The sequence below is a fragment of the Paenibacillus silvae genome, from assembly GCF_014639235.1.
In the GTDB taxonomy this organism is placed as follows: domain Bacteria; phylum Bacillota; class Bacilli; order Paenibacillales; family Paenibacillaceae; genus Paenibacillus; species Paenibacillus silvae.
Window position 1 is genome coordinate 57,672 of record NZ_BMFU01000001.1, and the last position, 230,686, is coordinate 288,357.

189 protein-coding genes, 2 pseudogenes and 1 other annotated feature (2 of these 192 only partly in view) are annotated in these 230,686 nt (G+C 46.3%); of the genes and pseudogenes, 38 read left to right on the forward strand and 153 right to left on the reverse strand.

Annotation, left to right across the window (positions count from 1 at the left end):
- The 3 genes from IEW26_RS00310 to IEW26_RS00320 form a co-directional block, all read right to left on the reverse strand.
- Window positions 1–324, reverse strand: partial view of a hypothetical protein gene (locus tag IEW26_RS00310; protein ID WP_188590930.1) — the 5' portion only. 705 nt of this gene lie to the left of the window's left edge; the window shows 324 of its 1,029 coding nt (coding positions 1–324); it begins with the start codon at window positions 322–324; its stop codon lies beyond the left edge, outside the window.
- A 180-nt stretch (window positions 325–504) separates the two neighbouring features.
- Complete coding sequence (locus tag IEW26_RS00315) at window positions 505–3,531, reverse strand: DEAD/DEAH box helicase (RefSeq protein WP_188590931.1); 3,027 nt, start codon at window positions 3,529–3,531, stop codon at window positions 505–507.
- Window positions 3,532–3,792: 261 nt separating this feature from the next.
- Complete coding sequence (locus tag IEW26_RS00320; protein ID WP_188590932.1) at window positions 3,793–4,491, reverse strand: hypothetical protein; 699 nt, start codon at window positions 4,489–4,491, stop codon at window positions 3,793–3,795.
- Between the two features lie 102 nt (window positions 4,492–4,593).
- On the opposite strand from IEW26_RS00320, the gene IEW26_RS00325 reads away from it, so the two are divergent.
- Window positions 4,594–5,211 (forward strand): hypothetical protein, encoded by a 618-nt coding sequence (locus IEW26_RS00325; protein ID WP_188590933.1) that lies wholly within the window; start codon window positions 4,594–4,596, stop codon window positions 5,209–5,211.
- A 174-nt stretch (window positions 5,212–5,385) separates the two neighbouring features.
- Here IEW26_RS00325 and IEW26_RS00330 read toward each other — a convergent pair whose 3' ends face one another.
- Both IEW26_RS00330 and IEW26_RS30690 read right to left on the reverse strand, forming a co-directional pair.
- Window positions 5,386–5,889 (reverse strand): hypothetical protein, encoded by a 504-nt coding sequence (locus IEW26_RS00330; RefSeq protein WP_188590934.1) that lies wholly within the window; start codon window positions 5,887–5,889, stop codon window positions 5,386–5,388.
- A 231-nt stretch (window positions 5,890–6,120) separates the two neighbouring features.
- Window positions 6,121–6,631, reverse strand: a pseudogene (locus IEW26_RS30690) (DUF1643 domain-containing protein).
- A 983-nt stretch (window positions 6,632–7,614) separates the two neighbouring features.
- On the opposite strand from IEW26_RS30690, the gene IEW26_RS00350 reads away from it, so the two are divergent.
- Window positions 7,615–8,799: a site-specific integrase gene (locus tag IEW26_RS00350; RefSeq protein ID WP_188590938.1), complete on the forward strand. Its 1,185-nt coding sequence runs from the start codon at window positions 7,615–7,617 to the stop codon at window positions 8,797–8,799.
- A 69-nt stretch (window positions 8,800–8,868) separates the two neighbouring features.
- Here IEW26_RS00350 and glnA read toward each other — a convergent pair whose 3' ends face one another.
- The 19 genes from glnA to IEW26_RS00445 form a co-directional block, all read right to left on the reverse strand.
- On the reverse strand, window positions 8,869–10,197 hold the full coding sequence (gene glnA, locus IEW26_RS00355; RefSeq protein WP_111273758.1) for a type I glutamate--ammonia ligase: 1,329 nt from the start codon (window positions 10,195–10,197) through the stop codon (window positions 8,869–8,871).
- Between the two features lie 127 nt (window positions 10,198–10,324).
- A complete protein-coding gene (locus IEW26_RS00360; protein ID WP_111273725.1) occupies window positions 10,325–10,735 on the reverse strand; it encodes a MerR family transcriptional regulator in 411 nt (136 codons plus the stop codon).
- A gap of 82 nt (window positions 10,736–10,817) precedes the next feature.
- Window positions 10,818–12,071, reverse strand: a complete 1,254-nt coding sequence (locus IEW26_RS00365; protein ID WP_188590939.1) for a methionine gamma-lyase family protein — start codon at window positions 12,069–12,071, stop codon at window positions 10,818–10,820.
- Between the two features lie 86 nt (window positions 12,072–12,157).
- Complete coding sequence (gene hflX, locus IEW26_RS00370; RefSeq protein ID WP_188590940.1) at window positions 12,158–13,444, reverse strand: GTPase HflX; 1,287 nt, start codon at window positions 13,442–13,444, stop codon at window positions 12,158–12,160.
- 115 nt (window positions 13,445–13,559) lie between these two features.
- Complete coding sequence (locus IEW26_RS00375) at window positions 13,560–14,531, reverse strand: AAA family ATPase (protein WP_188590941.1); 972 nt, start codon at window positions 14,529–14,531, stop codon at window positions 13,560–13,562.
- 114 nt (window positions 14,532–14,645) lie between these two features.
- Window positions 14,646–15,209, reverse strand: a complete 564-nt coding sequence (locus IEW26_RS00380) for a ribonuclease FAU-1 family protein (RefSeq protein ID WP_111273673.1) — start codon at window positions 15,207–15,209, stop codon at window positions 14,646–14,648.
- A gap of 299 nt (window positions 15,210–15,508) precedes the next feature.
- Window positions 15,509–18,172, reverse strand: coding sequence for a penicillin-binding protein 1A (locus IEW26_RS00385; protein ID WP_188590942.1), 2,664 nt, complete (start codon window positions 18,170–18,172; stop codon window positions 15,509–15,511).
- Window positions 18,173–18,338: 166 nt separating this feature from the next.
- On the reverse strand, window positions 18,339–18,581 hold the full coding sequence (gene hfq, locus IEW26_RS00390) for an RNA chaperone Hfq (protein WP_090916826.1): 243 nt from the start codon (window positions 18,579–18,581) through the stop codon (window positions 18,339–18,341).
- Between the two features lie 417 nt (window positions 18,582–18,998).
- The gene (miaA, locus tag IEW26_RS00395) at window positions 18,999–19,955 is read right to left on the reverse strand and encodes a tRNA (adenosine(37)-N6)-dimethylallyltransferase MiaA (protein WP_188590943.1); all 957 of its coding nucleotides are present in this window, start codon (window positions 19,953–19,955) and stop codon (window positions 18,999–19,001) included.
- The gene (locus IEW26_RS00400) at window positions 19,936–20,721 is read right to left on the reverse strand and encodes a class I SAM-dependent methyltransferase (protein ID WP_188590944.1); all 786 of its coding nucleotides are present in this window, start codon (window positions 20,719–20,721) and stop codon (window positions 19,936–19,938) included. Before IEW26_RS00400 ends, miaA begins: the two co-directional genes overlap by 20 nt.
- Window positions 20,722–20,738: 17 nt before the next feature.
- On the reverse strand, window positions 20,739–22,964 hold the full coding sequence (gene mutL, locus IEW26_RS00405) for a DNA mismatch repair endonuclease MutL (protein ID WP_188590945.1): 2,226 nt from the start codon (window positions 22,962–22,964) through the stop codon (window positions 20,739–20,741).
- Window positions 22,965–22,986: 22 nt separating this feature from the next.
- Window positions 22,987–25,857, reverse strand: a complete 2,871-nt coding sequence (gene mutS / locus IEW26_RS00410) for a DNA mismatch repair protein MutS (protein WP_188590946.1) — start codon at window positions 25,855–25,857, stop codon at window positions 22,987–22,989.
- Between the two features lie 313 nt (window positions 25,858–26,170).
- Window positions 26,171–27,421 (reverse strand): putative amidoligase domain-containing protein, encoded by a 1,251-nt coding sequence (locus IEW26_RS00415; RefSeq protein WP_229729593.1) that lies wholly within the window; start codon window positions 27,419–27,421, stop codon window positions 26,171–26,173.
- Window positions 27,422–27,674: 253 nt separating this feature from the next.
- Window positions 27,675–28,235 (reverse strand): outer spore coat protein CotE, encoded by a 561-nt coding sequence (locus tag IEW26_RS00420; protein ID WP_111273679.1) that lies wholly within the window; start codon window positions 28,233–28,235, stop codon window positions 27,675–27,677.
- 72 nt (window positions 28,236–28,307) lie between these two features.
- Window positions 28,308–29,288, reverse strand: a complete 981-nt coding sequence (locus IEW26_RS00425; RefSeq protein ID WP_111273680.1) for an aromatic acid exporter family protein — start codon at window positions 29,286–29,288, stop codon at window positions 28,308–28,310.
- A gap of 495 nt (window positions 29,289–29,783) precedes the next feature.
- On the reverse strand, window positions 29,784–30,551 hold the full coding sequence (locus tag IEW26_RS00430) for an ABC transporter permease (protein ID WP_229729674.1): 768 nt from the start codon (window positions 30,549–30,551) through the stop codon (window positions 29,784–29,786).
- A gap of 71 nt (window positions 30,552–30,622) precedes the next feature.
- Window positions 30,623–31,417 carry an ABC transporter ATP-binding protein gene (locus tag IEW26_RS00435; protein ID WP_188590948.1) on the reverse strand — a complete coding sequence of 265 codons (795 nt, stop codon included), beginning with the start codon at window positions 31,415–31,417 and terminating at the stop codon, window positions 30,623–30,625.
- Window positions 31,418–31,534: 117 nt separating this feature from the next.
- Window positions 31,535–32,533 (reverse strand): ABC transporter substrate-binding protein, encoded by a 999-nt coding sequence (locus tag IEW26_RS00440; RefSeq protein ID WP_188590949.1) that lies wholly within the window; start codon window positions 32,531–32,533, stop codon window positions 31,535–31,537.
- Window positions 32,534–32,670: 137 nt separating this feature from the next.
- Window positions 32,671–34,185, reverse strand: a complete 1,515-nt coding sequence (locus IEW26_RS00445) for a carboxypeptidase M32 (protein ID WP_188590950.1) — start codon at window positions 34,183–34,185, stop codon at window positions 32,671–32,673.
- Between the two features lie 222 nt (window positions 34,186–34,407).
- On the opposite strand from IEW26_RS00445, the gene IEW26_RS00450 reads away from it, so the two are divergent.
- The 4 genes from IEW26_RS00450 to IEW26_RS00465 all read left to right on the forward strand — a co-directional run bounded on the left by IEW26_RS00450 (window position 34,408) and on the right by IEW26_RS00465 (window position 36,618).
- Window positions 34,408–34,983 carry a beta-class carbonic anhydrase gene (locus IEW26_RS00450; RefSeq protein WP_186322833.1) on the forward strand — a complete coding sequence of 192 codons (576 nt, stop codon included), beginning with the start codon at window positions 34,408–34,410 and terminating at the stop codon, window positions 34,981–34,983.
- Window positions 34,984–35,158: 175 nt separating this feature from the next.
- Window positions 35,159–35,725 carry a PadR family transcriptional regulator gene (locus IEW26_RS00455; protein ID WP_145401384.1) on the forward strand — a complete coding sequence of 189 codons (567 nt, stop codon included), beginning with the start codon at window positions 35,159–35,161 and terminating at the stop codon, window positions 35,723–35,725.
- A 102-nt stretch (window positions 35,726–35,827) separates the two neighbouring features.
- Entirely contained in the window at window positions 35,828–36,328 is a 501-nt protein-coding gene (locus tag IEW26_RS00460; protein WP_188590951.1) for a hypothetical protein, read from the forward strand.
- 5 nt (window positions 36,329–36,333) lie between these two features.
- Window positions 36,334–36,618, forward strand: coding sequence for a YxcD family protein (locus tag IEW26_RS00465; protein ID WP_111273688.1), 285 nt, complete (start codon window positions 36,334–36,336; stop codon window positions 36,616–36,618).
- An 89-nt stretch (window positions 36,619–36,707) separates the two neighbouring features.
- Here the strand turns inward: IEW26_RS00465 and tyrS are convergent, their stop codons facing one another.
- The 5 genes from tyrS to IEW26_RS00490 all read right to left on the reverse strand — a co-directional run bounded on the left by tyrS (window position 36,708) and on the right by IEW26_RS00490 (window position 41,415).
- Window positions 36,708–37,970, reverse strand: coding sequence for a tyrosine--tRNA ligase (tyrS, locus tag IEW26_RS00470; protein WP_111273689.1), 1,263 nt, complete (start codon window positions 37,968–37,970; stop codon window positions 36,708–36,710).
- A gap of 116 nt (window positions 37,971–38,086) precedes the next feature.
- Window positions 38,087–38,328: a binding site (T-box leader), on the reverse strand.
- Window positions 38,329–38,471: 143 nt separating this feature from the next.
- Window positions 38,472–38,918: a DMP19 family protein gene (locus tag IEW26_RS00475; protein WP_188590952.1), complete on the reverse strand. Its 447-nt coding sequence runs from the start codon at window positions 38,916–38,918 to the stop codon at window positions 38,472–38,474.
- Window positions 38,911–39,291 (reverse strand): Imm63 family immunity protein, encoded by a 381-nt coding sequence (locus IEW26_RS00480; RefSeq protein WP_229729594.1) that lies wholly within the window; start codon window positions 39,289–39,291, stop codon window positions 38,911–38,913. Before IEW26_RS00480 ends, IEW26_RS00475 begins: the two co-directional genes overlap by 8 nt.
- Window positions 39,292–39,480: 189 nt before the next feature.
- Entirely contained in the window at window positions 39,481–40,950 is a 1,470-nt protein-coding gene (locus IEW26_RS00485) for a protein adenylyltransferase SelO (protein WP_188590954.1), read from the reverse strand.
- A 156-nt stretch (window positions 40,951–41,106) separates the two neighbouring features.
- The gene (locus IEW26_RS00490) at window positions 41,107–41,415 is read right to left on the reverse strand and encodes a Dabb family protein (protein WP_188590955.1); all 309 of its coding nucleotides are present in this window, start codon (window positions 41,413–41,415) and stop codon (window positions 41,107–41,109) included.
- A gap of 188 nt (window positions 41,416–41,603) precedes the next feature.
- Here IEW26_RS00490 and IEW26_RS00495 point away from each other — a divergent pair, with 188 nt between their 5' ends.
- The gene (locus IEW26_RS00495) at window positions 41,604–42,455 is read left to right on the forward strand and encodes an AraC family ligand binding domain-containing protein (RefSeq protein WP_188590956.1); all 852 of its coding nucleotides are present in this window, start codon (window positions 41,604–41,606) and stop codon (window positions 42,453–42,455) included.
- Complete coding sequence (locus IEW26_RS00500; RefSeq protein WP_188590957.1) at window positions 42,452–43,393, forward strand: DMT family transporter; 942 nt, start codon at window positions 42,452–42,454, stop codon at window positions 43,391–43,393. The genes IEW26_RS00495 and IEW26_RS00500 overlap by 4 nt, the downstream gene beginning before the upstream one ends.
- A 156-nt stretch (window positions 43,394–43,549) precedes the next feature.
- Here IEW26_RS00500 and IEW26_RS00505 read toward each other — a convergent pair whose 3' ends face one another.
- Window positions 43,550–44,263, reverse strand: a complete 714-nt coding sequence (locus IEW26_RS00505) for a pseudouridine synthase (protein WP_188590958.1) — start codon at window positions 44,261–44,263, stop codon at window positions 43,550–43,552.
- 287 nt (window positions 44,264–44,550) lie between these two features.
- Between IEW26_RS00505 and IEW26_RS00510 the strand changes: the two genes are divergently transcribed.
- The 4 genes from IEW26_RS00510 (at window position 44,551) to IEW26_RS00525 (ending at window position 49,072) form a co-directional block, all read left to right on the forward strand.
- Window positions 44,551–45,762 carry an MFS transporter gene (locus tag IEW26_RS00510; protein ID WP_188590959.1) on the forward strand — a complete coding sequence of 404 codons (1,212 nt, stop codon included), beginning with the start codon at window positions 44,551–44,553 and terminating at the stop codon, window positions 45,760–45,762.
- A 116-nt stretch (window positions 45,763–45,878) separates the two neighbouring features.
- On the forward strand, window positions 45,879–47,117 hold the full coding sequence (locus IEW26_RS00515; protein WP_188590960.1) for an aspartate aminotransferase family protein: 1,239 nt from the start codon (window positions 45,879–45,881) through the stop codon (window positions 47,115–47,117).
- A gap of 65 nt (window positions 47,118–47,182) precedes the next feature.
- Entirely contained in the window at window positions 47,183–48,220 is a 1,038-nt protein-coding gene (locus IEW26_RS00520) for a zinc-dependent alcohol dehydrogenase (RefSeq protein ID WP_188590961.1), read from the forward strand.
- A gap of 99 nt (window positions 48,221–48,319) precedes the next feature.
- Window positions 48,320–49,072, forward strand: a complete 753-nt coding sequence (locus IEW26_RS00525) for an HAD family hydrolase (RefSeq protein ID WP_188590962.1) — start codon at window positions 48,320–48,322, stop codon at window positions 49,070–49,072.
- 161 nt (window positions 49,073–49,233) lie between these two features.
- On the opposite strand, the gene IEW26_RS00530 is transcribed toward IEW26_RS00525, so the two are convergent.
- The 7 genes from IEW26_RS00530 to IEW26_RS00560 all read right to left on the reverse strand — a co-directional run bounded on the left by IEW26_RS00530 (window position 49,234) and on the right by IEW26_RS00560 (window position 74,969).
- On the reverse strand, window positions 49,234–49,416 hold the full coding sequence (locus tag IEW26_RS00530) for a YjfB family protein (RefSeq protein ID WP_188590963.1): 183 nt from the start codon (window positions 49,414–49,416) through the stop codon (window positions 49,234–49,236).
- Between the two features lie 163 nt (window positions 49,417–49,579).
- Window positions 49,580–59,401: a non-ribosomal peptide synthetase gene (locus tag IEW26_RS00535; protein ID WP_188590964.1), complete on the reverse strand. Its 9,822-nt coding sequence runs from the start codon at window positions 59,399–59,401 to the stop codon at window positions 49,580–49,582.
- A 36-nt stretch (window positions 59,402–59,437) separates the two neighbouring features.
- On the reverse strand, window positions 59,438–71,416 hold the full coding sequence (locus tag IEW26_RS00540; protein WP_188590965.1) for a non-ribosomal peptide synthetase: 11,979 nt from the start codon (window positions 71,414–71,416) through the stop codon (window positions 59,438–59,440).
- A gap of 270 nt (window positions 71,417–71,686) precedes the next feature.
- On the reverse strand, window positions 71,687–72,892 hold the full coding sequence (gene fabD / locus IEW26_RS00545) for an ACP S-malonyltransferase (RefSeq protein WP_188590966.1): 1,206 nt from the start codon (window positions 72,890–72,892) through the stop codon (window positions 71,687–71,689).
- Window positions 72,893–73,064: 172 nt separating this feature from the next.
- On the reverse strand, window positions 73,065–73,919 hold the full coding sequence (locus IEW26_RS00550; protein WP_188590967.1) for a Cof-type HAD-IIB family hydrolase: 855 nt from the start codon (window positions 73,917–73,919) through the stop codon (window positions 73,065–73,067).
- A gap of 52 nt (window positions 73,920–73,971) precedes the next feature.
- Window positions 73,972–74,430, reverse strand: coding sequence for an SMI1/KNR4 family protein (locus IEW26_RS00555; protein WP_188590968.1), 459 nt, complete (start codon window positions 74,428–74,430; stop codon window positions 73,972–73,974).
- A gap of 17 nt (window positions 74,431–74,447) precedes the next feature.
- The gene (locus IEW26_RS00560) at window positions 74,448–74,969 is read right to left on the reverse strand and encodes a GNAT family N-acetyltransferase (protein WP_188590969.1); all 522 of its coding nucleotides are present in this window, start codon (window positions 74,967–74,969) and stop codon (window positions 74,448–74,450) included.
- Between the two features lie 138 nt (window positions 74,970–75,107).
- Here IEW26_RS00560 and IEW26_RS00565 point away from each other — a divergent pair, with 138 nt between their 5' ends.
- Window positions 75,108–76,268 (forward strand): S8 family peptidase, encoded by a 1,161-nt coding sequence (locus IEW26_RS00565; RefSeq protein ID WP_188590970.1) that lies wholly within the window; start codon window positions 75,108–75,110, stop codon window positions 76,266–76,268.
- 124 nt (window positions 76,269–76,392) lie between these two features.
- Here the strand turns inward: IEW26_RS00565 and IEW26_RS00570 are convergent, their stop codons facing one another.
- The 8 genes from IEW26_RS00570 to IEW26_RS00600 form a co-directional block, all read right to left on the reverse strand.
- Entirely contained in the window at window positions 76,393–76,791 is a 399-nt protein-coding gene (locus IEW26_RS00570) for a RidA family protein (protein WP_188590971.1), read from the reverse strand.
- A 325-nt stretch (window positions 76,792–77,116) separates the two neighbouring features.
- Window positions 77,117–78,559, reverse strand: coding sequence for a 6-phospho-beta-glucosidase (locus IEW26_RS00575; RefSeq protein WP_188590972.1), 1,443 nt, complete (start codon window positions 78,557–78,559; stop codon window positions 77,117–77,119).
- 74 nt (window positions 78,560–78,633) lie between these two features.
- The gene (locus IEW26_RS00580; RefSeq protein ID WP_188590973.1) at window positions 78,634–80,547 is read right to left on the reverse strand and encodes a beta-glucoside-specific PTS transporter subunit IIABC; all 1,914 of its coding nucleotides are present in this window, start codon (window positions 80,545–80,547) and stop codon (window positions 78,634–78,636) included.
- 342 nt (window positions 80,548–80,889) lie between these two features.
- A complete protein-coding gene (gene licT / locus IEW26_RS00585) occupies window positions 80,890–81,729 on the reverse strand; it encodes a BglG family transcription antiterminator LicT (RefSeq protein WP_111269183.1) in 840 nt (279 codons plus the stop codon).
- A 250-nt stretch (window positions 81,730–81,979) separates the two neighbouring features.
- Window positions 81,980–82,285 (reverse strand): hypothetical protein, encoded by a 306-nt coding sequence (locus IEW26_RS00590; protein WP_188590974.1) that lies wholly within the window; start codon window positions 82,283–82,285, stop codon window positions 81,980–81,982.
- A 40-nt stretch (window positions 82,286–82,325) separates the two neighbouring features.
- Complete coding sequence (locus IEW26_RS30160; protein ID WP_229729595.1) at window positions 82,326–82,511, reverse strand: hypothetical protein; 186 nt, start codon at window positions 82,509–82,511, stop codon at window positions 82,326–82,328.
- Window positions 82,512–82,748: 237 nt separating this feature from the next.
- On the reverse strand, window positions 82,749–83,837 hold the full coding sequence (locus IEW26_RS00595) for an acyltransferase (RefSeq protein ID WP_188590975.1): 1,089 nt from the start codon (window positions 83,835–83,837) through the stop codon (window positions 82,749–82,751).
- Window positions 83,838–83,936: 99 nt separating this feature from the next.
- On the reverse strand, window positions 83,937–86,660 hold the full coding sequence (locus IEW26_RS00600; RefSeq protein ID WP_188590976.1) for a family 78 glycoside hydrolase catalytic domain: 2,724 nt from the start codon (window positions 86,658–86,660) through the stop codon (window positions 83,937–83,939).
- Between the two features lie 138 nt (window positions 86,661–86,798).
- On the opposite strand from IEW26_RS00600, the gene IEW26_RS00605 reads away from it, so the two are divergent.
- Window positions 86,799–87,680 carry an AraC family transcriptional regulator gene (locus IEW26_RS00605; protein ID WP_188590977.1) on the forward strand — a complete coding sequence of 294 codons (882 nt, stop codon included), beginning with the start codon at window positions 86,799–86,801 and terminating at the stop codon, window positions 87,678–87,680.
- Between the two features lie 34 nt (window positions 87,681–87,714).
- Here IEW26_RS00605 and IEW26_RS00610 read toward each other — a convergent pair whose 3' ends face one another.
- Entirely contained in the window at window positions 87,715–88,287 is a 573-nt protein-coding gene (locus IEW26_RS00610) for a 5' nucleotidase, NT5C type (RefSeq protein WP_188590978.1), read from the reverse strand.
- A gap of 360 nt (window positions 88,288–88,647) precedes the next feature.
- Here IEW26_RS00610 and IEW26_RS00615 point away from each other — a divergent pair, with 360 nt between their 5' ends.
- On the forward strand, window positions 88,648–89,679 hold the full coding sequence (locus IEW26_RS00615; RefSeq protein WP_188590979.1) for a hypothetical protein: 1,032 nt from the start codon (window positions 88,648–88,650) through the stop codon (window positions 89,677–89,679).
- Window positions 89,680–89,735: 56 nt separating this feature from the next.
- Here the strand turns inward: IEW26_RS00615 and IEW26_RS00620 are convergent, their stop codons facing one another.
- The 4 genes from IEW26_RS00620 to zwf all read right to left on the reverse strand — a co-directional run bounded on the left by IEW26_RS00620 (window position 89,736) and on the right by zwf (window position 94,796).
- On the reverse strand, window positions 89,736–90,839 hold the full coding sequence (locus IEW26_RS00620; protein ID WP_188590980.1) for a metallophosphoesterase: 1,104 nt from the start codon (window positions 90,837–90,839) through the stop codon (window positions 89,736–89,738).
- 238 nt (window positions 90,840–91,077) lie between these two features.
- Window positions 91,078–92,496, reverse strand: coding sequence for an NADP-dependent phosphogluconate dehydrogenase (gnd, locus tag IEW26_RS00625; protein WP_188590981.1), 1,419 nt, complete (start codon window positions 92,494–92,496; stop codon window positions 91,078–91,080).
- Between the two features lie 67 nt (window positions 92,497–92,563).
- Window positions 92,564–93,229: a fructose-6-phosphate aldolase gene (gene fsa / locus IEW26_RS00630; protein WP_090916923.1), complete on the reverse strand. Its 666-nt coding sequence runs from the start codon at window positions 93,227–93,229 to the stop codon at window positions 92,564–92,566.
- A 43-nt stretch (window positions 93,230–93,272) separates the two neighbouring features.
- The gene (zwf, locus tag IEW26_RS00635; RefSeq protein WP_145401317.1) at window positions 93,273–94,796 is read right to left on the reverse strand and encodes a glucose-6-phosphate dehydrogenase; all 1,524 of its coding nucleotides are present in this window, start codon (window positions 94,794–94,796) and stop codon (window positions 93,273–93,275) included.
- Between the two features lie 114 nt (window positions 94,797–94,910).
- On the opposite strand from zwf, the gene IEW26_RS00640 reads away from it, so the two are divergent.
- Entirely contained in the window at window positions 94,911–95,801 is an 891-nt protein-coding gene (locus tag IEW26_RS00640) for a LysR family transcriptional regulator (protein ID WP_111273383.1), read from the forward strand.
- A 157-nt stretch (window positions 95,802–95,958) separates the two neighbouring features.
- Here the strand turns inward: IEW26_RS00640 and IEW26_RS00645 are convergent, their stop codons facing one another.
- The 10 genes from IEW26_RS00645 to IEW26_RS00690 all read right to left on the reverse strand — a co-directional run bounded on the left by IEW26_RS00645 (window position 95,959) and on the right by IEW26_RS00690 (window position 106,543).
- Window positions 95,959–97,977 (reverse strand): chemotaxis protein CheA, encoded by a 2,019-nt coding sequence (locus IEW26_RS00645; RefSeq protein WP_229729596.1) that lies wholly within the window; start codon window positions 97,975–97,977, stop codon window positions 95,959–95,961.
- An 11-nt stretch (window positions 97,978–97,988) separates the two neighbouring features.
- Complete coding sequence (locus IEW26_RS00650) at window positions 97,989–98,414, reverse strand: chemotaxis protein CheW (protein WP_111273384.1); 426 nt, start codon at window positions 98,412–98,414, stop codon at window positions 97,989–97,991.
- 24 nt (window positions 98,415–98,438) lie between these two features.
- Window positions 98,439–100,028 carry a methyl-accepting chemotaxis protein gene (locus IEW26_RS00655; RefSeq protein ID WP_145401315.1) on the reverse strand — a complete coding sequence of 530 codons (1,590 nt, stop codon included), beginning with the start codon at window positions 100,026–100,028 and terminating at the stop codon, window positions 98,439–98,441.
- A 533-nt stretch (window positions 100,029–100,561) separates the two neighbouring features.
- The gene (locus IEW26_RS00660) at window positions 100,562–101,227 is read right to left on the reverse strand and encodes a hypothetical protein (protein WP_188590982.1); all 666 of its coding nucleotides are present in this window, start codon (window positions 101,225–101,227) and stop codon (window positions 100,562–100,564) included.
- A 212-nt stretch (window positions 101,228–101,439) separates the two neighbouring features.
- On the reverse strand, window positions 101,440–102,015 hold the full coding sequence (locus IEW26_RS00665; RefSeq protein ID WP_188590983.1) for a cupin domain-containing protein: 576 nt from the start codon (window positions 102,013–102,015) through the stop codon (window positions 101,440–101,442).
- A 214-nt stretch (window positions 102,016–102,229) separates the two neighbouring features.
- Window positions 102,230–102,709, reverse strand: a complete 480-nt coding sequence (locus IEW26_RS00670) for a hypothetical protein (protein WP_188590984.1) — start codon at window positions 102,707–102,709, stop codon at window positions 102,230–102,232.
- A gap of 43 nt (window positions 102,710–102,752) precedes the next feature.
- Window positions 102,753–103,124, reverse strand: a complete 372-nt coding sequence (locus IEW26_RS00675) for a hypothetical protein (protein WP_184188396.1) — start codon at window positions 103,122–103,124, stop codon at window positions 102,753–102,755.
- A gap of 22 nt (window positions 103,125–103,146) precedes the next feature.
- Window positions 103,147–103,893, reverse strand: coding sequence for a hypothetical protein (locus IEW26_RS00680; RefSeq protein WP_188590985.1), 747 nt, complete (start codon window positions 103,891–103,893; stop codon window positions 103,147–103,149).
- A gap of 1 nt (window position 103,894) precedes the next feature.
- Window positions 103,895–105,199, reverse strand: a complete 1,305-nt coding sequence (locus IEW26_RS00685; protein ID WP_188590986.1) for an SPFH domain-containing protein — start codon at window positions 105,197–105,199, stop codon at window positions 103,895–103,897.
- Between the two features lie 276 nt (window positions 105,200–105,475).
- Window positions 105,476–106,543, reverse strand: a complete 1,068-nt coding sequence (locus IEW26_RS00690) for an ankyrin repeat domain-containing protein (RefSeq protein ID WP_188590987.1) — start codon at window positions 106,541–106,543, stop codon at window positions 105,476–105,478.
- A 349-nt stretch (window positions 106,544–106,892) separates the two neighbouring features.
- Here IEW26_RS00690 and IEW26_RS00695 point away from each other — a divergent pair, with 349 nt between their 5' ends.
- A complete protein-coding gene (locus IEW26_RS00695) occupies window positions 106,893–107,900 on the forward strand; it encodes a serine hydrolase domain-containing protein (protein ID WP_188590988.1) in 1,008 nt (335 codons plus the stop codon).
- A gap of 159 nt (window positions 107,901–108,059) precedes the next feature.
- On the opposite strand, the gene IEW26_RS00700 is transcribed toward IEW26_RS00695, so the two are convergent.
- From IEW26_RS00700 to IEW26_RS30600, 5 genes and pseudogenes are all read right to left on the reverse strand, one after another.
- A complete protein-coding gene (locus IEW26_RS00700; RefSeq protein ID WP_188590989.1) occupies window positions 108,060–109,085 on the reverse strand; it encodes a serine hydrolase domain-containing protein in 1,026 nt (341 codons plus the stop codon).
- 27 nt (window positions 109,086–109,112) lie between these two features.
- Window positions 109,113–109,811, reverse strand: a complete 699-nt coding sequence (locus tag IEW26_RS00705; RefSeq protein ID WP_188590990.1) for a DUF1361 domain-containing protein — start codon at window positions 109,809–109,811, stop codon at window positions 109,113–109,115.
- A 262-nt stretch (window positions 109,812–110,073) separates the two neighbouring features.
- Window positions 110,074–111,018, reverse strand: coding sequence for a sigma-70 family RNA polymerase sigma factor (locus tag IEW26_RS00710; protein WP_188590991.1), 945 nt, complete (start codon window positions 111,016–111,018; stop codon window positions 110,074–110,076).
- A gap of 39 nt (window positions 111,019–111,057) precedes the next feature.
- Complete coding sequence (locus tag IEW26_RS00715; RefSeq protein WP_188590992.1) at window positions 111,058–111,501, reverse strand: carboxymuconolactone decarboxylase family protein; 444 nt, start codon at window positions 111,499–111,501, stop codon at window positions 111,058–111,060.
- A gap of 509 nt (window positions 111,502–112,010) precedes the next feature.
- Window positions 112,011–112,526, reverse strand: a pseudogene (locus IEW26_RS30600) (cupin domain-containing protein); the annotation flags it as partial.
- A 182-nt stretch (window positions 112,527–112,708) separates the two neighbouring features.
- Between IEW26_RS30600 and IEW26_RS00725 the strand changes: the two are divergent.
- Window positions 112,709–113,029, forward strand: coding sequence for a hypothetical protein (locus tag IEW26_RS00725; protein WP_188590994.1), 321 nt, complete (start codon window positions 112,709–112,711; stop codon window positions 113,027–113,029).
- A gap of 124 nt (window positions 113,030–113,153) precedes the next feature.
- Here IEW26_RS00725 and IEW26_RS00730 read toward each other — a convergent pair whose 3' ends face one another.
- The 7 genes from IEW26_RS00730 to IEW26_RS00760 all read right to left on the reverse strand — a co-directional run bounded on the left by IEW26_RS00730 (window position 113,154) and on the right by IEW26_RS00760 (window position 118,311).
- Entirely contained in the window at window positions 113,154–113,765 is a 612-nt protein-coding gene (locus IEW26_RS00730; protein ID WP_229729597.1) for an SMI1/KNR4 family protein, read from the reverse strand.
- Entirely contained in the window at window positions 113,762–114,202 is a 441-nt protein-coding gene (locus IEW26_RS00735; protein ID WP_145401285.1) for a hypothetical protein, read from the reverse strand. Before IEW26_RS00735 ends, IEW26_RS00730 begins: the two co-directional genes overlap by 4 nt.
- 37 nt (window positions 114,203–114,239) lie before the next feature.
- A complete protein-coding gene (locus IEW26_RS00740) occupies window positions 114,240–115,541 on the reverse strand; it encodes a hypothetical protein (RefSeq protein WP_188590995.1) in 1,302 nt (433 codons plus the stop codon).
- Window positions 115,542–115,555: 14 nt separating this feature from the next.
- Complete coding sequence (locus IEW26_RS00745) at window positions 115,556–116,344, reverse strand: SMI1/KNR4 family protein (RefSeq protein WP_188590996.1); 789 nt, start codon at window positions 116,342–116,344, stop codon at window positions 115,556–115,558.
- A 64-nt stretch (window positions 116,345–116,408) separates the two neighbouring features.
- Window positions 116,409–116,969, reverse strand: a complete 561-nt coding sequence (locus tag IEW26_RS00750; protein WP_229729598.1) for a hypothetical protein — start codon at window positions 116,967–116,969, stop codon at window positions 116,409–116,411.
- Window positions 116,966–117,616, reverse strand: a complete 651-nt coding sequence (locus tag IEW26_RS00755; RefSeq protein WP_145401279.1) for a hypothetical protein — start codon at window positions 117,614–117,616, stop codon at window positions 116,966–116,968. Before IEW26_RS00755 ends, IEW26_RS00750 begins: the two co-directional genes overlap by 4 nt.
- Before the next feature lie 50 nt (window positions 117,617–117,666).
- On the reverse strand, window positions 117,667–118,311 hold the full coding sequence (locus IEW26_RS00760) for a hypothetical protein (protein ID WP_229729599.1): 645 nt from the start codon (window positions 118,309–118,311) through the stop codon (window positions 117,667–117,669).
- 324 nt (window positions 118,312–118,635) lie between these two features.
- Here IEW26_RS00760 and IEW26_RS00770 point away from each other — a divergent pair, with 324 nt between their 5' ends.
- Both IEW26_RS00770 and IEW26_RS00780 read left to right on the forward strand, forming a co-directional pair.
- Window positions 118,636–119,319: a Crp/Fnr family transcriptional regulator gene (locus IEW26_RS00770; protein ID WP_188590998.1), complete on the forward strand. Its 684-nt coding sequence runs from the start codon at window positions 118,636–118,638 to the stop codon at window positions 119,317–119,319.
- 138 nt (window positions 119,320–119,457) lie between these two features.
- Entirely contained in the window at window positions 119,458–119,883 is a 426-nt protein-coding gene (locus IEW26_RS00780) for a YlbF/YmcA family competence regulator (protein WP_229729600.1), read from the forward strand.
- A 134-nt stretch (window positions 119,884–120,017) separates the two neighbouring features.
- Here the strand turns inward: IEW26_RS00780 and IEW26_RS00785 are convergent, their stop codons facing one another.
- Window positions 120,018–120,743: a ZIP family metal transporter gene (locus IEW26_RS00785; RefSeq protein ID WP_188591001.1), complete on the reverse strand. Its 726-nt coding sequence runs from the start codon at window positions 120,741–120,743 to the stop codon at window positions 120,018–120,020.
- Between the two features lie 1,192 nt (window positions 120,744–121,935).
- On the opposite strand from IEW26_RS00785, the gene IEW26_RS00790 reads away from it, so the two are divergent.
- Together IEW26_RS00790 and IEW26_RS00795 are read left to right on the forward strand one after the other, a co-directional pair.
- Window positions 121,936–122,637: a Crp/Fnr family transcriptional regulator gene (locus IEW26_RS00790; protein ID WP_188591002.1), complete on the forward strand. Its 702-nt coding sequence runs from the start codon at window positions 121,936–121,938 to the stop codon at window positions 122,635–122,637.
- Between the two features lie 207 nt (window positions 122,638–122,844).
- Entirely contained in the window at window positions 122,845–123,078 is a 234-nt protein-coding gene (locus tag IEW26_RS00795; protein WP_145401271.1) for a DUF2249 domain-containing protein, read from the forward strand.
- A gap of 148 nt (window positions 123,079–123,226) precedes the next feature.
- Here the strand turns inward: IEW26_RS00795 and IEW26_RS00800 are convergent, their stop codons facing one another.
- From IEW26_RS00800 to IEW26_RS00825, 6 genes are all read right to left on the reverse strand, one after another.
- Window positions 123,227–123,568 carry a cupin domain-containing protein gene (locus IEW26_RS00800; RefSeq protein WP_188591003.1) on the reverse strand — a complete coding sequence of 114 codons (342 nt, stop codon included), beginning with the start codon at window positions 123,566–123,568 and terminating at the stop codon, window positions 123,227–123,229.
- A 173-nt stretch (window positions 123,569–123,741) separates the two neighbouring features.
- Window positions 123,742–124,737 (reverse strand): diacylglycerol kinase catalytic domain-containing protein, encoded by a 996-nt coding sequence (locus tag IEW26_RS00805; protein ID WP_373288388.1) that lies wholly within the window; start codon window positions 124,735–124,737, stop codon window positions 123,742–123,744.
- Window positions 124,730–124,936, reverse strand: a complete 207-nt coding sequence (locus tag IEW26_RS00810) for a hypothetical protein (RefSeq protein ID WP_188591004.1) — start codon at window positions 124,934–124,936, stop codon at window positions 124,730–124,732. Before IEW26_RS00810 ends, IEW26_RS00805 begins: the two co-directional genes overlap by 8 nt.
- The gene (locus IEW26_RS00815) at window positions 124,933–125,976 is read right to left on the reverse strand and encodes an SPFH domain-containing protein (protein ID WP_188591005.1); all 1,044 of its coding nucleotides are present in this window, start codon (window positions 125,974–125,976) and stop codon (window positions 124,933–124,935) included. The genes IEW26_RS00810 and IEW26_RS00815 overlap by 4 nt, the downstream gene beginning before the upstream one ends.
- A 174-nt stretch (window positions 125,977–126,150) precedes the next feature.
- Window positions 126,151–130,527: a glycosyl hydrolase 53 family protein gene (locus IEW26_RS00820; RefSeq protein ID WP_188591006.1), complete on the reverse strand. Its 4,377-nt coding sequence runs from the start codon at window positions 130,525–130,527 to the stop codon at window positions 126,151–126,153.
- Window positions 130,528–130,845: 318 nt separating this feature from the next.
- Complete coding sequence (locus IEW26_RS00825; protein WP_188591007.1) at window positions 130,846–131,565, reverse strand: YceI family protein; 720 nt, start codon at window positions 131,563–131,565, stop codon at window positions 130,846–130,848.
- A gap of 198 nt (window positions 131,566–131,763) precedes the next feature.
- On the opposite strand from IEW26_RS00825, the gene IEW26_RS00830 reads away from it, so the two are divergent.
- Both IEW26_RS00830 and IEW26_RS00835 read left to right on the forward strand, forming a co-directional pair.
- On the forward strand, window positions 131,764–132,450 hold the full coding sequence (locus tag IEW26_RS00830; RefSeq protein WP_188591008.1) for a response regulator transcription factor: 687 nt from the start codon (window positions 131,764–131,766) through the stop codon (window positions 132,448–132,450).
- Window positions 132,435–133,901 carry a sensor histidine kinase gene (locus IEW26_RS00835; RefSeq protein ID WP_188591009.1) on the forward strand — a complete coding sequence of 489 codons (1,467 nt, stop codon included), beginning with the start codon at window positions 132,435–132,437 and terminating at the stop codon, window positions 133,899–133,901. The genes IEW26_RS00830 and IEW26_RS00835 overlap by 16 nt, the downstream gene beginning before the upstream one ends.
- Window positions 133,902–133,960: 59 nt before the next feature.
- Here IEW26_RS00835 and IEW26_RS00840 read toward each other — a convergent pair whose 3' ends face one another.
- The gene (locus IEW26_RS00840) at window positions 133,961–134,218 is read right to left on the reverse strand and encodes a hypothetical protein (protein WP_188591010.1); all 258 of its coding nucleotides are present in this window, start codon (window positions 134,216–134,218) and stop codon (window positions 133,961–133,963) included.
- 164 nt (window positions 134,219–134,382) lie between these two features.
- Between IEW26_RS00840 and IEW26_RS00845 the strand changes: the two genes are divergently transcribed.
- Together IEW26_RS00845 and IEW26_RS00850 are read left to right on the forward strand one after the other, a co-directional pair.
- A complete protein-coding gene (locus IEW26_RS00845; RefSeq protein ID WP_111271323.1) occupies window positions 134,383–134,535 on the forward strand; it encodes a DUF1540 domain-containing protein in 153 nt (50 codons plus the stop codon).
- A gap of 193 nt (window positions 134,536–134,728) precedes the next feature.
- Entirely contained in the window at window positions 134,729–136,186 is a 1,458-nt protein-coding gene (locus IEW26_RS00850; protein ID WP_188591011.1) for a 4-hydroxyphenylacetate 3-hydroxylase family protein, read from the forward strand.
- 50 nt (window positions 136,187–136,236) lie between these two features.
- Here IEW26_RS00850 and IEW26_RS00855 read toward each other — a convergent pair whose 3' ends face one another.
- From IEW26_RS00855 to IEW26_RS00865, 3 genes are read right to left on the reverse strand one after another with little or no spacing between them, the layout of a single operon-like run.
- Window positions 136,237–136,809 carry a nitroreductase family protein gene (locus IEW26_RS00855; protein WP_188591012.1) on the reverse strand — a complete coding sequence of 191 codons (573 nt, stop codon included), beginning with the start codon at window positions 136,807–136,809 and terminating at the stop codon, window positions 136,237–136,239.
- A 50-nt stretch (window positions 136,810–136,859) separates the two neighbouring features.
- Complete coding sequence (locus IEW26_RS00860) at window positions 136,860–137,666, reverse strand: hypothetical protein (protein WP_188591013.1); 807 nt, start codon at window positions 137,664–137,666, stop codon at window positions 136,860–136,862.
- Between the two features lie 5 nt (window positions 137,667–137,671).
- A complete protein-coding gene (locus tag IEW26_RS00865; RefSeq protein ID WP_188591014.1) occupies window positions 137,672–138,124 on the reverse strand; it encodes a flavodoxin in 453 nt (150 codons plus the stop codon).
- A gap of 256 nt (window positions 138,125–138,380) precedes the next feature.
- Between IEW26_RS00865 and IEW26_RS00870 the strand changes: the two genes are divergently transcribed.
- The 3 genes from IEW26_RS00870 to IEW26_RS00880 all read left to right on the forward strand — a co-directional run bounded on the left by IEW26_RS00870 (window position 138,381) and on the right by IEW26_RS00880 (window position 140,526).
- Window positions 138,381–139,244 (forward strand): class I SAM-dependent methyltransferase, encoded by an 864-nt coding sequence (locus tag IEW26_RS00870; RefSeq protein WP_111271328.1) that lies wholly within the window; start codon window positions 138,381–138,383, stop codon window positions 139,242–139,244.
- Window positions 139,245–139,246: 2 nt separating this feature from the next.
- Complete coding sequence (locus IEW26_RS00875; protein ID WP_188591015.1) at window positions 139,247–139,978, forward strand: RluA family pseudouridine synthase; 732 nt, start codon at window positions 139,247–139,249, stop codon at window positions 139,976–139,978.
- A gap of 155 nt (window positions 139,979–140,133) precedes the next feature.
- A complete protein-coding gene (locus tag IEW26_RS00880; RefSeq protein WP_188591631.1) occupies window positions 140,134–140,526 on the forward strand; it encodes an MGMT family protein in 393 nt (130 codons plus the stop codon).
- A gap of 133 nt (window positions 140,527–140,659) precedes the next feature.
- On the opposite strand, the gene IEW26_RS00885 is transcribed toward IEW26_RS00880, so the two are convergent.
- The 27 genes from IEW26_RS00885 to leuC form a co-directional block, all read right to left on the reverse strand.
- Window positions 140,660–142,177, reverse strand: a complete 1,518-nt coding sequence (locus tag IEW26_RS00885; RefSeq protein WP_184187436.1) for a DHA2 family efflux MFS transporter permease subunit — start codon at window positions 142,175–142,177, stop codon at window positions 140,660–140,662.
- Entirely contained in the window at window positions 142,174–142,620 is a 447-nt protein-coding gene (locus IEW26_RS00890) for a MarR family winged helix-turn-helix transcriptional regulator (protein WP_145401244.1), read from the reverse strand. Before IEW26_RS00890 ends, IEW26_RS00885 begins: the two co-directional genes overlap by 4 nt.
- 401 nt (window positions 142,621–143,021) lie before the next feature.
- Window positions 143,022–145,553, reverse strand: coding sequence for an FAD-dependent oxidoreductase (locus tag IEW26_RS00895; protein ID WP_188591016.1), 2,532 nt, complete (start codon window positions 145,551–145,553; stop codon window positions 143,022–143,024).
- A complete protein-coding gene (locus tag IEW26_RS00900; protein WP_111271334.1) occupies window positions 145,546–145,863 on the reverse strand; it encodes an ArsR/SmtB family transcription factor in 318 nt (105 codons plus the stop codon). The genes IEW26_RS00895 and IEW26_RS00900 overlap by 8 nt, the downstream gene beginning before the upstream one ends.
- Window positions 145,864–146,081: 218 nt before the next feature.
- Window positions 146,082–146,528 carry a MarR family winged helix-turn-helix transcriptional regulator gene (locus IEW26_RS00905; RefSeq protein ID WP_111271335.1) on the reverse strand — a complete coding sequence of 149 codons (447 nt, stop codon included), beginning with the start codon at window positions 146,526–146,528 and terminating at the stop codon, window positions 146,082–146,084.
- Window positions 146,529–146,755: 227 nt separating this feature from the next.
- Window positions 146,756–149,218 (reverse strand): DNA gyrase subunit A, encoded by a 2,463-nt coding sequence (gene gyrA, locus IEW26_RS00910; protein ID WP_188591017.1) that lies wholly within the window; start codon window positions 149,216–149,218, stop codon window positions 146,756–146,758.
- A 12-nt stretch (window positions 149,219–149,230) separates the two neighbouring features.
- Window positions 149,231–151,210, reverse strand: coding sequence for a DNA topoisomerase IV subunit B (parE, locus tag IEW26_RS00915; RefSeq protein WP_188591018.1), 1,980 nt, complete (start codon window positions 151,208–151,210; stop codon window positions 149,231–149,233).
- Between the two features lie 75 nt (window positions 151,211–151,285).
- Window positions 151,286–152,275, reverse strand: a complete 990-nt coding sequence (locus IEW26_RS00920; RefSeq protein WP_111271338.1) for an ABC transporter permease — start codon at window positions 152,273–152,275, stop codon at window positions 151,286–151,288.
- Window positions 152,268–153,233, reverse strand: coding sequence for an ABC transporter ATP-binding protein (locus IEW26_RS00925; protein WP_188591019.1), 966 nt, complete (start codon window positions 153,231–153,233; stop codon window positions 152,268–152,270). The genes IEW26_RS00920 and IEW26_RS00925 overlap by 8 nt, the downstream gene beginning before the upstream one ends.
- Complete coding sequence (locus IEW26_RS00930; protein WP_188591020.1) at window positions 153,234–154,109, reverse strand: GDSL-type esterase/lipase family protein; 876 nt, start codon at window positions 154,107–154,109, stop codon at window positions 153,234–153,236.
- 234 nt (window positions 154,110–154,343) lie between these two features.
- Window positions 154,344–155,078: a CAP domain-containing protein gene (locus IEW26_RS00935; protein WP_229729601.1), complete on the reverse strand. Its 735-nt coding sequence runs from the start codon at window positions 155,076–155,078 to the stop codon at window positions 154,344–154,346.
- Between the two features lie 169 nt (window positions 155,079–155,247).
- Window positions 155,248–155,706 (reverse strand): GNAT family N-acetyltransferase, encoded by a 459-nt coding sequence (locus IEW26_RS00940; protein ID WP_188591022.1) that lies wholly within the window; start codon window positions 155,704–155,706, stop codon window positions 155,248–155,250.
- Window positions 155,696–156,883: a formate-dependent phosphoribosylglycinamide formyltransferase gene (gene purT, locus IEW26_RS00945; RefSeq protein WP_188591023.1), complete on the reverse strand. Its 1,188-nt coding sequence runs from the start codon at window positions 156,881–156,883 to the stop codon at window positions 155,696–155,698. The genes IEW26_RS00940 and purT overlap by 11 nt, the downstream gene beginning before the upstream one ends.
- Before the next feature lie 240 nt (window positions 156,884–157,123).
- Complete coding sequence (locus tag IEW26_RS00950; protein WP_188591024.1) at window positions 157,124–158,161, reverse strand: NAD(P)/FAD-dependent oxidoreductase; 1,038 nt, start codon at window positions 158,159–158,161, stop codon at window positions 157,124–157,126.
- 66 nt (window positions 158,162–158,227) lie between these two features.
- A complete protein-coding gene (locus tag IEW26_RS00955; protein WP_188591025.1) occupies window positions 158,228–159,247 on the reverse strand; it encodes an ABC transporter substrate-binding protein in 1,020 nt (339 codons plus the stop codon).
- Window positions 159,248–159,379: 132 nt separating this feature from the next.
- On the reverse strand, window positions 159,380–161,044 hold the full coding sequence (locus tag IEW26_RS00960; RefSeq protein ID WP_188591026.1) for an AraC family transcriptional regulator: 1,665 nt from the start codon (window positions 161,042–161,044) through the stop codon (window positions 159,380–159,382).
- Window positions 161,045–161,292: 248 nt separating this feature from the next.
- Window positions 161,293–163,143, reverse strand: a complete 1,851-nt coding sequence (locus IEW26_RS00965) for an ABC transporter ATP-binding protein (RefSeq protein WP_188591027.1) — start codon at window positions 163,141–163,143, stop codon at window positions 161,293–161,295.
- The gene (locus IEW26_RS00970; RefSeq protein WP_188591028.1) at window positions 163,140–164,912 is read right to left on the reverse strand and encodes an ABC transporter ATP-binding protein; all 1,773 of its coding nucleotides are present in this window, start codon (window positions 164,910–164,912) and stop codon (window positions 163,140–163,142) included. The genes IEW26_RS00965 and IEW26_RS00970 overlap by 4 nt, the downstream gene beginning before the upstream one ends.
- 407 nt (window positions 164,913–165,319) lie before the next feature.
- Window positions 165,320–168,994, reverse strand: a complete 3,675-nt coding sequence (locus IEW26_RS00975; RefSeq protein WP_188591029.1) for a dynamin family protein — start codon at window positions 168,992–168,994, stop codon at window positions 165,320–165,322.
- Window positions 168,995–169,386: 392 nt separating this feature from the next.
- Window positions 169,387–169,659, reverse strand: coding sequence for an NAD/NADP transhydrogenase alpha subunit (locus tag IEW26_RS00980; RefSeq protein WP_110894196.1), 273 nt, complete (start codon window positions 169,657–169,659; stop codon window positions 169,387–169,389).
- Between the two features lie 2 nt (window positions 169,660–169,661).
- A complete protein-coding gene (nth, locus tag IEW26_RS00985; RefSeq protein ID WP_188591030.1) occupies window positions 169,662–170,378 on the reverse strand; it encodes an endonuclease III in 717 nt (238 codons plus the stop codon).
- 98 nt (window positions 170,379–170,476) lie between these two features.
- Complete coding sequence (locus IEW26_RS00990; RefSeq protein ID WP_188591031.1) at window positions 170,477–173,215, reverse strand: S-layer homology domain-containing protein; 2,739 nt, start codon at window positions 173,213–173,215, stop codon at window positions 170,477–170,479.
- Between the two features lie 73 nt (window positions 173,216–173,288).
- Window positions 173,289–173,969 carry a GerMN domain-containing protein gene (locus IEW26_RS00995; RefSeq protein ID WP_111271350.1) on the reverse strand — a complete coding sequence of 227 codons (681 nt, stop codon included), beginning with the start codon at window positions 173,967–173,969 and terminating at the stop codon, window positions 173,289–173,291.
- 34 nt (window positions 173,970–174,003) lie between these two features.
- Window positions 174,004–175,410 carry an N-acetylmuramoyl-L-alanine amidase family protein gene (locus IEW26_RS01000; protein ID WP_188591032.1) on the reverse strand — a complete coding sequence of 469 codons (1,407 nt, stop codon included), beginning with the start codon at window positions 175,408–175,410 and terminating at the stop codon, window positions 174,004–174,006.
- Window positions 175,411–175,652: 242 nt separating this feature from the next.
- Window positions 175,653–177,074 carry an N-acetylmuramoyl-L-alanine amidase family protein gene (locus tag IEW26_RS01005; RefSeq protein WP_188591033.1) on the reverse strand — a complete coding sequence of 474 codons (1,422 nt, stop codon included), beginning with the start codon at window positions 177,072–177,074 and terminating at the stop codon, window positions 175,653–175,655.
- 370 nt (window positions 177,075–177,444) lie between these two features.
- Window positions 177,445–178,047, reverse strand: coding sequence for a 3-isopropylmalate dehydratase small subunit (gene leuD / locus IEW26_RS01010; RefSeq protein WP_111271353.1), 603 nt, complete (start codon window positions 178,045–178,047; stop codon window positions 177,445–177,447).
- Window positions 178,048–178,078: 31 nt separating this feature from the next.
- Window positions 178,079–179,500 (reverse strand): 3-isopropylmalate dehydratase large subunit, encoded by a 1,422-nt coding sequence (gene leuC / locus IEW26_RS01015; protein WP_145403630.1) that lies wholly within the window; start codon window positions 179,498–179,500, stop codon window positions 178,079–178,081.
- A gap of 496 nt (window positions 179,501–179,996) precedes the next feature.
- On the opposite strand from leuC, the gene IEW26_RS01020 reads away from it, so the two are divergent.
- Window positions 179,997–180,929: a LysR family transcriptional regulator gene (locus IEW26_RS01020; protein WP_188591632.1), complete on the forward strand. Its 933-nt coding sequence runs from the start codon at window positions 179,997–179,999 to the stop codon at window positions 180,927–180,929.
- Between the two features lie 918 nt (window positions 180,930–181,847).
- On the opposite strand, the gene IEW26_RS01025 is transcribed toward IEW26_RS01020, so the two are convergent.
- The 4 genes from IEW26_RS01025 to IEW26_RS01040 all read right to left on the reverse strand — a co-directional run bounded on the left by IEW26_RS01025 (window position 181,848) and on the right by IEW26_RS01040 (window position 185,684).
- The gene (locus tag IEW26_RS01025; protein ID WP_188591034.1) at window positions 181,848–182,666 is read right to left on the reverse strand and encodes a carbon-nitrogen family hydrolase; all 819 of its coding nucleotides are present in this window, start codon (window positions 182,664–182,666) and stop codon (window positions 181,848–181,850) included.
- Window positions 182,667–182,734: 68 nt separating this feature from the next.
- On the reverse strand, window positions 182,735–183,766 hold the full coding sequence (locus IEW26_RS01030) for an ABC transporter substrate-binding protein (RefSeq protein ID WP_188591035.1): 1,032 nt from the start codon (window positions 183,764–183,766) through the stop codon (window positions 182,735–182,737).
- Between the two features lie 25 nt (window positions 183,767–183,791).
- On the reverse strand, window positions 183,792–184,289 hold the full coding sequence (locus IEW26_RS01035) for a hypothetical protein (RefSeq protein WP_188591036.1): 498 nt from the start codon (window positions 184,287–184,289) through the stop codon (window positions 183,792–183,794).
- Between the two features lie 378 nt (window positions 184,290–184,667).
- Complete coding sequence (locus IEW26_RS01040; RefSeq protein WP_188591037.1) at window positions 184,668–185,684, reverse strand: ABC transporter substrate-binding protein; 1,017 nt, start codon at window positions 185,682–185,684, stop codon at window positions 184,668–184,670.
- Window positions 185,685–185,929: 245 nt separating this feature from the next.
- Here IEW26_RS01040 and IEW26_RS01045 point away from each other — a divergent pair, with 245 nt between their 5' ends.
- The 7 genes from IEW26_RS01045 (at window position 185,930) to IEW26_RS01075 (ending at window position 193,355) form a co-directional block, all read left to right on the forward strand.
- Window positions 185,930–187,138 (forward strand): pyridoxal phosphate-dependent aminotransferase, encoded by a 1,209-nt coding sequence (locus IEW26_RS01045; protein ID WP_188591038.1) that lies wholly within the window; start codon window positions 185,930–185,932, stop codon window positions 187,136–187,138.
- Window positions 187,139–187,520: 382 nt separating this feature from the next.
- Window positions 187,521–188,624: a glutamate 5-kinase gene (gene proB, locus IEW26_RS01050; protein ID WP_188591039.1), complete on the forward strand. Its 1,104-nt coding sequence runs from the start codon at window positions 187,521–187,523 to the stop codon at window positions 188,622–188,624.
- Between the two features lie 22 nt (window positions 188,625–188,646).
- A complete protein-coding gene (locus IEW26_RS01055) occupies window positions 188,647–189,894 on the forward strand; it encodes a glutamate-5-semialdehyde dehydrogenase (RefSeq protein ID WP_188591040.1) in 1,248 nt (415 codons plus the stop codon).
- Window positions 189,895–189,930: 36 nt separating this feature from the next.
- A complete protein-coding gene (proC, locus tag IEW26_RS01060) occupies window positions 189,931–190,797 on the forward strand; it encodes a pyrroline-5-carboxylate reductase (protein WP_188591041.1) in 867 nt (288 codons plus the stop codon).
- A complete protein-coding gene (locus tag IEW26_RS01065) occupies window positions 190,790–192,013 on the forward strand; it encodes a 2,3-diketo-5-methylthiopentyl-1-phosphate enolase (protein ID WP_188591042.1) in 1,224 nt (407 codons plus the stop codon). The genes proC and IEW26_RS01065 overlap by 8 nt, the downstream gene beginning before the upstream one ends.
- A gap of 8 nt (window positions 192,014–192,021) precedes the next feature.
- The gene (locus IEW26_RS01070) at window positions 192,022–192,699 is read left to right on the forward strand and encodes a 2-hydroxy-3-keto-5-methylthiopentenyl-1-phosphate phosphatase (protein ID WP_145403628.1); all 678 of its coding nucleotides are present in this window, start codon (window positions 192,022–192,024) and stop codon (window positions 192,697–192,699) included.
- A gap of 2 nt (window positions 192,700–192,701) precedes the next feature.
- The gene (locus IEW26_RS01075) at window positions 192,702–193,355 is read left to right on the forward strand and encodes a methylthioribulose 1-phosphate dehydratase (protein ID WP_145401197.1); all 654 of its coding nucleotides are present in this window, start codon (window positions 192,702–192,704) and stop codon (window positions 193,353–193,355) included.
- Between the two features lie 170 nt (window positions 193,356–193,525).
- On the opposite strand, the gene IEW26_RS01080 is transcribed toward IEW26_RS01075, so the two are convergent.
- From IEW26_RS01080 to IEW26_RS01200, 25 genes are all read right to left on the reverse strand, one after another.
- Window positions 193,526–194,809, reverse strand: a complete 1,284-nt coding sequence (locus tag IEW26_RS01080) for a multi-tm2 domain protein (protein ID WP_188591043.1) — start codon at window positions 194,807–194,809, stop codon at window positions 193,526–193,528.
- A gap of 30 nt (window positions 194,810–194,839) precedes the next feature.
- Window positions 194,840–195,292: a hypothetical protein gene (locus IEW26_RS01085; RefSeq protein WP_145401194.1), complete on the reverse strand. Its 453-nt coding sequence runs from the start codon at window positions 195,290–195,292 to the stop codon at window positions 194,840–194,842.
- On the reverse strand, window positions 195,285–195,785 hold the full coding sequence (locus tag IEW26_RS01090; protein WP_186322819.1) for an RNA polymerase sigma factor: 501 nt from the start codon (window positions 195,783–195,785) through the stop codon (window positions 195,285–195,287). Before IEW26_RS01090 ends, IEW26_RS01085 begins: the two co-directional genes overlap by 8 nt.
- Before the next feature lie 247 nt (window positions 195,786–196,032).
- Window positions 196,033–196,737 (reverse strand): DnaD domain-containing protein, encoded by a 705-nt coding sequence (locus IEW26_RS01095; RefSeq protein WP_188591633.1) that lies wholly within the window; start codon window positions 196,735–196,737, stop codon window positions 196,033–196,035.
- 20 nt (window positions 196,738–196,757) lie between these two features.
- Window positions 196,758–198,053 (reverse strand): asparagine--tRNA ligase, encoded by a 1,296-nt coding sequence (gene asnS / locus IEW26_RS01100; protein WP_145401190.1) that lies wholly within the window; start codon window positions 198,051–198,053, stop codon window positions 196,758–196,760.
- A 101-nt stretch (window positions 198,054–198,154) separates the two neighbouring features.
- The gene (locus tag IEW26_RS01105; RefSeq protein ID WP_111271370.1) at window positions 198,155–199,360 is read right to left on the reverse strand and encodes an acetate/propionate family kinase; all 1,206 of its coding nucleotides are present in this window, start codon (window positions 199,358–199,360) and stop codon (window positions 198,155–198,157) included.
- Entirely contained in the window at window positions 199,357–200,229 is an 873-nt protein-coding gene (locus IEW26_RS01110) for a 3-hydroxyacyl-CoA dehydrogenase family protein (RefSeq protein ID WP_145401188.1), read from the reverse strand. Before IEW26_RS01110 ends, IEW26_RS01105 begins: the two co-directional genes overlap by 4 nt.
- Window positions 200,230–200,362: 133 nt before the next feature.
- Window positions 200,363–201,865 (reverse strand): AAA family ATPase, encoded by a 1,503-nt coding sequence (locus IEW26_RS01115; RefSeq protein ID WP_188591044.1) that lies wholly within the window; start codon window positions 201,863–201,865, stop codon window positions 200,363–200,365.
- Window positions 201,858–202,385 carry a hypothetical protein gene (locus tag IEW26_RS01120; protein ID WP_111271373.1) on the reverse strand — a complete coding sequence of 176 codons (528 nt, stop codon included), beginning with the start codon at window positions 202,383–202,385 and terminating at the stop codon, window positions 201,858–201,860. Before IEW26_RS01120 ends, IEW26_RS01115 begins: the two co-directional genes overlap by 8 nt.
- Before the next feature lie 319 nt (window positions 202,386–202,704).
- Window positions 202,705–203,235, reverse strand: a complete 531-nt coding sequence (locus IEW26_RS01125) for a DUF5590 domain-containing protein (protein WP_188591045.1) — start codon at window positions 203,233–203,235, stop codon at window positions 202,705–202,707.
- 51 nt (window positions 203,236–203,286) lie between these two features.
- Window positions 203,287–204,594 (reverse strand): amidohydrolase, encoded by a 1,308-nt coding sequence (locus tag IEW26_RS01130; protein WP_188591046.1) that lies wholly within the window; start codon window positions 204,592–204,594, stop codon window positions 203,287–203,289.
- The gene (locus tag IEW26_RS01135; RefSeq protein ID WP_145401181.1) at window positions 204,578–205,234 is read right to left on the reverse strand and encodes a redox-sensing transcriptional repressor Rex; all 657 of its coding nucleotides are present in this window, start codon (window positions 205,232–205,234) and stop codon (window positions 204,578–204,580) included. Before IEW26_RS01135 ends, IEW26_RS01130 begins: the two co-directional genes overlap by 17 nt.
- A 246-nt stretch (window positions 205,235–205,480) precedes the next feature.
- Window positions 205,481–208,333 carry an ATP-dependent DNA helicase DinG gene (gene dinG / locus IEW26_RS01140; protein ID WP_188591047.1) on the reverse strand — a complete coding sequence of 951 codons (2,853 nt, stop codon included), beginning with the start codon at window positions 208,331–208,333 and terminating at the stop codon, window positions 205,481–205,483.
- A 190-nt stretch (window positions 208,334–208,523) separates the two neighbouring features.
- Window positions 208,524–209,171, reverse strand: a complete 648-nt coding sequence (locus tag IEW26_RS01145; RefSeq protein ID WP_111271378.1) for a tetratricopeptide repeat protein — start codon at window positions 209,169–209,171, stop codon at window positions 208,524–208,526.
- 94 nt (window positions 209,172–209,265) lie between these two features.
- Complete coding sequence (gene panD / locus IEW26_RS01150; protein WP_184187323.1) at window positions 209,266–209,649, reverse strand: aspartate 1-decarboxylase; 384 nt, start codon at window positions 209,647–209,649, stop codon at window positions 209,266–209,268.
- Window positions 209,642–210,544 carry a pantoate--beta-alanine ligase gene (panC, locus tag IEW26_RS01155; protein WP_145401173.1) on the reverse strand — a complete coding sequence of 301 codons (903 nt, stop codon included), beginning with the start codon at window positions 210,542–210,544 and terminating at the stop codon, window positions 209,642–209,644. The genes panD and panC overlap by 8 nt, the downstream gene beginning before the upstream one ends.
- On the reverse strand, window positions 210,544–211,416 hold the full coding sequence (panB, locus tag IEW26_RS01160; protein ID WP_188591048.1) for a 3-methyl-2-oxobutanoate hydroxymethyltransferase: 873 nt from the start codon (window positions 211,414–211,416) through the stop codon (window positions 210,544–210,546). The genes panC and panB overlap by 1 nt, the downstream gene beginning before the upstream one ends.
- A 351-nt stretch (window positions 211,417–211,767) precedes the next feature.
- Window positions 211,768–212,745: a biotin--[acetyl-CoA-carboxylase] ligase gene (locus tag IEW26_RS01165; protein WP_188591049.1), complete on the reverse strand. Its 978-nt coding sequence runs from the start codon at window positions 212,743–212,745 to the stop codon at window positions 211,768–211,770.
- Window positions 212,732–214,033, reverse strand: a complete 1,302-nt coding sequence (locus IEW26_RS01170) for a CCA tRNA nucleotidyltransferase (RefSeq protein ID WP_188591050.1) — start codon at window positions 214,031–214,033, stop codon at window positions 212,732–212,734. Before IEW26_RS01170 ends, IEW26_RS01165 begins: the two co-directional genes overlap by 14 nt.
- Window positions 214,034–214,071: 38 nt before the next feature.
- Window positions 214,072–215,232 (reverse strand): N-acetyl-alpha-D-glucosaminyl L-malate synthase BshA, encoded by a 1,161-nt coding sequence (gene bshA / locus IEW26_RS01175; protein WP_111271384.1) that lies wholly within the window; start codon window positions 215,230–215,232, stop codon window positions 214,072–214,074.
- Between the two features lie 142 nt (window positions 215,233–215,374).
- A complete protein-coding gene (bshB1, locus tag IEW26_RS01180; protein ID WP_188591051.1) occupies window positions 215,375–216,064 on the reverse strand; it encodes a bacillithiol biosynthesis deacetylase BshB1 in 690 nt (229 codons plus the stop codon).
- Entirely contained in the window at window positions 216,061–216,501 is a 441-nt protein-coding gene (mgsA, locus tag IEW26_RS01185) for a methylglyoxal synthase (RefSeq protein ID WP_110894267.1), read from the reverse strand. Before mgsA ends, bshB1 begins: the two co-directional genes overlap by 4 nt.
- Window positions 216,502–216,545: 44 nt before the next feature.
- The gene (gene dapB, locus IEW26_RS01190; protein ID WP_188591634.1) at window positions 216,546–217,349 is read right to left on the reverse strand and encodes a 4-hydroxy-tetrahydrodipicolinate reductase; all 804 of its coding nucleotides are present in this window, start codon (window positions 217,347–217,349) and stop codon (window positions 216,546–216,548) included.
- A gap of 91 nt (window positions 217,350–217,440) precedes the next feature.
- Window positions 217,441–217,965, reverse strand: a complete 525-nt coding sequence (locus IEW26_RS01195) for a tetratricopeptide repeat protein (protein WP_145401163.1) — start codon at window positions 217,963–217,965, stop codon at window positions 217,441–217,443.
- A gap of 50 nt (window positions 217,966–218,015) precedes the next feature.
- Complete coding sequence (locus IEW26_RS01200) at window positions 218,016–218,345, reverse strand: nucleotide pyrophosphohydrolase (RefSeq protein ID WP_145401161.1); 330 nt, start codon at window positions 218,343–218,345, stop codon at window positions 218,016–218,018.
- 221 nt (window positions 218,346–218,566) lie between these two features.
- Between IEW26_RS01200 and IEW26_RS01205 the strand changes: the two genes are divergently transcribed.
- The gene (locus tag IEW26_RS01205; RefSeq protein WP_111271389.1) at window positions 218,567–219,436 is read left to right on the forward strand and encodes a YitT family protein; all 870 of its coding nucleotides are present in this window, start codon (window positions 218,567–218,569) and stop codon (window positions 219,434–219,436) included.
- A gap of 96 nt (window positions 219,437–219,532) precedes the next feature.
- On the opposite strand, the gene IEW26_RS01210 is transcribed toward IEW26_RS01205, so the two are convergent.
- The 14 genes from IEW26_RS01210 to hisC form a co-directional block, all read right to left on the reverse strand.
- A complete protein-coding gene (locus IEW26_RS01210; protein ID WP_188591052.1) occupies window positions 219,533–220,402 on the reverse strand; it encodes a sporulation protein YpjB in 870 nt (289 codons plus the stop codon).
- Between the two features lie 66 nt (window positions 220,403–220,468).
- On the reverse strand, window positions 220,469–221,095 hold the full coding sequence (locus IEW26_RS01215) for a DUF1405 domain-containing protein (protein WP_188591053.1): 627 nt from the start codon (window positions 221,093–221,095) through the stop codon (window positions 220,469–220,471).
- A 106-nt stretch (window positions 221,096–221,201) separates the two neighbouring features.
- Window positions 221,202–222,089 (reverse strand): menaquinol-cytochrome c reductase cytochrome b/c subunit, encoded by an 888-nt coding sequence (locus IEW26_RS01220; RefSeq protein WP_145401151.1) that lies wholly within the window; start codon window positions 222,087–222,089, stop codon window positions 221,202–221,204.
- A gap of 22 nt (window positions 222,090–222,111) precedes the next feature.
- Window positions 222,112–222,783 (reverse strand): menaquinol-cytochrome c reductase cytochrome b subunit, encoded by a 672-nt coding sequence (qcrB, locus tag IEW26_RS01225; RefSeq protein ID WP_017687726.1) that lies wholly within the window; start codon window positions 222,781–222,783, stop codon window positions 222,112–222,114.
- Between the two features lie 15 nt (window positions 222,784–222,798).
- Window positions 222,799–223,341: a QcrA and Rieske domain-containing protein gene (locus tag IEW26_RS01230; RefSeq protein WP_111271394.1), complete on the reverse strand. Its 543-nt coding sequence runs from the start codon at window positions 223,339–223,341 to the stop codon at window positions 222,799–222,801.
- Between the two features lie 192 nt (window positions 223,342–223,533).
- The gene (locus IEW26_RS01235) at window positions 223,534–223,956 is read right to left on the reverse strand and encodes a DUF2487 family protein (protein ID WP_111271395.1); all 423 of its coding nucleotides are present in this window, start codon (window positions 223,954–223,956) and stop codon (window positions 223,534–223,536) included.
- Between the two features lie 162 nt (window positions 223,957–224,118).
- Entirely contained in the window at window positions 224,119–224,298 is a 180-nt protein-coding gene (locus tag IEW26_RS01240; protein ID WP_017687723.1) for an IDEAL domain-containing protein, read from the reverse strand.
- A 23-nt stretch (window positions 224,299–224,321) separates the two neighbouring features.
- On the reverse strand, window positions 224,322–224,828 hold the full coding sequence (locus tag IEW26_RS01245) for a gamma carbonic anhydrase family protein (protein WP_188591054.1): 507 nt from the start codon (window positions 224,826–224,828) through the stop codon (window positions 224,322–224,324).
- Between the two features lie 44 nt (window positions 224,829–224,872).
- Window positions 224,873–225,991, reverse strand: a complete 1,119-nt coding sequence (locus tag IEW26_RS01250; RefSeq protein WP_111271397.1) for a hypothetical protein — start codon at window positions 225,989–225,991, stop codon at window positions 224,873–224,875.
- A gap of 233 nt (window positions 225,992–226,224) precedes the next feature.
- Window positions 226,225–226,824, reverse strand: a complete 600-nt coding sequence (locus IEW26_RS01255; RefSeq protein ID WP_145401143.1) for a histidine phosphatase family protein — start codon at window positions 226,822–226,824, stop codon at window positions 226,225–226,227.
- 45 nt (window positions 226,825–226,869) lie between these two features.
- Entirely contained in the window at window positions 226,870–227,505 is a 636-nt protein-coding gene (locus IEW26_RS01260; RefSeq protein ID WP_145401141.1) for an anti-sigma factor family protein, read from the reverse strand.
- The gene (locus IEW26_RS01265) at window positions 227,502–228,095 is read right to left on the reverse strand and encodes an RNA polymerase sigma factor (protein ID WP_111271400.1); all 594 of its coding nucleotides are present in this window, start codon (window positions 228,093–228,095) and stop codon (window positions 227,502–227,504) included. Before IEW26_RS01265 ends, IEW26_RS01260 begins: the two co-directional genes overlap by 4 nt.
- Before the next feature lie 714 nt (window positions 228,096–228,809).
- The gene (locus tag IEW26_RS01270) at window positions 228,810–229,904 is read right to left on the reverse strand and encodes a prephenate dehydrogenase (RefSeq protein WP_111271401.1); all 1,095 of its coding nucleotides are present in this window, start codon (window positions 229,902–229,904) and stop codon (window positions 228,810–228,812) included.
- A 27-nt stretch (window positions 229,905–229,931) separates the two neighbouring features.
- On the reverse strand, window positions 229,932–230,686 hold the 3' portion of the coding sequence (gene hisC, locus IEW26_RS01275; RefSeq protein WP_188591055.1) for a histidinol-phosphate transaminase. Its footprint extends 346 nt past the window's final position; 755 of the gene's 1,101 nt are visible here — the last part of the coding sequence; its start codon lies off the right edge, out of view; the stop codon is at window positions 229,932–229,934.

Sequence of the window (230,686 nt, forward strand, 5' to 3'; positions counted from 1 at the left end):
ACCTGCCTGAGACGTTATTCGGAGAATATATTTTCCAGGAACTAAACCTGCTCCATTATTAGTAATCAATTTACTTTCTAACTTACCATTATTGACTTCAACTTCTTTCTGAGCTGAGAATCCATCTTCACCTGTTATAGATAATACAAGTTTCATTCTATTTGGTAAATTAGTGGTGCCGATCAAGAAGAGTCGGTTATCCTTATCAAAATCTTCTTTTACGGAAAGTTCAACATGGAAACTACCACTTCTTTTCTCTGAGCAAGCACATAATAAGAGAATTATACTAAGAAAGAGTAGTAAAAATTTTGCGTTGATTCTCATAAGCTATGTTTATACCTCCAATTTTCTACTCCTTATTTCGGAGAGATAGTTTTGAATGTTGATACCTTTAGAGACTGCGGCTATTTTCGACGGTTCTAATCCCATAAAATATAAACTAAGCGTACAACTCTTTACAGTTGCACGCTCTTTTTTTATGTCTTTGATGCCCCAAATATCCAACTAATTACTAAAAAAGCAGGTCAAACGTAAACCAAACGTATCTTTTAAATAAGTATCTGTTGCTAGGATAATTTGTTTCATAGAGTTTGTGATATCTAATATCGATACACCAGGCTGGACAATAGAAATTTCAAATTCTGTTTCATAACCAGCTCTCACCATCTTTTTTAATATATTTAAAGTTTGTAAGTTCCCTTTTTCGAATCGTGTTTCACCATAGGTTTTCTGTCTCGAATTTTCCCTTTCAATCATTCTTTGTATTATTTCTAATACATTATCATTCCACATAATTGATTTTTCAGCTTGGCCGCAAACTTCATATAGATCTGAGACACGAGAACCCGGCTGTTCTCCGTGTGAATACTTACAATGATAAAGATGAAATCTAATTTTTTTATGCTTCATATCAATTTTAACAGAAACAATATCAGCAATTTCCCCTGATCCATCATCGTCAAAAATTATGTCTGAACTTTGATCTACAATATGATGTATCGTAGCGTATTGTATAGAATCAATCTTTCTCCCTCTCCCTTGTGATTCCGATTTAATATTGACTCCAAGATCAGGCCAGTTAACAGCATTAAGAACATCTGAAGATAACTTAATACCACTTTTGGGTTTGATCACTGTTTTTAGATTCTCCTGAACTACAACTACAGTTCCATCATGCTGAATAAAAGATATTTCCGGGGAATACTCATATAAGAAATCAATCATTTGGACTAATTTCTTACCTAATTTCACCATAAGTTTTTCACCTTCAATTTGCTTAAAGCTATAAGAGGAATCATTAATAATTTGTTCAAATACAAATTTTCTTTCATTTATCAAGAATTCAAATCGAAGATTTCCATCAACCAAACTGGGGCTGCTTAATTCCGTTTGATAGAAAGGGTATGCCTTTTCTTCTTTAGTAATATACAACTGTTTCGTATAACTATTAGACGTTTCAATCGTTTCTGGTAGTAGTATTTTATAAGGAACACCTTCTGGAAAGTCCTTTATCACTTCTAAAGTGAGTGAATTATCTAGAATACTATTTGTATCAATGGTTTCATCCAGCACTTTTTTTCCTATATCCTGACACCACTCTGTCCAAAAGTTTATACGTTCCACCCAGCGCATCCAAACTTTCCCTCTATACGAACAACCAATACTTATACGTTCCCCACCTTTATAACCATAACCAAATAAATTAGATTTGGTCGAATTAGACACGATTGCTTCACTTATTCCAGACTTGATGTCGGTACCCGCAAACATTCTAAAGCTAATCCTTCCACTTGGTTGTTGTTTCAATCCTAATGTACCAATCATTAACCTATTAATCTCATTCAAGCTTCGATAAACTGAATCCCCCTTAATTGCAGTTGCTTGTGGGAACATACTTTCAACGAGTCGATTACCTTTTCCAGTATCAGTTTCGTTTATATGTATGATTCCATTCTCCTTATCCAAAAACAATACAAAAAAATCATAATCATACTGCATTATATCCTTTTGATCAGACCAAACTACTTTTGTTTCAATTTCCTCAATGAAAATGTAAACAGAATCTTCTTCATTTACCATTGATGTAGTTCTATCTGGATCTAGGACCAATTTCCATGCATCTACAAAAGTTCTTTCCGTTGTGCTCCTAAACATTCGGGTACTTATTTTCATCTTAAGTTGTGATATATCTATATCCGTAACATGACCTTTTTCAAACTTTCCAATAAACTCACTAAGTTCAATTTCTTTATCAATAGCTTGATGTGAATGTATATTGAGGAGAGAATTCCAATCAGAATCTTGACGGTATAACTCTTCTATTGAGTCCTTTAAATCATCCATTGCCACATTTGTTATGAGCTTTGCATTTCCTAAATTATTACCACTTGTTCGAGCAAATCGTCCAATAAATTGAAGTGTAATTGGAAGTGACTTATACTTATCATGGATTGCTGCAATCTTCAATGTTGGGATATCTATACCTTCACCAAACATGTCTACACAAACCACAATTTTTGCAATACCTTCTTTAACTTCTTTTAAGTATTTGTTTCTCTGTGCAGAGGGAATACCAGTATGAATTACAACTGGATGGTACTCTTTATATTGGGAGTAAACTTTTTCATATAACTCATCGGCACGTTTACGGCTTTTCGCTCGCGCAAGTAGTACATGCTCAAATCCTTTTTCCAAATCTTCATCTAATTGTTTGATTGCAATTTTCGCAATCTCTTCATCAGACTTTTGTTCATCAAATTCTTGAATTGGATGAAACTCGATTGGCTTGAAATATCCAGCTTTTTGAGCCATTCCCAATCCGTAATTGAATATTATCTTACCATCAACTTTCTTTCCATCGTTTCTAAAAGGAGTTGCTGTAAATTGTAAAATTCTCTTTCCAAAAACCTTTTCTTTTACAGTTCCCCAATCCGGAGATGCAAGATGATGTGCTTCATCAAAGATCACAACTTCTAGTTTTTGAACAAATTTCTCCCAAACAGATGAAGGCATATTCTTTATCATACCCGGAGTAGAAACGACTATATTCGCTTCCTCTAGCGCAGCAATCAATGTTTCCTCATCTGTAGCTTCAACTTTTGATTTATAAAGAAAAGTAGTTGGATGAATAGACTCATCAGAAATCATATTTAATTTTGGAAGTATTCCAAAATGACTCGCTCCTTCATAAATTTGTTCTCTCAAGAGATTAGAAGGCACAATGATTAATGTTGAAGCAATTCTTTCAGAAATAATTGTTGCATACATCGTTTCAGACTTTCCTGTACCAGTAGGCAACACAATTGTAGCTGGAGAATTCGATATTGCCCAATGTGCACGAATTGCCGATAAAGCTCCAAATTGAGGTACACGTAAGCCAATCTCACCTTCCTTTCGCGAAACTTTCTCCTGATAAGACACTCTCCAGCTATCCATTATTTTTTCTAGGCTAAATTTATTGCCTTTACTGTCCGTACAACGACTCAACTTATTACCACGCCCTATGGTTGAAATTACCGTTTTATACCGCATCAAAACCCCTTCTTTCTAAGGTGCAATTTTTTGCAGATCTTTTGAATTATATACATTTAACGGATTAGGCTTAATACTGCAAGTTGGGTTATCTACCCGAGTTTATCGCTTCTTGAGACTTTGATTCATGTGAAAAGTAAAAGTGGTTCTTTATATGTTGCTATTCAAGTTTTAACTACATACTTTTTATTCATATGCATATAAAACAAATCCAATATTCTCATTTTAGGAGCTACTCCTAGTTTCTTTGAATTGAAATAATCATTCAAAAAAATCTGGCTCACTTATAAAGTGTAAAAATTCCTTTCCAGCACGTGATGTTCTAGAAGCAACTACTCCACTTCCGGTCATCATTGTATTCAAAACTCCAGCATCTGAGTTAAGGAGTCCTTTTTGATACAACTCATTCATTATTTGTTTTGTGAATTCCTCTTGATTATTAAGCTCAGGGTAATAGCTATACAATGCAGTGCCGGCTCCACCCATATAAAAATCAGATGACAAGTTTTTAGACTCTAAACTACTTTTAGGATCATCAAAAAATAGAAGTAATCTGAGATGCCACTCATTAAAGGCATCAATAAATGACAAAAACATTTGAACTTTACTATCATTCAAACTGTTGTTAGTTGCCACGTTTGTTATAGAATTCAATAATGCCACTAACTTCTCTTTTTGGTGTGTTCTCATTGCGATCTGGGTTGCCTGTAAAACACTGCTCAAAAACAACTCATTTTCTGCGAGTGAGGTAATATCAATTGGAGTTCTTTCCAAAACACTTAACCTCTCATCTAACATCACAAGTATATTCTCTTTGCGCTTCTCAGCAGGTTGACTTACTAATAGATCGAATGTTTCAGATAGATAGTTTCCTAAAATCGGAATTGAAGCTACTGCACCCTTTGTTAAAGCATGAACTAAATCGCCCTTTGTTGCTTTAATTTCATCTTGAACATCCATTTTAATTCGTCTCCTTTATATAATAGTTAGTTGAAAATTTAAAAATATGAATCTATTTATACTCTCATACGTACAAAATTATATAAACTAAGGAGGTGTTACATGTATTGGTATCAAACAGATAAATTCAAGTACATAGTTATTGCTTGGTTTGTAGTTGTTATTCTCACCTTAATTCCATTAATTCTGTATATTGGTGGGAAGGAAGATCCAAAATTCATCTCTTATTCTTGCAACAAACACTTTGCTTCAAATGATACGCTTAAACACGATCAACAAATCAAAGTCACTTCCGCCCGAAGTTATGAGGAAAGTATCAACATCTTTAATCTATTCTCTTCTTTGAGCAGTAGGTGGCAACTTACTAGTGATGTAAATACTATATTGAGTACAGCTAAACAAATTGATGCTGATAAAAACACTTCAACCATCACTATACCTAACCATGCTTGCTTTATCTCAATGAAATCAAATCAACAAGGTACATTCACAAGCTCTTTTGAGAGTTCCCTTCCAAACTTATCCATATACAATTGGGTTAAAACAACAAAAAATTACTTTTCTAATGAACAGATATCCACTAATATTATTATGCTACTCGATGATTCAGCGATCTCAATTCAGTTCAATGGGTCGCCAAATTTTTTCAACGTAATTAAAGCAAAGATAGCTGTGTATTCATTGAATTTATCTACCGATAACAACCCTTCTCAGATATGAAAAGACTTAAAGACAACTTTTAGAGACAGTGGTAAGACTGTCTCTTTTTTGACCGTCGATTTATTTAGCTCTAAACATCTGTAAGCATAAATCATGAGTAACTCTTCTTCTATATAGTATTTTTCTCCAATTTAGAAATATCGACTTCCCTTGAATTTCAATAAAACATTTGCCTCACTGTATCCTATACAACATAACATCTTCTGAAAGAACTCTTTGTATCAGCCTCCAAAACTTGAATTTTGTAATATTTCTAATATTGGTGAGAACAGCCATTAATGTTGTTGTCACTATGAATAAAGTCATCTTTGTTTCAGTACCAACGAAGCCATTCTTCTCATAGTAATTTTGCAAAGTCATAGTTTTAGCAAACAATTCAGCATTAGGATGTTCTCTCTTGAATTTCGCAACAGCCTCTTCCCTGTATCTATAAAAATCACTTGAACTCGTATAATTAAGTATCATTACTGGTGAATGATGTAAATAGTATTTACCTTGTTTTTTGTTATAACTAAAAGTATATTGTTTATTCAATCTATTTTTCTTGTTTTTCCAGTATCCGAATAAGAGAATCATCTGAAGTGGTGGGACTAGGTTGTATACAATCACTAATAAAAACATAAAGAATGAAAGTAGAAATCCAACAATCTTAATAAAATATCCTGTTTGTTTTTTCATATTCTCCTTTAGCATCTATCATCTTTAGTCTCTGATATAAGATGTTCAATGAGTCATTTTAAAATACTAAATTATTTTTCTAATGTGAAGCATGTTTTAAGTGCTTAATTGGGATCGCCAATGGTAACTTCCAAGCAATCTCATCTTCTAAACTTTCTGTTTTGGAATAACTATAATCTCTTTATGATTTCTTTTAAGCCCTATTTGTTTACTATCCCTAATATATTGTTTTTATTTGATATACTTGAAAGTGTAGGGAATCATTCTCCATTCTTCTGATATATGTAGAGGATGTCGTGGACTTTTCCCATCACTATCTTCAAAACATTTAAGCTTTGATTTATATGGTGACAACAACATTTCAATCTCTCTTTTCCTTCTGATGTTTTCCTTATGTCTCCATGCAATTATAAAAATGTTTCTTTCATTTGCCACTTGAGTAATAAAGCTGTCATTAAGTAACTCATATGACTGATCTCTATGTTTAAGTTTCTAGGGTCACGACACATATAAGCATACATATTCACGATGTCTACACCACCATAATCTTTTTCAATCAAGTAGTTGATGAGGTTCATAACTGTATTATCAGTTTTAAGCGAGTGGCTTTACTCGGATTTAACATTATCACTCCAACAACTTTTTTATTCTCATCCCAAATTCTTGTCAGTCGATATCTATAGAGATTGTTATCTGCCATCACTGCAGATGATTCAATTACCCTATTGTCTGTATATACCATTCCACACCCCCAAAAAGCCTGAATAAGATTCTATGTCATAAACCGGAATCACCCATTGTTAAAAAGCACTCAGACTAATTATTAGATTAAGTGACAATTTGCGAGTATTACGCTTGTCCCTCTTAATGAGCTTACTTTGCTACCACAATTATACAATAACGAGTGTAAGTCTACCTAAGTTTTTTAAGTTTATTAATGCTAAACTGTTAATTATTTTTTCCTGCGTGCATAGGAAAAAGCACCATGAAGGATTATCAGACACATAGGCCGATAAAATTACAATTGCTTAATCCGGGTCCAGATACTTTTCAGCAAACGATTTCTACTTATTCATCTTCAGACTCAACGAATCTACAATAGTTTAATTAACAACTGCTCCCTACAATAGAGGGATTGAGCCGGGCAATGGAAATTTAGCTAGACCATATATGCAACTTACTCACCATCAAAAAAGTAAATCAACATTCAAATAGACTTATTGCTCACCTTTAGGTATCTATAATCAGTAATCGGTACAGTTCCTGTACTCGGCTATGGAAAAAAACTTATATTGATGAAACAGAAAATCCGCTAAAACAGCGCGATCTTGATGGATATATGTTTATCCATTTACATCTTTTTAGTATTAGGAAATTGCAGAATGTCTATTTAGTATTCATATTTTCAAGCGTAGGTATAGGCAAACGCTCTGAAATAGGGTAAAATTCTTATAGTTACTTTCTCAGCGATAAAACCAATGTAGTAAACCAAACATAACTTTTGGAGCCAAATATGACTTCTGCACAAACGAGCCTTAGTTACTGAAGGCTCGTTTTTTGATGCATATTAAAAATACCTTTTTCTGATTCTATTTCGATGCTCTTACTTTTTATACCTTTCAACAACACTGCTCTGCTCAAAATTGATCGACTTGCGCTTACATCGCCGTGTGGCGGTTTTACATACACAAAAAAAGAACTAATGTTCTATTAGGAGGAATCAAATTGGCAAGTTTCAAAAAATTAAAAAGTGGCTGGAGGTATCGGTTAAAGTACACCGATCCGTTCACTCAACAACAAAAGGAAAAATCTGAGGCTGGTTTTCGAACTAAACCAGAGGCTGAACTGGCTGCTGCTGAATTTTTAAGGCAGCTCAAACAAGGGTTCGAACAGATGGACATTCCTTTGGTCGATTACATTCGAAATTGGATAAATAACTACAAAAAAGGAGTTGTACGAAAGAATACGATCAAACTACATGAAAATAACCTTAACACCCATATCAAACCTTATTTTAAGCGTCTGATGCTCCAGGATTTAAAACCAGATATGTATCAAGTCTTTTTGGACTCACTATTTAAAAAAGGACTCAGTAAACGAACGGTCGAGATCATTAACTCAACAGTATACTCAGCCATAGAGCATGCCTTGATTCAAGGGAAAATATTACGAAATCCATGTAAGGGATCTATTATAAAAGGAGAGCACAAAAAAAAGACGGTCCAATTCATTGATTCAGAGGACATTCCCAAATTTCTGCATACTGCTCGAGGAGATGGGTACATTTATTGGATTTTCTTTAAAGTGCTTATTGAAACGGGGTTACGTAAAGGTGAGGCTGCCGCTCTAAAGTGGTCGGATATCAATTTCAAAGAAAAGACAATCCGCGTGGATGAAACACTCGATTTTCAAGCTGAAGATGGGGACGAACTTTTCGGAGATACAAAAACCGGAAATTCTACCCGCACAATTAGTGTAAGTAACGGCCTCATAAATGATTTAAGATATCATGCTTCATGGCAGAATCAAAATAAGATCAATTTAGGGGAGTCCATGTACAGACACGATCTAAATCTGGTCTTGTGTAGGAATGATGGTAGTCCGATGCCTAAATCCAGTCTCTTTAATGCTTCAAAGAGAATTTTGAGAAAAGCGGGTTTGAGTGAGGAATTAACAATTCATTCCTTGAGACACACCTATGCCGTGATCATGCTTGAAGCTGGGGCTGACATAAAATTTGTACAAGAGCAACTTGGGCATGGCAGTGTGCAAATTACTTCCGATGTGTATGCTCATATTTCTAAAAAGCTAGAGAAGCGTAACATTGATAAATATGAAGAGTACACTTCCCGTATTTTTGGATCAGAAAATCAAAAACCGGGGGACGTTTGGGGGACGCAACCTCAATAGAAGTGCAATTCCCTCAAAACGTCCCCCGGCTCATTCCTTCAAAACCCCGTAGTTACAAGGTTTTTTCGATTAATACAACGTAATATATTGATCGCGTTCCCATTGGTGGACTTGTGTGCGGTACATGTCCCACTCAATTTCTTTCAGCTCGTAGAAGTGAGCCAGGGCGTGGTCGCCGAGAGCATCACAGATGACTTCGCTGCGGATCAGTTCGTTGAGTGCTTCCTTCAGGTCAGCTGGCAAGCTTGGAATGCCTTCTTCCACGCGCTCTTCTTCTGACATGATGTAGATGTTACGGTCAATCGGAGCTGGTAAGGAAAGCTCACGTTTGATTCCGTCCAGACCTGCTTTCAATAAAACAGCCAAAGCCAGGTATGGGTTAGCAGCCGGATCCGGGTTACGAACCTCAACACGTGTGCTCAGACCACGTGAAGCTGGAATACGGATCATTGGGCTGCGGTTACTTGCAGACCATGCTACGTAACATGGTGCTTCGTAACCTGGTACTAGACGTTTGTATGAGTTCACAGTTGGGTTAGTGATTGCTGCAAATGCACGTGCATGCTTCAGAGTTCCGGCCATGAAGTGACGTGCAGTTTTGCTCAAGCCCAGCTCGTCCGACTCGTCAACAAATGCGTTCTCATTGCCACGGAACAAGGATTGGTTACAGTGCATACCGGAACCGTTCATACCAAACAATGGTTTTGGCATAAATGTAGCATGTAATCCATGTTGACGTGCAATCGTTTTAACAACAAGCTTGAACGTTTGGATCTGGTCTGCCGCTTTCAATGCATCCGCATATTTGAAGTCGATCTCGTGTTGACCTGGAGCTACTTCATGGTGAGAAGCTTCGATCTCAAAGCCCATCTCTTCAAGCGTAATTACGATGTCGCGACGACAGTTTTCGCCAAGATCTGTTGGCGCAAGGTCGAAATATCCACCTTGGTCATTCAATTCGTTCGTTGGGTTTCCTTTTTCATCCGTCTTGAACAGGAAAAATTCTGGTTCAGGACCAACGTTAAAGGATGTGAATCCCATTTCTTCCGCTTCCCTCAGGTTTCGTTTCAAGATGCCGCGGGGATCACCTGGGAATGGGTTGCCATCTGGAAGATATACGTCACAGATCAAACGAGCAACGCGATTATCGGATACCCATGGGAAAATAAGCCAAGAGTCCAGATCTGGATAGAGGTACATGTCGGATTCTTCGATACGAACATAACCTTCAATGGAAGAGCCGTCAAACATCATTTTGTTATCGAGCGCTTTCGTCAATTGGCTTACTGGAATCTCAACGTTTTTGATCGATCCAAGCAAATCGGTAAATTGCAATCGAATGAATCGTACATTTTCTTCTTGTGCAATGCGGAGAATGTCTTCTTTTGTATAACTCATGATTCCTCTCCCTTTCTTATCTGCGTATTTGGCTTGCATGTTATATTTGTACATTAGAATGTTCCACGGGTCAAGGAGTCTAACATCAGAAATTTGTAATTTACTATACCCGCCTCGTTAGGTGAATCTATTTATTAAAAAAACGAGAAAGTTCACCTTGAATGAGAGAAACTTGACCAGGTCTTTTGCCTGAAACGAGCTGCTGCTTGAGCAAACGGTGCAGCTGAGTGTCTGACAGTTCTCTGCGCTTCACTTCCGTATCCGGTGTAATCACCGTCGCTTCCTCCGATTCTTTGGAAACAGGATTCATCACCTGCTTGATGCCTGCTATGTTAACCCCTTTTTCAATCAACGCTTTGATCTCCAGCAATCTCTCCACGTCGTTAAAGGAAAACAAGCGCTGATTTCCTGATGTTCTCGCAGGAACGATCAGACTGTGCTGCTCATAATAACGAATCTGTCTCGCGGACAGATCGGTAAGCTTCATTACAATGCCTATCGGGAATAAGGCCATATTTCTGCGAATTTCGTCACCCATGTTCATCAACCTTCCAGTCGTCTATTCTTGACACTATTGTACATTTAGTTGTTACAAAGTGTCAATGACATGTTAGATAAACTCACAATAATTTACGATCTTTCATCGCCTGTAATGCCATCAAAACGCCATATTTAACATGAGAGTAAGTTAATCCCCCTTGCATATAACCGATAAAAGGCTCTCGGATCGGCGCGTCAGCAGATAACTCCAGGCTTCCTCCCTGAATAAATGTCCCGGCCGCCATAATAACAGGATGCTCATATCCTGGCATATCCCAAGGCTCTGGTACTACATGACTGTCCACGGCAGCTGCCTGCTGAATGCCTTGCACAAAAGCGATCAAATGCTCTGCAGAGCTGAATTGTACCGCCTGAATGAGATCCGTTCGCGGCTCGTCCCATGCAGGCTTGGTCACAAATCCAGTAGCAGCAAACATGGCCGCAGCGAAAATACTTCCTTTAATCGCCTGACCAACTACTGTCGGAGCCATGTAAAGTCCTTGATAGATGCCTCGCGTTGTTCCAAGCATGGCACCTACCTCACCTCCGATGCCAGGTGCAGTCAATCGATAAGCCGCCAGCTGTACATACTTCTCCTTGCCGCATATGTATCCCCCGGTTTCTGCAAGCCCGCCGCCCGGATTTTTGATCAATGAACCAGCCATCAGGTCCACCCCGACTTCTGTCGGCTCACGTTCCTCTGTGAATTCGCCATAACAATTATCCACAAACACGATCACGTCCGATTTCAACGCTTTGACACGTGTCACCATGTCTGCAATTTCAGCAACGGTGAAGGAAGAGCGCCAGTCATAGCCACGGGAACGCTGAATGCCGATGACCTTTGTTGCAGATGTAATCTGCTTCTCCACAGCCTCCCAATCCACGGAACCTGAAGATGTGAGTGCCGTTTCAGCATATCCGATGCCAAAATCACGAAGAGAACCTGTACCATCTCCGGGCTTGCCTATTACTTTATGTAACGTGTCATAAGGCTTACCTGTGATGTACAATAACTCGTATCCAGGACGCAGCACGCCGAATAATGCTGTACTAATCGTATGTGTTCCAGAGGCAAAATGAGGGCGGACCAGTGCGGCCTCTGCACCAAACACATCGGCATATACCTCATCCAGCACCTCACGCCCCCGGTCATTATACGCATAACCCGTAGAACCAGCAAAATGAAAATCACTTACTTTTCTGCGTTGAAAAGCGTCAATGACCTTCCATTGATTATGATCGACTATACGGTCAACCTGCTGGAGCTGACCTTCAATCTGACGTTCCACCTGATGCTGAAGCTCTACAATATTTGAATCAAACCTTGCCATCTTGCTTTCATTCCCCTTTTATCGCACGAAACTGACGTTACCAAACCATTCTCGTGTCAACTTATCACATTATTATGTCATGAATGTTACAGTTCAATGAAATCTTCAAGTAAATAACCGTATTTCTCATATTCACCTTTTTGCAGCTCTACCTGATAAATGACATCATTCTCATCATATTCAGTGTCAACGACATCCCCGATCTTGTATAACACAGAGGTAAGATCACCGCGCTCAGCCGGAATACGGAAGCGTTTCGTATCTCCCGTAAGCTCAGCCTGAATCAATTCACGAATTCTGATCAGGTCTGATGGATCCAGCGCACTTACTTTGATATGATTTTTATCCAGCGGCAGCATCTCAAGCTGCTCCGGCGTGCAGGCATCCTTTTTATTGTACAGGACCAGCTGAGGCTTGTCCCCGGCACCAAGCTGCTGAAGTATCGCGTTAACTGTGTTGATCTGATCCTCACGCATCTCGGATGAAGCATCTACAACATGCAGGATGAGATCCGCTTCATTTACCTCTTCCAAGGTAGCACGAAAAGCCGCAACCAGATCATGAGGCAGGTTTTGAATAAAACCAACCGTATCGGTCAGCACAATTTCCTTGCCACTTGGCAGTTCCATCGTACGTGACGTTGGATCGAGTGTAGCAAAGAGCTGATCTTGAATATATACATCTGCATCCGTTAGCTGCTTGAGCAGTGTAGATTTACCTGCATTCGTGTAACCCACCAGCGCCACTTGAATAATGCCCGTTTTTTTACGACGCTCCCGATGCAGTTTACGATGACGTGTAACCTCTTCCAAATGCCGCTTCAAGTCGTCAATGCGTCCCCGAATATGACGGCGATCGGTCTCCAGTTTGCTTTCTCCTGGCCCTCTTGTTCCGATTCCGCCGCCCAGCCGAGACAGATTTTTACCGTGCCCGGACAACCTCGGCAGCAGATAGCTGTGCTGAGCCAGCTCTACCTGAATGATACCTTCTCGCGTGCTGGCACGTTGAGCGAAAATATCCAGAATCAGCTGGGTACGGTCGATAATTTTCAAATCCAGCGTCTCTTCCAGGTTGCGAACCTGAGCTCCCGACAACTCCTGATCAAAAATAGCTGTAGTCGCACCAAGCTCATCAGCAACGAGACGAAGCTCTTCAACCTTCCCCTTACCGATAAACCACTTCGTATCGCGTGTTTCCCGGTTTTGTGTTAAAACGCTTAGCACTTCAACACCTGCCGTTTCGGCAAGCTTTACAAGCTCCTGCAGGGAGTATTCGTGATTAATACCTGAACGCTTGACCTCATCCGTAACCAGACTGACCAGGATTGCACGATCTTTTTTGGTCGTATCCGTATTATGTGTACTTGTTGTCATCTATAGCTTCACTCCTTCTGTTCCGTCTCTGATGCCACTGAATCCGAATGATCCCTTGGCAATGCTAAAGCCGAACCGGTTAGCCCGGCCGGCTCTGTTAAAAGGCTATTATCGCTTACTTTCGTTCAAACTTCAAATCCTCTGTACGAATGGTCATTAACTCCAGCTTGCCCGGACTTCCATCCGAGTATTGCTCAAGCAAACGAACAGCTTGATGTCTGATCGACCTCTCAATCGCATTCCTCACATATCTGGCGTTGCTAAACGCATGCAGCGAATCATTTTTTTCCTGAAGAAGATGCTGCTTTAACTTGAGTATGGTCTGTGGCATCAAAATATAGTCACGTTCTTTTGCCATCATTTCAGAGATTTGAATCAATTGATCAATCGTGTAGTCTGGAAATTCAACCTGAATTGGAAAACGGGAAGGCAACCCCGGATTCGTCTGCAGAAAAAAATCAATCTCCTCCGAGTACCCGGCCAGGATCAGAATAAACTGGTTTTTGTGATCCTCCATGGACTTGACCAACGTATCGATTGCTTCCTTGCCAAAATCCTTCTCCCCGCCCCGGGCAAGACTGTATGCCTCGTCGATGAATAAAATACCGCCAAGGGCCTTTTTGACCAAATCTCTGGTCTTCTGCGCCGTATGGCCAATGTACTCACCGACCAGATCGGCGCGTTCCACTTCAATCAGATGCCCTTTACTGAGCACACCCATCTTCTGAAACATTTTGGCGACAATTCTGGCAACCGTTGTTTTCCCCGTGCCGGGATTTCCTTTGAAAACCATATGATACACATGTGCACCGCTAAGCAAACCTGCCTCTGAGCGCATCTGTGCAATCTGAAGGAAAGCATAGATTTCAAACACCAGTTCCTTGATATTTTCGAGTCCAACCAGCTGCTCCAGTTCACCTTGAATCTCCTGAAAGTGAGTGTGTTTTGTTACACTCTTGGCCGCCTGTACTGAAATTGCTTCATCTTTGGCAAGAATTTGAGGCTCCTGGTTACGTAACACCACATTAATTTGTCTGGATGGTCTGCCTCCCGGTTGCCCTCCTGCAGCCATGACCCGTCCGTTCATTCGCCATCACCTCTATTTTATCGGGCTGATCTCTCCTGATTATTAATGTATTCTATCAGTTGCCCAGATATTAGAAGGATGTACAACAAAAATTGTGGTGAGAAGCATCACACCCTAGACCTGAATGTTTTTGCGAAACTCACCGTTCTCGAATAACGTCTGTCTATGCTTCAGTGATAACTGAAAGTATGGAAAAACATGCGCATCAATAGCGTGCAGCAGCTCCTTGGCCGTTTTGTTCGCGAGATCGTAATCCCCCGTTGTGATATGTTTACGAGACAAGGCATCCTCGAGTTCATCCTCATCCAGCAAAAAAATCTCTCCGTCCTTCAGCACAACAACATCCAGGTATAGATCGTCAAACCACGGAACACCCTGATCTGTGATTCCCTGGCTGCGGCAAGTATCAATATACCACTCTATAATCCGCTGCTGATCATCAAACATCGCCGTCACAACAAAATGTTCTCCCTTTGGATAATATTGCAGCCAGGAATATCCCTTATCCGCAATACAGAAGGTCGTGCCTCCATACGTCTTCCACAAGGGTTCTTTCAAATCCTGTATGGTATACAGCGTAATGTAACCTGTAAAAATTTTGGACTGAACGAACCGGCATGTAAATTGTCGGTTCGTAATCCGGCGCCAGTTTGCGCGATCCCCGAATTTCCGTTTCATACGAACCCCTCTTTGCCGACTGCAGATCCACGATCTGCTTTTAGATTGGTGAACAATGATACGTCTGCTTTGAAGTCAGGACGACCAGCCTGCTCAACACAACGTATTCGAATAGTTACAGCTTACCATATTTAACGTATACACTCAAAACGAAGTCTTCTGTACAGTTTATCATGTGGCGTGACTTTTTTGATATCGTCTATCAGCCTGTCTTTCCGGCAGTAAAAAAACTGCTTCACCGGCGAACCGGGAAGCAGTCTCATAAAAATCAGGATATTGAATTGTGAAGCAGCGGCTACTTAACCTCCTGAATCTGTTTGAGGCGTAGAAGGAGCTTCGGTCCCTCCGTTATCCCCATTGGTTCCACTATCAGGCGTGACCACTTCACCCGGGGTTGTTATGGCTCCGTCACTCGGGCCTTCACTTCCAGGGTCTGTTGTTCCCTGCCCCGGAGGTGTGCCCCCGCCCGGCTGACCGTTGCCAGAGCCGTTACCGCCATTGTTGTTTCCATTGTTTTCATTTCCGTTTCCATTATTACCATTACCGTTATTTCCGTTGTCACTACCATTGCCATTGTTGCCGTTCGGATTTCCGTTATCCGTTCCCCCGTTGTCCGGATTATCCGTTCCCGGCCCCTCTGGCTCGGTACCCGTTCCAGGTTCAGTTCCCGGATCAGGCTGCTGAGGATCAATCTCCTGAGCTTCGATCATAAGCGAAACGGTATTGGACGGACTTGTTTCCTGACCGGATGCCAGATCATAAGCCGTTACATAGTACTCATAGGTCAGACCTGGTAATGCACTCAAATCCTGCGCACTCGTTGATCCAACAGAGTCGATCAGATGGGTAAACTGAGCTTCTGACGTCTCCTTCCGGTAGATACGATACTGTGTATTCGCATCACCTGTTCCAGTCCAGTTCAACGAAACCGTCTGAGTTGAAGGATTGTACGATGCGCTCAGTCCACTTACCGATAGTTCGGGCTGTTGTGGTTCCTCTACAGGTGGTGGAGACGTTTGACCTCCCTCAGGTGTTTTGAATTCCTTCACAGGAACACCTTTCAACGCATCACCCATGACCTTGGCAAAAAATGCTGCAGACAGCTTACTGCTGTTCTTGAGCATATGCTTGGCATCAGGATTGTCATAGCCCATCCAGACAGCACCGGTCCATTCTGGCGTATAACCAACAAACCACACATCACGGTTAGAGCTGTTACCAGCGATGCCACTCTGCACCGTTCCCGTTTTACCTGCCACCGGTCGATCCAGTCGTGCTGAACGTCCCGTACCGTCATTAACTACATTTTGCAGCATCTGTGTAAGCTGGTACGCATTCTGCTCACTCATCACACGTTTGGTCTCTGATTTATCGTGTTTATACGTTGTTTTACCAGAGCTATCCTGAATTTCTTTGATGGAATACGCCTGCTGGTACTCACCCAGATTGGCAAACGCACTGTACGCCTGTGCCATCTCCAGCGTATTGGTTCCTTTGCTCAGACCCCCAAGAGCGATAGCCAGGTTTTTATCCTGATCTGTCAGTTGAATACCTACGCTTTTCGCAAAATTAACCCCCGTGTTCACCCCGATCTTATCCAGCAGCCAAACGGCCGGAATATTCTCGGACTTCGTAATGGCATCCGTCATACTAATCGTAGAGGAGTAGCCATGCAGGTTGCCCGGACAGTAGTTGCCGAAACACTGCTTCTGGTTACTAAGCTGTGAGTTCGCACTATATTGCCCTGTCTCTAATGCCGGAGCATAGGATACGATTGGTTTGAAGGCAGACCCCGGCTGTCTCCGGCTTTGCGTGACCCGGCTGTAACCTTTTGTCTGATAATCACGACCACCCAGCAATGCAACGAGACTGCCGTTTTCATGGTTCATAATAACCATCGAGCCTTGGACCTGCTGATCGTCCTTGCTTGACTCAAACAAACTGTCATCAGAGAATGCATTCTCCATTGCGGTTTGAGCCTGTGCATCCATCGTAGTATAAATTTTAAATCCGCCGATATTCAGATCATCTTCCGTCATGCCTGTAACACGTTCCGCTTCTCGCAGAACATAGTCAATGAAGGCTTGATATTTTCTGTCCTTCTCAGGCGGAGTATATTTGTAATCCACTGCTTTGGCTTTGTCCATCTCTGCCTCGGTGATATAACCTTGCTCATACATTAATTGCAGCACTACACCGCGGCGTGCTTTCGAATCATTTGGATTGCTCAGCGGGTTATATGCAGATGGCCCTTTAGGCATTGCAGCCAATGTAGCGATCTCCCACAGGTCCAAATCTTTCAAATCGCTTTTTCCAAAATAAAATTCAGATGCAGCCTTGATCCCGTAACGCTGATGGCCAAAGAAAATCCGGTTCAGGTACATTGTCAAAATCTCATCTTTGGAAAACTTACGTTCCAGCGCCATCGCAATCGATACCTCGGTTGCTTTCCGGAAGAACGTTTTATCACGCGACAGGAACATATTTTTGGCCAGCTGCTGGGTCAGCGTACTGCCGCCCTCTACCATGGAACGTGCCATGATATCTTTGACCGCTGCCCGGCCAATGGACCAGATATCTACACCTTGGTGCTCATAGAATCGTTTATCCTCTGTAGCAACAAAGGCTTCTTTGACCAATTTCGGAATATCATCAGATTCCACAGGCTCCAGTTTTTTGATGGAGAGCTCGCCCATGATATTACCGTTGCGGTCATATACTTTCGAAGTTTCATTAATTGTTGTTTTGTCCATGTTGGCTGTAAGCAGACGCTCGCCGCTGATCAAAATAAACAAATATCCGCCTAGCGCACAAAATATGGCAATGGCCATGGTGAAAAACAAAGTCCATCCAACGCGTTTACCCGTAATTTTTTTCTTTTTTGAGGTCTTAGGTTTCGCTTTTTGGTTTGACTTGTTATTGGTGTTGCGATTATTAGACCTCGATAACGGATCGTTTGGCATGTTACCTCCTGACTCCCTTTCAGTTGCATGTTTTCTATTTCTGTGACAGCACAAGCTTATATTAAACCTATTTTGCCCGGAATGAAAAGAACAACCCATATTAGGTTGCTCTGTTCACTTCCTATACATCTAGACGAAATGGTTTGATAAAAGGTTTCGAAATTTTTTAAGCTTCGCCGCCGTTGTCCTGCTGCATCAGCGATACGCTGCGTTGCGGCGTGAACGTGGAGATGGCATGCTTGTAGACCATTTGCTGGCGTCCGTCGCTGTCAATGACGATCGTAAAATTGTCAAATGCTTTGATCGTCCCGCGGATTTGGAAGCCATTGGTCAGATAGACCGTAGCCGGAATATTTTCTTTCCGCAGTTGGTTCAAGAACGTATCTTGGATGTTGATGGACTTGTTCATTAGCCGTACCCCCATTGGTTCATTTGAATTCATAGTGTAAGTAATATTCAATATCGCTGAGTAGCTTTCGTGCTATTATATCATGAACAGTTTCATATAATCCACAAAAACCCCTTGTCCCCCGTTCTACCACTCCATCCGTAGCAGTTGTAAATTAGAAGACTTATCCATTATACACCGCCTTACAGATTTGCAAAAGAGGGACAATCCCCAAATAAAAATCACTTAACATTGATTTATCGACAAATAATATCCATATTATTCATCATGTCTAGAGCAGCAATGACACTTAAACCTTATCCTCTATGATCCGGTTTGAATCACATGGATAAATTTTTTTAAATTCATAGCAAGCGAACAGCTATAAAAAAACCTCCTCCTTTTCTTGGAAAAGAACGAGGTATCTTCTAATCAAAATCAGGTGAATTGACGTGTTATCATTTCACTGACTTGTTTATAATTCCCTTCAAAATTACCAGTATCCGTCACATCTACCCACTGAATATCCTTCATATGACGGAACCATGACAGCTGACGCTTGGCAAAGCGGCGTGTATCCCGTTTCAACCACTCCACCGCAGCCTCCCAGCTCACTTCATCTTGCAAATAAGCGGCTATCTCTTTATATCCCAAGCCCTGCATCGAAATATGCCCTCTCGCTACCCCGCGCTCCAGCAGCGCCTTCACTTCATGCACAAGTCCCTGCTCAATCATCAGATCGATTCGTTCCTCAACACGGGCGTACAACTTCTGACGATCCATCGTAAGACCCACAATAAGCAGATCGTAAGGTGACTCTTTTTTCTGCACCGCAAGCTGCTCCGACCATTTTTCACCCGTCAGATGAAAGATTTCAAGTGCACGGACAATGCGCCGCTGATCATTCGGATGAAGACGTTCTGCACTCGCCGTATCAACTTCCCTCAACCGGTCATGAAGCGCCTGAGCTCCGTGTTGCTGTGCATAACTGAACTGTTCCTCCCTGAATGCCTCGTCCGAACCGCTATCCGAAAACTGAAAACCATAACATACCGATTCCACATACAATCCCGTGCCGCCAACGATAAAGGGCAACTTACCTCGTCCATGAATCTCAGGAATCAGACGTGTGCAGCTCTCCTGAAACTCCGCAACGGAATACGGATATTCCGGTTCATGAATGTCAATGAGATGATGAGGAATGCCCTTCATTTCCTCAGGTGTAATTTTTGCGGTACCAATATCCATTTCCCGATAGACTTGCATCGAATCTCCCGAGATGATCTCACAGTTAAAGGCCTGTGCCAGCTCGATGCTTAATCTCGTTTTACCTACTGCCGTTGGTCCGACCAGCACCAGCAGCTTGGGTTTTTGTTCAACTTCCGCTTTCAACATTAATCACTCCGTACAACGTTTTTGCATTGGCCCGATCCAGCACCTGGAATCCAAGTCGGTCAAACTCTGCGCTGCCGCGTTTTTCTTTCATCACTACCCGCTTGCGGGCGACTCTTTTGGCCTCCACAATACTTTCTTCTGCTAATGCATGCGCATTCGCATAGTTTCGCAAAGGTTTGATTGCACTCGAATCCATCATGGGCTCACGGAACATCGGATCAAAATAAACGGTGTCACAGCTCCGATCCGGCAAGGAACGAAGCAGTTCCAGATGATCCTGATTACGAAGCTCAATCCGTCGAAAGGCTTGATCGATATCGGGCTCGTTGCTCTCATAATGAGACATGCCATCCAGCAGCAAGGTATATAGCGCTTCAGAGCTTTCACATGCAATGACATGTCCTTGAAAACCTGTTGCCACCGCGAATACCAGGGAATCCGAACCCAGACCCGCCGTGCAATCCACAACCGTATCTCCTTCAATGACAGCACCAGCTTCCAGCATAGGGTCAGGCTCTCCTCTTAATACACGTTTGGCGCGTACAAACCCCATACTCGGGTGAAATTCAAGCTCGGATGCATCCTTACGAAACAAGCGTGCTCTCCCTTTCAGCACCACCAGAATCTCCTGAATGCCATATTGCTCAAGCAATTTGGGCAGAGAAGTCCTGCTGCGCGGGACGTAAGTGCCTCCAGTCGAAGCAGCCAGCGCACGTGCACGCTCCACCAGCGAGGCCGCCTCCTTGTCACCCGTCGTTATATACATAATATCCCCCTATAAAACTACATCACTCGTTTAAATAATTTCTCCAGATCATACGTTGAAAATGAAATCACAATCGGCCGTCCATGTGGACACGTATATGGCTGACGACATGCCCCCAGGCGTTGGAGCAACACCTCTGCCTCCTGGTCCGTCAGCTTCTGATTTGCTTTAATAGACGCTTTACAGGAGCACATAATCGAAGCTGCTTCACGCATCTTCGCCACGTCAATGCTACGCTCACTGAGAACCCATTCCGACATCTCTTCAATAATGTCCTTCTCGTCCCCCTGCGGGAACCAGTACGGATAAGAACGTACGCGGAACGTCTGCCCGCCAAAATGCTCCAGATACACTCCCGCTTGTTCAAACCAGGAAAGTCTCGCTTTCAGCTTTTCCGTCTCTGACGGCGTGAATTCAAGTGTAATCGGCAGCAGCAGCTCCTGGGAAGCTTGAGCCGGATTGCCAAACTTCTCATAATAGTATTCATAATTTACCCGCTCGTGGGCCGCATGCTGGTCGATCAAATACAGACCTTCATCGTTCTGGGCAATCAGATATGTTCCGTGGTGCTGTCCAATCAGACTTAGCTCAGGAAACGCAGGCATGGATGGGTCGGTTTGCATGGCAGCCGCCAGCTTGGCGGGATCAGGCATCGAAGTATTTTTCCAGCCCCGATCCCCTCTTTGTGCAGCACTCGAAGAATACGACATACGGCTCTCTCTTACAGGATTGCTGTAAGAAGACGCACGATAGCCCTCTGCTTGCGTTTTTTCGGCTTCTCTGCCTGCATCACTTTTTAGTTCCCCATCTGGTTGAATCAACGCCTTGCTTGAACTTCCATCAGACTGATTCGTCTTGCTGGAAGGATTCGCTTGATGCAGCTCAGCGCCATTTAGCTGGTCCATCAAGCCATATGCAGGCGTTATCTCTGGCGGCGCTTCAGGCAAAGGAGGAGATATCACGTCCGCATCGTCAGAAAACGTCTGATCCGATTTTGGTTGTGAATTCCCTTCCTGTCTCTGATCGAGTCGCTGATCAAGCACTGCTCCTGGCTCCGCAGGTGCATCCAGGTCCGAATGATCATCCTCTGCGATTTTTGTATTTGGTTCCACTCGCCCAAGGGGCCCTTCTTGACTATAACCTTCACTGGTTTCCTGCTCTTTCACCGGCCCTCTTGGAAATAGAAACTGTTCCTGAATAAACGCGCTGTCATCTCCGCGCCTGATCTGCTGCTTGCGCACCTGCGGGATGAGTACCTCCTGCCGCAAAATGCCCCGCAATGTGGTTTCCACGAATTCGTACAGCTCTGCCTCTTTACTGAAGCGAACCTCCAGCTTTGCCGGATGTACGTTCACGTCTACCAGCGAGGGATGCATCTCCAGCTGCAATACAACCAGTGGAAAACGATTGATGGGCAGCAGCGTATGATAAGCTTTCAGAATAGCCTGATTCAATCCGTAGTTGCGAATATATCGACCATTCACTATGGTAGACATCCCCGCACGGTTCGCGCGTGTCCATTCCGGCAGGCTGATCAGACCGCCGATCTTGTAATCCAGATTTTCGCCTTGAACAGGCAGCATTGCTTTCGCTGCGCTCGTTCCGTAGATCGCCGCGACAACTTGTAACAGATCCCCATTGCCCAGCGTCTGAAGCAACGTATTTTCATTGTGTCGAAGTGTAAATGAAATATGAGGATGGGACATCGCCATCCGATATAACACATCCGAGATGTGCCCCAGCTCGGTCTGGATTGTTTTCATATACTTGAGTCTTGCAGGTGTATTATAAAATAGCTCCTTCACCACAAACTCCGTGCCCTGCGGTGATGCAGCATCTTCGTGCTTGCACAGCTTGCCGCCTTCGATCACGATTCGCCGCCCTCGCCCGTCGTCTCCGCTGGCAGTCAGCACCTCCACCTTGGAGACAGCTGCAATACTTGGCAGCGCCTCTCCACGGAAGCCAAGACTGGTGATCTGAAACAGATCACGGCCATGTGTTATTTTGCTGGTCGCATGACGATAAAAGGCCGTCTCCAGATCATCCTGCTCAATGCCCGAGCCGTTATCCTTTACCCGGATGCGAAGCAGCCCGCCTTCCTCGACTGCAACCTCAATCTTTGTGGCCCCCGCATCGACTGCATTTTCGAGCAGCTCCTTCACAACCGAAGCAGGCCGCTCCACAACTTCACCTGCCGCAATCTGGTTGGCAATATGTTCATCAAGCACATGGATTTTCGCCACAGATTCTCCTCCTCCCGGTGACTCAGGATAATTGCTGTGCCTTCATTTTAAGCTCGTTTAATACCTGCATCGCCTGTAAAGGCGTCATATTCATAACATCAATGTCTTTCATATGACGGATCAGCTCACGGGCAGGTTTATCTTCCACCACCACAGCCTGTGGAGACTGCATAGCTTCCGGCTCCTCTTCATCAAAGATGGACAACTGCACGACCTGCTGTGGTCCCTGACCAAAAGGAGTTTTCATTCCCGTCTTCTCACGGTCATCATTGGCATAAGAGACTTCATGCTCCCGCGCTTTTGTCAGCTCCTGCTGTTCTGCAGGACCCGTCGATGCAAGCTCCATTTCAACACCTGAAGCCGCTCCATCTTCAATCCGTTCCCGAATCAACGTCCCCTTGCCATCAGCAGATGGAGCTGGCCCGGAGCCCGGTGTTGATGTTTGCTGTACAGTCAGCGGTTTATTTTCACTCACGAACTCACTGCCAACCGCCACTTGTGAAGCCGCTTGTTCGAAGCCATGCAGCAGTCCGTTGGCACGCTCGATGATGCTGTCAGGCAGACCTGCAAGCCGAGCACAGTAAATACCGTAGCTGCTGCTCGCCGCTCCCGCAATCAGCTTGCGCAGGAAGTTCACCTTATCTCCGCTCTCCTGTACCGCCATCGAATAGTTAGCCAGCTTGTCCAGACTTTCCTCCAGATGAGCCAGCTCATGGAAGTGTGTAGATACAAGCGCTTTACAACCGATCACATCATGCACATATTCAATTACCGACTGGGCAATCGCCATCCCCTCACTGGTCGAGGTTCCGCGGCCCAGCTCATCGATGATGATCAAGCTGCGCGGGGTTGCTTTTTCCGTCATGACCTGAATATCAGCCATCTCTACCATAAACGTACTTTGTCCGCCGATCAGATCATCCGCCGCGCCGATCCGCGTAAAGATTCGATCCATAATAGGCACTTCTGCCTGCCCCGCCGGTACAAAACATCCGATCTGTGCCAGAATCGAAATCAGCGCCACCTGTCTCATATACGTGCTTTTTCCCGCCATATTCGGTCCGGTAATCAGCAGAATACGTGCTTCTTCCTCAGTCATCGCCGTATGGTTGGCTATAAAAGCTCCATCCCGCATCACTGCCTCAACGACCGGATGACGCCCCTGCTCAACAACCAGATTATAGCCATCAGTCAGCACAGGCTTGACAAAATTACGCTCTGCACTAATCACTGCAAACGATTGATAGACGTCAATCTCGGCCACCTGCTCGGCAAGCTTCTGCAGCCTTGCAATCTCCTGATTGAGACGATCACGCAGCTCTGCAAACAGGTTGTACTCAATGTCCACCATTTTATCCTGAGCCTCAAGAATCAGGGTCTCCTTCTCTTTCAGTTCAGGTGTAATGTAACGTTCAGCGTTAGCAAGTGTTTGTTTACGTTCATATCGTCCTTCAGGCAGTGAAGCCAGATTAGACTTCGTAATTTCGATATAATATCCGAACACTTTGTTGTACCCGATCTTCAGCGAGCGAATGCCCGTCGCTTCACGTTCTCTGGCTTCGAGCTCAGCAATCCATTGTTTGCCGTTCACCGAAGCCTCCCGCAGCTCATCCAGACGAGCGTGATACCCTTCGCGAATAAGTCCGCCGTCTCTGACCGACACTGGTGGTTCATCCACAATCGCCTGTCCGATCGCATCACGCAGATCAGCACAATCGTCCATCATTTCAGCAATATACCGAAGCGTTGAAGAAGACGAGTTCGCACAGTGCTGGCGCAGACTCGGAATTTTGTCCAGCGATGATCTGAGCGCATTCAGATCACGTCCATTGGCATTGCCAAAAGCAATACGGCCCACCAGTCGTTCCAGATCATAGATATCTTTGAGCTCGGACCGTAGATCCTCACGCAAAATAAACTGGTTGTACAGCGTATCTACCGCTTCCAGCCGCTCGTTAATTTTTCCTTTCTGCAAAAGAGGTTTATCCACCCAGCGCCGCATCATGCGCGCTCCCATAGACGTCTCCGTACGGTCCAGCAGCCACAGCAGCGAGCCCTTCTTCGAACGTTCGCGTACCGTCTCCACCAGCTCCAGATTACGGCGTGTAAACGGGTCCAGTATCATATAATGGTCAGGCTCATACGTAGATATTTGTGTCAATTGCCCCAGCGAGCGCTTCTGTGTTTCACTCAGATAAGAGAACAACCGGGCAACACATGCCTGACGTTCAGGCTCCAATCTTGCCCACACGGCTTCGCCAAACTGCTGACGCACAAGGTCCTCCTTGCTTTTGGTCCAGGCGGTGTAGACTACCGGGCGCCCAATCGGAGATGACTCCGATTCCACAAGCTCCAGCAGAGCGGCATCCCCCACAAGCTCGGATGGCTCATAGATGCCAATCTCGTCCTTCAGCCATTCCTTGGAATACGGGACAGATGTGACGTAAAGCTCCCCCGTAGACAGGTCGCAAGCCGCCAGCGCAAGTGTGTTCTGATTGCCGGTCAGACATACCATATAGTTATTGGACTTGTCTCCGAGCGTTTTGCCTTCCATCACCGTACCCGGTGTAACCACACGAACGATCTCCCTGCGTACCATGCCCTTCGTTACAGTCGGGTCCTCCATCTGCTCACAGATTGCAACCTTATATCCCTTCTCGATCAGACGCTGTATGTAATTTTCAGCCGAATGATATGGTACGCCGCACATAGGAATCTTGTCATCTGTTCCACCGTTACGAGCTGTTAAGGTAATCTCCAGTTCTCGAGCCGCATTGATCGCATCATCGAAAAACATTTCATAGAAATCACCTAATCTGAAAAAAAGAAAAGCATCCTGTGCTTCGGCCTTTACCTGCAAATATTGTTGAATCATTGGCGTGTACTGAGCCATGATATTGTTCCACCATCCGTTCCTGTGATGTGAGAAAGCAAGCACCCTGGAAGCCAATAAGGCGGTCAGGCACTGGATCGCACCTCCGCCTTATGTGTAGGCTATACACTGTTTTCTTCAAGGGCTTACCTCTTACCTGATTCAAATCTTCTTAATAAGGGGTTCTGATTCAAACCTTCATGGGCGTTCTGAAATCTTCGTTAAGGGTGTTCTACTCCCCGTCTTTACAACTTCTTGCCTCTTTGCTTCCTATAGTCATATGTTGACGTTAGAAAAGTCCTATATTTCATTATAACAAAAAAAAGCTGCTTCTTCATGAGCCTGCCCGAATATTCCATAGTTGACGGATATCCCGGCTCTCATCCCAGGTCTGGCCCCGTTTACAGAGACGCATTAGCGGCGCTGCATACCGTTCGTAACGACCATATTCACTCAATTGCCTGAGTTCATCCAGCAGCGAGGGCACATAAGGCATCATGATTTCGCGCCGCCCTTCATAGAAAGCCGAATGGACCTTTGCCTCCGCCAGAGGACGCTGCTTCAACTGATCATAGCTGCAAGCAATCAGCCCTGCTATAGCAACAACTCCTTTGGCTACAACTGGAGAGACAAGAAAACTGGGAAGAGTTCGATACTCGAAGCCGCCATAGGATTTCAGGCGAAAATCACCCAATGCCCCATACCTTGGACGTCTGCCCGATCCACGCGGGTCCTGCAGCACCGCCAGCGGCAGCGCCAAATAATTATCCAGAGCACGAAGTAATCCCCCCGTCAGCTGCACGCCGCTAAAATGAATATGTCCTCCCAGCGGTAGCCCCCGCTGCGGCATGCCGCCCGCCTGCCAGACCAAGGATGAATCGCTGATGCTGCGCGAAGCAGCCGCGAAGGCACGCAGCAGATGTGTTAACAGCTCACGCGGCTCCGCACTAGGTGCTGGTCTCAGCTCTGCAACGGGATATACACGCCTGTCGCCAATCGTCACCGAATCACAGCCCGCCACACCCGTACGCTCAAGAAAACGCGAAGCAGGTACAATTTTGGATTCAGGCATCTGCACAAGTAAAAACTCGGGGTCCATGCCCATTACAGGCTTTCGGGTGGACTGATTTTCCTCGTTTAATGCCGCTTGATGCAGCTGCCAGCTATTCCTGTACATTGCACCAAGCTCCCCGTCACCTTTCCACGGATCTGGATCAACTGCAATTACAGCGCAGCCGCCACTACCCGAAGCCTCCAGGCGAACAGCCCCATGTTCCAGCCCTAGCGTATATAATGACTTGATCGCAAGGCGTTCCACCCGTTTATAAACCGATGAAGACGTTTCACGCTCCAGCTCTTGCTCCTGCTTGGCGCCCATACCACTTGTATCCTTCCGTCGAATGCGAATCGCCTCAAGACAGCTGACATGCACATCGTATCGCACACGAAGCCCGGGCTCCCGCCTTCGCTGCTCACTGGTGGACAGCACCTCGATTCCCGCCTGCTTGAGCCGTGCCATCCGTTCACCGGAGCTTAGCCGTGCGTATGCCTGGACTGCTTCTTCAGCTTGTTGCATAACGTTCATCTCGTCCCCCCTTCCTCACTTCTCCTATTAGACCTTTCTTTGCTTTCATCAAAAAAGACCCCACAGCTGTGGAGCCTTCCCGTCAAAGGTTCTTCAGGCCAGTTCAGGCTTGCCACAACCCATTTTTCATACTTTATGAAAGAAAGAGGGCTTACGCCCTCTTCACCGCACCTTATAGTGCATATAATACCTCAGGTTAAGAGAAAAACATTAAATCAGGTTAAGATCAACACGTTCAAGCAGGATAAGTGATTTACAGCTCATCATCCAGCAGGTCCGGATCGAGATCATCATAGTCTCCATCGCCACTGCCATAGTCGTAATCCTTGTCTTCGTAATCACCGCAGCCATCCGTGCACACCTTCACACAGACTTTCGTTTCAGCCACGAGCTCAACAGCGAATTCCCGCTCAACCCGGATGATTACGCTGCCGCCGCCCGCGGACACTGTGGCTTCCACACAGCTCGGCTCCTGCGTTGCATCCGCAGAGACCTCAACCGTGGAAGTCCGGTGTTTCGGGTCCAGATAGGACAAAGGCACATGTTCTACATACGATACCGTTTCTTTGGCTACATCCGTCTGTGAATTTTTGTCATAGGAATACCAAATGTTGATATCGTAAGTACCAATAACTTCAATTCCGTCCCCCGCTGATACGGCTTCATACTGGTGGTTGATAATCCAAGCCCCCAAAATACTGGTCGGACCATTAGGCGGAGTCACGGTATGTGTTACGGTAGAGAACTTACGACCTTTGCCGCAGATCGCCTTCGTGATAATCTCTCTACATTGATGTTTATGACTCAATGACATCTTTAAACCTCCTCCATACAATCATTCACTACAAGTGTATGCAGGACATCCGTCTAGGGTGACAACTATTTTCTATGATTCGTTTGTAGATTGAGGCCGGTCTGATATTGGAGATGGCGCTTTGTCCTTCTTTGCAATTTTCAGATACATCTCAAGCTCGCGGCACAGCTGGAGAATAGCCGATCGCATCTCGAATTCTTCCCTCGTATCCGGCAGCTCCATTCGCTTGAATTCCTCCTGCACATCTGCCAGCAATTTTTCCGTCCGTCCAGTGTAAGATTCGGTTAATACATCCCGGCTAAGCTGATCGAACAGCTCTGACACCATCTCGGCATGCGGCATCTTCTGATACACCTGGGATACCAGATGCATCATATGCTGGATGGAATCCAGCTGCGTTTTACGCATATAGAAGTATACACTCCAGCCTTCATTTGGATGAATAACCTGGTTTTCGAGCGAACGCTTGGCCGCTTCAATTCCGCCGAGCACCGCTTTATCTGCCTCAATTAACTCCTTGCCTGCCCACACTTCATCAGGATTACGCAAGGTTGCTGCGAATTCCTGGAAAATCCTCGAGAACAGCTCGTCGATACGTTTGCGTATGCGCAGCATCTGCGGATCGGCCGCTGGCATATATGCCAGATTGACCACCATGGCCGAACCGAGACCAATTAATAGCAGCGCAATCTGAACGAGAATCACATGCAAATCCATCTCCCCGCCGCTAAACACGCGGAACACTACGACCGATCCAGTCACTATACCTTCTTTAAAGCCTGCCCGGACGATGACCGGGAACGCTGTTAATATGTATACACCGAGCACCCAATAATGGAAGCCGAGAAAGTGAAAAAGTACACTTGCAAACAAAAGTCCGACCACGGATGCAAAGAAACGTGCGGATATGGTGCGAATACTTCTTTTCCTGGTTACATCTACGCCCAGAATTGCGAGCAAGCCCGCTGACGTTGGTCCTGGCAAGCGGCACCAGTCAGCAATCAGAACAGCCATGAACGCTGCGATTGCAGTTTTAATTACTCTAAAGCCCATTTCTCATTCCATCTCCTCTAAGCTGTAAAAAAGTTTGCGATCCGTGTCATCCGTTCTCTATCCGTTATGTTTGTCCAGAGAATACTTACCCTGTTTAATCCAGTTGTAACGACCAGCCACATCCGTAGTATGACTCAACCTGTAACAAACTAGACGACGCCAACCGGCATGCACACAACATGCCGGTCACATAATGTGCCCAGAGAAGAAACACTGACATGGCTTTCACGGTATCAGCACCAGAATCTGCAAACGGTCTGTCAATTCATACCTTGTTCCTGTTTGAAACAACGTACATGAATCCTACCAAATATCGTACTTTATTTTGCGGTCGCGGGCAACGTGACACCTCTTGTGAAATTGTATACATATGCTGCAGCAAGTTAACTGGAATTTCTACCTCAAATTTAACTGGACTATTCTATCTCCAATTCAATCGAACTTTTCTACCTTCAATTAAACCGGGCTTCTCTATCTTCGATCTAATTGAACTTGCTACCTCCGCCCGGCCAGCAGCTTCCGCTCTGCATAAACAACCAGCTGATACATGGCCGTTGCAACGGCTGCAATAATCAGCAGACTTGATAACACTAGTGTGAAATTGAACACCTGGAATCCGTATATGATCAAGTATCCCAGTCCCTCTTTGGCTACCAGAAATTCTCCCACAATGACCCCGACCCAAGCCATGCCCACGTTAACTTTCAACGTAGATACAATCGTAGGAAATGAAGCCGGGAACACCACTTTGGCAAAAATCTCGGAGCGCTGCCCGCCAAAGGTGCGAATCACCTTGACATAATTCGGATCAACCTCATTAAAGCTGTTATACACGACCAGCGTTGTAATAATGACCGTAATCGATAACGTGGTCATCACAATCGCCGTAAAACCCGCCCCGAACATCACAATAAAGATCGGACCCAGCGCCACCTTGGGCATACTGTTGAATACAACCATATACGGATCAAGCACTTTGGACAAAAAAGGAGACCACCAGATCAGAACAGCAAGCAGCGTTCCGACAAGAGTCCCCAGTAAAAACCCGACGACCGTTTCACCAACGGTCACTCCGACATGTGCCCATATTTCGCCGCTGGCAACATCCTTGCCAATTTGACCGAAAATTTTGCTTGGATAACTAAAGAGCAGCACATCAATCCAGCGCAATCTGCCTGCCAGCTCCCACAGCAAAAACATGCAGACTAACATCGACAGTTGAACCGCAAGGATATGGTGCCGCCACTTTGTCAGCCTGCGCATATGGTTATGATGAAGCTCTTCCAGCCAGCCCTCACGTGATTCCTGCTGCTGTTGATTCGATTCGTTCTGTCTCACGTATTTTTCTCACCTCCTCCAGACTGAACGAGTTCATCCCAGAGCAATTGAAACAGCTCATTGAAGCCAGCCTGCTCCCTTGCATAAAAGGGCTGCGCCATACGAATGTTCTCCGGCACAACGAACTCGCGCCGGATACGGCCAGGATTACGGTCCAGCACAATAACCCGGTCACTGACCGCAATCGCTTCAGACAGATCGTGCGTAACCAGCACAGACGTTTTGCCGTACTCTCTTAACGTTTCCGAGACCAGATCCTCCAGCTGCAGCTTCGTTTGATAATCCAGCGCCGAGAACGGCTCATCCAGCAGCAAAATAGCAGGGTCTGTAGCAAGGGTCCGTACTAGCGCCACCCGCTGCCGCATGCCCCCGGACAATTCCGACGGATACTGCTCTTCCGTCCCCCCTAGCCCCATGCTTGCGAGAAGCTCCCGCGTCCGTTCCCTGCTCTCTGCATTCAGATTGCCCGTCAACTCAAGTCCGATCAGCGCATTATCCAGAATGGTGCGCCATGGGAACAGATAATCCTGCTGTAACATGTAACCGATCCGGGGTGAGGGTCCTTGAACCGGGCTGCCTTCCAACTCAACCTTTCCTTGCGTTGGAAGAAGCAGTCCGGCGATGATGGATAATAACGTTGTTTTGCCACAGCCGCTGGGGCCGACCAGACTGACAAACTCCCCCTGACCGATCCCCAGACTTACATCTTCAATAGCCAAAGATGCTTCGCGCTCACTGAAATAGACTTGTGATATATTTTCCAGTCGGATCACATTGCCGGAATCAGGCATCACTGCTCACTTCCTTCCCTGAATCCTGAATTCACTCTGGCTTGATCTGCTATCGATCCATCCGGCTTCACATTTTTGCTTCCCTGACTTCTTGGTTTGCTTGCATTACTCAGCGAGTCAGGGTGTCGCCTGTTCTGCAAAGGTCAGATCGACGATGGTATTTAGCTCTACCTTTTGCTTTAATTCACCCGCAGCACTCATGACATCCAGCAGATTGTTCCATTCCTGCTCATCAATAATCGGGTCTGTTGCATACGTACCCTGTTCCTTGTAACGACTCACGCTGCTGGTCAGAATCGCCGGGTCGATATCTTTGAAAAATGGCTTGATCACTTCCGCAATCTCTTCTGCCGTATGGGAATCTACCCATAATTGGGCCTTGTGAAGTGCATTTGTAAACTTCTGCACAAGATCCTTGTTCTCGTTCAAATAGCTCTGTTTTGTCATAAAAACAGTATAAGGCAGATGTCCGCTTTCCGTGCCGAACGAGGCCACTACCTTGCCACGGCCTTCCTGTTCAAAGATTGACGCCTGAGGTTCGAACAGCTGTACGTAATCCCCAGTGCCTGAAGCAAAGGCTGACGCGATATTGGCAAAATCCACATTCTGAATCAGCTCCAGATCACGCGACGGGTCAATGCCATGTTTATTCAATACAAACTCTCCCGCCATCTGCGGCATTCCGCCTTTGCGTTGTCCGAGAAACACACTTTGCTTTAATTGCTCCCAATCAAAGTTTTCTTGAGCATTCCGTGCAAACAGAAACGTTCCGTCCGTCTGGGTCAGCTGTGCAAAATTTATGACCGGGTCTTCTGCGCCCTGCTGATACACATAGATGGATGTCTCTGCACCAACGAGCGCAATATCTACCGAACCCGCGAGCAGGGCCGCCATCGTTTTGTCTCCGCCAGCCGTAGTTTGTATATCCACCTCAAGCCCTTCTTCTGCAAAAAAACCTTGAGCCGCGGCAACATATTCCGGCGCGTAAAATACAGAGCGTGTTACTTCACCAATCGTAATCTTGGCTTCGTTCTCTTCCTTATTGCAGCTCGTCAGCGCAACAATGATAATTAGCAGGATCACAATGCCCCGGATAAACCATGGCGTATATTTCATCACATGTCCCTCCTTTACTGGGTTTAGCCTTTTCTCTCTACTATGGATATGCCGAGGCCCAGTAAAAGGTTAAGAACTTGCACGCAAAAAAAAAGCAGGCCAACCAGAACGTTTCCGGCGGGCCTGCGTTTAGCACATCACAGATTATAAATCTCAGTATATTTGGCTTCCAGATAATCAGCCAGGTAATCGGGGTTCAACTCTTCACCAGTGACAGCCAGAATCAACTCGGAAGGGGTACGGCTCTTTCCGTATCGATAGATTTTATCCGTCAGCCAGTCTTTGATCGGAGTCAGGTTACCCGCAGCAATCAGGCTGTCCAGATCAGGCATTTCTTTGCGCAGTGTATGCATAATTTGTGCCGCATACATGTTACCGAGAGAGTAGGATGCAAAATACCCGAAATCTCCGCCTGACCAGTGCACATCCTGCAGAACACCCTCACCATCGTTGGTTGGCATAATTCCGAGATATTCTTTATATTTGGCATTCCACGTTTCAGGCAGGTCCTTCACCTCAAGCCCTTCATTAAACAGCATCTTTTCAATCTCATAACGAATAATAATATGCAGATTGTAGGTCAACTCATCGGCTTCAATTCGGATCAGCGAGCTTTCCACCCGGTTAATTGCACGATAGAAATCCTCCAGCTTCACCTCACTCAGCTGCGGGAAATGCTGCTGCAGGTCTTGATAATAACGCGTCCAGAACGGCAGACTGCGACCAATCATATTTTCCCATAATCTGGACTGGGACTCATGAATGCCCATTGATGTTCCTTCCGCCAGCAGTGTTCCCGCCAGGCTCTCATCAATATTTTGCTCGTAAAGAGCATGTCCACCTTCATGTAATGAACTGAAAATCGCACTGGTAACATCGTCCTGCAGATAGTTCGTTGTAATGCGGACATCACCCGGATTAAGCCCTGTTGCAAACGGATGTACGCTCTCGTCAAGGCGACCTGCTTCAAAGTCATATCCCATCTGCTTCAGAATAAACAGACTGAATTTCTCCTGCTGCTTCGGATCGAAGATCTGCTGCAGGAACCCCGTTTCCGGCTTGTTCCCGGACGCATTAATCTTCTCCTGAAGTGGAACGAGACGAGCCTTGAGCCTAGTAAACACCTCATCCACCTTTTCTACAGTCAGATCTGGTTCGTACATATCCAGCAGTGTATCATATCTTGTATTTTTCACACCCCAGTAGTCGATAAACTCCTGTTTGAGCTTGACGATTTCCGTGAGGTAAGGAGAGAAGCCCGCATAATCACTTTGGTGCTTGGCATCTTCCCAGGCTGTCTCCGATTTGGCTGTAAGCACCGTATACGCCTGTACTTTTTCCGGCGGAACCGACTGACTGCGGTCATATTCCTTTTTGCACTCTTGTACGAGACGACGATCCTGATCTTCAAGCTGCTCCAGCACTTCCGGCTGGGTCAACATTTCCAGATATGCCTTCATTTCTTCCGAGGTTTGCAGCTTGAAAGCTTCTGTAGAGAGCATGCCTAACGTTTCCGAACGTGTTGGCACGCCTTTTTTCGGCGCACCTGTGCGCAGATCCCAGTGAAGCAAACCGATGGCTTCATGATAACTTTTAATTTTACGGGCCAAAATAAGGAAGGATTGCAGTTGCTGCTGTGTTTGTTTATCCATCGTTAAAGCTCACCTCTTCAAAAAAAATGTGTACACCCTATTGATGATACTTTTTGCATTGCGTATAATCAACTTTTGACAGAAGCATATTGCATTATTCTTCTAAAAAAAGGAGTCGTGGTCTGCGGATTGCGATATCCCAACACTAATCAAAGGCGTGTAGGACAAGCTGCTCATGCAAGTAGCCGTGCTCGTCGTATTGGATAACAGGAGGCAATGGACATGAACAACATTCAAGAGATTTTGCAGCACAACCAATCATTTGTCGAGACTAAAGAATACGAGAAGTATACGGCTAGCAAGTTTCCAACCAAAAAGATGGTCATCATCACTTGTATGGATACCCGTCTGGTCGAGTTGCTGCCCAAAGCCATGAATCTGAAGAATGGCGATGTGAAAATTATTAAAAACGCCGGTGCGATTATCTCTCAGCCTTTCGGAAGTGTTATGCGTTCCGTTCTGGTTGCCATCTATGAACTGGGCGCAGATGAGGTTCTCGTTGTCGGACATACGGAATGTGGCATGGCGTCACTGCATGCGGAAACGATGATTGGTCATATGGAGGAACGTGGTGTTTCCAAGGAAGTCATGTCTACATTGGAAAACTCCGGCATCCGTCTGCAAAAATGGCTGCGCGGGTTTGACAGCGTCGAAGAAGGGGTAAAAGGTACTGTGCAGGTCATCAAGAAACACCCCCTGCTTCCACCGAATGTGCCTGTTCACGGCATGGTTATCGATTCTTACACAGGTAAGCTCGATCTTGTCGCTGACGGGTACGAACAACAGGCATCTCTCTAAAAATATTTTACATTTGCGGGCCCTCGGGTCCGCTCTTTTTTTGTCTAAATTAAGGCAGTTAAGCTGCCAGGTTGTCAAACCATACAGTTTCAGTGTACACTTTTATGAAAGCGGTCAACGAAAGCGAATAAGATGGTTTTCCTTGACCCAGCCCTAATATTAAGGAGACATGTGCATGAACATACTTTCCTACGGATTGCTCGGGCTGCTTACCCGCGAGGAGTCTTCCGGTTATGATCTGATGCTGAAGATTCAGCCGCATTGGCAGGCCAAACACAGCCAGATCTACCCGCTCCTGTCCAAGATGGAAAACGATGAGTTACTCGCCTCCCGCTGGGTACAACAGTCTGACAAGCCGGACAAAAAAATGTATGCAGTTACGGACAAAGGCATTCAAAAGTTGTTGGAGTGGATGATCACTCCAGTCACTGCACCCGTTACACGTGATGAATTCAATCTTCGTATTCTCTGTGTTGGTATCGCCGAAGATGGAAGCATGAGACGTATTCTGAATGAGCGCAAAAGCTGGTTTATGGAACGGATACGGTATTTTGAAGATTTGAAATCACGTATACCTCAAGACAACCTTCGCATAGGCAGCCGTGAATTCGGCAGTTACATTCTGGTACAGAAAGGGCTGATGAACGCCCAAACCGGCCTGGAATGGTGTAATTGGGTGACCCAGCTTCTCGATGGTCAGGCAGCCATTCAGGACCCCAGTCCAAGTATTTCAGAAATTTGATTTTAAATTTTGAAACGTTCCAGCAAGTTAGCCGTATTACTTGAGTAAGGCCCATATTTGGGCGAAGCAAACAAATTTAATCAGGGGGTTACGATCTATACAATGAAGAAAAAATTTGGAATTAAACATCTGATGATGGTTTTCATGGCGTTTACACTTTTGTTCGCAACCGTGGGTGTTACCAATCCGGACAGTGCTGATGCAAGACGTGGCGGTGGCGGTTTCAAATCTGGAACGAAAAGTTACACTAACACCCCTAAGAAATCAGACAGTAACGTAAGTCAGTCTAATTCCCGTAACAACTCCAATACTGGCGCAGCGGCGAATAACCGTGGCGGATTCTTTGGCGGTGGCGGCGGATTTATGAAAGGCATGATGCTGGGTGGTCTCGCTGGTATGCTGTTCGGCGGATTGTTTGGCGGTATGGGCGCACTTGGCAACATTCTCGGCTTGCTCGTAAACGTAGCGGCAATTATGCTGATCGTTATGCTGGCTATGGCACTCTTCAGAGCTATCACGAATCGCCGCAAACCTGCAGCAGATGGTCGCTACGATCGTCGCGATGATCGTGACGATGATCGCAACAGAAACGGACGGTACTAAGCTCTATGGTTCTAAGTATGGATGAGATTGTGAATGCGATCTGTATTCACATGGCAGAGCGTAAAGGCGTACGTCCTACAGATGTAAATGTAGAGTTGAGTTGGGAAGAAGACACGGGATATTCCGCAGAAGTCTGGATTCAAGGCCGCAGTCAGTTTCTGGTCGAGTCCAACATGATTGAAGCGATCCTGCGATACCTGCACAGCGAATACAACATTCGAGCGTACCGTGAAGATGTCACGCTGGATCTCGATGAAGAGATTACAGCGATTGTGAATCAACAATACTAAACAGGACAAAAATAACTGGCCTGATATACGAAAGACCGTCTTTCCTCTGTCATCTGACAGAGATGGAGACGGTCTTTTTGTTATGAAATCTAGGCTTGAAGTTTAACCAGGCTGTAGTTCTTTTTACCTTTGCGGATAATAATGAACTTGCCACCGATCGCATGCTCTGCGGATACTGTAAAATCAAGCTCGGTAATTTTCTCACCGTTCATGGAGATCGCGCCTTTGGTCACATCCTCGCGGGCTTGGCGTTTGGACGGCTCCAGACCCAGCTCCACCAGCCAGTCGACGATATTTTTAGCCTCGCCGTCCGTTTCATAGGTTGGCATCTCCTTGAAGCCCTGCTCGATCTCATCCGCTGTCAGGGAACGAATATCACCGCTGAACAGAGCAGCTGTAATACGTTTCGCCTGCTCCAGCATCTCTTCACCATGAACAAACCTGGTCATTTCCTCGGCCAGTGCCTTCTGTGCTTCACGTTTATGCGGCTCTGTCTCCACCTTCTCGGCCAACGCCTCAATCTCTTCTTTGCTCAGGAAGGTGAAGTATTTCAAGTATTTGATAACATCCCGGTCATCCGTATTTGCCCAGAACTGATAGAACTCAAACGGGGTTGTTTTGTTCGGATCAAGCCAGATCGCGCCGCCAGCTGTTTTACCAAACTTCGTACCGTCCGACTTCAGCATCAGCGGGATGGTTAATCCGAAAGCTTTAGCCTCTGATCCTTCTTTTTTGCGAATCAGATCCAGACCGCTTGTAATGTTGCCCCACTGATCCGACCCACCGATCTGCAGCTGTACATCCTCCGTTTGGAACAGGTGCAGATAATCCAGGGACTGCAGGATCTGGTAGGAGAATTCCGTAAAGGAGATGCCACCTTCGAGACGACTCGCCACCACATCTTTGGCAAGCATTGTATTCAGGTTAAAGTTTTTACCATAATCACGCAGGAACTCAATGATGTTAATTTTGTGAGTCCAGTCATAGTTGTTCACCATGCGAACCTGATTGTCACCTTCGGTCATAAACAGCTTTTTCATCTGTGCAGTCAGCGCGTCCACATTGGCCTGCACCTGTTCCAGCGTCTGCAAGGAGCGCTCGGACTGACGACCACTTGGATCACCAATCGTACCTGTTGCACCACCGATCAGAATCACCGGACGGTGACCCGCCAGCTGGAAGCGTTTCAGCATCATAAAGGGAATCAAGTGTCCGATATGCATACTGTCACCTGTCGGATCTACACCGCAGTACAGGGAGATTGATTTCGTCTCTGTCAGTTCTCGCAGCCCTTCTGCGTCCGTTTGCTGGTTAATGGCATCGCGCCACTGTAGTTCGTCAATAATGTTCATTACAATAACCCCTTTTCTTTGATCAAAATACAGTCATGACTTACGTACCCTAGTGCGAAACTTACATTGCAACGGCTTTTTTGAACACAAAAAAATCGTCGCCTTGTCTTCATAGACACAGGGACGATTAGAATAACCGTGGTACCACCCAAATTGCATGAATAACCTCTCTGAACGTTCATACGCTCAAATACTGTAATCCATACCACTTTCAGCAATGTATCGTTTGCTCATCCGCTTGGTATTACCCAAGTACTCCAGAGTGTAATTCGCAGCCCTTGTATGTATCAGGTTCCATCAACCCCTGACTTTCTGTAACAGGGACAAAGCCGCTACTGCGCTCTATCAACGTATTTCTTGTATTTAATTATAGCCAGTATAGCGGAACGTTATGGGCAATGCAAGCGTAAGTATTCCGATTACCCAATGCACAATAAAAATAAAAAGTTCTATTGCATATAAAAGACGTTGTCCTAATAGACAATCAGCCAGTCGAATGAATTATAACCCGATCCGAATCTGGTCTTGATAATAAGCATAGGCTTTCTCTACCACGTGGTCCTCGTTATTCCACAGCTGCTGATCCAGCTCATCCAGAAGCTGCTCTTGTTCAGCTCCAAGATATCGCGGAATGTCCCATAATGCCGTCAGCCTGTCATCATCGGCCAAAGTCTCAATACAAGCGTACTGCTCTTGAATATTGCTTAGCACCTGATGAGCACCAATCGTATGCAGTGCCCGGCAGGCGAACTGATAAGCCTCTTCTCCCCAGTTGCAGAAAAACTGAATGAACCCGCCATTATAGACATCAGCCTCAAGCAGCCACAAGGCCGCAATCTCCTGTTCATGCACAGAAAGCGAGGCCCAGCCGCTTTCAGAGCTGTTCTTTTTCTCCACAAAAGCGAGTGCATAGTCATACCATACTTCCTGAATATCCTGTTCACTCATGCCGTTGCTCTCCCTTCTTCCTGGGCTGATAACTTTCCAGTTCGTGCCGTTTGCCGCCAAGATGCCATGAGAGATACGGATCACCGATGTTTTCAAAAGCCGCTCGAACGTTGTTTTCGATTTCCTCCCACACTTCACTTGTGTAGTCAAGATGTGTATTCACATTATCGACACCATATTTCTTGAGCAGGTTGACATGTGCAGCTGTGAAAATCATATCCTCCAGCAGCCAGTATAACACTTCTTCTGTCTGCTTCAACTTTCTAGTCAACGAAGGTACACCTCGTTCGTAGATCGTAACGATATAATTGTCATCTTCAATCTCGACGTAAGGTACCCCTTCCCATTTAAATGATTCACCCAAGCGGTTCACATAACTCTCCATCTGTTCCCTTGGATACACTGTCCGAGATAACAACGAAAGGAGCTTTTCTACGAGTTCCTGTATACTTGGAATTTCGGATATGAGGGCCACCTACCTTCTCTGCTTTCTTCTGACACATTCTAATGAAAAAGCTGCCCTGCGGCAGCTTTCTCCCTTTTGTAGTTTACATCGTACCTGTCAGGTCCCGCAGAATGTCTTATACGCAGGATCACATGACACAGGCTTGGCAGCAAATTGCTCCTGTTCTGGCGTATATGCATAAGGATGCTGGAGAATATCCAGCAAAGGCTGAAGCAGCGTGTAGTCTCTATCCTGCTCCGCTCGTTCCAGCACCTCTTCTACTCGATCATTCCGTGGAATAACGGCAGGATTGCTCCGTTTCATCAGCTGCATCACCACATCAACAGATTCTGATTGTCTGCTTAACCTGGCTTGCCAACGTTCGTACCAGTCATTCGAATCCGAATGGGTGCTCAGCGCCGAGCTTTCCCATCTGTTCTGTGTCAACGATACAAAAGTATTCGTGTAATCCGCAGCATGCTTTTCCATCAAGTCCAGCAGGTCTTTCACCAGCACTTCATCTTCTGATTCTTCGGAAAATAGCCCCAACTTGGCACGCATGCCCTGTAACCAGTATTGATGATACAACTCCGAGAACTGTGCAATAGCATCCTGGGCGATCTGTACAGCCTCATCTTCATCATCATGCAGCAGCGGCAGCAGAGTTTCTGCAAAACGCGCCAGATTCCAGCCTGCAATATATGGCTGATTCCCATAAGCATAACGCCCCTGTGTATCAATGGAGCTAAAAACCGTTGCAGGATTATACGTATCCATAAAAGCACAGGGCCCGTAGTCAATCGTCTCTCCGCTGATGGCCATGTTATCCGTATTCATCACACCATGAATGAAGCCTACACACTGCCATTTCGAAACAAGCTGCGCCTGAAGTCGGATCACTTCCTGAAGCAACCTCAGATAACACTGCTCGTTATGTTCAATCTGCGGAAAATGTCGCTGCAGCGTATAGTCTGCCAACGCACGCAAATCCGCTACTCCCCCCCACCTCGCAGCAAACTGGAATGTAGCCACACGGATATGACTCGCCGCAACCCGGGTGAGAATAGCGCCTGGCCGCTCGGTTTCACGATAAATGCTCTCCCCCGTAGACACCACAGCCAGACTCCGTGTTGTCGGGATTCCCAGGCCATGCATTGCTTCACTGATGATATATTCACGAAGCATGGGGCCAACAGCGGCACGTCCGTCTCCTCCGCGAGAGTAAGGTGTTCGCCCCGATCCTTTTAGCTGAATATCCAACCTGTCTCCTTTCGGGGTAATCTGCTCGCCCAGCAGGAGCGCACGTCCGTCTCCAAGCATATTAAAATTGCCAAATTGATGGCCTGCATAAGCCTGCGCCAGAGGCCTTGCACCATCGGGCAATGTATTGCCTGCAAATATCGCTGCACCTTCAGCATTTTCCAGTGCATCTGCCTTTAATCCAAGGGTGGCAGCCAGTGTTGTATTCAATATGATCAATTCAGGCGACTGGACAGGTACTGCATTCTGGCTTGTATAAAAGGCTTGCGGCAGCTCAGCATAGCTGTGCTCCAGATTCCAGCCTGCTTCTACAGCTTTCTTTTTCATGGGTCACGCTCCTTCTTTATAACAAAGTGTTCCTTTGTTTATCTTCGTGTAGCCTTTGTGAACCCATACTCATTTATGTAGTCGCATGGACATTTCAAGGTATTGCATTTCATATCTGACAAGCAGCATCTTACTGGACTCCAGCTTCTTCTTCGCTTACTTGGAAGGAATCGGATAATCCGTAACGATCACATTATCGACCCAACCGTTCAGGGAAGCGACAAACGCCTGATGTGCAGGATGCGGACCATATGCGCGTAACGCTTCCTGATCTTCAAACGTTACTCTTAATCCCAACGTAAAACCTTGAATCCGATCCGTCTCTTCGGTGATGTTCACTCCGGCGGTCAGATCAATTATTCCGGGAATCTGGTCCTGAAGCGCAAGCAATTGCGATACAAACTCCTGCTGCTTGGCAGGCGTAATCTTGTCATTAAACTTGAAAATGACCAAGTGTTCAAACATCCTGTTCCAGCTCCTTAGAAGAACAATTTTACAACTATGGCGTGTCTCCATTATTTTAAATTAAACCTGTTCTGAACTCAAATGAATTCCCTCATCCCGCCATTTCGGTATAATAAGCAATATCGTTCAAGAAAGCGGACTTGCATGCACGTTATACTATCGACAACTTACCAGAAAGAAGGTGCATCATGAATCGCGAAGTTCGAACTGTCGTCTATGATAAAGATTTGAAGCTGGAGGCTTATCAATTTGAGGGCATCATGCAGAAGTTCCCGAATCATTTTCACGACTATTATGTGATCGGATTTATTGAAGAGGGCAAACGGCATCTGGTCTGCAACAATGAAGAATATATACTAAACAGCGGGGATATGATCGTTTTTAATCCACATGATCCGCATGCCTGCGAGCAGGTAGATGGGCGCAAGCTGGATTACCGGTGTATTAATATTCAGCCTGAGGTAATGCAGGAGTATGTGCGTGAGATTACAGGGCAAGCGTATTTACCACGCTTCACTGCCCCTGTCCTCTACCAAAGTGAGCTTGTGCCTTCGCTGCATGAACTGCATCAGATTATTCTTGATGAGCAGTCTGATTTCTGTAAAGAGGAGCTGCTGCTCCTGCTTCTGGATCAGATGCTCAAGGAATGCTGTGATCCCGGGCCGCCCGAACCTGCCCACCATGTTACTTTTGAGATAAGACAACTGTGCAGTTATATTGAATCCCGTTACGCTGAAAACATCACCTTGAACGAACTATCCGAGATTTCAGGCATCAGTAAATACCATCTGCTGCGCCTGTTCACTCGTCAAAAAGGGATATCCCCCTACCGCTATCTGGAGACCATTCGCATTAATCAAGCCAAGCGCCTGCTGGAGCAGGGTTTGCAGCCTATTGATGTTGCTGTACAGACAGGTTTCAGCGATCAGAGCCATTTCACTAACTTTTTCAAAAAATTGATCGGTTTAACCCCCAAGCAGTACAGTCGCGTTTTCAATCACGGTCCAGAATCAGCTCGCTTGCAGGAGAGTGTTCAATGACTTCAATACGTCATCATAGCCATAGGTCTACCGGACATCTTCTTGCTTTGTTTACCATCCTGATCTGGGGAACAACCTTTGTTTCGACTAAAGTGTTATTGGTGGAATTCACACCGATCGAAATTTTGCTGTTTCGTTTCCTGATCGGGTATGTCATCTTATGCATTATCTATCCGCGATTTCAGTGGATCGTGTCCATTCGGGACGAAGCGTTATACATCTGTGCTGGCTTATGCGGCGTAACCTTATACTTTCTTATTGAAAATCTTGCCTTAGTGTATACAACAGCTTCCAATGCAGGCATCATCGTATCTGTCGCTCCTTTCTTTACCGCTGTATTTGCCCACTTCTTTCTGGATGGAGAAAAGATAACCCGCCGCTTCCTGGCCGGATTCGCCATAGCGATATGTGGCATCATACTTGTTACATTCAACGGCAGTTATATGTTACAGCTAAACCCTGTCGGAGATTTGCTTGCCTTCATTGCTCCTGTGGTATGGGCCATTTACTCTGTGCTGATGCGTAAAATCAGCTCACGCAAGGTTCATATGATTGGAGCAACACGCAAAGTTTTTTTCTACGGCCTGCTCTTCATGCTGCCAGCGCTGTTTCTGTTTGATTTTGAACTGAACCTTGCCCGGTTCTATCACATCTCTAACATTTCCAATCTGCTCTTCCTTGGCGTAGGCGCTTCTGCTCTGTGCTTTGTGACCTGGAATCAAGCTGTCAAGCTGCTTGGAGCAATCCACACCAGCGTGTATATCTATGTTGTGCCTGTAATTACGGTGGTGTCCTCCGCCCTTATTCTTCATGAACGATTGACATGGGTGAGCATTCTGGGCGCATCCCTTACGCTCTATGGTTCTTATGTTTCAGAGAGTAATTCGAGAAAAAACAAAAAGAATTTTACTTTATGCAAATTACACCGCAACGCTTGATTCACTCCTGTCGTAAACATACGTAAAAACGTGTGTGAAAAAACGAAAGACACGCCCCTTTCAATGGGTTCGTGTCTTATTGTTTTATTGTCAGCCCCCGCAGCCTTGCGCGAACGATTCTGCCATTTCTACCGCGTTGAATAAACGCTTATTCGATTATCCCTCATACCCGGGATCATTTAAACGAGACATTAACAGCTCGAGCTCCTGCTTCTGCAAGTGTCTCCATTCTCCCCGTTTTAACCGCTCATCCAACGTAATGTTCATAATGCGAACCCGCTCCAGCTTCAATACCCTGTATCCGAGTGCCTTACACATTCGGCGAATTTGCAAATTCAGCCCCTGTGTCAAAATGATACGAAAAACCTTCTCATTCTCCTTCTTCACTTCACAAGGCTTGGTCACCACGTTTAAAATTTCCACACCAGCTGACATCTGCTGTACAAATGAATCCGAGATGGGCTTGTCTACAGTGACGATATACTCTTTTTCATGATTATGCTCTGATCGCATCATCTTGTTCACAATATCTCCATCATTGGTCAGCAGTATCAACCCCTCCGACGCTTTATCCAGACGGCCAACCGCAAATATGCGTGCAGGGTAGTTGATGTATTGAATGATATTGCCTTCAACATGTTCAGCAGCAGTGCAGACGATGCCAACGGGTTTGTTCAGCAGGATGTACACGGCTTCCGGATTTCGCTGTGGGATGCTCTCACCATCCATAAGCACAACGTCTCCAGGTTGCACCGTATCTCCCTTTACACATACCTTGCCATTAATCGTAATCCTGCCAGCTGCAATTCTCCTTGTCGTCTCCCTGCGAGAGCAGTATCCCGTCTCACTTATGTATTTGTTGATTAACATAATTCACCGCATTTCCTCGTTTTACTCCATCATATTTCATCATTCATTATCATCGTCGTCCAGAAACCAAACTTCATCTTCTCATGGATTGACTCCTGAAGCAACTGCTGCTCGCACAGTATAAAATCCATGTCAGATATTGCGACCGAGAAACGTTACCTCGCCAAGCTTTAACATAATTTTACAAAAAATAGCTTGTACATTTTCAAATTTATGGTATAAATTAGATGTGAAAATAAACATATATTTCAATTTATAAACTTTATATCCATTTAGGAGGTACACATTTGAGAAGGATCTTCGCTTTAAGCTGCGGTTTCTATCTGTTAATCGGCATAACCAGCGTAGTTCTGGGTGCACTTCTGCCTGTTTTACTGCCACATTACGAGCGCGGCTACAGTGACGGAGGATTTTTGCTATTTTTGCAGTTTCTCGGCTTTCTTGTCGGTGTTCTGCTGTCTCCCTCCATGACTGCCAAAATGGGTCGCAAATGGATGCTCACGCTGGCATTGATCTGCATCGTGGCAGCTTATCTTCTGCTTGGCTGGTTGCCATCATGGGAGATCGTGCTGCTGTTAACCGTTATCGTAGGCTTTGGCTCAGGGATTATCGAACCTTCCGTAGGAGCCTTCACGATTGAATTTACAGAGAACCAGAAAGCCGTTGCCATGTCCAAGCTCGATGTCTTCTTCGCACTGGGTGCACTTCTTATTCCCGCCGCTGCGGCCTTGTTTATCTGGCTGGAACAGTGGCACCTCACCTTCTTTACCGTTGCGATTCTGGCTTTCATGCTCATGCTGCTGTGGGTAAGCATGCCACGATCTGCCGCACAATACCTGGAGCAAGCCGGAGAGAATACGTCTGACCAAAGAACAGAGAAGAGATCCCGTTATTCCAAAAAACAGCTGGGGCTGCTAACCATCTTTGTCGTGTTTTTCTTTGTGTATATGGGGCTTGAGCTTGGGCTGATGAATTTCCTGCCCTCCATTCTTGTGGAGCGTCTGGAGCTGTCGGAATCCATCGCTTCCCTTAGTGTTTCCATTTTGTGGATCGCGATGATTGTGGGCCGTCTTTTCTCGGGTAAAATTGCTGAAGCCGTGCAGTATATGCCGTTCCTGATCTGGAGCACGGTCGGAACATTACTGTTTACCATGTCCATGGTCTTTGTATCTGGTCAATGGGTCACATACGTGCTGATTTTTGGTACAGGTCTGTTTATGTCCGGGCTATTCTGTATTGCGCTGGTCTATGCCAACGTACTGATCCCTGGTATGACGGAAAGAACGACCAGCATTCTCATCGCTTCCGGCGGCATCGGTGGTGCAGTCTTGCAATATCTAACTGGGTGGAGCATGAGTGCATGGCCTGTTATTGGAACCATCTGGATTTTGGCAGGATTCTGCCTCCTTTTATTACTGACCCTTCTGCTTTCCTATCTCTGGAACACTCGACAGGATATGCTCGGCTCAACCTTCACACAGCAAACCAAGGAAATATAAATTCCAGCATCACAAAATACATTCACTTGAAGTCTTGAAAGGGGTGATGCAGCCCATCCGGAAAAAATTCGTATAGTTTAACCCAGCTTGTACACCAAAATATTGGAGGAAATTGCATGCAGACTTTAACCAATAACCGCTTTACAGTCGGAAACGGGATTAAGTTGATTGACGATTCAGGTGTGGAATACCTTGACGGCGTCTCGGGCACGTTTAATCTGTCACTGGGTTATAATCACCCGCATGTAGTCCGTAAAATTCAGGAACAGGTCGGCAATCTTACGCATATGTCCTCCTCCTTCACCGAACCTTATGTCAATGAGGTGCTGGATCACTTGGTCGAATACGCTCCTAACGATATCAATACCGGATGGATGCGGGATATTACCGGGTCCACAGCCAATGAGTGCGCAACGAAAATAGCTCAAAAGTATACTGGCTCAACGGATATTATCAGCCTGTATCTCTCTCACCATGGACAGACCCAATTTGCAACAGGCATCTCGGGTAATGCCTTCAGACGCAAACGTTTCCCCAACTCTTCTGCCGCCAATGCGGTTCATGTACCCGCTCCGTATTGTTACCGTTGCCCGTTCAAAAGCGAAAGCAGCGAATGTGGCTATCAATGTGTTGAAGCGATATCAGATGCGATTGATTACGCAAGCTCAGGCTCCGTTGCCTGCATGATTATTGAACCGATCCTCGGAAATGGCGGCAACATCATGCCTCCGCTCGGATATTTCCAACGTCTGCGCAAGTTATGTGATGAGAACAACATGCTGCTGATTGCCGATGAAGTCCAGACCGGGATCGGTCGGACAGGCACCATGTTTGCCAGCGAGCTGTTTGATATTCGTCCCGACATGATTACCCTTGCCAAAGGTTTGGGCGGCATCGGAGTACCCGTGGCTGCTGTGCTGATGCAATCCCGGTTAAACGTGCTGGAGAAGCACGAGCACTCCTTCACCTCAGGAAGCAATCTCATTTCGGTTACTGCAGCCAAATCCACGCTTGAAGTTGTCTCAGAACCCGGTTTCCTCGATGCAGTGAAACGTAAAGGCATGTTACTCGGAGGATTGCTGCAGGAGCTTGCGCAGAAATACCCGAGTATTGGTGAAGCCCGCGGTGTCGGGCTGATGTGGGGGCTGGAAATTGTCGGTGATCAGAACGAACCGGATACGCCAAAGACCAACGCCATTATAGACCGTGCTTTTACAGACCAGCACCTGATCCTGCGCAGTTCACGCTATGGCTTTGGCAACGTTGTTAAAGTAAGGCCGTCCCTGACCACAACGGAAGATGAGCTGGTTGAGATTGTTGACCGATTGGACAAGGTTCTGGCAAGCGTTCATTAAACATTTTTATCTTACCGAACCCATAGTTAGCACCGAGCAATCATTAATCATTAGGAGGTCTGATCATGCTTGCATTAGTATATAAATCTGCATGGGAAGTTGCGCTGGAGGAACGGCCTGTTCCCGAGATCACCAGAGATAACCAGGTGCTTGTCCGCATCAAAGCAACCGGTGTATGTGGTACCGATCTGGGCATTGTGAGCGGAAAATATCATGCAGCCCCTTCCGTTATTCTAGGCCATGAATCCGCAGGTGAAGTGATCGATGTCGGTTCAGCCGTTACCAACCTTCAGCCGGGAGATCGCGTCGTCATTGATCCTACGTATTATTGTGGTCAATGCGAGATGTGCAGAACAGGCAGACAGAACCACTGCACGCATAAATCCGTTACAGAAACGGGCGTAAGTGCAGACGGGACGTTTACGGATTATTACGTGACAGAAGATCGTTTTTTATACAAATTAAAGGATCATGTAAGTTATGAAGAAGCTACGTTAACCGAGCCGCTGAGCTGTATGCTCACAGGTATCAACCAGATTCATCTGTTACCGAATTTCCGAACCATTATTCTCGGGGCCGGGCCGATTGGCATTTTGTACAGCTACGCGCTTGCTTCCAAAGGGGTAACCGGAAGTCTTGTCGATATCTCGGAGGAACGTCTTGCCATTGCAGGCTCCATAGCACCGGATCGCTGGCAGGTTCATTCCTCCTTCGAACAGGCGATTGCAGATATTGCTCCCTCAACCGGTCAAGTGGATATGATTGTGGATACAACTGGCGTTGTAGGCACTCAGGTGTTATCCCAGCTCGCAAGCGGCGGCTATTTGATGCTGGTTGGTTTGCGAGATGGAACGACCTCCTTTAATCCGAAGGAAGTGGTGGACCGCAGTCTTAAAATCATCGGCTCCATCGATTCACTTGGAACATTTGCAACAGCACATTACATGATCGAACAGCAGATTATACCTGCCAAAAAAATTATTACACATTCATTCCCTCTGGAGAATTATGAAGAAGCATTCCGCACACTTGGTTGTGATATTCAAGGGCGCACGCTGCAGGCTTCTTCCAGCGCCATCAAGGTTGTGCTGCAATCAAATTAACCTCTCCCATTCTCTGACTAAGGCTGGAATGCTGAATCAAAAGCAGATACACTAGAATTATAGAATGCAGGTGAACATCATTCAGAAGGAGGAAGCAGCATGACAGCAAACCATGAGAGTGGACGTCAGCAGGATAATTTGATCAATGAGGATGGATATGAGCCCATTCAAGCGGTCATTTTTGATATGGATGGCGTATTGATTGACAGTGAACCGATCTATTTCGAGATTGAGCGGAGTTCATTTGATTATTTCGGTGCAGACGTTACCGTTCAGGAGCATCATTCATTTGTCGGGGTAACGCTTGAATCCATGTGGGAGCAAGTCATTAGCAAATATAAGGTCAAGGCACCGCTGGATGAAATCCTTGCATATCATCAGCACAATGTGATGGAGAAAATGCTCGGTCACGCCGAGCTTGTTGCTATATCTGGCGTGGAACGCTGGGTAAAATGGCTGCATGAGCAGCGCATTCCCATTGCTGTAGCTTCCTCATCCCCACGTGCCCTGATTGATCTGATTATGGACAAAACAGGATTGGCGCCGTACTTTGAACTACGCATGACGGGCGAAGAGGTTGAACATGGCAAACCGGCTCCGGATATTTTTCTTGCGGCAGCCGAGCAGATGGGCATATCACCGGCACGCTGTATCGTTATAGAAGATTCACGTAACGGCGTTCAGGCCGCGAAAAGTGCGGGCATGCGTTGTATCGGCTATCTTAATCCAGGCTCAGGAAATCAGAATCTGTCCCGCGCCGATCTGCAAGTTTCCAGTTATGACGAGCTGTGGACAATGAAGGATACACTGCCTTTTGAGAGCCCTGCACCGAACTTATCCAGCTCACTTTAATTGCCGGACCAGAACGGAACATGTATTGAACCAACCTCATCAGTGACAAAACAAACCCTGTCCAGCCACAATTCTTGTGAATTGAAGCTGGACAGGTTTTTTGCTTGCTGCATATTCAATAACAACCGGAACGCTTGCACGGTACTGCAATCTGAGCCTGATTATACGGAAATATCCAGGCTGCCGCCCAAGTTGGGATGTGGAGCCGGCACGGATTTTAACATCTCAACCATCTGCTCACCTTGCTGCTGTGCCATATCTTTGGCCATTGACATGACTTGAAGGCTCGCCGTCTGAGCCACCGAAGCCTGGCTCATTCCCATTGACAGTGCTGCAATATCCAATGTGATCCTCTCCTTTCCTTCTTTTCGTATAAAGACGTACTTAATATATATCGGTTGGAAGGAAGCCTTTGTTTAAAGCCGATTTACAAAATCACCCTTTAAGCAAAAAACCAAACAGCCACCGGCTTATTAAAACCAGAGCTGTTTGGGAAGATGACGTGCTTTACAAACGCTGTAATGTCATCAAATCAAGTTCGTTGATAGGCACTTCAGGTTTCATTACCACTTGTTTAATTATAGCAATAAAGTGTTTTTGAATCTGTTCAACCGTGGTGATATCATACACCTTGGCATTGTACTTTAACATGATCTTCATTTGCTCATGGGGTATAACAATTAAAGTAAAATCAAAACTATTGTGTTCTGTTCCCCCGACATTCGTAATTTCAAGCGGATTTTCACCTTTTCGGCCCAAATCCCGCAGCTGATTCTGAACCGGAAAATTCTGATACACGACCACATGGTTAATCAAAGCCTGTTTTTGCTTGGTCAAATTTTGAATATCATATAACGAGTACGTATCATATGCGTGTGAATCCACAGCTTGTGCCTGGGCCCTTTTCATCAGTTGTATAAAGGATTCATCCCCCTCAGCCCGGATACGAACAGGAATGGCATTGATAAATAGTCCGATCATGCTTTCAATCCCCGGAATGACTGGAGGTCTGCCCGATACTACACTGCCGAATACAACATCTTTGCTGTCATTGTATTTCTGCAGCAATACACCCCACGCGGTTTGCACAAAGGTATGAAGGGTCACCTGCTGCTGCTCTGCAATCTGTTTCATTTGCTGGACAAGTTCCTCATGCAGATGACAATTCAGCGTTCTGGAATCCTGTCTTTCATGCTGCGGTTTGGTTTTTTCCCCAGGCAGTCTCGTTTGCCCCTCATACCCTTCCAGATAGTGACTCCAGTAAGTTATTGCTGCTTCATTGTTTTGCTGCTCCAACCATTCAATGAATTGACTATATGGGGTCAACAGAGTCATTTCAGGTTTTCGATTTTCCCGAATCGCAAAATAGTTCTCAAATATCTCTTTACTGATAAGCGACATACACCAGCCATCCATCAAAATATGATGAAAACTCCAGATGACACGATATTGCTCCCGGGCTGTTCGGATTACAGACATCCGCATTAACGAATCTTTCTGCAAGTCAAATCCTCTGATCTGATCCTGCTCGATATATTGATCTACATACGTTTGACGCTGCAATTCACTTTTGTCTGTTATATCCTCAACTTTAAATTCAAATTCCTTCTCCTTATACACAATTTGCAGAGGAATGTTCAGCAATCCAGTGTAAAAATTAGTTCTTAATATCGCATGTCTTTGCATGATCTGATCCAGACTGGCTGCAAAAGATGCCACGTGCAAATCTCCGCGCATATCAAATAAGATTTGTACAAAGTACGCACCCGACACGGGATTCCGTTCACTTTCGTACAGCATTTCCTTCTGCAAAGGAGTCAGTGGATACACATTCTCGATCTGACCGATATTCCGGGTATATTCCACCATTTGATCCCATTGATCCATCGTTAATGCCTTAAGTGAAAGATCACTTGGCGTAAGTTCAGGTTGTTCTTTAGTTATGCAATGCTGCATTATTTTACGAAGGTTATCCTTATAATAACAAGCCAGTTGTTCCATCGTTTCCCGCTGATATTGTTTCTGACTATAACTGATGGACAGGGAGAGCCTTCCCTCTATGACGATACCATTGATATTAAGCACAAACGGCCTCTTGTTGTTTTCACTGACAGAAGGTCCGCCGGAATACGTTGAAAATTGAATACCCTCCTGCTTCGAATCCTGATTCACTTGCCCCATATAATTAAAACTGATTTCGGGATTTTTCACTAATTTATCTCCCTCATCTTGCTGTGACAAGTACCTCAATATTCCATAACCAATCCCTTTACTCGGGATCTGACGCAGTCCTTCCTTGACGGATTTGATTCTCCTGGATATGCTGGCCCCGGCTTCCATGTTAATCATAACCGGATACATACTCGTAAACCATCCCACTGTACGTGTGATATCCAGCTCTGGAAGGATGTTTTCTCTACCGTGTCCTTCCAGGTTTACGAGCATTTTATCCTTACCTGTCCAATCATGAACGGCCATTCCGAGAGCGGTTAGCAATATATCATTAATCTCCGTATTGTACGCATGATGAGTCTGCTTTAATAACTGCTCCGTTTCCTCGGCTGTCCAATGTATGGTAATCGTCTCGCTGTCTTTTCCGATCGTCTGCCTACAATCCATATCCTTAGGCAGCGGAGCTAGCTCAGCCTGTTCCACAGACTGCCAGTAGGAATACTCTTGCTTCATCACCGGCTGATCGGCAAAGGCTGATAATTCTTCTGCCCACTGTTTAAACGACGTCGTTTTCTGAGGAAGATGGATCTGCTCCCCCCTCAGGAACTGTTCAAGTCCTGTTTGAATATCTTCATATAAAATACGCCACGATACCCCATCAATCACCAAATGATGAATGGCCATGAGCAAGTGATCACCATCAGCACATTGAAACAAGCCAAGTTTAATCAAAGGACCGTGATGCAGGTCCAAGCTGCTCTGGATTTCTTTTGCTTTAATTCCGACCAAGGTTGCAGGATCGACGCTGCTCTTCAGATCGAAAATGTCCAGACTGTATAATCCTTCTTCTTCAGCTCCACGGTTCCATGCTGAGTATCCGCCTTCCTGAGATTGACGGTAAACGATGCGAAGCGCATCATGCTGTTTGACGATGTTGTTCATGATGCTGTGAATAAATCCGATATCAAACCGGTCTTTGCGGAAAAACACCATTTCCTGATTGTAATGATGCGCGTCCACCATGTTCTGATCAAAGAACCAGCGCTGAACAGGTGTCAGCATGACTTCTCCTGTAACTTCCCCTTGATCATAATGAGTGCTCACGGATGTCACATGTTCACTTAGTTCCGCTACGGTTGGATAGGTGAAAAAGTGTTTCATTTCCACTTTATAACCCGATTGGAGCAGACGAGATGCCACTTGAATACATTTGATGGAATCTCCGCCAAGCTCAAAGAAATGATCCGACCTGCTGATTTTCTGAACTCCGAGCACAGCTTCCCAGGCGGAGATGATCGCTTGCTCCACCGGGCTTTGTGCTGCCGCATATTCGGCTTCCTGATCTACACGTTCTTGTGGAGAAGGCAATGCCTTCCGGTCAATCTTGCCATTGGAGGTTAACGGAATGTGTTCTAATTGAACAAAATACGACGGGATCATGTAATCCGGGATTTCGTGAGCTAATGCCGCTCTGATTTCCCTGGCTGTCAATGCGCTGCTTCCTTTCCAATAAGCGCACAGTTGCTTTGATCCATCCTCATTTTCATGGGCGATTACAACCGCTTCCTGGATCATATCCATTTTTAAAATAGCTGTTTCCACTTCTCCCAGTTCGATGCGATAACCCCGAATTTTCACCTGATGATCGATCCGTCCCAAATATTCAATATTTCCATCCGGCAGCCATCTTGCTGCATCTCCGGTTCGGTACAGCTTTCCTTCCGTGATCCAGGCATGTTCCACGAACTTTTCTGCCGTCAACTCAGGTCGATTCAGATAACCTCTGGCCAGCCCCTCTCCTGCGACATACAACTCTCCTTGAACACCAATCGGCTGCAGCTGTTGCTGTGTGTTCAAAATATAGGTTTGCAGCGTCGGGATCGGTTTGCCAATATTGCTTTTTCCTGCCTCGATTTCAGTTTCAGTGATTTCCTTATAAGTCACATGAACGGTAGTTTCCGTTATGCCATACATATTGATCAACTGAATGAATGGATATTTCTCCCTCCAGTTTTTTAATAACGCCGGATTGAGAGCTTCCCCTCCAAATATCACTTTCCTTAAATGCAGACTTTGTTCATGACTCGCCAACTCCTCCTGAAGGAGATGGTAGAAATACGTTGGCGTTTGATTCAATATGGTGACCTGCTCATCTCTTAACAATTGCAGAAATTGCTGCGGGCTTCTGGCTGTCATCTGTGGAACAATGACCAGTTTACCGCCATAGAGCAATGCACCGTACATTTCCCATACCGAGAAATCAAAACAGAAGGAATGGAACAGCGTCCACGTATCCGATGGTTTAAAATCAAATCTGTTCTGGCTGTTAAACAGCAATCGAACTACGTTTTTATGTTCAATGCATGTGCCCTTGGGTTTGCCTGTCGTTCCCGAGGTATAAATGACGTAGGCCAGCCCTGTCGGGCTCACAGTCACTCCAAGGTTGGAATCCTCTTTATGATACGCGTGCAGATCATCGAGGCAGATAATTTCTCCTGCAAAAGAAATGCGTTCTTGCAGATGGCTTTGCAGCAGCAATACATGTATACCCGAATCCGCAAGCATATAGTTTACACGATCCTCAGGATATTCAGGGTCAATCGGTACATATGCACCCCCCGCCTTCAAAATCGCAACAATTCCCACCACCATATCTAACGATCGATCAGCGATAATTCCGACTAACTGATCCTGTTGAACTCCTTTGGCATGCAATGTTCTTGCCAATTGATTCGCTTTTCTGTTCAGTGTCTGATAGGTCAGCTCCTGACCTTCAAATACAACAGCTACCTGTTCAGGAGTTCGTTCCACCTGCTCCTCAAACAGTCCATGAATTGTTTTGTCTATTGGATATTCAGCCTTCGTGTCATTGAACGATACCAGAATTTGCGCTTTCTCCTGTGCTGTCATCAGGTCTATATCATTGATCGGAACATGAGGGTTGTTGACCACCTGCTGCAACAGTTGAATCAAATGACCTTGAATCCGTTCTATACCTGCCCGATCATAAACATTGGCATTGTAATAGAACATGCATTTCAGCGCTTGGCCTGGTTTGATAATCAGGTTAAAATCGTAATTGGTTTGTTCATCTGCTTCTACATTTGTAATTCGAAGAGATATCTCCTCCTGGTCCCCGAACTGTTCTGTAATGCCTTGTACAGGATAATTCTCAAATATAAGAATGTGATCGATTAAGTTTTGCTTTTGTTTGGTCTCCGCTTGAATCTCATATAACGGAAAAGTTTCATGCAGGTGCGAAGCGACAGCTTGCTCCTGATTCCGCTTCATGATCGAAGAAAATGTCTCGTTTCCTTGCGATTGAATCCGAACAGGGATGGTGTTGATAAACAGGCCGATCATGCGTTCAACCCCGGCAATCGCGGCAGGTCTGCCTGATACCACACTCCCGAACACAACATCCTGGCTGCTGTTGTATTTCTGCAACAGCATTCCCCAGGCAGTCTGCATGAATGTGTTCAGTGTTACCTGATTCTGGCTTGCAACTTGTGTAATACGTTCGGTTAGTTCCTGACTCAGTGTGCAGATCAGATTCTCGGAATGATATTCGTTGCTTTTCGGAATGGCATGCTCTTTCGGCAAAGAATTTTGCTCCTCATAACCCTGCAAATAATGACTCCAGTATTTCAGGGATGCTTCATGATCTTGTTTATCCAGCCATTCGATATAATGTTTGTAAGGCGTAACGGCTTGTTGCTCCCGTTTTCGTTGTTCCAGAATGGCAAAATAACCGTCGAACAGCTCCTGGATCACCAGAGAAAGACACCAGCCATCCATCAAAATATGATGATAATTCCAAATAAAACGATAGGTTCGATCATGCGTTTGCAAAATCGATATCCGCATCAATGCATCCTTGGATAAATCAAAGCCTTTCGTTTTATCTTTCGTTGTATACGCCGCCACGTAGCCATAACGATCCTCTTCCTTCATATCACGCAAATCTTCATAGTAAAGCCCGTTTGGCTTATGACGATAAACGATCTGCAGGGGGCCGTGTTTCCATCGGCTGTGAAAATTCGTTCTGAGAATCGCATTCCGTTCGATCAGTTGATCCAGACTTCTCGCAAAAGCGTCCACATCCAACAATCCATGAAGATCCAGCGTCGTTTGAAGCACATAAGCTTCAGAACCTGAATGAAGCATATTATGGAAGAGCATGCCATTTTGCATTGGCGACAGCGCATATATATCTTCAATTTCACCAATAGGTTCAGCTTCGCGAACCAGCCCTTCCAACTCTTCGATGGTCATGCCTTTTATGGACAGGTCACTTGGTGTTAATTCCGGCTTCTCTTTGATCATGCAATGCTTCATTAATTCATTCACATGATTTTTGAAATAAACCGACACTCGCTCCATCGTTTCTTTTCGAAATTGAGTGCGGCTATACTTCCATGACAATGACAACCTCCCTTCCACAATCATTGCATTGACATCAATAAGCACATTTCTTCGGTGATCCCCGCTCGATTCTGCTCCGCCTGAATAAGGAGAGATTTGCATTCCGCTATGCTGGAGGTCCTGATCAAATTGTCCCAAATAATTAAAACTAATTTCAGGATTCAGCGTCAGCGGCGCCTCTTTGCCATGTGTGCTTATATATCTTAACACCCCATATCCAATCCCTTTTTTCGGGATACTGCGAAGGATTTCTTTGTTTGTCTTGATAACCTGAGCTAAATGGGATATCCCTTTCATGTCAAGCACAACCGGGTATTGACTCGTAAACCATCCAACCGTTCGTGTAAGATCAAGATTCGGCATAATGTCTTCTCTGCCATGTGCCTCCAGATTGACAAGAACCTCTTCCATGCCTGTCCATTGACAAATCGACATGCCTAATGCGCTAAGCAGCAGATCATTAATCTCCGTGTTATAAGCACGGTTGGCATGTTTCAATAATTGCTGTGTCTCCTTTACCGTCCATTCCATCGTTATTTCTTCGCTGTCTTTTTCCAGTGCATCATTCGTTTGGAAATCCGTCGGCAATGGCTTAAAGCAGGCTTGTTCCATTTCACTCCAGTAGTGCAACTCCTGTTTTATGACGTCACTGTCCGCATACAACTGGAGCTGCTCTGCCCATAATTGAAACGAAGCCGTTTTCTGGGGCAGTTGAATTTCTTTTCCATGACTGAATTGCTCATAACTCTTCGACAGGTCTTCGATCAAAATTCGCCATGAAACCCCGTCGATCACCATATGATGAATGACAATCAACAGATGATCACCGTCTGCGCATTGAAACACACACAGCCTCATCAAAGGGCCCTGCTCCAAGCTTAAACTGCGCTGAAGTTCATTTGCTTTCTGCGCAATTTGAAAAGACGGATCTGCTGACGACTTGAAGTCCATCACTTCCAATGTATAGAATGATTTTTGTGATTCAAGCCCTTGATTCCACGCCTCATAACCTTGTTCCGTACGATGATAAACTATGCGAAGCGCATCATGATGCTCAACCATTTTATCAAACACGCGGCAAAGTATGGTCTCTTGAAAACCTTCCGGCCGATGCAGCATAATGGACTGATTATAGTGATGGATGTCCACCTGGTATTGATCAAAAAACCAATGCTGGATCGGAGTCAGCAGCACTTTGCCTGTAACGGTTCCCTGCTCTGACATTGTGCTTACAGGCTGAACATAGGGAATCAGGCTTGCAATGGTCGGGTTCTTAAACAAATGATCCATCTGTACCTGATAACCTGCCTGGTATAACCTCGAGGAAACCTGAATGGATTTAATTGAATCCCCGCCCAGCTCAAAGAAATTATCCAGGAGTCCAACATTCTGTACCCCCAGTACAGCTTCCCAGATCGATGCCAGCTGTTGTTCCATGATTGTCCTCGGCGCTTCATACTCCGTGCCTTTCAGCATATGATCTTTGGGTGAAGGCAGTGCCTTACGATCTGTCTTTCCATTGGACGTCAGCGGCATCTGATCCAGTTGTACAAAATAGGACGGGATCATGTAATTTGGCAGTTGACGGGACAGCCCTTCTCGCAGCTCTGCAACAGTTATTGCGTCCCCTCCTACAACATATGCACATAATTGCTTTGTTCCTGTTTCGTCCTCTATGGCGATTACGACCGCCTCTTGAATCCCGGTTATATTTAAAAGGGCAGCCTCTACTTCACCAAGTTCAATCCGATATCCACGAATTTTCTCTTGATGGTCCATTCTTCCGATGTATTCAACATTTCCATCAGGCAGCCATCTTGCAAAGTCACCCGTCTTGTACATTCTCGCTCCCGGCACAAATGGATCATCGACGAACCTCTCTGCCGTCAGATCAGGACGATTCAAGTATCCTCTGGCGAGCCCTGGCCCCGCTACACATAATTCCCCCTGTACGCCAACAGGTTGCAGTTCATGATGTTCACCTAAAATGTAGACTCGATTGTTTGCAATTGGCTTACCAATAGAGATATGTTGCTCCGTGGAGTTAATCGAAAGAATGGTGGATACCACACTGTTTTCAGTCGGACCGTACTCGTTGCACACTTCGATCCGTGGATTGATTCGGTTCAATCGTTGTATTAACGAAGGCACAATCTTCTCTCCCGCAGCAACCACATTTTTGATCGAAGCCCAATCCTCTGCTTCTGCTTGTTCCAAGAGGGTCATCAAGAAGCTGGGCGGACTTTGAATGTGCGTAATTTCCTGATTTTTGATTATTGAATTGATCGCCACCGCATCTTTACACTGTTGACGGTTTAACAAATACACAGTCGATCCTGAGATGATCGGGCCAAAAAAATGAGTAATGAATGAATCAAACACAAAGGGATTCAGCATTAATACCCGGTCTTCTCCGCTAAAACGATAAAAATCCGATTTCCATTGCAAGGAATTCACAATGCTGGCGTGTTCAATCATGACACCTTTGGGGTTGCCTGTTGTTCCTGAAGTATAGATCATATAAGCCAGGTCATCCGCATGGACGGGGTGCTCTATATTCAAATGACTGTTATTGCAATGGGCCTCAGCATCGAGAAGGACAGTCGTCCCTGCATATTTTCCAGGCTTCTGTATATGACCGTGATGCAGCAACCAGGCCGCATTTGAATCCTCAAGGATAAACTGAATACGATCTGCCGGATATTCCGGATCGATAGGAACGTAAGCTCCCCCGGCTTTCAGAATACCGAATAATCCTACAATCATCTCCAGCGAGCGCTCCGCCATAATTCCAACGAATTGTCCCGTCTGCACCCCTTTATCTTGAAGAGTCCGGGCTAGCTTATTAGATTGTTGATTTAATTCTCTGTACGTCAACGACCTATTCTCAAATATCACGGCGGGATGATCCGGCGTCCGCTCTACCTGTTCTTCAAATAATTGATGCATTGCTTTATGTTGCGGATACTCCACCCTTGTATCGTTAAAATCAAATAACAGCTTGTTTCGTTGAGATGCTGACAGCATTTCGACTTGACTTATCTCCAGATCGGGCCGGTTCAGCATGATGGCCAATAATTGATCAAGATGTTCTGAAGCCTGGATCATATAATCTCGATCATAACGCTCTGCATCATAGACTAATTTCAAACAAACCGCCTCATTTTCCAGAACAAAATGGAACATGGTCGCTGCTCTAACGTTAGTTGCAGGGAGATTATGTGCTTCCCCCAATGAAACCAACGTATGGATCATAGGTACGTGGTTCGTATCGTACTGAATATTTAATCGTTCAACCATTTTTCTGAAAGGAATTTGTTGATGCTGGACAGCTTCACTGAAACTGACCTTCATTTGATTAAATGCAGATTTAAAGGACATCGTAGCATCCATATGATTTTTCAGGAGCAGAACCTTGTTTGAGAGTGAGAGATCACTCTTCTTCTCTTCGATCGCTCTCATGCCCATAATCATTTTGGTTTCATTGGTGTATTTGTATAACAGACATTGAACTCCGTTTAATAATATCGTGTAGATTGCCATTGGCACGTTTCTGGAAATGGACTTGATCTGTTTGCATACTTCGGCTGACATTGGCTTATAAATATAATCCAGATGGTGTCTTTCGTCTGCATGTCTGGAATCAATCTTGCAATAGGGCAGATGAACAAGAACATCATCATCTTCAAATCGGCTTGCCCAATACAATTCCTGTTCTTTGAAAATAGACATACGGCACCCCGATCACTATTTGTATTTTAGGTTCATTTAGAAAAAATCCATCTCAATCAGATCAGTGAGCAGCTCCTTATTCTGGTTTTCCTCAGCCAATTTGATTTGATTGATTTCTATATGAGGCTCGCGGCATATCGTTGTCAAAATTAGCAACAGGTTCTGTGACATGCTTTCAACTGTTGTTCTCTCAAACAAGACCGCACTGTACTCAAAAGCGGCATCGAGATGGTGATCCGATTCAGTAACATACAGCGTTAAATCAAACTTGGATACATGATTGTTTGGAGCGCAAGGTACACAGGTAAGGCCATCCATGTGCATCTCTGACGGACCTGTATTTTGCAAGACAAGCATAGTGTCAAACAACGGGTTTCTTCGCGCGTCCTTCGTTAGCTCCATTTTCTTGATCAATTCCTCAAACGGATAGTCCTGATTCTCATAGGCGTTCAGCATATGTTCTTTAACTTCCAGCAGATACGTTGCAAATGTTTTATCCGCTGCAGGCTGATTTCGAACAGCCAGTGTGTTCACAAACATGCCCATGACCGGCTCCAGCTCCGCATGTGTCCTTCCCGCAATCGGCAACCCCACAACGATGTCCTCTTGTCCGCTATATTTAGACAACAGAATGGTATAAGCAGCGAGCAGAATCATATATAATGTTGTTCCTGTCAGTGCCTCCAATTTTCTCAAGCCTGCAACGATGTTATCCTCAACAGCAATTTCCAACAGGTCTCCCGCATAACTCAGCGTTTCAGGTCTTTCATAATCTGTCGGCAATTCCAGCAGTGGCATCTGCTCACTGAAAACCCCGAGCCAATACTGCTCCTGCTTTTTCATCCAGTCACTTTGAAGTTGGAATTGCTGCCACTCGGCATAATCCTTGTATTGAATTCGAAGAGGAGAGAGCTTGTCTCCGCGATATAACTGGCCAAGTTCGGTCATTAACATCTGCACAGATAGTCCGTCTGCGATGATATGGTGCAGATCGACCAGCAATATATGGAAATCCTGTCGAAGTTCAACCAGCCCAGCTCGCATCAGCGGCGCTTGTCCCAGATCAAAGGTACGAATAAACTGTTGTATCTGGTCTTGCACCTCTTCTTCCGTTGCCCGAATGGATTCAATGGCAAACTTCACTTCAGGATATATGATTTGTTTGGGTTCTCCTTGAATGACTTTGAAGGCAGTCCGCAGAGATTCATGACGTTTCACTAACTGCCCGAAGGCTTCTTCCAATCGCGTCCGATCCAGCGCGCCCTCCATCATAAACATGCCCGACATGTTGTACGTGAGTTCCTCACCGGCTTTGATGCCCATGATGTACATTCTCATCTGTGCAGAAGATAGAGGATAGTATTCCTTTTTCTGCGCTTGAGGGATGGACAGGTTAGCCTGCTTCTTCTCCATCTGATCAATGAATTGAGCCATCTGTTCCATCGTCTGCCATTCGAAGACATTTCTTACGGACATACGAATATTCAGGCTTTGATTGATTTTATACGCCAGCTTTGTTGCACGTAAGGAGTTGCCTCCAATATCAAAGAAACTGTCTTTAACACCAATTTTGTTTACGCCAAGTACATCTTGCCAAATGGGCAGCAACGTTTTCTCCATAGATGTTCGGGCTTCGATATATTCATTTCCCGTCTGTATGTTTTGTTGCGGTAACGGAAGTGAACGACGGTTAATTTTCCCGTTGGATGTCAAAGGCATATGATCGAGCTGAATAAAGTAGGCTGGAACCATATAATCGGGCAGCCTGGTGGAAAGCATTTGTTTCAACTCTCCAACGGTCTGTGTGATATCCGACGTAAAGTAAGCGCATAGGGATTTATCTCCGTTTTCATGCTCATGAGCAATAACGATCACTTCTTTCACACCCGGCACATGTAACAATGCCGCTTCAACTTCTCCCACCTCGATCCGATAGCCGCGAATCTTGATCTGATGATCCATACGTCCCAAGTACTCGATATTGCCATCCGGCAGCCATCTCGCCATATCCCCTGTCTTATACATGGTCACGCCTTGAACAAAGGGATCACGCACGAATTTCTCGGCTGTCAGCTCAGGCAGGTTCAAATATCCTCTGCCTACCCCGTCGCCGGAAATACATAACTCCCCTGCAACACCCACAGGCTGAACTTGTTCATATTTGTTCAATACATACAGGCGGTTATTTCCTAAGGTTCGACCAATCGGCAGAACATCTCGTCCGTTTTCTATGTCTAGCTCCTCCTGAACGATACGGTAGGTCGCAGCATCGACACAACACTCGGTCGGACCATATACATTCACTATCGTTGGTGGTGTCATGTGGTGAAGAGAGAACAAAGCGGTGAATTCAGCGACACTTTGCCGGGAAAGAGCTTCTCCGCCAACAAGCATATATTTTAACGATATCCCTTGAACGTCTTTTGCCCTGGAAAGCAGTTTCAGATGTGCAGGTGTACCGTCGGTCACATCAATTTGATTCCTTTTGTAATAATTCATTAGTTCTTGTCCATCCCCTACCGTCTCCTGATCCACAACAAACAAGGCATGTCCAGATAATAACGCCCCGAAAATCTGCTTGACCGATGCATCGAAATAGTAGGGTGCCAGTAAAGCAACATGTAAGCCGTTATGCGGATTATCAATGACCTGGTTATACAGTGATGTAACCAGATGTTGAACCTGAGCGTGTTCTATCATCACACCTTTAGGCGTGCCCGTTGTACCGGAGGTATAGATGACATAAGCCAGCTGCATGGAACCCACGGAAGCCTCTTCACGTTTCAAGTTGGAGAGATTGGCCGCATACGTTTTTTCATCGTTTAAATCCATTATCTTGCCATCGAAGCACACCTTATGTTTGAGGTGTTTTTGTGTGACGAGCAACGTTGCTCCTGAATCAAGCAAAATATGCTGAATACGCTCTTCAGGAGAATCCGGATCAAGCGGCACATACGCCCCGCCTGCTTTTAAAATGCCAAAAATGCCAACGATCATGTCAATGGAGCGATCTGTCATAATGCCTACAAGTTGATCCGCACACACACCTTCAGCTCTTAGCGTATGCGCCAGCTGATTCGCCCGTTCATTTAATCGACGATACGTTAATCGCTGATCCCCATAACCAATGGCCAATTGGTCAGGTGTCCGTTCTACCTGTGCCTCGAAACGCTCCTGAATAGTCTGATCACGGGAGTAGTCGATTGAGCTAGCGTTAAAATCATGTAAAAGAACGTTCTGCTCCTGTTCAGATAACATCTGAATATCGGACAATGTAACTTCCGGTTGGATTACAATGTCTCTGAGAATATGGAGCAGATGTGTTTTCATTCGCTCGATGGTGCTCTGTGCAAATAGTTCCGTCTTGTAATTCAAGTGCATCTCCAGACATTCGTTATCATCTTCAACGATAAACATCAGATCATACAATGATACGCCGACGTTGATTTCTCTCACTTTGAAGCTGCAGTCCTTTTCCTGCCTTTGGTTCAACGCCGTATTATGGAAAATGTACATCGTATTAAAAAGTGCCATTCCTGTCGTCTCACGCTGTGCATTTAATTTCTCTACAAGATTGTCAAACAGATAGTCCTGGTTAGCTAAAGCATCAAGAGATTGATGTTTAATCTCTTCGAGATAGGATCGAAACGGCTTATTCCCGGCAGGCTGTGATCGAATGGCTACTGTCTGAATAAAGACACCGATCATATGCTCGACATCAGGATGATTTCTTCCGGATGTTGGCGTTCCTACAATAATGTCCTCTTGCGCAGTATATCTGTGAAGCAGCAATTTATACGCGGCCAGCAACACCATAAACAGTGTAGTTCCTGTCTGTTTGGCAAGCCTCTCCAGGGATTGCTTCAAATGCTGATCCAGAACAAATGACAGTCTTGATCCAGCCGAAGTCAAGTGTGGTGTTCGAGCATAATCTGTAGGCAGATTCAGTATCGGTATCTCCCCGCTGAATTGATCCAGCCAGTATTTCTCCTGCTGTTTATAGCCCTCACCCGACACGTAGTCTTTCTGCCAAGCGGCAAAGTCTTTGTAGTCCACCTTGATTTCCGGCACGCTTCGCCCGTCATATGCATCGATAAGTTCATTCGCCAGAATACCAACGGAATAACCGTCCGATATAATATGATGCATTTCAATGAGAATCTCGGCATGATCCGCGTCTACACGAATGAATTCGGCACGTATTAATGGAGCCTGTGAGCAATCAAATGGTCTGCTAAACGCCTTGACATGCTGTTCAAATGAATCATGGCTTAGCTCCAATCGTTTCGCCTGAAAATCAATAGACGGGGCAATCGTTTGGTAAAGCTCTCCATCGATCAGATGAAAACTTGTACGAAAAGCTTCGTGACGCTGCACAATCTTTTCTAATGCATCAATCAAACCAGCTTCATCGATACGTCCTCTGACTGTGAGATGACCGCACATATTCTGGAACACACTGTTCGGCTCCAATTGATCCAGAAAATAGATTCGTTGTTGTGCAGAAGAAGTCTCGTAAAACTCCTTGATGTCCACAGGTTTAATCGGAACGACGGCGCTGACGTTCTCGCCTGTAATCAGACTGGCAAGCTCCTTCAGGTGTTTATTTCTGAATAATTGAACGATGGAAATATATTGTTGAAACTGCTGATGCACCTTGGAAAGCATGATTGTTGCCTGGAGCGAGTTTCCCCCGAGATCAAAGAAGTGATCATTCCTGCCCACCTGCTCCACGGACAATACGTCCTCCCAGATCCGCGCCAGCTCTCGCTCAATATCATTAGCAGGATGCACAAACTCGGCCGTACGCCTAACGGCAGCAACACGCTCTGTTTGATATAGACTGTACAATTCATGCAATCGCATCTGTTGTTGCTCTGAAAATAAAGTCAACGACGAAATTTCTGCTTCAGGATGGCTCACCATATTTTGCAGCAATGCCTTGAATCCTTCGGACCACAACGTCATCATCTCATGCCCGATCAGATCGGTATTGTAATCAAAATCAAGGTACAATTCATGGTTAACATCCGTAATATTGAGAAATAAATCATATGAAATATGTTTGATCGGATACGACATGAACTCTGTCTCCAACTTTTCGAATTGGAGATAATGAATCGTTCTGTCCATATTAAATAAAATGCGGGTCTCCGGTGCATGCATAGGTGCAAGCTGCTCGGATACGATCGTTAATGGCACTTGCTGATGTTTCATGACAAGAGCAAGCGTCTCCTTGAGCTGAACAATATGGTCTGAAACAGACTGCTCCGTCAACACGGCGTAATGCACAGGTACAATATTCACACAGTTGCCCATCAGCTCATTTTTGCCCATATGCGACTGACCCGCTACAGGCACTCCAATAACAAGCATGGATTGACCTGTGAGTTGATGCAAATATAAATGGAATGCTGCAAACATCGTCACAAACAAACTGTTTTTGTTCCTTATACTCAAGGAACGCAAGGCTGCTGTTAATTGCTGATCCAGCTTGATGGAATATCGTTCACCTGAATATCCCTTTTGCAAGTCATTGGACTGCATCGTTGGCAAGGTGATGCTCGGAAACGACAAGGAAAATTGATCTTTCCAGAACTGAATTCCTTCGGCAAACGCTCCCTTTGCATGTTCAAGCCGCTGCCAGGTCAAATATTCCCGGAATGGAATGGCTTCAGGCAATTGAACCGGAACCTCGCGAACAAGAGCAGAATAGATCTGTTCCAGCTCCTGAATGAATAGAGCCACCGACCAGCCGTCGGCAATGATATGATGAAAGGTCAGCACCATAACATATTGATTCGCTGCCTGTTTAAGCAAACTAATCCTAAACAAAGGTTCGTCTGATTGCAGGTTGAATGCTTCACTCGCATTGGCAGATAACCATTGGGAAATTTCCTGTTCCTGTTTCTCGCCTACATACATGGAGAAATCCAGCCAAGTGCACTGAAATTCCATGACCTGTTTAATCTCCTGTGTTTCACGATCTGCATGAATGACGGTTCGCAGAGCTTCATGACGCTCTACCATCTGATTCACAGCCTGTTCCAGGGCGGACGGGTTCATATGGCCTTTCATTTTTAAAATAACACTCTGATTTAATGCGGCATTTGCATCTTCACCGTGAAGTGTAGTTAGTAATAATTGTTTTTGCTCCAAAGACAGCGGAACTTCCATAACAGGCGAAGCACCAGGAATAAAGCCCAACGCCTGCAGCTCACAGATTGTCTCTTTCACAATCCGGATGATTGTATTCATGTCCTCTATGGAATGGGCAGCCGATATAAAACAGTTGCGACCCTCCCAAATATATAAACCTTTATAGATTAAATGGTAGAAAAACAATTCCATATCCCCAAAGGAAATAAATCGGAATAGCGATCCGAAGTTCACCATCTGCATAGGTACATTGGATGTTTTAAAAAACTCATTTAATTCGTTTACAAGAACAGCTGTTTTTTCATTTAATTCCTGATATAAGGTTCCTGCTTCCGCTTGAAGATGCTGCAACACCCTTAACGTCACCCGCATGGTAAGAGGATGTGTGCAGAACGTTCCGCCAACAAAGGTTTTCTTATCTGCGTCTGAAGGGTACGATGAGTCACCGAAACTCCAAGTTCCTCCATCTACGGCGTTCATAAATCGAGCCTTACCTGCAACGATGCCAATGGGCAGCCCGCCGCCAACCACTTTTCCATAGGTAACCAGATCGGCCTGAACGCCAAACCATTCCTGTGCTCCGCCCAACCCGATTCTAAATCCGGTAATGACTTCGTCAAAAATAAGCGCAGTGCCCGATTGAGTAGTCAGCTCTCTTAGCTCTTGCAAAAACTGTGTTGGTTGAACATCCGGTCTCCGACTTTGCACCGGCTCAACAAGCACAGCAGCCAATTCATGCCCGATACTGCGAATCATCTCGAGTGATTGCGGATGGTTATAATTCAGAATAATCAAATCATCCATAAAGCTGTTCACAATACCAGGAGCCATGGGCAGTGCAGTAGATAATGCATTCCCGGGATTCGCTACGCCTAGCACCCCATCATGTGTGCCATGATAGGAGCCGGAAAATAAAACAACCTTGGAACGCCCTGTTGCCGCCCTAGCCAAACGCAGCGCAACCATGACAGCCTCTGTCCCTGAATTATAAAATGCGACACGCTCTACACCCGTCAGCTCTGAAATTTTCTCTGCCACATCTCCTGCCAAGTCTGACATTGGACCTAATGGAGGCATCTGCCCTTGAATGCTGTCGGCCATTACATGTTGGATAAACGATGGATTATGACCAAACAGATTCACACCAAACCCCATCGTCAAATCCAGATATTCGTTCCCATCGATATCCCATATTCTGGACCCGTCAGAGCGTGTCGCAACAATAGGGTATACCATTTCCTTCCAGTAAGAACGAAATCCAGCGACATTGCGATTGTTGGCGTGCACGTAACGGGTTTGGTCTGTTTTTAGCTTGGAACCTTTCGTTTTAGCAGCATACTTTGCTATAAATTGTTCAATATACTGGTTCTGCAGCGCTGAGAATTCACTTTCTTCTTGAATTTTCAGTGATTGGTACGGTATAAAAGGCTTGATTTCCCCGGAGCCGGAATCAGATGTGACCTTTTCCGTTCCATTTTCTTCACTTTTTCCATGGGCTTTATCGTTTTCAATGTGTTCATTCTCTTTTGGTGGCACTTCTCTACGTTCTTTAACTTCATTAACTTCGTTATGTTCATGCTGTTGTAGTTGCAAAGACGTCGCTTGAACAGCAGTTTGCTCACCCAAAAGAAAATTCAGGCTTTTTAATTGGGATTCCATCAGTTGAATGGCAGACAGAACAATTTGCTCCGAATTGGCTGATGGTTTGACCGGATTCGAATGCTGAACGGATGCAAGAGGTCGTTTTTCAGATTGCTCCTGCTCTGGCATATCATCACTGTGTGTAGATATATCCATATTCTTTATATTTTCTGATACATATTGCACTAAAGAGTTGATGTTCGTAAGGGTCTCAAAAAACATCTCCATCGGAATATGCAAGCCAAACGAGTCTGATATTTCTTTCTGGATTTGCACAAGAATGATGGAGTCCAGCCCCATCTGCAGAAAGTGGACATGTTCATCTAACTCTTCCAGCTTCAGACCGGATGCACGGCTGATGCTTGTCTTGATTTTCAACTGCACATCATTTGTATTTTGCTGCATTTGAACCTCTCTCCTTTCTGCCCTATGCTCCGCAGGTATCGGTTGTTTGACTTCGATCCAACACCTCTTCTGTTCAAATGGATATAAAGGTAACGGGATTTTGGAGATGATTTCGCCATCATAGAATCTCTCCCAATCAATTACTGCCCCTCGTGTAAACATTTCTCCGAATGAACGTAATGATTCTGTTTTTGGCAGGGCATAGAGATGATCGAAAACAAGTGTTCTGTCTTTTTGGGCATAGCCAAAATAAACATCTGTCAGCTTGCTTTCTCCTTGAGCGATTTGTTCCAATTGTTCATACAGTTCCTCTACGCTCGTAATTACGATCGCGAGCCGATAATCAAGACTGGCTCTTCCCCTGCTTGCTGTATAACAGATCTGTTGAATGCTAACATCACGATTCTCCCTGATAAACTGAAAATACATGCTGACCAGGTCGTTCAGTGCCCGTTCATTCACAGCAGATAACACAAACAGATGAGGCTCTTGATCCGAAGTTTTGTGTACGGTTTTGGATGGAACATATTCTTCGAGAACCACATGCGCGTTGGTACCGCTGAAGCCAAAAGAACTGACACCGCACCGTAAAGGTCGATCCTCCTCATTCAGATCCATCAACTCCTGATTCACATAAAAAGGAGAAGCTTCAAATTTCAAAGCAGGATTAGGGCTTTCAAAGTGAACCAATGGCGGAATCATTCGATGCTGCAGCATGAGAACCGATTTAATTAATCCGGCTATGCCCGCCGCTTCAAAACTATGTCCGATGTTGGTCTTGGCAGAGCCGATCGCGCAAAATTGTTTGCGATCCGTATGTTTTTCAAACGCTTTACGTAACGCATTAAATTCAACAGGATCACCTAATTTGGTCCCTGTTCCATGTGCTTCGATAAAGTGAAGTGTATCCGGAGAGATACCGGCTTCTTTCCATGCCTGTTCAATGACATTGGTCTGTGACTCCGGGTTAGGTGCCGTAATTCCCACCGTTTTGCCATCCTGATTAATCGCACTTCCCTTAATTACGCCATAGATATAGTCGCCGTCCTCCTTGGCTCGCTGCAATGGCTTCAGCATAACCGCTCCAACACCTTCGCCAAATCCCGTGCCGTTGGCATCCTCACTAAACGTTCTTGTCAATGCATCTGGAGATTCCATATCCAGTCCGATACTGATCGGTAACAAGGCGGTTCGAATGCCGCCTGCAATCGCCATTTCACAATCTCCTGCAAGCAAGCCCTTACATGCCATATGAACTGCAACAAGCGAGGAGGAGCAAGCCGTATCAATCGTTAGTGCCGGGCCTTTCAAATTTAAAAAGTATGCAATTCTGCTCGCCAGTACAGATGGTAAATTTCCAATGATATAATTTTTGATCTCTGAAGGATAACTTGCTGTAATAAGCCGTTCGTAATCATATCCGACTTTGGAATAACCCACATACACACCTACATGACTTCCATTGATTCCTGCGCCTGCATATCCCGCATCTTCAATCGTATGCCATGCCGTTTGCAGGAACATTCGTTGGTTCGGGTCCATAAATTGAGCAGTTCTCGGGGTCAAGCCAAAAAATGAATGATCAAATTCATCAATTTGATCCAGGTAACCGCCCTTGATCCATTGCGTCTCTTGCATTTCACTGCGAATGGACTGCACATAGTCCACTGCATCTTTTACCCGACGTTCAGGATAAGTCCGAATGCAGTGCTTGCCCTCTTCCAGTACCCGCCAAAACTCATTTGCATTGGAGGCTCCGGGAAAATTCATCGACATACCGATGATGGCTATATCATTGGATGCGGGCTGATGCTCCTGTATGGCATCGACTCTTTTGTTTTCTATTCGGCCATCCGCCAAATATTTTGCTAAATCGGTTATCGAGGGATAGGCAAAGAGGTCCGTAACGGCCAGCTCTTCCCCATATTTTTCTTCTATGCGTTCAGCAATCTGGGCCAGCTGCAATGAGGTTGCACCCATATCGAAGTAACTATCCTCAAGTTTAATCTTCTTCCCGACCAGTACTTCCGAAACCAGGGTTATCAATTCACGCTCCAGCACTTGAACGGAAACAGGAGCCTTTTCTCTTCCCTTGTCATTCACGAGAGCTTCCTGGATGAATGCAGCTTCTATTGAAAATTTCCCTGCCTCATATTGCTTCGCTAACTGATAACGCTGGATTTTCCCACTTGTTGTTTTGGGCAGCTTTTTAATGGGAAGTACTTCCTTGACACTCCAGCCTCCATGGATATAGAGGTGTTTTTTTATGTCTCTAACCAGCGGCAGAAAAAGTTCGAGCTTTTTTTTATAAACGACAAACACAACAATTTCTTCACTCTGACTATTCGAATCATATACACCACAAGCGGCAATTCTGCCAAGCTCAATCTCATCCAATTGAGTGGCTACACGTTCGATGTCATGAGGATATATATTTTTACCATTGATGAAAATAATGTCTTTCTCCCGTCCAGTGACCACAAGTGTACCGTTCATGGTAAAACCCATATCCCCTGTATTCACCCACCCATCGCGAGTGAGCAGATTCTCGGTTGCCATCGAATTATTGTAGTATCCTTGGGTAACGTTATCTCCCCGAATTTGTATTTTACCGATAACATAATCCGGAACCGGGTTCATTTCCTCATCACATATTCGCACATGACAATAATCAACAGCCTGACCAACGACAACAAACGATGCCGCGTGCTCGGCATTTTTCTCTACTTCGATGACTTGCTCACCGAAGTTCAGATGATCCCGGTGGACATATACCGCAGTGAATTGTTGCTCTACCTGAGGAAAGGAGACGGCCACTGAAGCTTCTGCTAATCCGTATACGGTAAACATTGCTGTTTTCTTCAACTGATAGGCTGATAATACATTCAGGAATTCATGACAAACCTCTGGTAATATGGGCTCGGCCCCGTTATAGATGACTCGGACACATGACAAATCCCATCCCTCGGCCTTGTCCTCGCGAAAGAAATTCAAAAAATACTTATAACCAAAGTTAGGAGAGGAGAGTACGGTGGCTTTATGTTGATTTACTTTTTTCATCCATAAAATCGGTTTTCGAATAAATAATTCCGTTGGGATCAGATACTGATGAATACCTGCCACGAGTGGAACGAGGTGGAATCCAATCAAACCCATATCATGGGTGAGGGGCATCCAGGAGAGGAAACTGTCGCTCGAACTGATCTTCGCGCAATTGATTGCAGCACATGCATTGTATATCAAATTTCGGTGAGTAAGCATAACCCCTTTCGGATCACCGGTTGACCCGGACGAAAATTGAATAAATGCCAGATCTTCCGGCTTGGGCTCGTTATATTGAACAGCCTCATACTCGTATTCCTTGTCATGTATTATTTCTGCTCTCTTCTCCAGCTGACGGTGAAAATCCGGCAGTTCATGTTCCAGAGCGAATTTTTTCATCTTAGCGAGCACCTTTTCAGATGCAATCATAAAGGGATCATGTAACAAATCCCAGATACGACATACTTTCAAATTTTGTTCTTCGTCTTCACCCACACTTACAGGTACGGGGATCATACCCCCTAATAAACATGCCCAGAATGCGACTAAGAAACGTTTGTTTTCCTGAATCTGAAAAATAATTTCCTGCCCGGGTTTGATGCCGATTTCTTGCAAATAACCCAAGTAACCTTTGGCTTCATGAAATAATTGATGATACGACATGAAAATTTCCATTTTGTCAGAATCAATAAAACTAATACCCCGATCTGTTCTTTTGCTTCTGTCGCGGATGACATCGATCAATGTCTGAAATTGATTCGTATACATATCTCTCCTCCAAATTGATGATCTCTATCTGACCTATTTAATTAGTTACACATATTTCTTGCTAAATTTTACCATAGAAATATATGGCTTTTCAAGAAGATTATTGTTACTATATGGTAAAAAATGTTCTTTATTGGGAGTCTGGTTTTACATTCACATGACATATATTCACCTTCACCTTTTTGATAGCTCAGAATTGGATTACACGCCAAACAGGCTGTCAAAGTATGCGACAGCCTGGAATATAATATGAAGAGTACATAAATCCTGCTAGATCGTATTCATTATTGCATTTCTGTGCTTGGGATGCTGTTTCGCTGCAAGAATGGAATGACACAGTTCAATTGAAACATAGATATCTTTTTCGCCAAGATCACGGCTATCATCGTCTAATCGCTCTTTCAACTGCTGTAATTCAGAAAACAAAGGCTTTACGGTATTGTTGTATGCTGTTGAATCTTGACTATAATTCCGTGAGGTAAGAGCCATGGTCATCAGTCGCGGCAACTGCTTTTTAAGTACTGATAAACGTTTATTTTTTCTTAACTCTGAATCGGAAAGTATGGTTAGATCAGAAGGTTGACCTAAGGAATAAGGCACAATATCTTTCGTTATTCTATTCATGAGACTCCCCAATACCTGTTTGGAACCCAGTTCAATGACCTCTGTAACCCCCTGCTCCATTAAATAGTGCATAGATTCTAACCATCTTACCGGCTCAGTCATCTGCCTGTTTAAGTAATCCACAACAGGGTGATCCGACTGGTATGGCTTCGCTGTTACATTTGAAATAATGGGACATTCGGCAGGATGATATGGATATTGACTCAATTGTGCTTTGAATTGTTCTGCGGCACTTTGCATCATGGGAGAATGATATGGACCGGATACCTTCAGGTAAGCATGCTTTATCCCCATACATTCACTTCTTTTTAACACCTTCTGTATGGCTTGGCGATGGCCCGAAATAACAAACTGCTGATCCGTGTTTATACAAGCAACACAGACAGGATGTTCACTTGTAGAGACTTCTTCGCATATTTCCTGCAGCGTACGGATCGGAAGGTTTGAAATGGCTGCCATAGTCCCTTGCTGGTATGGATCTGCATTGTGCATCAGGATGCCTCGTTGTCTTACAAGACGAACCGCATCACGAAAAGATAAAACGCCTGCGCAAACAAGTGCCGAATATTCTCCCAGGCTATGCCCGGCCATGTAAGCAGGCTTTGTCCCGATCTCCTGCATATACACCTGAAACGCAATAACACTCACCGTTAAGAGTGCTGGTTGAGCGTTCATTGTTAATGTCAAATCATCTATGTTTCCTTCAAAGCACAGCTTTTTTAAATCAAAAGAAATCGCGTCACCAGCTTCTTCAAATAAACGCTTGGCTACATCAAAATGATTCCAGAAGTCTCTTCCCATTCCGATGATCTGAGAGCCCTGTCCAGGAAACAAAAGAGCAACATTACTCATGCGGGGTCCTCCATGTATTCAATTTAGTTATTCTCCAAGCTAAAAATACCAATAAATACCTTGTTTTCAAAATTCATATTAAACTTTCATGGTAAGATATGCAATACACATAGACATAAAAAAATAGACATCTCCAAAGCGGAGATGCCTGTTTCTTCTTGATCTGGCCAAGTCAGATCAAGCCATGCTTTACAAAGCTATGACACAATCCGTCTTCTTCCACAGAGGCTGTGACGTCGTCAGCGATGGCTTTCAGACCCGGTTTGGCGTTGCCCATTGCAATACCTACCGCACAGAATTCCAGCATCTCGGCATCATTCATGCCATCACCAATCGCCAGTGTATCTTCCCGCGACATGCCCAGATGCTCCAGCAGGTCGGCAATCGCAATGGCTTTGTGAATACCCGGGATCATCAGCTCCCCGCTGCCCTCGCCAAAGACAGGTACCGTACACTGAATGACTTCAAACTTGCCCTCAAACTCCTGCTTGATCCGCTCAAACGGAATGATAGGACTTTCCAGAAAACAAACCTTGTTAACATCATCCTTATACAGATCGGCTTCACCATATGTTAACCCGGCAATGAACGGATGTGGTTTCGTTTCTTTTTTCTCCCGTGCGACCGGATCATTCTCGACATCACCATAGATTCGGCGCTCCAGATGAGCTTGAAGATTACTGCTGGCATAGAGAGCCGAGTTGGATTCAAGATAGAAATCAATGCCGTGTTCATTGAAGAAGTCGACCATATGCCGCACATCTTCAGCGGTTACTTTTTTGTGATATAAAACGTCAGAGCCGTACTCTACATATCCTCCGCCTGCCCCGATTAATCCATCAAAACCAATCTCCCAGATTGAATCATAGATTTCGGCTTTGGAGCGCCCCGTACACAAATACAACAGGTGTCCATTCTTGCGCGCTTGTTTACACGCTTCTTGTGCAGACACAGGAATGCTGCCGTCATCATCAACCAAAGTTCCATCAATATCAATAAATACGATTTTTCGTGTTATGCTGTTCATCTTTCTTTTCCCCCAATTGCATTCTCTGTCTTAAACTGTTCGATTCACTTTACTACGCGTTCCGTGGTGTTCGTTGATCAATCAACTTTTCTAGAAATTCGGCAAAAGAATCCGCATACACTTCAGGCTCTCCATTAAAATAATCCAGACGCATCACCTTAAATTCCCCACGTTCATCCGTTGTACGGGTATCAAAATAGTAATATTCATCCTCATCCGGGATAAACAGTTCCAGTTTTCCTTCCTGCTTTGTCTGTTCATCTGCAAGTCGATAGATATATAGAATGTCCGTATCCGTGTACTCTCTGTGCTCTGATGAAGTAATGGTTAGAATTGCTGTCCCGCTTAACAGCGCTTGCCCATAATTCAGAAGCCACCATCGGTAGGAAGGAGGTAATGAAAAACCAAGTTCCTGTTCAACTTCAACGATCCAGCTTTCCTGAACCTGATGGTTTGGAAACCATTTTAGCGCCTTTGTGTGGGCCAGTTTCTCAATCAGACTTGTGTACATTCATACATCTCTCCGATCTAAAAATTGATGGGTTTATCCATATGCACGATTTGCCATTCATTTTTTTCTTCTGCAATTAACGCAAATCCTTGACGTTCCCAGAAATCCACAGCTCCAGGCAGAAAACGATGGGTATGCAGATATAACGTTGTATATCGCATTCTGGTTACAATTTGTTGCAATTCTTGTACTAACAGTGAACCGATGCCATGCCTGCGGTAGGCAGGATCAACATAACATTTTACAATTTCAGCTGCGGCAGGAGCCGGGTAACGGCCTTCAATAGCCTGAATTCGTCCGTCATATGGCGTAATGCCGATGGAACCGACAATGCCTGTTTCGCCCAACCGGGCAACAAGAAAAATGGAATCGTTACGATCCAGATAATGTTCTGTAAACTGTTGAAAATCTTTAGGTAATACGCTCGGATCTATCATGGGAAAAACCTCACCGCGTACACGCATGGCAAATTCGATCGCCTCCTCAATCTCGTGGGACTGGACAGGCTTTACTACAGGTTTCATGTGAACTTCTGACAAAAAGTCACTTCCTTTCATAAATAAAACTATCAATCAGTCTATACTCCCGACCATTTTGAGAGAAGGCCCGCGCATTCTGATAGACTCCGCATACGATAAGGCGTATCAGCAACCAATTCAGAAAGGGGTAAACCAACCATGTGGTTATCGCTTGGCATCACAGCAGTTATCCTTTTGATCTCCATCTGGTTCACCCTTCGATATGCAGATCAGAAGGCTGCAAGTAAGTTCCATCCTCATGCTCCTCACCAGCTGCTGCTCAAGTTCAAGGAAGGTACAACCGCCGATCAGATGCACACCCTTCATCGGAAGAACAAATGCAAAGTGGCCGAAACCTATGAGGATCTGGGGTGGTACCGAATCGAATCTCGCAAAAAAATGCATCGCATGCTCAAACTATACAAGGATCATGATCTCATTGAACATGCGCATCCCAACTATCTCGTTGAAGCTTCATTTATACCCAACGACCCATTCTTCCCTTACCAGTACAATCTGACCAAAATTAATGCCCCTGCTGCATGGGATATTAACCAGAGCAACAACTCAATTAAAATTGCGATCATTGACACAGGTGTGCAATTGAATCATCCCGAACTTGCGGCCAAGCTGCTGCCCGGTTATGACTACGTCGATTATGACAATATTCCCGAGGACGGAAACGGCCATGGCACACATGTCGCTGGCATCGCTGCTTCCATAACCAACAATGGCGTTGGCATCGCGGGTACAGCACCGCTTGCTTCCATCATGCCGATTCGAGTGCTGGATAACAACGGCCAAGGAACTATTGGCAACGTGGGCAACGGGCTTGTGTTTGCAGCCAACAATGGAGTTCAAGTCGTGAATCTCAGCCTGGGCGGACCAATGGGAGATGCGTTCCTTCAAGCTGCTGTTCAGTATGCATGGGAGCGCGGAGCCGTGATTATTGCGGCAGCAGGCAATGATAACACTTCTTACCCCATCGTTCCTGCTTCATACCCTAACGTCATTGCGGTTGCCTCCACCAATTCGTATGATCTTAAATCCAACTTTTCCAATTATGGCTCCTGGGTCGATATGGCTGCACCGGGCGATGCGATCCTCTCCACGTATCTGGGCAGCTCATATGCCTATCTTAGTGGAACCTCCATGGCAGCTCCGCAAGTTGCGGGCGCAGCAGCACTGCTCGCCGCGAGGGGCAAAAACAATGCCCAGATTCGAGATGCGTTATGCTTCGCCTCCGATCCGATCTCGGGTTCCGGCATCTATTGGACTTATGGAAGACTCAATGCATATCAGAGTTTGCAGGTACCCTGAGCTCCATCCGCTCAAGCAGATGAACGAATGGTGTCACTCTGGCAGCAGTACACAAATAAATGAAAAACCATGGAGCTTCTATTCAATAGACGCTCCATAGTTCTATTAGATAACTTTTTTTGTTTTACGGTTTTGCTGCCCAAATTTCAATTTCAATCTTAATGTCGGGCAGGCCTAACTCAGTAATATAAGCGATGGTCATCGCGGGATAATCATATTGAAATAGTTGATCCCACTCGGCGTACAGGTAATCCCAATCAATCTTTTCGGTTGCCCATACGTTTACTTTGATAATATGCTCAGCATGCAATCCCTCAGATTGCAGTACGGTTTTAATATTGTTAAATGTATTGGTGACTTGTTCATTGAGTGTATCTGGAAATTGCCCATTCACATCCACTCCAACTTGCCCTGATGTCACGAACAACTCTGCATTTCTTGGAATCCTTGTGATATGCGTGTAATTCCCTACAGGTGCCGGCATATTGGATGGATTTTTTCTAATGATTTTTTCATTGGTCATATGGATTACCTCATCATTCCTAAGATTTTTCTACGGTTTTCTTCATGTTCATATGCATTTGGGCAGACTTCTCCCGTAATCATGAATTCTAGAAAAATACCGCAGTGGAGTATCCATATCCGGAAGAGATAAACGCAAGTGATTTTTTCTTCATGACAGGTTACTCCCTCCTTCTTAGTTGACAAGATTTTCTACATTAATAAATTATATAAAATACTCTATCACAGGTCAAACTTGTGGCTTACCAAACAAAGAACATCCCGTCATAACGAGAATGTTCTTTGTTCTTTGTTCTTTGTTCTTTGTTCAGGAGTAAACGTCCTAATTAGAAATATTGCGCGCCATTGCTTGCGATAACTTCTTTGTACCAATGGAAGCTTTTCTTTCTCACACGCCGAAGCGTTCCGCTGCCATCATTATTTCTGTCTACATAGATGTAGCCATAACGTTTTTTCATCTCTCCCGTGCCTGCGCTAACCAGATCAATTGGTCCCCAGCTGGTGTATCCGATCAGTTCTACACCGTCCTGAATCGCCTCGGCCATCTCGGCAAAGTGGCTGTTCAGATAGGCAATGCGATAGTCATCTTCAACCGTATCATCGTCCAGCAATACATCGGTTGCACCAAGACCATTTTCTACTATAAACAGCGGTTTGCCATATCGGTCATGCAGCTGGTTGCATGTGATACGAAGCCCTTTGGGATCTATGGTCCAGCCCCATTCCGATGCTTCAAGATACGGATTCTTCACTGAACCAAACACATTACCCTCTGTAGAGTTCTTCAGTACTTCAGGATCAGCACTTGTGCAGCGGCTTGCGTAGTAGCTGAAACCGATATAATCGACCGTATGCTGCTTCAAAATATCGGCATCTTCCGGCTGCAAATCAATGCGGATGTTAATTTCTCTAAAAAACCGCTTTGTGTATCCCGGGTACTCCCCTTTGGACTGTACGTCGATGAAAAAGAAGGATTCGCGATCCTTGTCCATCGCTTTCCACACATCTTCCGGATGTGAGCTATACGGATAGACCATACCCGCTGCCAGCATACATCCAATCTGTGCACCTGGAATAATCTCATGGCAAGCTTTAACCGCCAGCGCGCTTGCGATCAACTCGTGGTGAGCCGCCTGGTACAAAACCTGCTCCTTGTTCTCGCCTTCCTGAAGCACGATTCCTGCGCCGATATAAGGCAGATGCAGCAGCATATTAATCTCGTTAAATGTCATCCAGTATTTCACTTTGTCTTTGTAGCGATTAAACAGTGTTTTAGCATAGGTTTCAAAAAAGCTGACCATCTTGCGGTTTTTCCATCCGCCATAATTTTTCACCAGACTTACAGGTACATCAAAGTGGCAGATCGTTACGACGGGTTCAATGTTATGCTTCAGCAGCTCGTCAAAAACGTCATCATAGAACTGAAGTCCCGCTTCATTCGGCTCGGCATCATCGCCATTCGGAAAAATCCGTGCCCAGGCTACCGAAAGCCTGAGGCACTTGAATCCCATTTCAGCAAATAACGCAATATCTTCCTTATACCGATGATAAAAATCAATTGCTTCATGTGAAGGATAAAACTCTCCTTCTTTGGGTTCAAATGAATCCAGGTTGCCAAGTGCAATCGGAAAACGATTCGCGCCAATCGGAATCAGGTCAACCGTTGTTAACCCTTTTCCTCCTTCAAGATAAGCACCCTCCAATTGATTGGCGGCCGTTGCTCCTCCCCAGAGAAAATTCTCCGGGAAGGCCTTTAGTTGTTCTAGCATTGAGGTATACCTCCTATATTCGCCATAGGTGACTTTACGATCGGATTCGTCAGCTCAGATAAGAGCCTTTTCGATTAGCTCAGTACAGTCAGCAGCTTATCCTGCTCGTTCACACTTGCCGTTTTGGTAGCGACAACATCCAGATAATTAGGAGTATTGGCAACGATAATTGGTGTAATTGTCTCATAACCTGCATCTTTGATCGCTTGAAGGTCAAACTCCATAATCAGATCACCTGCATTGACACGGTCACCATCCTTCACATGTGCAGTGAAATGCTGGCCTTTCAATTGAACTGTATCCTGACCGATATGAATCAGCATCTCAACACCATCATCCGATACAAGACCGATTGCATGTTTCGTACGATACACCGTTTGCACAACACCTGTGATCGGAGATACAACTCTGCCGCTGACAGGACGAATGGCGATGCCTTTACCCATATGCTCTCCTGCAAATGTAACGTCATTAATTTCTTTCAGTTCAACCACTTCACCCGCCATTGGGCTTACAATTTCAAAACGGTTGTTTGGATTCGGATCAAGAACAGGTGCCGGGGCTGGTGCCGCTTCTACCTTGTCTTGGAATCCAACAATATAAGTCAGGATAAAACCAAGAATGAAACCTACACCACATGCAACGAGTGCCATATAAAACCCGGAATCTACACCTGTTGCTTTATTAATAAAGCTCGGGAAACCGAACACACCAAGTCCGCCAAAGATATACAGCTTCGAGCCAGCTAATCCCAAGATTCCCCCACCGATACCAGCAGCAATACAGCTCATGATAAACGGTTTTTTCAGAGGAAGAGTCAAACCATAGATGGCTGGTTCAGTTACACCAAAGATACCGGAAATGAAAGCAGGGATACCTAAAGATTTCAATTTCGTATTTCTTGTTTTTAACATGACGGCCAGTACAGCACCCGTTTGTGCAAAAGAGGCGGCGAATGACATGGCGATTACTGGATCAGCTCCAGTTGTGCTCAGGTTCAGAAGCATTACCGGCACGAGTCCCCAGTGAAGGCCGAAAAGAACGAATACTTGCCACAGCCCACCGATGAGCAAACCAGTAATTACCGGGCTTAATTCATAAACTCCTGTCGCGCCTGCACCAATCAATTGACCTGCCCAAGTAGATACTGGACCAATCAGGATGAATGTAGCCGGAACGATAACGAGCAATGTAAAGAATGGAACCAGGAACGTGCTTACAACTTTAGGAATTACATTTTTAAAGAATCTTTCAATTTTAACCGCAAAGAATGTCGCGATAATAATCGGAATAACTGAAGTTGAATACGTCATTAGAATTACAGGGATACCCAGGAACGTTATATGAATAGGTGATTCAAACAATGTACCTGCGAACAGCGTATACAGCGGATCTCCTGCGGACAACCCTGACAGCGTAGGATATACAAGAGAAGCACCTATCGCCATCCCCAGAAACGGTGAACCGCCGAATTTCTTGATAGCCGTATAGCCAAGGAAAATCGGGAAGAAGTAGAACAGACAGTCACCTGTAGCATTCAACAGATGATAAGTTCCCGATGTATCTGTTATCCATCCAAAGGATACAAACATGGCTGTGAAACCTTTGATCATCCCTGTTGCTGCCAGCAATCCCAGCAAAGGCGTAAATACACCCGAGATCATATCAATAAATCGACTGAACAATCCCACTTTTTTACCCGAATGATCCGCTGATTCCTCAACCTGTCCTTCCGTCGGGAAATTACCTGCTTTAACCACTGCTTTATATACATCAGGCACTTCATTGCCGATCACGACCTGATATTGCCCGCCACTCTGCATTACCGTAATGACTCCCGGCAGATTTTTAAGTTCTTCCGTTTTGGCTACGCTTTCATCTTTCAGTTTAAACCGCAGTCTTGTCACACAATGAAAGACACTGTTTACATTTTTCGGGCCACCGACCCGTGACAGAATGTCTTTTGCCAATTGATCGTAGTTGCTCATTGTCATTCTTCCTCTCTAAGTAGACTCCCCATGTCTGTGAAACAAAGAAAACCTGAACCACTGAACAATCACAACGTACCGGAAATCCGGAAATCAGTCATGTTATTCAGCAATTCAGGTTTTGCCCTTAACGGTTGCAACCCTGTAAGGCTGTACACATTGGTATTCAATTAAGATGATTGGCAAGCACTGGGATCAACCCTAGGGCCTTACAGCCGGAATTGCCTGATTGAACAGTTACAATCCGATTGATCATGTATGCGCTTACTTCTTGGGATCATCATAGTACATCTGGACTACAATTGCAAGCACTTTTTTTAATTGATAAGTTAACCCGCATGATTATTCAGAAGTCGCATTGACTACTCTCTCGATATGAATGGTTAAATACATCATCTCTTCGTCAGTCAGTTGATAGGTGTAGTTACTTTCAATGAATTTTTTAATTTTTTCAGAGCACTTATGTGCGTCCGGATACTTTTTCTGAATCATCTGAAACAATTCCTCGTCGTTGTTGCTCTTGTAGTGCTTGCCCTTTACCAGCCGCTGGGCGAAAAACTTCAGGTGAGTCACAAAACGAGTGTAGTTCAGCGCATTTTCATCAAAGTCCATTTTGAAGTGATATTTGATGATGGTCAGAATCTCCTGCATCACCTGTGTCATGTTGCGAATGTTAGGCATCTCTTCGTTCAGTGCAGCATTGACAAAATGCAGCGCCATAAAGCCGGCCTCATCCTCGGGCAAAAGCACTCCAAATTGATCACAGATCATATTTAACGCCTCAAGTCCTACTTCGTACTCGTCCTTGTACAGCTGCTTGGTCTCCCATAACAAGCCATTGCGAATCGGAAGGTTGTTGCGGTAGCGCTCAATAGCAAAATGAATATGATCTGTCAGATGCAGATAGATGCTGTCATTTAACTTTTTACCCAGCTTTAGCTTGGCATAGGCTATGATCTCTTCAGACACTTTCATGTACTCAAGCGGTATACTCGCGATTAATGCCTTGAAGTTTTCCTGAATATCTTCATTCTGTAAAGTAAACACCTTGTCAACATGCTGGTCAGAGATTATATCGCCCGCCCTTTTCTGAAAAGCGATCCCCCGCCCAATAACAATAACTTCCTGTTCATCTTTGATGGCTACTACCGCATTATTGTTTAACACCTTCTCGATCTTCACTTCATCACTCCAATATACAGAAAAAGGCAAACCATACCTGCGCCTTGAGGTTTCTGGACATGCCCTAATCTCGTCAATGTGAACTATATGTGGGTTCATGGTATTACATTTTACTGTTTAATGCAACACCAAAACAATTGCTGCCTTGGGTGAATTGGACAAACTGCCATCCAGATAAAAAAGTACTTCCAAGGCAAGGGATGGATACTTATAATTTTATCCAAAACTGGTTGTAATCATTGAAAATAGGTTATGTTTTTTTGTTTTTATTCTCCCGCTCAAGTTCGAGCTCAATTTGTCGATTGATAATATCCATTCTTTCCGACGGAATCCGATCTGAATTTTTATAAACCTGATCCATCTCATACTCCTCCAGCTCTTCCTTGTTCATTAATTTCAGATGGTTTTTGATGGCCTGAATATCCTCACGAATATATGACGTTTGACGATAGTGATCAATGACCACTGCAAAGATGATGCCCCCAACGATCATTGGACCATAGGGAAACAAAAAACATAACACAACACCAACCAAAAAAAGCATAAAAAAGTACATGGTTTTCCTCCTCTTGGATGATCTGACGAGATGTAATAAACTACAAATCAAAATACTCCTGGATCAATCTTGCCGCTTGCTCAGGACTTTTATTTGTATTATTTATCCTTAGATAAAGCTCATGTGTAATCTCACCAGGATTGGAATTTAATCGGTAATACTTCATGGAATTCAACAAATCCTGCTCAGACCATGCCAGGTCACCTTTAGCAACAGCCTGAAACATTTCCTCCCTAGATAATTCGACCAGACGTTCCCCTCAGTTTCAACATGTTTCCCCCTCGCCAGATGTCTTTATGCGCTCGGTAGTACCGCGTGTTCATCCATAAATTCTATTTAATGGACATTTATTCATCATACCTGTTATCCCGCAAATAAAAAAGAGATTTCAAATTCTCCGTTAGAAGAGCTTAAAATCTCTTTATACTTATTAACCTATTTCCCTTGCTGAATCAGACTTGATCTAACGGCCGATGAGCACCCAGCCCCACTTTAATCGGCGCAAACCTACGGCACATAACCAGGAGAGAAGCAGTGCGGCGATGTAAGATAATACAATACCCAAACTGAAATGACGGGCAAGATCATCCGTAAGCTCACGTCTCCAGAACAGCAGGATTAAAGGATGAATTAAAAAAATGCCAAAAGCTACAGTTCCCAGAGAATCCATTAAACGAGCCGCCCTGTGTTCCTTCCGCCGTTTTCTTGTTCCCACTCGTTCGCTTACAATTAACAAGAGCAAACAAGCAGATAGTGTAAATGCATTGCGGATGATGAACAGGATCGTAAAGGTTAAAATCGGCCACTCCATCAAAGCTGTTTTGATGGTGTCGGTGGCATACATCGATACTGATCCTGCCCCCAAAAGCGCACCCAATAATAGATAACGGAAACGATTCATTTGTTTCATCATGGAATCAAAGTTCAGTCCAATCCATGCCCCAAAGCCAATGACAACCAAATAACTTGGCAGCATGCTGCCAGTTCGCTCAAAATGAAATTGTAAATGCAATGCGTAGAACAGCGCTTGCCCTGCAATAAAATACAGCGGCAGATATCGCTTAAACCAAGGTTTTTTCGTCAGGGCAAGTATCCAGGGAAATACGATATAAAACTGAAGGATAATTAGAAAAAAGTACAAATGCGTATGAGCTGTGCCCAGCATCAACTGCTTCACAAGCTGCATACTGTCTTCGATCGGCTCCTTGCCTGCCAGCCACTTTTTAATGACAAAATAAATCAAGGACCACGCAACGTAAGGAATGAATATGTAGAACATGCGCTTTTTATAAAAAGAACGCACCCAGCCCTTTTCATTCAGCTTCGCATTGTAGTTGTAAAACAACACCAGAGAAGACAAAAATAAAAAGGCTGGCACTGCAAATTGCAAAAACGTATTCCAGAAGTAAAACAGATCATGATCAAACGTATTCTTTGGATAATGCGCAACAGCTGTTGATGTCGCATGAATTGCCACAACTGCCATAATCGCGATTGCACGGTAGAGATCCAGATACTCTATGCGCCGGGGCCGATCAACCGGTTGACTCATACATATAACCTCACTTGTGACTGATAGTAGAAAGATAGTTTCCGGCTGCAATCCAGATTCCAAATCTTATTTTAATCAGCTGGCGAGGAGATTACAATCTTATTTTATCGTATTTTCAGTAAACAAGGTTGAACTGTGTTCATCACCTTCTCCTTCAATGATGTTATAGATGAATCGATAGTTTCCAGAGCCTACAGTCAGGTCCACATGCGTGCCCGAACTCTCTAAAACCTGAATCTCGGGAGAATCGTCAAGCAGCCTGCCATTTTCCATAATTGTTTGACGATCAGCATTAGGCAGACGCACTTCAGCACTCGTATTAGCTGGAACCTGAACGCAGAGCTCCAGTACTCCATTCGCCTGCCGATGCCAGCTGGACTTTACATTGCCATACATGCTCTCATAGCTTGCTTCTGCCCATTCCAGTCCCGGGCCCGGATGCGGCTTGATGTGTACCTTTTTAAAACCAGGCTCCTGCTCATCCGGCCGAATACCTGCTACGTAACGATATAACCACTCTCCAATAGCACCATAAGCATAGTGGTTAAACGAGTTCATATCAGCACTCCACAGGCTTCCGTCCTCCCTCATGCCGTCCCAGTGTTCCCATACAGTCGTTGCTCCCTGGGTTACCTGGTAAAGCCAGGACGGATAATCCTCCTGCAATAATAATTCATAAGCCAGATCATTCCTGCCCATATCGCTTAGTACCGGATTCAGATAAGGAGTACCTACAAATCCAGTCGTAAGATGGTTTTGTGTTTCTTTCAACAGTTCAGTCAATTGAGCAGCGGCACGAGTACAAGCTGATGTTTCCAGCAGACCAAACTGCAGGGCTAGTACATGCGCTGTCTGAGTGGGAACTGCAATTCTGCCTGCAGGAGTGACATATTCGTCTCGAAACGCCTTCACAATATTCCGATGCAGCTCATCATAATACTCTACATCCTGCAACTTGCCGAGTGCAGCCGCTGCTTTGCGAGTCAACGAAACTGAGTATGCGTAAAATGCCGTTGCCACATAATGAATATCCGTCGCGCCAACATAGCTGCCTGATTTAGAATCCAGTGCAAGCCAGTCTCCAAAGTGAAAGCCTGTATTCCAGAGGAAAGCATTCTCACCCTGCTCATAAATATACGCGACCCATCTCTGCATACTTTCATATTGCTCCTTAAGCAGTCGCATGTCACCATACATTTCGTATATAACCCATGGACAGATCACGGCCGCGTCCCCCCATGCAGCTGAGGAATGACTTGTATCTCCCCAGCCTTGAGAGGTAGAGCTTCGCAGGTCTGGGACAAAAAACGGTATCCCCCCATCCTCTCCTTGCTCTGCTCGTAGATCCCGAAGCCACTTCGTAAAAAAGGGGGCCGTGTTCATCAGATATGCGGAGGTTCTGATAAACATTTGTGCATCCCCCGTCCACCCCAGCCGCTCATCCCGCTGTGGACAATCGGTTGGTACGTCAAGAAAGTTCCCTTTCTGTCCCCATACAATATTATGATGGAGTTGATTGACCAGCGAGTTGGAGCAAGCAAAGTCGCCTGTACGATCCATGTTGGAATGCAGTACAACTCCCGTAAACTGATCCAAAGTAACCTTCTCCGGAAAACCAATTAATTTTACATAACGGAAGCCCTGAAATGTAAAGTGGGGTTCATATGTCTCCACCCCCTGACCATGAAGGGTATATCGGATCCTTTGCTTTGCAGCACGAAGATTGTCAACATAAAAATTCCCTTCGTGATCCAGAATTTCGGCATGGTGCAGCTCAACCGTCTGCCCTGCATTGCCCTCAATGCTGAATCTCATCCAGCCTACCATGTTCTGTCCCATGTCCAGCACCCGATCCCCTTGCGGTGTTGTCAGCAAAGCTGTCGGTTGGAGCCGCTCCATCTGCATGACAGGTACATTTTCCTGCGCAACGATCCTCTTTTTGGGATAGGAAAGAACCTCAACGGGTGACCATTCGCATCGAGACTGATCTCCCCAGTCGGTATCCATCCTCGCATCATAGGTTTCTCCCATATATATATCCGACATACGTATGGCACTAGGTGCAGCAGACCACTCTTCGTTCGAACCGATCACTTCTTCTGACCCGTCCGCATATCGAATATGAAGCTCCAGCAATAGTGCAGATGTGGGACCAAAAATCTCCCGTTCTTTATTCCAGCCAAGATATCCCCGATACCAGCCATCCCCAAGGTAAGCTCCAAGCACATTATCCCCAGACTGAAGCTGATGGGTTACATCATAGGTTTGATATTGCAAGCGCTTACTATATGTAGTCCAGCCTGGCGTAAAATAAGCATCACCTACCCGAGCATGATTCAGATGCAGCTCATACAATCCAAGTGCCGTAGCGTAAATTGTTGCAGCGAGAACAGGTTTCACAATCTGAAAGCACTTCCGCATACGTGGACAGGAAGTGTCAGGTTCACCGGATATGCTGGCTGTAATCCACTCCCCGGTCCATTCCGTGCTGTCTTCCATGCGGCCCATCTCAAAAAAAGCGGTATCCGACCACCCTGATGCTTCTTCAAATGCATCCCGAACCCGGACCCGGTAATAATACCTTGTTCGGGCAGCAGGTTGAAAACCTTCCAGCTCGACATGAACGGACTGATCTGATTTCAACTCTTGTGTATCCCATACAATATCTGCAAAATCGGGTGTATGAGACAGCTGAACCTGATAAGACAACTGCATACAGTTTCTTCGATCCGATTCCAATTTCCAACTCAGTCGGGGTGACCGGACATCCAATCCTATCGGATTCATTCGATATTCGCAGCGAAGGTCATTAACCTTTAACATATTGTGCTCATCCTCTCTATTATGGCTTCCGTTGACAGGTTACGATATAATTATATTAATTCTGTCGCGTGAAATATCCGGCAAAGCGGACTTTTTTATCCGCCAATACAGCCATCTATTTCGAAGGAGAAACTGTGTATGAAAATGTCTGTGGAACAGTTGAAAAGCGAATCCTTTCTGAATCTCCCGCTGCAGTTATTCGTCAATCGTTGCTCTGAAAACTTTGTGATGCCTTTTCATACGCATGATTTCATTGAGTACAGTTACGTTGCGGAAGGCAGAGGGTTTCACCATATCGGTGATGATATTGTACCTGTCAGCAAAGGCATGTTATTTGTCATTCCAGTCGGAATTCCTCATGTCTTTCGCCCTATGAGCACGAATGCAGCAAAAGCCCCCTTGATTATCTACAACTGTTTGTTTAATTCAGAATTAATACATTCACTGAGACACATTCTTCGGGATGAGTACCTCATTCAGCATCTAGTGGATTTGGAGCAGAACCAGCAGCATTATATTTCCGTTACAGACCATTCCGGCCGCTTGGAAGAAATAATGATACAGTTGTACCGTGAATTTTCCGTTCCCGGGCCAGGTTCTCTCGCCATGCTAGACACGCTGGTTAGCCAATTAATTATCATGACTTACAGACAGAATCAACAGAGGAATGATCAGAACTACGCTCACAACCCTCCCGTCCCTCATGACATGGAAGCCATGCTTCTTTATCTCAGGCAGCACCTCAGTGAACGCATTCAAATGAAGAATTTGGTGCAGCTATCCCGGTGGAGTGAAAAGAAGATCGGACGAATGTTTATCCGCTATACCGGACAGACATTCGGAGCATATTTTCAGCATCTACGCATTCAAAAAAGCTGTGAACTGTTAAAACAAACCGACCATAAAGTAAGTATGATCGCTGAAATGGTCGGCTATCAGGACATGGATTCCTTTTATGCTGCCTTCAAAAAAATAACAGGTGAGACTCCGCTAGTTTATCGCAAAAAATCCAGAGTATAACTTTCTACTCCGGATACGTTAGTAAGGTTAAATGTTAGATATGAAGACCTTGGGGCTGCAATAGCTCATCAATATACAGCTTCGCATCCTTCCAGGAAGACATTTGCGGAAACCCATAATGCTCAAGCTGCTGCTTGTTCCATGGATGCGGGATGCGGATCACTTTCCGTCCACTCTCAAAAGCCGGAATCAAATTATGCGGTCCGTCATCAATCAAAAGATCGAAGGCAAGCAGATTTTTGCGCTTGCACGTTATAAACTGCTCAAGCGTAATAAACGGCATATGTTTCTGCAGCCAATTCCACTTTTCCAGGACCGTTTTGGGTTCTGCCGCCGTCACAATAATCAGGTCATACGCCTCGTTGATCTTGCTCAATTCTTCCACGACGTACTCGTCATAAAGCTCGAGTTCCTCAAACAGACCAGGCCGGCCATAGAACACCTCATGTGTACTTTCCGGGTGACGCAAATGGGTAGTATCCCAGTGCACCATTTCTTCATACTGAAGCGGATGGCTCGGGTAACTGATATTGTTATGGTATATCGCCCGCTTGACCAGATGACAGATCGTGTCATCCATATCCACGGCAATTATAGGTTTTGTCATCGTTATTCCTCCCTGATACGAACACAGTATACCACTTCGTCTGCTATATCGTCATTCATTTTTTATGTATATAAATACAAAAAAAGCTCTGCTTCGCGGCAAAATACCATGAAACAGAGCGGATTCGTCCCATATCAATCCAGATTTTCGCCGTCTGAAGCAATTACTTTCTGATACTAGCCGGGTTGAATGCACTGATCAAATCGATGACTCCCCAGATCGTATAACTGGTTCCTAAATATCTGTTTACAGAGGCTAACTTATAGAATTATGCAACATTTTCCTTTTCATCCACGTTAATAGTGTATCCAGGCATGAATATCTAATACCATCACACTTATGTAATCAGGAGGAATAACCTTGAAAAAATTTGTTTCTATAACCGCAGCGATCACTTCTATGACACTATTGTTATCCACAGCTCCCATCACATACGCTCAATCCAATGAATCATCGGCTGTTCAGGATGAGCAAAGCACTCTGAAACTGGATAAAAAAGCAACAAAGCTGTTAACGGATGCAATCACAAAACTGGCTGGTAAACAAACGATACAATTTACATCGGTAGATACTTCATTTGTAGATGCTTCATATAATGAGTGGCATATTGATGCCACATTGACCGGCACAGCCAAGGCCGATGTCTCTCAACGCTATGATCCCAAAAAGGGACAAGTTACTTCCACTTTGATTAGTTATGCAGGCGATGATCTCAACAAAGTCATGGATGAAGCTTTACGCACCAAAATAACCACTTTTCTGAATACCTTTGATAATGACAAAAAATTCGAAGTTGAGGGCTTCTGGCGTGTAAATCACTTAGAGAGAGAAAACGGACTCAAAAATTACTGGGTCATTTGGGGGACTAAGCAAAGTCTGTATGTTGATCTGGATCACAACAACCAAATGTCGGCAAGTATTCAATATAAAATACAGGATGCACGAGCTGCCCTAACCAATAAAGCCCGGAACTCGCTCAAAACACTTGGCATATCCACCGTGAAACCATTCGATTATGCGCTGCTCACCAAAGCAAACAACGATACGCTGTGGAAATATCAGGATGACAGCAGTTTGAACTACGTACACATTGGAAGTAACACCGGCAAGGTGTGGAAGGTGGAAAACGAACTGGGCAAGGACTGGAACAATGATGCTGATTTCAAAAAGTCTTTTGCTAAACCTAAGCTGAGTCAAAGTAAAGCACTCTCCGTCGCAGCATCTAAAGTAAAATCGATCTTTGGCCTGAATTTAAAAGGTTATTCAGTTCATATCAAAGATAATGAATACACCTTTAAGAAAAAAGGAGCCACTACAATCGTAGGTAAAATCAACAAAAAGGGTGCTTTTTTTTCGTTTGAAGCTATTCCCACTAATGGAGTAAGAAACTAACTTCACGTTTGTAGAAAAAAGCAAAGAGGCCCCTTCTGCCACGAAGGGGCTTTTTGTTATTGCTCGAAGGTCACATTAATCTGTACAATCTCGGAACGACTGCTTGTGCGGATCGGAGGTCCCCAGAAACCAAAGCCTGAGGTAACGATGGAATGCATAGAGCCCTTCTGCAGATAACCCCAGTCATTTTCATAAATGGCCTGTGTAATCCACTGAGCTGGTGCAATCTGGCCCCGATGAGTGTGACCGGATACAACCAGGTCCACCTTGTTCTGCTCAGCGATATCCAGATCATAAGGCTGATGATCCATCATAATGACAGGCTGGTTCAGATCGGTATTTTTCATGAGTTCTGCGACCTCTGCCCGATCCTGTTCAGTTCGATCCTTGCGTCCAATCAGCGTAATTTGGTTATCCAGAACGATCTTGTCATCATACAGCACCTTCATATTACTTTTCTCCAATGCTGCAATCAGCTCCTCGACCGGTCCGTCGAATTTGTCATGATTCCCGAGCGAAGCATATACACCATAAGGTGCATGGATGTCACGAATGATGTCCGCAATTCCACTTTTCTCATACATCGCCAGATTGTCATCTATCAGATCCCCTGGGTATAACACAAGGTCTGGCTTCAGTGCATTGATCTCCTCCACCATACGTTTCGCATGGGCAGGGCCTGACAACAGACCGAAATGCATATCGGCCGCCATCACAATGTTCAGCTTATCGATCCCCTCTACCTTTTTATCAATCTGAATGTTGTATTGTCTGACGACCGGGCTGTACGCATTATATATGCCATACCCCATCGTTGCAACAAGAAGCACCAGCGTTACAACTCCCGCCCATTTGTGCGCGTGATGCCGTGGAATACGGGTCAATCGAAGCAGCCATAGCGTCAGATGCACAACCGGTAGAATGAGAAGTAATAGTGAGAAGATTGCCAGCCAGTAAGAACCGATAATGCCAAGAAACGAAATACTGCCAAACAGACGAGCCAGAATAAAGGAAACTGCCAGGAACACAAGCCCTGTAATATATAACCAGCGGAATCTTGCCGCCACGACAGGTTTCATCCAGCTCCAGCCGCTCCAGCCTATGTAGAATACTAATAATCCATATACGAGCAAAAACAGAATACCTACGAGTACAAACATGCCTGGCCTGACCTCCACGTTCAAAAAGTAATATACTATTTTAACGAAAACTACTCCGTCTGAACTAGTATAACGTAAATAGAGGGGTTCCAGCATCTTTTGCAAACTACAGATAGGTACATTTTATTACAATTTGATGATGTTTAATTTTGAAACAATAAAACACCTCTTCCGCCTCCGATGAGTAAGCATACTCAAAGCGAAGTGTGGGAAGAGGTGTATTTATTTCGTAACTATATTACTCGTTAGTATCCATCCATTGGAAGTGGAATGAACCTTCTTTGTCCACACGTTGGAATGTGTGTGCGCCGAAGTAGTCACGTTGAGCTTGCAGCAGGTTTGCTGGCAAACGCTCTGTGCGATAGCTGTCGTAGTAGGACAATGCGCTGGAGAATCCTGGTACCGGAATCCCTTGTTTCACCGCAGCTGCCACAACTTCACGCCAAGCATCCTGATAGGATTCTACGATGTTTTGGAAGTATGGATCAAGCAGCAGGTTTTTGAGCGCTGCGTCTTTGTCGTATGCTTCCTTGATGTTTTGCAGGAACTGCGAACGGATAATGCAGCCGCCGCGGAAGATCATCGCGATGTTGCCGTATTTCAGATCCCAGCCATACTCGTCAGATGCAGCACGCATCTGTGCGAAGCCTTGGGCATAGGATACGATTTTACTTGCGAACAGTGCTTTGCGCACGCTCTCGATGAACGCTTTTTTGTCACCGGAGAATGCTTCGGCTTTAGGTCCGTTCAGAATTTTGCTTGCCGCGATACGCTCGTCTTTCATGGCTGACAAGAAACGGGAGAATACGGATTCCGTAATCATGGACAGCGGTACGCCGAGATCCAGCGCGCTTTGGCTTGTCCATTTGCCTGTTCCTTTTTGTCCAGCCGCATCCAGAATGACATCCACCATCGGTTTGCCTGTTTCCGGATCGTATTTGGAGAAGATGTCAGCTGTAATCTCGATCAGATAGCTGTCCAGTTCACCTTTGTTCCACTCTGTAAAGATTTCATGCAGTTCCTCTACAGAAACGTTCAATACAGATTTGAGCAAGTGGTACGCCTCACCAATCAACTGCATATCACCATACTCAATACCGTTATGAACCATTTTCACATAGTGTCCCGCACCGTCTGGTCCGATATACGTGCTGCATGCATCGTCGCCCACTTTAGCTGAAATTGCTGTCAGAATCGGCTCTACGAGTTCATAAGCACTTTCTTGACCACCAGGCATGATCGCAGGGCCTTTCAGAGCACCCTCCTCACCACCAGATACACCTGCGCCGATGAAGCGGAAGCCTTTTGCTTCCAGCTCTTTGCTGCGACGCTGAGTGTCAGGGTAATAAGCATTACCGCCATCAATGATGATGTCGCCTTGATCCAGATGTGGAAGCAGCTGCTCAATGGTTGCGTCTGTTGCTTTACCCGCCTGCACCATGATCAGAATTTTGCGCGGGGACTCCAGAGAAGCTACGAACTCTTCAATCGAGAACGTGCCAATCAGGTTTTTACCCTCTGCTTCCTTCAGCAGATCATGCGTTTTCTCAGGGGAACGGTTAAATACCGCTACTGAGAAGCCTTTGCTTTCAATGTTAAAAGCAAGGTTTTTCCCCATTACTGCCAGTCCAATAACACCAATCTGTTGTTTACTCATTATGTCCTCCCAATACTCCATGAATGATATATGTTTAGTTAAATCTTGTTAACGGTCAACGCGCAGCTTATTGTACTGTTTTTTTCCAGTCTGCTGCAAATTTCTCCATACCTTGATCTGTCAGCGGGTGTTTGGAGATTTGTTCGATGACTGCAAATGGAACTGTAGCAATATGCGCTCCAGCCATCGCCACACGTGTAACGTGATCCGGATGTCTCACGGATGCAGCTATGATCTGAGCATCCAGGTTATGTGTGCGGAACAGCTCAGCCACTTTAGCTACCAGTTGCACGCCATCTTCCGAGATGTCGTCCAGACGGCCCAGGAACGGAGATACATATGTTGCCCCTGCACGAGCTGCAAGCAGCGCCTGGTTCACCGTGAAGATCAATGTCACGTTTGTTTTAACACCTTTTTTAGTCAAGTAGCGGCAAGCTTCCAGACCTGCAAGTGTCATTGGCAGTTTAATCGTAATATTTTTGTCATTGTTGTTGATTTTAATCAATTCATTGGCTTGTGCGATCATCTCTTCAGCAGTCAGTGCGTCAGGCGTTACTTCAGCAGAAACGGACTCAACTTCAGGTACAAGCTTCAAAATCTCTTCGATGCGATCCTCGAATTTCACACCTTCTTTGGCTACCAGAGAAGGGTTGGTTGTTACACCGGACAATACACCGATTTTATATGCTTTTTGAATGTCTTCCACGTTAGCTGTATCAATAAAAAATTTCATGACTGAATTACCTCCGATTATTTTGGTTTTTTCGTTTTTTTAATTAGATGTTGCCGTTAACTGCTATTGGTACGTCGCTGTCTTCCTCGGAAATCAGTTCAGATGGCTCATCAAACCACCAGTGGTGACCATCTGCTTCCAGCATGGCATCCGATTCCGCAGGACCATAACTTCCGGCAGCATACAAGTGAAGCGGAAGAAGATTTTCATTAAATGCATCCAGAATTGGCTGTACCCAAGCCCATGATAACTCAACTTCATCCCAATGTGCAAAAAATGTTGGATCGCCATGCAGCGCATCGCGAATCAGGTTCTCATAAGCCTCGGCCAGATCTCCCTGATCTGGAGCAAGATCGATGTGAACCGGCTTGAATTCACCTTTATTCTCAGGATCACTTGCATTCAATTGAAGAGTCATGCTTTGATCCGGGCTCATCTCGATCACAAGCAGGTTCGGCTTCGAGCCGTTATTCTTGATCAGGTGGCCCTGGCCAGAAGGTTCCTTGAACTCAATCACGATTCGTGTTGACTTCTCCTTCATTCTTTTACCCGTACGGATGTAAAACGGAACACCTCTCCAGAAGAAATCATCAATTTGCAGCTTGGCCGCAATAAATGTGTCATTCATCGTGTTCTCCGCTACCCCGGGCTCATCGGTGTATGCATGTACCGGTTTGCCTTGGATGCTGCCTGCAGCATACTGTCCGCGAATGATACTTGCACCCACCGTTTGCTTCTGCAATGGCTGAATGGATTCCATGATATGTTTTTTCTTCTGTCCCACATTTTCGGAAGTGCTGTTATATGGGAGCTGGATAGCCATCATCATCAGCAATTGCAGCATATGGTTCTGGAACATGTCGCGAACAGCACCGACATGATCATAATAGGATGCACGTTCTTCAACGCCTACAGTCTCATTGGCAGTAATTTGCACGTTGGAGATATAACGGTTGTTCCAGAGCGCCTTCATAATCGGGTTGCTCTGATGCAGCGTCTCAAGCTTCTGCACCATCGGTTTGCCCAAGTAATGGTCAATCCGGTAAATCTCTTCCTCCGTAAAGGACTCGCTCAGCTTGCGATTGAGGTCACGAGCAGACTGCAGGTCATGACCAAACGGTTTCTCAATAACAAGACGTTTCCAGCCCTGCGTCGAGCCCAGGCCGCTTGATTGAATATTTTCAGCAATCGGTTCGAAGAACTCCGGTCCAACAGAGAGATAAAACAAACGGTTGGATGGAATGCCCAGCTCGGCCTCTCTTTGTTCAACCAATTGCAGTAACTTTATATAATCTTCCTTATGGCTGATATTCAATACACTGTATCGGAAAGCTTTCACAAATGATTTGACCGAATCATGATCTCCCTGACGTCTGGAGAATTCATGTAAAGATTTTTCCACTTGAGCCTGGAAAAATTCATCCGACCACTCTCTGCGGCCCAGGCCGATCAGGGAGAAGGTTTCTGGAAGCTTACGCTCAAGATATAAATTATATAAGGCAGGATATATTTTTCTTTTGGCTAAATCGCCAGTAGCTCCAAATAAAACAATTGTAGTTGGTTCCATCTCTTACCGTGCTCCTTCCAAGTAACTCTGGTTTCTTTGCTGTAGTTACACTATAATACGTTTTATAGCTATACAAGTAATTAATATATTTCACAGGAGCTATAGACGATATCTATGACAACAAATTATGAGTTATATAAAGTCTTCTATTGGGCTGCCAAAACGGGCAGTCTGACCCAGGCTGCCAAAGCTTTGTACATTACACAACCAAGCGTCAGCCATGCCATTAAACAGCTGGAGGACAGCTTTGGACTCACCCTCTTTTATCGAAATTCAAAAGGTGTTGCATTGACTCAGGAGGGAGCTAGTCTTTATTCCTATATCGAACAGTCTCAGATTCTGATCTCGCTCGCAGAAGAGAAAATGGCTGCACTCAAAAACCTGGACAACGGGGAACTGCGGATCGGCGGCAGCGACTCACTGTTCAAGCATTACATGTTATCGTACATTGAGGAATTCCATATTCAGTACCCTAACATCAAGCTGCATTTAAGTCATGGCACGACACCAGAAGTCATTACGTTTCTGAAGGAAGGTAAAATTGATCTCGGTGTTGTACGCATGCCAATCGTTGATCCTCAACTTGAAGTTCGCGAGAGCATTCAGCTCAAGGATTGCTTTGTTGCAGGGGAGCGTTATGCCCAATTGAAAGGAAAAGTACTAACCCTTGAACAGTTGCTTGAGCATGAGCTCATCCTGTTTTCCAGAAACAGTCGGGTTCGAATGGCTATTACCGAGCTGTTCAACAGCTACAACTACACATTGAAACCTGAGATCGAAGTCGGCAGTGTTGATCTGTTAATAGAATTCGCTCGCCGCGGATTGGGTATCTCCTATGTCACACGTGAGTTCATCTCCAAAGAGCTGGAGGATGGCTCCCTGTTTGAGATTCAGCTGGACGTGCCACTCCCGCCTTCCCATGTCGGAATTATGACCAAACGAAACATGCCGATCTCCTCGGCTGCCAATCGGTTTATGGATTTGATTTTCAAGGCACAGACTTGATAGTCCCCGGCCATTCATCTATTAATAAACATAAACAGCCACAAGATTCCAGGGTTAACCGGAACTTGTGGCTATTTGCTATGTTTGGCTATGATGATTTTACGGAAAAGGACAAAAGCGCTTCTACCGTAAGTATATGCTCACTATAGGTGATTCCTTAATGGCTTACAAGATACGATGCGTCCAGAATCAGAGCTACTTTGCCATTCCCCAGAATGGTAGCACCAGATAGATGGTTCATTGCTCCAAGATACGTGCCAAGTGTCTTGATAACCACCTCCTGATTCCCGATGATCTCATCTACCGCATAAGCTGCAACTTTATCAACCGAACGTACAATGACGATAGGAATCGTTTTGGAGCGACGCTCCGAATTGGCATAATTCAGCTTCTCACTCAAGCGGTAAAAGGGGACAATACGCCCATGATTAAGAATCGATTGCTGACCCTGAATCATCTGAATATCAGCTGGCATAATTCGTACAATCTCGGCTACATTGTACATTGGCAGGATCATGACACGACCTGAAACCTTCACCAACAGCCCTTTGATAATAGCTAAGGTTAGTGGCAGTCGAATTGTAAAGGTCGTGCCCACGCCGACCTGCGTATCAATATCGATGATGCCGTTAAGCCTTCCGATCTGGCTGCGCACAATATCCATACCGACACCCCGGCCGGATACATCGCTGACTGTCGAAGCAGTGGAAAACCCCGGCTCAAAGATCAGATGAACGGCTTCGTCTGTATTCAACCGCGCAGCCTGCTCTTCATTGATGATGCCTTTAGCCAATGCAGAGGCTTTGATCTTCTCGCCATCAATACCCTTACCATCATCCGAATAACGGATGACAACATGATTTTCCTCATGAAATGAAGTTAATGTAATACGACCTTTGGACGGTTTCCCGTGTGCCGCACGTACCTGCTCACTTTCAATGCCATGATCGGCACTGTTACGAATGAGATGGATTAACGGGTCGCTTAACTCCTCAATAATCATGCGATCCAGTTCAGTCTCTCCTCCGTGAATAACAAGCTCCAGCTCTTTGCCCAGCTTCTGTGACAAGTCACGTACCAGCCTTGGAAATCGGTTAAACAATTGATCGATGGGCAGCATACGCGTTTTCATGACCCCATCCTGCAATTCCTTGATTACTTGTCCCATATGATCGGATACTCCGCCAATTTTTTGAAGCAGAGCTGAGGTATCCTTTCGGGCACCAGATCTGCTCAGATCGGCCAAGGATGTCTGATCAATCAGCAATTCACCCACCAGATTCATCAGATGATCAAGCCGCTCGACATTTACCCTAACTGTAGGCTGCATCGTCTTTGTCTTATCTTCAATTGAAGGGGAGACGGATTCCGAAATACTTACACTTACCTCGTTCTCCGCTTTTGATTGCTCCAGCGTGGCTGCCGTTTCACTGCTATGCAGCAGGTATGGCTTCACATCGATGGTCTGAATATCCGAATCACCGGAAAGCACTTCTTTAATTCTGTTATCACTTAATGAGGACGAAATGACCATTATAAACTGTCTATAGAGTTCATCCTGCTCACCTGTATTCTGATTATCAAGACCTGTGTCTTCTGTAGAGCACGAGAGTACAGTGCCGCCACCTTCCTCCAAACGCTTACGGAGAATATGGTATCTTGGCTCTTTCATCATACAATCCTCACGAAGCAGTACATGCACAGCATACAATTGATGACCATTCATCACCGCTTCTTGTGCAGCATTTGCAGTGATCGGCTTCAACACAGCAGTTTGCAGCTTCACATCCAGCTTTGGTTTGCGAATCAAGGCATGTATCTCATGCACAACAGCTCGAACATCGGTATAGGGTTCCCCACGCACATATTGATCACGCAGCATCTTCATCGCATCCAGCGAACGAAAAAGGGTATCAATCAGTTCTGCGGTCATTTCCGGCTTCTCGGAGCGAACCCATTCCAGTGCAAATTCCACCTCATGAGTGAGATCACTTAATTCACGAAAATCCATGGTGGATGCCGAACCCTTGATTGTGTGAGCTGATCGGAATAACGTCTGGACCAGTTCAGAAGAAGGTGATTGCTCCAGTGCAAGTAAAGATTGATCCATTCGCTCCAATTGATCATTCAGTTCTTCGATAAAAATGTCACGGTAGGCAGACAAGTCCATCATCATATGAATTCCTCCTATCCGCCCAATATCTCATCCAGCTTCAAAATACCTACCAGTTCGTCTCCTTGTTGACCGATTCCTTGAAAGAACGCCTCACGGTAATGTCCGTGTCCTTCAGAGGGCGGATGAATCTCTGAATAGGTGGTCACTTTATTGACTCGATCAACAATTAGGCCGATATATTCTTCCCGGTAACGGACCACAATAATTCGTGTGGCTCTGGTTTCAGGTTCATCAGGCATGCCAAGCAAGCTGCGCAGACTCATTACACAAACAACTTTACCGCGCAAATTCATGACACCTTTAATTTCAGGCCGGCTGAACGGGATATCCGTGATACTGAGCATTTTGATAATTTCGTGAATCTCTTCTATGCGAATTGCACAGGTCTCTGCGCCAACAGCCAGTTCAATATATTGTTCTTTCTGAAGTGAAGACATTGTTTCACCCTCAATTCGTTGTATTTACTGAGTTTTGAAAGCTGCTGCGGACTGCGCAAGCTCTTCAGCCAGATGTGCCAGAGACTGACAAGTTGCCGCAGTTTCTTCTGAAGCAGCCGCAGATTCCTCACTGGAAGCCGAGATGGATTCCACTGAGCTCATAACTTCTGCCGCCTGTGCCGCTTCTTCTTCACATGCGGCCGCAATCTCATTTACTTTCTGTGATGAGTTGTTCACCATTTCAATAATTTGATCAAAAGCAGCTCCCGTTTTGGAGGACTGCTCCACACTGTCTGCAACAGCCTGTACACTTTGTTTTGTATTTTCCTGCATCACTTTAATTATCGTAGTAATCTCTTTTGTTGCTTCACCGCTTCGTTCAGCCAGCTTGCGAACTTCGTCCGCAACAACGGCGAAACCTCTGCCTTGCTCTCCTGCACGAGCTGCTTCAATTGCAGCATTCAGCGCAAGCAGGTTCGTCTGTTCAGCAATATCGTCAATGACTTCGATGATGTCGCCAATTTTTCGTGAATCCTCTTCAAGCTTCGCCATCTTCATATTTACAGCCTGCATGCCTTCCAGAGATGTTTGTACCACATGACCGCCTTCACGTGCCGTTTTCACGGTATCATTAGACAACTCTGCCGCTTCTTCAGCGCTAGCCGCCACAGAATTAATCGCGAGTGACAACTCCTTGAACAATTCGGAAATGTTGCCGGCCTCGCTGGATTGGCTTGTGCTGGTGCTTGCAATTTCCTGTGTACTTGCGGAGATTTGCTCCGAGGACGCCGCAACACTTTGGGAGTTCATTACAATGTTGTTGATTAGCATTTTCAGATTATCCACCATACGGTTAAGCGCGACTGCCAATTGACCCACTTCATCTTTACTGGAAATATCTGATTTCAACGTCAAATTACCGCCAGCTACTTCAGTTGCCAGATCAAGCATTGCCATAAGCGGTCTGGAGATGGATCTGGAGATGATAACGCCGATCAGAATGCTGAAAAGCACAGAACCAACCACCAAGACAATGGTTACTGTAAGGGCATTACTATAAGCCTGCTCGGACTTTGCATTATTTTGTTGTGCCAGATTTACATTAAGTTCAACCAGACTGGACAATGTTTTTACAACCTCGTCACCAGGCGGTTTGAGAGTCACTTTCAAAAATTGGATAAAACCTGCGTCATCGTTTGAAATTGCAAGCGTAACACCTTGATCATATAATTTCATGTAATTTTCATACTGACTTTCTAGTTTACGGAACATTTCACTTTCTTCGGCTGTTGTTGCAAGCGGTCGATAGGTTGCAAACCGTTCTTCCAGACTTTGACGAATCGAAGCCATGTTTTCCGTGATCCGCGTTTGTTCTGCTGCTACCTTTTCATTGTTCAGATCACGAATGTTAACACGCAGTCTTTGATATTCAACTTGAGCGGAGGTTAGCTCTCTGACTGAAACTAAATTGTTATTATACAGTTCCTCCATCCGATCATTCGTGCCTCTCAAAGTGAATATTGAATATATTCCCAGAGTCGCCAAAACCAAGGATACCACCAAAAACGCTGAAATAATTTTTGTTGCTGTTCTCAAATTACTGAACCATTTCATATGATCTCCTCCTAGTGTTTTTGTCCAGTTATGTAGGTTAGCTTTCTAGCCCCTTCTCCAGGCTGAGCCCTAGACAGTATACGATCTATTTCGACAGAAAAGTAATAAAACTGAATAGATTGTTTAAATATTTGTAATTTTTCACTTTTATGCATATTTTTTTTGATTAAAAAGACTCTTTCATTTTAATATGTATAAATATTATATTCTATTCGCACATCACTTTTTCACTTTCGCGAAAAATATATTCTAATCCAAACATATTAGCTCAAATCTATTTTATGATCATATCGAACTACATTTTGTATATACCAGTACTATATTCCTTAATATATCTTAACATTTCTTCATAATTCTTAATAGTTCTTTCGCCTTATCCAAAACAAAATCAATTAGTATTTTGATTGGCTACAAGGATAATAATTTTACATTTTTGTTTTATTTACTTTCCTCCAAAAAGTAAAGACCCAAATTAAGAACCAAAAAAATAATCAAACCCTCCGAAAAGAGAGCTTGATTATTCATTTTAATCTCTATTCCAGCTCTGCCAAACACTTCTCAATACGCTTCGGGATGAGCTTGAAGAGCTTGTCCCAAGTTATAAACATCTCCGGCTTCCATATGTACTCCTCAAATTCCAAACTTGGAATAAAGGCTTTTGTTTGCAGATAAGCCTTCACTTTCTGGTCGATCTGCTCGTTCGTTTGAAAATAATCTTCAAACATCTCATTTACAAGCAAACCTGCTTCTCCTGCATCAGGACCGGCGGCTGTATACAGGTTTGGCAGTAATTCAAACACCACTGGTAGCGGTGAGAATGCATGTTTCCCCGGTTGAGAGTACAAGCATACCCGCTGACCCATCAGGTTGGTCTTCTCTTTTAACAATCCTCGTAATATTCTGCCATGGAAGCTGGCCTCACAATCCACGACTTGCCCGTCATGTCCCACATGAATCCAAACATGTTCCATCTCATAGAGGTGACCAATCTCATAATCCCACCAAATTGCATATTCGATCACGTATTGAACGATTTCGGTCGGAAATTGAATCTCTCTGCGGAAAGAAGAGGATGGACCAGGCTGTTCAAACAAAGAGACCCCTACCAGGTCAGGGTAAAATGGTTCGTTTCGATCAAACAGGACAATCGGGGCATATCTCAAAGAAACTTCAAGCATTTCATGTTCTGACATTGTCATTTAAGCTGCCTCACTTTCTATGGTGTGACTTCTCTGCGAAGCGATAAGAGATATGCTGGCTCGTCTCTTGCGGAGCAGTATCCCATTCAATATTAATCATTCATGCAGAAACCTGCAAGCCGATAGCTGTGGCCGCAGGTTTTGGTCAATAATGATGAATTTAAACATAGGTTTGAGGCGTTTCATTCAGACCGTGCAGTTGTCTTCGTGGATTATGGCTTCGCTGAAGCCTTTCCCTTCGCGGATTGATCCAGAACCGCACTGTCACATCCAATCGGCGGACCAAGGATTGCATCATTTTTAATTGAAGCAACCGCTTTGGCGTAAGCCTCTTCATCCAGACAATATGCGCGATGAGCCACCTCAGGTGGTGTAGCAGCAAGAAAATCTGCCCCAAATACAATATCAGGCGTCGGCTGATCAAAAATGGTCAGCACATACACGTCATCTGTCTCTGCGATAAACCAGTGAAACCAGCCTTTGGGGAAAACACAAACCTGACCCGGCTTCAGATAATATGTAATGCGTTCGCGTGTGAAAGGATTAAACACTGAAGCTGTGATCTCTCCTGTGATCACGATCACCATTTCCGTTACATTGGTGTGCCAATGAGGCTGCACGACAGTGCCTTTGCTCAGATATACGTTAAAAAAACCATTCGCAATGGTTGGCAACTGTTCTCCAAAAAGCTGTGTGACATAATTCTGCGGGTCTCTTCGGTAGTTTACAACAGCATTGGAGTCTGCGGCTAATGGAACGTTTGGGGACTGCAAGATCGGATTGATCATGAAGAAACATCTCCTCCTTAGGCATACATCTCGTTGTTGTACTGTATGCGGAGAAAACCACGATTAATACTGCATCCAAGCTGTACAACCTTAAAAAAAGTTCCTTGCCATAATCCATCGGATTTTCCACAGTCCGTATGACAGAAAAACAGCCTCTACCTTCAGTCAGGGGAAGCTGCAGTCTTTCTTATATTCATCATCCAATCCAAACGATTCATGAAGCCTCAACCGCTGTTCCGCAATAGTCACAATCCGCCGATTGCTTCCGATATACCTTTACCTTAGCTCCACATCCTGGACAACTCACTGAAACCTGCCTCGGCGGTTCTTGAGCCTCCACTTTCGCCTCTTGTTCATCACTTCTGTCACTATTTATATTAATCTCTGTATAGCTGAATGATTGATTACTTGTATAATTCACCGTGTTACTATTATAACTGGAGTAATTATATCCGTTATCATGTTCTCGTTCAGAACCCACAGGATCGTCTCCACCATAAAATTGCCTTTGAGGAGCCCTCTTTTTCTTGAGCAATTTAATCGTAAAAAATATAAAAACAAACTCCATGATGAAAACTAAAGTTACGCCAAAAGGATCACTTTTAATAAGTTTGTAATTGCCAGATGTAAAAAAAGCAATAGGTATTCCAATTGCATAGATCATAAGGATAAATCCAAAAAACTTTCTCAGCATACTTCCTCCCAAAAAACTGCCTTTATAGCATATTTCTTCAACCCTATGAAATTCTCATTGTTGTTCCACAATAGTCACAATCTGCGGCCAGGTTCGGATACACCTTCACTTTCGCTCCGCATCCCGAGCAGTTAACTGAAACCGGTTCTTGTGGCTCATCATAGTCATCTTCATAATATTCGTCCTCGTAATACTCTTCTTCACGATCATAGTATTCGTAGTATTGATCCGATTGCATTCTTGCTTTTGGTCGAGCACACAGTTTAATTCCAGTGACGAGCACGACAACGCCGGGAATAAATAAAATAATCGTACTTATAATTGCTACATCTGCTCCCTGGGTTAACAACAATAAAGAGAGCAGTATGGTTAATGACGAGATAATGATTAGAATAATACCGAAAAACTTTTTCACTCTTTTTCCTCCTTATGCCGGATTATGATTTATGGATTAGAATCTGTTGGTTTCTCTCCCGCAGTCGAGACTGTAGACGAGAAATTTGCATTGCCAACCGCTCACTATCCATCACTTCTCCTGTCCCATACTGTGATGCCAATTCCTCATTCAACAATTCAATATCCATTAACATTTGACGATCTGTTCGCTCCATCGAAGCCGGCGTTATCGGATCACTGTATTTCACCAGCTCGATCATCGACTCTACAGACTTTCTGTTTCTGTCATAATCTACACTCGGATTCGATGGATTCTGCATCGTATTGAGCAGCTGCTCCAGCGCTTGTTCAATCGAACTCAGATTAGCAACGTTGAATTGCTCAAGGCTCTCGTGCTGGCTTGCCGACCGAATGTAAATCAAAAGAATAGCACACAACATGAAAGCGACAGCTGCTGTTATGACATGTAATAGGACAAACCAGCGCAGTCCTTGATCAGCAATGCCTGTGAACAAGCCATAGCAGATCACACAGCCCAAATAAATGACCAATACCGTACCTATAGCGGTGTAACCCGGGACGAACCTTCTAAACCGCTCCATATTTTGCATCACATAACGAACAAATAACCACAAAGCTGTAATTGCAGCATAAGACGCAACCAGATTAATCCAGAATGACATCCATATCAAGCCGCCAGCGAACACCGTAAATGAGACAAGAGATGTCAGTACCAGGCATACGAGACAGATGACATCTAAAATAAATATATTACTTCGTTTCATCATCCTAGGTCAGCCCTCCTTGTTGCAGATTGTTTCCGCATTCCAGACAAAACTTCTGACCAGGCTTAACTTCATGCTGACATTGACTGCACTTTAAAACTAAAGCTTTACCACAGTTACCACAAAATTTCGTATGAGGTGTGTTCATATGATTACAATGTGGACATGCGCTCGGCATCGGCTCCCGGCACTGAACACATTCAACCGCATGCTCTGCATTATCTGCTCCACATGAAGGACACGCATGATATTTGTCACCGCAATTCGGACAGAACCGGGTCCCCTTCTGCATCGATTGCCCGCAATTATTACACTCTGTGGTCAAAGCTTTAACTGCCAAGGATTTGCCACATTGACTACAGAAAGCGCTCTGCTCCTGATTTGGATGATTACAGTGTGAACACAAGTGTACAGAAGGTGTCTCTGTTGTAGACATCACTTTGGACATCTGAGACATCTCGCTACTGAATGAACCACCCAAACCAACGCCCATACCCATGCCTAGACCTGCCCCCATAATATCGGACTGCATGCTTCCTTCATTTTTGGCTGCACCTTCAAGGGTATCAAAGGAACGCTCCTGCTGATACGTGTATCCGATAATATCCATCTCTGCTTTGCGAGCGAGGGCTTCCCGTAAACGAATGACGGATGGATCTTCTTCAGGCAGATTGACATTGTGAATGTATAAGTTGATCAGTTCGATTCCGAATTCTTCAAATTTAGAAGTAATCGTATCTGCAAAATGTCTGGATATCTCCGCAATATAAGCATTAATCTCTAACACACTTACTTTTCTATGTATTAAATAGGAGGATAACATCGAGTTGATGTTCATGATAATCAAACCACGAAAGTAATTGATTAGATTTTGCTGATTAAACTCTGGCAGTGTGCCTACCAGTTTGATTAGAAATTTTCGTGAGTCTGCAATCTTGATCCCCATCTGCCCAAAGGCTCTGACCGGAACGATAATATTATATTTGGGGTCCTGAATCTGAATCGGATTGGCCGTGCCCCATTTAACATCAAGAGCGTTAACCTGATTCACATACCATACTTCCGCTGCAAAAGGAGATTTCCCGCCGAACGGCAGATTAATCAATCGGTTCAGGATGGGGATGTTTGCTGTGCTTAACGTATGTCTGCCCGGCCCAAACAGATCAAGAGCCCTTCCATCCTTAAACAGAATAGCCTGCTGAGATTGATTAACAATCAACTGGGTCCATGTTCCCAATTCACTCTCTGGATGCTTCCAGGCAAACACATCAGGAGAGCCGTCATACTTGATTACATCAATAATAGCCATATGTGTGTATTCCTCACTTCAAATTTAATAACTTTTGCTTGACCTTGTCCGCCTCTGATCACCATAAAATAACATTCTGCGTATTTTTCACTATCTATCTCATTTTTTCATGTTTGAGCATTGCTATTTTACCATTTCTAACCTTACTTCGCACTAGTATAGTTCATTTTTCGTGAGATTTTTTTCCTATTTGAGCACATGTAAGAGAGAACACGAAAACCTCTTGCATTCACAACGTGTGAGGAAAGAGGTTTTCAAGTTATAGATTACATTCTGCTAATTCAGAAGACGTTCCACATAAACCGCAGGTTCAGCCAGAAATTGCTCAAACGAACACAAGGTACCGTGCTCTTTGTGTTCAATATCAGCATAACCGATCATTTTTTTGCTGGGGTTCCACACGATGAATAGATGAGAATACTGATCCAGGTTAGAGGATAACCGCAGCAGTTTCTGTCTCCCCATTTTCATCTCAATCGTATCAGTCAATGAAAAGAATTCAATATAACCGACGCCAGCCGGGCGCTCCGGCAATTCCATCCGATGCGGACCTTCCGTTAAAAAATGGATCAAGGCTGCTGGCAGCTTATATGTTTTTAACGTATACAGTTTATTGCTCAGCTCATGAAACTCTTCAGGCTCAAGCGCCTTCAGATACGCTGCCAGTTCGGCGTTTTTCTGACTAACCGCAATCGTATAAGCCCGTTCCCCATCGGTTTCCTGCATCGTCACATCTGCCCCGTGTTCAACAAGATATGTAACCATTCGCATGTTATTCTGACGTACAGCTACGGTGAGTGGTGTTGCCTTGTACGGATATACCATATCCGGCTCGTTGTAGTTGACATCTACACCCTCGTTCAACAAATACTGAACGGTTTTCATATCATGATCAGACACTGCCTTGCGCAGCGTCTTGCCGCCATATTTTCGGATATCCAGCCCGAGTTCTTTCAGCACTGCGATATTCCTTTTATTGCCGTAGTAGGCTTCGTCATATGCGCTTGATTTTACACGATTCAATCCGTTTAACTTGGCCCCCTGCTCATACAGAAAACGAATTGTATCTGCCCCGCACCAGCGCGCTGCATAGAGTATAGCCGGATTATCTTTGGTATTAAGCTCAGCTCCACGCTCTACAAGCAGTCTGACCACCTTAGGCTGGTTACAGATCAATGCGAGTTCGAGCGGAGTAAGTTCAATATGATTGCTCAAAGATATGTTGTCTTCAAGGTCCATACTTTGATCTAAAAATTTTTCCACACCTGCAACATTCCCCTCATAGATGGCAAGAGCTCGGTCAGGCAATATTTGGAACGTTCCTTGATTACCGATTTTATACAAAAGTCTAACCTCCTTGTAAAATACACTTCTTCACGTTACAACAATTCGCGTTAGATAAGAAAACTTTGAGATGCATCACTGATTATGCTAACATAATGGGCAACGATTTCCATTTCTATATAAGTTGAACTAAAGATTTTACACAATCCACTCCGATGACAGAATAACCTTCCAATCGCTGTTATCCCCAGATTTTTCTGATTCCCTTTTCCAAAGGGGAAAATCCGTTGATAAAGGCGACCGCTCCGCTTTTTCAGGTTTTTTCTGTCCTCTCCGTTAACGTGTAAATGAATAGTTCAACTTATATACATTCAAAACTACACTTACAGGACCGCACAGAAAGGACCCTATGAATCTCTCAACTCTTCAACATACATTGGCAAAATCAATTTCACCGCTCGATCTGCGAAGCTGTCTGATCAGTATGCGCAGCGAGACGGTCTACACGCATTATCGCAATACGCAAGCGGAGACACATATAGTCAAAATCAATTCATGTACGAAGAGCTTTATCTCCGCACTCATCTGCATTGCTATGGATCAGGGCTTGCTCCCCGAAGCAAGCACACCGATATCCACCTTTTTCCCGCAGCTTGCCTCTGATCCTGATCCGCGTAAACCAGCCATTACACTAGAGCAGCTGCTTACGATGACTGCTGGATTTAACTGGGACGAGTTCGGTGGGCAAAATTCATTTCCACGTATGACACGAACCGAGCACTGGGTTGATTTTGCGTTAGAACAAAGCTTGCGTCATAAACCAGGCACACACATGGAATATAACTCAGGTGTCTCGCAAATACTTTCCGCCATCTTGATGCAGCATACAGATATGAGCGTTGCCGCGTATGCGGAGCGTTACCTCTTCGGCCCTCTCGGCATTCACGATTATGAATGGGAGCAGGACCCCCAGGGCGTGCATACTGGTGGATTTGGTATGAAGCTGCTGCCGGCTGATTTGCTCAAGTTCGGACAACTTTTCCTTCAGCAAGGACGGTGGGAAAAAGAACAGCTCATATCCAGTGACCTGGTCCAACGTTCCACGCAGCCCTTTATCGCTGTGTCCCCTCCCAACCGCGGCAGTTATGGCTGGCACTGGTGGGTGGATCAATACGAGCCTGCAAAAGTAAACGAGAACATTGCCGGAAGCCCGGCATTAGATAACACCTCAGCAGAACAACATCGTCCGTTGCACTATTACTATGCCAGAGGATTCGGAGGGCAGTATGTATACGTTGTTCCCGAACTGGAGCTTGTAGCCGTGCTGACCAATGATAAACGCAAAAAAGAAAAGCCTCCACTGGATGTATTTCCAAAATGGATCGTTCCAGAACTATGGAAGCTCGCTCGCTTATAAGGGGACAAATCTGCGGATTAGGGATACCTTGTCCAGCGATCTTCCCGGTAATTTACCGAGGATACACTAAAGCTGTATCCACGCTGCACTCGAAAGATATGCCCTCGCCTCACCCGTCAAAGCTGTTAAGCTGGAACACGGGGAAGTGTGAGGGCCTTTTTATTTTTTCAGCATCTGCTCCACTGCCAGCGTTACCGGATATGGCCCCGACTCTTGATTAGATATGACTACAAGCTGCACGCCATGCTCCGGATAGACACCCGACATAAACGACACGCCTGGATCAAAACCCATCACATGGTATTTAAATATCTTCTCTTCCTCAAGCTCCAGCCAGACACCCAGGCCATAATACTCCTCATCCTCATCATACGCGTGTGGTGTTAACAAGTAACTTGTCATCTTTTCACTTAATAACGTATGGCTCATCAAAGCATCCCAGAAACGCATCATATCCGGTGCAGTCACATATGCCCCCCCATCTGCTCCTCCTTGTACCGGAATCGAAAAAATATTGCTCGTCCATCCCCCATCATCAGCGTCAATATAACCCGTAGCCGTATTACGCGGAAGCTGATCTGTGCGAAAATAACCTGAATCCTGCATACCGCATCGTTTGAGAATATGCTCCTGCACATAGCTGGCAAAGGAAACTCCAGCATGTTGTTCTACAATAAGCCCAAGCACGATAAACGCTGCATTGTTATAGTGGAATCGCTCCCCAGGCGCAGACTTCATCGGCAGCTGCTGGAACATGGGCAGAAAATCACGAAGCTGCTCCATTATGTATACCGGCCTGTCTTTCCACAGCTCCGAAAAATCTTGCATAACTTCCTCATCAAAGTAATCGGGTATGCCCGAAGTATGAGTCAATAATTGATGTACCGTGATCTGCGGGTCCCATGCCGGAAAAGTTATATTCAGAACATCCTGTAATCTGGACTCTAGTGAAAACTTCCCTTGTTCTGCCAACTGAGCTATACTTACCGCTGTGAAAATCTTACATCCCGAAGCGATGCCAAAACGTGTATTCACATCATTCAGACGCTCATCACTGCGATTTGCATATCCTCTCGCTAATTGAAACAGCATCTGACCATTCTGCTTGCACAGAACAACGCCTGAGAAATCGTTTTGCTCCATAACCTCTTTCACTTTTTCCACGGCCCTCTGATGATCCAGCATGTTGAATTCACCTGCACCTTCTTGTGATTAGTTGGTTCGTTCATCCCGCTGACCCGACTCTCTCGCATGAATCAAATAATATAACGAGAGGTAGATTGTAATCAGGAACGTTGCAAAGAACATACAAAATGCCAAGGAAGACCGGCTTACACTTTCATGCATCAATTGCAGCAGCGTCTCGCGATTCGTTAGTGCATCCCAGCTGTTTAACCGATACACACGCCCAAGCAAAACGCCATAACTGGCCAGTGCCGTTCCTCCTAATACAAAAATCCAGGAAGCTGCATGCCCCAAGCGTTGATTGATCACACCCTGAAGCTGATACATGGAGAAGAAACCAATAAGCAGACCTGTCCATACAAACATCAGCACAACACTCAGATCATACCAGTAGTTGAAGCTCACACCGTTTCCAGTAACGTATCTTGCGCTTCTGGAGGACAAATGAAGCAAATCCGTAACGATATACGATGAGTTCGGGAAAAAGAGCAGCCACAGCATGCCACTTGGAATTGCAAGCCATATCGCTAATTTCCATTTTAATTGGCTGAGCCCATAGGTTATGGATGAAAATATAAATGGAAGCCAGCCCAGAAACAGATTCCAGATCAGGAAGCGGAAATACCGCTGATTCAGCCAGTCGGCCGCCACGTAGTATAAAGCCACCGTAACCACCGTGACTGCACTGAGAAAAATAAACATGTGCAACCCATTCAGTTTTTTCAAAGCCTACAACCTCACTTGTTGTAAAATCCAAATCACACTTCAAAATTTACATATATTTACCACCTTTAAATCTACTAGCATCATACCATATCTATCTGATCGATCTCCATTTTGTAAAAGAAACGCAAAAAAAGACACTCATCCGAGTGTCCGTATGCATGTAGAAGTTAATTTTCACAACCAATGGTGATATAGACAAGACTCCAGTGAGAGGTAATGTCTATGAACTTCGCTTTTTCTGCTGTTGTCATGTTTGCAACTTTTATGCTTGTGCTTTGACCGACAACAGTTTATCAGGGTTAACAATAAGATATATTCCCTTGATTCGCTCGCCTGAAGCATCCGTCTCCAGACACAGCACTTCGGTCAGCTTACCCTCTTTCATCAAGGCCAGCTGCAGCTCACCGTTAATCCAGGCATGCAGCCATTCCCGTTCCCTTAATGTTTTAAGCACTCGTGGAGAGGTTAGAATGGCAAGTACCCCCTTGTGTACACTCATCGTTCTCATAATCGTGCGCACAACGCCGCCTCCGTCCGCTGTAAACACAGGCTCGTTCGTCAGAAGCTCCAGCATCGCTGAAACGTCGTGCCGAAGAAAAGCCGTGGTGAAACGGCTAAGCAGATGCTCCTTCATTTTCCAATCCGCATTATACGACTCGGCTGCTGCTGCACGTTCAGGCAGATGACCTCTGGCACGACGATAGATTTGACGACAGTTACTCTGTGTTTTCCCCAGCCATTCCGCGATTTCCGCATAATCATACTGGAAGGCTTCACGCAGGACAAAAACCGCACGTTCCGTGGGAGATAAACGCTCTAACATGACCAGATAAGCGTAAGATATCATCTCTTTTTGCTCAAGCGCCTGCTCCGGTATATTCTTTGTCTCATACACACCCAGCGGCTCAGGAAGCCATTCCCCTACATAGTGCTCCCGTTGGTTACGGGCGGAATTTAATACATTCAGGCTGCGGTTCACTATCATTTTTCCAATATAAGTTTTCGGTTGCTTGATATCCTGATTTGACATACTCTGTAAGGTCATAAAGATGTCCTGAACAAGATCCTCAGCTTCTGTCACACTTCCGAGCATACGGTAGGCGATGGAAAAAGCGTAGTTTCTGTATTGCGAATACAACGCACCAACATCCAGAGAAGGCGCTTCTGTATTATGTTCATGTTGATCAGTATAGAGCCTGGATTGCACACAATCGCCTCCTCTGGCTGAATCCGTTTTGAGTTCGGGTTAAAAACACCCCGGGTACATACCTGTCGTAATCGCTATACGGTTCCAACTGTTAATCGAATTGATTGCCATAATCAGATCAACGATTTCATTTTCACTAAAATATTCTCGAACTTTATCATACAGCTCCATGGAAACGCCTTGCTCCGATATTAACGTAATCGCCTCTGCCAGTTCAAGCATAACACGCTGTTTGTCTGTGAATAAGGGGACTTCGCGCCACACGCTGAGCAGAAGAATATGATCACCGTAGTCACCCAGCTTCATTAAATCCTTGGCATGCATGTCCAAACAAAAAGCACAGCCATTGATCTGCGACACGCGAATTTTCAACAACTCATAAAACACCTTGTCTTCAAATTGCCCAGATACATACCGCTCCAACCCCATCATCGCTTTAAAAGCGCCCGGACTTACTGTCCTGTAATTCATTCGTACATTCATTTTTGATTTGCCTCCATCATTTGATCTACATGCTGAAGACAAACAGCAGATCAGGTTTGTGACATCGTGAGGGGAATTTGATATAAAAATTTTAAGAAAAGCACTCTACGTTATAAATGGAGTACATTTTACACAGACACTCCAATGACAAAAAAACCTGGAGAGTCTCGCTCATCCCCAGATTTTTCTGTCTTCATCGTTTATGCTTTTTCTTCTGAATTCTGTTGCACAGGAAGCTCGGTGTAGTAAGGGCACCCTGGCTCATGGATAATACGGGGGTCAACCCATGTGCCCCAGTATGGGAGGCGATTTACATAAGGTGGTACATGAGGGGCAAGGTTTGGCTGCACATTGGGCTGTGGATTAGGTTGCATGTTGGGTTGCATATTGGGTTGCATGTTCGGTTGAACATTGGATTGAGACTGAGGCTGCGTATTGGGTTGCACATTAGGCTGGAGATTCGGACCAACATTAGGCATCGGGTTTAAAGCAGGGGCAATTTGCGTTTTGCAATCCGCAGGAGGCCCGATAATCACCGTTTTCTGTATGGGGGCGAGTGTCTCCTGCACTTTCTGTTCGTTCAGACAATACGTATGAGCCAGCACGTTGGCAGGGGTCAGCCGCAGAATATCGGAGCCAAATATCGCTTCAGGCACAGGTGCATCAAAAATGGCAAGCAGATGGGTATGATCGGCTGTCGCCACTTCATAATGCCACCAGCCTTGAGGTACATTCGCGGTTTGACCCGGTGTGATCGGGTAATGAAGCAGTTGGTTCGTAAACGGATTAATGAGGGAAACCACTGCTGCACCGCTAATACAATAAACAAGCTCGGTTGCATTTTGATGAATATGAGGTTCAACGACATTTCCTTTACTGAGAAAAATATCAAGCAGCGATGTGTTGCCTAATGTGTTCAGCTGTTGTATTGAAAGTGCGTTAATATAGTTATACTCATCCTTCTTAAAGAACGGATTTTTGCTTAGATCATAGGTGAATTGTGTGGTTGGTAAGGTGTAATCCATGGTTGAGGTTGCCAAAATAAAACGCCTGCCCTTCGCTCGGTTTAGGTGAAACCCTATATCCTCAGCTTATGCCCATAGCCCATTTCCGTGAGCCCAATTCACTCCCTTTAATTCTGCTGTGTCAGCTGCTGACCTTGCCGCATAGGCTGATATCATCCATTCAGATATTGGAGGCCAGTTATATGTCCTATGTACCGGGTTCAACAACAACCCAACAACCTGTTACTTATCCGTATTATCCGCCACCTCCCCCACCACCGCCGTATCCTTATCCGTACCCTTATCCCTATCCACCAGTAGTACCTGTTCCCCTGCCCCTTCCATATCCCATCGGGGGACCGGGGCCATGGTGGCATGGAGGATATCCGGGACACTACCCGGGATTTCCCGGCGGCCCGCACATAGGCGGCCCTGGAGGACCTGGAGGTCCGGGCGGTCTCGGGGGACCCGGTGGGCCTGGAGGTCCCGGCGGGTTCCATGGTCATCGTTTTTTCCAGTGGTAACATCTGAAAGTCCAAACGTTTAACCCAACAAAAGGCATCACGCAGGAGCTATGGATTAAGCTTCTACCGTGATGCCTCTTCATCTTCTTTATGTTCTAGCCACATTTCAATGTACAAGGTGCACTTAGTATTCAATAGCATCCAGAAGGCTCAGGTTGCGGTTCGACATTTGAAGCAATTCTGTAAAGGAAGCAGCAGCATAATACACAAAGTCCGGATCATGAACATGCATAATAATCTGCCCGTATGTGCCTGCCTCCGCCGGATCAAAATCAAACAGCAAATATATTGAACCGCCAGCCATCGCGGCAAAAGGAATCCATGAGGTGTTGAATAAATACGGCTTGATCTCCGGGTCCAGCTCACGAATTTCTTCAGCCTTATAGTGCTCCTCCAGCATCTCATCCACATCACAGAAAAATCGCTTGGTCTCCTGCATCTCCTCCAGCGACATCAGATAAAACGGAAGACAGCGCCCCTGCTCCGCATTCCCTGGATACAGCACATGCAGACCATAACCACTGCCATTGGTATGACGGTAAAAAGCACGAAAATCCTCAGGCAGGCGAACATTATACTGCTGCTCGAACCTTCCCAGTTCTTCCTCTGCCACCCCTTCCAGCAGAAGGTATTGGTCGTATAACAGACGAATCTCTTCATCCTGAATTTTATCGTGCAACAGCTGATTCATCACATCCCGTAATCTGTCCATCGTCATATGTAGCTCAGAATTCATACCCCTTCACCTTCCGTATTGCCTCTATTTTGTACATACTGCTCATATTCCCAGAAGGCCTCCTGCTCTCCGCCGTCTTCGACCAAAATCATGACTGCATACGAGAACATACTGAGCCACTGCTCCATTACAGCCACCTGCTCGTCCGAGATCAGATGATTACTGCGAAGCATGCCTGCCGGTTCAACCGCCCAGGCTCTCGCCAAATGAGTAATGCTCCATAAACAAGCTATTACCTCACGATTCAACGTCGGACGAGCAAGCTCCGGGGCCAGCACGCGTAATATGCTCATCAGCTCATGAAAGTTCTCTTCGATTAAATGACCGCGAAAGGGCCGAAGACTGCCCAGAAAACCTTGCTCCACTTTAGGATGAGTTACATCATCACAAGCGAATGCGTGGCATTTTAATAAAAAAACGGCCTCTTCGCGTTCCATGTCTATCACCCTCCAGCCTGAAATCTCTCATTCGACATTACCAGCGCAGCGGCTCCTCATCACGCCACAAAACATAACGCTCCAGTTCACGTAGTGTGCCTGTGCCTATGCCGTATTCATCCATACTTTGTGAACACAGATCAAGAAGATGCAGCATGCCCCCGTATGTTCCGACTGCAAGCTGTGATTGCTCAGGAGATACAGCCAGAGAATAGATCGTTGAGCCGACAAAATGCCGCCAAAGCTCCTTCCCTGCATTGTTGATGCAATATAAATAACCGTAAGCATCACCAATGATCATACCTGCTTCAATCTCAACCATCGTATAAACACGAGCGTTCTCGTCCATGAGCGGCCATTCTTCCGAGTCTCCGTGACCCTCTATATCAGCTAATTGAACCTGAATGGTGACCCCGTTATAGAAATGACATGCATTAAACCAGACATGCTGATGATCCCGGCTGAATGCAGCACAATGCGGATAACTGGATTGCGGCTCAATCTGAAATACTTTGTTCATTTTTCGATCCATAACGGTATGGCTGCTCATCTGGCTGCCCCATGCAATCCAGCGTTCATCATATGAAACAGCAGCATGCCCCATCGATAAGCGGGTATCTTCATATTCGTACTCTTGAATCTCGGCCACATCCGGATGAAGAATCGTTGCCTTCGCCTGCTCAATCAGGTATATCCCCAATTCAGACTGAAGCAGTAACGTCCGCCCATGATCAACAGGTATCAGCTTTTCTAACGTATATTCGGGACGCGTTGAGTCCGCAAGGGATTCAATTCCGGGTAAAACAGCCCTGATATGCTCATGGATCTCACTCCAGTGATACCATGCCACCTGTTCTCCTTCCAGCCTGCAGTCAGGCTGACGGATGACACGGACCCCTTCGCTATTCGCGAGAGCAATGTACATTCCATCTGGCGAACTGCCTGCAAATGTTGCATCCGGGCTTCGCCACCAGCCTTGCTGATCCATCGTGTACACTTGACCTTTATTCGATGACAAACCTGTATTACAAAGGATCGTTCCGTCATTCAGGTAACCTGCTACTTGAACTGCCTGCATCGAATTCTGAAAATGGTTGCTGAGCGGCCAGGTTGCTGCCGGCAATTCCTTGCGAAGCCGTTCCACTTCCCCCTGAAGGTTGGCCTGCTTCACCATTTTCATTACTTTGGCACTGATCGTATGACGATTATCATCCGAAAGCTCGGATTCGTCTGGCTGCTCGCCTTGCAACATGCTGCGGACGAATGTGTTAACATCGCCTGCATACCGCATGCCTTCCATACGCCATTTTTCAGCAATCTCTGTATTAAGCCAGCTCATGCCACTTCTCCCCCTTATTCTCTTCGCTGCTTTACTTCCGTACAATAATGTGCCAGCAGAAACTGTCGTATCTCCCGAATTACCTGTATGTCCTCAGTTTTCTGCACTTCCATTTTCTGATCCTCTGTCTCCTGTTGCCCTTCTGCTTGCTCAGAAAACAGTGCAATCTCTCGTTCATAGGCATAATTAAAGCGCACATACCCACCGATGGATGCTCGAAACAGCTTGCAGGTATATTCGTCTTCAATGACCAGATCCCACGCGAACTGCAATTGGCACAGGCCAGCCAGCTCTTTCATGGAAAGCCCGTTTTCTTTACCTGTATAATGATAAAAAGTATACGTCCGCATCTCATTCCATGGTTCATAATACGCAGGTCTGAAAGGCTTATCCTTTTGATAATATCCACAGTAGATTTGATCCAGAATTTCGGGGAAGGACTTATCTGAGCAAGGCCACAGCGTTATCTGTTCATCATGCCGTGGAAGCCAGATCAGCCCCTCCACCTGTGCATGAACAGCCAGAAAGTCTCCATCCACCGAAGTCCCGATACACACACACTCCTGCAACTGCTGCTGGTTGATTGGCGTTTCGTCTGTATGCTCCCAAAGATCGTATTCCACAAATGGCTTCAAAACCTCAGGATCAGGCCGCTGCACATTCATCCAGCCTGAATATGTACCTTCCCCATATAGCTGCATCCAACGCTGATAGGCCAATGGCAGACGAATGCTGTGCTTCTTCTCCACTTGCTGCAATTCTTGCATAGATACCGGCTTAATTAGATGAGACACAATATACATTCGACAATCGCTCCTAGCGTTGAATTTTCCGACTTTCCCCAGACAAAATCAGTTCCATTACCACTTAGGCCAGCTCTTCCTGAACAATTTCTGTATCAATACCTTTCCGATTACGAATTCGGATCGCAAATGCATCATAACCATTACGCTTGACCTCATTAAAATGTACACGTTCTCCTGTAATCAGCTCATACGTTCCATCTTCCTCAACATCCTCGCCAAACTCCTCATCCCAAGGCACGTTGTAGAACGCTGTCAGATGAACTTCAAAGGTATCCTCACCCTCAACGTCCAGATAAGGTCGAAGGGGGCGGTTGTTCACGTCTTCCTCGGGGTACGTCTCACACAGCATCGCATCATAGCCGTGCTTCGCCGCATCAATCAGCAGATAACGCTCTCCTGTAACGGTATGTTCGGCATAAACCAACAACGGTGTCATATCATGCCACAAAATCAGATCATCCTCATCAAGGTCACCATAATAAAAAATATGAAACTGATCATGTCCATCAGGTGCCTGAAGCTTGCCATTCCATTCCACCTCATGAGCCACACCTTCGGTCTCCCTCTTCGTCAGCCCATCGAGATATAACGGTCCATGCAGTACACCATACATATTCATCATTTTCCCTCCATTTTGTTCATTCGAATCGTTACCACTTTATGCTCTTCGTCCACCGTCAATTTTACATCCACATGCAGCTTCTCACGAAACAACGCCGTAATGTTCAGATACGGGTCACGAGCAGGTCCTGAACCACGGTTGCTTGTGCGGCTCATGCCTTGATGAATGATAGACTTTACCAGGTTGTCATCACCTTTGCCCGTTTGTTCATAGGTGTAAATCACGTCTCCCTCACGATCCATAAGTGTCAGGAGGGTAACAAAGTCTTTGGCATTCTCGTATTTATTCTCGGTTCGAACATACTTGTGCTCGGATTGCAGAAATTCCACTTGTCCGTCCAGAAACGGGTTATCTCCTCCGGGTTTAACCTCATACTCCCTGTACGCCAACTGGAACAAGTTTTCAAGTCCACTCGTATCCATACGATAGTAGAGCTGACGATCTTCTCCCTTTTTATCCATCGCTGCGAAGCTGTTGGTGATCAGCCATGTCTGATATGATTTCCCCTGCACATCTACAGCAATGGCATAATCGGATAACACCTTTTCTTTTTGAAATACACCATACGTCTGCATAATAAAATAAGCAGGTATGCACAGCATAGCGATAACAAACAAAACAACACTGAACATGATTCGTTTTTTCAATGCTTCCCTCTCCCTGATTCAACTAATATCCACGATATCTGATGCAATGCTTAGAAGTTATGCTGCATTTTTGACAGCACACGGGTGACCGTTTCTCTGTTTTTGGCATCTTTAATATAAGCAGGAATGCTGTGCGAAGCTGTTTTGATCATTTTCCCTCCAGATTTCACCCGCAAATCGGCCGATACATATGCAATCAGATAATTCAAATGCTCCCGGTTTACAGCCCAAATCTGCTTGCCCCGCACATGATCCAGAAAATATAACTCCAGATCAAAGAGAGGATCTCGGCCATTTTGAATTTCACGATAATAACCTCGACTGGTTGGTCTTTTGTGCATCTCGGCCTGATTAACAGCTCCACAGTGCGGGCACGTAATATGTACAAGCGAATGGGATATCTGTTTCTTATCCGTTACCTCTACACTAATCCAACGCTCACATACAGCACAATATCCTCTGCCGATATATTCGTAGTCTTCTTCTTTGACCGCCTGAGCGTAGCACTGGCTGCATCTCCACTGCACTTCGCCATTAGCGCATTCGATATAAGCGTGCCCTCCACATTCAGGACATTTGACTTCAATTCGTTCACCACGATGCAGTACAGCATAATAGCTGTATTTATACGCCCCTTCATCCTCGAAACGTTTCAATTCAAAATCACCTCTTCTGTGAATCTGTTGCTGAATCAACCTCGTTTGCCCCATATTGTTCCATATAACCATCCCCCAAATTATATGAAACTCTCAACGCAAGCACAACAAATCCAGACTTAACCACTCAAAATAACATCCATAGTCCTACATAAGTGTGTGCCCTGTCACACCCATTACTACATTGATGTCGTAATCTGAATACAAGAGCAAGACCAGTTTAAACACTTCACCAATGGAGCAGCTGCGGTACTGCGTATAACCAAGAATGGTCAAAATCACGGTGGAAATGGCATGTCCCATTCAGGTGAGAAGCACGTCTGTAACCCATCCTTAACTGATACAAATGAGGTGATTCTAAAGATGATTTGTTCTCATATGTCGAATGAAGCCTGCTTCGCCAAAGTGCCTCTATTTAAACATCTGGCCTCGTCCGAGGCCGACTTGTTAACCTCTCTTTTGCAAACACGTCACTACCACAAAGGAGACTATGTCGTTCAGGAGGGTGAACGTTCAGACACACTTTATGTTATTCATCAAGGCAGTGTGAAGCTGTGTAAATACACCGAAGCTGGCAAGGAGCATATTATACGCTTTTTGTTTGCTGGAGATTTTTTCGGTCAGGACGCCCTGCTTCATCAAATGCCCCATCCATCGAATGCTGAGGTTTTGGAGAATTCAGCAATATGTTCTATACACAAGCATGGGTTTGATCAACTGCTCGCATACGATCCCAAGCTGGCTTATACTTTTCTGCTGGCCCTTTCGAACCGATTACGTGAAACAGATGAGTGGAACCGTTCTCTCCGTGCGATGACAACAGAACAAAAGATTGCCAAGCTGCTTCTGGACTTTCATATGCGCAATCACGCAAAACCCGAAATGCGCTTGCCTGTTTTCAAAAAAGACATGGCTCTGCTGCTCGGTATTACCCCCGAGACGTTAAGTCGAAAGCTGAGCAGCATGCAGCGTCAACGGCTGCTTCAAGTCAATGGCAGTGATATACGCATTTTGCAGCTGGAGCGTCTGCAAGGCATGATCCCCTGAACCTTTTATTCAGCAGTTTGTGCAATATCCGGATTCAGCCTGCATTGTGAGCATCGTCACAGTGGGTATGTACCTTACTATTTACAGTTATTACGATAGTACAGTTAAATAATATAGAATTTTCAGGAGGTTATTTCTATGACTACCGTTGTTAAAATGGATAAACAAATCATTATGCATAAAATGCAGGAGCTGTGCTCGTTACTGCTTCAGGACCAAGGATATCAGGAGATGCGCAGTATGATCGATCAATTCGCCGCTGACGAAGAGGCCACTGCACAATTTGAATGCTTTATGGCGAAACATCAGGCTTTCGAAGAAAAAAAACGTCAGAATATCGAACTGCTTGAATCCGAGATCCAAATATACGAACAGGAAGAGCGTGCGCTCTATGATCATCCACTGATTCGCAGGTTTATCTACGCTCAGCGTGAGTTCAGTCAGCTTCATCAGCAGATCAGCCATTATTTTACCAAAACCGTAGAAATAAACAGGCTTCCTGAAGCCAAGGAATCAGGTAAAGAAACATGTGGCTGCGGCGGAAGCTGCGCCAATCATCATTAAGCTTTACACTTCGTTAACCAAAGACAGAGACATAAGTAAAGAGTATCCAGCGTTCAGAGCTTATCTGATGGTCGGGATACTCTTTTATACATAATAGGGACAATAGGTGTATAAACGATAGAAGGCTTATGGAGCTAAATATCCAGCAGCAGTGAAACCAGTAGCCCCATGGATGCGATCAGGCCAACAATCGGCCCCCCTTCCTCAAATGCCTCGGGCATCATCGTTGAGCAGAGCATGGCTATAATTCCACCTCCCGCAAAAGCACCGATGGCTGCTCCCATCTCCTTCGGAAGCTGCTCCAGAAACAGGTATCCGCCTAGTGCGGCGAGAGCAGAGATCAGCAGTACACAGACCCACATGAGCAGGATTTTCACCTTACTGTATTTGCTGTGCTGCAGCCCTACCGTACTTGATAATCCTTCAGGAATGTTGCTGACAAAAATGGAAACCACAAGCACAACACTGACACCTTTACCGGCCAGCAAGCTGGCGCCTAACATAATGGACTCCGGAATTGCATCCATGACAGTGCCCGTGAATATGCCCAGTCCACTTTGATTATCTGACTTTTTCTTGTTCGAGCGTTTGCGGTTCGATCCCCCCTTTGCCGAGATGAGCAGATCAAATAACGTATACACCACAGCTCCCGCAGTAAATCCGACAGCCGTTGGCAGCATACCTCCATCATTCAGAGCATCTCCCAACAGCTCAAACGTGGCTGCACCGATCAACGTTCCTGTTCCGAAAGCCATAATCCAGCCGATCACTCTTCTCGGAATGTTCATAAACAATGCGGCAAGCGAACCAATCACAACCGCCGAGGCCGAGATGCCGCCCCACATCAATGCAGTCCACATTCAGGCAGCTCCTCTCTTATGCATATTATTCTATATCCCATTAACCCTGACCGACAGATTAAAAACAATAACTGCATGGTGTGGTGATAATCCCATGATAGGGTGAATGTGGCGCAGTGCGTTCATGTATGACGAGTGACTGTTTTGTGTTGTGAGGCTCTTGATTTTATGTGGGTCGTGCAGTAACGTTTGGGATAGTATGTTGGAGATGTAGCAAAATGCGATGATGTATGGCGAGGTACTTCAAGCCGAATAACTTACGGGATATCTTGGCTTCACACAAGTAAGTATGGATATTTAAGAGAATGAATGCATCTTACGAAGCATGAGAGCGATTTCGTATATCCCCCCCACCTCTAACGATTCCCAGAAACGCTATTTGGGGCATATCGTCCCTTTTTGTTTTCTAACGATTTCAGGAAAGCCTATTTCAATCATTTGTTATGAAAATAGAGCATTTTCTTCGATTTTGACCTAAATAAGCTCTCTGGGGATCGTTAGAATCTCAGAGAGCTTAAATTGGTCCAAATAAGCTCATCTGAGATCGTTAAAAAATCTATTGAGCATCTCCCCTGTTTAGCTACGCTTTAAATTATACGAAGGTGTATTCGTTATACTCTGATGTGCTTCATGCGTACTTCTGACAAACTCCTACATGCTTCTCGCCTTTGTGCGCTGCTAATGTGTTCTTAGTGATTGCTGTGCTTCTGGTATACTCCCCTATTCCTCTGACATCCTTGTTCACTGCTGATGCATTCTTATTGGCTCCGATGTGCTTCATGCGTACTTCTGACATATCACAAGCTTCTGCCCACTCTTGTACACTCTTAATGTGTTCTTTGGGATTTACATGTGTTCTTTGAGATTTACTGTACTCCAGACACACTCCCACATGCTTCTGCCACCTTTGTGCCCTACGATGTATCCTTATCGCTATAATTGCTTATAAAGCACTCGGATGTGACTATGATGTTCTCTTGTTCATTTCTGTTGTGACCTATGTCACCTGACATGTACCAAAATCACGTTAAGATAAAATGATGAATTCACAGCAGGTTGAACCATATTAGAAACTGCACGACTCCAACTATTTCAACATTTCCCACCTTCATGGGACGCAGCAAGCAACCAGTAACAATCCGAACCATATCACCAATAAAAAGATAAGCATTAACGGAGAGGATGAATATGCATGACCCGAGTAAACAAGGATACAGCCGCAGCATTTCTGCAGCAGTTCCCCATTTTCCAGGATCTCAGCCCCGAGGAATTGAAGCAGGTTGAAGAAATCGCTATATCCCGAAACATGAATCGAAAAACCGTAATTTTTAGCGAGGGCAGTGAGAAAGAGGCGGTTTTCTTTATCCGTACCGGCATTGTCAAAGCGTATAAAACCGATGAAAATGGGCACGAGCAGATTGTATCCTTTCTTAAAACAGGCGATATGTTTCCGCATACCGGCTTTTTCAACGCGCATCCCTATCCGGCCACCGCTGTAGGCATTACGGCTACAAGTCTGCTGGCAATTCCCGTCCGGCATTTTGAACGGCTCATGCTGAGCACGCCCTCCATTGCCATCAAAATTATGCGTGTGCTGGGTGATAAAATTCGGGAATTACAGGATAAATTACAGGTGCTCTCCGGGCAGGATGTCCGTAACCGAGTGCTCTCCTTTCTTCTAATGCTTGCAGAGCAGCATGGACAGCAGCAGAAGGATAAGGTTATCATCAACCTGCCGATGACACATCAGGAATTCGCCAATTCCATTGGTACGACAAGGGAAACCGCCAATCGACTGCTGAACCAGCTGGCAAAGGATGAATTATTGGAGGTTGATCGCAGCCGCATCATCATTCATGATCTGCAAAGCTTGAAGGAACAGCGGGATACCTGAGCTTGAGCCGTACATATTTTACTTTTGATATATTTGTGCAGAAAAGACTTTAAACTGATCCACCTGGTTTAAGGTCTTTTCGTTTACCTAAATAAGGCCAGATTATGACAAAACGAAAGGTGTGACCCGGCTCACACAGACACATACCCCGCTTTTTTATAATCAAATTGCATCATCATACACCAATCCAATCGGGAGGAATGACCTATGAATACCTACACGGCAACCATTAATGCCACAGAGTACCCACCGCATTTGAAGCATAAAGTGATCTTTGAGACGTTCGAGAGTCTTCAGCCTCAGGAATCCATGCTGCTTGTTAATGATCACGATCCCAAACCACTTCGCCTCCAGTTTCAAGCTACACATCCTGACGGGTATGACTGGGAGTATATTGAACAGGGACCTACCACATTTCAGGTCAAAATTACAAAACGATAGAATGGAGCTGAGCAGAAATGGCGCATGTGAGATCATGAATGATACCACACTGCGTCTTCTTTCTCATAACATTCACTTCAGCATAGAAAAAAGAGATCCTTGGCGGAGCCTGCAATTTCCAATAATCGATCTATTTTATTTTTTTATATTAAATATCCTTCGCGTACGAAGCTTCCGGCACTTTGCTCAGTACCACAAATAACCGAACCTCCGCATCACTCGTATTATGGAATTCAAATTCAGTCTCCCCTCCGCAGGACACCACATCTTCTGTTTGAATCTCGTACTCCTTTCTGTCCAGCATCAGAGTGCCTTTACCTTCAACAACGAGCAGCGTAAGGTCTGCACCGGGATGTTTGTGAACAGGAAGCTGTTGCCCTGGCAGAAAATGAAGCACGAAGGTTACACCGCCTCCTGGTTGAGACAACACCCGTTTTGTGAAACGTTCCGTGCTGTAGGCTTTGACTTCTTGTAATGACGTGATACTCATGTTCATCATCCTCCTGTATTTGTTCTGGTGATGTATTCATCTTAACGCGAAAAAACCTGCAGCTCCTTGATTCAAATCAAGAAAACGCAGGCTATGGTGCACCAATTGGTTTACCGTCTTTTGATATATTCGAAAATATAGTACAGATCCATATTATAATAGAAGAAACATGTTCATATCACGAGACGTCCTCTCTTCTCGGCCAGGCCGATCGTGGCATGCACACCAGAGTTGAACTCCAGGAAATCCTGTTCCACACCGTCACTGAAAATAACTCCATCCTCCGGCATCTGTGAAACAATGTGCAGCGGCTGCTTGGCATGAATCTGTCCAAATACGAGACTGGCTGCGGTGGTGCGGCTCGGAAACGGCTCCCTGACGGTATAGTATAAATACGGGGCATCCCACATAAATCCACTCGTATTTGTACTTCCTGCTGACTCGGCTGCCGATGCCACTTCACCGCTCCCGGTACGGCTCAGCTGCTGCCAGGCTGCAGAACCTACAATGCCTGAGGCACCTGCGAGCACACTTTTGAACCATCCTGTCGATCCCATGCCTGTAGACACAATAATGCCGCTGGAGGATTGATGTTCGCTTCTTGCTCCCAGACGCACTTCATAACGTGCCGATACATGTGTCTTACGTCCAATAAACAGGTCATTGACACCGTACAAAACCTGTCCGTCATTCAGCTCAACCTTGGCAAGTGTCACCTCTCTCAGCGCACGCTGCTTGCGCATCACATCCGGCACGATGAAGCTTAGATCCTCGACTGTAAAAGGTAAAAGCACCCCGTCCCACCGCATCGGATCTGGATTCACGCCAATCAGCGGCTGCTCGGTAACATATTTCAACGTATTGGCAACCAGGCCATCCTGCCCGACCACCACGACAATATCTTGCTCTCCAAATATAAAATTCGGCACATGTTCCCGGTCAATCATCTGGACACGTCCAAGCTGACTCAATTGCTGCTGAGCAAGCTGTATCGATTGTCGGTAACGTCGGTCTTCTTCGATGTAATCGCTAAAATCCGCACCAAGACGTTCGATGTAGAACTGGGCCTGCTGTACGGTATTGTACCGGACAATCAGTTCCTCCAGCCGGGTTCTGCGTTTGACCAGAACTAATTTGTGCTCACTCATGGGTTCATTTATCTTAACCATCTGTGATTTCTCCTCCCGCTTTCCCTTTGACTTGAGGATGATCTTTGTTTATTTCTTTGACTTTTTGACTGGTCTCACTGACTTGTTTCACCAGAAGATTGGCTTGATTGTCTGACACGTTCTGACTTACTCGACTGGATCGTGTAGTCCTTGTTCTGGAAGCGGACAGATTCGTTTGTTTGCCCCATCCCAGAATCATCGTGCCGCACCTCCTTTGCCTCTGCCTTCTGCTGGTGCCATCAGACCCTGCAGCAGATCTGGCGAAATGTTAAGCTGTCCGATCTTGCCCGCATTTTCGGCCAGCTCCTGGAACGCAAGTGCAATTAATTTATCCGAATTCATGCCCATATTCGCCATGGCTTGCAATACATTCGGCTGCACATGCTGGAGCGAATTCATGATGGCCGCAATCTCATAGGCCTTCGCATCTGCCTCGGCATTCTGGTTTGCTATGGTGAGCTCAATCAGCTGCTGCTTGCGTTCCTCCATCGCAGTATTGAACTGGAGCTGCTCCTGCTCCATCTCGTTCTGCTTCTGCTTCACCGAGCGCTCTGCCTGCAATTGCGTTTCCCGAATCTGCTGTCGCTTTGTTTCCACAGCGATCTCGGTGTTCAGTTCATTTTCCTTCACTCGACGCTCCTGCTCAATGGAAGCATTGCGCCGCACATACAACGCCTCGTCTGCCTGACGCAGAATTTCCTCTCTCGCCTGTGCTTCCAATGCACGCATCGTTTCCTTATTGGGCAAAATCGCCAGAATCGACAGATTCATAAGCTCAACACCCAGCTTCTCCAGTTCCTCGTGCTGCGTAACCTCACGCTTCATGCTGCTGGCGAGCCGTTCACTCGACTGAATTGCTTCTCTCAGCGGCAGCTGCTCCAGATATTTTTTGGTGAGCACCTTGGCGATCGTAATGACACGCTGATCCAGCTTACCGGGATCGTCCGACATATATTGATTTTTGCGTAAATTATACGTGTAATTCAGGCTCTTGGTAATTTTGCTGTAATCCATAATGCGATAGCTGAGCTGACCCTGCACAGTAACAGTCTGATAATCCGCTGTAATCTCTTCAAACATAAAGGGTACATCGACCGACGATACAGGCAGCACAACGACCGAAGTCGTCGGCTCATAATAATAAAACGATAACCCCACACCCTCGCGCTGCACTCTGCCGTTCTTCACCTTCATTACATATTCACTGGGTTGAAACTTTACGAATCGGAATCCAAACATAGCTCATTCCTCTTTTCATAATAATGTCGTTTTGATATTATCGAAATGATAACAAATGAATTCGATATTGTCAATACGACATTAACGACAATTATAAAAAAAGAGACCGAATCCGCGATTCGACCTCTCTTTTCTTACGTTTAAGTTTATTTTTTCAAGCATCAATTAAAATTCTTAATACAACTTTTCCAGCAGCCTCGCTACTGCAACAGCTCCTTGCGCACGATTTGCGGTCTGTTTTGGACCAAAAGTGCTGTCCGGCAGCCCGTTTAATACGCCAAGCTCCAGCATGGAAGCCACAGCGTCTTGTGCGTATACGGCAATTGCGGTTTGATCTTTAAACACAGGCTGTACAGCAGCTGTTGCAGAAGCCATATTATTCAGATCACCCGCTGCCAACATTGCCCGATGCAGCATAACAGCCATATCCTGACGTGATATGCGATCATTTGCACCGAATGTCCCATCCGCTCTGCCCTGAACAATGTTCATCGCAAGACCTGCGCGAACGGCATCCGCATACCATTGATCTGACTTGACGTCTGTCGGTAGTGTAACTGAAGAATCCGTGTGATTCGCTTTTCCAATCCCTTTAACGAGCATCTGTAAAAATTGGGCACGGGTAAGTTCACCCTGCGGCTCAAAACGAGTATCACTCATACCTGCAATGATACCTTTGCTATAGAGATGTTGAACCTCTTGAACTGCCCAGGCATGCTGCTGCAAGTCGGTTAAAGGCACTTTGACATTGGTAATGACGTAACTGCCAGGCTTGGACGGCTTGAATGCCATCGTAGCTGTAGTTTGCTCATACTTGGTATATATCACAGGCTGCAGTTCGCCATTCGTTGTGATGGCATTGACAACCATAACCGTATGATCTGCTTTGGCAGGCTGTACATCGGATAAAAGCACTTCAACCGTCTTGTCAGCCCACTGGATCGACTTGTTATTGAGCAGCGTCTGCACATCAACCACAGGATGATTGCCGATACTTGCTCGCTGGGCAGCAGACACTTGCTCTGCTGAGCCTTCTGCAACGACAACGTCAAACGTACCTCCAGTCTCCGCAATCGTGAGCGGCAGGGACCGAAGCGGGATACGAACTGTCGTTTTGCCCACGACAACATCAATGGACTGTACTTCCGCCGATTTAACCCATGAAGCCAGCTGACTCGATGAAATCTGGAACGTCACCGCTTTGGAACGGTCAGGCACATCGGCCACCAGCTTCAAGGTACGTTTGCCTGTGTCCATTGCCTTCAAAGCCTGAGCAAGCTCGGCTGCACTTGGATGCACTGCAAATTTGCCCTCTCCTGTGGCTGTTCCTTTTACGGTAATGGAACCACTCGTTGTTTCGTTACCAGGCGCCGGCTGCGGTGTTGCTGCCGGATTATTCGTACCTGCCGAAGATGAAGGCGAACCGGACGAACTGCCTGGCTGGGACGGCTGTCCCGTGCCCGGGTTTGCAGTCTGGCGTACGAGCTGCGCAGCGGCATCCTTCAGCTGTTGGTCCGCACTGGTTAGCTCTTGCTCCGTAGCTTCCGCATCCAGAATCAGCTGCCGTGCTTGCTTCAGCACCTGACTGAATACATTCCAGCTGGAAGCCGTGTAATCGGCTTGTTTTAATGCTTCTACAGATGCAACAGTTGATTTCAAAGCACTTCTGTCCGCCGGGATGGTACCATAAGCTTCAAATTCCATGAACCCGACCCATGAGGAACCTGCGGTAATCGTCACGCGAACGTAACGCCCCTCTGTTCCCTCCGGGAGAACGTGACTTGGGGATGTAGACACGACAACATCGCTGGTAGTATCCACGACCGTTTTGAAATGTTCATTATCATCGGATACATCAATTCTGTATTTGATGCCACCGCTCCACATCGACATTTCAATTTTCCTTAAATTCGCAACCTGTCCGAGGTCCACCGTCCACCAGGTGTTCTCACCCGGTCCCTGGTCTGACCCCCAGGACGTGGTTGGATCATCGTCAATTGCGCCTGCCGGCGAGTTGTCCTTGCCGCCACCATTTCCTGCACTGCTTGAAGCTATAGCTGTTTTACCTGTCGTCAAGGCCTCAAGCTTGACCAGATTCTTGAAAGCTTGTTTTAACGTATCCAGTGCTGCATTTACCTGAGATTGCTTAGCATCTGTATTGTCTCTCACCTGAATAGCATCCTGCAAAGCTTGCTGTAGAACAGACCAGCTGCGATGTGTATAGGATGATTCATTTTCCAGCTGCATGAGCTGAATGTACTGGTGCAGTTCTGTTTTATCCACATCAGACAAGCCCACAATAGCTGCTTCAAGACGCTCTGTTGCTTGATTTACATCTGTTTGGGTAGCTCTTTCGTTATTTAGAACGGATTTCGCATGTTCCAACGCTTTGCTGAATACAGCCCATGTGGCTGCCGACCAGTTATTCTGTTGAAATGTCTCAGCTTCTGCAATCTTATCATTCAGTGCTTTACGATCTGGCGTTTTCACGCCAAGCTGTAACATCACACTTTCCAAAGATGCTGTCGCTGCATTGGTTTCCTCTTGACTCACACCACCTGACGTATACGCTTTAGCGTATACTTCTTCAGCTGCATGAATTGCAGGGGCCAGACTCCCCCACGTTTCTGGTGTAAAGTCACTTTCGACAAGGGCGTTTGCCCGTGTCAGTACTGCTGCCAGCTGCTGCCGATCTGTTGGCGTCTGCACAAGCCCTCTTTTGAATACGTCGAGAGACCACAAGGCTCTGCCTTCTTTGGAATATCCGCCATTTGCCGGAAACTCATCGTAATCAAACATGCCCTGGTTCTCCCACGCATCACCTTCGGTATCAATCCAGCCTACCCCTGCCGGAATCCAAGCCGGCTCCCAGTAGAAGAAGCCTGCCCCGCGATTATCAGGCACGTTTGCAATCAGATCCATAATTCCCGCAATTGCATCGTATTGACCTTGAACCGACGCCGGGAACGTTGCCCCTCCAACATGAAGAGCTTGATCCGAGCCAATAATATTTCCATGCTTGTCCCCATTTTTATAAGTAAACGGATAGGACGTTTCTGCGATAATGACATCTTTACCAAACGCTGCGGATACTTCATTCATCGTTCGCTGCACATCGGCAAATGTTCCATGCCAGAACGGGTAATACGACAGTCCGATAATGTCATACTTCAGTTCTGGTTCTGCTTTTTTCAGCTCTTCAAAGTACCATTTGATGCTATCCGTCTTGCCGCCTTCGGCCAGATGAATCATAATTTTCGCCGGGTCACCGCTGTTCCCGCCTGCTGCTTCAACTGCGCGTACAGCGTCAATTCCACTTTTCAGCAATGCTGCGTTTTCGGCAAAATTAACAGTAAGGTTTTTGCCGTTTAAAAGCCCGCTATTAATCTCGTTTCCAATCTGCACCATATCCGGCATCGCGCCTGCATCCTTCAAATCCCCAACGACTTCAACCGTATAATCGTACACGGCTTTCTTAAGCCCTTCGAAATTCAGATTCTCCCAAGCTTTTGGCACAAGCTGCTGACCCGGGTGTGCCCAATCATCCGAATAATGGAAATCCAGCAGCACCTTCATGCCTTTTTGTTTAGCACGTACAGCCATGTTGATGACATCTTCCTTATCGTTATAACCACCCGATTGCTGTGGATCATTCCACAGGCGCAGACGCACATAATTGACACCGCGATCCTTGAGAATATCAAGCAAGTCCCGTTCGGTGCCGTTGCTGTCCAGATATTTTCCACCCTTCGCTTCAATCGCCGTGAGTGTTGAAATATCAACGCCTCTGACGTAATCGGAACGATACCCTTGTACAACAACCTTTGCTTCAGGTTTACGCTCTGTACCATATACAGCACCTGTTACAGTGAATTCACCTGCTTTCTCATACTGCGATGGGTCGATGCTGTCCCAGGTTACGGGAACCAGACCCGACTTATTATTCGGATAGTTGGCATTGACCTCCGCAGGCAAAACCGGCGCACTACGCGGCAGTGTGCTCACTTGAACCGAATCAAAACTCGTAATGTCGGCTGGCTCCATTCCTTCCGATTCTCCCCAGACATTGAACTCCAATATTTGAGGCCAAACTCCCTCTCCCTTATAAAAAAAGATGTTGAGCCTGATATATCGCACATCATTTTTCTCAAATGCCAGATCCGCAATCTGTGTAGTGTCCGTATTATTAAGCTGATCTGCAACAGTGGACCATTCCTGCTGGTCGGCAGACGTTTCCACCGTATATTTTACATTCGTGTTGTCTCGCCACCTGATCTCCGCACCAGACAAATTGTACTGTTCTCCCAAATCAATCATGACCCACTCCGGCTTTTCCATTGTTACTCCGGTATTGGTACTCCAATGGGTATCGATATTACCATCCACTAGATGCGTTTTATCGCTATCCCATTCCTTGTATTCAGAACTCACCGTTACCGTTTTGTTCAGCGCCACATTATTTTTCGCTGCTTCTGCCGGCCTGGCAATCAGACCCAGATCACAGAACAACAACAATAAAACAAGATAGCCGCTTATGTACCTTTTGTTCACCCTTGATCTCCCCCTTTAAGTGTTTGTTTATGCTTGGATCAATGAATGTCATGAATCCTCCTCATTGTAAGCGCTTCATGATCATCAGCAATACGGCATTTTTGAAAGGAAACAGCAGTTATTTTAACAATGTAGAATGTCCCACGCTTCCGTCCGCCTAGGCCTACCCTGATTTTCCAGCTGCAGGCAGAAGAAAAACAAAAAATCTGCTCGTCCACCCTAAGGCAGAATCGAACAGATTTCAAGTTTTATTGTTCAAATAAAAGACACTCTACTTCTAAATGAAATGTGTTCTATTTCTATAGAAGAAAAACGAATCTATTTTGCCAGCTTCAGCTCCAGGCGCACCTGAATATCATTTTCCGTGGAGAGCACGACCGAGTGTGGATTTTTCATGCCAAAGTCTTCAAACGTGACCATTGTTGTTCCTGACAGCAGCAATTGATTATCTTGATAAGCGGCTTTGGCATCAAAGGTTACTTCCTTTTCAATGCCCTTGACCGTCAGGGTGCCCTTCATCTTCAGATCAACCGTCTGTCCCTCTGTCCATTCAGCAGGCATGCCTTCAAATGACGTCGCTTTAAATGTTGCCTGTGGATATTGCGCCATATCGAAGAAATCTGCGCTCTTCACATGCTCATCCCTCTGACCGTTGCCGGAATCAATGCCATTCATCTCGATCTGTCCCTCAGCTGTTGACTTCGCTGGATCTTGATCGTTCAGTGACCATTTCCCGCTCACCTGCTCGTCCACAAAGTTCACTGTTTCCTGAGAAGTCGTTACTGAAAAATAAACCTTTGAGCCTTCGCTGATGTTCCAGTCCCCGCTCAGCTTTTCGGAACCTGCTGCTGTATTCTCTACCGCTGCTGCCGTGCTGCCGTCAGACGTTGTCGCTGAAGCCGCTGTGCTTGCAGGCAGTACCTGCTCAATCTCCACATTATTTCCCAGATAACTATTCGTAAAGTAATAACCGCCCCCGCCAATAATGGCTACTGCTGCTACACCTGTAATGATCCATGTTTTCGTCTTTTTATTCATCTCTATAATTCCTCCAGTACAGTATGGTATGGTTCATGGCTCCTCATTGATATGGATCATACCAGTCGAATGTGTCAGGAAGAAGTCAAGATACGATTTATTTACAACTTTTTTCAAAAAATGAATACAGCATTGGCATTATGCCTCTCCTCATGTAAAATCAGTACACAAGCTTCATGTGAAAGGAGAACACCCTGTTTGAAATCTATACTCATCGTGGAGGATGAGCAGGCAATCGCGCGCGTTCTGGCTGCTTATCTGCGCAAAGCTGAATTCGAAGTACATCATGCAGCAGACGGCCAGTCGGCCTTAACTCTTTTTGATTCCGTAACCCCTTCTCTCGTATTGCTTGATGTCATGCTTCCGGGAATGGACGGTTGGGATTTGCTGCAGCTGATTCGGGAAAAAAGCACATGCCCTGTCATCATGTTAACTGCACTAGACGATATTACAGACCGGCTGAACGGACTTAATTCCGGTGCCGATGATTATATGAGCAAACCTTTTGTACCTGAAGAAGTGGTCGCAAGGGTTAATGCCGTGCTGCGGCGAAATCCGCACTGGACCTCCGGGGGCGAGGACAAGCGCTCGTTTGGCAACCTGGTCATCGATCTTGCGGCCAAGCAAGTGCTCCTGAACGGTGCCGAAGTGGCATTAACACCACGGGACTTGTCCCTGCTTATTTTTCTGTCCGAATACCCCAATCGTACGTTCACCAGAGAACACCTGATCGAGCAGGTATGGGGCATGGATTACGAAGGCAGTGATCGGGCAGTAGATTTATCAATCAAACGACTGCGTCAGGCACTCTCCCACTGGACGACCGATACGGGAGAGATACGCACGCTGCGAGGAATGGGGTATCAATTTTGGGTCGCCAATTAACTTCGAACAAGCGTAAACGCACGATTTCTATTTTGTCACACTGGACGCTGCGTTATTTTCTGATTTTATGTATCGGCTTTTCGATTATTGCGGCGGGTGCACTCTATTGGATACGCACAACATCGATCGAAAAAAGTTTGAAAACAGCCGAGCTGCTCGGTTGGGAAATTGCTGATCGAGTGACCGTCAAGGGCAATCAGCTTTGGGTTCCACCTGATCTGAATACGATCGTAAGCAGCCGTGAGAAGCTTTTTAATACGGATCATTATTTCTGTGTCATGGTGCTGGACAATAATAACAAGCTGATTTTCTCCCAGCCTAAGATGAAGCAGGAAGATGTGCACTATCGGCTCTCCGATGACTATCTTAAACCACGTAACAGCAAATATGCTGGAGTAACGGTTGATATTACAGACGGGAATCAGACATTAGGTAAAGTTTGGGTCATGCAGTCCAAACAGTCCATTACGTTTAGCCCTGAAACGATAGGGTTTGTTGCACTCATCTTTGGCGGTCTGATTCTATGCGGCTGGTTTACCATCTACCTGTTATCCAGGAAGCTCTCGAGACCGATTCGTCAGGTTGCTTATGCGGCAGAACAAATTCGTGGCGGCAATTATGAGGTTAGCCTTGATATCGACACCAGGGAGCGGGAGATTAACGAGCTTGTAGGCTCCTTCGGTGATATGGCAGCACGCCTGCGACAGCTTGAGGAGTGGCGAACATTATCACTCGCGGGTGTAAGTCATGAGCTCAAAACACCCGTTACGTCTATTAAAGGACTTGTGATGGCTGTGCGAGACGATGTAGTCAGCCCACAGGAGGGCAAGGAGTTTCTCGATATCGCTTTGAAGGAATCAGAACGTATGGAGCGTATGATCGCCGATTTGCTGGATTACAATGCAATGACTGCAGGCAGTGTTGCTGTTCGAAAGGAACGAACCGATCTCAAGCTGCTTGTTGGAGAAATCCTCTACCAATGGAAGATTGCATATGAGGATCAGATGCCGGAGGTTCAACTGCAGACTCCGCCTGACTCTCTGTATGTTATCGGTGATGCTCTTCGCATTCAGCAAATTGTTGTCAATCTGCTTAATAACGGTCTTCATGCCACAGCTCCCGGACAACAAGCCCGGTTCCATATCATTTTGCATGCAGATGAGCGTCTTTTACACGTGGACGTACAGGACAATGGAACGGGCATTTCTATAGAGGATCAGCCGAACATTTTTGAACGCTTCTATCGTGGTGAGCTGAAAAAACGCCGCAATCGCGGCTTGGGTCTCGGGTTAACCTATAGCCGGCTTCTTGCTCAGGAGCAAGGCGGTGAGTTAACCTTGGTATCCAGCAGTCCGAAAGGCAGCACATTCCGCTTGAGTCTGCCGCGCTGGGTCGCACAGCCTGAAGTGCTTACATCTGAGAAAACGTATCGTGCACCGGTCAAAGCTTGACCGCAGCTGCACAACAAATAGCCCAGATTTCCTTAGATAACAGGAAGCCGGGCTATTTTCTACCCTTGAAGCACTCGAGGTCTGTACTCATCATAAGCATCAGCGATCAGTTGTTTTTGCAGCGGCGTGCTGCGAATGATCGCTTTACGCTTCGCTTTTAACACAATCTGCTCTACGTCTGCATAACTGCAGCCAGCCAGACGTTCACAGATATAATCCTCCAGATTGTTCTCCTGCTCGAAGGTGCCAACCAGCTTGCTAATATACAGCCTGCGGCTGTCTTCATCCGATATGAAGGAGTGTTTAGTTGCATGCATTAGCGAAATTTGCTATTCTGAAAGTGCATCGTTGTGTATAACGCAAAAAAGCCCTCTAATTTCATGAGAGCGTGAAAATTTTTCCAGATATGCAAGCGGCAACTTGCTTATCCGGACGATGTATACCAACGAATGTAATCCCATTCAAAGTGAGGTTAACAATCATGGCAAAAGACGTACTGTGTGAAGTAAACTCCTGTCGTCACTGGGCTCAAGAAAACAAATGTAACGCTACCTCCATCTACATTGTGAGCCATGCTTCCAAGGAAACAAGCGAGTCTGCTGAAACAGACTGCAAAACGTTCGAAGTTAAATAACGGTTGATTGTGTTACCTAAGGAGCCCCTCGGGGTTCCTTTTTCTTTGTTTATTGTAGCAAGAATGATAATTATTATCAAGCTTTAAAATCAAAATTCCCTCTCTGGTCATCTGCACATCGGACAGCACCTTCACGTAGACTATGTTTAGAAGTGAATATGCCCATGAAACATGAACCAAGAGGTGAATAACGATGCCCGCTAAAACTGGCACGCAGTATTGTGAACGAATTAACGCCCAAACCGTCCCCTGCTGGTACAAGGGAGAACTGCTGAACGGTAAACGTTCAGAGCATATCGCCTTTTCCGGCCTAATGAAAACCCAGAAGTTCATGTATGATATGCAATCTGATCCACAACTGGCAGAGCGCTTAACGTATGCCTCTCCATCCGATGGCAAACCTGTAGGCATGTCCTTCCTGCCTCCAGCAAGCAGCGACGATCTTCGCAAAAGACGGGAAGCGATGACACTGTGGGCTCAGGTCCATCACGGCTTTTTGGGACGTTCACCCGATTACATGAACACGGCTATCATGGCTTTTTACACAGCAGCTGATCTGCTCAACGAGCTATCTCCCAAATACGCTGAAAATCTGAGAAATTATTATGCCTACTGCCGTGACCACGACATCACACTATCCCACGCGTTCATTCAGCCGCATGCAAGCAAAATTTCAGGACAGCTTGACGCAACAGAAGATGCCATTGCAGCCAAAGTTGTTGAACGGACAGAAGAAGGATTAATTATTAATGGTGCTTTTATGATGGCTACACAGGCAGCCACTTCGGACGAGATTTTCGTCTACCCTTCCCCTTCACCCGCACCTTTTGATGATGAGAATCCGTTTGCTTTTTCTTTTGCCGTTCCCAATGATCTGCCAGGCATCACCCTGATCTGCAGAGATACGTATGCCGCATCCTCAGACTATAACTATCCTTTGAGCTCCAAATATGAGGAAATGGACAATATCGTCATCTTTGACCATGTGCTTGTACCCCATGAACGCATCTTTTTTGCGGGTGATGAGCAGATGTCCTCAGCTCTTTTCAGTGGAAGCAATTTTCATATCCACGCTGGACACCAGGTTTTATGCCGTTATATAGCCAAAACCGAATTTGTCCTGGGTACGATTCAGCTGCTCACTGATACACTTGACCTGAAAAGTGAAGCGCATGTTGTAGAGAAGACAGCTCGTGCCCTCGCCGGTCTTGAGTCATTAAAAGCGCTCGCGATCGCAGCTGAGGCAGGTGCTGTACCCGACGGTAGAGGTTATGTATTGCCAGCACCCAAACCACTCATGGCTGCCAATCTTTTATATCCTAAGCTGTACCCCGAGATGATCGAAATTTTGCAGCTTTTAAGTTCCAGCGGCATGATCATGGTGCCTCAGGAAGAGGACTTTCAATCCGGGGCCGCAGAATCATTGAACATTTATCTAAGGGGCACAGACATGAGTTCGCCGGAGCGCAACGCGCTCTTCCGCTTGATCTGGGAACTCGGGGCAGGTTCGTTTGGCGGCAGACAGACACAGTTTGAACGCTTTTTCTTCGGTAACGCAATTACCGTGTCTAACCGCTTGTATACTGCGAGTGCACAGGATCAATCACAGCGGGAACTTGTTCGTCAATTCCTTGCCTACTCTACGAAATAGAAAGACTGCTTAACGTATAATACATCGGGTAGCGGAGACAATACTGTCCTTTATACCAGATGGTCGTATACCGTCATGAGTTCAGAGGCGGGTCTGCCTGCTTCCATATGGCGTGGTTCAGACTGGTCTCCGTAGCCGATGTGAAACACACCGAGCACCCGTTCTTTCGCGGTTAATCCCATTAAATTCATAAATACCGGATGCTGTTGATAATCATTCATTTTCCAGACCGCATGTAACCCTTGCTCTGCCGCCAACATACAGAAGCGCTTGCTCCATGCCTTGGCAGGGATCATATCATCCTCTGGTGTGTCAGCCGGAACAGGAGCAACCACCACCAGATGCGCCGGAATAGCTTCTGTATATTGATACGCGGCCCAGCTTCCGTGACAATCCGCAAGATGAGGAGGAAAGCTCTGTCTGACGGCTTCCATATAAAGCTGCCGCCCTTCACCGGAGAACAGCATATAACGCCAGGGTGCCGGGCTCATAACATACAAGGATGGATCTGCCTCATCCAGAAGCTTCCGAATCAAGGATTGAGGTACGGGCATAGGGCTGAATTCATAGGTTCCTGCTCTTCTTTTACCAATGCTGTTCTCTTGCCTGTATAACGTTGTCACCTTCGTTCCCTCCTCTGCAATACCCACTGTCATACAACTGGAAACCTGCACTACATCAACCATGTTTTTTTGGAATCTGCTCCTTGGGCTCTCCACCGATCCACTTCTTCATGTACGCGGCTTTTGTCTTTGGCTGTAAAACGTTCAGACGCGGTCTCCTGCGGTCTCGGCATACTATCCCGCACAAGCCGAAGATAATCCATTGAACGCTGCAACGATTGACGGCCTGGCATGAATCTGATCTTGCGGCCTTCAAGCAAGCTGTAAATCTCGATCATCCCGGGCAGCTTGCCAAACGCCTCCCAACAAAACACGCTGACCATATGCTGGAATGCCTCCACAACATTGGCATCATGAACGACCATATATTTCTGTATGAGCAGTTGATCCCAACCTTCAGGCTGCCAGACTGCCTGGAAAATGATCGACATATCCAGTGTTAAGGAAGGCACCTCTGTCTTCCATTGTTCGAATAAAATAACGGGATGCTGAAGATCCTCATTAGCTGCAATGGCAAGTGACAATTCATCAATCATTTTGTGTTTGACATCCCAATAGTGAAGTACGGAATCAAAGCCGTCCGTTTTTCTGGGCCACCATTTTTCAAGTACATACTGAATCGGAATTTCTTTGCGAATCTCGGGGTCTACACTATAAAAATAATTGATGGCATGACTGACTGCATATTGTACACGATGTCGCCATTGCAGTGCAGGCTGCTGCTCAGACTTAGGTTCAGGGCGGATGAACCTGTACGGGCTACGCAGCATCTCTTCCAGCTTGTAGTCTTCAAGCAAACGTCCAGGAAGCTCACTGCTCCTTGTAGTCACTGCTGCTTGAGCATCACGCTGTAACATCTGATTTATGATACCTTCTCACCGGCAGCAACGAAACGTTTGCCAAAATCCCGGCACGTTTCCTTCTCCTGCTCCAGCGGGCTATATTCAATTTTGAGCTTCTCTGGTGATACTTCCGCCCCGCGCTCCTGCAGCTTCTCTGCTGTCAAATCCACTGCCTTGCAAAACTGTTCATAAGAAGTGTCGCCGCTGCCGAATACGGCAGCTCTTCTTCCACTCAAATCAAGCTCATCCAGTTCCTCATAGAAATCCAGAAACTCATCAGGTAATTCTCCATCTCCCCAGGTATACACACCTATCATAAATCCGTCATAATCCAGCACATCAGCTGCATTACAATCTGTAACAGACTTGAGGTCAACCTCATGTCCGCTCTGTGTTATGCCTTCCACAATGAGTTCCGCAATCTCTTCTGTATTTCCCGTCATACTGGCAAAAGCAACCAACCATTTAGCCATCTATTGTCCCTCGCTTTATCTTTGTCATATACATCATATCCCCAAGCTAATCTTCGGGATTTACTAACATATTGTAATATCAAAATCATAAGTGATAATGATTATCATTGTCAAATTAATTTTTAATCTTTAAATTTTAATTACATGTCGAAATTCGTCATGACCCTGCCTCATTACCAGGAGCCTTGCTGGCGTAGAGCCCCTTTTTTGTTGTACAATAGTATCCAAATGAATTTTGAAGGATGGATAAACCACTATGTACGTAGCAAAGAACTGGAAAGACTATGAAGTAATTGATACTGGAGGCGGTGAGAAGCTGGAACGCTGGGGCGATGTCATTCTGCGCAGACCTGATCCACAGATTATCTGGCCGCTCGAAAATGAAACTCATGAATGGCGCCAAGCGCATGGTCACTACCACCGCAGCTCCTCTGGCGGAGGCAGCTGGGATATGAAAAAGCCTATTCCCGAACGCTGGACGATCGGGTACGAAAACTTGAAATTTCATATTAAGCCGACCAGCTTCAAACATACAGGTCTGTTTCCTGAACAAGCCGCTAACTGGAGCTGGATGATGGATAAAATTGCAAATGCAGGACGTCCGATCTCGGTACTGAACCTGTTCGCTTATACTGGCGGTGCAACTGTAGCTGCCGCTTACGCCGGTGCTTCCGTCGTTCACTGCGATGCAGCCAAGGGCATGGTTCAGTGGGCCAAAGAAAATGTGCAGCTATCCGGCCTTGCTGATCGTCCGGTTCGTTTTATTACCGATGATGTGTTCAAATTTGTGCAGCGCGAGCAGCGCCGTGGCAACAAATATGATGCGATTATAATGGACCCTCCTTCCTACGGACGCGGTCCGAACGGCGAAACATGGAAGCTGGAAGAGAATCTATATCCTTTCCTGAAATCCTGTATGACCATTCTGTCGGACAACCCGCTCTTTATGCTGGTGAATTCGTATACAACAGGCATCTCGTCTACAGTACTGCGCAACATGCTGACAATGACGATGTCCGCCAAGTATGGGGGACAGATCACAGCAGGAGAGATCGGCCTGCCGATTACACGCAGTGGTCTGGATTTGCCATGCGGTATTCTGGGCCGCTGGGAGTCCTGATGATGTCTGCTCATCGACAAGGCGGAGAGATTGACATTCTGTTTGAAGATAATCATCTGCTGGGGATCAGCAAACCCGTGAATGTGCCTACACAGGAAGATGCATCCGGTGATCCCGATCTGTTGACTTTGCTCAAACAGGATCTGAAGGAACGATACAACAAACCCGGCAATGTTTATCTGGGCCTGGTGCATCGTCTGGATCGCCCGGTTGGAGGTGCGATGATTTTTGCCAAAACCTCCAAAGCCGCATCTCGATTATCCGAAACGGTGCGCGGACGTCATTTTCGTAAAATATATGCGGCTGTTGTACACGGCAAATTGCCGGCACGCAAAGGCACGCTAAAACACACACTGTTGAAGGATAGCAGAACCAATACCGTCACCGCTGTACCCAAAGGTACGCCTGGCGGCAAGGATGCAGTGCTGGACTATCAGGTCATCGGAGAAACGAATCTGTACAGCCTCGTTCATATTGAGCTGCATACTGGACGCTCCCACCAGATTCGTGTTCAGATGAAAGAAGCCGGGTGTCCGCTGTTCGGAGACCAGAAATATGGTGCTAAGCTAAACAAACCAGGGCAGCAGATCGCGCTCTGGTCTGTCATTGCTGCATTTCCACATCCGGTCACCAAGGAAGACGTCGTGCTTCGATCTCTGCCAGCACGAGAATTTCCATGGGCAGAGTGGCCTTCACATATTTATGAGCAAGCTTTTGCGGAGAATAGACTTTAAACTCTACCCTTCTCTTGCAAGCTCCAAACAGGCAGAACACGTCTGAGCCTGCTATGTGTCGTTCAGATCTGATATCTGAACGACACTTTTTTATTTTAAAGTATCTTGATCTTGTTGATCTGTTATTTTCAGTTCAAAGACAGGAGTCGATTATCATAACCCCGTTTACGAAACAGGTTGTCGCTATTATTGCAGCGATCCCTGAGGGCAAAGTCATGACTTACGGCCAGATTGCAGCCCTTGCAGGGAGCCCCAGAGCGGCAAGACAGGTTGTCCGTATTCTGCACTCCATGAGCCGTAAGGAACGTCTGCCCTGGCATCGTGTCGTCAATGCCAAGGGAGAAGTAGCTATACCAGACGATGAATCCCGTATGATGCAGGAGAACGAGCTGATTAGCGAAGGTGTCGAGTTTCAAATGGACGGTACCATTGACCTCATACGCTTCAGACATGAACCGGATCCCGATTGGTTGCTGCATCATTTGGTTGCAAAAGAGGATGCGGATGCGGATGCGGATGCGGATGCGGATGCGGATGCGGATAAATAACAATACATTGTAATTCTTTAACTTGGCAACGTCTCGTTTGCAAAACAAAAAAGAGAACTCTCCCTGCCGCATTAGTTGCGCCCTGCTGGCAGGTGAGAGTTCTCTTTCTCTTTTTAAATTCTTTCTAATCGGATTAAGCTGTCGCAACCTTTTTGGCTTTTTCCTTCTCCGCGTTGATCGGTTCGGAAGCCGGTTTCGTTTTCTGGATAAAGAAAGCCAGAATCAGGGCTGCAATCGTCATATAAGTTGCCACTGTAAAGGCGTAGTTAACGCCATAGATCGTTGCATCTGCTGTAGCAGCCAGCATCGCTGTTTTGTTATTCGGGTCAACTGTTCCCGTAGCCATCGTTTCGGCCAGATGCGACTTCAGCTTGCTGCTCATGATCGTTACAAGAATAGCTGTACCGATCGCACCCGCCACTGTACGCAGTGTGTTCGACATTGCTGTACCATGGGCATTAAGTCGTTGAGGCAGCTGATTCAGACCTGCGGTCTGGATTGGCATCATCAGCATGGACATCCCGAACATACGAGCCGTGTAGATAAACATCATGTATCCATACGTAGTGTCAATGGACAGACGACTAAGTCCCCACGTTGTGATGGCTGTAATCGCCAAGCCTGCAACCGACAGCCAGCGTGCACCGACTTTATCGAAGATGCGGCCCGTGATCGGAGACATGATACCCATCAGAATGGCACCAGGCATCATCAGCAAGCCGGATTCAATAGGCGAGAACCCACGAATATTTTGCAAGAAAATTGGAAGCAAAATCATCCCCGCAAACATGGCCATCGTAACAAGCATATTAATGATGGTGGTTAAGGTGTACATATTGTATTTAAAAATACGGAACTCAAGCAGCGGATGATCTGTTGTCAGCTGGCGGATAACGAACAAAATGAGGGAAACCGCACCAACGACCAGACAGCTGATCACGACAGTACTGCCCCATCCATCTGTTCCAGCATCACTGAATCCGTACAGCAAGCTGCCGAAGCCGAGTGTAGATAAAATAACGCCGATCGAATCCAGTTTCGGTTTGGACTGACGTGTTACATTTTTGACAAAAGCAATACCAATCGCTGTTGCAATGACCGAGAATGGCAGAATGATGTAGAACAACAATCTCCAGGAGTAGTGCTCAACGATATATCCGGACAATGTCGGTCCAATCGCTGGTGCGAGGATCATCGCAATCCCCATCGTACCCATCGCCTGACCGCGCTTCTCAATCGGGAAGATGGTCAGAAATACAACCGTCATCAACGGCATCAAAATACCTGCACCGCCGGCCTGAATCACTCGACCGACCATTAGAATAGAGAAATTCGGACTAATTCCACATACCAACGTACCTAGTGTAAATAAGGTCATGGCTGTTATAAATATTTGCCGGGTTGAAAACTTGGCGATCAAGTACGCCGTAACCGGGATCAGCACCCCGTTCACCAGCATATACCCCGTGGTCAGCCACTGGGCTCTGTTCGGCCCGATGCCGAGGTCCTCCATAATTTTAGGAAGAGCCACGTTCATCAGGGTCTGGTTCAAAAATGCCACAAAGGCACCAATTAACAAGGCCGCTACAATCGGGCCTTTCTTGATGTTGTCCATCCCGGAGGACGGAGCTGTAGCAGTTGTTGTGCTCATAAGTTGTTCATCTCTCTTCCTTGTAACTTTTCAATCATCAGACTATGAATGCGAAGCAGGTGCTCAAGATCTTCCTTCGGAATTTCCAGTATAGGTGATACACGCTCCATCCACAGCTGCTGTGTCTCCTGCTGGGCCTGTTCCCCTTTGGCTGTAATCTGCAGCACTACAGAGCGACGATCCGCAGCAGAACGTGTACGCACAATGTACTCACCCTTAACGAGACGTTCAACAACAGCGCTCATTGAGCTGCTGCCCATATGGCACAGATCAGCAATCTCATTGATACCCAGAGCTGGTCGCTCTTTAAGGATGGATAACACCATAAACTGAATCGAAGTCAGCTCGATATCCTTGTTTTCATTCCAGAATGCCCGGAAAAGCATCTGATTCACTTGTCGAAATGAGTTGATAATGTAAAATACTTCGTGCGTGTCCGTCATTGTTTCACCCTTTTACCTATGGAATATAATATTTCGTACACGAAATATCAGGGGAACAATTACTTATTATAACAAAAAAATTTACATAGTCAACTCTTTACATATTAAATTTGAAGAAAATAATATCAGTACATACTAATATGTATTATCTAAGCTTTTTTCGATATCTCTAACCCAGGATCAGCAATGTTTTTCCATACTGCACTTGAAGGTCGTCAAGGGAAAGTGACGCTGCAGGGGGCGACAAGGCCGTAAAAGATGCACTTCAGTAGGTTTCAAGACACGCTTTAAATTGTAGCCTGTCCCGAAATGATGAGATTATTCAATCAAAAGACCTCTGCTCCACTATATGGCGGAACAGAGGTTGGCCTAAAAATCGATGAGCATGAATTCAGTTACGCTTAGATGAACAAGTTATGATTTGCCTGATCCGCCTGACCGAGGTAATAACCCACTCCGCCAATGACAGCTTCATTGATCAATTCCTCGTGCTGTATGCCCATCAGATCCATCGACATCTGGCAGGCCACAATCTCTACCCCTTGTGCGATCGCCGATTGCATCAGCTGCTCCAGTGAAGCTACATTATTTTTTTTCATCAGTCCTCGAATCATCTTGGGTCCTGCACCAAACATATTCATTCTGGAGAGTCCAAGCTTCAAGCTGTTTTTGGGCAGCATCATATCAAACATCCGAGCCATGCCAGCCTTCACAGGAGCTTGCTGCAGCTCTTGCTTACGGATGATATTCAAGCCCCAGAAGGTGAAAAACATCGTCACTTTGCGACCGCTCGCAGCTGCTCCGTTAGCAATAATAAAAGACGCAATTGCTTTATCCAGATCACCGCTGAATACAACCATCGTGCTCGCTTTGTCGAAAGGCTGTGACTCACTTCTGACAGGTGCTGTGTTTTTGGACAAGACAGCCTCGATCACCCCGCCCTTCTCACGCTCAAGCTTCAGCACATCCGAACCGGACATACTTGCCCAAGCTTTGACATCCTCATAAAATCCGGGATCCGAGGCTTTAACTCGAAGTGTTTGTCCATCCTGCAGCTGATCCATCTTCTGTTTAACCTCAATGAGGGGCCCAGGGCAGCTCAAACCACAGACGTTCAACTCATTATCAATTCGGATTTCCTTGGGGGACTGGACTTGCTTGTCATTCCGTGTATTCAATTCCGTCATCGTGCTCCTGTGCCCCCCTTGTGTTTCTGCATCTGTTTTACCACTATCCCTGCTACTATTCAGACCGTTGCCATCTGCCCCTGGCACGGGTGCAGGTTTGAATTGAGCTTGACGATAGGTCTTGTAACCCCCGCTCAAGTTCTTCACCTGATAACCATGCTGGCGCAAGATTTGCGTAGCTGTATAACCCCGTAGCCCTACCTGGCAATAAACCCAGATTTCCTTGGATACATCCAGCTCAGCAAGACGATGGCGAAGCTCGTCTACCGGAATAGACATCGAGTCTGGAATATTCCCGTTGCGGTGCTCCAGATCACTGCGTACGTCCAGCAAAATGGACCCGGCAGGATCACGCTCAGCAAGCTGATCATACGTGAATGAATTCACTCGTCCGTCCAAAATATTTTCCGCAGCGTAGCCAATCATGTTCACAGGGTCTTTCGCTGAAGAGTAAGGCGGTGCATAGCTTAATTCCAGCTCTGTCAGATCACGTACATTGCCGCCGTAATGGATCGCCACAGCAATATCATCAATCCGTTTATCCACACCTTCATAACCTACCGCCTGTGCGCCCAAAATCTGCCCCTCCGGAGCGAATAACAGTTTTAATGTGACTGCACTGGAGCCTGGATAGTAGGACGCATGTGAAGCCGGGTGAACCGTTACGGTGCGATAAGCCTTGTTTAATCGTTTCAGCGTTTTTTCGTTGGTGCCTGTAGAGGCTCCCGTTAACCCGAAAACTTTGATGATAGACGTTCCCTGAGTCCCTTTATAAGTCGTTGGAAGCCCCGCAATCTGATCTGCTACAATTCTTCCCTGTTTGTTTGCAGGACCCGCAAGCGGTATCGCTGTTTGTGTCCCGTGAATATAATCCTTCACTTCAATGGCATCACCTACCGCGTAAATATGCGGAACACTGGTCTCCATCTTCTCATTAACAACAATGTGCCCGCGTGCTCCAAGAGCTACGCCGCTATTCTGCAAAAAAGAGGTATCCGGTGTAACACCGATAGCCAGAATGACCATGTCCGCAGATAACACAAGCCCATCTGACAGTTCTACGCCAATGCCTTGATCCAGAGTACGGAAGCCTTGCACACGCTGTGAAAATAACAGATGTACACCATGTTGCTGCATCTCTTGAGCAAGGGCAGCTGCAAGTTCAGGATCAAACGGAGTCAACAGCTGATCATTGCCCTCTACCAGAGTGACATCAAGCCCGGCTTCCTTCAAATTTTCAGCCATTTCTACCCCGATAAACCCGCCACCAATAACGATCGAATTTTGGTTGTTACGAGAACTAACCTGTTCCTTGATTCGGTCAATGTCAGGAATATTCCGCACTGTATAGATCAGCGGGTTATCCTTGCCCGGCAGGTCAGGTACCATTGGACGAGCACCGGGGGACAGGATCAACTCATCATAGCTCTCCTCATATACACCACGTTCCACACTTCGTACCTGTACAGTACGTTTGCTGGAATCAACCGCAATAACCTCACTCTCTGTGCGCACATCAATGTTGAATCGATCCTGCATGCCTTTAGGCGTCTGCACAAGCAAACGTTCACGTTCTTCAATCGTTCCCCCGATGTAATAAGGCAGACCGCAGTTCGCAAATGAAATATAAGGGCCTTTCTCAAACATAATAATCTCTGCTTGTTCGTCCAGACGGCGGAGGCGTGCGGCGGCGGAAGCGCCACCTGCAACACCGCCTACGATTAACACTTTTTTACGTTCATTCATCTTCGCATTCATCCTTTGCAAATAAAATATTCACCAGTTGTTCCACACGTGGATCAGCGAGTACATAATTCACCTCAAGACCATTACGCTCGGTAGCTACAATGCCTGCACTGCGAAGCTTTTGCAGATGCTGCGACACGGTAGATTGCGGAAGGTCCAGGCATTCCTGCATATATGAAACATTACATTTCTTCTTGCGCATCAAGCCCCGTACGATGCATAGCCGTATCGGGTGAGACAACGCTTTGAGAAATTCAGCGGGTTCGTCAAACTGCTTTAATTGATTCCGATCAAAAGCAGGGAAATTCAAAGCAACTCCTCCTCAATCGTTATATCGTAATATTACGATATAGTGATGCAGTTGTCAACATATCTATTTTTTGCTTCAAAATAAAAACAGACTCCCGCTCGAAGCCAGAAGTCTGTTCAAATGCATCGTCACTGCTCGTACCCCTCAATGATCGAGAAAGAGCACAAGTTCATCACAGTACCGCCATGTGTACACAGTATATCTTTCTGTAGTTGGTTTTAAACCGAGCTGGTTAAAGCTGGCTCCTGTACTTGAGTTTTGGGTGTCGTCATTTTTCCAAGCAAATAGACTAACAATTGTTGATTGTGCATCGATATGTTGCTCAGAACCGAATTCATAAATTCATTCCGAATGCTAATGCCTCGTTTCGTTTCCATACGTCCCTTGTCCGAGAGAGAGACCCAGACAATCCGTCTGTCCTGATCATCCCGATCCCTGCAAATGAGGCCGTTTTTCTCCATACGATCAAGCAGCATCGTAACTGCAGCAGGGGTAGTCGCCAGAAACGGAATCAGATCAGACGGTTTCATCTTCTCATGATCCTCCAGCACCTCCAATACAGCGAGCTGAGCCTCTGTGAGAGAAGGCGCCAGTTCCTGATCCATATGCAATTTATAATCCTTCGTTAATCTTGACCAGCATTTGGCAAAATCAGAATAATACATTGAATATCACTCCTCCTGGCAACGATTTATCTATTCATTAGCTTAACTTTTCGCGGTTTGAAGCCGCATTCCTGCTGCATTTTTTCAATTTCCCAGCGATCGACCGCAATCGACGAAGGTTGTTAAACTTCGCTTGCAGACGCGCTTCAAAGCCGCCTTGGAACAACAAAAAAAGACTCTCCGCCCGACATAATAAGCTATGCCCGCGAAGAGTCTTTCTGTTAGTTTTACACTGTAGCTTCTGGCTGATTTTCAGTGAAGTCCGGGATCAGCTCGGTAATTTCATCCTGCTTATCTACGGATACGAGTAATTTGCCTATATGCTTCCGTTCAGTCAGTGGCACACTCTCCGAAGAGATGGAATGAGCATGCCCTTCTCTGGTCATGACAGTCAGCTGGCGCTGTTCTCTGCAATAGAATGCACATGCTATTCGGCTTCCATTCGGCTTGACACGTTTGCCTTCCTTGAATTCAAACGTAGCCAGACCTTTACCTCCACGGCTTTGCAAGGCATAGTCAAGCAGCAAGGAACGTTTACCATAGCCCAGATCAGACAATACAGCAATTTCGCCCTCTTCTCCTTCGACCCACAGCGCGGAGACAACTTCATCCGTATCTTTAAGCTGAATACCGCGAACCCCGCCAGAGACACGTCCCATCGGATTGACTTCATCCTCACGGAAACGAATGGCCATCGCTTCTTTGGTAATCAGCATAATATCTTTACCACCTGTGCTCAAATGCACAGAGAGGACTTCGTCGTCCTTGCCCACCTTACAAGCGGCAACTGCACCAGAACGTTTCGTAACATACTCCTTGAGTTCGGTTCGTTTCACCTGTCCCTTACGTGTCACAAATACAAGGCTGTGATCCGGCTCTTCAAAGGATTTGACGGCCAGTACACTGGCAATCCGATCATCCTTCGCCAGCGGAATCACATTGACAATCGCTGTGCCAGGATCTTTCCACTTGAACTCCGGCACCTGATGGACCGGCAGCAGGAAGTATTGCCCTTTTTGCGTAAACACAAGCAGGTTCTCAAGTGTGTTCACATCCAGCACCTGAGAGATGTAATCCCCCTCTTTCACACCACTGGCGCTTCGTTCGCCGCCTGACCGTGTGAAGGACTGCATGCTCGAACGCTTCACATACCCCTCTTTGGACAGCGTCACCAGTACATCTTCTGCATTGACCAGAACTTCAAGATTCACCTTGAGCTCCTCTACCTCGCCCTGAATTGCAGAACGGCGCTCAATCCCGTACTTCTCCTTGATCTCCAGCAATTCCTTGCGGATGACGCCAATCAGCTTGCGATCACTGTCCAGAATAGAACGCAGCTGTGAAATTTTCTTCATAAGCTCATCCAATTCTTTTTGCAGCGCATTAATCTCCAGATTGGTCAAACGATACAGCTGCAAAGTAAGAATAGAGTCGGCCTGACGCTCCGTAAAACCAAACATCCAGGTGAGATTGTTCTGGGCGTCCTGACGATTCTTCGATGCTTTAATGGCCGCAATCACTTCATCCAGAATGTTAAGAGCCTTCACAAGCCCTTCAAGCACATGAGCGCGATCCTCTGCCTTTTCCAGCTCATACTTCGTCCGGAAGGTGACAACTTCACGCTGATGCGCGATATACGCTTCCAGAATGGCCTTCAGTCCAAGCTGCTGCGGCGCTTTGTTCACAATAGCAACCATATTGAAGTTATAGGTGACCTGAAGATCGGTTTTCTTGAGCAAATAAGCCAGAATACCCTGGGCATCGGCATCTTTTTTCAATTCCACCACGATTCGCAGACCTTCACGACCGCTCTCGTCACGAACCTCTGCGATGCCTTCAACCTTTTTCTCCAGACGGATGTTTTCCATTGTGGTCACCAGACGTGATTTTACAACCTGATACGGAATCTCGGTAATCACAATCTGCTGCTTGCCGCCACGCATGTTTTCGATATCGGTTTTGGAACGTATGTAGATTCGTCCTTTACCTGTCCGATAGGCATCCAGAATGCCGTCTCCGCCCATAATTAATCCACCTGTCGGAAAATCGGGACCTTTCATAAACATCATAATTTCGTCCAGTTCAATAGACGGCTTTTCCATTACAGCGATGCAAGCATCAATCGTTTCACGCAAATTATGAGGCGGAATCTCCGTTGCAAAACCCGACGATATGCCGCTTACGCCATTGACCAGCAGATTCGGATAACGGGAAGGCAGCACCACGGGTTCTTTGGCTGTATTATCAAAGTTATCCTTGAACAGCACCGTGCGTTTCTCGATATCACGCAGCATCTCCATCGCAATGGACGACAAGCGGGCCTCCGTATACCGCATTGCAGCTGCCGGATCATCATCCTGTGAACCCCAGTTACCGTGTCCATCCACAAGCATGTGACCCATTTTCCACGGCTGCGCCATACGTACCATACCCTCGTAGATGGAGGAGTCCCCGTGAGGGTGATAATTACCCATAACATCCCCGACGGTTTTGGCGGACTTGCGGTATGGCTTTTCCGGTGTATTGCCCGAATCGTACATCGCGTATAAAATACGGCGCTGTACTGGCTTTAATCCGTCACGTACATCGGGTATTGCCCGGTCCTGAATAATATATTTGGAGTAGCGACCGAAACGGTCACCCACGACCTCTTCCAGAAAGGCCGGCATAAATTGTTCTGATAGACTCATTCCAAGCACCTTCTATTCTTCGTACTCTGTAAAGTCAACATTCTCTACGATCCAGCGTTTGCGCGGGTCCACTTTATCCCCCATCAGCGTGGATACACGACGCTCTGCTTTGGCCGCATCCACGATCTCCACCTTCAGCATCGAACGTGTCTCCGGATTCATCGTTGTTTCCCACAGCTGATCCGGGTTCATCTCACCCAAACCTTTATAACGCTGCAGCTCGACATTGTTGCCGAATTCTTTCATGTAATTGGCAAGCTCCTCATCCGTCCAGGCATATCTTACCGTAGCCATTTTGCCGGATTTGCGAGTCAGTTTATATAAAGGCGGCTGCGCAATATATACTTTACCTGCATCAATTAACGGTTTCATGTAACGGTAAAAGAACGTAAGCAGCAGCACCTGGATATGTGCACCGTCCGTATCGGCATCCGTCATGATAATGATTTTAGAATAATTGCTATCTTCTACAGCAAATTCTGTACCAATGCCAGCCCCGATGGCGGCCGTAATTGCACGATACTCTTCATTTTTCAAAATATCCGCCAGCTTGGATTTTTCCGGATTCAGCGGTTTTCCCTTCAACGGCAAAATTGCCTGGATTTTGGAATCACGCCCTTGCTTGGCCGAACCGCCCGCAGAATCTCCTTCTACGATAAACAGCTCATTACGTGTAAAATCCTTCGACTGCGCTGGCGTCAGCTTGCCGTTCAAGTTGGAGCTTTCACTGCGCTTTTTGCCTGAACGCATCTCGTCACGCGCTTTACGTGCAGCTTCTCTTGCCTTGGACGCCTGCACAGCTTTGCGTATCAGCGTCTGCGCTACCTGCGGATTCTCTTCCAGAAAACGCTGGATATTGTCAGATACAACCGAGTCCACTGCGCTGCGTGCCGTAGCACTGCCTAGCTGGTCTTTGGTCTGGCCGACAAATTCGACCTCCGACATTTTGACGCTAATCACAGCCATCATACCTTCACGCAGATCATTGCCTTCCAGGTTTTTATCCTTTTCTTTAATCATGCTGGTACGGCGGGCGTAATCATTCATCACACGGGTATATGCCGCTCTGAATCCGGTCTCATGTGTTCCGCCGCCGCGGGTAGGAATGGAGTTCACAAACGAAGCAATCGTCTCGGTATAACCGGCATTGTACTGAATCGCAATCTCCACCTCGATGTCGTCCTTCTCCGCATAGAAGTGAATGACATCATGCAGCACATCTTTGTTTTCGTTCAAATATTCGACAAACTGGCTTGCGCCGCCCTCATACATGAATTCGTCCTGATGGCCCGAACGCTCGTCTTTTAACACAATTTTCAGACCTGAATTCAGAAAAGCAATCTCCTGAAGACGCTCAGCAAGCGTATCGTAATTCAGCTGAATACCGTTTTGAAAAACACGAATATCCGGTTTAAATGTTACTTTTGTTCCGGTTCGATTCGTATTTCCGATCACTTCAAGCCCCGAAACAGGTTCTCCAACATGCTCGGCACCCTTTTTATCCTGCCAATATTCGAAACGCTGACGATGAATCTTGCCGTCCCGGAAAATTTCGACTTCAAGCCACTCCGACAACGCATTGGTGACCGAAGCCCCTACGCCGTGCAGACCCCCGGATTTTTTGTATCCTGATCCGCCAAACTTACCGCCTGCGTGCAAAATCGTAAACACGACCTGGGGAGTAGGAATCCCTGTTTTATGTATGCCTGTCGGAATTCCCCTTCCGTTATCCTGAACCGTAACAGAACCGTCCTTGTGCAGCGTGATATCGATTTTGGAGCAGAATTTGGCAAGGTGCTCATCGACAGCATTGTCCACGATCTCCCATACCAAATGATGTAGACCTGAAGTACTGGTGCTGCCGATGTACATCCCTGGCCGTTTCCGAACCGCTACCAGTCCTTCAAGTACTTGAATGTCGTCCGCGTCGTAGCCCGAGGCCACTTGCCCTCCGCCTGTCGAACCTGCCGACACATCGATTTGCTCGACCATTCATGCTCCCCCTTCTTAACTGAAACTACAAACTTGCCTGAAATGCAAACAGATGTTTTCTTATCCTTGTCCATTTTAATTCAAGATATCCCGTTTCGTAAAGACAAGGAATGAGACGATGAGTGATGCAGCGCCCCAAACGCCAAGTACAATCAGGGAAAAACCGAGATTCATGCCTTCAATTGGCGGCAGTCCGCCGGACAAATAATCAGGCAGTTCAAGGTTGACCATAAATAAATATTTGGCTGATTCCCATGAGGCTGCCATGTTCGTCAGAATCGTTCCGGCGATGAGCGAAGCCATCATAATGACGATGCTTGCGGCTGTACTGCGCACCAGCACCGAAACCATAAATGCCAGCATCGCCACAATAATGCTCACAAACCAGATTAACCCCGCCTGCATCAGCATATACTGCCACTGACTTACCGCATGCACTGCCGACATATCCACATCCGTGCCGACAACTTTGAAACCGGTGAAAACAGGCATTCCGAAGCCCTTGTAACCAAAGACCGCCCCCGATATCGCGTAACAGATCACATAAGCAGATACAACGATAATGGAAACAAACATAATCAGCGTAATCAGCTTGCTGAGAAGAACCTTCCAACGTCTGACTGGACGGGTCAGCAGCATCTTGATCGTGCCCGTTGTTCGTTCACCCGATACAAGGTCCGAAGCAATCGCCATAATCAAAAGAGGAATAAACAAACCTACTGCGTTGTTCATAAACTCCCTCGTAAACGTTACACCACCAGGCTCTTTAGGGTTTATATTGTTTTCCAGATAATATTGCATCTGCTGAATATAAACCGTTCTGTACTTTTTATATTCCTCTGGAACACGATCACTTCCCAGTGAGTTCTGGTTGTCCGTAATCGCCTGCTGCAATTCAAGCCGCCAGTCCCCGCCGAACTTGTCACGGTTATTTTGAGCTGATTTCATCTGGGCATACGTGAACATCGGTACAAGTATAGCCAGAACGATGAAAATAATATAAAGACGTTTCTTCTTCACCATCTTGATGGTCTCGTTACGGATCAGCGGCATGATATTATTCAATGGATTCACCTTCTGTCATTTTTAAAAATAATTGCTCAAGGGTAGGCTGAATCCGCTGCACACCTTCAACCTGAATGCCTGCCTGTACCAGCTGCTGCACCAGCTCTGGAATCAGCTCTTCGTGCATCTCGGCAACAACCGCATTCGGCCCGAGACCTGCAACAATGGTGTCATCCATCACATCACCTGGCCGCTCGATTAGTGTGATCCCTTGATCGACCAGCATCTGACGACCTGATTCAAGCGGCGTAAGATGCCAGATTGCCACTTTGGAATGATCCTCGATCAGTTCGTTGACAGCGCCAACAGCCAGCACACGGCCTGCGCTAATTATGGCAACTCTGTCACACAGGAGCTGAATTTCGCTTAGCAAGTGGCTGCTGACAAACACCGCCATGCCCTCACTGGCAAGCTGCTTGATAAACACCCGCAGCTCTTTGATTCCCTTCGGATCAAGGCCGTTCGTCGGTTCATCCAGAATAAGCAATCGAGGTCTGCCAAGCAAGGCCTGTGCAATGCCTAGTCGCTGACGCATACCAAGAGAATACGTTCTGACCTTATCATGAATACGTTGATCCAGACGTACAATGTTAACCACTTCCTGAATACGGTCATGGTCCACACCAGGCTGCATCCGGGCAAAATGCTCCAGATTCTCCCACCCGGTCAAATATGTATACACCTCGGGATTTTCAACGATGGAACCAACATACTTCAGCGCCCGCTCCGGATCGCGGTTTACGTCGTAGCCGCAAACTGAAATTTTGCCCTCCGTAGGTTTGATCAGATCGACGAGCATACGAATAGTCGTTGTTTTCCCTGCTCCGTTCGGTCCAAGAAAACCAAAAATTTCACCGGGCTTCACATCAAAAGTAACATCTTTAATAATCCATTTTCGTCCGATCTTTTTCTTCAGATTCTGTACGGACAGGACCGAATCATATTGCTGCTCTGCCATCTATTTCGAGCCCCCTTTTGCAGGTTTTTCTCCCTGATACTCCTGTGCAATACGAACCGCCATCTGCTGATATCCTTGTGCATTGGGGTGAAAATGGTCAGATGACAGATACTCATCCAGATGATTTTCAAACAGATCAAAGGTCGGTACAAGAGTCATTTTATCTTCCTTATTCAAAATACTCATTGCCGCTTCGTTCCAGGCAGCAACTACCGCATTCCCCGGCTTCTCCAGCTCTTTAACATTGCCAAACGGATTGTATAATCCGATATACAAGATCTGTGCTTCAGGATTAATTGCCTTCACCTTTTTCAAAATTTCCTGCAGTCGTTTCGATGTTTCAGGCAGCGCAGCAGCCAGCTTTTCGGCTGTCGGCGGGTCCTCACCCTGAAGCACCTGTCCGCCCTGAAACAGATCATTTGCACCGATCGAGAGCAAAATAAAGTTGGATTGCTGCAGGACATACTTGACGCCTTGCTCATCCAGCTTTTTTAACAACGCATCTGTTCTGAGCCCGTTTACACCCAGATTATTAAGCACCTGTACATCGTAGCCCTCATCTTTGAGCAGATTTCCCGCCCTTCTTACAAAACCAAGCCCTTCATCATCCCCTGTGCCTCTGGCAAGAGAATCACCGATGACGGCCATGCGAATTTTCCCATCCTCGACAATCGCTTTACTGCCGCCATTTTGATCCTCGTTAGCCGGGCTGGCAGCCTGCTGTCCATCATTTAATTTTGAATCCCCTTTAGGGTAAATTACATCTTTTATGGCGTAACCAAATCCAAACAGCAGCAGCAGCGTTGCCAAGATGGATAAGGTGCTTACACTTCGCCAGATCCAGGGAGCTGAATCCAGATTTTTGTTCTTTTTCATGCATCACATCTCCAGTCAGGTGTGTATAATGTATAATAGCTTTACTCTAAAATGACCCTATTCTAAATAACATAAAACTTCTGTCGTGAATTTGCAAATTTTGCCGCAGTATTCAGAAAACCATGCAGATTTCTGGTCGAAAACTGGTAAAAAGCCATATCCCACAAAGCATTCGCTAAGTGAAGATATGGCTTTTTTATATGACTTTATTTATAGAATATTCATTTCCAGCTCTTATTTACCGATAAACTCTTGAGCCCAGTATCCGTTGTAATAACCCACACCAATATGAGTAAAGTTTGCATTCAAAATGTTAGCACGGTGACCCGCACTGTTCATCCAGGCCGTAACGACTTCTTGCGGTGTTTTTTGACCTTTGGCGATATTTTCACCAGCATAGCTATAGGTTACCCCGAATTGTTTCATCATATCAAACGGAGAACCGTAGGTTGGAGACTGATGATCAAAGTAGTTGTTGTTGCTCATATCTTTTACTTTGGCTACAGCAACCTTGTCCAGAAGCGCGTCAGAGGACAGCGCACTCAGGCCTGCTTTGGCACGTTCAGCATTGACCAGTTTCACCACTTGTGCGGCAAAATCGGATTGAGTGCTTGTTGTACCGTTATTGCCTGTGCTTGAAGGATCTTTGGCAGGTGTTGTTGTTGTCGGTTTTTCTTGTTGTGCTGGTGCAGCAGGTTTGCTTGGCTGAGCAGGAGTTGTTGTTTCAGGCTGTTTAGCAGGTTTCTCTGTTGTTGTTTGTCCATCAGCAACAGTGTAACCGTTCTGCTTGAGCCACGCCTCAATATAAGCTTTCAAACTATCCGCATTCAGTACTTTATACGTCGTTGTCGTAGTTGCTGTCTTATATGTTGAATCTGCAGCAGACGCGGAGGCAGGAAGCATAATCCCTACGGCAAGCACAGCTGTCAGACTGCCTGTCACAACGGTTTTCATCCAGTTCTTCTTCAAATTCATTCATCTCCTCAAAAAAATAATTGTTACAACTTTGTAATCATTACTCTTGCAGTATAGCAAGCTATGAGGAGAATGTGAACCCGCAAATACTGGAAAAATGACTTTTTTGTCATAAAAAAAGACACTCAGTCAGGTTTGCACCCTCTGAATGTCTTGTCATCTATTATAAAAGAACTTTACTGAAGCGATAACCTTTCTTCTGGAAGCCGATATGCTCATAGAATGAATAGGCTGTTGAGGTCACTTCACGATTGGCACCTGTGACAAATAATTGTTTACCGCCTTGCTGTTTGCCCCAATCTTCAGCACGAGCCATCAGACGACGAGCAATTCCGCTGCCGCGATGCTCCTGACCAACGATTAGAGATGTTATCTGTGCAGCAGGCTCAGGGTAGGCATGACTTTGAACACATTGCAAACCAATTACACCAATAATCTGTTCATCCACTTCGGCAACAAGCATGCACGCGTTGGGATTGCTCTCCAAATCTTCAATGCGCTCTTTCATTACATTGGTTGTAGTCGGATAGCTGACCTCTCGCATTAATCCCGTTACCGCTTCAGCATCTCGCAGTTCACACTCTCGGATCATCAATACAGGGGCCTCCACATTATTGGACATGATTAACCTCCACTTTCAGCATATTTGCGGCTTGAACCGCTGTTTTACGAGCTTCTTCCACATCTGTTCCAGCACTTAATGCTACGGCCATCCGGCGCCCGACTTTCGTTTCAGGCTTGCCAAACACACGAACCTGCGTACGAGGTAAAGCCAGTGCCTCTTGCATTCCACCAATGGTGAAATGTGTTGTTTCGACATCGGCCTTCAGCGTTGCCGAAGCTCCCGGTGTCAGCAAATGTACTTCCGTGACGGGAAAACCAAGAATTGCACGCACATGAAGCGCAAACTCCGAGCTGTCCTGCGTTACCATTGTGACCATACCTGTGTCGTGCGGGCGCGGTGAGATTTCACTAAATACAACACCATCGGCAGTCAGGAAGAGTTCAACACCAAAAAGTCCATGTCCTCCAAGCTCATCGGTCACCGTCTTCGCAATATGACAGGCTTGCGTCCATTGCTCCGATGTCATCGCATGAGGCTGCCAAGATTCGACATAGTCCCCATCCTTCTGAATGTGACCGATCGGCGGGCAAAAAACAGTACCCGATACCGATCTGACGGTAAGCAGTGTAATTTCACTCTCGAACTTCACAAAGCTTTCCACAATTACACGCACGGACTTGCCGCGAGCTCCTGAAAGTGCAAGATCCCAGCACTTCGCTGCATCTTCCGGTACATGGCAAACACTCTGCCCTTTACCCGATGAACTCATGAGTGGTTTAATAACACACGGTGTTCCGAGTTCACGAATAGCTTCCTGAAGCTGCTCCAGACTATCCGCAAAAAGATAAGCTGCTGTAGGAAGTTTCAATTGTTCGGCCGCCAAACGACGGATGCCTTCGCGATCCATAGTTAAACGGGCAGCACGGGCCGTTGGTACGACACAAAAGCCTTCTTCCTCGAGTTCAAGCAGTGCCTCTGTTGCAATGGCTTCAATTTCAGGTACGATGTAATGCGGTTGTTCCTTACGGATCAATTGTTTCAATGCATCGCCATCCAGCATGTCGATACAGTGAGATCGATGCGCGACCTGCATCGCTGGAGCGTTCTCGTAACGATCAACAGCAATCGTCTCCACGCCCAGACGTGCAGCCTCAATCACGACCTCTTTACCCAATTCTCCGCTGCCAAGCAGCAGCATTTTTTTGGCTTGAGCCGAAAAAGGAGCACCCCACATGTTCTTTCCAATCCTCCCAAAGAGAAATCTTCTATATCTGTCTCTCTATTTTCGGGGTTTTGGTTAAAGATTGCAAGAGTACTCCCTATTTTTCTTGTGAATTTTACAAGATTTTTTGTGTTTTTTCGATCAATTTTTACAAATTACATTTCTTGATTCGTCACTCCTTCCATTACTCCCAAAATTAAGGATATAAAAACAAATAGACTCATCATTCGAATATACCTGTTAATTACAAGATTACGATGAACTAGTCGGTTTGTTATGCAAAGCGCGATTTTTCTCCCGGAACAGCTCGTTATGCGAGGATACGTAGGCCATTCCCGCTGCCGCAGGCTCCAGAAACTTTTTTGCACTATTGACCGCAACAATCGCATCATTAAAAGCACCGGCAATCAGACGTACTTTGCCCTCCCGCATCGCACAGTCTCCCGCTGTAAAAATGCCAGGCACACTGGTTTCAGCCCACTGATTCATGACAAGCATACCTTCGTGCATATCCAGACCACAGCGGGCGAGATTGCTGACATGACTTGTATATCCGTGACTTACGATCACTTCGTCCACATCAAGACGGACGGTTTCTCCTGTCGCTGTGCTCACTATGCCAACCTGGTGAATGCGTTGACCGTTGCCGTAGAAACGTTCAATGTGACAGGGTGTATATACCTCTGCTTTTCTCCTCATCTGACTCACATTGTGCTCCATAGCGCGAAATGAATCCTGTCGATGCACCACAGTTACCGAGCAGGCCCGTTCCGCAAGCTCAAGTGCCCAATCCACGGCACTGTTGCCACCGCCGGAGATTAGCACTTTTTTTCCTGCAAAATAATCCAGGTTCTGAATTGTATAATGCAAATTGCTTCTCTCATAGTCCTTCGCACTGTGGATATCCAGCCTCTGTACTTCGGCAACACCTCGGCCAATGGCTATAATGACCGTGCGAGTATAGTGCGATTCACCCGTATGAGTCTGTAACTCAAAAACTCCATCATTCAGATGATTAAACGTATCTATCGTTTGCTTCAACACCACCGTTGGTTCAAATGTACCAGCCTGCTGCACAAGGTGCTCAATAAGTTTGGCGCATTTCATAGGCGGCAGTCCGCCGACATCCCAGATCGCTTTATCCGAATACGTCTGCAAAAATCCGCCCAGTTCGTCTTTACCCTCAATGAGCTTCACTTTCATCTCGCGCATGCCAGCGTAGAACGCCGCATACAATCCTGCCGGACCCCCGCCAATAATCGTTACATCATATAAGTCCTGATTCTGCATTACAGACACATCCTGTTCCTGTTTTCATCGTTATATCCACTGTTGTAATATCAGCTCGTATGCTGGTCAGTTCTTCTCTTCAAATGCAGCAACAATATCATCAATCACATAATTGTCAGCCAGCGGGGCCATGCCCAGATTAAACCACTCCTTCCCCCCTACGAGGTATACGTGATTTTCTTTGACAGCCTTCAGATTTTTCCAGATGGATGTGCTTAACAATTCCTCATACTTTTTCTTGATCTGCGGGTTTTCGTTATCATCCAGCTGAATAATCAGATGATCCGCATCATATTCAGGCAGCACTTCCATTGAGATCGATAGTGAAGCTTCACTTTCAGGGAAATTACTCAAAGGTTTCAAACCGAGCTTTTTATGAATGAATGCTCCGCGAGAGAGATTGGGGCCGTTCAGAATGATTTCCTTCTCCATAACTCTTACATACAGCACCGTCTCGTCCCCAATCAGGCTGTGCAGCTTGTCAGCCCCCTGCTTCTCATGCTGCTCCAAATCTGCCATGACCTGTTTCGCTTCTGCCTCCTTGCCAAGAACGGCGGCGATATCCTGCAGCTCCTCCGGCCATTCCTCACGCTCAGGCAGCAGTACGGTGGGAGCGATGCGGGAAAGCTGCTCATAATCCTTCTTCGACCACCATGCAGGGGCAAGGATCAGATCGGGGTTGGCGGCAAGAATCATTTCAAAATCCGGGGTCTTGGCAATGCCCATTTTTACGGTGTTAGCAAAAGGCTCCTGCAAATATTTCGGAAACTCTTCATGATAATTTTGTACAGCTACCGGCACAATACCAAGCGAATACAGCAGCTCCGGATAAACAACAGACAAGCCAACCACACGCTGGGGTGACGCAGGAATTGTAATCTCACCCATCTCGGTTTGTACTACCTTGACCTGATCCGCATTCGACTGTTCAGATTCACTTGTACTTGTATTGGATGCAGCTGTAGTGGACTGACTCGTACCCTGCTCTCGTGAACCGGACGCTTTAGGCTCGGTAGCCTGTGCACATGCACTAAGCAATAGCAGCAATAAAATAATTCCTGTAAATACCCCATACTTTAACTTCACTTCTCATGTACCCCCTATATATTTTTGAAAATGTGATAACCATTGATTAATAATAATTATCATTATCAATTAGACATAGGAGTAGTATAGTCAAAATCTGCGCCGCAGGATATTGACGATTGCGACTTTATATTATGGACGATGGTGCCACATATTCAATACTTCGTCCAACATCAGATCATGAGTAAAGGCGGTGTCCTCTAGCAACACACCTGGATGCATCATACTGATAGAGCCCTGCTGCGCGGCTTTGGTAGACTGCCATATCTCCGAATCGCTTAGTTCAAGCCAAGTTTGTCTTGATGCAGCATCTTCACCAACGATGACTAGTGCCCTGTCTATAGACAGATGTGCCAGATCGCTTAGATCACTCATCTGCAGATGATGCTTCTGCCATACGTGCTCTATGCCTTCGGGGGCCAGCAGCTGCAGATCCGTATAGAAAACGGAAGCGATTGTTCGTGGACCCATTACATGAATGCAAGCTTCCTGAATACTAATGATAAGCAACGTGTCCTTGAGGATCTGTTCAGACAGCTGTGAACGCAAGGCAGCTGCCTTTTGCTCATACCTTTGCAACCAAACCTCGGCCGCAGCAGACCGATTCAGACACTCGGCCGCAGTTATGAGATGATGACGCCAATTGCCATCCGCATGTGAAAGCACACATACAGGTGCCAGTGAGCTTAGATGCTGCATCATGTTATGTGACATTTCTTCACGAAAAGCAATGATATAATCAGGACGTATGGCCTCCAGCTGCTGCAGAGCTCCATCCTCCGTGTCAACCAGAGGAGTAACCTTATCCGTCTCATATTTTCGTCTGTAATAGGCCGTCCATGGGTGATTCGCTCCTGCTGCGCAGGGGATAACCTGAAGTGCAAGCAACGTGCCGATCGCTAGCGGATGAACAGCAGCAATACGCTGCTTGCTGTTACGAATAAACGCAGCTGGCGGAAGACCCGAGATTTGTTTGAATTTACGGCGAAAATACATCTCGTCTGTGAACCCCACACAGGTCGCAATCTCCTTCAGCCGAAGGCTGTGGTCATTCCTCATCATAATCTGTGCCTGCTTGATTCGATAAATGGTTAAATAGTCCACTGCGCTGCAGCCGTATCTTTTTTTGAACAGGCGCATGAAATGACGTGAGCTCATCCGTGCAGCCTCAGCCATATCCTGAATCGTTATTTTCTCCATATGATGCTGTTCAATATAATGCTTGACCTGCTCAACAGGCAGGAGTGTCTCCTGTGTTTCGACATGGAGCATATCACTGAACATAAGATATAACAGCTCTTGGAAACGAATCTGACCATAATAACGCTTCAGGCCCTCTGCACTTCGGTTGAGCTCCTCTATATCCTGGCATAACAGACGAACAGCAGCTGGCGAGCTGCAGCTGATCTCGCTGTTATTGCTTTGCATGTATATTTGTTTCATCATGTCCTGTACGGATGTATCAATCATTTCACCATCAAATGTAACGCTAAACTTCATCAGGTACAGCCCACGTTTATCTTTTCCGTGAAACACGGCTTCCACTAGCTGCCCAGGCAAACCGATATAAAAAGCTCCACTTCGGAGCTCAATAAACTGGCCATCAACCGTCAGCCATCCTTCACCACTCGCAGCAAAAAGCAGTAAATAACTTTCCAGAAAATGTTTGCCCAGTCTCCAGCCAGGCTCGGACTGGCTTGTTGATGCCGCTTGAAACTCGATCAAGCTGAAATGCAGCTTATCCAGTACATCAAAAGAAGAAAGTGGGCTGACCTGTCCTGCGCGTTTGTTCTGCATGCTCTTCCCCCAGATATTGCTGTAATTTTTCATGTTTAAAATATAACATATTTCACTTCGCATCCTCTGTGGTCAGGCAACATGATTCCGATTAGAATCCGAGCATAAAAAAAACACCTCAACCCTGTGGTCTCATACCTTTATCAGGATAACCTGCTGTAAGGAGAGAAACCCATGAGGCTGAAGTGTCTGTTTATACTAGCTATACTCCAACTGCTTGTTCATGTTTCTGTTGTTATTTCGATCTTTTAAAGAAACCGGTACTGCGCTTCAATCAGACCGTTGTATACGCCCTGCTTCTGGATGAGCTGCTCATGATTGCCTTCTTCCTTGATCTCCCCGTGATCCAGCACAATAATGTTATCCGCATTGCGAATGGTAGAGAGTCGGTGAGCCACCATAAAGGAAGTGCGTCCCTGGAGCAGCACCTTGAGTGCCTCCTGGATTTTCAGCTCGGTTTCTGTATCAATGCTGGCTGTGGCTTCATCCAGGATCAAAATTCGCGGATCAGCGAGCAACGCACGGGCAAACGACAGCAATTGCCGTTGTCCCATGGACAGCACGTTACCACGTTCTTCAACCTCCGTGTCATATCCACCCGGCAGCTTCATAATAAATTCGTGAGCATTGACGGCTTTGGCGGCTTCCTCTACCTCTTCATTGGTCGCATCCAGCCGTCCAAAACGAATGTTGTCGCGAATGGTTCCCGAGAAAATAAATGTATCCTGCAGCACAATGCTGATCTGACTGCGCAGGCTCTCAACCGTTACATCGCGAACGTCATGTCCGTCGATGGTCAGACGCCCGCTCGTGATGTCATAGAAGCGGCTGATCAGATTGATAATTGTACTTTTCCCCGAGCCTGTGTGACCTACAAGCGCAATGGATTGCCCGGCCTTAGCCAAAAAGCTGATGCCTTTGAGCGCCTGTCTTCCTTTTTCATATTCAAACACCACATTGTCGAACACGATATCCCCTTTAATAGAAGGAAGCGGTCTTGCACCTGGTTTATCCGCGATATGCGGCTTCTCATCCATGAACTCGAAGATACGCTCGGATGAAGCCATCGCCACCAGCAGCTGATTGTACATCTGTCCCAGACGGTTGATCGGGTCCCAGAAGTTGCCGACATAGTTGGCGAAGGCAACCAGCAGACCCACGGTTAACATTTCATTCTGGATGAGATGTGCACCATACCAGAACAGTATGAGTGTGCCGAAGCCGCCTGTAATTTCAATTAACGGACCGAATCCCTGGTTCATGGCGGATGCTTTGTCCCAGGACTTCTTGCTGGACATATTCATATTGTCAAAGTATTTCATATTTTCTTTTTCCTGCGTATACGCCTGCGTTACCCGGATGCCTTGAATGGATTCATTCAAGTGGGAGTTAATTCTGGAGTTCTTCATCCGCACATCCTGCCACGCCCGTCGAATCATGACACGCAGCTTGGTGGATATAATAAACATGATCGGTACCGTAATAATTACAGCCAGCCCCAGCTTCCAGTTGATAAGCAGCAGAATAACGATAATGCCTAGCAGCTGCACACAGTCGATCATGACATTGACCGCACCGTTAGTAAACAGATCCTGCAAGGAGTTAATATCATTCGTTACACGCACAAGCACTGAGCCTGCCGGCCTTTTGTCAAAAAAGTTAAAGGACAGCTTCTGAATATGCTTGAACAAGTCTGAACGAAGATCATAAATAACCCGCTGCCCAATGACATTTGTCAGCTTGATCCGGTACGTATTAGCCGCCCACTGAATGATATACAGCAGCAGGATTGAACCTGCAATCAGATACAGCAGTGTTACGCTAGGCACTCCGCTTTGCGGCGCAATCGCTTTATCGATAGCCAGACTGATGAGAAACGGTACGGACAATTTCGTAATCGTTCCCAGAATCATCATCAGAATAACGAGCGGCAGCAGCTGCTTCGCATACGGTTTCATATAGGCGAACAATCGCCCGAATTCTTGCCAGTTAAACGGTTTTTCAATAACTTCATCATCCTGATAAACAAATCGTTCATTCATTTTCGGATTCGAGGTCCCTTTGACCTCGCGCCTGTCTGTTATCGTCTCGGCACTCATGAGTTCACCTGCTCCCCAGCCTCCCGCTTGCCGCGGGCAATGTAGTCTGCATATTGAATGTTATACACATCCTGGTACGGTCCAGGCACCTGAATAAGCTCTGTATGTTTACCGCGCTGGACAACGCGTCCTTCATCAAGTACCAGAATCTCGTCGGCATGACGCAAGGATGAAATCCGGTGGGCAATAATAAATGTTGTTCTCCCGCGCATAACCTCTTGAAAGCCCGACTGAATTTCGTGTTCGGTTTCCATATCCACCGCGCTGGTTGCATCATCCAGCACAAGAATTTTCGGATTTTTGAGCAAGGCCCGGGCAATGGCAATCCGCTGTTTCTGACCACCGGACAGCCCCATGCCGCGTTCGCCCACGACCGTATCGTACCCTTCGGGAAACTCCATAATAAAGTCATGCGCCTTCGCCAGCTTGGCAGCACGGATAATCTCATCCATCGTGACATTTTTCAGTCCGTAGGAGATGTTATTGCGAATGCTGGAAGAGAACAGGAACGTTTCCTGGAACACGGAAGCAATCTGACTCCGCAGGCTGCGAATGCCCATATCCTTAATATTTCTTCCATCCAGCTTGATTGCGCCTGAATTAACGTTATACGCTCGCATCAGCAGCTGAATAATGGTCGATTTACCAGAGCCTGTTCCGCCAAGGAAACCGATTACAGAACCGGGCGGAGCATCAAAATTAATATCCGTTACTGCTGGCATTTTGTTTCCGTAAGCAAAGGTTACTGATTCAAAAGTCACATGACCTCTGACCTGCTCTGATTCCACAATCACCGGGTCTTCTGTCTCTACAACGTCAACAGGGGTATTCAGCAGCTCAAGCACCCGCTCACCGGAAGCCTTGGACTGTGTATAGTTATTGATATGAAACCCGAGTCCCCACATCGGACCAATTATGTACCAGATCAGACTGAAGAAGGCAACAAGTTCACCCAGGGTCAGTGTCTGCTGAATAACCATCCTTCCACCAACTACGAGCAGCAGTACAACACTTACCGATGCCAGGATCTCCATGACAGGAAAATAACGGCTCCATAATGTTGCAGCATGAATCTGATTGGTTTTGTATCGTTCATTCCGTGTGGAAAACTTCTCCACCTCATAAGGCTCGCGTGCAAAGGATTTAACGGTTCTTACACCTGTAATATTTTCTTGTACCGCTGTAGTCAGCGAGCTTAGAGCCAGTCTCATCTCCTGAAAAGCAGGGTGAATTTTGGATTCGAATCGAAGCGCAACGAAGGCAAGCAGAGGAATGCAGACAAGGGTCAGCAGCGTTAGCTTCCAGCTCATCGTCATCATCATAATTGCGCCGAACACGACCATTAGAACCATGTTGAGAATCTGGGCGAAACCAAATCCGATAAAGTTACGGATGGCCTCCAAATCTCCCGTGAGGCGGGACATCAGATCACCTGTTTTGGCCGTATCATAATAACGGAAGGATAGAAATTGAAGCTTTTCATAACATGCATTACGCAGGCGGTAGGCCAGATAGTTACCGAGACGCCCACCAAAGAAACCGTGTAAAAATTGCATTCCCGCTTTCAAAATAACGACACCTAACACCGTCAGGGCAAGTATGGGAACGTCTTCAAAATTTCGTGGAACAATGACATCATCAATCAAAATTCGCAGCAGGTTCGGGTAGACCAATCCAAGTGCGGTCGCTAAGGCGAGGAACAAGATTGATACCAGTAAATACGTTCGCTTCTCCCAAAAAAAGGTTTGCAGTTGCCTAAGAACATCCATGTTTCTCCTCCTCTGATGTTGCATTAAATGATATGAACATTTATGAAGTTTATCACCGTCCCCCATTCGCGGCAAAGCGAATAATAGACCATATTCAGGCTGCTTTCAGCTTATTATCGCATTAACGGAGACCAATACCCGACTTTCAATCAAATGTTTGAATATTCTCTATATTTCAGGTTGGTCATACCAAAAAAAGGCTCCCTGTATGCCTTTACAGCGGGAGCCTTTTTGAGCGTGTTTTTGCAACATTTTCAAAGTATTTTGGAAGTTCTCATTTATTTTACAAACGTTTCCATAATCACGACCATGTTGGCTGAAAAAACCTTGTCACAGGACAGGCTATCAATCGCGCACATTTACCCGTCATTAAAACGAAGTGATGCTATTGAAGCATCCATGACCTCTTATTCCTGCATCTGTTCCAGCTGGGCCGACAAAGCGGCCCACTGCTCTGCAGGAATTCCACTTTCGAGCGTATCCTGCAGTCCGCTAATCGCTTCATCCAGCCGCTCGGTGAGTTGACGCGCTTGATGCTGCACCGACTGGCAAACCTGTGTATCGTAAAATTGAATCAGCTTTTGTTCCGAGGCAGGCAGCGCTTCAATAATCATCTGCTTGAGCACAGGATCAAGCACCTCCTGAAGGCGCTGGCGCCCATCTCCTTCAAAGAACTGCTTCGGATTACGGAAGTAACTCCAGTAGTTTTTCCAACCCGACGGTTCCTCCAGCCGGATTTCCTCCAACACCGGTGTGCTCCATTTCTCATCCAAAGTTAAGGATAAATCAATGCCGCTGGTCAGCTGCTTCACCTCATCAATGCATTCGGTGACTTGCTTGGCAACCCATGCCTGCCCGGTCTGCTCCAGTCTCAGTGTCGTGGCAAGCAATTCCTGCTCAAGCTCGATCCCGATCATACGCAGCAGTTCCCGGCCGCATGCGGCAAAAGCCGTTTTCAGATTGCCCTGATCCTCCCGCAGCACCGACGGATGGAACGCCTCAGCCATAAACTGACCCAGTCGGAACGCAAGGCGTTGTCTGACATGGAAGAGCAGTTCATTCGTTTCCTGTGTCAACTCATCCTTCATCGCCCGCTGTGCCAAGCGCTGAATCCGCTCACGTGACTGCCCGGAGATCGTCTCCAGTTCATTCCGCCGCTCACGAAGTTTTTCTTCTCCCTGAGCTGCATCTTCCGCGCGTTTGTTCAAGCGCTGGATGACACGTGCCAGCTCCTCGGAAGCTCCACCTACTGCAAGATCAGCCAGCTCCTTGCCCGCAAACTGGTTAAACTCCTCCTCAAAACGAATGAACCCGGATTGCTGCAGCAGTTCTGCATTGCCATCCATCTTGCCTTCCATCGCCATAATGCTGGATACCGGGAACAAACGAGGGGAACGAATGCCGTTGCTTCGCAGCTCTGTACCTACGTGCTCCAGCACCTGTTCCAGCTCTTCATCGGAAGAGGACAGGTCGCTTGCATTGACAACAAAGAACATCTGATCCATCGCAGAGCTGTCCTTGACCCGCCCCAGCTGATTCAGAAACTGTCGATCTCCTTGAGAGAAGGCATGGTTATAATACGTTACGAAAATGAGCGCATCGGCATTTTTCATATAATTAAACGTTACGCCGGTGTGGCGTGCATTCACGGAATCTGCCCCGGGTGTATCCACCAGCACAATGCCCTGTTCGGTTACATCACAGCTGTAGTATAGATCGATGGAATCAACAAAACAGGATTTCTTCTCGTTCGCTACAAAATTGCGATATCCGTTCAGATCGACCAGCACATCCTGACCCAACTGATCCTGCGTCTCCTGCCACCCCGCAGCAGCGGCTTGCAAAAAGCTGTAATGCGGACGTCCAGCCGGATGCACATCCTGCGGTGTCAAGGCTTTCACACGCTTCTGCCATTCTGCGCCAGGCTCGCCAAGCCCCAGCAGGCGGAAGGAATACGCCAGATCCTCCTGGAAGGCGTCCCGGGTCTTCATGCGGACCCGGGCTGTACCATGCTGCGCGCCGCCAGCCGGAGCCATGATGCGGTTGATCGCCGCTGTCGTTGGATGCGGCGATACGGGTAAGACGGCTTCGCCCAGCAAAGCGTTGGCGAAGGAGGATTTACCCGCGCTGAACGCACCGAACAGCGCGAGTGTGAACGTGCCGCCCGCAAGCGAAGCTGCGCGTGCACGCAAATCCCGTACCGCCGACCCCATGGCGGGGTACGGCTCCACCAGCGCAGCAGCGGCTTCCAGCCGTGCCGCTGCTGCGTCCAGGCGCCGGCGGCGTTCCGCGCCAGCCGCCGCCGGTGCGCCCTGCGCCGCTGCTGCGCGCGGCGGCGCAGGGGCCTGCGTCTGTGGCTGCGCAGCCACAGACGTGGACGTGCCCGCCTGCGGACCGGGAGCTTCGCCCGGTCCAGGCGCGGGCACGTGCGGGCCCTTCACCTCCGGCAACAGCCCGGAGGTGAGGGGGCCCGCAGGAGGCAGCAGGCTGCGCAGCACTGCTGCCTCTTCGGCGGCGGCGCGCTGGAGCGCCGTGTAGCGCGCCGCCGCCGCGGACTGCGCCAGCAGCGCTGCGCGGCTGGCGTCCAGCGCCTGGAGCGCGGCTTCGCCTTGCGCAGCCAGCGCTTCCAGGATGTGGTCGGCCAGCGCCATGGCCGACTTGCGATACCGGGCCTCGATCTCGCCCCGGACGTCCTTGCTGAATTGCATCACATACTCAGGCGACAGCTCTGCACTCGCACTTCGTTTCAGTTCAAGCAATTCCTCATCGATTGCAGGCAGCTCTGAATTCAGTGCCTGCTCCCACTCCGCGCCCCAGATTTGATGGGCTTCACCCAGCTGTCTGAGCATCGTACGGACATGAACCTCAACTTGACTGGAGGTTTGATCCTGCAGCAGTCTCACCAGTTCCGAAGCCCGGCGCTGCTTTTCCTGCTCCGTCTTGCCGCCGGAGAAGAGCAAGCCTACCCGGAAACCCGGCTTGCGGCTTTCCAGATAACTGCCTGCGGAAGTACGAATGTCCGCCGGAGTAAGATTGGCATTTGCCAGCAGCGAATCAAGCTCTGCTCTGAACTTTTCGCGTATCCGCGATGGTTTGGCCTGAATCTCGGCAGCTTGTTCATCCAGATACGCCAGCTCCTGTGACAAACGTTCAATGCCTTCTTGCCCGCCAATCTCCTCCAGCAGTGCATTTTCCTCATCTTCTCGTTTTCCCGCCTCACGGGTCAGATGCTGCTCCGTAATATGACGAGCCGAGCTAGCCAGACTGTGTGAGATCAGCTCTTCTTTGCTCTTCATCATCTGGGTAATCAGTTCGGGGAGCTGCTTCCACTGATTATATCGATGCTGCTGATCCCGCAATGAGGTAAACAGCAGACCATCATAACGCACTTCCCATGCTTCGAAAATCGCTTCTACGCCTTGCACGTATTGTTCAAACGAGAGCTCTCGCTCCCGGTGCTTATCAATCTGGTTTACGATCAGGAACAGCGGCTTGCCCCAGTCGGACAAACTTTTCGCAAAAGAAAGATTGGTCTCCGACTGAACGTGATTGTAGTCCATCACATAGAACACAACATCTGCCAGATGCAGAGCTGAATGTGTGGCCAGGCTGTGCCCGCGATCGGTTGAATCTACGCCCGGCGTATCCAGTAACACGGCGTCGTCCTGCAAAAGCGGGATATCATCCCATACTTCTATAGAGCTGTATGCGCCGCCATTTTTACAATACGCCTCAAGCTCTTCGGGTGAAACCTCAAGCGTGCCTTTATCATTATTGTCAGCGCTTACGCTTGGAGATGTATAAATAAGTGCTCTCGGCTTGCCATTGCGGATGGCAACCACATTTGCACTGGTTGGCACAGGGCTGGAGGGCAGCACCCTTTTTCCGCACAAGCTGTTAATCAGACTCGATTTGCCTGCCGAGAAATGTCCGCAGAACGCAATCGTCAAATGTTTTGTTTCCGCCTTGCTGATTAAATCCGTTATTGCCTCTACAGCGGTTTGGTCCCCTGTCTTCTCCATTGCTTCACGCAACGGGTTCAAAGGTGTGGCCATTTCTGCTGGAAAATCTGTTCTGGACATGACTGGCCTTCCTCCTGGCTCCTCTAATTTGACATCCATATCGACGTCAATCTCTGTTATATCTTATTTAGTTTAACATTATCATGTTTGAATTTGAACGTTTTCACTTGAATCTGCATGTAGATGAATTCCAGATCAATATCATTGCATTACGAGATCATTTCTGCCAGCAATCTGTTCTTAACACAATGTATGTACTATCTGTGGTATGGATAAAAAAATAAAACCGATCATGTCGGTTTTAAAATTTTGTACTATAATTTCCGCATAACACGGAACGTTCATCATCAAAAAACTGACCGCATGACATACCATCCTCATTTGCATACACAATGGAACGGTCGTGTCACGGCAGCCAGGTTCTTGATCATAGGTTTTAGACTAAACAAAACTTAGGATACTGCATTCTCCATTTCAGGCAACAAAATTTCGAAAACCTGACCATGCTGCAAAATCGTAATGTTTCTGCCTTTGTCTCTCATCACAACCACTTCTGGTTTCGTGGACATACGCTCCAGATAATGTTCAGGCACATCACCAGAGTGACTTACAGTGATACCTTCAACTTCTTTTTCTTCATTCTCAGCCATATCCTGTTCAACGATCTGTTCAAAAATATCGGAGAAGGCTTCAAAGTTGTCAGTGTACACGGAAATGCATTTCATCATTATTCATCCTTTTCTGCTGTTGAATTTAACTTTCGTTTTCGGGGAGTTGCACGTTCCTTATCTTTCCTGATCTGGGACGTTTTCATACGTTTTTTCCCTTCCCGGCATATGTCCAGTAACGGACAGATATGACACTGGGGAGATTGAGCCTTGCAATGGTAGCGTCCAAAAAATATAAACCGGTGATGAGTTATAGTCCATTCATCCCGAGGTACGCGCTTCATCAGTTTCTTCTCGACTTCAAGTACGGAGTCATCCCAACCCGCTAGCCCAAGTCTCTTCGAAACACGTTCGACATGGGTATCTACAGCGATCGCCGGTACTCCAAACGCGTTTGATACAACGACATTTGCGGTTTTGCGGCCTACTCCTGGCAAAGTGACAAGCTGATCATGCTCCTGCGGCACGTCACCGCCATACTGCTCTATTAAAATTCGGCACATGTTCTGGATATGCTTGGCCTTGTTTCGGTACAGCCCGATTCGACGAATATCCTGCTCCAGCTCTTCAAGAGAAACCGCCAAATAATCTGCCGGACTTTGGTACTTTTGAAACAAATCCGCGGTGACCTTATTCACCGTTTCGTCTGTACACTGCGCAGACAGAAGCACCGCAACCGTTAGTTCAAATGCATTGCTGTGATTTAATTCGCAATGTGCATCAGGAAACATGGCTTCCATTGTTTCGAGTATATGTCTTACCGTCGCTGCATTCATGAAGAGCTACCTCCCAAAAAGCTTGCAAAAAAAACGTCTTGATGCGGGAAAGATCCCGTATCAAGACGGTCATTCTTTTGATCCTCGAAAAGAAACGATTACTGTTTTTGAATCTCAAACACAACATTGTTCAAGAGATACAATACAATATTATCATTATCTCTGAGAGATTGCACGCTTAAAGTGTTGTCACCCTGGTGAACAAATACGCTTGAACCCAGTGCAAAACGATAATTGGTGTCCGTTGTCGTTTCACGTTTAACCAAAATCTGGTTTCCTACGCCATCATAAGACCAGAACTGTTTGCTCATGACAGTAAGTACCCGAAAACGTGTGGAATTATCCGTATCTTTGGTCATTTCCACACGGTCACCCACTGTCAGGTTACTTAAAGAGGTTAATGTCGAGCCGGATTTCACAACTTTCACCGCTCCCGAGATTGCCACTTTTTCTGTCGAACCGTTGAACTGTTTCAAGGTTACAGAAGAAGCATCTACCGCTGTCACTTCAGCAAGTGTACGTTTAATGACTTGAACCGCTTTTGGTGTTACTCCTTCGAAGGTCACATTAATGAGACTGCCTGTAACCAATTGTGCAGAAGTAATCGTTTGTCCATTTTCATCCGTTAACACCGCTTGGTCCACGTAGAATTGACTCGTAAGCAAATCAGCCTTCACCCGAACTCGGCCATTCGTTTCCACACCTGCAACTTCAAATTGAGCCACCGATTTGAGCGCAATTTTCTGTACCACGTCCTGATTCGATCCAAGAGTAACAGTAACATTGTCACCAATCTTCAGATCAGACAAGCTCGCACTGGATTTATTATACATTTCAACTGTTGGAACTGTTGTATATGGCACAGTTATTGTTTGACTGCCGGATAACAAGCTAATTTTTCGATTAGCAGTATCTATACTTGTGAACGTTCCCTCGTACTTGTAAATGACCTTTACAGACAATGCGCGAGTTCCTACATAAGTCAGATCCAGCTTGCGGCCATCATTCAGCAGAGATTCCAGTCCTGCCAACGTTGGTTTGGCTGCGTTATAGTCCATTTTTGTCTTTTCATCAAGCGTAAACACATACGGTTTTTTATTGGCATCCAATACCGTGAGCAGTTTTGTTTTGCTGTTATAGGAGACAACCGTAGCTCCATTCAAAGGCTCCATCTGACGGCCAATGACCTGAATGCGTGTCACCTGATCATCGCTGTTCAACGTAAGCTCAACCTTGTCGCCATTAGTTGCATCTGTAATCAGATCATTCAGCGTTGCATCCTGAATGCCGTTAATGATCACTTCCGGCTTCTCAATCAGAAGCTTGGCTTCAAGAGAGCCGCCATCTCGTTTGAATGTTACCGTAGACTGATTGCCACCGATCTCAACAAGCGTTCCACGAACGGATTGCTCAACCCCTTGAGCAAGCTCGATCGTTTGCAGCACACTGTCTTTTACCGTATATTTCACTGAGCTTCCTGCCTTCAGATCAGACAGAGACAGAATACGATTTTGATAAAGGATAATCAGACTATCATTGTACGTGTACTGTTCTGTTGCTCCGGCTGCATTGACCAGTTTGATCGTTTTGCCAGAAGTCTGTACTTCCGCAATCACACCGTTATCGCTTTTGTTTACGATGCCGGATTTGACCCGGATCACCACTGTTTTTTTGTCAGCGGAGAATGTCTCGCGCTGCACTTCAATAATGCTATCCGCCGTTATGTCAGACAATTTAATGGTATTGCCATTTTGATCGATAAATGCTGTGTTCTCGTCGTAACTGTAGGTTTCATAATTTTCGCCTACGAACAAGCCGATTTTATTACCTGACAGCGAACGCGCAAATGTACCTTCAATGCTCTCCACTTGAGGATTGGCATCAATAACCTCAACGTAAGAGGCACTACCCGATGAGCCTACAACCAGCACTTTGGTGTACAGCTTCACATCCGATGCAGCTGCTCGCGTTTCACTATCCTTGGTAAAATAAGGGGTGCTGCTGTTCACTGCATAGTTAACGGCCTTGCCATCAACCACCAGCGTGATCTGCCCGTCTTTTAATCCGGTCACATAACCTGTTGCTGTGTTCGGATATTTCGTATCCGTTAACGATTCCCCGCGGCTGAAAAACGTCGCGAGCTGCGCACGGGTTACAGAACCTGTCGGATTAAACTTGTTGCCATCCAGGCCTTTGGCCAGATCCAGACTAACAGCCAGATTTACATACCCTTTGGCGCTGTCGGAAATGCTTGCATTGTCCGCAAAACCTGTAGACTGATTATTTTGAGCTTTTGCTTCAGCATCCTTGTTAAGCGAGCGAATCAACAATTTGGTGATCCATTCACGTGTTGCCGGCTTTTGGCCCCATGTCGTTTTGGACACATCTGTAGCCGCTTCTTCCGTTTTATCCACGAGTCCCAGTTGAAGTGCGAGTGCAACATATGGCTTGAAGTAGTTGCCTACTTCCATATTTGTCGGTAATGCCGCAGCCGTGCTTGTGTTCAATTGGGATTCTGCATTCATGAAACGGATAGCCATCGTTATCGCTTCCTGCTGCGTTACCGCGTCCCCTGGACGGAACAGACCGTTATTACCGAGAAGAATGCCTTGGTACGCCAGTTTATATACATGTTTCTCGGCCCAAAATCCGGCCTTGATGTCACTGAACAAACCCGCCGGTGCAGCCGTGCTGTTCGCTGCCGCACTTTGACCCGGTCCTGTCTGTGTTGAGTCTGCCGCCATCGCAGCTCCGCCCGAGCTCAGGGCCATCATGCCTGCAAGCACGACAGATGCCACTTTTTTAGAGTGTGATGAATGGTTATATTTAAAAGTCACCTATGATTCCCCTCTCTCATATAAAACGATCTAGTTCCGTGTCCACGGTATGGTAACACATTAGAAGCGTAAACTAGTTGGATCTTGTCATTGGATGCTCGAGATCCACATGTCCCATCAAGCTTTCAGATGATTTGCCGTCAACCAGCAGATCAAGTGATTTCACTTCATCGAACTGGAAAAATGTTTGTTTCAGGGCATCCAGCGCGAATACCTCGCCACCTGCACCAAGACGTGCTGTATCTGGCATATGAATATCCAGTGTCAGTGCTCCATCCTTGAACTGAACGGATTTCAGCTCAATATCTTTGGACCAGAGTGGAACAAGCTTATCGTCTTTGCTTTGCTGTAAGGAAGCAAAAGCCGCTTTGTATTTTTCATCATCCGATGCAAATGCAATTTCAGCTGATGCCTTGTGCAGCTCAAGCTCCTCCGGATCAGTATAGAACACTTCAATGGACTTCTGCTGTTTGTTGTCCGTTTCTGAAGGCTTGTCCGTCGAAGTTCCGCCTTCTGAACTTGTTCCCTCAGAACTTCCATTTGTCGGTGCGGATGGTGTTGTATTTTCCTCGGAATCCGCCGTTGCAGGATCAGTAATAACCTGACCATCTACCTCTGTTACGCCGGTTCCTGTTTGTGTCTCTGTTCCCGTACCTTGTGTCTGGCTCGGAGCAGCTGTCGGTTTACTGCCACATCCAGCAGCTATAGCCATTACGGTTACCAGCAAAGCTGCGATCCATATTTTTTTGTTCATTCTAACTCCGCCTCCTCAGCATAAGGGTTGTCCCTTATTGAATTCCCAGATACTCCTTGATCCCAGCAACAATGCCTTTTGCTACATTGTTCTGGAAATTTTCCGTAAACAGTACAGCCTCATCACTCTTGTTGCTGAGGAATCCGCCCTCCAGTAAAACTGCCGGCATGGTTGTTTCACGGGTTACATGGAGGCTGGCCATCTTCACACCCCGGTCTTTCAAACCCGAAGTCTGCACAAGATACTTATGCATAATGTTAGCCAGTTCCTTGCTCACCGAACGGGAATAATAGGTTTCTACTCCCGATGCCGCGACTGGGCCGCTGTTCGCATGAATCGATATAAAAATATCTGCATTGATGTTTTGTGCAACCTTCACACGTTCTTTCAATGCAAGAAATGTATCATCACTGCGAGTTAATACAACATCGATTTTTGGTTCTTTTTTCAAAAGTGCCTCTACCTTTAATGCCATGGCAAGGTTGAAATCCTTTTCTCTTTTGCCCGTAACACCAATAGCTCCCGGGTCCTGATCTCCATGTCCAGCGTCAATGACGACAACCTTCTTGCCATTGTTGCCAACCGGCGTTGTAGGTGTACCGTTCTGGTTGTTCAGATCAATCATGATCAATCCAGAATCGTTCTGCACACTGTAGCCTTTTGAGCCTGTCAAATCTATGACAAAGCGAATCGTTGAAGGGCTGTTGCTGAATAAGGAATAACGAATTTGAGACACATCAGGATAACCGTTTACGACGAGTTGACCATTTTGATTGCTGTCCAGTGCCTGACCTTGGCCGAAAGAATCAGCAAATGCCGTATTAGGCAAATCAATAACGATGCGATCTGGTCCTGTCATCGTGAAGACGTTCGGCTTCGTACTTCCACTTGTTGCAATCATTAAGCGGTTGTCGCTGAAGCTGATGCCGTTCACCAGTACAAGACCTTCCTGATCCGATCCCCCACCATTATTGGAGCTTGGAGGAGTAGTTGTCCCGTTTCCGGAACCAGAATTCTGGGTAACTAATGTTACCGTCTTTGTGGTGTTGTTCCAACCCACCTTGAGACCCATTTGCTCTCCAATAAACCGGAGAGGCACTAATGTCGTACCGTTTTTCACGAGGGGCGGGGCATCCAGGTCTACGTTACTGCCGTTCACCGTTGCCGTCTTTTGTCCAACAATCATCTGCATGGCAGTGTTGTCTTTGCTAATCGTCACCGTTTGCGATTGCTGCTTCCAATCCACGGAATATCCCAGACTTTCAGATACAACTCGAATTGGCACCATCACTTTGCTGTTGATGTTCTCCGCTTTCGCACCCGAAGGCTGCACGATCTCGGTCCCGTCTAGGATAATTTTCGTGTCTGCTGCTGCATGACTATAGCCCGGGAAAACGAACCCGAAGACAAATAACAGTACCAAAAAACCGAACTTCTTCATCCTTCACCCCTACCAATCTCATATTTTTTTGCCGCATGTTGCAGGCTCGCAACTTCCACTGAACACGTGGGCATTACCAGACACCTATTAGACGCCTTGCAACCTCAAAAGTTGCGAATTTATTCCAACATAACAGAAAAAAAACGTTGACAGATCAAGCTTTTTTTACTTTTTAATGTCTGATTTTTTCCTTTTTTATCAAATGTGCATCTTGAAACAACGCGTTGGTCGAATCTGCATGTTTACGAAATACGATTGGTTACACTCAAATATTCTACAATTCCATCTACGATCGCCTGAGCACATTGATTTTGATATGCCTCTGACAGCATTAATGCTTCGTCAGCCGGATTACTCAGAAAACCCAGCTCAAGTAAAACTGCTGGCATGGTTGTTTCTCTGGTTACATGCAGACTTGCTACTTTTACGCCACGGTCCTTGAGCCCTGTAACAGGCAGTACGTGTTTGTGAAGTGTCTCGGCAAGACTTTTGCTCGCCTCGCGTGTATACAGCGTCTCAATCCCGTTCGGAACAGGCGTCGTAAATTTATTTCCATGAATTGATACAAATAGATCCGCCTGATTCAGCTTTGCTATATCAACACGCTGCTGCAAAGAAAGCTCAGTATCATCCTGACGTGTAATTACGGTCTGAATATTGGGGTTTTGCTCCAGAAGTGCCTTCACTTTAAGTCCGACAGCCAGATTAAAATCTTTCTCATATGCTCCTGTTACACTGACCGCCCCGGACTGGCGCCCCCCATGTCCCGGGTCAATGACTACAACGGCTTTACCACTTTTCTCCGGCAAGGTTGGTTCGCTGTTCGTGGTCCCATTGCCAGCCGTAACATCAACAAGCAGCACGTTATTTTCTCCAAGCGACCAATTTGCGGTAGCATTCTGACTTAAATCCAGAACGATGCGCACCGTTGAAGGAGAACTGCTGAACATGGCAAACCTTACTTTGGAAACCAACGCAGAATCGAGGATATTCATCTGCCCGCTGCCATCAGGGCTCGAGTCCTGTCCCTGCACAAAAGTTTGTGAGAAGGTTGTATTTGGCAGGTCTACAACAATCCGCTCCGGCCCACTAATACTTGATACTTTAGGACTAATGCCTCCACTTGTCGCTACAATCAGACGATCACCGCTGAAACTTATACTTTGCAGCTCACTTGATCCAACCGGAGCAGACGTGTCTACCGGGTCACGATCACTCTCTGTCTCCACAACAGGAGGAATGCTGAATAAGCTAACCGTTTTAGTTCCATTGTCCCATCCGACCTGAAGACCCATGCCCTCGCCAACAAAACGAAGTGGAACAAGGGTTGTCCCCTGTTTAATCAACGGAGGTGCATCCAGATTAACTACGTTCCCATTAACCGTTGCAGCATCTTTGCCTGCCGTCATCTCAATGAAGCTGCTGCCTTTCTGAACGTGCACGGTCTGCGTTGCCTTCTCCCACTTGACGTCGTAACCCAAATTTTCAGAAACAATCCGAATCGGGACCATCACGGTTTTACCGATGTTCTCTGCTGGAGCCCCTGCCTTCTGGTCAATAGCTATCCCATCCAGCATGATTGAAGGCACACGTTCCGCATGAGCCATCATTGGGAAAAGACAAAGGAACAGGACAAATACGACTGCTGCCGACCATTTCTTCATACGTCATCCACCATTCTTGTTAAGTTATAAACGTTCCAGTTGCATCCTGGGATGAATCTTGTAAAGCGATATGTACCCTTCCATAATCTACTATTCAGTCTATCAGATATTGTCTATTGATCCGGTTACAACGTTGTCATATTTAGTCGGAAAAAGGATGCAACTTGTTGACTTCACAAAAGAAATAGTGCATAGCTCGAATCATAAAATAGATACAAAAAAAACTCTAAGCAGGCGCTGGAACAACAAGTTTCCAGTTCGCTTAGAGTTTTTTTACCTGACATAAAGATGCAGACCAATTGAATCAAGCTTCAGTCAAGTTGATCAAAATTCGGATCAAATCGGTCAAAATCTCAATAATGCCTTTCGTTTAGCCAAACAGTTTGGCAGCGTGACGTTGTTCATAAGCTGTAATTTCATCATCATGCTGAAGTGTCAAACCGATATCATCCAGTCCCTGCAGCAGGAACTGACGGCGGTGCTCATCCAGATCAAAATCAATATGCAGTCCATGTGCATCTGTAATCGTTTTGTTTTCCAGATTAACATTTAGCTCATAGTTCTCATGGTTGGCTGTACGCTGGAACAAGTCCTCTACTTGCTCTTCAGAGAGCTTGATTGGCAGAATTCCGTTTTTAAAACAGTTGTTATAGAAGATATCCGCAAAAGATGGTGCAATCACACAACGGAATCCATAGTCCATAATCGCCCATGGTGCATGCTCACGTGAGGAGCCGCAGCCAAAGTTGGCACGAGAAATCAAAACGGATGCTCCCTGATAACGAGGTTTGTTCATCTCAAAGGACGGGTTGTTATTTCCCTCTTCGTCAAAACGCCATTCATAGAACAAAAATTGTCCAAATCCGGTCCGTTCAATCCGTTTCAAAAATTGTTTTGGAATAATTGCGTCTGTATCTACATTGACCCGGTCTACCGGTGCAACGATGCCTTGCAGTGTTTTAAATGCCTCCATATGTTCCGTTCTCCCTTCTGACGATTATCAATTAGATTACTGCTTCTGTTTTGAAATTCCAGTCACGTACGTCTACAAAATGTCCTTTAATCGCTGCCGCTGCCGCCATTGCTGGTGAAACCAGATGTGTACGTCCACCACGGCCTTGACGTCCTTCAAAGTTACGGTTGGAAGTCGATGCACAGCGTTGTCCTGGCTGCAATACGTCCGGATTCATCGCAAGGCACATACTGCATCCTGCATCACGCCATTCAAAACCGGCTTCCGTGAAGATTTTGTCCAGGCCTTCTTTTTCTGCCTGAATTTTAACACGTCCTGAACCAGGCACGACAATAGCCGTTACGTTGCTGGAAACCGTGTGTCCTTTGGCAACCTTCGCTGCTGCACGCAGGTCCTCAATCCGTCCGTTAGTGCACGAACCGATAAATACATAATCAACCGGAATTTCAGAGATCGGTGTTCCAGGAGTCAAACCCATATATTCAAGCGCTTTTTCAGCTGCTTTACGTTCATTTTCAGTTGGCAGTTCTGCCGGTACAGGTACTTTGGAAGAAATGTCTGTACCCATGCCCGGGCTAGTGCCCCAAGTAACTTGCGGGATCAAAGATTCCACATCAATCTCAACGACGCGGTCAAACTCGGCACCCTCATCTGTTACAAGCTCTTTCCAAGCCGCAACTGCTTCGTCAAACTTCTCACCTGCCGGTACATATTCACGACCGCGCAGATATTCAAACGTTGTTTCGTCCGGTGCAATCATACCTGCTCTTGCTCCGCCCTCGATGGACATGTTGCATACGGTCATGCGTTCTTCCATGCTCAGCTCACGGATCGACTCACCTGTGTACTCGATAACATAACCTGTTGCAAAGTCAGTGCCATACTTGGCAATAACCGCGAGGATCATGTCTTTTGCCGTTACACCCGGGTTGCGTTTGCCGACAAAACGAACTTCCATCGTTTTCGCTTTCGCCTGCTGCAAACATTGAGTTGCCATAACATGCTCAACCTCACTTGTTCCGATACCAAAGGCTAGTGCGCCAAATGCACCATGCGTGGATGTGTGGCTGTCGCCGCACACAATCGTTTTACCCGGATGAGTCAGGCCCAGCTCAGGTCCCATAACGTGAACAACGCCTTGGTCAATCGTATCCAGATCGTACAGCTTCACACCGAAGTCGCGGCAGTTCTGCGACAATGTGTCGATCTGCTGTTTGGAGATTGGATCAGTAATGTTGAAACGATCCTTCGTTGGCACGTTGTGATCCATTGTTGCAAATGTCAGCTCTGGACGGCGAACTTTGCGGCCGCTCAGGCGAAGACCTTCAAATGCTTGTGGCGATGTTACTTCATGCACCAGATGCAGGTCGATATACAGAATGCTCGGTTTTCCTTCTTCCTGATGAATCACGTGATTTTCCCAGATTTTCTCAAACATCGTTTTTTTACTCATCATTTTCACCTCATCATAAGTTCGGTCCTTGGAAGAGCCTCTTGCGTTTGCGTGTAAAAGTGAAGCTCTTGAATGACATTAATATATCACCCTGTCCTTCATTGTTCCAAGATATAATATCTATAGATGTTATAGGTTAAACCTATAATGGGGAAAACAACAATAAACCGCTGTTAATCACAGCAGTGTCAATTGATAACAATTATCATTATCATATAAAGTTTATACTACGTTGATGTTCTGCTTCTGTCAATGCTGTAGGCGATTTTTTATTTTTGCCGGGCCATAACGTACTCGGTTTTTGTTATCGCTATTAACGAATGTGAGCCTAATCCATAATGAATGCGGCTGTTCTGATGATATCGAGTTTTTACTCTGTAGTGATAACGAATTTTGGCGTTTTAGTCATGACAAGTTTCCGGCCTTTTAGACATAACGAATTTTTTAGCCTTTTAATGATATAATAGCGACATCAATGAAAGGAATGACATCAATTATGGAATTCAGACAACTTCAATATACATTGCAGATTGCTGCCGAACGCAACTTTTCACGAGCCGCAGAGAAATTACATATTGCCCAGCCTTCCTTGAGCCAGCAGCTTTCCAAGCTGGAGAAGGAGCTAGGTGTTCTGCTGTTTCAACGCAATACCAGTACGGTTGAGCTGACACATGCGGGAGTTACCTTTGTAGAGCAGGCTCAGAAAATTGTGGATGCTGTGGAGCTGCTGCGTCAGGAAATGTCGGATATTTCGCAGCTTCGCAAAGGAAAGGTTGTCGTTGGCAGCATGCCAATCACCGGCTCACATCTGCTTCCGCATGTGCTTCCTGCTTTTCAGCTGGCGTATCCTGATATAGAAGTTACTTTGCTGGAGGACTCCGGTCTTGCACTCGAAAAGCTGACGGCCAGCGGCAAAGCGGACCTCAGTCTGCTCTCCTTGCCTTTGCAGGAGCCCAGCTTGTCTTATGTTAAGATTGGTGAAGAACGCATTGATCTGGCAGTACCTCCGAATCATCGCCTGGCGCATCGAGGAGACCCGGATCATCCACAGCCTGTGCGAATCGATGAGCTGCGGGAAGAGCCCTTTGTTGTATTAAAAAAAGGACAGGGCTTTCGCAAACTCACCTTTGACCTGTGCGAACAAGCTGGCTTTAATCCACAGGTGGTGTTTGAGAGCACCAATATTGAAACACTGCAATCGCTGGTCGCAACGGGCATGGGCATCACTCTGGTTCCCCGCTTTATCGCCCGTGCTCCACGCAGTGAATTCGTGCCGGTGTATGTGCCCCTTGCTGAGCCGACGCCGAGCCGTACTCTAGTTGTCGCTTATCGCCAGGGACGAGTGCTCTCCAAAGCAGCAGAAGCCTTTATTCAAACCTTTCAGAAAACAGTCGCAGCGCTATCCAAGTCAGATAACTTGTCAGGTTAAAGTGCTATCTGTGCAGGTCGATTACAGTATGAGGTGAACCTGCTCACTGCAGGAATATAACCGAACTCATGCGAAGTCGTCACATATAGGACGTCCATCTGTTGGTGGTCATGTGTTGATGGTTATGTGTTGGAAGTTCATGTGTTGGAAGTTCATGTGTTGAATGCCTTGTATTGGAGCAGAAGGTGAAGTAAAAGGAATGGAGAGGGACGTGAAATGCTCATACTGAAAAATTGCACGCAACAGCAGGCATTTATGCACGTTCAGCAGGTATTTTGTCTGCATTCAGCGTGAATTCAGTATGCAATTTGCGTGCATCCAGCATGAATCCAGTATGTATATTGCATGCATTCAGTATAGATCCAGTATATATTTTGCATGCATTCAGCGCAGATTCAGTATACATTTTTCATGCAATTGCGAGCGAAACTGCTCCAGAGCCTGATGCCGAGCGCTAACGATTCCCACAGACCTTATTTACGCATTTTACACCACTTTTAATTTCTAACGAATCTATAGAACGTTATTTCAACTGAAGAGGGCAAAATCCCCTCATTTCATGTCTAAAACCTGGAAATAACGTCTCTGTGATTCGTTAGAATTACAAATTGGTGATTTTACGTTAAATAGCATCCTGAGGATTCGTTAGAATTCTTGCAACCTTAACCTTCCCCGTTCCTTCGCCCTACCTTTCAATTTTCACCATTTTCCCGTTGCTCCCCCTTCTTTTCGTTGTCCACCGTTGGTTTCCATTGCTTATATTTGTTTTTCCTTTCCTTCACTTCAATTTACTTCACTTCATTTCGGTTTACTTTTCTTTACTCCACTTCACATCACTCTACTCTACTCTACTCTACTCTACTCTACCTTACCTTTACTCCTTGCGCTCCACTGTTTTCTTCACCCCAGCGTTTCCGACTATTTCCCGCCAAAATAAATACTTGGTCTGCGGTCCTCAAACACGGGAATGCGTCCACGAACTTCATCAACCAAAGCAGGACGAATCATGCCTGTTACGATCTCTTCCCCTTCTCCGCCTTCAGCTACAATCTCACCCCAAGGGTCGATGATCAGGGAGTGACCAAAAAATTCAGTGTCTCCCCCTTTGCCCACACGATTACATGCAATCACATACATCTGGTTCTCAATTGCTCTCGCCGTCAGTAGTGTGCGCCAGTGATGCAGACGGGGATTTGGCCATTCGGCTGGCACAATTAAAGCACGAGCACCGCTCAGAGCCAGCGTCCGGGCTAATTCGGGAAAACGTATATCGTAACAGATCGATGCCCCTGCGGTCAGACCGCTGCCCAACTCAAACATTTCAGGCTGAGCGCCTGGTTCCAAATATTTTTCCTCATCCATCAACCGGAACAGATGAAGTTTATCGTAACGTGATACTTCTTCCCCTGCTTCATTATAGACATACATCGTATTGTATATTTGCCCGTCACGCTTTTCGGCAATGGAGCCACCCACAATCGAAAGCCCATGCTTTTTGGCAAAAGCAGACAGCCATGCTCTTGACGTTTGTCCCTCCGGGTCAGCCAGCTCATGAATCTGCGTCAAAGCATATCCTGTGTTCCACATCTCGGGAAGCACGGCCACTTTCAAATCCGGATATTGTTCTACTGCACGTTCCAGCAGCATCTGCATATGAGCATGGTTTGCTTCCGGGTTCCCCAGCGTAATGTTCCCCTGGATCAAGGCCACCCTTAATTTCCCTTGTTGTTCAGTCATCCCCCAACACTCCTCCAAAACGTAATACTTGATATCATAGCCTGATCCCGAGAAAATCCGCAACTGTATTACTGCAAATGGTTATACAACAAATCAGGTAATTTTCCCAACAGTTGCTCATATGTCTGTGCATCACCTGAATTCCAGGCCAGCTCCTCTAATGGATAAACACGTCCCTGTTCTACAGCCGTAAGATTTCTCCACTCTGGACTTTGCAGCAACCTCTCTGTGGCATGTCGTGCAGCACGCTCCTGAGGTAACATGAGGAAAAGGTAATCTCCCGCATATTCGTGAACCTCATCAGCTGAAATTTCTTTATATGCTCTGCCTGCCGCAAGAGCTTCCTGCACTTTGTGAACCGGCCTGAAGCCAAGCGGATGGTACAATAGTGGCGCAAGTCCGATGTTCCCCATCACAAACAAGCGTGCTCCGCGATGGTAGGTCAGTACAGAAGCTGTTTCGCCGAGTGGGATTGCTTTGCCGATCTTCTTCCACATATGCACGAGTTGTTTCTCATAAGAACTTAACCATCGTTTAGCCTTGTTCTGTCTGCCAAACCAGCTCCCTGCTCTGGTCAAACGTTCGTGAAGAGACGCATGGGAGTTATAAGCCAGTGTAGGTGCAATGCGTGACAATAGCTCATACTGCTCCTCATCTTCGCTATCCATAATAATCAGGTCTGGCTTTAAACGGCTAGCCGTCTCGACATTCATATGAGCCACAGGATCATACGCCTGTTCCCCAAGTAAGGGGATGCCTAATACTCGCAAATCTCCGGCCGTATGACCAAAAAAGAGAACTCTCTCTGGATTTGCAGGAATATGTACGTCATGTCCCAGCCAATCCTTTACCATCATTTGCTGTTGGATTGACCTGTCATACTGCCTGGGGGATAATCCGGTGATCTGGCGAAAACGTCTGCTAAAATAATACTCATCTTTAAATCCAACGCGGCCCGCAATGTCACGTAAAGGTGCATCTGTCTTGCGTAACCATTCCTTCGCATGCTGAATACGAACATGATTGATATAGTCAAGCGGTTTGTGTCCGGTTCGCTCTCTGAACATTGTTGTGTATAAGGCTGGCCGAATACCAGCCATACTTGCAAGCTTTTGTACAGAGATTTCATTCGCAGTAACGGGTGATAATCAGTTCCATCCAGCGCTGAAACAATGTGTTCAGATGACTGTATTCCGCATCATTTTTATAACTTCGCGACGCATATATTTCTTTTATTTCACCGTGCAAAGGAACAGCTGCTGTATCATTTAATCGGGTTCGATTCTGGAATAAAGGCCGTGTGTACTGCTCCGGGTTACCTGAACCTGCTTGAAACACATCATAAGTCATCACCTTATATTTCAGATGCTTCGAACCTCTGTGTTCAAGCTGGTATGCTTCACCTGGAGAAACCGGGTAGATATGCCCTGTACTAAAAGGCCAATGTTCCGTCCCGATGTACAAGTGACCTTCCCCTTCTTCACAGATTAAAAATGTATGTTTGCCACACTGCACCTCAAGCATGATATGATCTCGCGGTTCTATTCGTTGCTCCAGATGGTTCAGCCGAAACATAAATGCAGCAAAAAATAACATGTCGTGATTCACATCTGAAGTTTTCATAGTATTTCATCTCCTGATGGTATTGAGAAAGATTATCACTCTGGATTTCTATGCATTCATTATAGTTGAGCGCTGATCTCTTATCCAGGCTATTTTGTTTTATGAAAAGACTCTTCCTGGCAATTGGAATATAAAAAACGCTCAACCAGAAGTTGAACGCTTTTCATATATCCAATCCATTTATTCAACATTCTGTTCGGGTAACCAGGGCGTGTCTTGAAACCTGCTGAAGTGCATCTTCCACTACCTTTTCATCCAATGTTGCGTCACGTTCCCTTGATGTGCCACGGCACGCCTGCGGTAAACTTCCTGTCTTGGAACGAAAATTCGGCAAAATTGGCTGCCTTCAGCGTTTTCAGACACGCTCTTACCCTGATTCTATTGCATCATCTGTTTTGGCAGCTCTTTCAGCAGCCATTCCCTGGACATTGCATCCCCTGAAGCTTTGACGATACTAAAATTATACACCTTGCCTGCTTTTACTGCGGGCAGGTTTTTCCATACAGGGCTGTCCATCAATTCCTTGGTGGACTGCTTGGCATCATCCGTTACAGGATCAAGGATAAATATTCGATCACCTGCGACTTCTGTCATTTTTTCCAAAGAAATTTCGGCAAATCCCATTCCCTCATCTATGACCTTCTGTATTTCATCTGTCGGTGTCAATCCGTCCTTGCCATATAATAATTGTGGTAGCCCCGCTCCTGCCATTACAAAAAGGCGATTTCCCGGATACATCGTAAATACAGATGCCGTCTCTCCTTCTTTCAAACCATTCTCGTGAAGCTGCTTCCACATTTCCGCTGTTGCTGTTTTATTCGCTGTAATCCATTCCTCTGCTTCCTGCTTTTTGTTTAACATATCACCAAGAATTCGCATTCGATCTTCCAACGATGCAAATGAGTTAAAGGTTACCGTAGGGGCTATTTTCGAGATTTGACTGTACTGTTCCTCATCGTTATTCGAGAAAATAATCAGATCCGGATTCAACCCGAGTGCCTTCTCCACATTAAACGGAAACCCGACATCTTCCGCATTGGCTACCAGATCATCAAATACCATGCCTTCCTGCCGTAGTATGCCAACCGGAATAACGCCCAGTGCAACCAAATCCCCGGTAACTTCTCCATGGTAGATTACTCGTTCAGGAGTAACAGGAATGGTCGCGTTATGACCTGTCCAATCCTTGAACTGTCTTGTCTGCTGCACTTTCCCCTCATCCGCCGCAGTCTGTTCTGCTGAACCCGTGTCTTCGCCTGCCTGATTAACCGATGAAGTGGACTTATTTTCCGAAGTTGGCACTGGTGTTTCCGCCATGTTTCCACATGCGAGTAAAAATGCGGACAACGTTGTGAGTGTCAATACAACGGCCGAATTGCGAAACTTGTTTTGCATCTCTATTTCTCCCCCTATATAACGTGCTAATTTAGCTTTGGATAATAATGATATTGATTATCATTATCGAATAACATCTTAAGTTATATCTTTACTGAACTCAATGGACAAACCTGAATTCTTTATTTCACTTTTGTACAAATCCATCTTCATTACTGTCATCTCCCCCTATACAGCTCGGGATTGACGTGATAAATTAATAAAAACGTTTGGCTATAAATGAACCTTCGGAGTGATAAAATACGATGACTAATGCTGACTATACTTCTTCACGTTCTGCTTTTCCCATTCCATCTGCTGATATGCTGTCACAGCTGCCCACGCAATTTTTTGCAACGCTAGTGCAAAACGTTAATCGTGAGATCGCAGACGGTCATGATGTTATCAATCTGGGCCAGGGCAACCCTGACACCCCTACACCGCCGCATATTATCCGTTCCTTACAAGAGTCGGCTGAAAATCCGCTATATCACAAATATTCCCCGTTTCGCGGATATGCCTTCCTCAAGGAAGCTGTCGCCAAGCGATATAAGGAAGACTATAATGTCGATCTTGACCCCGAAACCGAAGTGGCTATTCTTTTTGGCGGCAAAACCGGACTCGTTCAATTACCACAAATATTGTTGAATCCGGGTGACGTGTGCCTTGTTCCAGATCCGGGGTACCCGGATTACTGGTCGGGCGTTGCAATCGCGCAGGCACGTATGAGCTTTATGCCGTTATTGGAAGGGAACGGGTTTCTGCCCGATTACGAGGCTATTTCCGCAGATGACAGGCAGAAAGCCAAGCTGATGTTTCTGAACTATCCGAACAATCCGACCTCAGCTGCGGCTCCACTATCCTTCTATGAAGATACCGTTGAATTTGCAATACAAAATCAGATTGTGGTGGCTAGTGATTTTGCATATGGCGCTATCGGTTACGATGGGCATCGCCCAGTGAGCTTCCTGCAAGCTCCGGGAGCAAAAGAAGTAGGAATCGAGTTTTATACGTTATCCAAAACGTACAACATGGCTGGATGGCGTGTTGGATTTGCGCTAGGCAATGCGGAGATAATCTCTAAAATCAATTTGCTGCAGGATCACATTTATGTCAGCCTGTTTGGCGGCATTCAGGCTGCGGCTGCCGAGGCCCTCACAGGTCCCCAGGATTGTGTTACTTCGCTCGTAGCCAAGTATGCATCCCGCCGTGATGCGTTTTATGAAGCCCTCTCCGCCATCGGCTGGCAGGCTCCGAAACCGCAAGGTTCTTTTTTCGGCTGGCTGCCTGTACCTGAAGGTCACAGCTCTGCTGAATTTGCTAACATTCTGCTAAGAGAGGCAAAAGTAGCTGTTGCGCCAGGCATCGGCTTTGGTTCCCACGGGGAAGGCTATGTCCGCATAGGGCTTCTGAGTGATGAGCAGCGATTGCAGGAGGCTGCAGAACGAATCGGCAGACTGCAGCTCTTCAAGTAAAGGTATCATTCGTTTTGCAAAAGCACATGGGCACAATCCCTTTGCATATGCCAACTTTCCATGGTATGTTATAAGAAATAGTTAGAACGAAACGTGATGACGGGACCAGTAAGAGAGAACCGGCTGTGCACAGAGAGTAAATTCCATTCGGTTGAGAGAATTTACCGCAGCTTCTCCCTGAAACCTACCCCCGAGCGGCCTGTTGCACACAGGACAGTGCCTTCTGTTACAGGGCATGAAGCCGGATGATCTGATCATCAATAAAGGTGGTACCGCGGAAGTAACGAACTTTCGTCCTTTTTAACCAAAGGACGAGAGTTTTTTTTGTACCTGAACAGGCTGCCCACCATCACTGATTAATTATGTTTAAGGAAGTGAAACCATGACTTCACGTATTGTCGTTAAAATCGGGAGCAGCTCATTAACCACCGAGGAAGGCGGTCTGGACCGCCGGGCCATATCTTTTTTTGCAGACGAGATTGCCTGTCTTGCAGCTCAGGGTCACGAAGTTTTGCTTGTCACCTCTGGAGCAGTTGCAGCCGGTTTTCGGGAGATTGGATATCCCCAGCGTCCCAAACTGTTACATGAGAAACAAGCAGCGGCGGCTGTAGGGCAAGCTTTGCTGATGCAGGCATACCAACAGGCTTTTGCAGCGCACCGCGTTACTACAGCGCAAATTTTATTGACCCGTACCGACTTTCACAGCCGTAAACGTATGGGAAATGCCGGTATGACGGTAGAGGAGCTGCTCAAACAAGGTGTCATTCCGATCTTTAACGAAAATGATACAGTATCTGTTGACGAGCTGAAATTCGGGGATAATGACCTGCTCTCGGCACTCGTTGCCAATCTGGTCAAAGCTCAGCATCTTATCATTGTGACGGATACCAACGGACTGTATACCGCTGATCCGCGCAAAGATCCGGCAGCAACTCGTTACGACCGTATCCCCGAGATCACAGCCGAGATATACGCCTACGCTGGCGGCTCGGGATCAACCGTGGGAACGGGCGGCATGCGCTCCAAAGTAGATGCGGCCAAGGTCGCGACTCGCGGAGGCGTACCTGTTTTTGTTGGGAGTGTGAAAGACCCTGGAGATATGCAGCTGGCAGTAGATGGAACGGGTAAAGGAACCTATTTCGAGACCAAGCTGGCTTCGCTCTCTCGTAAAAAACAATGGCTGGGCTTTATGTCCACGCCGCTTGGTACAGTTGTGGTTGATCATGGTGCCGAGGAAGCGCTCGTACATGGCGGACACAGTCTTCTCCCTGTAGGGGTCAGACGTGTTGAGGGAACATTCCACGCAGGGGATGTCGTAGAAGTGCTCGGACCGGATGATTCACTTCTGGGTCGGGGTATCGTCAATTACGATGATGATCAGCTTCGTCAGATTGCAGGAATGCCTAGCGGCGAGGTGATGAAACACCTGAACAGCATACACAGACTTGAAGTCATACATCGCGATGAATGGATTACATTAAAATAAAACTCCTGAGGAGGAATGTAAGATGAGTGAAGTTCGTGAAAAAGCAAGCAAAGCCAAATCTGCCGTATCCACGCTGAATCGGCTGACGACAGAGCAAAAAAATGCTTCACTGCGCATCATGGCTGACGCCTTGATTGCACAATCCGAAGAGATCATTGCTGCCAATGCGGAAGATCTGGATCGCGGCAGAGAGCAAGGCACGCCTGAGTCCATGCTGGACCGCCTGGCTTTGAACAAGGAGCGGATTGCGGGTATTGCCGAAGGGCTGCGTCAGATCGCTGAGCTGCCTGACCCGGTCGGTGAGGTGCTTGAAACCTTTACCCGGCCAAACGGTCTTCATATCGAGAAGCTCCGGGTTCCGATCGGCCTGATTGGCATTATCTATGAAGCGCGTCCTAACGTGACCGTGGATGCAGCAGGGTTATGCCTCAAAACAGGAAACGCGGTGCTGCTGCGCGGCGGGTCCTCTGCCCTTTCCTCCAATCGCAAAATCGTTGAGGTGCTGCATCAGGCACTCGCAACATCTGCGATGCCGGCTGAAGCGCTGCAGCTCGTCGAAGACGCAGACCGTTCTTCCGTTGATGAAATGCTCAAGCTGAATGGCTTGCTGGATGTCATTATTCCACGCGGGGGTGCTTCGCTCATTCGAACCGTCGTTGCTAATGCAACTGTTCCTGTGATCGAAACAGGTGCCGGCATCTGCCATACGTATGTCGATGAATCAGCTGATGAAGAGATGGCTGCAGACATAGCAATTAATGCCAAGGCACAGCGACCATCCGTATGCAATTCAATGGAAACCCTGCTGCTGCATGCCAATTATGCCGAAAAACATCTGCCAGCTCTGGCTGAGCGTTTTCGTGAAGCAAATGTTGCTCTGAAGGGCTGCGACAATGTACGCCGCCTTGTTCCAACAGTGCAGGAAGCAACGGAAGAGGATTACGCCACAGAGTATAATGATTATATTTTGAACATCCGCATTGTAAACAGCCTGGACGAAGCATTGCAGCATATTGCACAATATGGAACCAAGCATTCCGAATGTATCGTCACCCGGGATACGGATCACGCGGAACGTTTTATGCATGAAGTCGATGCAGCTGCTGTTTATCATAATGCTTCAACCCGCTTTACCGACGGCTTCGAATTCGGTTACGGTGCAGAGATCGGAATCAGCACTCAGAAGCTGCATGCACGTGGTCCGATGGGGCTGCCAGCCTTGACCTCCAGCAAATACCGGATCACAGGCAACGGTCAGATTCGTCAATAATAATGAAGTAGCAGTTATATAGGAGGAACGATAATTATGAGCCAAGAGCAGCAGACCCTACTACAACAAAAAATTACTTTCCACGGAGCAGGCGCCATGGCCGAAGCCATCGTACGTGGACTCATTTCCCGTCTTGTCGTTCGTCCTCAGGATATTACGATGCTGAATCGCAGCAATCTTAAACGTCAGGAGGAGCTGAGCACAAGGTACGCCGTGCATACCGGAACAGCCTCGCAATCACTGGACCTTCTTGCCTCTTCCCCGGTAATTGTGCTGTGTATGAAGCCCAAAGACGCCGCGGCAGCGCTGCGTGAATTAGGCCCCCTGCTATCACCGAACCAGCTGATCGTATCCGTTATTGCGGGGCTGTCGATTCGTACAATGCAGACACTGCTTGGCCTCAAGCAGCCTATAGCCAGAACGATGCCTAACACCTCCAGCACGATCGGGCTTGGTGCAACCGGGCTTGCTTTCTCGGCAGAGATTACCGATGAACAGCGCAGTACGGTGATGACACTTTTTGAAGCTGTAGGCATTGTAACGATTGTGCCAGAGGACAAGCTTGAAGTGCTTACCGGGATTTCCGGCAGCGGACCTGCTTACGTATACTATCTCATGGAAGCAATGATTGCTGCGGGAATCCGCGGTGGTTTATCCAGCCAGCAGTCTCGGGATCTCACAGTTCAGACCGTGCTGGGCGCAGCGCGGATGGTACAGCAGACTGGTCTCGAACCAATGAAGCTGCGCAGTGATGTTACCTCGCCAGGAGGTGCAACACAGGCCGCACTGAAAACGCTGGATGAAGGAGACTTCTTCGAAAATGTCATCGCAGCCGTGGGACGTTGTGCCGAACGTTCACGCGAGATGGGAGCTGCGTTGGAAGGAGATTTAAACCATGAATAATATGTGTACTGCTACCTATCGTCTGCATGATGATCATGCTGATTTCCACAAAAAAGCCCAGTCCATCGCCATCGGTATGACCGTTGGCAGCTGGACCGAGCTGCCTCAGGCCCAACGTGAAGCGATGCAGAAGCATTTGGGCGAAGTGCTCAAGGTTGAAGTACATGAAGCCGCAGACATGGCTCCAGGTGAGCGTTATGCAGATATTACGATTGGATACCCGGATATTAACTTCAGCCGTGATATTCCCGCCCTGCTTGTGACCGTCTTTGGTAAAATCTCGATGGACGGACGCATCAAGCTGCTGCAGCTTGGCTTCTCCGACAACTTCCTTAGAGCTTTCCCGGGACCCAAGTTTGGCCTAAACGGTGTACGTGACCTGCTGGGTGTGTATGATCGGCCGCTGCTCATGAGTATTTTCAAATCCGTCATCGGACTGAATGTCGATGAGCTGCGGGAACAGTTTATCCGCCAAGCCCTTGGCGGCGTTGACCTTATCAAGGATGACGAAATTCTGTTTGAGAACAAGCTCACTCCGATTGAAAAAAGAGTTGAGGTCTGCATGAAGGCAGCCGAGCAGGCGCGCCAGGAGACAGGAAAAAAACTGTTGTATGCCGCCAATCTAACCGGACCTACTTCACGCTTGAAGCAGCAGGCAGAGCGTGCCATTGGCGCAGGAGCAAACGCGCTGTTATTCAACGTATTGTCCTATGGTTACGATGTGCTGCATGAATTAAGCAGTGACCCCGATATCAACGTGCCCATCATGGCTCACCCTGCACTTGCCGGTGCGCTGTATCCATCCCCGCATTATGGTATTTCCGCATCTGTCGTGCTGGGACAGTTAATGCGTCTGGCCGGGGCCGATCTTGTGCTCTTCCCTTCACCATATGGCTCTGTTACGATGCCTAAGGAAGAAAACATGGCGATCACCGAGCAATTGTTAACACCGGAGCTGCCGGTAAGACCAAGTATGCCTGTGCCTTCAGCCGGAATCCACCCGGGACTCGTGCCGATGATTCTGAGAGACTTCGGCAAGGATGTGATCGTCAATGCTGGCGGCGGAATTCACGGACATCCAATGGGAACCGAAGCAGGTGGACGAGCTTTCTTGCAGGCAATTGAGGCTGCGGGACGTTCCATTCCGCTGGCAGAGCATGCTGCAGAGCACCCGGAATTGAAAAGCGCGCTGGATTTATGGGGTGGCGAGCGATGAACCGTGAGATGAATAGTAATAAAAAAACAGCGATATTTTGTGATTTTGACGGAACAATCACCCTCTCGGACAACATCGTTGCCATTATGAAGCATTTCAAGCCAGAAGGCATTGAAGCGATCATGAAAGACACGATTGAACAAAAGGTATCTCTGCGGGAAGGCGTTGGAGCGATGTTTGATCTCCTGCCCTCCTCGCAAAAAGACGAGATTGTCGAGTTTGTGCTTGGACAAGCAGGCATTCGTGAGGGATTCGCGGCATTCCTGGAGTACGTTCGCAGCGAAGGCATTGAATTCAATGTAACCAGTGGCGGCATGGACTTTTTCATCGAGCCGCTGCTCGCACCGTTCAATATTCCGCAGGACCGTGTGTATTGCAATGGTGCAGATTTCTCAGGCGAGAGGATTCACATTGAATGGCCGCATCCCTGTCAGCCTCCATGTGAAAATGGCTGCGGGATGTGCAAAACAACCGTAATCCGTTCTTTCCCGGCAGATGAATATAACCGGATTCTGATCGGAGACAGTCTGACCGACTTTGAAGGGGCTAAAATCGCTGATCTGGTCTACTCCCGCTCCATCCTGACAGATAAATGCGTGGAGCTTGGTGTAGATCATGTGCCTTTTACAACCTTCTATGACATCATCGAAGATATGAAGCAGAAGCAATCACAAGGAGTGCTGTAAACATGGGTTTTGAAAAGATTACATTGGAACATAAACGCCAGGTTCTTGAAGAACTGGCTGATGTCAAAGCACTATTCGCAAGCCGGAACTGGTTTCCGGGCACAAGCGGCAATCTGTCGATGCGAGTGGGTGAATTTGACCCTGAGCAATTTTATTTTGCGGTTACTGCTTCAGGCAAGGATAAGTCCCTCCGCACACCGGAGGATTTCCTTTTTGTTGACAAGCAAGGTAAAGCAATCGAAACGACAACGCTCAAACCAAGCGCCGAAACGCTGATTCACTGTGAAATCTATCGTTTGACTGGCTGCGGTGCTGTATTCCATGTGCATACGGTATTTAACAACCTGATCAGTGAATTTTTCGGTGATCAAGGCCATGTACCCATTCAGGGCATCGAGTTGATCAAAGCGTTTAACATTTGGGAAGAAAATGCAGAGATTCGTGTGCCCGTGCTGCCGAACTTTGCTCATATCCCTTCGATCGCCGAGCTTGTTCCAGGTGTGCTGGATGCCAATGTTCCAGGAATTTTGCTGCGTAATCACGGCATCTATGCATGGGGCAAGGATGCTTTTGAAGCGAAGCGTCATCTGGAAGCCTTTGAATTTTTGTTTGAAGTGATGTATCGTCAGCTGCTGCTGAGAGGTGCATCCAAGTAACACACGTGCAGCAGATATAAAGCAATCGGATAGCCTGCTCTTTAATGTATCTGTTTCACTTATTACAAAAATAACAGAATCACCAAAAACACACCAACGGCGTTTCATGGCCTTGGTGTGTTTTTTATTAGCATTTTGCTCGTAATCCAAAATTATATATCTTTGAACCGTTATTGCCGATCATCCTTATCCTTGAACAAAAAGAGGCTTTCCAGTTCATCATCTTTGGTCGGATTGGTGATGGAATGACCGGAAATGGCTGCAGACTCCCTCTGTTTGCCAAATAACAGCTTCAGACCACCAATGATAAGCAGCAAGGAAACAATGACTGTGTTCAAATGGGATCGAATCTCATAACTCAGGAACATATCCGGGAACAGCTCATTCAGCTGCGGAATAATCAAACGTATCGTTAGATAATACAGCCCAAGACCGGCGATGCCGATGCCGATTAAACGCTGGTGCCGCACCCAGTCCTTGAAGATCGGCTCATCCGTGAGCGGCTCACGTCCGTAACGGCTGGAGCATTGAAGTCCGTCGAAGAAGCTGTAGAACCAGATCAGCGGAATCATAAACAGGAATACAGATAAGCGAAGCAGGTCGAGAATGTAGATGCTGCCCAGAAACAAAAACATCAGCTGCAGTCCTCTTTTTTGCAAACCGAGATACATATGTCCTGCTCCCGGAAAAGCAGAGAGCAATGTCGCCAGCACTTTACTGCGCCGCCCCATAATTCTGCCTGTCTCCAGTTCTTCAAACAAGGTTCTGTCCTGTAGCACTTCACCTGCTTGCTTGCGATGAACATGCTGAACTGCATCAAACATGCAGTATACCCAGATCACAGGCAGAATGAGCAAAAACATCAAAAACACAGATTCATTTGTAATGGCGGAGACAAAAACCATCATCGCAAAGGAACCAAAAAACGCCATCAGGAAGGACAAGCCCCGGTGAAGTAATCCGAGATGCAGATGTCCAAGACCCGGAACAAATGAAAGCAAAATGGTAAAGAATCTCTCCCCTTCGCTGCCTTTCTGGTACATGGGCTGAGACTGAGCATAACCCTCGCCTGAAAATGCAGCATGCTCAGGGGGTACACCGTCTACATTCTGATGATGTATATGGTTCGCATTAGCAGCAGCACTACCATAAGGCGCATTATAGCCTTGTCCGTAGTAATACCTTTCACTAGCTGTAGGTGCGGAGAGCAGCACAATGATCATATCCAGCATGTTCAGTCCCCAAACAAAAAGCACAGCCAGCAATCCAAAAGCAATTAAATCTCTGTCACCCGTGAGCCAGGATAGCATCAAAAAACCGATGCCCGTGCCGAAAAATAACAGGGGATAGACAACAGCCCTCACCTTGCGCTGCCAGTACAAAAATCCCAATCCAGGGAACATGTTTAATAAAAATGCAAGTAATTTATTTCGATCTGGATGCACAGTCGTCATTCCTTTCTTTATCAGGCCTTACCCAGCCATTCAAGGCTTGGGTTTGAAATTATCGAGCCATGAAGTAGCTGCCTCGGTCCATTTCTCTGTGAACGAACCTGCAGTTTCACCTTCCTGGAATTTATGATAAGGGGCAACTTTGTCAAACAATCCGGAAGAGAGAAAGATCAATGTCAGGCAGGCGGCCACGGCGTAATGAAATGCCCGTTGCTCGAACCAGCGGCGAGTACGTCCGCCACGAGATGGACGTATGCTGCCCGCAGTTGGCAAACGTTCAATTCGTTCCATCACGGTATTTGTAAATTCAATCGGGTGGGGCAGCTCAGGATACTCCCGTTCCATGCACAACGCCCCAAGGTACGCTTCCATTGCATCCGGTTCGTTCAGCAGATGCTGCTCCATCTGCATCGCCTGATTGCTGCTAACTCGGCCTTCAATATAGTCAACCCACTGCTGGACGGTATACATCTCTTTTTTACTCACGCCACTCCTCCTCCTTCCAATGGTTACGAATCCACTGCCGTGCCCGATATAGTCTGGATTCTACCGTTTTCACAGCCACCTGGGCCTCGTGAGCAATCTGCTCATAATTTTTCTCGCTCAGATAATAAGCGGTAATAATATCCCGATGCTGGGCGGGCAGCTGATCGATCCGTTCGCGGAGTTTATCCTGTCGCTCTTTGCGTATCACACGCGTGAGGATATCTTCCTCCCGCCCTGGCAAATTTACTATCCGTTCTTCTCCACCCAGATCTTCAGCACTTCTTCTGCCCAGCTTTCGTTTGGCATCAATAGCTTTATGAAAGGCGATTCGGGTTAACCAGGTTTTGAAACCTTCGGATCGATAATCGGGGAGAGATTTATAGATCTGTATGAACGCCTCCTGAGCGGCATCCTGGGCATCCTGATCATTACGTAAGACGGAATACGCAACATGATACACATGCTGACTGTATTTATCGATCAGAACACGCATCTGGGATGCATCTCCTTGACGGATTTGTTCAATGATTAGCGCTTCGTCAATAACTCTCCCCTCCTCTCCAATTCAATAGACGACGACATGTCATCCGACCCCTGCATATTTTATCAAATTTATTATGATCCTGTATCCACGTTCCCAAAAAGAGTGAATGGGCTTGTCTGATTTAACTTATAATCCGGATTTGCTGCACCAATAAAAAAACAGGCTCAGAATAACTCTGGCCTGTTTCTCCATTAAACTAACGTCCCCCGTTACGAAAACGCTGTGTATACGCTTTGGCATCCTGCACATTTTTGACACGATTCCTGCTCCACTCCAGCAAGATTCGGTCAATGTAACGGAAGTGCACTTTGCCTGCAAAAACCGCTTCCTTCAAAGCCAACAGAATAAGCTCCTCCTGATAACGATCCTGATCAAGCCAGCCGGATATCGTTTCACATTCCATCGGGGAGAGAGGTCGCGCAAATTCCTTTTCAAAAATAGAAAACATATTCCGCTCTTCCTGATCTTTTTGAACAGTGTTCGAATCAGGACGTAAAGCATTGCTTCGCAGCTGTTCGGACCGGGCATGCGCTGCTTCGTCCGCGGCACACATGGCAAGCTTTGCATACAAGCCATGCAGGTCATAGCGTTCATACTGGATATCCCGCTCTTCATCCCGCTGCTCATCAATCGTGATATAACCATCTCTCATCAGACGCTGCAGCATTCTCGCAATGCCTTCGGGAGCCAGTCCCATGCGTCCAGCAAGCTCTTCAAGAGTAGGAAATTCATTGAATTCTGCCTGGCGGAAGCCGAGCAGTTGAATCAGCAGCAGCACTTCAGAATCAGATAAACCTAGCTGGTGATAGAAACGCAATAATGCATAAGGCAATTGAGCAGTACCCGATGACATCCCGTAGGCTGCTCCGCTTAACCAGGCTTTGGAGGAACTGTCGTCCATATGCTCTTTTCCGTTCAACATTAAGGGTACAGACGGTAGAGCATACGTGGGAATGCGATGGTTTCACGAACATGATCAAGTCCGCAGATCCAAGCTACCGTCCGCTCCAATCCCAGACCGAAACCGGAGTGAGGAACCGATCCGTATTTACGCAGATCCAGATACCACTGGTACGCTTCATCCGAGAGATTGTGCTCTTCAAAACGCTGCTGCATCAGCTCTGGATCATCAATCCGCTGTGATCCGCCGATGATCTCTCCATAGCCTTCCGGCGCAATCATATCTGCACACAGAACAACTTCAGGACGATTCGGATCAGGTTTCATATAAAACGCTTTGATTCCTGCCGGATAATGAGTAATGAACACAGGTGTGTTATACTTCTCGGCAATCGCTGTTTCATGCGGCGCACCGAAATCTTCACCCCAAGGAATGTCGAAGCCTTGTCCGTTCAGGAACTCAATCGCTTCGTCGTACGTAATACGAGGGAACGGAGCCGTAATGCCTTCCAGCTTGGAAACGTCACGTCCGATGGACTCCAGTTCTGCACGGCAATTTTTCACCACAGACTGCACAACATGTGCAATGAAATTCTCTTGAACACGCAAGCTCTCTTCATGATCAACAAACGCCATTTCCGGCTCGATCATCCAGAATTCGATCAGGTGACGGCGGGTTTTGGATTTCTCAGCACGGAACGTTGGGCCGAAGGAATATACTTTGCCGAGTGCCATTGCCGCAGCTTCCATATACAGCTGTCCGCTTTGTGTAAGATAAGCATCCTCATCAAAATATTTAATGTGGAAAAGGTTCGTTGTCCCTTCCGCGGAAGAAGGAGTCAGGATTGGCGGGTCGACCTGTGTGAATCCGTTACCATCAAAAAACTGCTGAACAGCACGAATAATCTCGGCACGAATAACCATCACCGCACGTTGTTTCGTAGAACGAAGCCACAGATGACGGTGGTCCATCAAGAAATCAACGCCGTGCTCTTTCGGTGTAATCGGATAATTTTCCGTCAGATGAATGATTTTCACACCTGTAACGGTCATTTCATATCCAGACGCACTGCGCGGCTCTTCACGAATGATTCCCGTTACATAGACAGAGCTTTCCTGAGTCAGACTTTTGGCATCATTCCAGATCTCTTCGCTGACTTCGCTCTTTACTACAACCCCTTGAATATATCCAGTACCATCACGCAGCTGCAAAAACTGAATTTTACCGCTGGAGCGTTTGTTGTTAATCCACGCACCGATCGTGACCGTTTCACCCACATGCTCATTCACATTACGAATTACACAATTCGTATCCATGCCATATCTCCCCTTGGTTCCATTAATTTGAAAATGCAGCGGACAGGTGTAACCCTGCCCTCTGCACTTACTTGTCATTCTGTATTTACTTTACAGTTAGTTTACTTGGAATTCAATACGATTCGGTGCGTATCACGCGCAATAACCAATTCTTCGTTTGTAGGTACAACCAGAACGTCAACTTTGGAATTTTCAGTTGTGATGCGACGTGGTTCACCCGAGCGGATTGCATTAAGTGCTTCGTCCAGTTCAACGCCAAGATATGTCAATTGCTCACATACTTTCTGACGGAGAACAACAGAGTTTTCACCTACACCGGCAGTAAATACGATCACGTCAACACCGTTCATTGCCGCAGCATAAGAACCGATGTATTTACGCAAACGATATTCATACATTTCGAAAGCAAGTGTAGAGTTCGGCTCGCCCTTCTCCATGCCTTCTGTAATTTCACGCATATCACTGCTGATGCCCGAGATGGCCAGAAGTCCGCTGTGTTTATTAAGCATGGAATTCACTTCGCTGACGCTAAGCTCTTCCTTGTTCATTACATATGGCACAATTGCCGGATCGAGGTCACCACTGCGTGTTCCCATCATCAATCCTTCGAGCGGAGTCATACCCATAGATGTATCCACCGACACGCCGCCTTTGACTGCTGTCACACTGCCGCCATTACCCACGTGACAAGTGATAATTTTCAGGTCTTCCAACGGACGGCCAAGATACTCTGCCGCTGTTTTGCTTACGTAATCATGGGAAGTACCGTGAGCGCCATAACGACGTACTTTATATTTTTTGTAAAGTACACGCGGGATAGCATACAAGTATGCATGCTCAGGCATCGTTTGGTGGAACGCTGTATCGAACACCATAACCTGAGGTACACCCGGCATGTTCAATTCAGCCGCGCGGATACCCATCATCGCTGCAGGGTTATGAAGCGGAGCCAGGTCAAACAGACGGCGAATCTCAGCTTTGGCTGCATCATCCACCAGTGCGGATGCTTTAAATGCTTCACCACCGTGTACTACGCGATGTCCAACTGCTTGAATTTCGCTAACGGAATCCAGTACACCATTCTCTTTGTGCGTCAGAATATCGATGACTTTACGAATTGCGGTAGTATGCTCCAAAATTTCGCTAACTTCCGTAATCTCCTCACGGCCAGTCGGTTTATGCGTCAGAATGGAGGAGTCCATCCCGATCCGCTCCACCAGACCTTTCGCCAGTACAGATTCATCTTCCATGTTATACAATTGATATTTAAGCGAGGAACTTCCCGCATTAATTACGAGTACTTTCACAGCCGGTCACCATCCTTGTCGTACTTGAAGAATCCTTCTCCTGATTTCACGCCCAGATGACCTGCACGCACCATTTTTTTCAGAACGGTAGAAGGACGGTATTTCAATTCTCCGAACTCACGGAACATTCTTTCAAGTGCTGCCTCAACGGAATCAAGTCCAAAACGGTCAGCCATCTCAAGCGGGCCATGCTGGAAGTTATATCCGATACGCATTGCATCATCAATGTCCTCTGCAGAAGCCACACCTTCTTGCAGAACGTGAAGTGCCTCGTTAATCAGCAGACAGATCAGACGTGAAGTAACGAAACCAGGGGATTCATAGATCATAACGCCTTTTTTGTCTACAACCTCTTCAACGAAACGACGAGTTTCTTCGAAAGTTGTATCAGACGTTTTGAGTCCGCGAATAATTTCAACAAGATCAACCCGGGATACCGGGTGAATAAAGTGCATACCAATAACACGCTCAGGATACTTGGTCGAGCTTGCAAGCTCGGTCAAACTCAGCGTGGAAGTGTTACTTGCCAGAATTACATTGCTTGGACAAACCTGATCCAATTGATGAAAGACTTTCTTTTTCGCTTCCAGGTCCTCTGTAATGGTTTCGATAACCATATCACAAGAGCCCAGTTCAGCAAGATGTCCTACTTTGGTAATCCGGGAGAGAATCAATTTCTTCTCTGCCTTCGTAATCGCCCATTTCTCCAGTTGTTTATCCAGATTGGTCTCGATCATATTGTACGCATGATCCAGCTTTTGTGTTGTGTGCTCCACCAGAAGCACATCAAGTCCTTTGGCTGCAAGCATCTGGGAAATTCCTTGGCCCATCGTGCCGCCGCCGACAACTCCTATTTTTTTGAAAAACATGGTTCTGCTCCATCCTTTCGGTTCTCTATTTCTCTATTGTACCCTGTTGGCCGAAAATTACAAATTTCGACCCAACATCTAATAATATCTTAGCACGAGTGAAATGTAAAAAAAAATAACCAGCATAAAGAAATTATGCTGGTAAACGGGCGCTGTCACGAAATTGACAACGAAATTGTTCTCCTGATAAAACTTCCTCACGCATCAGAATATCAAGCGAATTGTCGAAAATTGTCCGCTGTTCTTCAAGCCGGCGTTTGGTCTGCTCCATCAGCTCCTGCAAGATCACTTTATTTTCACGCATGAGCTCTTCCGTTGTGACCATATCCATATTTACGATGCCGAGCGAGGTCAAGCCGGAAGCCATCATCGTCTGAACAACATTGGTCGCCTGCTCAAAGTCGTTACGTGAACCTGTGGAACGCCCGCCGTAATACATCTCTTCAGCAGCTGCACCGGCAAGAGCAATCATAATCTGCTCCTCCAGAAAACGCTTCGTATACAGAAACTGTTCCTGCTGGGGATTGTGACGCACATAGCCAAGAGCCTGTCCACGCGGACTCAGAGCGACCTGGCTAACACTTCCCGGGCGCACAAGCTCTGCCATTATGGCATGGCCGAGTTCATGAATCGCAACCCTCTTTTTCTCTTCGACGCTCGATTCACGATCGGTTTTCTCACCCATCATCACTTTATCAATCGCAAGCGACAGATGATGCTGCTCAATCGTAGCCATGCCCTCACGCATCGCGTATATTGCTGCCTCGTTCATTACACTCTCCAGCTGTGCACCCGAAAAACCATAGGACTCTTCTGCAATCTTCTCCAGATTTACGTCCTGTGTTAAAGGTTTGTTCACGGCATGCAGCTCCAGAATATGCTTTCTGCCTTTTTTGTCCGGCAGATCGACCTGAATGTGACGGTCAAAGCGTCCAGGGCGGGTCAGCGCACTATCAAGCATTTCCTTGCGGTTGGTCGCTGCAATCAGCAATATCCGCGGTGTATCGGAGGTATATATACCATCCATCTCTGTAAGCAGCTGATTTAATGTCTGATCATATTCACGCTGCTGGCCGCCTTCACGTTTACCGCCAATAACATCAATTTCATCAATGAAAATAATTGCATTTTCCTTGTTTTCCTTAGCCGCACGGGCCCTGGCATCCTTAAACAGATCCCGGATACGACTGGCACCTACACCGACATACATCTCAACAAATTCACTACCCGAAGCAGCTACAAAAACGGAATCGGTATAATGCGCCGCCGCTTTGGCCATCAGCGTTTTTCCCGTTCCTGGAGGGCCTGTCAGCAAAATACCTTTAAGCGGACGAATGCCAAACTTCCGGATCTCATCATGACGAATGAGAAAGTCCAGCGCTTCTCTTAGCTCCTGCTTGGCGCTATCCTGTCCTCCAATTTCCTCAAAGGTCAGCTTGGATGGACCTTTTTTCTTCCGTTTACGCTCCTGGGCTGCACCCACAGTAATTCCTCCGCGCATCTGCATCATAAATAACAAGCCACCTACCAGCAGCGCAGCAATAAGAATGGGTACAATATTCACTCCGATAAATGCAAGAAAAATGATCAAAACAGGGACAAATCCAATGGCTGCTTCTTTCGTCCATTTAGGCATTAGGCCACACTCCTATCTGACCGGGTATACGCGGCAGGATAATAAACTTGCTGGCATCTCCGTCTCTCAGACTTACATAAACATTGTTGTCATCCATTGCTGTGTTCACTTTGATCCCACCCGTCGCCATCTTCGATAGCGTAGGGGTAATCTCTGCATATTGTTTGTTTTCCATCGCTTGAGCTACTGTAAACATCGCATCGCCCCACCAGTTCTCCAAAGCTTCATTCGAATGATCCACGACGTCCAGTTTAAGTGAACGTGAACCGATCAGGTTCTGTCCTTCTCGATGAATGTATTGCACGAGTCTGCCTAAATCCACATTAGGCTTCAAATCAAGTTTCATTTGCACATCATTGCGGTTAATAGTTATCTGAGCGCTGTTGACACCATCATACTGTGTAACCATCTTTTCAATCGGACTTTGTACAGCGACTTGTCGATATATGAACCAACCTCCGAACAACAGGACGGCAGAAACAACGGCAGTAATAATAATAGGCATTACTTTCAGCTTCAATTGAATTTCCCCTCCCAAAAATGAGCCTATACATGATCTACAGGCTTATATAGTTAGCTGTACATGATATCTGCAATAACTGTTGCAGATTTGTTTGCGTTATTTGTTAACTTCAGTACATATTTGAGTATATCACATCGTATATACAATATCGAAGGTGAAAATATGAATAAAATATTAAATTTAACTATATTAAAAGTTTCATGAATAATCATCGATTAACTCTCTTAAACTTAACACAAGCTGTTTTGACAGCATTTACTATTGTGAACATGCCAAAAAACCGGTTCAGTCGATGTATCGACTGCCGGTTTCTTGGCTAGCTGTTAGGAACTGTATAGACCAGATCTACCTGCTCCCCGTTGCTAAATCGGTAAAACCGATAATAATTGTGTGTATCCGCCTTGTAATATACCTGCCAAACGTAAATATTATTCACAACTCCGGGCATGATCCGTTTAATCTCACCGCCAGGCACGTCAGATTCGAAGCGACTGCGAATTTGTGTCTCAGACATCCCGTTCTGCAACAGCTCACTGTGAATTCCGCCCGTTCCTTGCACAGGCTGATTATTCGCATCAAACTTCACCCATACCAGGATATCCTGATTGTCTTTATTTTTGGCCGTCATCGTCCAATAGATATTGTCATCGCCTTCTTTTTCGCCCCAAACGTATTTGCGCAGCTCATCCGGTGATGTAATGCCGAGCTGGTCCTTCGCCACCTGGATCACCAGTGCTTCCTCCTGGCGCTGATCCTGTGTAACGTAGACATAATATTGCTGAAGTCCAAACAAAACCAGAACGAGGATGAGCAGCGATATCCAGATCCACTTCTTTTTTTTCTTCAAGAGTTGAACTTCCTTTCCTTGGAAAACTGCACACGGCAGCCTGTCTATTCCTTAACGAGCAAGCAGCTGGTCAAATGCCTGCTGAGCTTCTCGCAAAATACGCTCTTCATCAAGTGTCAAACATTCACCATGCTTTACGACCTGCTTTCCGTCAACCCAGACGTGCTGCACGTCCTTCGCGGAAGCAGAATATATCGTATGTGAAATCAAATCGGTATGCGGATAGAAATGAGCCTGTTCAATATCTAATGCAATAAAATCAGCCTTCATTCCCACTTGCAGCGCTCCTGTATCGTTCAGGAAGATAGACTTCGCACCGTAACCTGTTCCAAGCAGCAACGCCTCGCCAGCAGGTACAGCTGTAGGATCGCCGGATACACCTTTATGGATAAGGGCTGCAAGTCGCATTTCCTCAAACATATCCAGATTGTTATTACTCGCAGGGCCATCTGTCCCAAGTGATACCGTCACTCCGGCTTTTAACAGCGCTGGAACACGCGCTACCCCGGAGGCCAGCTTCAGATTACTCCCCGGATTGTGAGATACGGCAACATCATGACGCGCCAAAATTTCGATCTCTTCATCGTTGAGATGCACCGCATGAGCTACCAGAGAAGGACGGGAGAAAAAGCCGTGCTTCTCCAGATGTGCCACTGGACGCAGACCATAATCTGTTACATTTTGCTCAACTTCACGTAAGGTTTCTGACATGTGTGTATGCAGCGGCAGGTCCAGATCATGTGCAACCTGTACCAGCTTCTCTATGTAGTCTGGAGGACAAGTATAAGGTGCGTGCGGAGAAATTACAGTTGTTATTCGTCCATCCGCCTGTCCATCCCATTCACGTGCAAATGCTGCGGACTCTTCAAGCTTGCGCATCTGCTCTTCTTCCGAACAAAGTCCGATTACACCACGCGCAAGAGCGGCTCTTGCCCCGGACTGTTCCACCACTTTTGCGACCTGATCCATATGATCGTACATATCCAGAAATGCTGTTGTGCCGCCTTTCAACATCTCAAGCACAGAAAGGGATGCTCCCCAATACACGTCCTCGGAAGTCATTTTGGCTTCCATTGGCCACATTTTTTCCTGCAGCCACACCTGCAATGCCAGATCATCGCCATGACCGCGAAGCAACGACATCGCTGCATGACCATGCGTATTGATCAGACCCGGCAGGAAGAGAAGCCCTTTTCCATCCACTTTAGTCAGATGCTCGTTTCCTTCCGGCAGCGTCTCACCAATATGCACAATTTTGTCATCCTCAACAACCATATATCCTTGCACAACTGTCCAGTTGGAACCTTCGTTTACAGCAAATTTCCCGTTGTGAATCACCCATTTATTCGTTGTTGTCATCTTGCTCCTCGTCCTTTCCGTTCTCCAAGTAATAAGCCAGACTCAGCAAATCTGTTGTAAAATCAGCATGATGGATACGCACATGCGGAGGTGTTTTCAGAATGGTTGGTGCAAAGTTGAGAATGGCTTCAATCCCCGACTCAATCAGCTGGTCAGCGACGTTCTGAGCTTCTGTATCAGGAACCGTGATGATGCCGATGCGGATGTTATCTTTTTGTACCGCTGCGGTCAGCTCTTCCATCGGTTTGACCGTCAGACTGTTGATTTTGCTGCCGATTTTCGGTCCGTATGCGTCAAAGATAGCTACAATCTTCATATTGTCCTTGAGGTACGCATTATAATTCGACAACGCATGTCCAAGATTACCGGCTCCAACCAGAGCCACATTGATCTGTTGGTCTATTTTCAGAATATGACGAATCTTCTCAATCAAGTAAGAAACATCATATCCAATGCCTTTACGGCCAAAGTCACCAAAATAAGCCAGATCTTTGCGAATCTGGGCCGGATTCAAGTCAAGGCGCTGTCCAAGCTCCTGCGAGGAAACCGTTGTCACCTCACGCTGCACGAGTTCATTCAAATAACGCAAATACACAGGCAGACGTCTTACTACTGCTTCTGAAATTTTATCCGATTTCATTTCTTGCTCCCCCTTACCATTGCCACGATAAAATAATAAATAATGCTGCGATATAAAAATACATATTGAAAAGATGGACATTCTGTATATCTACCTATGCATAGCTGCATTATTTATATATATACAGAATGCCCTGCAAGTTAAATTTATAAGTTCATGATGTTCTGCCTGTGAAGTCTCTTTCGAGTGTAACGCCATGTCAAAGCACAATGCAATGCCATAGCTTACAAAAAATGAATATTTTTGCTACTCGACAGGTCGATCCAGCCACTCGGAAATACGCGGTACCATCTGTTCTGTCAGCATATGTTCCATCTTCGGTCCAGGCAGTGAGTACAGGAAATACTTGCCGTAGTAGGCCTCGATCACACGGGTATCATACACGATGACAATACCCCGATCCTTGCCGGTACGAACCAGTCGCCCAAATCCCTGCTTGAATCGGATGACCGCCTGCGGAACAGACAGCTTCATGAACGGATTTTTTTTCTGCTCCACCAGCAGTTCACTCTTCGCCTCGAGAAGCGGATGGTTCGGCGGCTGAAACGGCAGTCGAACAATCGCCAGACAGGTGAGAGCTTCGCCTGGAATATCCACCCCTTCCCAGAAGCTGCTCGTGCCCAGCAGTACCGCCGCTTTGGCATCTTGAAATCTTCGGGTCAGCTTGGAGCGATTGCCACTGTCCACCCCTTGGCCCAGCAGAGAAATATCATTTCCCGCCAAGGCCTCCTTGAGCGGATCATATACCTGACGAAGCATTTTGTAAGAGGTAAACAGCACCATCATCCGGCCACGAGTTGCGATCGCGGCTTCAGCCAGCGATTGCACCAGCATCTGTACAAAGTGTGCATCTCCGACACTGCCCTTCAGACTCGGGAAATCACGCGGGATCACCAGCAAAGCCTGCTCACGATAATTAAACGGAGAAGGAAGCATGGATGTCAGCAGCCGATTATTGTCCGCAGCCTCCTGCAAGCCCAGCTGCTCGATCATAAACTGGAAGGACTTGTCGACAGACAACGTCGCCGATGTAAGCACAACGCTTTTCTTTTTGTCAAAAAACATCTCTTTCAGCTGTGCACTAACATCCACCGGAACAGCGTATAACTGAAGGGACTTGCTGCGGAACTGACCGCTGGCCTCCATCCAGTACACTGTCTTGGCATCGTCCATACGCATGAAGAATCGCAGATTCTCCTTCATTGTCGTCAAATCCTTCAATAGTCCGGTAATATCTGTGATCAGGCTGTCAGACTGATAATCATCCTGATCCTCTTTCACTTCAAGCAGCAGCTTGTCGGCCTTGCGAACCATGTCACCCAGAGTGACATAGATCTGGTTCTCCAGATCCTGCAGCTCCTGCCACTTCGCAGGTTTCTGTGATGCCTTCAGTCGCAGGGAGAACTGTCCTGTCTCGCCTGGTGACGCATCGCTGCGTTCAGGAAGCAGGCTGAACAGGGCGTCGCTCAGACGGTCCCACAGCTCCTTCACTTCCACAGCAAGAGGAAACATCTCATCCACCATGGAACCCCACTGCACGCCGTTCTCGTGTCCTGACAGCTGTGAGCGCAGCATCGGCAGCTGTCCGTTACGGCTGTCCTTGAACAAACGTGTGAGTGTGTGTACAAGGGTAAAATATTTCATATGAAGACCCAGATGTTTACCCGCAACGTCCTCCAGGTGATGGGCCTCATCAATAACCAGACTTTCATATGCCGGCAAAAGCTGGTGAGCTGCCTTCACATCCGTGAACAGCTTCGAATGATTGGTAATCACAATGTCCGAAAGCCCCGCTTCATGCTTGGCACGATGATAGAAACATTTGCGGAACCACGGGCAGGACCTGCCAAGACATGATTCAGATTCGCTCTGAACAGTCTCCCAGAAGTCGCCGCCACGTGCGCTGAGGTTCAGCTCCTCGTCATCCCCCGTTTCCGTTTTTGTGAGCCATACAATCATTTGAGCGGCTGTGAAATAGTCCTCTTTTGGCGTAGCAAATTCACGTTTGTTAATTTTGTGCTCAAACTTGCGCAGGCACAGGTAATGTCCTCTGCCTTTGAAGACAGCGGCCTTGAACGGGAATGGCACGACCTGTGTCAGCATGGGAATATCCCGCTCACGCAGCTGCTCCTGCAAGTTAATGGTGTGGGTGCTTACCATCACCTTCTGCTCCTGTTTAACACTTTCATAAATAGCAGGCAGCAAATACCCCAGTGACTTGCCTGTACCGGTTCCAGCTTCCAGAAGAAGATGTTTCTCTTCATCCAGCGCCTGTCGTACACTGCTAAACATCTGTGTCTGTGCTTCACGCTCTTCATAATGCTCAAGCGTATCTTTGAGATTAGCTCTAACCTGATCCATAAACTGATCAAAGCTTACTCCGTCCAACGGATTCGCTTCGCGCTCATCGCGAGGCGCTCCAATCTCCGTCCAATCGCTGACGTTAAGCGCCAGCTGACGATAATAGGTATGCCCGTCAAGGTCTTGTATTGGCTCGGCTTCCTTCTCGCTGCGCAGCCCGTCCAAAAACCAGCCCAGATCACTATCCTCTGGCGCAAACAGATCACTAAGACGCTGAATTGTTATTAAAGGCAGCTCTTTAAGCTCATCCAGACACTTGAGCAGCACATAAGCTGTTGCAAGTGCATCGCTGTCCGCCTGATGTGGACGGTCATGCTGAAAACCGAACTCGGCTGACACATAACCGAGCTGATACGATCCCAGAGAAGGAAATGTAATTTTCAAAAAGTCAATCGTATCCAGAATACGGCCTGTAAATGGCAAGTAACCGCACCGATCCAGTGCATTCTGCAAAAAATGAAAATCAAAGGCAACGTTATGGCCCACAAGCACCACATCGTCAAGAAGCGGCACCATCTCCATCATCATCTCTTCGAGTGAAGGAGCATCCGCGACATCGTCTTCTGTAATTCCGGTCAGCCCCGTAATAAAAGGAGGAATGGGTACACCCGGATTTACATAAGAGCTATATATTTGAGTTATGCTGTAGTCATGATCTATGATGGCAAGTCCGGCCTGTATAATTTCACCGTCGGACTGCGTGCCGGTTGTTTCGAAATCCAAAACGGCAAATTTCATTGCAATATACGGTCCCTTCCATTCCAGTCTATGTTACAGCATAGCAAAAAAAAGGACATTTGAAAATTAACTGACAAAAAAGCGGTGTTCCCGCCGCTATGCCATAGGAGGAAACACCGTTCTTTTGCCGCCAAATGTCCGTTTATGGCATGTCTGAAAACGCTGAAGAAAGCAGATTTCAAGACACGCCCTAATTCAGGGCAGTCAGCTGATTTGCGTATTGCAGTTTGCCTCTGCTCAGTCTGCAGGCTTCCATATTATACAGAGGCTCGGTCAATGTCGGGTCATGCTGAAGGGCCTGGGCAAACAAGGAGCAGGCAGCTTCCGGATTCGAAAGCTTGGCTTGAATACAGCCCAGAACATTACATACAAGTCCTTTGAGCCGCGCAGAACCGTTTAACAGCATAATATGCTGTAAATGGACTTCTGAATCGTATAACTGCTCCAGATTCAGGTGAGCAAGTGCCAGATAGAAGCGGGCCAGCGCACTCTCCGGACAGTCGTGAACAACCCTCGAGAATTGATCAATGGCTTGCGGATACATTTGCAGCTTGAAGTACCCCTGACCACGACTGAAGCATTCCAGATAAAGCTCGGGAAGCGCGGTAACGGCCTCCTGCTCCGGCTCGAGAGAAGCAGGCTTTTCGAGCTCCTGCTCCCTGAGCTGGCTCATCTTCTCTTCAAACATCAGCCATTCATCCAGCACTCCATCACTCATGCGCTTTAACAAATTCCATTTCTGCTGCAATTCCTGTTTGTCCAGACCTTTAGCGGAAGGATAGCTCTTGATAATTTCATCTAACATGTCGTTCATCTCGGCGAAAACATGCTGGAACATCGCTTGCATCCCCACCCTTGAAAAAATGGATTAGTGCAGTGACCTGTACTCATTTTTTGCTGGATGAGCCGATTTCATTCCCCTTCCCAGCCGATTACAAAATCGTGGCGTGCACTTCCTTTTTCATTGTCTGCACCGGTTTGTTCTGACCGTCCACGAATACCACGGTTGGTTGATGTGTATTTGCTTCTTCCTGAGACATCATCGCATAGGAAATGATAATTACCGTATCTCCAGGCTGTACGAGACGGGCTGCCGCGCCGTTCAGGCAGATTACTCCACTGCCGCGTGGTCCTGGAATAACATAGGTTTCAAGCCGCGCACCATTATTGTTATTCACAATTTGCACCTTTTCATTTTCCATCAGGTCCGATGTCTCCATCAAATCTTCATCAATGGTAATGCTACCCACATAGTTCAAGTTTGCTTCCGTCACCGTCGCACGGTGGATTTTGGATTTCATCAAAGTTCTAAACATGGGACAGCACCTCCAGATGTTGAATACGTATATTATCAATCAATCTTGTTTTTCCAAATTTAACGGCCAGTGCAACTAACAGATCGTCGAAGGTGCGCAGCTCATCCTGGTCATGCAGCGGCTCAAGACTCGGAAAAGCCTGAATCTCGGCATAATCAATAACGGCTTCAGCAGATCTGCCAATGTGCTCACGCAGCAGACGACGAACGTCAGCCGCTGTAACCGCCTTTCCTGCCTCAACAGCCTCCTGCACCGCACGCAGTGCCTGAGACAGCACTAAGGCCTCCTTACGCAGCTCTGAGCTCAAATAAACATTGCGTGAGCTCAGCGCAAGTCCATCCTCTTCACGAACAATCGGACAAGGTACAATCTCAACAGGCATATTAAGATCATTCACCATCTGTTCAATGACCGCCACCTGCTGCGCATCCTTCATACCAAAGAACGCCTTTTGCGGCTGTACGATGTTAAACAGCTTGGATACAACCGTCGTGACACCGTCAAAATGCCCCGGACGAGAGGCTCCGCATAAACGCTCCGTGATTCGGGAGACCGAAACTGTCGTTTGCGTCGGCTGTGGATACATCTCCTCCACGGAGGGAATAAATACGATATCGACTCCTTCATTGCGTGCTGTCTCAACGTCCCTTGCCTCATCCCGCGGATAACTGTCGAAGTCTTCATTCGGACCAAACTGAATCGGATTAACAAAAATACTCAACACCACGATGTCCGTTTGTTTTCTTGCAGCCTTCATCAGGCTGGCATGACCCTGGTGAAGATATCCCATCGTAGGTACCAGTCCAACAACCGCCTCTTTAGCACTACCCGCCTGATTTGTGCGTAGCATCTGAATTTCCTGTCTTAATGCTGTGATTGTGCGTATAACCTTCATCAGCGAATTTCCACCTTTTCTTTGCGTTGTCCATACAATTCATCCAGCACTCCATCCGCCGCGTTAAATACATGCTCTTCTGCTGGGAATGAACGATCCTTCACTTCTTTTACATAAGCTGCAATGCTGCTGCGAATCAGCGAACCAACGTCGCCATAGGTTTTGACAAAACGTTTCGGTGTGTAAGGCGAAGCATACTGGACAACGTCATGGAAAACGAGCACCTGCCCATCGCACCCGCGGCCTGCACCGATGCCAATGGTCGGAATGGATAACTCTTTCGAAATGGCCGCAGCAACCTCTTCCGTCACCAGCTCAAGCACGATGCCAAAAGCACCCGCGGCCTCAAGCGCCTTCGCTTCATCCATCAGACGCTTGGCATCTGCAGCATCCTTGCCCTGAATACGGTAACCACCGATCTGATTCACCGATTGAGGCGTCAAACCAATATGTCCAAGCACAGGTACTCCTGCCTGCACTACGGCTTTGACCGTATCTGCAATTTCCACGCCGCCTTCCATTTTGACCGCATGCGCATGACCCTCCTGCATCAGGCGGCGCACACCTTTCAGCGTTTCGTCAATGCTGCCGTGATACGTCATGAAAGGCATATCTGCCACGATAAACGTATTCTCTGCACCACGTACAACCGAACGGGTATGGTACACCATATCATCAATCGTCACGGGCAGCGTGGAATTGTAACCAAGCACCACGTTACCCAGCGAGTCTCCCACCAGAATGATATCAATGCCGGCTTCCTCGGCAAGCAGAGCTGTCGGATAATCGTAAGCCGTAATCATGCTTAGCGGTATTCCGTCCTGCTTGTATTTTTTCATTTTCACAATATTCAGTGGTTGCTTCTTAGCCATGTTCTTGTGCCCCTTTCTCTTTCCCTTTTCAATTGAAACGCAACAAAAAAAACCTTTTAGTTTTCCACTAAAAAGTCCCGAAAAGTCAAAAAAGAGTCACTTGCGATCGTCCCTTCTGTCTCGGTCCTCTTCGGCTCAGAGCAGAATCCAACAATACTTTTGTCGCTATGTTATTTTAATTACATTGCCGTCTGCTTCTATAAACAGAGCAAGCAGAACAAAGATATACTGCCCTACGGAGTGCAGCTCGGTCTGTAACAACCCGATACCGCCTCACGAACACAGTATAGCAGAGTTCTGCTCAAACTTCACGTCTAATGTTCACATCACCTGTGAAAGTTCGACAAAATGTCAGCTTTTCCAGCTTACTTCCCCTGAAACGATGAGCTCGCGTTGCCCATCCTGCTTCTCGACCACCAGCGCCCCCGAAGGATCAAGCCCTACTGTCGTGCCTTCAATCACTCCATGTGGATTCGTGATGGTCACTTTGCGGTGCAAGGATACCGACAATGCCTCCCACAGCGATGCGATAACACTAAATCCCTCTTTTTGATATAAAAAATAGAGATGCTCCAGCTCTGTAAGAATGGCGGCGGCAAGCGCGGTTCGGTCAACCGGGTGTCCGGTTTCGATCTTGAGCGAGGTAGCAATATGCTGCAGGTCTTCCGGGTAATCATGTTTATCAAAGTTCACATCCACACCAATGCCTGCCACACAGTACCGAACCTCGTGATCCTCGACCGTCGATTCCAGCAAAATACCACACATCTTACGGCCATCAATTAACAGATCATTTGGCCATTTAATGCCTGCCTGAGCACCGGTACAAGCGCGAATAGCTCGGCATACGGCAACACCCGTCAGAAGCGTTAGCTGCGGAGTATGCTGTATAGCCAGCTCCGGACGCAGCAGCACACTCATCCATATGCCTTTGCCAGAAGGAGAAAACCATTTTCTGCCAAATCGACCTCTACCTCCAGTCTGCTCTTCTGCAAAAACAACAGCACCTTCATCTACGCCTTCCTCAGCCAGCTTCTGCACATCCCCCTGGGTCGATAGCGTAGAGGGGAGCATCACGGCCTTACGACCAAATACGGTTGTTTTCAGCGCCAGCTGCAGCGCTGCCGCATCAATTTTTTCCGGCTTGGTGATCAGGCGATATCCTTTACGGGAAACAGCCTCGAATTCATAGCCCATGTCACGCAGTTTATTCACATGTTTCCATACAGCCGTTCGGCTGATCGCCAGATGCCTGCTAATGTCCTCACCCGATACAAACTCACCATCAGCATGAAGCAGCATATGTAATAAATCTTCATGCTTGCTCATTCACAGCCACCCGCTTCACTTCAGCACTTAACGCTTCATGCTGATTCTCTATGTTTCCGATTGCCGTCTCTTTCAGCAAATGTTTCATCAGCTGTCCCAGCCAAGGTCCACCCTTGCGATCCACCAGCTTCAATACCTGTTCTCCGGTAATTTGTAATTCCTTCAGCTCATGTACAGGCATGGATTGACTCCAGACAGCAGCTTGTGCCTGAACTTGATCCAGCCCGAGATATGCCTGCTCCGAGACTTCTCGCCACTGTTTCGGGAGAACCTGCTGAAGCTGGAGCCAGTCACTGACCGCTTGAGCACCGCAATGAAGTACGGTGACAATCCAGTGTGCCCGAAGCGTGTCGATGTCACCGCTTTGCTCAACAAAATCAGTGACCTGCTGCTCTACCTGAAGAACCCCGGTAATACGGGATCGTTGTTCATTAGAGAACGTCCATTGCCGCAATAGCTTGTCTGCCTCTTCGCGGTCATAAGCACCTGCAAGCAGCAGACACGACCAGCGGAGCAGTATATGATCTCCCGACAATTGCTCCAGGCCAGTCAGCATACGCTGATTAAATCTGGTCGCATTCACCGGAGCCTTGACATGCTCCAGCGCCCGACTGCGATCTAACAATGCCAGCCCTTTCAACGGATGAGGACCAGCCATCATCTTAACCATCTCTGTTCGAACCCGCTCCATCGCGATATGCTGAAGCAAATCACGCTGGTGTAACAAGCCTTTCCAAGTATTATACGCAATGCTGAAATCAAATACCGAAGCGAAGCGGACGCAGCGCAGCATACGCAGTGCATCCTCGCCAAAGCGTTCTACGGCCAGCCCTACACAGCGAACCAGCTTCTGCTTGATATCCGTTTGCCCGCCGAAGGGGTCAACGATAACCCCATCCACGCCCATAGCCAGAGCATTCATTGTGAAATCCCGCCGCTGCAAGTCTTCCTTGATATCCTGAACAAATTGTACTGCCGCAGGTCTGCGATTATCCTGATATTCGGATTCCGTGCGAAACGTGGTTACTTCGAAATAATGGTCTCCTGAGCGAACCGTCACCGTTCCATGCTGCAGCCCTGTAGGGATGCAGTCTTCAAATATGTTCATCACTTGCTCAGGAGAAGCAGAGGTTGTAATGTCCATATCATCAACAGAACGGCCCATTAATTCATCACGAACACAGCCGCCAACCCAATAAGCCTTGAAACCCTCTTCATTTAAGCGAATGAGCACATTCTCACTTTGTTTAGCCATTTCGTAATCTGCTTGTGTCCATTGAACCACCATATATCACCTCTTCTCTTACCTGCTGTGGCCTCCGAGGCTTACCCGCATACAGGATTCAAACTGGGAATTTCTCTCCCAAGCACACGATAGTATATTTGTTCATAATTGTGACGAATAGAGTCATTACAGAAATCATGATGCGCCCGCTGGAGACATGCTTCCCTCATATCGGCAGCCAGACGTTCGTTCGTCAACAAACGTATCGCATTCTCTGCCATAGACTTCGTATCTCCGATCGGTGAGAGAAATCCTGTTTTTCCGTGCAGTACAAGCTCTGGAATACCACCAGCCTCAGAACCAATCGTGGGTACACCACATGCCATAGCTTCGAGTGCCACAAGGCCAAAGCTTTCCTTTTCAGACGGGAGCATCAAAATGTCAGCCATGGATATCACCTGAGCGATATCATCTTGTCTGCCAAGGAAGTGAACCTTGTCACTCAAGCCGAGCTCTTTAATCTTACATTGAATTTTAGGCAAATCCGGCCCCTCACCTACAAATAGCAGCTTGGCTGGAACCTGCTCCTGTACTTGACGAAAGACCTCGACCACATCCTGCGTTCGTTTGACTGGACGGAAGTTGGAGATGTGCATCAATATTTTTTCATCAGGCGCTGCAAAGTCACGACGCAGACTCGCCGCATCTCTCGGATAATACACACGCTTGTCAATAAAATTATAAGTCAGATCAATCGGCCGCTCGATGTCCAGAAGCTCGACCGTTTCACGAATCAAATCCTGGGATACGGCGGTTACCGCGTCACTCTCATTGATCGCAAGACGAATCAGGTCTTTCAGAGATTCATCCTGAGCAAGCACAGTGATATCCGTACCATGAAGTGTAGTCACGACTTTCAGGTTGTCCCCGACCATTTGTTTCGCGAGAAAAGCACATACCGCATGCGGCACCGCATAATGGACATGCAGCAGGTCAAGCTGCTGCGCTTTTGCCACCTGTGCCATCTTGGTCGCCAAAGAAAGATCATACGGCGGATAACGAAAAACATAATAATCATTCACTTCAACTTCATGATAAAAAATGTTCTTCTGGAATTTTCCTAGTCTGAAAGGAATACTATTTGCAATAAAATGAACCTGATGTCCCTGCTCAGCCAATAACTTGCCGAGTTCCGTTGCGACAACCCCAGAACCTCCGAGAGACGGATAACAGGTAATTCCGATTTTTAGCTTTTGATCCATCCGGTTGGACGCTCCTTTGATCTCCCGCTTCGTGCAGGTTGATATCAAACAACGGAAAAATTAGATATCCTAATCCGTTAATTGTTAATTATATTGTGTGAAAAAATGGACTTATATCTTTATATACAAATTACCTCTGGCTTCAAACGCCAAACTGTGTCACAACATACGGTGTTTTCGTTGCAAAACCTTCCGCAAATGAAATCAGGCTGCGCTGTCCAAGCAAGGAATCACGAGCTCTCACCCGTTCGATATAACCTTGATTCAGCGGCGTAGATACGATGCCTTCACCCTGCTCAAACTGGGAGCGATAACAGCGAAGCGATGCTTCCTTCTGTTCATAGTGTTCCGTAATATCCACAATCAAATCCGTTGGACCGATATCGTTAATAAAATAAAAATATGTTGCCTTTACCTGCACAGCAGGCATATCCGGCATGTAATTTCGCAGCTTTGCGTTAAATACCGCTTCCTGAACAAGTTTACTGCACATGATATGATCGGGATGCCGATCCTCCCAATAAGGAGCAAAAACGATGCGCGGTGCATGTCTGCGTATCTCCGCAGTAACCGCTTGTACCTGTTCAGGTGTAATATAAAGTCCGCGGTCTGGCAAGCCGAGATTGGTCCGACACGAAAGACCGAGGACGCGGGAGGCTTGCTCCGCTTCCTCGGTTCTGCGCTCGACTGTGCCATTGGAGGACATCTCCGCACGCGTCAGATCACATACGCCTACCTTTAATCCGGCAGCTGTATGTTTCGCGATCGTTCCGGCCATTCCGATCTCGGCATCATCTGCATGTGCTCCGAAGATGAGAATATCCAGGCTCATTCAGCATCACCTGTTTGGATTCCAGCCTCAGGCTTGTACTTATGTACCAGCTCTCTCCAAGCAAAATCACCGCGATCCAGTGCTTTAACAAGAATCTCGGCGGTTGCTATATTCGTTGCCAGCGGTATCCCCTGTACATCACACAGGCGGAGCAGAGCATTGATATCCGGCTCGTGCGGCTGAGCCATCAGCGGGTCACGCAGGAAGATAATCAGGTCCATCTCGTTTTGCGCTACCAAAGCACCGATCTGCTGGTCGCCTCCCAGCGGTCCTGATTCAAAACGATGAATCTGCAGGGACGTTCCCTCCATAATACGAAGACCGGTCGTGCCCGTGGAATATAATTGATGATCCGTAAACACAGGCTCATAGGCGGTGACGAAGTTTACCATTTCTTCTTTTTTGCGATCATGGGCGATAAATGCGATTTTCAACATGACAATCTTAATCTCCTTTACATGACGATCTTTAAAATTTCCTTCTAATCGATAAAATTGTCAAAGCCGTATACGAGCCCCGTATATTCCATGACCTTTTGTACACCGATCTTGACTCCCGGCATATAACCTGCACGTTCATAGGAATCATGTCGTATTTTCAGCGACTGTCCGTAATCACCGAATACCACTTCCTGCTGCGCGAACACACCCGGCAGACGCACACTATGAATGCGGAACCCGTTGTAATATCCACCACGTGCTCCTTCAATCGTTTCTTCCTCGTTCGGATTGCCTTGACGGATCTCTTCACGATTGGCCGCAATCAGCTCTGCTGTTTTGATTGCTGTTCCTGAAGGTGAATCCAGCTTCTGATCTCCGTGATACTCAATGATCTCCACGTTAGGCATGTGCTTGGCGGCCTGTGCTGCAAAACGCATCATCAGGATCGCTCCAATGGAGAAGTTAGGCGCAATCAGTCCACCAATGCCTTTGTCCTGGCACTGCTTGTCCAGTTGTTCGATCTGCTCCGGCGTGAAGCCGGTAACACCCATGACGGGTCTTACGCCATGACGAATGGCAATCTCGGTATGAGCAAAGGCAAATTGAGGCACTGTAAAATCAACCATGACCTGCGGTTTGGTTTCGGCAAAAGCCATTTCGATATCATCCGTTACCAGCACACCGCATTCTGGCAATCCTACAAGTGTCCCGGCATCCGTGCCTGCTCCGGAGCGGTTGACAGCGGCTGCAAGCTCCAGATCCGGGTCCTGTAGTACCAGCTTCACCACTTCACGGCCCATTCGGCCAGCCGCTCCGATCACGGCAACTCTAATCACTTCACTCATCTTGGCTGCATCTCCTTCACTATGTTCGTTCATGTATTCGTCTCAACCCAGTTGTCACCCCAGCCAATTCATTTCGGACTGTGATGACATCTTACTGCATGGATTTCATACGCTGCTTCGTATCCTGTAACATTTGATGCAGCTGCCCATTCTGCGGATCAAGCAGGATGGCATCCTGAAGGGCCTGCAGGGCACTCTCGTACTCATTCAGATCGCTGCAAGCCAGCGCCAGCATAACATGAGCTTCCACCGACAGCGGGTCCAGTCTGACCGCTTCTTTGAGAAGCATAGCGGCTTCGACATAAGGCGTGCTTGTTTCTTTCCCCGCCTTCTCCAGCAGCATCTTGGCCGTCACTGTCAGCTGCTTTGCCTCAAGTGTCTGCAGATGAAGCACATATTCTTCTACGCCTTCGGATAACTCCACTGCCTTGCGGGCATATTCAAGTGCAGGCAGCAGATGTTTGCTGCGAGCATGTGTAATAGAACAGCGATAATATAACTCGGCATGTTCCGGGTGAGCCTCAATGGCCGTCTCAAACCAGCGAATGGCCTGCTCAAAATCATTTTGCAATATACAGCGGTAAGCCTGCTGCATATAATCTTCCGGTTTCATCATCAAGCTGACCCTCCCCGTGCGGGTGATGGTACAGCATATGTAATTTACGCCTAATCGGTGTTTTTTGGAGTCCACCGATTTGCGTCGCGGGTATTAAATTTATGCATGACTTTATCATGCGCCTCAGCCAAATCAATACCGAGCGAGTTTGCAAAACATATCGTGATAAACAAAATATCTCCGAGCTCAAGTTCAATCGAATTGGCATCTTCGGAAGCCTTCTTCGGTTTCTCTCCGAACTCGTGATTCACTTCACGGGCAAGCTCTCCAACCTCTTCAGACATCCGGGCCAGCATGGCCAGAGGACTGAAATATCCCTCTTTAAACTGGGAAATATAGAGGTCAACCTCACGCTGCATTTCTGCCAGACTTTTCTCCATGAGAGCAGGTTCTCCTTCTATTCTGATGTCGTGTTTGTTCCTAATAATATCAGTTATTGAAGCTCACTTCCACCATCATCCGGCACAAATTCATTTTTTAGGTCCTGCATTAATCCATTTTCGAGGTCATGAACAAACCATTTTTAAAGATCGAAGAAACAGGTATACTAAGATGGGAATGATTGCTTTCACATTCTAATTCAAGTACAGAGAGGGATCTTATGAGCACTGCCAAAACGTGGGTTCAACTAAAGCTCGTACTGCCCATTCTGCTGGGTACAGCCTTGTATGCTTTCGGGCTTCTCTATTTTATTATCCCCAATCAGCTAATGGAGGGCGGACTTACCGGGGTAACCGTGTTAATCAACTATGCCTTCGGGGTATCTCCTTCACTGACAACATTGATTCTGAACGTGCCTCTGTTTCTCATAGGCCTTAAAGTGCTGGGCGGCAGACAGATGATTTACACCGGCATCGGGGTCGGCGCTCTGACGGCCTTTCTATGGCTTTTTGAGAAGCTGATTCATCAAGGCTGGATTGAACCGTTACATACCGAGAATGACCTTCTCTTGGCCGCTTTGTATGCAGGAGTAACCCTCGGAGCCGGCCTTGGCATCGTTTTTCGCTGGGGAGGCACTACAGGCGGCTCTGATATTATCGCACGTATTCTGAACCGCAAATACGGCTGGAGTATGGGACGTGTGCTTTTAGGCATCGACTTTGTCATTATCGGGCTTTCACTCATCTACATTCCCAAGGAAAAAATTCTCTATACACTGGTGGCCGTGTTTATCGCGTCCAAAGTAATCGACTTCATTCAGGAAGGCGCTTATTCCGCCCGCGCGTTTATGATCATCAGCGACCATGCCCCGCAGATTGCAGAGCAGATCACCAAAGACATGGACCGTGGTGTTACACTGATTCCAGCTATCGGAGCTTATTCCAAGCAAGCCAAACATATGGCATACTGTGTTATTTCCAGACAGGAGTTCCGCAGACTTCAGACCATTGTGCGCTCGATCGATCCAAGAGCCTTTGTCATTATCAGCGATGTACATGATGTACATGGCGAAGGTTTCAAGGAAAGCTGACACCCGTTTTCGGAATGTAAAAAAAACATACAAAGAAAACCTCTTCCCGCATGTAAGGCCATAGACGTGGCAGCTTTGCGTTGAGAGGTTTTTTTATTAACGTCGGTATGTAAAAATATCCTGCTGCTGTGCACGGTATTTGCGGTATCCCGCATAACTAAGCGCAGCGACGATGACCGAACTGATCACAAGTCCCGCGGCCCTGCGGTCAGGCCCCTGTACAAAAGGAACAAATGCACTCTCATCCTTCTCACGTCCAAACAGCTGGTTCACCAATTCTTCTCCGTGAGCAGTCATGCTTCTAAGCTGCGAAGCATCAGGCTGTTTTGCGTGTGTCAGCCCTTTGATATGGGATAGCCATGCATCTACCTGTGCAATCTGGTGCGGCTCCAGACGAATCATCGCTGCCGGCCGGATCGTTTCATAATGCTGCTCAAGAACCAGATATTGATTCGCAAGCGTGGTCGGGCTCTGGTTTTGATTAGCTGCGAGTGACAACGCGTCCAGATCATCCTTTATGATTTTATAATACTGCAGCCAAAGAGGCTTCATCGGGTGAGCTAAACTGTCCGCAGCAAGCCTGAGCTTGGCCGACGTTTCCTGGAGCAGTTGTTTATCTGCCTGCAATTTGACGGCAGCCTCTTTGACTTCAACTATCGTTTCAGATAAAGCATGAATGCCCTCAACCGAGGTTTGGCCTTCAAACGAGATATGCTGCAAGCTGTTGCTGATGCGCAAAATGCTTGCTCGCACTTCCTCGATATTATTTTCCAGCGCTCGGCGATACAATACAGCAGCCTCTTCGTTCAATTGTGAAATCGTATACTTGGAGGACTTTTCCTGATTCCTGTTCGGATTGTATTCGTCGCTTTGCGCAGATACTTGATTAGTTACATTGGTCCAAAGCAGCAGAGCCATGAGCGTTACGGCCAGCAATCCCGCTTTACTGATGCTTCTTCTCTTCATGGACATCCCTCCCACCATCAATGTATGGCATGGGAGGGCCGATTAGAACAGGCTGTGTATGTGCCCTCAGGCTCTTTTAGCCTGCTTCAGTGCAAGCCACGCAGCCAGAATACTGGCGATGGTCAACGTAAACGTAAAATTGCGAACAGCCTGTACATGATTGTACAGCGTTGCAGGCAACCAGGGATAGATATCATATGTATAATCCATTGTATCGTTGAGCAGTGTCCAGAGACCAGCCACAATCAATGCCCCCCATCGGAAGCCAAAGAAACGCACATAAATCAGGGCTTCAATAGCCATCGCACTATGGGAGGCAATCAGCATCCAGTCCTGCCAATGCTGCGCCCCTCCTTGAGACCAGCCTGCAAAAATAATAGCTACAGCCCATACTCCGTATTTTACAGAGGTTACAACCGCAAGAGCCTGAATGACATGTCCGATCCGCTGAAGGACTACCGACTTGACCGGATAAAGTACCCACAACAGTGCTAATGTAAAAAACAAGCTTGCTGTTGGGCTATCTGGCACAAATACGATCTGCCACGCCGGCTGATGGGCCAGTGTCCACTTCATCTGTTCTCCGTACCAGATATAGCCGTATACCGTGCCAAGCGCATTACACCAGAACAAAAGCCACAGGAAATAGCGATTGGTAAGAAACTCCCTGCTCCAAAAAAACGATAAAGCCACGCGCACCGCTCCTTCTTTCTTCTTCAAAATAACCCCATGCTGTTCTTCAAAAAAACTTCAAAAAAACCTGATCGATGAATGATCAGGTTTTTTCATTAATTTGATTTTACTGTTCTGCCTTCTGTTTCGCAAGCCATTCGGCCAGATGAGTGATCTCTTCATCCGTAACACCCTGAGCTACAGCTTGGTCATACATTGGAGGCATTCCATTGTAACCTTCTTTAATAATCGTCACGATCTCTTCTTGGCTGTGTTTGTCGCCAACGCCTCGAAGAGAAGGTGCATTGCCCTGACCTTTCATATCAGCTGCGTGACAGCCAATACATCCGGCTTTTTTGTACGTTTCCATTGCCGGGTCATCCTTGTCAACAATCGCAACTTCCTCCTGCTGTTGTCCAGGTGCATTGGAGGTAGGCAACCCTTGCTCATGTTTCTCAAGAGCTTCTTCCTCCCGCTGAATATGCTCCGGCTTCTGACCTGATGCTTCAAGCTCATGCTTGTAGTGAGTCCAGGCTACGTTCGTGAGATAGAACACCGAAATTACAGACAGAAACATTAGAGCAGATGCAATCGGCCGTCTGTAGAAGCGACGCTCTTTTCCTGTGTCCAGGAAGGGAGCCAGCAGCAATGCCCCAAAAGCAACACCACTGACACCCAGCACGCCCAACAGGACGTAATCTCCGGATGCGTAAGGATATTTCAAATACTGATACAGGAATAAAAAGTACCAGTCTGGCATCGGAATAACCGAAGCACTTGGATTGGCCGGATAGCCGAGAGGTGCAGGTTCCGATATGGTCAGCACCAGAATGCCGACCAGAACAACGACACCTACCATCCATTCCTTCAACAAGAAGTTCGGAATAAATGCTTCCGACTTGCCGGGATATGCCGTATAGTCAGGTGGAGTGATAAACCCCGACCCCTTGCGGACGCGTGAATCACCGACAAAGATAACCTTTTCCTCATCATTGTTCTTGTGCCCGTGAGCCATTACGTTTCCTCCCTTCTTTCGTTTATAGTGGTCCCGAAATGCCCTGTCTGCGGATCATAATAAAGTGTCCGACCAGAAGCACCAGAAGCACCGCAGGGAGGAAGAAGACGTGCAATGCGAAGAACCTTGTCAGTGTCTGTGCACCAACGATTGTTCCCCCTTGCAGGAACTCCTTGATAATTGGTCCGAGCCAAGGCACTGTGTTGGCAATTTCCAATGTTACTTTTGTTGCAAAATAAGCTTTGTTATCCCAAGGCAGCAAGTATCCTGTCAGACCCAGACCCAGCATGACGAAGAAAATCAGCATGCCAACGACCCAGTTCATTTCGCGCGGAGCCTTGTAAGAGCCTGTAAAGAAAACACGCATCGTATGTAGGAACATCATGACGATAACCAGACTGGCCCCCCAATGGTGCATACCGCGTACAATCTGACCAAAAGCTACTTTCGTTTGCAAATACTCTACACTTGCATAAGCGTTAATAATATCGGGTACATAATACATCGTCAGGAACATCCCCGACAGGATCTGAATAACTGTAATAAAGAACGTCAATCCGCCAAAACAATAAACGAATGCGGAAAAGTGATGAGCCGGGTTAACGTGCTCTGGCACTTCATGATCCGCAACGTCCCGCCAGATCGGCGTGATGTCAAGACGCTCATCAATCCAGTCATAGACATTTTTAAACATCTGCGTTCACGCCTCCTATTTCACTCGGGTGTTCGGAACAATCTCGCCCAGATAAACCCAGCCTTGTTCCTCCTTAACCACATATTCATCCAGCGGTTTCGGGGCTACGGCAAGATTCTTCCCTTCCTTGTCATAGTGCGCGCCGTGACATGGACAATGGTACTCATTCGGATAATTTTTGTCGCTATTCCAACCTACTGTACATCCCAGATGTTTGCAGATCGGGGAAAGCGCATAAATTTTCCCTTGTTCGTCCTTACGAATCCAGGCCACCAGCGAGGCATTACTCAAATACCATCCATCCTGCTGCTTCAGTTCAAACGTAAATTCTTGAGGTTCATTCGTAATTTTGCTGATTTCAGCCACTTTGACAGAGGTTCCTTCTCCCTTGTGCTGCAAAATCGGGTCCACCGCAAAACGGACCATAGGAAGAATTGCACCGGCGGCCATGTAGGCTGTAGCTCCACCAAGCGTGTAAGTCAAAAACTGCCTGCGTGACATTTCCAATCTGCTTGGCGGTTTCATCGAGGCTTCGTGCTGGTCATGCTCACTGCTCATACTGTCTCCAACCCCCTTTTAAGCCAACTCTCTCAATCGTTTTCATTATCATAAATTCCACGACTTACTAGAACATACATAATCATATAGTAGCCCTAGAACACCGTCAAGAATTTGTCACACATTTTTAAGGTTGAATTGTAAGCGTTGTTAAAAAACTGTTGGAAATTTGTCACATTTGACATCAAAACGTCACTTTTTCCATAGTTCGCGAACACATTCCCCTACATGTCGAGGGATGAACTCGTTTTCCATTTGTTGAAGAAGGTCCCGTTGGCTCAATAACAAATCTGCATCAGGAATATCCATGTTCACAAAAGATCCATCTGCTGACATTATGACCACATATTTGAATCCAGAAGCTTTCAGTTCAGACGACAAGGTATTTAATGTCATTGACATTTCTGCGCTTATGTAATGATAGGCCGGATATGTCATAATTCTTCCTTTGAACGGAATCTCTACGGTGTCTAAAAAATCTCTCAGCCTCTCCAATGCTTCAGTCGCTTCGACTGGTGATTGTTGACCGCTCATAGCCGTGAACGGAACAAGGCATGTATCCAGATAGAGCTGCAGTTCGGCCCAGCTATCCTGATTCATCTCACTGAATTTCAATTCCCTATATCCCCTTCCTATCCATTTTATTCCCATATTATATATTAGCATATGTTATAAAGCCAGATATTCATTTTTTTAGCATGCACATTAAAAAAGGAATGCGCGGTGCGCATTCCTCTAAGTTCAGCATTCACTCTATGTGTACCATTCACGGATCTCTTAATTGATCGTCCTCAGTTCATCCGTCAGACTCCGGAAAGCTACTTCGTCTCCGGTAGCCAACGCTTTGTCGATTTCCAAATAAAGCTTCTCGCTGCGCTGTTTGCGAAGCGCCTCGTCCCAGACCATCTCAGCCGCCAGCCCCAACATGACTTCATACGTAACTTTCATTTTATCCAATAGGATGCACCTCCAAAACGGATTTAAGAGCTCCTATATTCTCTTCCTTTGATCACATAACCAAGTGTAGTTCTCGACATTCGCTGCAGATCAGCTTCAGTCAATTCTCGAATCACTTTGGCGGGTGTGCCCAAAGCGAGAGTATAGGGCGGAATTTTACTATTTTCAGTAACCACAGAGCCGGCGCCGATTAGTGAAAATTCACCGATTTCAGCCCCATTCAGCAGAATGGCTCCCATGCCGATCAATGATCCTGTGCCAATGCTGCAGCCATGAATGATTGCAGCATGCCCTACGGAAACATCGTCTCCGAGCACCAAGGGCTGATTGGTATTAACATGTCCAACAGTGTTATCTTGGATATTACAGCGCTTTCCAATCATGATGGGTGCCAAATCAGCCCGCAGAACTGCATTGAACCATACAGAAGAATCTTCTCCCATAGTGACATCACCAATCAGTTTCGAGCCTTCAGCCATGTATATTGTAGGATGTAGCTGTGGTTTTTTACCTTGATAAGAAATTATCATTCGTATCACTCCTTAATTTGGGAGTGATTTTAACAACTTGTCCCTCACTTGTCAAACAGAATCGGCTTGACATCTCCCGAGATGGAGCGGCAGGAAGCTGCAAGTTTCGAACCCCAGGCTGTCATCTGCACCGTTCTTCCTTGCTCATGCTCACCTGCACGAACCAAACCGAGATGTAACATCATCTTGATGACTCGCTTGTCATAGATATCTTCTGCTGTATCGTAGTAGAAGGGCTGAATGAACGGTCCAATTTGCTGAAAGAGAGATTCGGTTGTAGACCAATCAGCAGCACACTCCCCCGTCCAATACACAATTGACGACAAGTTTGGAACAGCGCCTTTATAAAGTCTTAACCAAAACCGAAAAAGCTGCATCATTTCGGCCGCTTTATCCGCATTCAGCTTTTCTTCTCCCGCTGCTGTCATCCTCAGAACCCCCTGTTCTTCCCGAATGAGCCGGTGATGAAATGCGTAATCATACACCAGCGCAAAGCGGTCAGGATAGTCCTTGAACGAGCGGCCATATCCGAATCGCCAGCCGCCTTTGCCAACCAGTTCTTCGGGGATATGCAAATGCTCCATCACTTGCTGCTGTGAACGGCGGTACATCATGCCTTCTGCATTGACTGCGATCTCATGCTGCTGCACAAATCTCAGAAAGAGCTTCAGGTCCTCGGCCATCAGGTGATATTCTTCACGATACATGGCTGGCTCGGATGTTTTGGTGATGCCTGCTCGTAAATGTGCTGATAACACATCTCTAAACCTTAACTTCAAATCTTGAGGCACTTGATAGAGGTATCTTGTCTGCTGCGTTGTACCACTGAACAACCAACCGCTTTTCGTAAAACGAATGATCAGATCACGCGGACTCGCACCAGCTTCACTCTCCTTCTTGTCCATAGATTGACGGGCTATGGCGATGAGCTCTTCCATGCCATAATACTGGCGGGGATCAAATAACAGGTTATTCAAAAACCGTTGGTCTGCCTGAGTTAGCTGCCGTACCTGGTTCTCAAAGAAAGGTTTGCTGCCCAATGTAGTGAGAATGCTCTGGATGAGTTCATGTTTGGAATTGGGCTTACATTCACATTGATAGTAATCTGCTATTCGATTTAACTGGCCAATATCAGCAAAAGTCAGCATATCTGCTAGATTCATGGGTCCATCGCCTCGCCCCTTCACTGCTTACGGCTGCTGATTAAAGCCTGTAGCAGTGTGGTTTTGTAAACATCGTTGACGGATTCTCCACAATCTAAACCTCTTTTAGCGATTTTTTTTGATTTATCTCATTCTATGCCTGAGCCTGGTCAATCAGAAGAAAAGAAGAGTTATTGCATTGTTTATGGCTCTTACTCTTGGAAACATCGTATAAAAAAACAACCTGAGTTTTATCACTCAGATTGTTTGGCAGAGTCCATAGACAAATGTTTTGTGCAATTATATAAGATTGGAATCCATTCATCAGCCTGCTGCTCCAGAATGGTCAGCGACAGATTACCGATTCGTTCCGTGTACTTGTCTTGGAATAACGCAGTTAACAGATTGGCAAGGAGTGCACCATGCGTTACAATAAGCACATTTTCTTGCCTGTGTGAAGACCATAAATCCTGCAAAAAAGCCATCGCACGTGCCTGAATATCCGTGATATGCTCCTGCCCTAAATCAAGCGTGTCCCAGGACTTCCCGAAGCGTGTAACTCTTTCCTCCGATGTAAGGCCTTCGATCTGACCGAAGCCTCTTTCCTTCAAGCGTGCATCTGGTTCAAGCATGGGTACCTGAAGCAGCCTCGACAGGATCTCACCTGTCTCCTGAGCCCGTGATAAACCACTTGTAACAATATAATCCCAGTGGTAGTTTTCGGACTGCAGACGTCTCCCCAGACGCTCTGCTTGCTTGCGACCTTCCTCATTTAAAGGAATATCCGTCTGACCTTGTATCCGTCCGGCAGCATTCCAATCTGTGAGACCATGACGAACAAGTCCGATCCGCACGTATATCCCTCATTTCTTCACACGGCAAACGTTAGGCTGAAATACCTATGCACGCACACCCTGTTTACGTTTATTCGTTGAACGATGCATGCGGCCAAGTGAATACAAAGCCATGCCGATAGCAAGCAATGACAGTCCCATCCAATACTCTGGATAAGTAGGAGCCATACTTACGACAAAGGGCTCGATGATGCTGCCCTTATCTGCTTGTGGAATGTTGTACTGGTACATTTCTGAAGAAGACGAGGTACTTCCAGCAACTGCTGTCTCAAGTATGCCCGTTGTTACAACATTTGATTTCTCAGCCTCTGACACGTCTGGCTTGAACATAGCCATGTACAGAAAGCTGCATAGAAAAATAGCCAGGAACGCCGCGATCCAGAGCGACATATGTTTACGGATCGCTGCAGAGAAACGATTAACCTTTGCCTCTTCCGGCAATAGCCATGGAGACTCCGCGTATATCCGGTCCATAACGTTACGGTTGACTCTCTCTGCCTGTTGTTCGGTCACTGGAACAGGGATGCTGTGCAGCAGCATCTGGGCTTCCTCCCAGACTTCAAACTGCGCCGAGCACTCTTCACAACCAGCGAGATGTGCATGAAATGCAATTCGCTGTGGATGAGATTCCGGCAAATCCCAGACCAGTGCAAACAGTTCCTGGGCCTCATTGCAATTCATCGGTTCTTCATCCCTTCATATGGCTCGTACATCGGTTCGAAGAAATAAGGTTCCAACTGCGTTTTGACACTTGATCTTGCTCTGAAAAGGAGCGATTTCACAGAACTAACGCTCTGCCCCAGAATTCCTGCAATCTCTTGGTAATCAAGCTGATCATACTCACGAAGAATGATTGCAGAGCGCTGCTTTTCCGGAAGATTGTTAATCGCGTCTCGAACCAGCATCACCCGCTCGCTGCGTAGTACAGCATGCTCTGGAGCATTCTCCTGAGGAGCCACAGGCACGACACCGCTCTCTTCAAGCGGAACATTGCCGCTGCGCTGTTTGCGAAGCTCACTCAGTACCGTATTTCTGGCAATGGTATATAACCAGGTGGAGAATGAAGCATCCACCTCACGGAACGAGTGTAAACTGCGGAACGCCTTATAGAATGTCTCAGAACAGAGATCTTCTGCAAGCAACTCCATATTGGAACTTTTCAACATATGATATACGAAAGCCAGTATTTTACGCTGATAACGACTCATCAGCTCGGAATATAACTCCACGTTACCTTCCTTGATCTCTCGAATCAACTGGGAATCCGTCATTTGAGTGCGACCCCTCCTCGCCCATCCATGTGCTTCTCCCCGTTCGACTCTATCCATGTATTACCGAACAGGCGTAAAAAAGTTGCGGTTTTCACCGCATAAAAAAAGCGTCCAGCGCCATTCCAGGCCCTTCCGCCAAATTCCCCTATGTAATGGCAATTTCCCCAACGTTTCTACATAACAGTAACATTGTACAACGGTCTGCATCATCCTGGCAAATCCATTGGTATCCACTAGAGCCCGACTTGACATACATATGCCGTCAATTTCATTGTCATGCTTCCTTTTATCGCTCTATGGAAAGCCTCGTATTATCGTTATAAAAAGCCTCGCAAAGTATAGACGTCACAACCTCTAAAAAGGTTACAAAAATGAGATAATTTTTTTTATTTATTTTTGTTCGAGTGGCTCGAAAACTCAACATTCGTTAAAGTTTCTGTTTTTTTAGACAAAAAAAAGACCGCTTACATAAGCGGCCATTGCTCACGTGGAGCAATACAGTTATTGGATAGGAGTGGAGAGAAACCATACTGTACTTTTATTATATGTATCCGTTTTCATTTTGTCAACACTTTGGACAAATTTATTTGTATAAACTTAGATTAAGAGGAAGAACAGAACAGCTTAGTCTTATTTTAAAAAATTCTTATCTCAGCATTACACGTTTAACTCAGCAGTTTCACAAAAAAGAGGGCTCACGCCCTCTCCTCCTTCTTACACCCACACCTGATATCCTAGAGAATCCAGCAGTGTTTTAGCCCGCTCCATGTCCTCTTCCTGACGGAAAGACAAACGCATGATTCCGGGCACATCCACCCGATTCTCAATAATTTCAAGGTTGCTCAGGTTAATATCATTTGCCCCGAGCTCTGTTGCAATTTTACCAATCATGCCCGGCGCGTCCTGTACATCTGTATACAGATCAAACAGCGGGGAGATCATGCCCTTGCGACGCTCAGGCAGCACACTGCGGAACTCACGTGCCTGGCGGAATGCCTCTTCAATGCCTTCGCCGTTTTTTTGTTCAAGCATATCGGTAAACGACAACATCTGACTGTTCCAGTCCTTCAGCAGTCCCAGCAGCACCTCACGGTTGCTAAGTAAAATATCCCGCCATACAATCGCGTCACTGGAGGCAATCCGTGTAATATCGCGGAAACCACCCGCTGCCAGCATTTTATACAGTGGGTTGGATTCATTGTATTCACGCACCTGATTTACCAAAGCAACCGCAATGACATGAGGCAGATGACTGATGGCCCCCACAATATCATCATGCAGCAGCGGCTCCACCCGGACAATCTGCGCACGTGTATAAGCTAACAGCTCGGATAACCGGCTGTACGCCTCCTCAGGCACATGTGCAGACGGTGTCAGTACATAATAAGCATTCTCAAATAAAACAGCAGAGGCCGCGTCTACGCCTGCACGTTCGGAACCAGCCATCGGATGTCCGCCGATGAAATAGGCATCCGTTAAACGAACATGCTCCGCACAAGCAGCAATGGAAGCTTTGGTGCTGCCAACATCTGTAATAATACAGCCTTTTTTGAGCGGCAATCTGGACAATTTTTCAAAATAGAATTCCAGCAGCCCCACAGGCACACACAAAAAAATGAAGTCGGCATCCTGCACGGCTTCTTCCAGAGAAAGCGTCGCATCGTCAACGACTCCGCTCGCTATGTACTTTTCTTTTAATTCTTCCAGATGTGCGTAGCCCATCACGGTTAAACCCGGCTTGCCTTTAAAGCAAAGCGCAAGTGAACCGCCGATGAGCCCTACACCAATCATTGCAATTTTTAATGTCATGGTTCCTCACTCATTTCATCGCCAGTATTAAGGGCGTGCTACTGCATTCTCCGCCAGTGTATTCTCCAGCGCTGCTATAAACATACGATTCTGCTCCGCTGTTCCTACAGACACACGAATGTATGTTGGGTAGACATGAAAGCCAGCGCGGACGATAATACCCTGCTTCAGCAAGGACTGAAACGCTGTGTCAGATGGCATGTTCAGGTCTACGAGAATGAAGTTGCCATGTGCCGGGAAATACGGCAGACCAAGCCGTGCAAATTCATTTTGCAGCCACTCCCGATCGGTTGCATTATGCTTGGCACACTCTTGTACAAATGCCTGATCCTGAAGTGCAGCGATTGCCGCAACCTGCCCGAAGCGAGAGGTGTTGAACGGTTCACGCACACGATTGATAAGGTTAATAACCTCAGGACGTGCAATGCCATACCCAATACGCAGCGATGCCAAGCCATAGATTTTGGAGAAGGTGCGCAATACAACCAGATTAGGATAACGATCAATCAGCGCAATGCTCTGCGGATAGGCTTCATCGGTAACAAATTCATAATAAGCCTCGTCCAGCACAACCATCACATTGGATGGCACTTGGTCCATAAACGTGACAAGCTCCTGTTCGGAAACAATGGTTCCGGTCGGGTTGTTCGGATTGCATACCCAGATGGCTTTGGTTTTGTTAGTGATTTGAGCCAGCATTGCCGGCAGATCATGCGTTCCATTTTTCAAAGGCACCTCAATTGTTACAGCGCCTTCGATGTCCGCATTGCTTTTATATACGG

Bases quoted from the DNA above. Each gene is read 5' to 3' on its own strand.
- IEW26_RS00555 (WP_188590968.1), bottom strand. From the start codon at position 74,430: ATGTACACAAGTCTGATTGAGAAACTGGCCCACACAAAGGCGCTAAAA.
- IEW26_RS00540 (WP_188590965.1), bottom strand. From the start codon at position 71,416: ATGTATACGAATCAATTTCAGACATTGATCGATGTCATCCGCGACAGA.
- purT (WP_188591023.1), bottom strand. From the start codon at position 156,883: ATGTGGGGTGCTCCTTTTTCGGCTCAAGCCAAAAAAATGCTGCTGCTT.
- dapB (WP_188591634.1), bottom strand. From the start codon at position 217,349: ATGAGTGAAGTGATTAGAGTTGCCGTGATCGGAGCGGCTGGCCGAATG.
- IEW26_RS00715 (WP_188590992.1), bottom strand. From the start codon at position 111,501: ATGAATGTACGAATGAATTACAGGACAGTAAGTCCGGGCGCTTTTAAA.
- IEW26_RS00570 (WP_188590971.1), bottom strand. From the start codon at position 76,791: ATGACCAATGAAAAAATCATTAGAAAAAATCCATCCAATATGCCGGCA.
- IEW26_RS01115 (WP_188591044.1), bottom strand. From the start codon at position 201,865: ATGCCTAAATGGACGAAAGAAGCAGCCATTGGATTTGTCCCTGTTTTG.
- IEW26_RS01260 (WP_145401141.1), bottom strand. From the start codon at position 227,505: ATGAATTGCAATGAGGCCCAGGAACTGTTTGCACTGGTCTGGGATTTG.
- IEW26_RS00515 (WP_188590960.1), top strand. From the start codon at position 45,879: ATGCAGACTTTAACCAATAACCGCTTTACAGTCGGAAACGGGATTAAG.
- IEW26_RS00315 (WP_188590931.1), bottom strand. From the start codon at position 3,531: ATGCGGTATAAAACGGTAATTTCAACCATAGGGCGTGGTAATAAGTTG.
- IEW26_RS01000 (WP_188591032.1), bottom strand. From the start codon at position 175,410: ATGAAGAAGTTCGGTTTTTTGGTACTGTTATTTGTCTTCGGGTTCGTT.
- IEW26_RS01020 (WP_188591632.1), top strand. From the start codon at position 179,997: ATGGAATTCAGACAACTTCAATATACATTGCAGATTGCTGCCGAACGC.
- IEW26_RS00680 (WP_188590985.1), bottom strand. From the start codon at position 103,893: ATGATGAAACGAAGTAATATATTTATTTTAGATGTCATCTGTCTCGTA.
- IEW26_RS00385 (WP_188590942.1), bottom strand. From the start codon at position 18,172: ATGCCAAACGATCCGTTATCGAGGTCTAATAATCGCAACACCAATAAC.
- IEW26_RS01170 (WP_188591050.1), bottom strand. From the start codon at position 214,033: ATGGTGGTTCAATGGACACAAGCAGATTACGAAATGGCTAAACAAAGT.
- IEW26_RS00430 (WP_229729674.1), bottom strand. From the start codon at position 30,551: ATGCGCAGGCTGACAAAGTGGCGGCACCATATCCTTGCGGTTCAACTG.
- IEW26_RS00745 (WP_188590996.1), bottom strand. From the start codon at position 116,344: ATGTATATTGTGTCTCATCTAATTAAGCCGGTATCTATGCAAGAATTG.
- IEW26_RS01130 (WP_188591046.1), bottom strand. From the start codon at position 204,594: ATGACAACAACGAATAAATGGGTGATTCACAACGGGAAATTTGCTGTA.
- IEW26_RS00670 (WP_188590984.1), bottom strand. From the start codon at position 102,709: ATGCTGAGAAAGTTTTTTGGATTTATCCTTATGATCTATGCAATTGGA.
- IEW26_RS01045 (WP_188591038.1), top strand. From the start codon at position 185,930: ATGACTAATGCTGACTATACTTCTTCACGTTCTGCTTTTCCCATTCCA.
- proB (WP_188591039.1), top strand. From the start codon at position 187,521: ATGACTTCACGTATTGTCGTTAAAATCGGGAGCAGCTCATTAACCACC.
- IEW26_RS00800 (WP_188591003.1), bottom strand. From the start codon at position 123,568: ATGAGTATCACGTCATTACAAGAAGTCAAAGCCTACAGCACGGAACGT.
- panD (WP_184187323.1), bottom strand. From the start codon at position 209,649: ATGTTTAGAACTTTGATGAAATCCAAAATCCACCGTGCGACGGTGACG.
- dinG (WP_188591047.1), bottom strand. From the start codon at position 208,333: ATGAAATTTGCCGTTTTGGATTTCGAAACAACCGGCACGCAGTCCGAC.
- IEW26_RS01030 (WP_188591035.1), bottom strand. From the start codon at position 183,766: ATGGCTGGTATTCGGCCAGCCTTATACACAACAATGTTCAGAGAGCGA.
- IEW26_RS00440 (WP_188590949.1), bottom strand. From the start codon at position 32,533: ATGAAATATACGCCATGGTTTATCCGGGGCATTGTGATCCTGCTAATT.
- leuD (WP_111271353.1), bottom strand. From the start codon at position 178,047: ATGGAGGCATTTAAAACACTGCAAGGCATCGTTGCACCGGTAGACCGG.
- IEW26_RS00375 (WP_188590941.1), bottom strand. From the start codon at position 14,531: ATGAACGGACGGGTCATGGCTGCAGGAGGGCAACCGGGAGGCAGACCA.
- IEW26_RS00885 (WP_184187436.1), bottom strand. From the start codon at position 142,177: ATGAGCACAACAACTGCTACAGCTCCGTCCTCCGGGATGGACAACATC.
- IEW26_RS00360 (WP_111273725.1), bottom strand. From the start codon at position 10,735: ATGGGTGACGAAATTCGCAGAAATATGGCCTTATTCCCGATAGGCATT.
- IEW26_RS01065 (WP_188591042.1), top strand. From the start codon at position 190,790: ATGAATAATATGTGTACTGCTACCTATCGTCTGCATGATGATCATGCT.
- IEW26_RS01080 (WP_188591043.1), bottom strand. From the start codon at position 194,809: ATGACGACTGTGCATCCAGATCGAAATAAATTACTTGCATTTTTATTA.
- IEW26_RS00840 (WP_188591010.1), bottom strand. From the start codon at position 134,218: ATGCATGCAACTAAACACTCCTTCATATCGGATGAAGACAGCCGCAGG.
- panB (WP_188591048.1), bottom strand. From the start codon at position 211,416: ATGGCTAAGAAGCAACCACTGAATATTGTGAAAATGAAAAAATACAAG.
- mgsA (WP_110894267.1), bottom strand. From the start codon at position 216,501: ATGTTGAAAATCGCATTTATCGCCCATGATCGCAAAAAAGAAGAAATG.
- IEW26_RS30160 (WP_229729595.1), bottom strand. From the start codon at position 82,511: ATGTTTCAGGCTGTTGCTAAAGGTGACCTGGCATGGTCTGAGCAGGAT.
- mutS (WP_188590946.1), bottom strand. From the start codon at position 25,857: ATGGCTCAGTACACGCCAATGATTCAACAATATTTGCAGGTAAAGGCC.
- leuC (WP_145403630.1), bottom strand. From the start codon at position 179,500: ATGAGTAAAAAAACGATGTTTGAGAAAATCTGGGAAAATCACGTGATT.
- fsa (WP_090916923.1), bottom strand. From the start codon at position 93,229: ATGAAATTTTTTATTGATACAGCTAACGTGGAAGACATTCAAAAAGCA.
- IEW26_RS00565 (WP_188590970.1), top strand. From the start codon at position 75,108: ATGTGGTTATCGCTTGGCATCACAGCAGTTATCCTTTTGATCTCCATC.
- IEW26_RS00365 (WP_188590939.1), bottom strand. From the start codon at position 12,071: ATGGCAAGGTTTGATTCAAATATTGTAGAGCTTCAGCATCAGGTGGAA.
- IEW26_RS00425 (WP_111273680.1), bottom strand. From the start codon at position 29,288: ATGGGCTTTAGAGTAATTAAAACTGCAATCGCAGCGTTCATGGCTGTT.
- IEW26_RS01075 (WP_145401197.1), top strand. From the start codon at position 192,702: ATGGGTTTTGAAAAGATTACATTGGAACATAAACGCCAGGTTCTTGAA.
- bshA (WP_111271384.1), bottom strand. From the start codon at position 215,232: ATGGATCAAAAGCTAAAAATCGGAATTACCTGTTATCCGTCTCTCGGA.
- IEW26_RS01110 (WP_145401188.1), bottom strand. From the start codon at position 200,229: ATGTTTTTCAAAAAAATAGGAGTTGTCGGCGGCGGCACGATGGGCCAA.
- IEW26_RS00695 (WP_188590988.1), top strand. From the start codon at position 106,893: ATGAATCTCTCAACTCTTCAACATACATTGGCAAAATCAATTTCACCG.
- hfq (WP_090916826.1), bottom strand. From the start codon at position 18,581: ATGAACAAGTCCATCAACATCCAAGATACGTTCTTGAACCAACTGCGG.
- IEW26_RS00725 (WP_188590994.1), top strand. From the start codon at position 112,709: ATGTCCTATGTACCGGGTTCAACAACAACCCAACAACCTGTTACTTAT.
- IEW26_RS00500 (WP_188590957.1), top strand. From the start codon at position 42,452: ATGACTTCAATACGTCATCATAGCCATAGGTCTACCGGACATCTTCTT.
- IEW26_RS00960 (WP_188591026.1), bottom strand. From the start codon at position 161,044: ATGCAGAACAAACGCGCAGGACAGGTCAGCCCACTTTCTTCTTTTGAT.
- IEW26_RS00535 (WP_188590964.1), bottom strand. From the start codon at position 59,401: ATGTCTATTTTCAAAGAACAGGAATTGTATTGGGCAAGCCGATTTGAA.
- IEW26_RS00575 (WP_188590972.1), bottom strand. From the start codon at position 78,559: ATGCTAGAACAACTAAAGGCCTTCCCGGAGAATTTTCTCTGGGGAGGA.
- IEW26_RS00380 (WP_111273673.1), bottom strand. From the start codon at position 15,209: ATGAAACGGAAATTCGGGGATCGCGCAAACTGGCGCCGGATTACGAAC.
- proC (WP_188591041.1), top strand. From the start codon at position 189,931: ATGAGCCAAGAGCAGCAGACCCTACTACAACAAAAAATTACTTTCCAC.
- IEW26_RS01090 (WP_186322819.1), bottom strand. From the start codon at position 195,785: ATGCGTGTTCTGATCGATAAATACAGTCAGCATGTGTATCATGTTGCG.
- miaA (WP_188590943.1), bottom strand. From the start codon at position 19,955: ATGTTGAAAGCGGAAGTTGAACAAAAACCCAAGCTGCTGGTGCTGGTC.
- IEW26_RS01070 (WP_145403628.1), top strand. From the start codon at position 192,022: ATGAATAGTAATAAAAAAACAGCGATATTTTGTGATTTTGACGGAACA.
- IEW26_RS01220 (WP_145401151.1), bottom strand. From the start codon at position 222,089: ATGGCTCACGGGCACAAGAACAATGATGAGGAAAAGGTTATCTTTGTC.
- IEW26_RS01145 (WP_111271378.1), bottom strand. From the start codon at position 209,171: ATGTTCCAGCATGTTTTCGCCGAGATGAACGACATGTTAGATGAAATT.
- IEW26_RS00650 (WP_111273384.1), bottom strand. From the start codon at position 98,414: ATGTCTTCACTTCAGAAAGAACAATATATTGAACTGGCTGTTGGCGCA.
- IEW26_RS00590 (WP_188590974.1), bottom strand. From the start codon at position 82,285: ATGTACTTTTTTATGCTTTTTTTGGTTGGTGTTGTGTTATGTTTTTTG.
- IEW26_RS00525 (WP_188590962.1), top strand. From the start codon at position 48,320: ATGACAGCAAACCATGAGAGTGGACGTCAGCAGGATAATTTGATCAAT.
- IEW26_RS00865 (WP_188591014.1), bottom strand. From the start codon at position 138,124: ATGGCTAAATGGTTGGTTGCTTTTGCCAGTATGACGGGAAATACAGAA.
- IEW26_RS00825 (WP_188591007.1), bottom strand. From the start codon at position 131,565: ATGAATAAAAAGACGAAAACATGGATCATTACAGGTGTAGCAGCAGTA.
- glnA (WP_111273758.1), bottom strand. From the start codon at position 10,197: ATGAGTTATACAAAAGAAGACATTCTCCGCATTGCACAAGAAGAAAAT.
- fabD (WP_188590966.1), bottom strand. From the start codon at position 72,892: ATGAGTAATGTTGCTCTTTTGTTTCCTGGACAGGGCTCTCAGATCATC.
- IEW26_RS00750 (WP_229729598.1), bottom strand. From the start codon at position 116,969: ATGATGAATATGTATGGTGTACTGCATGGACCGTTATATCTCGATGGG.
- IEW26_RS00460 (WP_188590951.1), top strand. From the start codon at position 35,828: ATGAAGAAAAAATTTGGAATTAAACATCTGATGATGGTTTTCATGGCG.
- IEW26_RS00495 (WP_188590956.1), top strand. From the start codon at position 41,604: ATGAATCGCGAAGTTCGAACTGTCGTCTATGATAAAGATTTGAAGCTG.
- IEW26_RS00930 (WP_188591020.1), bottom strand. From the start codon at position 154,109: ATGAAAAAGAACAAAAATCTGGATTCAGCTCCCTGGATCTGGCGAAGT.
- IEW26_RS00655 (WP_145401315.1), bottom strand. From the start codon at position 100,028: ATGAAATGGTTCAGTAATTTGAGAACAGCAACAAAAATTATTTCAGCG.
- IEW26_RS01205 (WP_111271389.1), top strand. From the start codon at position 218,567: ATGAGCACTGCCAAAACGTGGGTTCAACTAAAGCTCGTACTGCCCATT.
- IEW26_RS00485 (WP_188590954.1), bottom strand. From the start codon at position 40,950: ATGAAAAAGAAAGCTGTAGAAGCAGGCTGGAATCTGGAGCACAGCTAT.
- IEW26_RS00905 (WP_111271335.1), bottom strand. From the start codon at position 146,528: ATGTATTATTCTGATTTTGCCAAATGCTGGTCAAGATTAACGAAGGAT.
- IEW26_RS01035 (WP_188591036.1), bottom strand. From the start codon at position 184,289: ATGAAAACTTCAGATGTGAATCACGACATGTTATTTTTTGCTGCATTT.
- IEW26_RS01040 (WP_188591037.1), bottom strand. From the start codon at position 185,684: ATGCAAAACAAGTTTCGCAATTCGGCCGTTGTATTGACACTCACAACG.
- IEW26_RS00795 (WP_145401271.1), top strand. From the start codon at position 122,845: ATGAATACCTACACGGCAACCATTAATGCCACAGAGTACCCACCGCAT.
- IEW26_RS00685 (WP_188590986.1), bottom strand. From the start codon at position 105,199: ATGGCTATTATTGATGTAATCAAGTATGACGGCTCTCCTGATGTGTTT.
- IEW26_RS00845 (WP_111271323.1), top strand. From the start codon at position 134,383: ATGGCAAAAGACGTACTGTGTGAAGTAAACTCCTGTCGTCACTGGGCT.
- IEW26_RS00475 (WP_188590952.1), bottom strand. From the start codon at position 38,918: ATGAGTGAACAGGATATTCAGGAAGTATGGTATGACTATGCACTCGCT.
- gyrA (WP_188591017.1), bottom strand. From the start codon at position 149,218: ATGAGTCTATCAGAACAATTTATGCCGGCCTTTCTGGAAGAGGTCGTG.
- IEW26_RS01200 (WP_145401161.1), bottom strand. From the start codon at position 218,345: ATGGAGAAAAGTCTGGCAGAAATGCAGCGTGAGGTTGACCTCTATATT.
- IEW26_RS01195 (WP_145401163.1), bottom strand. From the start codon at position 217,965: ATGATGAAACCGGAAGATTATATGCAGCAGGCTTACCGCTGTATATTG.
- IEW26_RS00660 (WP_188590982.1), bottom strand. From the start codon at position 101,227: ATGACAATGTCAGAACATGAAATGCTTGAAGTTTCTTTGAGATATGCC.
- IEW26_RS00700 (WP_188590989.1), bottom strand. From the start codon at position 109,085: ATGCTGGATCATCAGAGGGCCGTGGAAAAAGTGAAAGAGGTTATGGAG.
- IEW26_RS00645 (WP_229729596.1), bottom strand. From the start codon at position 97,977: ATGATGATGGACTTGTCTGCCTACCGTGACATTTTTATCGAAGAACTG.
- IEW26_RS00455 (WP_145401384.1), top strand. From the start codon at position 35,159: ATGAACATACTTTCCTACGGATTGCTCGGGCTGCTTACCCGCGAGGAG.
- IEW26_RS00400 (WP_188590944.1), bottom strand. From the start codon at position 20,721: ATGTATATAACGACGGGTGACAAGGAGGCGGCCTCGCTGGTGGAGCGT.
- IEW26_RS00785 (WP_188591001.1), bottom strand. From the start codon at position 120,743: ATGTGGACTGCATTGATGTGGGGCGGCATCTCGGCCTCGGCGGTTGTG.
- qcrB (WP_017687726.1), bottom strand. From the start codon at position 222,783: ATGTTTAAAAATGTCTATGACTGGATTGATGAGCGTCTTGACATCACG.
- IEW26_RS00805 (WP_373288388.1), bottom strand. From the start codon at position 124,737: ATGGTTAAGATAAATGAACCCATGAGTGAGCACAAATTAGTTCTGGTC.
- IEW26_RS01165 (WP_188591049.1), bottom strand. From the start codon at position 212,745: ATGAGCAAGCATGAAGATTTATTACATATGCTGCTTCATGCTGATGGT.
- IEW26_RS00875 (WP_188591015.1), top strand. From the start codon at position 139,247: ATGTCTGCTCATCGACAAGGCGGAGAGATTGACATTCTGTTTGAAGAT.
- IEW26_RS01025 (WP_188591034.1), bottom strand. From the start codon at position 182,666: ATGACTGAACAACAAGGGAAATTAAGGGTGGCCTTGATCCAGGGGAAC.
- IEW26_RS00490 (WP_188590955.1), bottom strand. From the start codon at position 41,415: ATGTTTGAACACTTGGTCATTTTCAAGTTTAATGACAAGATTACGCCT.
- IEW26_RS00640 (WP_111273383.1), top strand. From the start codon at position 94,911: ATGACAACAAATTATGAGTTATATAAAGTCTTCTATTGGGCTGCCAAA.
- IEW26_RS00975 (WP_188591029.1), bottom strand. From the start codon at position 168,994: ATGTCCAGAACAGATTTTCCAGCAGAAATGGCCACACCTTTGAACCCG.
- IEW26_RS00665 (WP_188590983.1), bottom strand. From the start codon at position 102,015: ATGATCAATCCGATCTTGCAGTCCCCAAACGTTCCATTAGCCGCAGAC.
- IEW26_RS00965 (WP_188591027.1), bottom strand. From the start codon at position 163,143: ATGAGTGCCGAGACGATAACAGACAGGCGCGAGGTCAAAGGGACCTCG.
- IEW26_RS00950 (WP_188591024.1), bottom strand. From the start codon at position 158,161: ATGCAGAATCAGGACTTATATGATGTAACGATTATTGGCGGGGGTCCG.
- IEW26_RS00620 (WP_188590980.1), bottom strand. From the start codon at position 90,839: ATGTTTGTACTCGTAGGTATTCTGTTTTTGCTCGTATATGGATTATTA.
- IEW26_RS00465 (WP_111273688.1), top strand. From the start codon at position 36,334: ATGGTTCTAAGTATGGATGAGATTGTGAATGCGATCTGTATTCACATG.
- IEW26_RS00790 (WP_188591002.1), top strand. From the start codon at position 121,936: ATGACCCGAGTAAACAAGGATACAGCCGCAGCATTTCTGCAGCAGTTC.
- IEW26_RS01265 (WP_111271400.1), bottom strand. From the start codon at position 228,095: ATGACGGATTCCCAGTTGATTCGAGAGATCAAGGAAGGTAACGTGGAG.
- IEW26_RS00810 (WP_188591004.1), bottom strand. From the start codon at position 124,936: ATGATTCTGGGATGGGGCAAACAAACGAATCTGTCCGCTTCCAGAACA.
- IEW26_RS00980 (WP_110894196.1), bottom strand. From the start codon at position 169,659: ATGAAATGCATTTCCGTGTACACTGACAACTTTGAAGCCTTCTCCGAT.
- IEW26_RS00815 (WP_188591005.1), bottom strand. From the start codon at position 125,976: ATGTTTGGATTCCGATTCGTAAAGTTTCAACCCAGTGAATATGTAATG.
- tyrS (WP_111273689.1), bottom strand. From the start codon at position 37,970: ATGAACATTATTGACGAACTACAGTGGCGCGATGCCATTAACCAGCAA.
- gnd (WP_188590981.1), bottom strand. From the start codon at position 92,496: ATGAGTAAACAACAGATTGGTGTTATTGGACTGGCAGTAATGGGGAAA.
- IEW26_RS01210 (WP_188591052.1), bottom strand. From the start codon at position 220,402: ATGAAGAGAAGAAGCATCAGTAAAGCGGGATTGCTGGCCGTAACGCTC.
- IEW26_RS00735 (WP_145401285.1), bottom strand. From the start codon at position 114,202: ATGGAACGCGAAGAGGCCGTTTTTTTATTAAAATGCCACGCATTCGCT.
- IEW26_RS01245 (WP_188591054.1), bottom strand. From the start codon at position 224,828: ATGATAATTTCTTATCAAGGTAAAAAACCACAGCTACATCCTACAATA.
- IEW26_RS01250 (WP_111271397.1), bottom strand. From the start codon at position 225,991: ATGAATCTAGCAGATATGCTGACTTTTGCTGATATTGGCCAGTTAAAT.
- IEW26_RS00890 (WP_145401244.1), bottom strand. From the start codon at position 142,620: ATGACGGACACGCACGAAGTATTTTACATTATCAACTCATTTCGACAA.
- IEW26_RS00850 (WP_188591011.1), top strand. From the start codon at position 134,729: ATGCCCGCTAAAACTGGCACGCAGTATTGTGAACGAATTAACGCCCAA.
- IEW26_RS00520 (WP_188590961.1), top strand. From the start codon at position 47,183: ATGCTTGCATTAGTATATAAATCTGCATGGGAAGTTGCGCTGGAGGAA.
- panC (WP_145401173.1), bottom strand. From the start codon at position 210,544: ATGAAGGTTATACGCACAATCACAGCATTAAGACAGGAAATTCAGATG.
- asnS (WP_145401190.1), bottom strand. From the start codon at position 198,053: ATGGATACGAATTGTGTAATTCGTAATGTGAATGAGCATGTGGGTGAA.
- IEW26_RS00420 (WP_111273679.1), bottom strand. From the start codon at position 28,235: ATGTCATTGAGTCATAAACATCAATGTAGAGAGATTATCACGAAGGCG.
- IEW26_RS00595 (WP_188590975.1), bottom strand. From the start codon at position 83,837: ATGAGTCAACCGGTTGATCGGCCCCGGCGCATAGAGTATCTGGATCTC.
- IEW26_RS00325 (WP_188590933.1), top strand. From the start codon at position 4,594: ATGTATTGGTATCAAACAGATAAATTCAAGTACATAGTTATTGCTTGG.
- IEW26_RS00610 (WP_188590978.1), bottom strand. From the start codon at position 88,287: ATGACAAAACCTATAATTGCCGTGGATATGGATGACACGATCTGTCAT.
- IEW26_RS00925 (WP_188591019.1), bottom strand. From the start codon at position 153,233: ATGGCAGAGCAGCAATATGATTCGGTCCTGTCCGTACAGAATCTGAAG.
- IEW26_RS00995 (WP_111271350.1), bottom strand. From the start codon at position 173,969: ATGAACAAAAAAATATGGATCGCAGCTTTGCTGGTAACCGTAATGGCT.
- nth (WP_188591030.1), bottom strand. From the start codon at position 170,378: ATGAATGCAGCGACGGTAAGACATATACTCGAAACAATGGAAGCCATG.
- IEW26_RS00940 (WP_188591022.1), bottom strand. From the start codon at position 155,706: ATGTCCAATAATGTGGAGGCCCCTGTATTGATGATCCGAGAGTGTGAA.
- bshB1 (WP_188591051.1), bottom strand. From the start codon at position 216,064: ATGAGCCTGGATATTCTCATCTTCGGAGCACATGCAGATGATGCCGAG.
- IEW26_RS01270 (WP_111271401.1), bottom strand. From the start codon at position 229,904: ATGACATTAAAAATTGCAATGATTGGTGTAGGGCTCATCGGCGGTTCA.
- IEW26_RS00550 (WP_188590967.1), bottom strand. From the start codon at position 73,919: ATGAACAGCATAACACGAAAAATCGTATTTATTGATATTGATGGAACT.
- IEW26_RS00895 (WP_188591016.1), bottom strand. From the start codon at position 145,553: ATGAATGAACGTAAAAAAGTGTTAATCGTAGGCGGTGTTGCAGGTGGC.
- IEW26_RS00450 (WP_186322833.1), top strand. From the start codon at position 34,408: ATGAACAACATTCAAGAGATTTTGCAGCACAACCAATCATTTGTCGAG.
- IEW26_RS00730 (WP_229729597.1), bottom strand. From the start codon at position 113,765: ATGAATTCTGAGCTACATATGACGATGGACAGATTACGGGATGTGATG.
- IEW26_RS01005 (WP_188591033.1), bottom strand. From the start codon at position 177,074: ATGAAGAAATGGTCGGCAGCAGTCGTATTTGTCCTGTTCCTTTGTCTT.
- IEW26_RS00860 (WP_188591013.1), bottom strand. From the start codon at position 137,666: ATGTTACAGCGTGATGCTCAAGCAGCAGTGACTACAAGGAGCAGTGAG.
- parE (WP_188591018.1), bottom strand. From the start codon at position 151,210: ATGGTCGAGCAAATCGATGTGTCGGCAGGTTCGACAGGCGGAGGGCAA.
- IEW26_RS00600 (WP_188590976.1), bottom strand. From the start codon at position 86,660: ATGTTAAAGGTTAATGACCTTCGCTGCGAATATCGAATGAATCCGATA.
- IEW26_RS00415 (WP_229729593.1), bottom strand. From the start codon at position 27,421: ATGAACGTTATGCAACAAGCTGAAGAAGCAGTCCAGGCATACGCACGG.
- IEW26_RS00605 (WP_188590977.1), top strand. From the start codon at position 86,799: ATGAAAATGTCTGTGGAACAGTTGAAAAGCGAATCCTTTCTGAATCTC.
- IEW26_RS00970 (WP_188591028.1), bottom strand. From the start codon at position 164,912: ATGGATGTTCTTAGGCAACTGCAAACCTTTTTTTGGGAGAAGCGAACG.
- IEW26_RS00870 (WP_111271328.1), top strand. From the start codon at position 138,381: ATGTACGTAGCAAAGAACTGGAAAGACTATGAAGTAATTGATACTGGA.
- IEW26_RS01095 (WP_188591633.1), bottom strand. From the start codon at position 196,737: ATGGACGACAGTTCCTCCAAAGCCTGGTTAAGCGGAGCAGCCTACGGG.
- IEW26_RS00320 (WP_188590932.1), bottom strand. From the start codon at position 4,491: ATGGATGTTCAAGATGAAATTAAAGCAACAAAGGGCGATTTAGTTCAT.
- IEW26_RS00580 (WP_188590973.1), bottom strand. From the start codon at position 80,547: ATGAGCAACTACGATCAATTGGCAAAAGACATTCTGTCACGGGTCGGT.
- IEW26_RS01055 (WP_188591040.1), top strand. From the start codon at position 188,647: ATGAGTGAAGTTCGTGAAAAAGCAAGCAAAGCCAAATCTGCCGTATCC.
- IEW26_RS00435 (WP_188590948.1), bottom strand. From the start codon at position 31,417: ATGCCTGATTCCGGCAATGTGATCCGACTGGAAAATATATCACAAGTC.
- IEW26_RS00330 (WP_188590934.1), bottom strand. From the start codon at position 5,889: ATGAAAAAACAAACAGGATATTTTATTAAGATTGTTGGATTTCTACTT.
- IEW26_RS01230 (WP_111271394.1), bottom strand. From the start codon at position 223,341: ATGAGCAGTGAGCATGACCAGCACGAAGCCTCGATGAAACCGCCAAGC.
- IEW26_RS00505 (WP_188590958.1), bottom strand. From the start codon at position 44,263: ATGTTAATCAACAAATACATAAGTGAGACGGGATACTGCTCTCGCAGG.
- IEW26_RS01135 (WP_145401181.1), bottom strand. From the start codon at position 205,234: ATGAAATCGGATAAAATTTCAGAAGCAGTAGTAAGACGTCTGCCTGTG.
- IEW26_RS00740 (WP_188590995.1), bottom strand. From the start codon at position 115,541: ATGAGCTGGCTTAATACAGAGATTGCTGAAAAATGGCGTATGGAAGGC.
- hflX (WP_188590940.1), bottom strand. From the start codon at position 13,444: ATGACAACAAGTACACATAATACGGATACGACCAAAAAAGATCGTGCA.
- IEW26_RS00780 (WP_229729600.1), top strand. From the start codon at position 119,458: ATGACTACCGTTGTTAAAATGGATAAACAAATCATTATGCATAAAATG.
- IEW26_RS00445 (WP_188590950.1), bottom strand. From the start codon at position 34,185: ATGGATAAACAAACACAGCAGCAACTGCAATCCTTCCTTATTTTGGCC.
- IEW26_RS00770 (WP_188590998.1), top strand. From the start codon at position 118,636: ATGATTTGTTCTCATATGTCGAATGAAGCCTGCTTCGCCAAAGTGCCT.
- zwf (WP_145401317.1), bottom strand. From the start codon at position 94,796: ATGGAACCAACTACAATTGTTTTATTTGGAGCTACTGGCGATTTAGCC.